The following is a 228276-nucleotide window of genomic DNA, read 5'->3' on the forward strand; positions in this document are numbered from 1 at the left end:
GGGTGTTTCGCCCGTTGAACTGAGCACACTCACCGGCGTTGCGCCTACCCTCCCTCCTACAGTGACTCCCCTGTATGAGGCGGGTCCGGGCAAGCCGCTGGCCGTTACCTGGTCCGCAGTTGATCCGTCTGTTTGGGAGAAGGACGGCAAGGTAACCCTCCGCGGATCCGGTGTTGATCCCTACGGCCAGGCTTTTGACGACGCTCTCCTCACTGTGACGGTTGGGCAGTACGTCGCCACAGATCCCGCATCCGTGACCGTGGGTGTTGGTTCCACACTGGCCTCGGTGCAGGCGGCTGCCCCGGTGACAGTCCCCGGCCAAATCGGCGACGGGCCCGCCCGCAACCCGATTCCTGTTACGTGGGACTGGGCTTCGTTGTCTGAATCTGCACTGCAGACCGTCGGCTCGGTAACCATTCCTGGCAAGGCTGGCTCCCTGTCCGCGACACTCACCATCGTGGTAGTGGACCGGGTTCCCAGCAGCAACATCTGCAAGGACGACCCCGCCACGGCCGCGACCGCCAGTTACACCGAGGGCTCCTACATCGCGAAGAACACCTGCGATGCCAATGCCTCCACCCGATGGTCCAACTGGGTCAGCGGCGGCCGTGCGGGTGACAACCTGAGCTACACCTTCGGCCGCGACTATACCGTTTCCTCCGTGACCGTCACGTCAGCGGAAAAGGCTGCGGCGAGCCTCAAGGTCCAGTACCAGGACGCCTCCGGAGCGTGGAAGGACACCTCAGCGGGAACCATCACGGGACTCTCGACTTCTGCGCCCACGACAGTTCGCTTCGACCCCGTCACCACCCGTGGGATCAGGGTCTCATTCGTGACCACGGCATCGTACACGAAGATTGCGGAGGTCGCCATCGCGGGTTCACGTTTGGCCGACTCCGGACTCGCCGACCTCGGCAGGCTCCTCGTCAATCAAGCGTCCGTCGTCGGCTTCGCCCCATCGACCACCGACTATCGGGTGCTGACCGCGACGGCGACTCCCGCCGTCGTCGGCTACCCGCTGGACACGAACGCCAAGGTGACCGTCCAGCAGCCCACCGCTGAGAACCCGACGGCGGTAGTCACCGTGACAGCGCCGGACGGCACCACGAAGGAATATCGCGTGATCGTTTCAACCGGCAAGGACGCGTGCAAGAACGGTGGCTGGAAGACGAGCCCGTCGCCCGTGTTCACGAATCAGGGGCAGTGCGTGAGCTACTTCGCGGCTGGGAAGTAGGGACTTCTGAGATAGTGAGGCCCCTTGGGATTTTGATCCTGAGGGGCCTCGCTGTGTTTTCACCGACGTGGGATAAGCGCGCACAAATGAACAGCTACACAGCCTTTACTGTTATTTAGAGGTCGCTCTGGAAGTCTTGGATGAGGTAGATCGGCTGAATAGGCGGTTGGCCGCCAAAGCCGTCTGAGCTTTCAGCCGCGCACCCAGCGGTACGGCGTGGTCGTGGAGACCTTGAGCAGCCCGGATCGTTCCAGGATGGGCCGCGAGAATTCGGTGGAATCGCTGTGGATGAGGGTCTTGCCCAGCTCGAGTGCGGCCTGCGCGCGGCGGGCCGTCAATGCCCGGTAAATCCCCCGGCCTCGCCATTCTTCCCTGGTGGCCCCGCCCCAGATACCGGCGAAGGCCGTGCCGGGCACTGGCTCCAAGCGTCCTGCGCTGACGATTTGTCCGTCCACCTCCGCCACCCACAACTGCATCCCGTCATCGAGGGAGAGGCGGTGCAGCAGGGCATCGGCCATCTCATCCGAGACCGGCTCGCCAAAGACCTCGTCCTGCATCGCGCTCATGGCCCGCACGTCCGGCTCGTCCGTGACCTGCCGCAACGTCACGCCGTCGGGAAGTGGCACAGCTGTGCTTAAGGCCTGGGCTTCACCGATCATGATCGACTCCGGCTCGTCCTGGGTGAAGCCGTTTTCGATCAACGCTTCGTGCAAACCCGGCGCGTGATCATGCCCGCGGGATTTCCATTCGACCCTGGTGATGCCAGGTTCTGCGCGGAAGTAGGCGGTTGCCTCGGCAACGAGCCGTCTGACGCTCTGTGCATCCGCGTCGCCCAGATCCTGGTACGTGACGAAGCCCCGCCCCTTCATGAAGGTCACCAGGCGCACGGGTCCATGCTGGGTCACTTTGAGGGCGCTCGGGGTCTCGGCGTCGGTGCGGAGGTCCTGGTCATATGCCGCGAGGAAGCGTGCTCGATCGTCGGTTTGGCTCATCCCGCGAGCCTACTGCAGGGGTGGGCTCGCCCGATTCGATGGCTTGCTGCACACTGTGCCGCGCGCACGGCCCGTTCCGCAGCTAGGCGTCGAATTGGGCACGCCACAGCCGGGAGAGCTCCACGGATGCGCCGTCATGGAAAACGAACCGGCCGCCTCCTTCCCCCGCAACAAACGTGACACCCGTATCCGCCGAAGCACCTCCCTCACCAGCGAGGACGACGACGGCGGCGTAGTCGCCGTCGTGCGCGGTTCCCGAGGTTCCCACCCATGGAATGGTGAGCTCCGATCCCATGGGGTGCGCGCCGGAGCGGACGAACGTTCCGGAGATGTCCAGCGCCAAGCCAAACCCCGGCACAGCCACCACCGAGCTCGCAACGGAAGACGCAGCGTCCACCGGCCAACCTCCAATGCGGAGAGAAGCGCCCGCAGCACCAGCATCGGAAATGCGGACCAGCCGGAGTTCAACGGCGCCCCGTGTCACCGAAAGAACCGTCACGGAGGGTCCAGGCGTTGCAATGCCTGCTACGCCACTGCCGTGATCGGGACCGGCGTCGGGGTCGGGTTCGATCCAGTGCGCGGTGAACCGGGAAGCACCCACTTGGACCCCGCCCTCAGAGAAGGAACCCAGGTATTCGAACCCCGTCCGATGCGTCAAACGGCCAGTGGAATCAACGAACACCACTGCGTTGTCCCGCGACTCCGGGGAAAGGTCGGGGAACGTGTGGGTGGAGTACCCGATCCGCGCGTACAAGGGCGAATCAGCCACCAAAGCACCCACAACAGCGTGGTCCGTCGCGTGGTTCCGGATCCGGACAAGGCCGTCGGCACGAGTCCCATCCACCTGCCATCCCGGGGCAGCGACGAGCCGCTGTGTGTCGGCAACCTCCACGGGAAGCGGAGCCTCCACGGCAGTCCACACCCGGTGATCGGCAGGCAGCGCCAAGCCGAGCATCCCCTTTGCCGCCCAATACGGTGACCCTGCGCCGGAGTAGGCCTGCTTCATCCCGGCGAACTCGCCGTGCCAGCCGATGGACAGCAACCCATCGTCAGTGATCGAGCCATGGCGGGCAAAGTAATCGAGCATCCCGGATGCTGCCCGGCGGCTCAGCCCCGGGGCCAAGCGGGTGTGCCCGGACAGCTCCCCCACCCAGAATGGCGCGGCGGCCGCGAACCGGTAGATCAGGCTACGGCCCTGAATGAGCGGGGCACCGTTCGCGCCAACAAGGTAGGCGGCATCGTCCAGGAAGTCTGCCAGCCGGTCGCCGTCGAGCGTCTTCCGGGCGGCAACGCGCGGATCGTCAGGCGCCATGAGTGCCCAGAGCTGCGGGTAAACCTGGAACGCCCAGCCGACGTAGTGGTCGTACGCGCGTTCGGGACCGTCTGCGAACCAGCCGCCGCCCCGGTAGAGCGAGTCATGGATGGCGAGTCCGGCGTCGATGTCCTCGTCGGAGTACCGTCCGCCCACGGATGCCAGGAACGTCTCCACCACAATCTGGAACCACACCCAGTTGATGGGCGGGTACTCCTCCCCGATCACGGTTTCGAACCACGCAATGAGCTGCTCCTGGACGCGTTCGGGCAGCTTGTCCCACAGGACGTCGCGGGTCAGCGCCAGGCCAACAGCCAACGACGCCGCCTCGACCTTCGCCTGCCCCAGCTCGCCTGGCGTCGGCCAGCGGTCAGGGTTGGCGGGGTTGGTCCCGGCATCGAGGCCGGCGGCGTACCACTCGGCGATCCACCCGGTGCTGGCCGGCTCGCCCGCAATCCGGAAGGAAGCCAGCAGGAAGGTCCGGGCGAAGGCTTCCAGCGAATCACTCCGCGGGCCGTAACGACTGTTGACGCCCGGCAGGTGGATGTTGGCGTGGTCCTCGGTGCCGAAGTGATGCGCAGACCGCAGGAGGTGGTCCGCATAGGCGCACCAATGCTCGCGGGTCAGGCCCGTGTAGGGCGACAACGAGTGATCCAAAGGGGGCAAAAGCATCAGAGCGAATCCTCCAGCAGAACGTCAGCAACCCCTCGAGGCGCACCCAGCGACGAATCCCGGACAATCAGCTCAGGGTTCAGGTCAATGCGATGCACTGGGCGCATCCTTCCTTCGGCCAGGCGGGCAGCCATGAGTTGCACAGCAACCTTGCCGACATAGTTTTTGGGAGGCCGCACAGCAGAGATGGCGGGCTCGGCGAGGTAGGCCACTTCGTCGTCGTATCCCACGATCGCCATGCTGCCGGGAACGTCCACACCGCGGTCCACGCAGTGCTGCACGAACGCCACGGCCTGGGTGTCGGAGTGCACCAGCATGGCAGTGGTCCCTGTGGAGCGGCACAGCTCCAGGACGTGATCGAAGTGCTTGGCACGGTCGCCGTTGTCCAGCTTGGCCGAGTCCTCGTGGATGGACTTTTCCAGCGGAATCTTCAAAGCGGCCAAGGCCTGCTTCCACCCGCGGACCACATGCGGGCTGGTGGGACTGGTGGAATCCGTGAGGCACCCGATCATCCGGTGCCCCTCTTGCCACAGATGGCGCACGGCCATTCCGGCACCGAATGAGTGATCCGTCGCCACCCACTCAAGGCGGTGCGACGGGATCTCCAGCGGCGCCCGACGTTCAGCCATGACGACTGGAATGGGCAGGGCGTTAAGCCAGCGGAGCAGCTCCTTGCCATGGTCCCCGCTCATGTCCGGAGCCACGATCAATCCGTCGATGTTCTGGGTGTCCAGCAATGCCTGGACCTGGCGACGGTTGTCTGCAGCGTCATAGGCGGAGCCGCGGACCAGGATCCGGAGATTTTGCACTTCGGCCTCACCTCGGGCACCGGAAATCACCTGGGGCCAGTAATAGTCCAGCGACGGAACCACCATGCCGATGGAGTAGCTGTGGGCCGACGGCCTACCTACGGACACGGAACGGTCCAGCGGGCTGGGCAGCGTCGCACCGCCGTGGACACGGGACACAAGGCCTTCGTCGGCGAGGGTGTTAACGTCGCGCCGGATGGTCAGCTCACTGACGCCCAGCTTCGCGGCGATATCGCGGACGGTGATGGCGCCATGCGCGCGCAACTCCTCCATCAGCCGCTCACGTCGTTGCAGGGAAAACAGCGACTTTCCGGCGGTTTCCGGGGTCTGTTCGGAACTCATGGTGTTGCCTCCACTGTGAGGGTGAACGCGCCGGAAGCGCGGTTTTCGGCGGGCATACGGAAACGGAGCCGTGTCAGTTTGTCGCCCCAGACGTCCCTGAGGAGCGGATCGTCGAGGTGCCATTCGTCCACTAGTACGACGGCGGTCGCCGGCTTCCAGCGCAGGTGCAGTCCCCGGGTGGTTTCCGCAGCCGGAATCCCCTCGGGCGTGACGGTCGCCGTCGCGTCTGTACCGACGTGGACGGTGCCGGCAACCAGGTAAGTGATGTCGACGTCGGGCGTTCCCTCAGGTGGGGGCGCTGGGAGGTTCCAGCGGTCATCAATCACCACGGACCCAAGTTCGCGATTCATCAGCGACGTGCGGATCCACTGCTCAGCGTGGTCAAGTCCGTAGGCGGTGCCGAGGCCAAGCGCCAGGGTCGGTTCCTCGGGAGTGGGCTCCTGGATGACGGTCGCCGCGAACGAAGACCCGGTCCCCTGCTCCAGCCCGAACGGAGCCGGAACGCTGTGCCACGCGCTTTGCATCGCGCGGATTTGGTAGCGATCAGGTCCGAACGTTTGCGCCGTGTAGGTGGGCTGGCCGGCGTCGACCAACAGTGGCACCCCATCCACGGCAACCACCACGGAGCCGACGTCCCGGTGATTGTGGTGCTCGCCGTTGTGCCCGCCCTTGGCCGCGAGGGTGAGCCCGTCCGTGGAACCGGGGTTCTGGCGGGCGACCATGATCTGCACCGATGGCAGGTACGTCCCCCAACCAGGTGACAGTAAACGTCCCAATGGACCCTCATTGCGACGTTTGCTGTCACCTGGTTGGGTGCGTTGGGTACGGGAGGCGAGTTGGGTGAGGACGCGGCCCAGGCCGGCGGCGGCGTTGGGTTCGGGTTCGACGGCGGTAAAGGCGGCGGCGTGCGCGGCGGCCTCGGAGTCGCCCAGCCGGACGGCCCAGCGATGCAGCATGCCCCACGGGAGTCCTTCATGCGCCCGGGCGGGGCCATCAGCGACGTTGAGGAACCATCGGTGGCCGAGGTGCATGCGGTGCGGGAAGGCAACCAGCGCACGGATCACGGGCAGGTCTGCGTTCAGCTCACCGCCAGTGGCCTCCTCCAACAGGGCAAGGCCTTCCAGCGCGCGGCCGGCCCCGTTCCACCAGTAAGCGAACCCTTCATCGATGGCGCCGTCAGCGGGAATGGAGGCGAGGAAGCGGTCCAGCCCCTCGATGCAGCGGGCAATAACCTGGGCCTGCTCATCAGGGTCATCAACCAGCAGCAAGGCCGCGGCGATGATGTTCGAGTGGATCCACGGATTCCAGTTGTGGACATCTCCGTTGAGGCCCAGCCAGTGCCAGTCGAGCCGATCCAGGAAGGGCCGAATGACGCGTTCGTTCGTCTCAAGCCGGATGCGCTTGCGGAGGCCAGGCGCCCTGTCATCAAGGGCATCTCCCAGCACCAGGTCCAGCCACGCGAGTTGGGCCACCACCTCCCCGGCGCCGAGGTCCAGGTAGGGGCGCGTGCGGTCCGGGACCACCTCGCCGTTGCGGGTGAACACGTCGTCGTGCGCTGCCCAGCTCCACGAGCTCTGCTCGCACAGGAGGTAGGCGCCGTCAATCACCTCATCGAGCCAGGCGTCGCCCGAGTCAGGTCCAGACTCCGCGGACTCGGACATAGCGGCCATCACGACGGCGCGAGTCAGCCGCTCCTGTCGGCCCGCCACCAGTGCTTCGTAGGCCGTGCGGTTGCCGTCCCGGAAATAACGCGCGTAGTGGGAGACGAGCGGTTGCGGCCAGGGACTGCCCTTCTCCGTGTCCGCTTGGGTGCGCAGCTCTGAAAGGGGGCGCAAAGCAGCGAGCTGCCATCCGGCGTCGGACGCTGGACGAATGGTGAGCCGGTCCCGGGAGCCGCGGAGCGAGTCCGTCAGGGAGGACGCCTCGGCCTGTGTGCCCCAAGCACTCCTTAAGGGGTAAAACGGTGGCGCTTCAACGGCTGCGGTGCCGGTTGCCATAGGAATTCTTCTCTCATTTGTTCGAGTTTGAACGTTTCAGATCAAGCTCGATTGAGTTGAATGAACTGTCTTGTTTATGAGTATGTACTGATTATTAGATGTGATGCAACACATAAATCACGGTCGAACAGGCCGCCGATAAATTCGAAGGGAGGATCCACTCAATGTCGCTCAAGCCCCAGGCACTGCTGGTCATGAATAGCGGAACCTTTGCTGACCAGTTCGATTCCACGCGACTGGAGCGGCTGGCTGGACTGGTCGATCTTGGTGACGAACCCTGGACGGATTCCCTGGACGCCCCCGAGCTTGCGGGCCGCCTGGAAGAGGTGGAAATCCTCCTCACCAGCTGGGGAGTTCCCCAGCTCAACGCCGATCGTCTGGAGCGCATGCCCAAACTCCGGGCGGTCTTCCACTGTGCAGGAACAGTGCGCAGCTTCGTGAGCGAAGAACTCTGGGATCGAGGCATTACAGTGACCAACGGCGCCGACGCCAACGCCATCCCAGTCGCCGAGTTCACGTTCGCTTCCATCGTCCTGGCCGGCAAAAAGGCCCACGTCCTGGCCAACGATGCCCGCACGCACCGGGATGACTGGAGCTACATCGACAGCCGCGGCGAGCTCGGAAACATTGGTCGCGTTGTGGGCGTCATCGGGTTCTCCCGCATCGGACGGCGGGTGGTCCAACTGGTCCAGCAACTCCAGGACGTGACGTGTTTGGTCAGCGACCCCTACGCCGATCCTCTCGAGGTGGCGGCTGCGGGCGGCACACTGGTCACACTCGAAGAACTCCTGCCGGCATCGGACGTCGTCACGATCCATGCCCCCGCACTCCCCGAAACCCGCAACATGATCAGCACGGCTGAGCTGAGTGCCATGAAGGACCACGCGACGCTCATCAACACCGCACGCGGCTCCTTGGTGGACACGGCGGCGCTCGAGAAGGAGTGCGCCACCGGACGAATCACAGCCCTGTTGGACGTCACGGAGCCTGAGCCGCTGCCGGCAGAATCCACCCTGTACGACCTCCCCAACGTAATCCTCACTCCGCACATCGCCGGCTCACTCGGAACAGAAACCCGCAGGATGTCCGATGCCGCGTTGGACGACCTGGAACGGTATCTCGCCGGCAAGGACCTCCTCGCCCAAGTTGTCCATGAGGACCTCGGCCTCAGCGCCTAGCCCCGTCAAACCCAGAGCCGCAGCCGCGGCAGACTTAAGAACCCCCACTAAGGAGAACGCAATGAAGCGCACAACCCTCGCCGCAATCGCCCTTGCGGTGACTGCAGGGCTCGGACTCACCGGCTGTGCCGGCGCGGCCGGACCCGCCGAACCGCAGGCGGCCGAAGGAAAGACCCGGCTGACCGTCTCGGTATGGAACTACGAGGGCACCCCGGAGTTCAAGGCCCTCTTTGACGGCTACGAGGCCGCCAATCCCAACGTGGACATTGAACCCGTGGACATCCTGGCTGACGACTACCCGCAAAAGGTCACCACCATGCTTGCCGGTGGCGACACCACGGACGTGCTCACCATGAAAAACGTGATCGACTACTCCCGCTACGCCAACAACGGCCAGCTGCAGGAGATCAACAGCGTGGTGGACAAGGTGGGCAAGGACAACCTCGCCGGCCTGGACGCGTTCGACATGGACGGCAAATACTTCGCGACTCCCTACCGTCAGGACTTCTGGCTCCTGTACTACAACAAGGATCTGTTCAAGGCTGCCGGCATCGAAGAGCCCAAGGACCTGACGTGGAAGAAGTACACGGAGATCGCCAAGAAGCTCACCACCGAAGCTGAAGGCAAGAAGGTCTACGGCACGTACCACCACATCTGGCGCTCAGTGGTCCAGGCCATCGCAGCAGCACAGAACGGTGCTGACCAGAACAGCGGCGACTATGGCTTCATGGAGGACCAGTACAACACCGCCCTGGACCTCCAGAAGTCCGGCACCACCCTGGACTTCGGCACCGCCAAGAGCCAGAAGACCAGCTACCGCACCATGTTCGAGACCGGCCAGGCTGCCATGATGCCCATGGGCACCTGGTACACGGCCGGCATCCTGCAGGCCAAGAAGGACGGAAAGACCAACGTCAATTGGGGCCTGGCTCCGATGCCGCAGAAGAACGACGACGGCAAGGTCACCACGTTCGGTTCGCCCACGGCTTTCGCCGTGAACAAGAATGCGACCCACTCTGACGAAGCCAAGAAGTTCATCGAGTGGGCAGCCGGCGAAGAAGGCGCGAAGGCTATCTCCAAGATCGGTGTTGTCCCGGCATTGCAGAACGAGTCCGTCACGGCTGAGTACTTCAAGCTTGAAGGCCTGCCTACCGACGAGCTCTCCAAGAAGGCCTTCACGCCGGATGTCACCGCACTGGAAATGCCTGTCAGCGACAAGTCGGCTGCCACGGACAAGATCCTCAACCAGGAGCACGACCTCATCATGGTCGGCGAGCGCTCCGTCACCGATGGCGTTGCTGAGATGGGCAAGCGCGTCAAGAGCGAAGTCCTGGGACAGTAACTCCCCAGCATCACTCCCCCGGTTCCGGTGCCGCGTCATTGATGCGCAGCACCGGAACCGGACCTGAACTCTCCGGATCCTGAAATGGAGGAACGCCCCCGCCCCGGGAGCGGTCATCATGACTACTGAAACAATCACCCAGGCGCCTGCCCCCGTGCATAGCCGCGGCAACAGGAAGCAAGCCAGGCGTAACACGCTGATCGGCTGGACGTTCATCCTTCCGAACTTCCTGGGCTTCCTGGCCTTCACCCTCATTCCAGTCGTGGCCGCTTTCGCGCTCTCCTTCATGGAATGGACCTCATTCAGCGCCCCCAAGTGGGTTGGCCTGGCCAACTTCCAGCGCATGTTCGCCAGCGATTCCTTCTGGATCGCCCTCCGGAACACCGTTGTTTACGCACTCGGTCACGTTCCACTCACCATGGCACTCGCGCTCATCCTGGCGATGCTCCTGAACCGCAAGCTCAAGGGCATCGGTTTCTTCCGGGTAGCCATTTTCTTCCCCTACATCACCTCTTTGGTTGCCGTCGCCGTGGTCTGGAACATGCTGTTCAGCCCGGACAGCGGTCCCATTAATCAGTTCCTCGGCTCCATCGGCATTGCCAACCCACCGGGCTGGACCTCCAGCTCCGATTGGGCCATGCCTGCTGTGATCATCACCAGTGTGTGGCGCGACATGGGCTACTACATGGTGCTGTACTTAGCCGGCTTGCAGGCGATCCCCACCGAACTGTACGAAGCCGCCGAAGTTGACGGTGCCAGTGCTTGGCAGCGTTTCTGGAACGTCACCATCCCGTCCCTGCGTCCCACCACGTTCTTTGTGGTGGTCATGCTGACGGTCTCCAGCTTCAAGGTGTTCGACCTCATTGTGGTCATGACCAACGGTGGCCCCGGCCGCTCCACCACAGTGCTGTCCCAGCTGATCTACCAGGAGGGCATCGGCGAAGGTAAGTTCGGGTACTCCTCGGCCATTTCGCTGGTTCTGTTCATCATCGTGCTGACGGTTACCGTCCTGCAGTTCAAGATCCAACAGCGGAGGGAACGCTGATGACCAACATGGCCGAAGACCTCAAAGCCACTCATGTGACGGACGCAGCACCGCTCCCGAACGGCGCACCCACTGCGGAAGACCGCCGTCGTACTGACCGCAAGCGCTCCCCGCGCGAGCAGAAAAAGCGCACCGCGAACGTCGTCATCTACGGCGTCCTGGTGGTGCTGGTGGTGGCGCTCATGGTGCCGTTCATCTGGATGCTCTCGTCCTCGCTGAAGGAGAACAACCAGGTCCTCACCGTACCCATCCAGTGGATTCCGCAGGAGTTCGTGTGGAGCAACTACACGGACATCTGGACGCGCATCCCCATGATGGGCTACCTGCAGAACTCGCTGTATCTTGCGGTGATCATCACCTGCCTGCAGGTCCTCACCGGCTCGTTGGCCGCCTACGGTTTCTCCAAGGTTCGCTTCCCGGGCCGTGATGTCCTGTTCCTGGCCTACATCGGCACCATCGCTGTTCCGTGGCAGGCCTACATGGTGCCGCAGTACATCATGATGCAGCAGCTGGGCCTCACCAACAGCTTCAACGCGTTGATTCTCCTGCAGGCATTCGGTGCCTTCGGCGTGTTCCTGATGCGCCAGTACTACATGACCATCCCGGACGAGCTCTGCGAAGCGGCCCGCATCGATGGCCTGAGCGAATACGGCATCTGGGCCCGCGTCATCCTGCCCCTGTCCAAGCCGGCCCTCGCCAGCCTGGCGCTGCTCACGTTCGTGAACACGTGGAACGACTACATGGGTCCCTTCATCTACCTCACGTCCAACCGCCTCTGGACTGTCCAGCTGGGCCTTCGTTCCTTCGTTGGCCAGTTCGACGCCGAGTACGCCATGATCATGACCGGCTCCGTGATCTCCGTGATCCCGATCCTCATCATCTTCCTCATTGGCCAGCGTTACTTCATCCAAGGCATCGCGACGAGCGGGATGAAAGGATGAGTATTGTGAGCGCTAAACCGCGGCGGTGGGCCGGTCCAGGATTCGAGACCTTCGGGAGCATTTTCGGGTTCATTTATACCTTCCTTGCCGGGAACGTCCTGCTGGCCGTAGCCAACGCGCCGTTGGTGCTCTGCCTCGCCCTGGTGGCCGACCCTGCGGCCGCGTGGCCGTTCTTCCTGGCTCTCTCGGTCACCATTGGGCCGTCGCTCGCCGGCATCTTCGCCGCGTTCCGAGCATTGAACGACGACGGCGGCGCGGTCAAGCCGGTTGCCGCTTTCCTTCTGGGATACAAGCGCAGTTTCGCGAAAGCCGCACTGCTCGGCGTGGGTGCCGTGGCCATGCTGATGTTCCTTGGCGTGGACCTGGCCGTCCTCCAGAACAATGTCCAGACCATCCCAGGCGCTGCCCTGCTGGTGCCGCTGATCGTCGTAGCAGCCGCCGTGACGGTGAGCCTTACCGTCACGGCGATTGCCGGCGTCGTACTTCTGCCTGAGGCGAAGCTGAAAAGCGTCCTCAAGGCTTCGCTTTATCTGGTGGCGCAGCGCTGGTACCTCAGCCTGGCCATGCTGGTCCTGCTCGGGATCATCGCTTCGGCTGCCGTGATGCAGCCGGTCCTGGGTATCGCGTTGGCGCCGGCACCGCTGCTGTTCGTGATCTGGAGCAATGCCTCGTACGCTTTCCACGCCGTGCTGCGTTCCGCGTAGACCCTGTTAGGACCTTTCTTGAGCAACTTCGCAATCGGCGATCAGGACTTCCTCCTGGACGATCAGCCGTTCCGCATCCTCTCCGGAGCCATCCACTACTTCCGGGTTCACCCCGATCTGTGGGCGGACCGGATCCATAAGGCCCGACTGATGGGGCTGAACACCATCGAGACCTACGTGCCGTGGAATGAGCACTCGCCCGAGCCGGGTGTCTTTTTGACCGACGGCGGGCTGGATCTTGGGCGCTTCCTGGACCTGGTGGCCGCTTCCGGGATGCACGCGATCGTCCGACCCGGCCCCTACATCTGCGCCGAATGGGACAACGGCGGGCTGCCCGCGTGGCTGTTCACCGACCCCACCGTGGGTGTCCGCAGCAGCGAACCCGGCTACTTGGCCGCCGTCTCTTCCTACATGGAGTCCGTGCTGGCTTTGGTGGTGCCCCGGCAGATCACGCAGGGCGGTCCAGTGATCATGTTCCAGATTGAGAACGAGTACGGCGCCTACGGGAAGGACAAGGAGTACCTGCAGCATTTGGTAGACCTGTCCAAGCGTTCAGGTGTGGACGTTCCACTGTTCACCTGCGACCAACCGTTCGGGACCATGATCGAGGACGGCTCGTTGCCGGAGCTCCACAAGACGGGGACCTTTGGCTCGCGTGCTGACGAGCGGCTGGCCTTCCTGCGCGAGCGGCAGCCTACCGGGCCGCTGATGTGCGCCGAGTTCTGGAACGGCTGGTTCGACAACTGGGGAACACACCACCACACCACCGACGCCGCTGCCTCCGCCGCCGAGCTCGATGCCCTTCTGGCTGCCGGGGCTTCTGTGAACATCTACATGTTCCACGGCGGCACCAACTTCGGCTTCACCAACGGCGCCAACGACAAGGGCATTTACGAGCCCACCATCACGTCCTATGACTATGACGCTCCCCTCTCCGAGGACGGGCACCCGACAGCCAAGTACTTCGCGTTCCGGGAAGTCATTGCCAAGCACTTCCCGGTACCCTCCGACGTACCGCCAGGGCGGGTGCCGGTTCCGGCTTCTTCGCTCGCCGTCTCCCGGTCCGTGTCCTTGCTGGAAGTTCCGGTTGCCACCCAGCTGGTTCCTGGCTCCGTTCCACCTGTGGAAATCACTGGCCAGTACCGGGGCTTCTACCTCTATGAGAAGGCCTTGGAAACCGGTGGCGTCCTGTCCTTTGCTGAGATCCGGGACCGCGCGCAGTTCTTCCTGGACGGCGTTCCCGTCGGTGTCCTAAGCCGGGAACTGGGTGAGCTCTCTGTTGTCATCCCCGCTGGTGGCCGCCTGCAGGTTCTCTTGGAAGACCAGGGCCGGGTGAACTACGGGCAGAGGATCGGCGAGGACAAAGGATTGACCGGACCTGCGTTGCTCAACGGCGTGGAGGTTCTGGACTGGGAGATCGGCGCTGTTGACCTGGCTTCGCTTGATGCGTTCCGATCAGCAGCGGCTGACCTGCCGGCCGGTGTCGTCTCCGCCGGCGTAGCTGGTCCGTCGGTTTCGTTCGCGACCTTCGACGCCGATGGCCCCGGGGATAGATTCATTCGTTTGGACGGCTGGACCAAGGGAAATGCCTTCATCAACGGCTTCAACCTGGGCCGTTACTGGAGCCGCGGACCGCAGCGCACCCTGTACGTCCCGGGACCGCTGATCCGCGAAGGCGCCAACGAGCTCGCCATCCTGGAACTGCACGGAAGCGCGACGCGCGAGGTAAGTTTCGCCGTCGAGCCTGACCTGGGCCCGGACGAAAAGTAACCCTCTCTCACTTAATGGGCCTTTGGTGCAGACCGTCTCTCACCTCCAGCGCCCATCCCCCAAACCCTCTATCACTTGCTTGAAAGAAGGGAGAGAGGGTTCGGCATAAAGGGCCGATAGGTGAGAGAGGGTCGATCGGGGGATGCGAAAAGGGACCGGTTCTTCAACCGGTCCCTTCTGCGTGTTCAGCGACTGTGTGTTCAGCGCGCGGGCGTCATTAGCCGCGGCAGAGCTCGCCGTACTTGGTGCCTGCTTCCTGATAGGCAGCGCCGAGCTCGCCCAGCTTTGCTTCATCCGGGGTTTCCTTTGCCTGCTCATCCAGGAACTCCAGGATCGCCGTGACAACCGGCTTCATGTCGGTGGAAGCCACGGGCTCGATAGGCCGGATTGCGTTGGCCACGCGGATGGTGGCGGTCTTGCTCGCGTTCTGGGGAATGCCGGCTGCGGCGACGCCAACGCGGTCACAGGTTTCCGCGGTGGTCAGCTGCTGCTGGGCGGAACAAGCGGATGCCGAGGCGATGAGCCCGGCGGCGATCAGGACAGTGGTGAGTTTCTTCATGATTCCCTCAGTGGTCGACGTCCCTTTGATTGTAATCAGAGCCGGGGCCCGGTCACGCATTAGGTCCGGCTTGCCCGCCGTCGAATCGTTATCGGATCCGCTACAGCGCCGGCGTCCGGAGCGGGGCCGTGCGCCGCGAACCCGTTGCTTCGAAGGCGGCAGCCAGCCTCAACAAGGCCGTGTCATCGTAGGCGCGGCCAACGAAGGTGAGGCCCACGGGCATGCCAATATCTGCCATGGTTCCCATGGGGACTGTGACGGTGGGGATGCCCAAGTGCCGTGGGACGAGGTTGCCGTTGGCCACCCAGACCCCGTTGCGCCAGCCGAGGTCCGCGGAGGCAGAGTTGACGTCCATATCGGCAGGACCCACATCCGCAGCTGCCGGGAACAGGACCGCATCCAGTCCGAGCCCGTCCATCCACTCCTCCAGGTCAACGCGCCGGGTCTCCTCCAGGCCGCGCACTCCGCCTTCCAGCTCGGGGATCTCGGTGAAGCTGGATACCCCGTATTCGCGGACTTGCCGGGGATAACCGGAGATGTGGTCGTCGAATCCGGTGTAGCGGTCCGCCAGGGCGCCCTTCGGATGCGGGAAGATCGCCGCGCCGTCAACATCGGCAAGTCTGTTGAGGGCGGGATCACCGTTGGCCTGCAGAAAGTCATCCCATGCCCAGGCCGAAAGGTCCTCGATTTCACGCTTGAGGTACTCGGTGCTGACCAAGCCGCGGGTTGCAATGGTGGGCGCTCCCGGGCGGTCGCCTTCGTAGTTTGAGACGACAGGGAAATCCACCAGCACTACCTCAGCACCAGCGGCTTCGAGGTCCCGCTTTGCAGCCTCCCACAGGTCAATCACGGAAGCCCGCGTATCGATGCGCTGCCCTGTAGGCCCGCCAATTCCCGGGTTCGCGCTGGTTCCGGCGGCCGGGTCTGAGTTGATATACATGCGCGGCACCCCGAAGCGCTTGCCCTGCAGAGCCAACCGCCCGCCGTCGGCGTCTTCCACGGCAAGCGTCAGGTAGGACTCCGGGCGGACCTCGGACGATTTCGGGAGCTGAACCCAAGGCTGCGCCCGCCAGAAGTCGCCGCGCGTCTCAGCGTCATCGGCAATAATGACATCCAGCAGTTCCAGCATGTCCGCCATGGTGCGCGTATGCGGGACCACGACGTCCATGGTGGGTACCAGCGGCCAGTTGCCGCGCACCGAGATGACACCGCGCGAGGGCGTGTAAGCGCACAAAGCATTGTTCGACGCCGGTGCGCGGCCACTTGACCAGGTCTCCTCACCAAGGCCGAAGGCCGCGAAGCTGGCTGCAGTCGCGGTTCCGGAACCGTTGGAGGAGCCGGAACCGAAGGCTGCCGTCAGGTACTCAGCGTTGTACGGGCTTTCAGCACGTCCGTACACACCGCGCTGCATTCCGCCATTGGCCATCGGCGGCATGTTGGTCAGTCCGAGCAGCACCGCTCCGGCGTCGCGGAGTCGTTCAATGGTGAAGGCATCGCACTGCGCTACCAGGTGCTCAAAGGCCGGCGAACCTGCAGCTGCCGTAAGCCCCTTGGCCAAGTAGCTGTCCTTGGCTGTGTAGGGGATCCCGTCCAGCGGCCCCCGCACCGCGCCCTGCGCCCTGCGTTCGTCCGAGGCCCGGGCGTCCGCCAAAGCCTCCGGGTTCATCACCACCATGGCGTTGAGTTTGATGCCGTTGCGGTCGTAGGCGTCGATACGGTCAAGGTATGCCTGGGTGAGTTCCTCGCTGGTCACGTCGCCCGATTCGAGTGCCGCGCGCAACTGCGCGATGGACGCTTCCACGACGTCGAACCGAGCCATTACGCTGCACCTCCAGCGCGCTGTGCTCCGGCGGGCTTTACTCCGTTGAGCTTTACTCCGTTGAGACGTGGCTGCTGCTGGGTGATGCAGTGGATGCCGCCACCGCGGGCCAGGATCGGCCGGGCGTCCACGGTGACCACGCGGCGGCCGGGGTAGGCCTCGGCCAGGATCTCGGCCGCGAGGGAATCGGCACGTTCTTCACCGTAGCCACAGGCGATGACGCCACCATTGACCACCAGGTGGTTGACGTAGCTCCAGTCCACAAAGCCGTCTTCGTCGCGCAAAGTTTCCGGCGCAGGCAGCGGCACAATCTCGAACGGCTTGTCCGCCGCATCTGTTTGGGTTTCCAGGAATGCCTGGAGAGTGCGGCTGACCTCGTAGTCCGGGTGCTCCGGGTTGGTCTGGGAGTGCAGCAGGATACGCCCGGGAGTGGGCAGTGTGGCCACCATGTCGATGTGGCCGCGCGTGCCCAGGTCCTCGTAGTCGCGGGTCAGTCCGCGGGGTACCCAAATGACCTTGGTGGCACCGATGGTGCGGGCCAGTTCAGCTTCAACTGCCGCTTTGTCGGCGTAGGGATTCCGACCCGGATCCAGCTGCACGGTTTCGGTGACCAGCACAGTTCCTTCGCCGTCCACGTGGATGGCGCCGCCCTCGTTGACCAGCAGTGAGCTGACCAGCTCGGCGCCCGACCGTTCCGCGACGAAGCGGGCCATGCCGGCACTCTTCTGCCATTCGGACCACGCCGGGGCACCCCAGCCGTTGAAGATCCAGTCCACAGCGCCGAGCACGCCGGGACGTTCGTCGTCCAGCACAAAGGTGGGTCCGACGTCGCGCATCCAGAACTCATCCAGCGGCGCCTCTACTTGCTCGATGCCGCTGCCGAGCATGCGGGTGGCGCGCTTGCGTTCGCTCGGGTCCACCACCATGGTGACCGGTTCGAATTCGGCTACCGCATGGGCGACGGCGGTCCAGGCCGCGTAGGCCTCTTCGGCGGAGGCGGCGTCGTCGCCAAGGGTCAGGCCGGTGCGGGGGAACGCCATCCAGGTGCGCTCATGCGGTGCGGTTTCGGCCGGCATTCTCCAAACCATGGGTGACTCCTTCGTCTTCAGTACAATCCTTGTTGATCGCACGATCAACAATGCTGAAAAGGTAATCTAGACTGGTCCTTGATGTCAAGCACTCCACAGAAGCGCGCAGTCCGGAAGTCACCGGCAGAGCGCGCCGCAGAAATCACCGAGGCCGCCCGCGAGATCGCACTCGAGGCCGGGCTTACAGCTCTGACACTGCGCAATGTTGCCGCCCGGGTAGGAGTCGCTTCAGGCTTGGTGGCGCACTACCAACCCAACATGGACGCGCTCGTGTCCAACACATTCGCCACCATCGTGGCTGCGGAAACACAGGAAGTCGCAGGCTTGCTGAGCCTGCAACCGGGACCATCGGAACGACTCGCCCTGCTGGTGGACACCCTTTTGGACAACAGCAGGCTGGACGTCACGGCAATCTGGGTGGAGGCCTGGACCTTGGGACGCCGCAACGAAACCCTGGCCGCCTCGGTCCGCGAGCAAATGGATGCTTGGCAGAAGGTCTTCCAGGGAGTGGTCGAGGACGGGAACGCGACCGGAGCGTTCAACGTTTCGGATGCCGCGGCCGTCGCCTGGCAGATTCTCGGCATGGTGGATGGCCTGAACGCGCAGGCCCTGGTCCGCTGGGATGGCGTCAACGATCGCGGCACGCACCTTGCCCGCGCCGTCGAGGGAATGGTGGGCGCCGCCCCAGGTTCCGTCGTTGCCAAACCGAGCGGGTAGAGGTACGGCATCCTGCCCTAGGCTGGAGACCATGGCGATCATTCACAAGGCAACCCTGTCCCCGTCCAAGCTCGAACTCATTGCCGGCTACCTGCCCAAGCAGCCCTGGTTTATCCAGGACGGCGCTCCGGAGCTCATTGGTGCCTACCGCTTTGACGATCCCGCCGGAGAGGTCGGAATCGAGACCCATGTTGTCACCGCCGGCGACCGCATCTACCAAGTCCCGCTCAGCTACCGTGGCTACGAACTGGCGGGCGCCGAGGAGTGGCTCATCGGCACCATGGATCACTCGGTCCTGGGCAAGCGTTGGGTGTACGACGCCTGCGCCGACCCCATTTACGTCAAGGCTCTCGCCACCGCAATCCTCACCGGCCAGCAGGAGGCGGAACAGTTTGTCGACGGTGAGCCGGAGCCCCGGCCCAGCACGGTCACAGTGAAGGGCAGCGGAAAGCTCGACGGCGGTGTCCCCACCCTGAGTGCCGCGGCGCCGGTATCGGGCAGCGGAGTGACCATCATTGATGCCGGCGAGCTTCGCTTGAAGGTGGCGCGGGTAGTGGACGTGGCAGCGGACGCTTCCGCCAACTCGGCCGCGGCTCCGGAACTGCACAGCGAGCTGACCCTGAACGGCACGTGGGCCGGACTGGAGAACCCGGTGGAATTGGCAGCAGTGGTCCGCGACTGACCCGTCAACGCCGGGGCCACTGTTGGTCGCAGGGGGCTCCGGCGTAGGCTGGCAAACGAGGCCAACTACTCCGATAGGGGTGCACCATGTACAAACCACAGAACATCATTCCCGCCGTGCAGGACCTTGCCCGGGAGTGGGTGACACACGCGGCAGACGGCTCATCGTCCCAAGCTGATGCGGTGGTGAAGTGGGCGTTGACCCGTATAGATCACGCCGATGTCCCGGCCGTGGTTCACGGTGTCATGCTCACTCTGACCGGCAACAAGAAGGCTGCCAAGGACGCCCAACGGACTGCGGCCAAGGCTGTGAAAAGGACAACCCAGGCCCTGCAGCGCAAGAGCCCGCAGCGCGCTCCACGCCTGTCCGGATGGGTTGTCGGCCTCCTCATCGGGGCTGTAGCCGGCGTAGGTGCAGTCCTGGCGTGGCGCATGATGGTGCCTCCGGGCGAGCCGGAACCCGCCAAGAAGCCGGAGACCCCGGTCCAGCCTCCCGTACCGCCGGTTCCCTAAGAGACGGTTCCCTCACCGGCGCCGGCGGGCAGCGCCCAAGGTAGCGGAACCCGTTAGGGTGCCGGTTCGCCGTCGCGCCTTCCAATCCGCCGTCCGATCCGCCGCCGGAGCGAAGACCCGGCAAGAAGCCAATACGCCCCCGTACTGGCCAACAGGAAACCCACCACGCCCAGCACTACAAGCTGGGTGATAATCCCGGCAATCACCATGGCGAAGCCGGCCAGAACAATCAGGCTGCCAAGAATTGTGCGGGCTTTTGCGCCACGCGGGCGGCCCGATTCCAGCTCAGAGGCGAGATCGGGATCCGTCGAGGCCAGTTCCCGCTCCAGCTCTTCCAAGCTCCTGCGTTCTTCTTCCGACAACGACACCGGAATCATCCTCACCACACGAGCAGGGCCGCGATCCTCGCGTCGGTGCTCAGGCCACCAGCACGTGCGCTGCTTGCCGTGCCATGCCTTCATTATCTGCCCGTTACGGCCCACTAGCTACAGGCAAACCGTGCCAATCCGGGGCCGTATCCAGGTCCCGGAGAACGTCTTCCGGATCGTCGAAGGGCGACCCGGCCCTTTGACGAGGGGGCAGGATTTCTGAAGGTCTGCGTCGCGATGGGGCCGGGGGCGATGCGTGTTCGTTGCGGCCCGTCCCCGGCTTTTCGACTTACCAAGAGTTCTCAGCATGCTTACGATGGACTGGCGGGCCTTCCCGGCTCCACAAGCACTGACCATCGAACGCCGACAGGAAAGTTGAACTCTCCATGGCACGACGAACTGCCAAGAAGGCAGCACACTTGACCTCAAGAGTCACCAACGGAGCCGTGCCGAAAAGGCGCGGACCAGGACGCGCCATCTGGCTTATCGCCGCGGGTTTGATTGCCGGAATAGCCGGCGGGGCTTTCGCCTTCCGCATGCTGGTGCCGCCTGGAGAACCCGAACCGGCAAAGGTCCCCCAGCCGCAACCCGACGAGATTCTGGTGCGGGAGGAACCGGTGGAGATCTCCACGAGGATGCGTCCCGGCGAGTGGACCGAAGAGTCGCTGCAAGAGCACCTTGAGAATTACAAGCAGCAGATCCGGGACATGGGCGCCAAGGAATCGCAGATCGTCACCAACGTGGAGCGAACCGAAGCGGGTGCTGCACGGGTGGTGGTCAGCTGGGACCGCAGCCGAACCTAGCTCACGGGAGCTAGTCCCCCGCCCGCGGCCGCCAGACCACAACAGCCTGAGACCGTGCCCGGGGCCGCTGCCCGCGGGACAAGCTGACGACGTCGCCCGCTGCTCCTGCTGCAAAAATGCGCGCATCCACTGGCGAGCGTCGGCGGGACAGTTCCTCGGTCAGCTCAGCCACGCGGTACTGCAGCGCAGCAACCTGGTTTTCGAGATCGAGGATTCGCTTGATGCCTTCAAGAGAAACGCCGGACTGCGAGAGGCGCTGGACCTCCCGCAGTTTGTTGACGTCGTTCTGCGAATAGCGGCGGGACTTGCCGGGCGCACGGCTGGGCGAGACGATGCCCAAACGGTCGTACTGGCGCAACGTCTGCGGATGCATGTCGGCAAGCTCCGCAGCAACGGAGATGACAAAGATCGGCTGGTTGACGTCGATGCCCATGACCGCCTCCTTACAACCGGGCCTTCGCGGCCAGGTCGTGACGCGGGTTGGCGTCAGTGGTGGCAGCAGCGAACGCCTTCACGGCTTCTTCCGCTTCCTTACTCAAGTTCTGTGGAACCGCGACGTCGATGGTCACCAGAAGGTCTCCGGTCGCCTTGGACGTCTTCACGCCTCGGCCCTTGACCCGGAGCGTACGGCCCGACGGTGTTCCGGCCGGGACGCGAACCTTGACGGTGTCGCCGTCGAGCGTCGGAACCTCAATGGTGGCGCCAAGTGCCGCCTCCGCGAACGTGACGGGCACGTGGATGCGGATGTTGTCGCCGTCCCGGTGGAAAAAGTCGTGCGGCTTCACGCTCACCGTGATGATGAGGTCGCCATTTCCGGCAGGGCCAACGTTGCCCTTGCCGCGCTGACGGACTTTCTGTCCGTCCTTGATACCGGCGGGGATCTTGACGTCGATCACGTTGCCATTGGCTTCCCGCAGGCTCACAGTGGTGCCCTTAATGGAGCCGGCAAACGAAATAGACGTGGTGGCCGTCCGGTCCGAGCCCTTCTGCGGAGCCCGCTGGAACCCGGTCTGCCCGGCGCCACCGAAGCCGCCACCGAACAGGTCGGCGAATTCCGGAGGGATACCTCCGCCCGCAGGCTGACGAGCACCAGGACCGCCACCAAACAAGCCACCAAACAGGTCCTCAAACCCGCCATTGGCCCCAGCACCACCACGTCCAGCGCCAGCACCCGGAGCAAACCGGGCACCACCCATGGCACGGATAGCGTCATACTGCTGCCGGTCCTCAGGACTCGACAACACCGAGTAAGCCTCGGAAATGTCCTTGAACTTCTTCTCCGCAGCAGCATCCCCGGCATTCGTATCCGGGTGGTACTGCCGGGCTAGCTTGCGGTAAGCCTTCTTAATATCCGCGTCGGACGCGTCCTTGGCAATACCAAGGATCGCGTAAAAATCCTTTTCAACCCAGTCCTGGCTGGCCAAGAGCGTTTCCTTTCGTTGTATGTTGCGCTGCGGTCAACTCACCTCAGGCGAGCTTACAGCGGGCGCGAAACCGGATATGGGGCGGCGGTGTGGAGGGCACCGCGGAGCGGGCACCGCCCCATATCCGGTGTAGCGACTAGGTGGAACCTACGCCGGGACAGCCACGATGACCTGGGCTGCACGCAGGACCCGCTCGCCGGAGCGGTATCCGGAGCGCAGCACCTGGCTGACCGTGTCAACCTCGATGTCCTCGCCGGGCTGCTGGATGAGTGCCTCGTGGATGGTGGGGTCGAATTCGACACCCGTGTCCGCGATGCGTTCCAGTCCGTACGTCTTCAATGCATTCTCCAGTTTGGTGGCGATGGCGGCGAAGGGGCCGCCTTCGAGGTCACCGTGCTGGCGTGCGGCGTCGACGTCGTCCAGCACCGGGAGCAGGGAGTTGAGGACGCCGATGACGGCCATCTCTCCTGCTACGGCGCGGTCGCGTTCCACGCGCTTGCGGTAGTTGACGTACTCAGCCTGAAGGCGGAGGAGGTCGTTGCGGAGCTCCGCTGCCTGCGCTTCAGCCGCGGCACCGGAGGCTACCGACTCTTCAGCCGGCACCTCTACCCCGTTGAGGATTTCCTCAGCCTGGGAGAGGGCGTCGCCGTCCGTGGGAGCGGCGTTGCCTTCGGTGGGAGCCGCAGCTTCGCTTTCAGGGTGACGGGCTGCGCCGGTCTCCGGGTCAACCTTGCGGTTGTCCCGAATCACGGGCTTGCGCGGCTCGTTGCCTTCAGAGTGCTCTGCTTCGTTGCCGTGGTGAGGCATGGCTACTTCTTCGCTTCGTCTTCGTCGATGATTTCGGCATCAACGATGTCTTCGTCGTCAGCAGCCTTTTCACCGGCAGGAGCGCCTTCAGCACCGGCACCCGGAGCATCAGCTGCGGCGGCCTGCGAGTAGATGGCTTCGCCGAGCCTGGTCTGGGAAGCCTGGAGCTTCTCGAACGCAGTCTTCACTGCGGCGTCGTCGGTGCCTTCCAGCGCGGACTTGAGGGCGTCGACGTCGGCCTTGACCTCGGTCTTGACCTCTTCGGGCAGCTTGTCGTCGTTGTCGGCGATGAGCTTGTCCACGGAGTAGGCGAGCTGCTCTGCGGAGTTACGGGTGTCCGTAGCTTCGCGGCGGGCCTTATCCTCGGCAGCGTGCTCTTCGGCTTCACGGACCATGCGGTCGATGTCGTCCTTGGACAGCGCCGTACCACCGGTGATGGTCATGGACTGTTCCTTGCCGGTGCCCTTGTCCTTGGCGGACACGTGGACAATGCCGTTGGCGTCGATGTCGAAGGTGACCTCGACCTGCGGAACACCACGGGGCGCCGGGGCGATGCCGGTCAGTTCGAACGTGCCCAGCGGCTTGTTGTCGCGGGTGAATTCACGCTCGCCCTGGAAGACCTGGATGGCCACGGACGGCTGGTTGTCGTCAGCGGTGGTGAAGGTCTCGGAACGCTTGGTGGGGATAGCGGTGTTGCGCTCGATGAGGTGCGTCATGACGCCACCCTTGGTTTCGATGCCGAGGGACAGCGGGGTGACGTCGATGAGGAGGACGTCCTTGCGCTCACCCTTCAGGACACCGGCCTGCAGTGCAGCACCAACGGCCACAACTTCGTCCGGGTTGACGCCCTTGTTGGGCTCCTTGCCGCCGGCGAGTTCCTTGACGAGCTCTGAGACAGCGGGCATGCGGGTGGAGCCACCAACGAGCACGATGTGGTCGATGTCGGAAACCTTGATGCCGGCTTCGGCGATGACGTCCTGGAACGGCTTCTTGGTGCGGTCCAGCAGGTCCTTGGTGAGGTCCTGGAACTTGGCACGGGTCAGCTGCTCATCCAGGTGGACCGGGCCGTCGGGGGTGACGGAGAGGTACTGGAGGGAGATGTTGGTGCTGGTGGAGGAGGACAGTTCCTTCTTGGCCTGCTCTGCAGCTTCACGGAGACGCTGGAGGGCGATCTTGTCCTTGGAGAGGTCGATGCCCTTGACCTTGAGCTGGCTCAGGAGCCACTCGACAACGCGGTTGTCCCAGTCGTCGCCACCGAGGCGGTTGTCACCGGCGGTTGCGCGGACCTGGATGGTGGAGAAGTTGTCTTCGTCCTTGCCAACCTCGAGGAGGGAGACGTCGAAGGTTCCGCCACCGAGGTCGAAGACCAGGATGAGTTCGTCTTCCTTGCCCTTGTCCAGGCCGTAGGCCAGTGCAGCCGCGGTGGGCTCGTTGACAATGCGGAGGACGTTGAGGCCTGCGATTTCGCCGGCTTCCTTGGTGGACTGGCGCTCGGCGTCGTTGAAGTAGGCCGGAACGGTGATCACAGCGTCGGTGACCTTTTCGCCCAGGTAGCTCTCGGCGTCGTTCTTGAGCTTCATGAGGATACGCGCGGAGATTTCCTGCGGCGTGTACTTCTTGTCATCGATGGCGACGTTCCAGTCGGTGCCCATGTGGCGCTTGACGGAAGCGATGGTGCGATCGATGTTGTTGACGGCCTGGCGCTTGGCGATTTCGCCAACCAGGACTTCGCCGGACTTGGAGAAAGCAACGACCGACGGCGTGGTGCGGCCGCCTTCTGCGTTGGCGATGACGGTGGGCTCGCCACCTTCGAGAACAGAGACCACGGAGTTGGTTGTTCCGAGGTCGATACCTACTGCACGTGACATATCTTGTTTTCCTTTCAATGGCCGATGTTGGAGATCGCGCCTGGCGACGGTCCGCTGGGCGGTTGACGTGCTGGGAGCCTGCTCAACAATCGGCTAGTTGAGCGTTCTGCACTCAACTGTACTCAGCCTCAGAATTAAGTCAATCCAAAGTTGAGTCAACTACGCTCAAGTCTGATTTCGAACAGCAAAAATCCCCCGGAATCACGGGCATCGAGGGCTGGTTTCGCCCACGGTGAACTGGCAGACTGGCGCGATGGAGTTCACGGGGTACGTGCCGCCGGACGAGTTCTGGGCGATGAACGACCGGATGGATCAGGAGATCCGGGACGGCGCACACCTGCTCCCGCTGTTCACACTTAAAGGCTGGGACGGGACCTCAATGCTGGGATCCTGGCAAGTCGACGGAAGTGAGGGCAGCGTGGTGCACGGCGATGCCTTCTCACCCTCAAGCCCTCTGGTTGACGTGATCACAACAAACCAGGATCCCGGCGAGACCGCCAGAAACCGATGGCGCGCCTCGGCCGGAATCCCACACAGCCTGGAGGAGCTCCAGCGCCAGGACGCAACCTTCAAAGCCCTCGCAGCCGAGCGATTGACCATCACCGTTGAAGGCATCCCCGCCGATTTCACCCTCTGGCCGGGAACCACCTCGTGGCTGGCGGCCGGCTCCGTGGGCGGATTCGGCGTCGTGATTGATGCCCAACGCACCCCTCCCCCACCTCAAGCCGTAAGCCTGACGCGGGTGTCCGACGTCGAGCCCCTGCTTCACGCGCGCCGCGCGGCCCTCAAGGCGCTACGCGGCGAAGCCTAGGGACCTCGGCGGCGCCAGGGACGTCAAGCGGCTCAGGTTTGTACACCCACGCCACCAGCACCACCGAGATGATCATCAGCAGGAACCACGCCAGCAGCTTGTCGATGGAGACCGCCTGCCAGCCGTTCAACTGGTTCGGATACAGCCAGGCGCGGGACCACGTGCCAATGTTCTCGGCGAACCAAATGAACAGCGACACCAGCAGGAACGACACCAGGATGGGCATCTTGAAGCGACGCCGGAACACCCGGAAGTGCATCATGCACCGTCCGTAGACAAGCACGACGGCGGCGAGCAGCACCCAGCGCGCGTCGAAGATGTAGTGGTGCGAAAAGAAGTTGACGTAGATCGCCCCTGCCACGAGGGCAGTGATCCAACGGCGGGGGTAGCGATCGAAGCGGAGGTCGAAAAGCCTGAAAACCCTCACCATGTAGGAACCAACGGCCGCGTACATGAAGCCGCTGAACAAGGGAACGGCGCCGATCCGGAGGACTCCCTCAGCCTCGTAGGCCCACGATCCGACGTCCGTCTTGAACAGTTCCATCACTGTCCCCACCACATGGAACAGCAGGATCACCCGCAGTTCCCGCAGCGTCTCCAGCTTGAAGCTGATCATCAGCAACTGAATTACGACGGCGGCAATGGTCAGGAAATCGTTACGGGCGAGCGCCGCGTTGTCGGGATACCAGAGCCGGGCCGCAATGATGACGGCGAGCAACGCTGCACCGAACACACACGCCCAGGCCTGCTTCAGCCCGAACACCACAAATTCGGTGAGCCCTTCCCGGAGCCGTCCCCCGCGGGCGCGGTCCAGGTATCGGTGGGCGAGGAAGTCTATGGACTCTTCCACTGACGTGGAGTTACGCATGGGGCGCCTTGGGGTCGAGCACAAGCTTGCCCAGGTAGTAGTTGCGCGGCCAGTGCCGGATCCGCTGCGGCAGGCGTGGATACACCCGACCCACCATCCGCATGGTCCGCTCGAAGCGGCGGGCATGGCCAGGGCTCCACTCGAAACCAAAGCTTTCGCGCAAGTGGTCGGGCAACAGGCCAGCCGTCAGGAACCGGGCCAGCGGCATTGCCAGGCGCACAAGCTGCGGCCCGCCGGCAGGGTAGAGGAGGTCCCGGGCAACCCTTAGGGCCTTCTCGTCCGGCTGGAGTCCGCGCACATGTGCATCCCAATACACTGCGAAGGCGGCACGATCGGCCGGCCACATATGGGGCGGAAGCTGCAGGGCCGTCCCGATCTTCGCGTACTCGCGGTAGATACGGTCGGCGGTTTCGTCGTCGAGGGTTCCATGGACCTGCTCATAGACGGTGACGGCAGTGTCGTAAAGCGTGGCGACCACCCAAAGCTGGGACTCGGCGTCGAAGGCGCTGTATCCCTTGGAGGTGCCCTCGGGTGCGCGGCGGACCGGCGCGTGGGCACGGTTGACGGCGCGACGGACGGCCTTCAGCTGCTCCTCGGATCCGTAGACCACCGCATAGACGTACGTCATGGTGGCGCGCAGCCGGTCCATGGGGCGCTCAGCGAAATTGCTGTGCTCAGCTACGCCGTGGCCCACTTTCGGGTCGGCGATTTGCAGAAGAATGGCGCGGCCTGCACCGGCGAGAAGAACACCTTCCGCGCCAATGTCTGCCAGTCCTCGAGCCATCTGAATACTGTAGCGCCCTAGCCTTGGAGCCCCGCCACGCCTTGAAGGACGCTGAGCTGATGGTCGAACAGCTCATCGCGGGCGGCGAAGGTATCGCGTCCGTACTGCCCAAAAACTTCGAAACTGATAGCACCAAACACGGACGTCCACACCAGGACACCCCGAGCCAAGGTTGCGTCGGGTGCGGCGAGATCCATCTCGCCCCGAATGGCCGCCAGGTCTGCGGCCAACCCTTCGGGAATCACGACGGCGGGACTCGCTGCGGCGTTGAGCGCGCCAGCCCGGTAGGCGGCATCGAAGATACCGACGAGGCGGACGATGACCCGCGTACCGGGGACGGTAGTGCGCTCACCCGGTGCTTGATACCCCGGGACGGGACTGCCGAAAAGGAGGGAATAGCTGGCCGGTTCGCGGATGGCCCACGTACGCACCGCTTTGGCCAGGGCCTTGAACTGCCCGGCAAAATCCTGCCCGGGGACTGCATCGACGGCCGCATCCACCTCATCGCCAAGCTGGTTGTAGGCATCAATCAGCAGGAGCGTGAGGAGTTCATCGCGGTTCTCTACGTAGCGGTACACAGCAGAGGACACGACGCCGAGATCCCTCGCCACTGCGCGGAGGGACAGGGCGGCCGCGCCATGAACGGCAAGGTGCTCGCGACCGAGCCTAATAATGTCGGCGATGGTCTGCGTTCGGGCACGTTCGCGGGGAGTCGAGGGCTTCTGCTTGGCTTTGACGGCGGCAGGTTCGGCTGAAGTCATGATCACAGCCTCCCACAACAGAGAGCGCTGTCAACAAACGAGAGCAGTGCTCTTGACATCGAGGTGACGAGCGTTCATCCTGAATGAGAGAGCGGTGCTCTCGTTTTTCGATGGTCACGCACTCAACCCCGGAAGAAGGAACCCATGTACGTCGTCACAGGAGCAGGACCCGTTGGCTACACCGTCGCGGAGCAACTGGCAGAGCAGGGTCATCGAGTCCGGGTGCTGACGCGCTCGGGCAGCGGTCCGGAGCATCCACTGGTAGAACGGGTCCGGGCGGACGTCGCGGATCCAGCGCAGTTGGATGAAGCGATGAAGGGCGCAACCGCGGTCTTCCATTGCATCCACGGATCCGCCTACCGGGCATCAGCGTGGGCCGCCGAACTCCCCAAAGCCGAGCAGGTGGTGATGGACGCAGCGGCGGCCGCGGGCGCCGTCGTCGTCTTCCCCGAAAGTCTCTACTCGTACAGCGAGCCGGACCGGATCATGACGGAATCGAGCCAGCGGGAAGCAGGGGGCGGCAAACGCGGCATTCGGACTGCGCTGCTGGAGGCGCGGCAGGCCCACGCGGCCGCCACGATCAGCGTGGTGGCCGGCGACTTCTTTGGGCCACGCGTGAAGACAGCCCATGCCGGCGAGCGCATGGTGACGCCGATCCTGGCGGGCAAGGCGGTGCAGTTCATCGGAGCTACGGGCCAGCCCCACTCCTTCACGTACGTCCCGGACCTCGCAGCGGCGATGATTGCAGCCGCGCAGAAGCCCGAACTCTGGAACAGTGTGCTGCATGCCCCCACCGGCCCCGCCGTGACCCAACGGGAAATGGCCACAGCCCATGCGGCCGCCGCGGGCGTTGCTGCACCCAAGGTGAGTGCCGTGCCAGGTTGGGTGCTGCGGGTGGCGGGCATTTTCTCCACGGACATGCGCGAGCTGGCCGAACTCCTTTACCAGTTCGAGCGCCCGTTCGTGATGGACTCCTCTGTCAGCCAGCGACTTCTGGGCCTGGAACCGACTCCCCTGCCGGAAGCTGCAGAAGCAACGATGATGTGGTGGCGCGGCGCTATCAAGGAGGCAAAGTAACTGTCCAAAAGCGGGCTACAGTGGACAACTGGGCCGTGGCCAACCAAGAAACTTGCGCGCACGTCATCTCCTTTCCAGAAGGCGCCCCGTCGTTTCCACACTTGTTACGGTGGAACGGGAGACCTTGAAAATTTGAGAATAGGATCACTGAAGGAATTTCTCATTGGAAAAATGAAGCTGGTTCCTCTAGAGTAGTTTCCGGTAGCGGGTTCCATAGCGGATTACGCGCCATTTCCGAAGCCCGCGCTCTGCGCGGGCTTTCGTGTTCTCCGGCGGAGCAGTTGTAGCATCGAGAAATGCTCATCGCTTATCTGGACGAGTTCGGCCACATCGGTCCATACATCTCGGATTCCCACACGAAGTTCAACACGCATCCGGTCTTCGGATACGCCGGCTTTGTTATGCCCGCTGAGAACGTCCGTGAGTTCGGCGGCTACTTCGAGTACATCAAGGAGAACCTTCTCCGCTTCGAGATCGAGAGAGACGGTGCGCACCCGCGACGCTGGGAGAAGAAGGGCGCCTCTTTGTTCACGACGAAGAACATCGAGCAGTACCCGGAACTGACCAGGGCATTCAAGCGCCTGATGCGCAAACTCGACAAGCTCGGCGGCAAGGTCATCTTCTACGGCCAGGTCAAGCCACTGGGCAGCGCCAAGGAAACCGGCGAAAGTGCCGCAGACCGCAGCGCCCACGCCTTACGTCAAACCCTTCGGAGGCTCAGTTGGCATGCCGGTCGCCTGGACAGGGACATCATGATCGTTCTGGACAGCGTTGACGATAAGCCCCGCCTCGAAGCGGTGTCCGTGATGGCCAGTTTCATCTACTCCAACAGCAAGACCGATCTGCGACGAGTGGTCGAGGCCCCGATGCAAGTCGAGAGCCATCTTTATGCAACCATCCAGTTCGCTGACTGGCTTTGCGCTCTCCTCGGCCGCGCTGCTCACCACCAGTTCGTGGAAAACTCCCAATTCGCGTGGGCTCCAGCAAACTTCTCATCCGTGATAACCAGCGCGTCCTGCTCGGAAGAGTCAAAGATCCTCGTCCCCCAGAACCCAACGAAAAGCGTCCACTCCAAACACCTCTTCAGCGCCCAGAACTGGATTGAACGCACGAAACCAAACCCATCGGTGCGGGCAGCACCGATGCCGGGTCCACGCCCGATCTTTCAACGACTTGCCACCAACAACCCCGAGCTAGCCGAACTCCGCGACAAACTGTCCAGCGGCTAACCACTTCTGCGAGCAAAAGGGGTAACAAGTGCGAGTCGAGTACGTCGGGAAGAGCGTTGCCGACCTAGATGTGAATGTCAGGAGTGGACCCTCGATCCAGTGTGGTTTCACCTACGGCCTGCGATTCCGCAAGTATGCCCATGACGACATCTTCAAGGAGAGCGTCACTTCCATCAATCCCGCACGAGAGGAGGACGCCGACATCCTTGTGCTGGATCCGCATATAGACGACGACCCCTACGAACTCATCGTCGTCGTGGTCGACCAAAAGTGTCTGCAGAACCGCCGACTCTACCAATGGCTTAACCACGCCCTGACCTCGGACCCAGATGCTCCCTCAACTGCTTTGATGTTCGTTCCGGAGGCCCAACCCGGCGAAACGCGGGCCGCTCACATTCTTGGGAAAAGGCTGAATCGTGAACGGGTGGTTGCGGAAGCGTGCTCCTACTATCCGACGCTCGTTGAATGAAGCCCACGACGCCGGAAAAAGAAGATTCGCTCAATCGGATAGTTCCGTGATCGATTCCTCGCAAAGCCAGAAGCTCCTGGGCCTGGAACCGACTCCCCTGCCGGAAGCTGCAGCGGCCACCGTGGAGTGGTGGAAAGTCGCCGCGGCGGGTTAGAGGCCGTCGTCGTAATTCCAGTGCTCCTGCCAGCGCCAATCGATAGGTTCGCTCGACCGCTGGTAGCGGATGTCCGTGGACAAGCGCATGGTGCCGTGCCGGTCCGTGTTGTCCAGCGCCGCATGGACGATGTGCGCAGAGTGGACCACCACATCGCCAACCTCGTAGTCAGTGATGAGCCATCTGGCGTCGCGTTCTTCCGCCAGCGCCGGAAGATCGGCGGTGATTGAGGCGGCCGGCATCTTCAGAGTTCCCTCACGCTCCTGGGCCATCACCCAGTGGTGGCTGCCCTCGAGGTAAGCCAAGCCACCCCGCTCCCGAGGGCAATCGCCCAACGGTATCCACATGGAGAGCACGCGATCGCTGCCCTCGCGCAGATAGACAAGATCGTAGTGCGCCTGCGTGGCCGTACCAATCCCGCTTTCACCGGGCTTGGTGTGGCGAATGATTTTGCGTCGGTGCAGATGGACATCGTCTGCGAGGAACCATTCGAACCAGTCGGCAACGCCCTCTGCTGTGCACAGTGCCTGGTACTCGGGCCCGGGAACGATCCGGTCAAAGAGTCCGCGGCGCAACGCAGCACGGTCCACGTCGCCCGGCGCCGCAATGCCATCACGGGGATCCGTTCCTGCCGCGTACACGTTGGCTTCGCCCAGAGATGCAAAGTAGAACCCGCGGAAATCCATCAGGTGGTCCGGATTGAGCTGCCCCTTCAAGTAGAGGTACCCGTCCCTGCGAAGCCTTGACCACAGGGCGCCGCGATCTCCACGTTCGGAAAGGGGTACCGGTTCCAGCTCGGCGAGGCGGGCCTCCGATTCGTCCAAAACATAGCCATTCGAAGTCAACATGCTGTCCACTGTGGCAGTGCCGGGCAGTGAAGTGAATGGACTCAGGTTTGCAGATACTTGGACTTTTGTGTGGCTTGTTTTGCCCTTCGGGTACGGGCAGCATGGGAGCCTATGGACAATTGGTCAAGCTACCGGCACCCGGCACTCCCCCTTCGTGACCTTGGCCTTGCTTGTCTGGGTGCCGGGGAACAAAGTGGCCTGTTACCGTCCTTTGCCGGCCGGACCCTCAGCAGCCACGGCATCGTCCTGGTGTCCGAAGGTTCGGGCCATTTTTCTGTTGACGGTAGGAGATTCGAGGTCCGCGCTCCCGCGATCATGTGGCTTTTTCCGGGTGTGAGCCATGGGTACGGACCTGAGCCTGCGGGGTGGAATGAACACTGGCTGTTGTTCACCGGACCTATGGCGAGAGCGTTTGAAGAGTTGGGGTGCTACGCCCGCGACTCCCCATTGCTGCAGCTTGATGGTTCGTCAGAGCAGGACCTGATGGAATCACTTGGACTTTTTCCAGCCCTGCGTGCGGCTCTCTCGGTGGGCGGTCACCACTCGGACTTGGATGCTTCACTACTCTGCCAGCGGGTACTCGTCGAAGCCGGCAAGCACCGTAACCATGGCGCCAGCGGGTCCCCCCGAGATGAAGAGAAACTGCTCACCAGGCTTCATGAGATGGCCCATCTCCCGCTCAGCTTGCCGCAACTGGCTGCTTCATTGAACGTGACCGCCTCCGAACTTCGGCACGCGGTCCAGACGGCCACGGGCGTGGGGCCGAAAGAGCTGGTGATCCAGCTCCGGATGTCGCGTGCCCAATCGCTCTTGGCGGACACTGACCTGCCGGTCCAACGCGTCGCCACGCTCACCGGATACGACGATCCCGCCTACTTCAGCCGGCTCTTCACAAAGAAGACGGGCTTTTCTCCGACCCAATTCCGCCGCGATCATCACCGGAAAAGTCGGCACTGACCTCCAGTCTTCGAATGTCTGAAAATGTTCGAATCATGGATTTCCCAGCCCCTGCCTGAAACCCTGAGTGCAGTGCACAGGACGCCTCCGGAACGTCCCGGACGGCACCACACCACCCCACGATAAATGCCCCACGGGATACTCAATGAGGAGATCTTCCATGTCCACATTTGCCATCAATCGTCGTCAATTGCTGCAGACCGGGGGCATCGGCGGACTCGCCGTAGCACTGTCAGCAATGTCCTCCGGCGCAGCCCACGCCGCACCACAAAGGCAGACCGCTGGTGGTCCGCAAATCACCGATCTGGGACCCGCCGTCGTGCAGTTTTCCCTGATGAGCTCGCTGCTGGTGGGCGACACCGTCTACATCGGTTCCCGCAACCTCAACCCTGTGCGGATCATCGGCTTCCACCTCCCCACGCGCACCATCACTTCAAGGACAGACCTCGGCTCCGGGTACAGCATCCAAGCCCTGGCTGCTGACTCCACCGGCCGCTACCTCTATGCGGGCGTGCTGCGCGAGGGCGTCGACGGGAAGCCCAACCTCTACCGCTGGGACCTCAGCACACCGAATGCCCCGGCAGTGGGTGTCGGCGAAACTGGAGATCGGGACATCCGGGCTTTGGCTGTAGCGCCGGACGGCAAGGTCTACGTTGCCGGTGGCGGGTTGACCACCAACGCACCGTCCCTGTGGGAATACGATCCCGCAACGAATGTCATGACCAGTTGGGGTGTCCCGGACCCTGGAGCCACCATTGCCCAGGCTGTGGCTGCCACTGCCAGCCACGTGTATTTCGGCACGGGCAGCACGCTGGGAGGCGGCAACGGTTCCAGCCCGGCCCGCCTCTTTGCGTTCGATCGGACAACGAAGACCTCCACGAACATCCTTCCGGCAGAAGTAGCGACTGGTGTCTCTGTCACGTCCCTCAGCGTGCTGAATGGGCAGCTGGGAGTAGGGGTCAAGGGACCGGGAAAGTCCGTTCTGATCAATCTGGCCGACCACTCCAAATACACGATCATTGCCAAGACCGGCGTGATGTTCAGGCAGTTGGGCAACGACGTTTTCTTCGTCAAGGAACCTGGCGTCTGGTCCTACAACATGCTCAGCAAGAAGATCACCCAAATCCTCACGGAGGATGTTGGCGCCATGTGGGGCTTGGACGTCTACGGCAACAAGGCACTGACGGTCTCCTCCTACGACGTCATTGAAGTCGATCCTGTAGCGAAGACCGCCGTCAAACACGACCTCACGCAGGCCGGAGCGCCGGGCGGGCCGCAGCTTTGCATGGGCCTCGCGGCGGGCGCCGGGAACGTTTATGTGGGCGGCACAGGAACCATAGCCCGTCACCAACTGGCTACCGGGCAGGTGTCCTATCTCCGGGCAACAGGCGAGGCCAAGGATGCCGTGATCGTTGGCGGCATCCTCTACACGGGCCAGTACAACTCCCGGGGCATCTACGCCTACGATCCCTCTACCGGGCAACTCCCCTATCAAGTGGCTGCCCTTCCTGCCGGGCAAAACCGCCCCCTGGATGTCTGCTGGGACGCCGTTAACGGTTTGGTCATTGCCGGCGCGCAGAACGATACCGGCGGTGGCGGCTGTTTCGCCGCATACAACCCGGTGACAACGCAGGTCATCACCAAGGTCAATCCAATCGATGCCCTCCAGATGGTCCGGGCCGTGGCCACAAAGGACGGCGTGGCCTACCTCGGCGGGGACAACATCTACGCCACCGGCCCCCGGAGCACTGTGGTGGCTTGGGACCCGGTGGCCAACCAGGAGCTGTGGCGGCTGGATCCCGGACAGCCCCAAGGGATCGCCGCAATGGCCATCCACGGCAAGTACCTCTACGGGATGTCCCGCAAGGCCGCGGGCTTGTTCGTCATTGACCTCGACACCCGCCAAGTGGTTCACCGGGGCGACCTGAGCAGCGTCTGCACTGACTTCGGCGCCCTCCAGGTCAGCCGCGGGATTGTCTACGGGGTCTCAGACACAACGGTGTTCCGCATCGACCCGATCACATTTGCGGTGTCGGTTGTTGCGGCGGACATCAACGGCGGCTGGTACAGCGGCCCCCACATCACAGCCGACGAGGACGGCTTCCTGTACACGTTGCGGGGACCCAACCTCGTGCGGATTGACGATCAGCAGGCGATGCAAACCATGCGGCGCTAGGAGGAATCCACGTAGCAGCAGATGCCGTTTTGAGCCCCCAAAACGGCATCTGCTGCTACCCGGTTGGGCTGGCCGTGAACAAGCCCGCCAGCACGGAGCACGCAGCACCCCGTGCCAGCGCAACGGGATCTGCAATTGCTGCATCAAACAAGGGAGGCGGAGTGTTCGCGTGGAGGTACTGACTCAAGAACGCGCGCTTGGTCTGCTCGGCAAATGTCCCCAGAACCGCTTCGGGCGCGAAGCCCACCACCACCTGTTCCGGGCCCAGCACTTTGGCGGCGTTCGCCATCCCGATGCCCAGGTGCCCGGCTGCGTCGGCAATCAGGCTGGAATCGACGTCGGGGTCCAGGCCCCGGTCCTGGCCATTTCGCGCCAACTCCTGCTGCATGCCCCACAAGCTGCCGCGGGTTTCACAACAATCCTCGGCGCCGCAGTGGCAGGGCCTGGCTGGTCCGGGTCCGGTAATGGCACGCGAATGGGCGAAGCCACCTGCGGCGCCGTTGAAGCCGCGTTGGATACGGCCTTCAACCACGACGGCGGCCCCCAGGCTGGTGCCGACGCTGAAGATGAGCATCTCGCGGCCCTTGAACACGTCGTCGAACAGCAGGCCGCGCGCGTAGGCGTTGACCAAGCTGTCGATGACCACCGGCTGGTCTGCAGCTTCTTCAAGGAGAACCTGGAATTTGACGTCGGCCCAACCCATCGCCCCGCTGTGCCGCACCAGGCCACCGGCTTGATCCACCACACCGGAAACAGCCGCGCCCACCCCAATAAGCCTGGACTCCATTTGCCCGGCTGCGGATCGAACAGCCCGGGCAGCGGCCGCGGCCGCCTCGCCAGGCTCGGTGGATGCCAACGGCTCGCTGTGCGTAGAGACCACGTCACCGCGCAAATCGACCACGACGGCGTGCGCTTCCGTGGCGGACAGCCTCACCCCAGCCGCGAAAACGCCTTCGCGGCCGAGCTCAAGCAGGCGTGCCGGCCTGCCGCCCGTGCTGGGCGCAATCTCGGTCTCAACCAACAGTCCGGATTGGATGAGTTTGCCGGTAATCCCCGTGACGCTGGCTGCGCTCAACCCTGTTTGAACCGTGATTTTGGCGCGCGACACCGGCGCCTGTGTCCGGACAATGTCCAGCACCAAGGCCTCATTGATCTCGCGGATCAGGGCCTTGCTGCCTGCGCGTGGCTTCATTGCTGGTGGCTCCTGTTGTCGCGTCGCATGGGATCTCCCCCATTCTGGCATCCGCAGTCCGGATGCCTTCACACTCTCCATTGTACTTACTTTAGTCATTGACAAAAGATATTGAAACTGGCAATCTCGGTCCCATGAACAACAACAAAGGCGTTGCATCGACATCCTCGCCACCCACAGCAACCCGGCTGCAGATCCTGCTGAGCATCCCGGATGCGGAACGGGCGGCCTTCATCTCCCCCGAAACCCGCGCCGCCCTGGACGGACTCGGCGAGGTCACCGAAGTCGCCCCCGCCGAACTTCAGTCATTGGGTGCTTTCTCCGCCGCTGCCGCAGACAAGGACGCGTTCATCACCGCCTGGGGTTTCCCCCGCCTCGACGCCGAACACCTGGCGGCGGCGCCGAACCTCAAGTGCGTCGTCCACGCCGCCTCATCACTGCACGCCCTGGTCAGCGAAGACTTCTGGGCCGCAGGCATTCCCATCTCCCAAGCCGGCGCAGCCATGGCACCGGCCGTCGCGGAACTCTCGCTCACCTTCACGCTGAACCTGCTGCGTCGCGTGCACCGGCTCGATCACGGCCTCCGTTCCGGAGCCAACTGGGACGACGCCCGCAACGTCCAACGCGCCCGTGAAATCTCCGGTGCCCGCATTGGAGTCGTTGGAGCGTCACGGACAGGCCGCCGCTACATCGAGGCCTGCCGGGCACTCGGCGCGAAAGTATCCGTCTTCGACCCGTACATCCCCACGGGAGATTCCCTCGAAGCCAGCTCCGCCACTTTGGATGACCTCATGGCCCACAGCGATGTCGTCGCTGTCCATGCTCCGGCCACCCCCGAAACCGCAGGGCTCATCGGTGCCGCCGAACTCGCCTTGCTCCCGGACGGGGCCGCGTTCGTGAACACGGCCCGTTCCACCATCGTGGACATGGAAGCCCTCTACAAAGAGGTGCACTCGGGCCGGATTGATGCTGCGTTGGACGTCTTCGACGAAGAACCCCTGCCGGCAAGTGATCCCTGGCGCTCCCTGCCAAACGTGCTCCTTACTCCCCACCTCGGCGGAGCCACCGTCGACTCGAGGCGCAGGGCCGGCGGGATCGTGGTTGATGAACTCCGCCGCTTCATCGGCGGCCAGCCCATGGAACACGCCCTCACCCGCGCCGACCTCGAAAGGATGGGCTGAACGTGCAAAACATCCTCCTGATCCACTGTCACGACCTCGGCCGCTTCCTGGGCACGTACGGAGTGGAAACGGTCTCAACCCCGCACTTGGACGCCCTGGCCGATGAGTCCGTGCTCTTCGAGCAGGCCTTCGCCACCGCTCCCCACTGCAGCCCGGCCCGGGCCTCCTTGTTCACCGGTACGTACCCCCAGACCAATGGTGTCCTCGGGCTGACGCACGAGCCTTTCAGCTGGGATCTCAAGGAACCGAAAGACCACATTGCCTACAGGCTGAAGTCCGTCGGCTATCAAACCGAGCTGGTGGGCGTGCACCACGAATCGCGTGTTTTGGCGGACGACGTCGTGGCCGGCAGGCTCGGTTTCGACCACGCCCGTACGGGTGGCGCGCGGGACGTCGTCGTGGATCGTGCCACCGACGCCTTGCGTCGCCTGTCCGGCAGCGACCGGCCCTTCTACCTGCAGGTCGGCTTCACGGAGCCGCACCGGGTGCCTTCCGAACGTGACCGCCCGGGCGTGATGGGATTCCTTGCCGACGGCGTGGAACCGGACGTCTCCCTGGGCCACACCGTTCCAGCCCACTTGGTGGACGACGTCGGCGCCCGCGAGGAGATAGCCGAGCTCCAGGGCGCCGTGAAACACATGGACGAAGGCGTCGGGAGCATTCTCGCGGAACTCGATTCGCTCGGCCTCCGCGACCAGACGCTGGTGCTGTTCACTACCGACCACGGGCTTGCCCTCCCCCGCGCAAAGTGCACCCTGTACGACGCCGGACTCGGCGTTGCGCTGATGCTCCGCCATCCGGGGAACCCCCTGTGGTCCGGGCGACGGGTGGGGAACATCGTCAGTCACGTGGATGTCCTGCCCACCTTGATGGATCTGGCAGGACTGCCAACTCCGGACGGCCTCGCCGGGACCACCCTACGGCCGGCCGTGGAAGCGGGAGATGCTCCGCGAAGCCACTGTTTCAGCCAGTTGAGCCACCACACGTATTACGACCCCAAACGATCAGTGCGGACATCCACGCACAAACTGATCGTCAACTTCTCCAACGCACCACGCGCCATGGATCCCACACAATCCTGGATTCACCGCAGCCTGCCCGCAGACCTTGGCGGGCCAACCATCGGTACCAGTCCGGCGCTGGAACTCTACGACCTGACGATGGATCCAGAGGAACTGGACAACATCGCCGGCAATCCGGAGCAATCGGAGATCCTCAGGGATCTCTCCGCAATCCTCTTCGACTGGATGCGCGAATGCGGCGATCCCCTCCTCACCGCACCCGTAGCAGCCAGCCGCCACGAGCTCGCGCTCAGCGCAATCCAAGAAGCCACCCTCACCCGAAAGTAGCCACCATGTTCACACGCAAGATGCACCGCGCCGCTTTGGCAACTGCCGCCGTCGTCACCGCCGCTTTGACGCTCACCGCCTGCGGTTCCACCGGTTCGCCAACGTCCGACGGCGGCCAGGCCACCGGCAAGGTGACGCTCTGGATGTACCCGGTCATCAAGGACGAGACCGCCAGCAAGAAGTTCTGGCAGGACACCGAGGCTAGCTTCGAGAAGGCGAACCCTGGAATTGACCTGAGTATCGAACTCCAGACGTTCGACAAGCGGGACGCCCAGATCTCGGCGGCGCTGGCCGCAGGCTCGGGACCCGACGTCGTGCTCATTACGCCCGACCAAGCAGCCACCTACCGCAACGTGCGCGGACTGCTGCCGGTGGACAAGGCCGTTGAGCAGGACAAGGACAGCTTCTATCCCGGGACGTTGGAAGCGGCGACGTTCGACAAAGAGGTGTTCGGCGTTCCCCTGTTCCAGAACATCAACACCACGGCGTACAACACCAAGATCTTTGCGGACGCAGGAGTGCCGCTGCCCAAGACCTGGGACGATCTCCGCAGCGCGGCGCCGGTCCTGGCGGAAAAGGGCATCGCGGTGATGGACTACGCCGGCAGCCCTGAACAGACGTTGAACCTGTCCTTCTATCCTCTGCTGTGGCAGGCAGGCGGAACGGTGTTCACCGATGATGCCAAGGACATCGCCTTCGATTCGGAGGCCGGTGTTTCGGCGCTGCAGCTGCTGATGGACCTCAAGAAGCTCGGCGGACTGCCCGCGGATGCCGCCACCGACGGCCCCAAAGTTGAAGGGGCGCCGATCGCCACCGGCAAGGCAGCAATGCGGGCCACCACCTCGCTGCCGGAGCTGAAGCAGATGCGCGCCGCCCTCGGCGCCGACAACGTTGCCTTGGGCGCACCCTTGCAGGGCAAGGTCCAGGCGACGTACGGCAACCCCGGATTGCTCGCGCTGACTTCCATCAACAAGAAGGAAAACCGCGAAGCTGCCTACAAGGTGATGAGCTACCTGAGCTCCGCTGAGTCCCAGAAGGCCCTCAACGCCGCCGCAGGCAACCTGCCCACACGCAGCGACGCCGCAGCCCTTGGTACGGACGCCGATTCCATCGCCATGGCCGAGGCCCTGAAGTCCGCCAACCCCGGCGAACCGTCCCCCGTTGCGCGCCAGGTCATGGGCGCCCTCGCGCCGAACATCCAGGCGGCCCTGCGCGGCGATGTCAGCGCAAAGGAAGCCCTTGACCGTGCTGCCAAAGAAGCCCGCGGCATCCTGCAGCGCTCGGCATCCTGAGTCCAGCCCCACCACCGATTGGTCACCCCATGTCTGTAAACACCCGCACCAGAAGCACACTGGCCGGCCGACATCCAGCGCTGACGGCACCACCGCTCAAGCCTTTTGGGGCCAGGAAAGCCCGTAACCGCGAGGCACTGGCCGGCATCCTCTTCGTCCTGCCCACCCTGGTCATTTTCGGTCTCTTCAAATTCCTCCCCATCTTCGGGGCCGGAGCCATGAGCCTGACCGAATACAGCCTCAACGGCGACTTCGAATTCCTGGGCGCAGACAACTACGTCCGGCTGGCAGAGGATCCCAACTTCTGGCAAAGCCTCAAGGTGACGTTCCTGTACGTGGCGATCTTCGTCCCGTTCATCATCGCCGTGTCATTGGCCGGGGCTGTTCTCCTGGACAAGCTGGTCAGGTTCACCGGGACTTTCCGGGCGCTGCTGTTCATTCCGTACCTCAGCTCGTTCGTCATGGCCGGCATCATTTGGACCTGGATCTTCTCCACGGATGGTCCGCTGAATGCGGCATTGGGCGGCCTGGGCATGGGCCCCGTCCCCTTCACCTCCGGACCCCAGCTGCTGGTCCTGCTGTCCCTGGCCGTGGTGTCCGTGTGGAAAGGCTTCGGCTACTCCATGCTGATCTTCCTGGCCGGGCTCAAAGCACAGCCGGCCGAAGTCCACGAGGCTGCCCGCATCGACGGGGCAGGCGCCTGGAAATCGTTCTGGTACGTCACGTTGCCCCTGCTGAAGCCCGTGGTGTTCTTTGTCCTGGTCATCGAGACGATCGTCGGATTCCAGGTCTTCGACACCATCTATGTCATGACCGGAGGCGGACCCGCACGGGCCAGCCACAGCCTCATCTACTTCCTGTTCGATGAAGGCTTCAAGTTCTTCGACTTCGGCTATGCCTCGGCCATCGGCGTGGTGCTGTTCGTCATCGTGCTCATCCTGTCGCTCATCCAGCAGCGCTTCTTCGAAGGTAAGGACTCCAAGTGACTGCCACCGTCTCCCCTCCAACTGTTGGCCGGCTCCCCAACCCCCGGCGCAGCACCGAGAAGCGCCGGCAGCGCACCCTGACCTGGGTGTTGGCAGTGATCTCGCTGTTCACAGTGGCGCCCCTGATTGCCGTCGCCGTGCTGGCCCTCTCCCCCGAGGACGCACCCACCCTGCCTTACGCGCTGCCGTCATCACTGACGTTGGACAACATCATCCGCATCTTCAATGTGGGCGAATTCCCGCTCTGGCTGTGGAACTCGTTCCTGTACTCAGCGGTGTCCGTGGTGGTTGTCCTGCTGACCGCTTCCATGGCCGCCTATGCGTTGGCCCGCAAGAGGTTCCCGGGACGGAATGCGCTGCTGTGGGCCATCATCGCCACCATGATGGTGCCCGTCCAGGCCACCCTGATTCCTACGTTCATCCTCATCTCCAAGATGGGCGGTGTGAACACCCTCTGGGGCCTGATCCTGCCCACACTGGCCAACGCCCAGGCGATCTTCCTCATCCGGCAGTTCGTCCGGGACATGCCGGAGGAACTGTTCGACGCCGCCCGCATCGACGGTGCCGGCGAATGGCGGACCTTCTGGCAGATCGTGCTTCCGCTGATCCGTCCCGTCCTGGCAACCCTGGCCATCTTCGTCTTCCTGTGGCATTGGAACGACCTCCTCTGGCCGTTGGTAGTGGGCCAGTCGGACGCCGCACGGACGCTCACCGTGGGCTTGGCAACGTTGAACACCGAGACCGCCTCCACGTCCAACGTCATGGCCGCAACGCTGGTCAGTTTCATCCCCTGCCTGGTGATTTTCGCCCTCCTGCAGAAGCACATCGTCGCCAGCATCACGCACAGCGGGGTGAAGGGATGACGCCTGTTGCGCCCCTCCGTTTCGGTCTCATCGGCGTCGACTCCCCGCACGCGCCGTCGTTTACGCGGCTCTTCGGGAATGGCTTCGACGGCATGGTCCCCGGCGGCGTGGTGACGCACGCGTGGAAGGGGGAACCGGCGTCGGACTTTCCGTTGAGCCGCGACCGCATCGATGACTTCGCCGAAGAAGTGAGCGGGCTGGGCGTCGTCATGTGCGATTCGCCCGAGGCCGTGGCCGAGGCCTGCGACGCGCTGCTCATCGTGTCTTCCGATGCACGGACGCATCCGCGCTACTTTCAGCGCGTGGTGCGGTTCGGCAAGCCGATCTATGTGGACACGCGCTTCGCCCCCACCCTGGCTGAGGCCCGGACCATGATCGCCCAGGCGCAAGCCTCCGGCGCTTTGGTCCTGGCGGGGTCCCCCAAGAGGTTCACGCCGGAATTCCAAGCGGCTTTGGCTGGAGGGCCGTGTCAGTCCGTTTCCCTGGACGGGCCCCTACCTACCCAGCCCGGCCACCCAGGCCTGGCCTGGTATGGCGTGCATCTGGTTGACCTCGCAGTGGCCGCGCTCGGTGCCGGCCCGGAGGCAGTAACGGTCGACGCCGGGAGGCCGGGTTCCGACGGCGACGCCACCACGGTGACGGTGAGGTGGGGTGACGGACGCGTGGTCGCCATGAAGGGCGAGGCGGACTGGAGTCCGTTCACTACTGGGCGCATCGAATCCGATGGCGGCTGCGCGGAGTTCTCGATCGAAGCCGGCCCTCCCATGCTGGTTGGCCTCTTGGAGGGAATCGTGAGATCCATTCGCAGCGGGACACCGAACGTACCCCTGCGGGAGATCCTCAGCATCGTCGCAATCGTCGAAGCCGCCAACCGAAGCCTCGAAGCCGGACTCCCCGTCCCCCTCTCACCCAACTAAGTAGCAGCAGATGCCCGATTGAGCCCTCGTTGGAACATTTGCTGCGACCTACTTGGGTGCCAACCCCGAAAGATCACTGATGACACTGAGCTCCACTCCCGTTTTGCCTGCCCCGCGCATATCCGGCCCCTCCGCCACGCGCACGGTGAGGATCGGCGTCGACATCGGCGGCACCAAGATTGAGGCCGTCGCCGTTGACCAGGACTGCAACGTCCTGCACACGGTCCGGCGTCCCACCGGGTTCGGAAACGGCGCCCTGCTCAGCTCCCTCTTCGGCGTCCTCGAGGAGCTGCGCAGCGCCGAAGTCCTGGTGGACTGCAACCTCTCCGGGCTGGGCATTGGAATCCCCGGAACAGTGAATACGGAGTCCGGCCATGTAGCCAATGCCGTGAACGTTGGTGTTGCCGGTTTGGACCTCGGCAGCCTGGTGGAAGCCAAGCAGGGACTGCCCGTGGTGGTGGAAAACGACGTCAATGCCGCCGCCATCGGAGCCCACTATTTGCTGGCCGACGGCGATGCCTCCGGTTCCAGCGCCTACTTGAACCTCGGCACGGGTTTGGCGGCGGGCTACGTCAGCAACGGCGGTGTGGTCCGGGGTACGTCCGGAGCTGCGGGTGAAATCGGGCACCTCCCCCTCGGGATGCAGGGCGACGACTGCCCCTGCGGCCAAAAGGGTTGCCTGGAGCTCATCGCCTCGGGGTCGGGCATTGCACGTCAGTGGAAAGGCCCTGGCCAGTGGCCTGCCGTCTCACTGTTTGAGGCAGTGCTCGACGGCGACCCGGTCGCCAAAGTTGTTCAGCAGCGGTTCTTCGAAGGTGTTGCCACAGCCATCCGAATCCTCGGACTGACTTACGACCCCGCTTCCATCTACATTGGCGGCGGCCTGAACGCCCTCGGACAGCCACTTCTCACCGGTATCCAACGGGAGCTTGCCCGGTTCGGCGCTCCGTCGCCGTTCCTCTCCGGTCTTGCCCTGGGCGATCGCGTCCAGTTGGTCCCGCCGGGGCTCTCCATCGGCGCTGTCGGTGCGGCGATCGCCGCCGACTAGCAACGTCCCCCAGCAGTTATTCAAAGGAAGACCCATGGCAGAAATCATCATTGTCCGCGACCAGGCCGAGGCCGGAAGTGTGGCCGCGTCGATCTTCGCGCAGCAGATCATCACCAACCCGGGCATCGTGCTGGGCCTCGCGACAGGTTCAACCCCGCTGACCACCTACGCTGCGCTGGCAGCCGCAGTCGCCGAGGGGGCCATCGACGTCTCCGGAGTGCGTGGCTTCGCCTTGGACGAGTACCTCGGCGTCCCACCAGAGCACCCGGAGAGCTACCGGTCGGTGATCACCCGCGAAGTAGTGGAGCCCTTGGGCCTTAATCCGGACCAGGTGTGGACGCCGCGAGGCACCGGCCCTGACATCACCCAGGCCGGAGCAGAGTATGAAGCCATGATCGCAGAGGCGGGCGGCGTCGACATCCAGATCCTGGGCATCGGGTCCAACGGTCATGTGGGGTTCAACGAGCCCGGGTCCTCCCTGGCATCGTCCACCCGAATCAAGGCTCTGGCCGAACAAACACGCAAGGACAACGCCCGGTTCTTCAGCTCTCCCGAAGAGGTCCCCACCCACTGCATCACCCAGGGCCTTGGGACAATCCTCCGTGCCAGGCAGCTGGTCCTCCTCGCCTTCGGTGCGAACAAGGCGCAGGCCGCTGCAGCTGCGTTGGAGGGGCCAGTCTCATCAGCCGTGCCGGGCTCGGTCATTCAGCAGCATCCGCTGGCCACGGTGATCATCGACGAGGACGCCGCCGCCGGGTTGGCACACGCCGAGTACTACCGGCACGCCTGGCGATCGGCGCAGGACCTGCATCAAGTAGATTTCTAACAGGGGGCATGCCGCTCCCGTATGCGCAAAAAAGGGAGCCCTACGTGGACCAGACCGTCCATTCATCGCGTTGGAAAGCATTCTGGGACAAGGGTGGATGGTGGCGGGCCATCCTGCTGACCGTGCTCTATATGGCGATCTACCTTGGCGCCGGACTGGTCATCGGAACCGTTGCGGGCGACCAGGTGGTGGCTGAGGACATCTTCCGCACGCCTCAGAGCGTCTTCGTCGGCCTGACTCTGTCGTTGATTGTTGGCAGCGTGGCCCTGGCGGCCTTTGTATACTCTGTCGGCTGGTTCAAACCGCTGTTCGCACCCCAGCCGGTCAAGAAGAACTGGTGGATGTGGGTCGCGCCGTTCTTCCTGGTGGCCGCCATCGTGCTCCGCTTCCTGGGCATCAACTACGGCAGTTACCAGGCATCGGTAGTGGTCATCACGCTGCTCACGGGCTTGCTGATTGGCTTTGCCGAGGAAATCCTGACCCGCGGCATCGTGGTGAAAATGCTGCGCGACTCGGGAAAGTCCGAGTGGGTGGTCATGGTGCTGTCTTCCTTGGTCTTTGCTCTCATGCACTCAGCAAATGCCTTGTCAGGTATGCCGATCCTCACCGTGTTGGTGACCATCGCTTTCACGTTTGGCTTCGGCATCTGCATGTACCTGACCCTGCGGGTCACAGGCAACTTGATCTGGCCCATGATTCTGCATGCCCTCTATGACCCCACACTCTTCCTGTCCACGGGCGGCATTGACCAGGCGGCTGCGGGACCCCAGAGCCCGCTGGTGTTGCTGGCCGGTCCCGCCAACATGATCTACATCCTGATCGCTGTTATCGCCCTGATTGTGGTGCGGGGACGTGCGCAGCGCGCGCCCTTGTCCGACCCGGCCGTCAGCCAGCTGTAGTTCCACAAAACTGAAGCGTTCGACGGCGGGTGCCCACCCGCCGTCGAACGCTTTTGTTTTGCTTGGGGGCACTCCGGCGCCGTCGGGGAACAGGCGCCTGCCCGAGCAGAACGTGAGTGGGTAGAGGTAAAGATTGAGCCGGCCACGGGACCTGGCGGTCGAGGAGTGACCTGACGAGCTCGCCGCTGCCGATGACGTGGATGTCGCTGAAACGGTCTTTCAACTTCACTGGACTCTGTCGAGCGGTGTCCTCGTGCCGTTTTCGAGTAAGCGTGCACCAGTCCAGCGCAGGACCGGGACCTCGGACTCTATGTGCGGCTCGGATTCGGGCTAAGACTGGGAGCAAATCTCAGGAGTGAGGGGTGCCGATCATGATGTGGGGTTATGGACAAGGCATGGTGTGGATGTGGCTTTGGATTCCTCTGCTGCTTATCGGCATCGCGTTGCTTGTACTTCTGGCACTAAGGGTGTTCGGCGCCGGCCGTGGCGGTTACGCGCCCACAGGCCCACAGGGGCCAGACGACCCGCTGCCGATGAAAGGGAGCAGGGCCCGTCAGATCCTCGAGGAGCGCTTTGCAAAAGGGGAACTCACAGCAGACCAGTACCGCGAGTATCTCAATGTGCTCGGTGAGGACCACTAGTGCAAGCCATCAGCCGTCGCCAGGCGCTGTTGCTGGGCGGGTTCGGCGTGGCAGCAACAGCGGCCGGTAGTGCCGGGCTGCTCTGGACCCTGACCTCGCGGCAGAATCCCGTTACGGGACGTGAGCTGACCCAGCCTCCGGAGGAACGGAGTGCAAATGGCCAGCTGCGGGTGCGTCTCGAAGCCGCACCCGGACAAATGTTGCTTGCCGGCCAGCAGGCTGCAGCACTTGGCTATAACGGCGGCGTCCCCGGCCCAACGTTTAGAGTACAGCCGGGCGATGTTCTGAGGATCGGGCTGGTCAACAACCTGGCCCAGGCCACTAACCTGCACGTGCACGGACTCCATGTCTCCCCGGAGGGCAGCGGAGACAATGTATTCGTTTCGGTGGACCCCGGGGACACCTTCGACTACGAATACAAACTTTCCGTGGATCACCCCCCGGGCGTGTACTGGTATCACCCCCACCATCACGGCATGGTCGCTGATCAGATCTTCGCGGGCCTCTTTGGAGCGATCATCGTCGAGGACCCCGTGCCGATCGAGGCAAGTGTGGAACGGGTGCTGGTCATTTCGGACACCACTCTGGACAGCCTGGGCAATATCGCTGCGATCCCGGAAATGGAGCGAATGATGGGCCGGGAGGGTGAACTGATCCTGGTCAACGGTCAAAGCAATCCGCAATTCAGTGCCCGTCCCGGGCAACGCGAAAGATGGCGCATCATCAACGCATGCGTTGCCCGCTACCTCCGGCTACGACTCGACGGTCAGCAGTTGCAGCTCATTGGCGTTGACTCCGGCCGCTTCCCGACACCGAAGACACTGGCTGAACTTCTACTCATTCCCGGAAACCGGGCAGACCTTCTCGTAACCACAGCAACCGGCGGCTCCGTCCTGCGCGCGTTCTATCAGGACCGGGGAACCATGGAGGGAATGATGAGACCGGGGCGCGGAACACGGAGCCCCGCAGACCAGTCGGACGGTACCGCACTGGCGACTCTTCATGTGACCGGCGAACCGGTCGCTTCCCTCCCGTCAGTGCCCTTCCAAAAAGTGGCCGAAGACTTGCGGGCAGCGCCCGTAGCTGCCCGCCGGCAGATCCTCCTGTCCACCGGCATGACCATGGGCCGGGGCAGCATGAGTTTCACGATCAACGGCAAGAAATTCGACGAAACCCGAACAGACACGACGGTATCGGCCGGGGGTGTGGAGGAGTGGACGCTGACCAACGCCGGCCCCATGGATCACCCGTTCCACCTCCATGTCTGGCCAATGCAAATCGTCGAGGAGAACGGCCACGACAACGACCAGGTCATCTGGCAGGACGTGGTGAATGTACCCGCAAACGGGCATGTAAAGGTCAGGATCGCATTCAAGGACTTCAGCGGACGCTCCGTCTATCACTGCCACATCTTGGATCACGAAGACCTCGGCATGATGGGCGCCATCGAAGTCCGTTGAATACCGCACTCAGAAATCGCGAACCATTCGGCGAGAAATAAACAGCACTTGCCCTTCATACCCCCCGGGGGTATATTGATGGTGTTGTCAGTGAGTGGCATGTCGCGGAGGGTCGTCTGGCTTCCTCTTTACACCCGCTCAACCACAGCACCATCGCATCTTCTGCAATGAATGGAACTGACATGCAAACACCATCACGCACTGAACTGCCCTTGACTGCTTCCTCCTCGGGCTGCGGCTGCTGCTCCACCAATACCCGCCCCACTCCGCCAATCGAAACGGGCGTTGAGTACGGCATTGAAGGCCTGACCTGCGGGGGCTGCGTGACCAGCGTCGAGCGGGCCGTCAAGGCCCTCGAAGGCGTCGATACTGCGTTCGTTGACCTCGTACCGGGGGGCCTCTCCCGCCTGGTCGTCACCGGAACCGCCGGGCCATCTGCTGTTCGGGATGCCGTGACGTCCGCCGGGTACAGCCTGACCAGCAGCTAGTCCACATACGTTCGGTCCGCACCGCCTTCGGGTGATGCTTGGGACCGTATCTGGAGGAGCACACCATGACAGACCACACCCATCACCACGGCCGCCCTTCGCCGGTCAGCGACACCGGGGCGGACGAACCTGCCGGGTTGCCGAGACCATCGCATCAGCACCAGGACCACCCGCAGGGACGCGGCACCCAGGACGATCATGCCGTGCACAGCCACGGGCAGCATGCCGGGCACAGCACGGCCATGTTTAAGGACAGGTTCTGGCTAACGCTGGCCCTGTCGGTCCCGGTGGTGTATTTCAGTCCGATGTTCGGGCACCTGCTGGGGTACATGCCGCCGGAGTTCCCGGGCTCAGTCTGGATCCCTCCCGTTCTTGGAACGGTCATCTTCTTCTATGGCGGCATGCCGTTCCTCAAAGGCGGCCTGAATGAAGTGAAGTCCCGGCAACCGGGCATGATGCTGTTGATCGCTATGGCCATCAGTGTTGCGTTCGCGGCGTCCTGGGCCACTAGTCTGCGGATCGGGAACTTCGATTTGGACTTCTGGTGGGAGCTGGCTTTGCTGGTGGCCATCATGTTGCTGGGCCACTGGATCGAGATGCGCGCTCTCGGCTCGGCCCAGGGCGCCTTGGACGCTCTGGCGGCATTGCTGCCGGACGAAGCCGAACGCGTCACCGACACCGGCGTGGAAACGGTGCCCGTTTCAGCACTCAAGTCCGGGGATGTTGTTCTGGTCCGTTCCGGGGCACGGATGCCCGCAGACGGCACCATCGTTGACGGGCAGGCGGAGTTTGACGAGTCCATGATCACCGGTGAATCCAAAACAGTGCTGCGTTCTGTGGGAGACCCTGTGGTGGCCGGGACCGTCGCCACGGACAACACCGTACGCGTCACGGTAACGGCGATCGGGGACGACACGGCCCTGGCTGGCATCCAGCGGCTGGTTGCCGAAGCACAGGCCTCGTCCTCTAAAGCCCAGGCGCTCGCGGATCGGGCAGCGGCGTTCCTGTTCTACTTCGCTACGATCGCCGGTGTCATCACCTTTATTGTCTGGGCCTTGTTGGGTAGCTTGCCCGACGCCGTCACCCGGACAGTGACGGTGCTCGTGATCGCCTGCCCGCACGCCCTCGGGCTGGCCATTCCACTGGTCATTGCGATCTCCACGGAACAGGCCGCCAAGGCTGGGGTGCTGATCAAGAACCGGATCGCATTGGAGCGGATGCGCACCGTCGACATCGTTCTGTTCGATAAGACCGGGACCCTGACCAAGGGTGAACCCGAGCTCAAGGACACTGCCGCAGTCGAAGGGACCAGCACAGATGAACTGTTGTCGTTGGCCGCGGCCGTGGAATCCGACAGCGAACACCCTGTTGCCCGGGCCATCGTCCGGGCGGTCCGCAGCAAGGCCCTGGAATTGCCTCCCGCAACGGGCTTCACCTCGATGACGGGCCTGGGCGTGCGCGCGATGGTCAACGGCCGCACTGTCCAGGTGGGCGGACCGGCCATGCTGCGCGAACTGAGGCTCACGGAACCTGGCCTCCTGGCGGCGTCCACGCATGAATGGATGGGGCGTGGCGCGGCCGTGCTGCACGTCATCGAGGGGGACCGAATCCTCGGTGCGGTCAGTCTGGAGGACGCCATCCGGCCCGAGTCCCTGCAGGCCGTAGCCGCTCTTCAAAGCAGGGGCATCAAAGTTGCCATGATCACCGGAGACGCAAAACAGGTGGCCACAGCGGTGGGAGCGGAGTTGAACATCGATGAAGTCTTCGCCGAAGTCCTACCGGCGGACAAGGACAAGAAAGTCGCCGAGCTGCAGACCCGTGGGCTGAAAGTGGCGATGGTTGGCGACGGTGTGAACGACTCCCCGGCATTGGCCCGGGCCGAGATCGGCATCGCCATCGGTGCCGGCACCGACGTTGCCATGGAGACAGCCGGGGTGATCCTGGCCGGCAACGACCCCCGGGCGGTGCTGTCCATGGTTGACCTGTCCAGGGCCAGCTACAAAAAGATGTGGCAGAACCTCGTGTGGGCCACTGGCTACAACATCATCGCCGTTCCCTTGGCAGCAGGCGTCCTGGCATTCGCGGGAATCGTGCTGTCCCCGGCCGCGGGCGCGGTCCTAATGTCCGTTTCCACGATCGTGGTCGCACTGAACGCCCAACTGCTCCGTCGGGTGAGACTGAACCCCTCACAGGTTCGTTGACCCAAGAGCCGGGTCTCCGAACTACCCCACGGTGCCCGCAGCGACCAGGATCGTAACGATCAGGTGCTGCGGGCGTGGCGTCAGACCAGCACTTCGCCGTCGCGGGCGACGACGCGCCCTGCCGAGACCACGAGCCGCCGCTGGGGGCAGCGCACGAGCGCGTCCGGCACGTTCTCGGCGTCGAGGAGCACGACGTCGGCGCGTGCACCGGCGACGAGGTCGTGCTGCTCCCGACCGACGAAAGGCGCGCCGTATTTGGTCGCGTATTCGACCGCGTTGGTGAGCTTGTCGTCGTGGCGGAACCCGTGCAGGCGTGCGAAGGCGAATGCCACGCGCAGGAGGTCTCCGTCGCCGAACGGCGACCACAGGTCGCGGATGCCGTCGGTGCCGAGGCCCAGCGGAACGCCGCGATCCCTCAGCTGCTGCCAGGGCAGCGGCGCGGTGCCGCTCATCGCGACGGTGGTCCACGAGATGCCCGCCTCGGCAAGCCCCTCGATGATCTCCTCCTGCACGCCCTTCTGCAATGAGCCCATGGCGAAACCGTGGGAGATGTTCACCCTGCCCTGGAGGCCGGCGTCGATGGTGCGGCGGATCACCTGACGGTACTCGTAGGCGCCGAGCGAGCCGAAGTCATGCAGATGCAGGTCAAGGCCAACGCCGCGCTCCACGGCGATCTGGAACAACCCGTCGAGCTGACCCTCGACGTCGCCGTCGATGGTGCCCGGGTCGAGGCCGCCAATGGCATCCGCCCCGGCCTGGGCAGCCTCGTCGAGCAGCCGCAGCACGCCCGGCCTGCGCAAGACGCCGTCTTGCGGGAACGCCACCGTCTCGACCTGGATCGCCCCGTCAACTTCAGCGACCGCGGTTTGCACCGCCTCGAGGCCCTTCAGCCCGATGCCAAGGTCGACGTCGATGTGCGTACGGGTCGCTGTGGTGCCGTGACGGAGGAACTCGCGCAGCACCGCTACGGCCGAATTCACGTTGGGGATGTCGTAATTCCCGCGCTGTGCGCGCTCGTTCGCGATCCAGCCCTCGACGGTCGGGTGGTCGGAATAGGTGTACGACACCCACGGCTTGCCCCACCAGCTTTTGTCGACGTGGGCGTGCGTGTTGATGAACCCGGGCAGAGCCAGCAAACCACCACCGTCAAGGTCACCGGCGTCGGACGTTCCCGAGGCAGGTGCCACCTCCGAGATGACGCCACCACTGATCGTGATGTCCGCAGCCTCGGCGCCCCACGGGCGCACGTTCCTCAGGGTAAATTTCTTGTCAGTCATTCTGTTCCTTCTTTCTTACCGGACTAGTGCACGCGTCGGAGGAAGGACGCTGTGCGTTCGTGCTGCGGGTCGTCGAGTACCTTGCGTGCCGGTCCGTCCTCAAGCACGCGGCCCTGGTCCATGAAAACCACCCGGTCAGCGACCTCGCGTGCGAAGCCGACCTCGTGCGTGACAACGATCATCGTCATGCCCTCCTCCGCCACCTGCCTCATCGTCTGCAGCACCTCGCCGACGAGCTCAGGGTCGAGCGCGCTGGTCGGTTCGTCGAACATCATGAGTCGAGGCTCCATAGCTAGCGCCCTGGCGATCGCCACCCGCTGCTGCTGGCCACCCGAGAGCTGGCTGGGGTACGAGTCGTCCTTATCGGCAAGGCCGACCTTGGCCAGTAGCTGCCGCGCGCTCGCGACTGCCTCCTTACGGGGGCGGCCCAGAATCCGGACCGGGCCATAGGTGACGTTGTCGAGGGCTGTCATGTGACCGAACAGGTTGAAGTGCTGGAACACCATGCCGATGTGCTGGCGGGCCTTGGCCACGCGGCGTTCGCTCTGTTCGTAGAGCTGCCCGTCGTGCAGTTGGTAGCCGACGCGCTCCCCGTTCACCTCGATGACGCCGCCATCGACGGGGTCGAGGTGGTTGATGCACCGCAGCAACGTACTCTTGCCAGAGCCTGACGGCCCAAGGATGCACACGATCTCCCCGGTTCGTACCTCGATGTCCACGCCTCGGAGCACATGATTGTGCCCGAGCCACTTGTGCACGCCGTCGATACGCAGCATGGTGTCGGTCGACGTTCCTGCGGGAGCTACTTGCGCCACAGCGCACCTCCGATGATGGTCCGAATATTCGTGGTCGTCGCCGTCCCCGTGGTCTTGGCCGAACGACGTGACCCGGGCTGCGAGGCATTGAGACGACGCTCAAGGAAGTGCTGTCCGGTGCCGGCGATTGTCACCAGGATCAAGTACCAGAGCACCCCAACAATCAGCAGGGGCAGGATCTTGAAGTTCTGCCCATAGATGAGCTGCACCCGGGTCAGCAAGTCGCTGCCGCCGATCACCGACACGAGCGAGGTTGCCTTCAGCATGCCGATGAACTGGTTGCCGGTGGGCGGGATGATGACCCTGATCGACTGGGGCAGCACGATGCGGGCCAGTGCCTGGCTGCGGGTGAGGCCGAGGCTCACGCCCGCATCGGTTTGGCCAGTCGGCACCGAGATGATGCCGCCCCGGATGATCTCGGCCATGTAGCCCGACTCGGCGAGCGAGAGAGCGATGAGGCCCGCGGTGAAGCCCGAGATGAGGGTGTTCGTATCCTGTCCGAGGATCACGGGGAAGAGCACTGCAAGGTTGAACCAGAGCAGAACCTGAACAAGCATCGGGACTCCGCGGAAGAACCAAACGTAAGCGCGTCCGATAACGCTGACCACCTTGTTGGTGCTCTGGATCATCAACGCGATGCCGAAGGCGAGCACGATGGAGATGAGCATGGCGAAGATGGCCAGCTGGATCGTTACGCCGACGCCCTGGAGCACCACCGGGTTGAACATGTACTCCCAGGTGACGCTCCACTCCATGTTGGGGTTCTGGGCCTGGGACTGGATGAAGAGGACCAGCAGTGCGATGGCAACGAACCCGGTGACGATCTGGCCGTATTGGGGTCGCCGCTTCGCACGGATCGGTGCGTCCTGCACGGGCGGCTCGTCGCCGGTCCTGCGTATAAAGTGCGACGGAATCGTCGGGGTCGGGAGTGGTGACTGAGTGATGTCGGGCATGATCACTTCTTCGCCAGGTTGATGCCCGGGGTGTCGAGGTCGATGACCTCAACGTGCCACTTCTTCAGGATTCCGTCGTAAGAGCCGTCCTCGTGGATCGCCTTGAGGGCGGTGAGGAACGCGTCGCGGAGCTCGGTCTGTGCTTTGTTGAAAGTCATGCCGAGGTAGACCTTCTCCTCGAAATCAACGGGGAGCGACTCCAGCTTGTCGCCGGTCTCGCGCTGGATGACCGAGACCGCCATATCGGGCCAGAAGATGGCGTCGATGCGGCCAGAGGTAAGCGCCAGGTTCTTATCGCTCGAGTTCGGGAAGGAGATGAGTTCGGTGGCAGGCTTGCCGATCGCGGTGCAGGCCGCGGCCATCATGTCGACGAGGCGGTGGGCGTCGGAGCCTTTTACGTCGCCGATCTTGACGCCGCAGCCGCCATCGACGGCGCTCGTGATGCCCTTGGGATTGCCCTTCTGCACCATAAAGACCGTGCCTGCCCACTGGTAATCGATGAAGTCGACCTGCTCCTGCCGCTTCTTGCGGTCGGTCATACCGGCGATAGCGGCGTCAAACTTTCCACTCTGCATGCCGATAAGGATCTGGTCGAATGGCACTTTCTCCCACTTGACCGGGATACCGAGCTGCTTCGCCATCGACTCCATGAGATCGACGTTGTAGCCCTGGATGCCGGTCTCGCCGGCCGGGGTGAAGTTGGCCGGCTCGAAGTCGGGCTGTGTGGCGACAGTAAGCACCCCCTTGTCTTTGACCTTCTGCGGCAGAAGGTCAAAGAGGGGCGCCTTCTCATCGAGGACGGCAGTTTTCTCCGATGGCCCGGCGGCCGTGGCCGTGGAGCCTGAGACGCCGCAGCCGGTCATGGCGAGCACGGCGAGGCCGCCTGCCACGATGATGGCCGCAGCGCGGCGTGCGTAGGTGTTGCGGTAGAACGACATTGTTCTTGCCTTTCAGGGCGGGGTTCCGCGGGATGCGGAACTGGTGGGGGGAACAAGCGAGCGGGATCCCGCTTGCCGGGGCCTGGGTCACCCCGCGCTTAGGGGGTTCCCCTGGCGCGCGACGACCTTGCCGCGTTTCAGCACGAGCCGCCGTGGCGTCCGGGCTGCTACTGCCTCGCCGATGCTCGCTGCGTCGATGAGGAAGAGATCGGCGGGTGCGCCGGGTTCGATCCGGGCGGGTTCGCGCCCGAGGGCGACGGCCCCGCCGGTGACTGCGACGTCGAATGCCGAGTAAATCTGTTCGTCCGTGCGAAAACCGTTGCGATATGCCAGGTGAAAGGTGCGGTCGAGCATGTCGCCGTTACCGTACGGTCCCCAGTGATCCCGCACGCCGTCATTGCCTGCGCCGATGTTGACACCCCGCCCTCGCAGCTCGGCAATCGGCAGCACGGGCGTGTTGTAGACCGTTGCCGTCAGCAGGGAGATCCGCGCTTCCGCGAGACCTTGGGAGATCAGCTCGGACTGGGTTTGGTCGACCTCGACAATGGCCACGCCGTGCGAGATGGCAACCCGGCCCTCGAGCCCGTGCCGCAGCACTCGCTCGATGATGAGTTCCATCGTGTGCGCACCGAGAGTGCCACGCTCGTGCAGGTGGATGTCGAGCCTGGTGCCGTAGGTTTCGGCGAGCCCAAAGATCAGATCGAGGTGACGCACCGAGTCACGCTCCAGCGCGGCGGGGTCGATGCCTCCCAGGCATCCGACAAGCCCTTGTTGAAGAGCCGATTCGAGGAGCTCGGCCGTGCCGGGACGGGTCAGCAGTCCGCCCTGCGGGAAAGCGACCTGTTCGACGTCGATCACGTCGGCCAGTTCTTCGGCGACGCCTGCGACGAGCTTGAGACCGCGAAGCCCGATGTCGGGATCGACATCGGTGTGGGTGCGGGCGAGGGTCGTCCCCGCGGCGGCCATCTGCCCGAGCAGCGCGTACACACTGTCGCGGCTCGGCAGGTCGAGCTCCGCGCGGCCCCGCTCGCCGTTGGCGATGCGGTCCTTGAGCGCGGGCCCCGCGGAATGCGGAACCCAGCTGCGGCCCCAGAGGGTCTTATCGATGTGGCAATGGGCGTCGACCATTCCGGGCAGGGCGAGCGCACCAGCACCGTCCTCGCGCACCGCCGTGGCGGGGTCAATGATGCCAGCTGGCTGAATCTGTGCGATGAGGCCGTCCTGGACGAGCAGGTCCACCGGCCGCGATTCATGCGCCAGCCGTACGCACTCGATAAGCATGTCCTGCATCCCAAATCTCCCACTTTCATGACGACCGTCACGTGAACTAGATAGGCACACAGTAGGTTGCTTTGGTATTCCATGGCAATAGTCGGGACGTAAAACTCCGAATATTTTCTACGCCAGCACTGGATTTGACTCGCAGTTGAGGTGCCTGGATGACCATTTGGCATACCAAATAGAATTTATGACTCCCCGGGGCCCCTGCGGCTCCCCCTGGGCAGAGAGGCCGACGGCACTCGGGCGCCGGGATATCTGGTATACAAAATGGAGCCATCTGGGCGAGTGCGCGTCGCTGGGTGACGATGAAATCCCGTATTTGCGGGGGTTTATTCCCGAGTCATTGACGATGATTTCAAGCTTGGTATACCTTGAGCGCACCGGCTCCGCTTCGCAGAGCTCAACTCCCGAAGGTGCCCATGACGCTCATTCTCACTGCTTCAGTCCTTGAAGACCTGGCCAGCATGTCCCAAACGATATCCGCCGTCGAACGTGGATTCATCGATATCGCCCGAGGCACTGCCCAGCAGCCAGCTCCGCTGTCCCTTCACCTGCCGTCGTCGGACGCACGGTATCTGCTCATGTCCGGGCTGGCCGATACACAGCGGCTCGCGGCCGTGAAGCTGCTGTCCGATATTCCCGCCAACCGCGAGGCTGGACTCCCCACGCAGCGTTCAAGCATCCTGCTGGCGGACCAGCTTACTGGGGAAACCCTCGCCCTTCTCGACGGCAGAGTTCCCACGCGGGTCCGGACGGCTGCGGCAAGCGCTGTGGCGAGCAAGTACCTTGCCCGGCCCGACAGTTCAACACTCGGCCTGATCGGCGCAGGCGCCCTTGCGATCGCCCATGTCGAGGCCATGCTGCACGTGCTACCCATCAAGAAGGTAGTCGTCTGGTCGCGCACCAACGCCACCATCCAAGCCTTCCAAGCGAGGACCACGCATCGCGCCATCGAGATCGTGGCAGCATCCAGTGTCCAGGAAACGGTGGAGGCCGCTGATGTCCTCTGCACGCTTACACCCTCCGTAGAGCCACTGGTCCACGGCGAATGGTTCCGTCCAGGGCTTCACATCAACGCGGTGGGGGCCCGCCCCCGGCCCACCCACCGTGAAATAGATTCGAATGGGATGGGCCGCGCCAGGGTTTTCGTTGACAGCATGGAAACCGCCGTCCAGAAGTCAGGCGACCTCATGCTGGCCGTGTCCGAAGGATTCATGTCGCTCGACGACGTGCGGGGTGAACTCGGCGCGGTCATTACCGGGCAGTTGGCCGGGCGTAACAACGACGACGACATCACTCTTTTCAATTCCGTCGGCATCGGCATGCAGGACCTGGCCATCGGTCGCCTGCTCTATGACGCAGCCCTACGGAACGGCCTCGGAACGGCCATTGACATGTCCCGCTGAAGTTCACGAGTCGAGTGGCTCCTTAGCCCTCGTCCTCCCCTATCACCGTCGACTCCCGGATGATCAGCTTCGGGGCCAGGCTCACGCGGCGGAGGGCAGGCGACACCACAGACCCTGTCTTTCCCGCAAGGCGTTCCATGCACATGGTCACCGCCGCGTATCCGACGTCGCGTTTTGGCGGGGCGATCGAGGTCAGGGGTACGGGGGCGAGGTCGGCCACTTCGTCGTCATAGGCGACGATCGCCAGATCATCCGGCACGTCGACGCCGGACTCCTCGGCGAGGTTAATGAGGGTGATGGCTTCCTCGTCGGGAAGGACCAGGACAGCGTGGGTATCAGTGCGCCGGCAGTCTTTCAGGAATTTCGCGAATTCCTTTTGGTTGTTGCCTGCGCCCACTACTGACCGGACGTACTCCATGATGGGAGCATCAGTTTCCAGTCCCAACTTGGCCACCATGCGCCCATGGCTTTCACGGAGCCAAGGGGCCGTGGGACTGGTGGCGATGGCCAGCCCGATCCGGCGGTGGCCCAGGGAGGCAAGGTGCTCGATGGCAAGCTCGGCGCCGTAGCTGTGATCGGACATCACTGATTCGAAAACCCGGCTTGAGCGTTCCACGAGCACCACGGGGATGCGCAGGCCGGACAGCAATTCGAACGTCGGCGAACCGGGCTCAAGGGGTCCAGCCGTTGCCAGGAGTATGCCGTCGACGGCGTTGGCCACCATGCGCTGGAGCTGCCGGAACTCGTCTTCCTCTGAGTAATTGCTGACACCGAGGATAAGGCGCGCATTCAGCGCCCTCGCTGCGGCTTCAGCGCCGCGGATCACTTCCGGGAAGTAATAACCGGTAGTGGGGACGATCAGTCCGAGGGTAGCCAGCGGCTGGCGCGGCCTTCTGTGCACGGTGTCACCGGGCCGCTCCACCACCATCCGGACCGCGCCGCCATGGACCCTTCTCAGCAGGCCCTGCGCCGCAAGCTGCGTCAGGTCCCGGCGGATGGTCATGGTGGACTGGCCGCTCTTTTCGGCAAACTCGTTCACGGTCAGGGTCCCGCGCAGCTCCAACTCACGGAGTATCTTCTCGTGGCGTTCCCCGCTGAGCATGCCAATCCTCTTCCGGAATCCCAATGTTCAAACAAGCATAAATGACCGAATACAAACAGCGTTGCGGGGCCTGCTCTGCGCCTAAAACACTCGCCAGAGCACGCAGAGCGGGCCCCGCAACGCCAGCCACTACCGCCGGGGGTGGTCGTTGATCCGCACGAGGTTCCGGCCCCGCATGGTGTAAAGGTAACCGTCCTCATCGTTGTTGATATGTGAGCCGCTGTACCAGGCGCCGTCGATATCAGCTACCACGGTGGCTACTTCGAAGGTTTTGGGATCGAAGCGGAACACGTGCGTATTCGAGACGCCGTAGACAGCACCGCGGTTGGTGACCATGGCAGCGAACCCGGAGCTCACAGCGCTGATGTCCGAACGGTGCACAATCTTGCGTTTGGGCAGGTCCATGACAAAAAGACCACCCTTGCGCGTCACACCGTAGAGGTACTTGCCCTGTACAGCGAGGGCCGCGATGCCCGCCCCTTCCCCGGCATCCAGGCGCCACAGTTCCTTCCCTGCCACGGGGTTGAATGCCACCACGGTTCCGGCGCCATCGAGACCTGGATTGCCGCCGCCCAAATAGGCCACGCCGTCGTGGGACGCCACCGCCCGGAGCAACTGCACGTTGTCGATCGGATTCAGGAAGAAGCCCTTCTTGCCGGTGCGCGGGTCATAAGTCCACAGCGAACCGCCGCCCTCGGTGTCCGCTTGAGCCGCCACGAGGACCAGTTCGTTGCGCTCGTCCCAGCAGACGTCCAGGGGACGGTTCTGCTCCTTGGGGAAGTCCGCTACCTGCGTGATCGGCTTCCCATTCCGGGGGTCGTAGCTCCAGATGCCCTGACCGCTGTACTGGCCCGTATACAAGACGCCGTCCACCACTATCGCGTCTTTCGCCTCGCCCGGAGCGCTCATGTTGTTGACTTGTCCGGTGCGGAGCGAGCGGCGCGCAATGACTCCGTTGCCTCCCACATAGACATAGCCCGCGCCCGCCGCGATGCCCATGACCGACTGCGGATCGGAGGGTGCGCCCGCTTCACCGAGGTCGGTGGTTTTGGTGGTTCCGGTTGCCGGGTCAATGTCGGCCACGAAGCCGTAGCCCGAGGTGACCAGCAGCTTGCCGCCCAAGGCGTCGACACCCCAGATTTCACCCAGCGAAGGCCCTTGGTACGGCACCGCCGATATTGCGTTGGCGGACAAGCTGTAGGCCACCAGTCCGGTCTCGTTGGCGAAATAGACCTTATCCCCGATGGCCGCAAAGTTCTTGGCAGTCTTCCCCTCGGACAGCGCCTGCACGTACGTCTTCGGGTTGCTGAGGTTCACGGCGGCAATCTTGGAGTTCTCCAGGGAACCGGCGGAGCTCACCATCAGTTTGTCTCCCACGATGCCAAGGTCGCGGATGCTGGGATCCTTCAGCATTTCGGCCGGAGTGACGTTGGTGAAGGTCTTGGCAGCGCGGTCGTAGGCGTACAGGCAGGCCCGGCTGGCGCCGCCGCCACCGTTGAGGGTGCTGCCGGCACCGAAGAAGATCGTGGAGTCGGTGGCAGCCACGGCACGGGCGAGCGTTGCGCTGGGGTCGGGGATGCCGAGGCTGGTGATCTGGCTGGTGGCGGGGTCAAACTCCCACAGCGCCGGCGCAGTGGGGCTTCCGCCACCCACAATGTAGAGGCGTCCGTTGGGCGCCACGCTGAGGTCGCGGACATCCCGGTCGCCGATGTAGCCGATCGCCGTGGCCTTGGTGCCAAGGGTGTTGAGGTCCCAGCGGAACAGGTTCGGCTGCGTGCCGGTCGACTTCTGCAGGACACCGGCGTAAAGGTAACGGCCCGAGGCGTCAGCAGCCAAGGTCTGGATGGAGTGCCCGTTGGTGAGCTCGGTCTGGCCAATGACCTTACCGGTGGGGACATGGAAGGCAATGATCCGGACAGGATCCAGGTTTCGCGAACCAATGTAGAGCGTGTCGCCCACCAGCAGCCCGCTCATCAGCGAGAACTGTACGACGGCGGGACCCAGGTCCAGGATTTCCGTCGCCTTCGGCTTGGACCCCAGGATGGTGGACGCCGACGCCGGTTGGCCGACTGCCAGCCCGATGGCCGCGGCGAGCGAAGCCGCTCCGCCGACCTGAAGGACTGACCGCCTGCTGATGTTCGATTTCTCCATTGGAATCCCTGTTCTTAGGTAGTGACTTTTCAGAAGTCGCCGTTCGGGTGTCCAGAATTCATAGCAGCGCCGAGCGAACAGCGTCCAGCATTTCTGTTCGTTCAAACAGAATTTGCTATTGAAAGTTCCCGCTGAGTCGATAGAAGTCGCCGCCTTCGCACCCCGTGGATGTTTGAAAATGTTTGAAACGTTGAAGATGTTCGAACTTGCGGATTACATGGATCCATCGCCTGTGGCCCCAACCACATGTTCCCTCTTCGCATCGCACAGTCTTCAAAGGAGAACACCATGAAGCGTCGTCACCTATTTGCAGGGGTGGCCGGCCTGGCCGCCAGCACCCTGCTGCTCGCAGCCTGCGGCACGGGCCCCAGCACTTCCTCTGCTCCCACGCCCACGGAAGATCCGTCAGGATCCATCACCTTCTGGTCCTCCTTGGCAGGCATGGACAAAGTGGCTGAAGCGTTCAACGCCAGCCAGGACAAGATCAAGGTCAGCTTCGAAACCATCCCCAACGGCGCCAACGGCGGCTACGCCAAGCTCTCCACCGCCATCACGGCAGGAAACGGCCCGGACGTCGCCACCATCGAATACCCGCAGTTGCCGCAGTTCGTCAGCAACAGCCAGGTCATCCCGCTCGATGGCCTGATCAACAAGGCCGAAACAGTGGACAAGCTCACGGACGAAACCAAGGCTCTGGTCCAGTTCGGTGAGAAGACCTACGCACTTCCGTACGACGCAGCCCCCATGCTCATGTGGTACCGCAAGGACATGCTGGCGAAAGCCGGCGTCGAGGTTCCTAAAACCTGGGACGAATTCGAAGAGGCAGGCAAAAAGCTCAAGGCCGTAGCGCCAGACTCCTACCTGGCCAGCTTCAACCCCAACGAGGTAGCGGCGAGCGCCGGTCTGGCCTGGCAGGCAGGTGCCAAGTGGTTCGGCACCGAAGGCGACAGCTGGAAGGTGGGAGTCAACGACGAAGCTACGCAGAAGGTGGCCAGCTACTGGCAGAAGCTGATCGACCAGAAGATCGTCAAGGTCACCCAGGCTTACAGCGACGAGTGGAGCCTGGACCTCGCCAACAGCACCGTTGTTGGCGTGGTTGGCGCAAACTGGAGCGCCACGGGCATTCAGAAGCGCACTGAAGCCAGCGGACAGAAGGGCCAGTGGATCGCTGCCGAACTGCCCAACTGGGGCAACGAATCGGGCGCTTTCTATGGCGGCTCCAGCTTCAACGTGACCAAGAGCAGCAAGAACCCGGCAGCGGCCGCCAAGTTCGTCGAGTTCCTCACTACCAACCAGGAAGCCATCAAAGCCCGCGGCAACACCGGCTCCGCGTTCCTTGCCTTCCCGGGCCTGACGCCGGTAGCACAGCAGGCCTACGACGCCAGCTACTTCGGCAACGACATCTACTCGGTCTTCGACAAGGCCTACGGCACCATCACCCCGGGCTGGCAGTGGGGACCCAACTGGGACATCACCAACACAGCCCTCAAGGACGCCTACGGCAAGCTGACCACCGGCGGCACCATTCATGACGCCGTCGATACCGCCCAGGAGGCCACCGTGGCCAGCCTGAAGCAAAACGGCCTCTCCGTCACGGAATAGCCACTCACCGAGTAGCCATACAGGCAGGGGGCCTCGTTGAGAGGCCCCCTCCCAAGCTAGGAGAATCCCATGGCCACCCAGGCCCTCACCACCACAGTGCGCCGCCGAGGCCGCGCACTGGCGGGAACCGGCGGACGGACTGCCGCATTGTTCCTGGTCCCCTTCTTCGCGGTCTTCGCGATCGCCATGATCGCACCGGTGATCTACTCACTGGTGCTGAGTTTCCACTCGCAGCAGAAGTCCGGGCTGGGCTTCGGGGAAGCCAAGACGGTCTTCGTTGGAGTCGAGAACTACGTTCAGGTCTTCCAATCCGAAACGTTCATGGAAGGCATCGCCCGCCTTGGCCTGTACTGCCTGATCTACATTCCCTGCATGGTGGGCGGCGCCGTGGTCTTCGCCCTCCTCCTGGACGCAACGGTGGCCAAGGCACGCAAACTTTTCCAGCTTCTTGTCTTTCTTCCCCATGCGGTTCCGGGCGTCATCGCCGCCCTCATTTGGGCCTACCTGTACACCCCGGGCATCAGCCCGCTGGTCCAGGCGCTCCAGGGCGGTGGAATCCAGATCAACTTCCTGGACGCACACATGGTGCTTCCGTCCATCGTGAACATCGGCGTCTGGGAATGGACCGGCTACAACGTGATCATCCTGTTCACTGCTTTGCAGGCAGTCCCCCGGGAAATCCTGGAAGCCGCCCGAGTGGATGGGGCCGGCGAAATCCGGGCAGCTGTCAGCATCAAGTTCCCGTTGATCCTGCCGGCCTTGAGCGTCATCATGCTGTTCACCATCATCGGCACGCTGCAGCTGTTCACGGAGCCGAACATCATTTCCAAGGCCACCGCCTCCGTCACCAGCACCTGGGTTCCCAACCTGTGGGCCTATGACGCAGCCTTCATCCGCCACAACCTCAACCAGGCCGCGGCGGCTTCCATCATCATTGCCGGACTGGCCGCAATCCTGTCCCTGGCCGTCACCCGCCTTAGCTCCAGGATGAACAAATCATGAGCTCCTCAACACTCTCCCGTCCCAGCACGGCCCCGCTGAAACCAGCGAACCGCCGCCCCGGATCCCGTTCCAACCGTGGCAGTTCCAACCGCGGAGGCGGTTTCGCCAGCAAGTTCACCGTCAACGGACTCCTGATCATCGGGTCGGCCTACATGGTGGTCCCGGTCCTGTGGCTGGTGTTCGCTTCCACCAAGAACGCTGCAGACCTGTACGGCACCAGCGCCTATGCCTTGGGGAACTTCTCCTTGTTCGAGAACATCGCCAACGTAGCCAAGCAGGACGGCGGGCTGTTCTTCCGCTGGCTGGGCAACTCCGTGATGTACGCCGGCGTTGGTGCCGTCTTCGGCAGCCTGATCTCGGTCATGGCAGGGTATGCGTTCGACAAGTTCCAGTTCCGGTGGAAGGACTCACTGTTCGGCTTCGTCCTGGTGGGCGTCCTGATTCCCAACACCGCCACAGTGCTGCCCATGTACCTGTTGGCTTCCTTGGTCGGCATGACCAACACCATTTGGGCCATCCTCATCCCGGTGCTCTGCAACCCCTTCGGCGTGTACCTGGCCAGGGTCTATTCCGCCAGCTACGTCCCGGCAGAGACACTCGAGGCTGCCCGCATGGACGGTGCCGGGCCCATCCGGTCCTTCTTCGCCCTGGGGCTTCCCATGATGATGCCCGGCTACATCACCATCGCCTTGTTCCAATTTGTGGGTGTCTGGAACAACTTCATGCTCCCGCTGGTAATGCTCCAGGACCAGCAACTGCTGCCGGTCAGTGTCGGCATCTCCATCTGGCAGGGCTATTCCGTTCCGCAGCCTGAGTTCACGCCCATGGTCATCACCGGCTCATTGCTCTCGATCATCCCGTTGCTGCTGGCCTTCATCATGCTGCAGCGGTTCTGGAAGTCCGGCCTCACCGCAGGGAGCGTCAAATGACCACAACCCCACTGAACGTCGCACTCGCCATGGGTCCCGGCGTCGTATCCCGGGTCTTTCCCCAACGACGGCTGAACTCCCTGGCACCCGGTCTGAGGCTCCTCAGCCCGGAACCGATGGAGGACTTCACCTCCCCACGTTCATTGGAGCTCCTGGCAGAGACGGACATCCTCATCACGGGGTGGAACTGCCCGAGGCTCGACGCAGCCGCCCTGGCTGCGGCCCCGCGTCTGACCCATGTCCTCCACGCAGGCGGCACGGTCAAGCATCATGTGGGCGAGGAGTGCTGGGACAGGGGCATCGAAATCAGCACGGCAGCCGATGCCAATTCAATCCCCGTAGCCGAATACACGGTGGCCATGATCCTGTTGGCCAACAAGCGGGTCCTGCAGATCGCCCGGAAGCTGCACTCGGAGAAAACCGAGATCGAGCCGGACCAGGTGTTCCCGGACATGGGCAACTTCGGCAAACGTGTAGGCATCATCGGAGCATCCAGGATCGGCAAGCACGTCATCCGCCTCCTGAAGTCCTACGACGTCGAGGTCGTCGTCTCCGACCCCTTCCTGGACCAGCCAGCGGCAGCCGCGCTCGGCGTCGAACTTCTCAGCCTTGAGGAACTGGTGGCCAGTTGCGACGTCGTCAGCCTCCACGCGCCGTCGCTCCCGTCTACTTACAACCTGATCCACCAAGGGCTGGTGGCCAGCTTCAAGCCGGGGGCTACTTTCATCAATACCGCCCGCGGTGAACTGGTGGACCAGGACGCGCTGCTCCGACGCATCGAACAAGGGGACCTGTACGCGGTCCTGGACGTCACCACACCCTGGGTGCTCCCGTCGGACTCCGGTTTCTACACCCACCCCAATGTGCTGCTCACACCGCACTTGGCGGGCTCACTGGGCATGGAACTTGAGCGGATGGCTGTCAGCACCATTGAGGAAGCACATCGCCTTTCCCGCGGCGAACCGCTCCTCCACAGGCTCAACGCGAAGGACCTCGCCTTCACGGCATAAGGAGCCGCCGGGGACTTAACGCCCCATGGCTGGCATACTCGTTCCCATCGCACCACCATCCGTGGACCAGCTCAACAACGGGGGCATGAGTGCCAAACGAGAAGGATCAAGCAGGGGCAGCTGTGCAGCACCAAGAGTTGTCGGTGCAGGGGCTTAGCGCGGCGGACGTTGCCGAAAGGGTGGCCGCGGGACAAAGCAACGCGTTCGTCCAGGACACCAGCCGCAGCGTGTGGAGCATCGTCCGCGCCAACGTCCTCACCCTGTTCAACGGCATCATCCTGGCCTGCTTCATCGTCCTTTTCGCGATCGGCCGCTGGCAGGATGCCTTGTTCGGCTTCAGCGCCATCGCCAACGCGGTGATCGGCAGCGTCCAGGAGTACCGGGCCAAACGTGCCCTGGACCGCCTCGCCCTCCTGAACGCCCCGCACGCCAGGGTGATGCGTGACGGCTCCGAGGCCGAAATCGACCTGGACGACGTAGTGCTGGACGACACCCTTGTCCTGCGGGCCGGTGACCAGGTGCCCGCCGATGCGCTGGTGGCCGCATCCCGCGGCCTTCAAGTGGACGAGTCCATGCTCACCGGCGAATCCGATGCCGTGGAAAAGGCCGACGGCGACCGCGTCCTGTCCGGGTCCGTGGTGGTCGCAGGAGAAGGCACCGCAATAGTGGACCGGGTGGGCGCGGATTCCTTCGCGAACTCACTCGCGGCCGAGGCCAAGCGGTTCTCCCTGGTGGCTTCGGAACTCCGGTCCTCGATCGACCGGGTCCTGAAATGGGTCACCTGGTTCGTGGGTCCCGTGGCTTTGTTGGTCCTGAACGCCCAGATGATCGCGCAGGGCGGGTGGGCCGAAGCCTCCGCAAGTGGCGCCTGGCGGGACGCAGCGACGGCGACCATCGCCTCCGTCGTCGCGATGGTCCCGCTGGGGCTGGTGCTGATGACCAGCATTACCTTCGCCGTGGGCGCGGTGAAACTCGCCCGCCAGCAAGTGCTGGTGCAGGAGCTTCCGGCCGTCGAGGGACTGGCACGCGTGGACATCATCTGCCTGGACAAGACCGGCACACTCACCCAGGGCGACATCGTTTTCGACGCCGCGCATCCCCTGACCACCCGACCCGGATGGGAGTCCGTGCTTTCCTGGTACGGGGTTCAGAAGGATGCCAACGCAACGGCCCGGAGCCTCGCCGGTCATTTCACTGAGCCGTCTGGCGCCCCGCTTGACCGGGTGCCCTTCTCCTCGGCCCGCAAATGGAGCGCCGTGGTCTTCGACGACGGAATGTGGATCCTTGGGGGGCCTGAAATGGTCTTTCCAGCGCGCAACTCCGCCGATCCCGTGCTTCAGCAGCTCTCCACACAGGCCGCCGAGTTGGCGACCACGGGCCGTCGGACGCTGGTCCTGGCCCACGGCACACCCACGGAGGACGAGACCGTTCCATCAGACGCCGTCCCGGTGGTACTCCTGACTTTCAAGGAGAACATCCGTCCCGATGCTGCGGAGACGCTCACGTACTTCGCCGCGCAGGATGTTGACGTCCGGATCATTTCGGGTGATAACCCGCAAACCGTGGCTGCGATCGCCCGCGAGGTTGGCCTGGATGCACCGCACGGCTTTGATGCCCGCGAGTTGCCGGACGATGACCAGGAATTCCTGGAGGTCATCAACAACAACGTGGTTTTTGGCCGGGTGACCCCGGACCAGAAGAAGCGGATCGTGGTGGCGTTGAAGGCGGCCGGCCATACGGTGGCCATGACCGGCGACGGGGTGAACGACGCCTTGGCCATCAAGGAGGCCGATATCGGTGTCGCCATGAACTCAGGTGCCGCCGCTACCAAGGCTGTGGCCCGTTTGGTGCTCTTGGACGGCAAGTTCTCACACCTGCCCAGCGTCGTGGCTGAAGGCCGGCAGGTCATCGCCAACATCGAGCGCGTCTCCATGCTGTTCCTCACGAAGACCGCCTACGCTACCTTCCTTGCCATCTCCTTCGGCATCCTCCTGCTTCCGTTCCCGTTCCTTCCGCGGCAGCTCTCGGTAACGGACGGCCTGACCATCGGCATTCCGGCGTTCTTCCTGGCATTGCTGCCCAACGCCCAGCGTTATATTCCGGGTTTCCTGCGGAGGTCACTCACGTTCGCCGTGCCGGCGGGTGTATCCGTGACCCTGGGCCTTGCCTCCTACGCCCGTCTCGCCGCCAATCTGCAGATTCCGGAAGCCGAGATCAGGACCGGGTCAACCCTCATTCTGGCGATCATCGGGATTTGGATCCTCGTGGTGCTTTCGCGCCCTGTCACCCGGTTCAAGGGGCTGGTCATCGGCGCCATGATGATCGGGCTCATCCTGGTCTACTCAGTACCGTTCGCCCGCGACTTCCTGCAGTTCACGGACCCCACACTCCCAACAGCACTGCTTGTCCTGGGAACCTCTGTGGCCTGCATCGCCCTGATCGAGATCGTCCGGTTCGTCCACCGCCGCGTGGCGTACCGGGACGCCCAGGAAGCGCTGCATCACCGGGTCTCAAATCAGCGCGCCTCGAAGTAGCGGCGTCCCCTTCCGAACCACAAGGGAACCACCACGGCCACCGTTGCGATGGACTGGGAAATCACGGCCGACCAGTCTCCATCAGCGGCCACAACCAGGTCCAGCACGGCAACGGCCAACCCGAGCAGCATGACCGCTGTTGCGCCACGGCGGGCAGCCTCGCTTCCCCGCGCTACCCCGGAGGCCAGCCCGATCACCAACAAGCCGAACAGGATCATTCCTGCGCCGAGCAGAGTAACGGGCAACGCGATGCCACCCGACTGGGCCTCCGGTGTGTAACGCAGGAAAATCGTCAGGATCCCGAGAAGGATTTGGGCGATGCCACCGATATACATCAGCACCACCGAGAACGTCACCGCACCGGGCCGTTTAGGGCGATCCCCCGTAGTCATGGTCTGAGCATAGACGAGCCCTCTTCGAGGCCGGCACCGGCTCAGCCCGGGATAACAGCTTTTGTCACACAATTAACCGCTCATTCATGCCATTCTTGAGTCCAGTCAACCCGGGGTTCGTAGGGTCGCACCTATGGAAAACATCTCCCGCAGAACCCTCATCTCAGCCGGTCTCGGGGCTGGACTCGTCGCCGCGTTGCCGCAGACCGCCGTCGCGGTTTCAACAGCGGACGACGCCGGTCTCCGCACCGATCCGTTCACGCTGGGCATCGCGTCGGGCGAACCGTGGCCCGACGGCTTCGTGATCTGGACGCGCCTGGCGGTGAATCCCGTGGCCGAAGACGGCCTGGGCAGCATGCCTTCCCGCAACGTCGCCGTCGCCTGGGAAGTCGCAGAAGACCCTGCGATGCGCCGGGTAGTAGCCCGCGGCGTCGAACATGCCAGGATCGAAACCGCCCACTCGGTGCACGTCGAACTGAAGGGCCTCCGGCCGGGCCGGGAGTACTTCTACCGTTTCCGCACCGGACGGCACGTAAGCGAAATTGGCCGGACGCTGACAAGCCCGGCACCCGGCGAGATGCCCGCCGCGCTGGCCATGGCATTCGCCAGCTGCGCCCAGTACGAACACGGCTACTTCACCGCGTACAAGCGCCTGGCCGAGGACCACCCGGACCTGGTGCTGCACTTGGGCGACTACCTCTACGAATACAAGAAGGACAGCTACGTCATCGGCGGCGGCAACCCCCGCGATCATGAGGGACCGGAGACAGTCAGACTCGCGGGATACCGCCAGCGTCACGCACAGTACAAGGCCGACGCCGATCTGCAGGCCGCGCACGCAATCGCACCGTGGCTGGTTGTCTGGGACGACCACGAGGTGGACAACAACTGGGCGGACGAGATCCCCGAGAACAACGACGCGGGCCAGCTGAACGACACCACGGAGCACTTCCGTCAGCGTCGCTCGGCAGCGTTCCAGGCGTACTACGAGAACATGCCCCTGCGAGCGTCCTCGGTCCCTGCCGGGTTCGACATGAAGATCTACCGCACCATCCAATGGGGCCAGCTGGCCAACTTCCACATGATGGACACCCGTCAGTACCGGGACGACCAGCTCGCAGGTGACGGCTGGCGGAAGAACGTCGCCGAGCGCCTGGCCGAAAACCGCACCATCACCGGCGCCGAGCAGGAGAAGTGGCTGCTGGACGGCTTCAAGAACTCCACTCAGCGCTGGGACATCCTGGGCCAGCAGGTCTTCTTCGCCGAACGGGACCGCGACAAGGCACCGGAGATCGACGACGTCTCCATGGATGGCTGGGACGGTTACGCCGCCTCCCGCCGCCGCATCACCCAAGGCTGGGTGGACGCCAAGGTGCGCAACGCCGTCGTACTTACCGGCGACGTCCACCGCCACTGGGCCACCGACCTCAAAGTGGACTATAAGGACCCGGCAGCAGCGGTGGTCGGCTCGGAGCTGGTGTGCTCCTCCATCACCTCCACCGGCGACGGCACAGGCTCCACCACCGACCCCACCATGTCGTGGAACCCGCACCTGAAGTTCTACAACGACAACCGCGGCTACGTGAACACGCGCATCACCAAGGACGCCATGACCGCGGACTTCCGTGTGCTGGACTACGTCACCACACCGGGGGCACCGGTCAGCACCAGGAAGTCCTTCACGATCAACGACGGCGTACCGGGGCTCGCCTGATTCACCAGCGCCTGATTCACCCAAGTAGGTGACAGCACGTGCTCCAATGAGCCCTCATTGGGACATGTGCTGTTACCTATATGGGTTGGCCGCCTTGGGATTCAGCGCTGAGGATCAGCTCCGCCGCTTTCTCGCCGACCATGATGGGCGGAGCGTTCGTGTTGCCGCTCGGCACAAACGGAATGGCGGACGCGTCCGCCACGCGGAGGCCTTCGATTCCGCGGACCCGAAGTCATCCAATTTCGATTCCAGACCAATTAAGCTCCTTGTGTGGCTCATTCCAGTCTGGTCGTAGGTTCCCGAGCCCAGCGCTCGTTACCACTAGATAACCTGTCCCAAGGCGTCCTGCGTCGATGTGGTTAAGACCGTGCAAGTCACCAATCACCGTTCTGGATCGTCTTTGGCGAGCTCGAGATCAAGCAAGATTCGTACGGTCCGGCAAAAGGCTGGCATCTGTTCCTTTTCCTAGAGCAGATACTGAGGGACCTTTGGGCCGTCCTCGGTCTTTGCCACTCGAAATAGCCGTCGGCCGGACTATCCGGCATTGCCGCTAGAAGAACACCGTTTCCGCAGCTCAAACCCTCGAAGTCGCGTCTTGAAGAGGACCAATGGGGGCTATGGCTGGGATTGCCGTCAAGGGAACGATCTGCGGATTTTCTCGCCTGCGGGAACTCCCGTTCCATGACGAATCCGATGCATTCGCATGAACGGAACGTTCGTGCTACGGGCTCGCAGAAAGAACTTCTTCCGATGTGTAACCATCCGTGGCGTCCCGGACAATACAGGGCATGGAGAACGTTCAGCTGCGGGATGACGTCCTGTGGGCGGACACCTTGAAGGGTGACGCCGAGGCGTTTGGTCTTTTGTACGACCGGCACCGCGGTCGAGTCTTTCGGCATGCTTATCGCTTGGCTGGCGGAAGGCACGACGCCGAAGACGCCACGGCGGCGGCTTTCCTTGAACTATGGCGCCGCAGGGAGCGCGTAAGGCTGGTTGACGGCTCGATCCTTCCGTGGTTGCTGGTGACGACGACAAACACTGCCAGGAATCTTCAGCGCGCTAGGGTCCGCCATCGAAGGCTTTTGGACGCAATTCCCCGACTCGGTGAGGCCGAAGCCGAACTGGACCCCGCTCATTCGAGCCACGATCATTCGATGAATGACGAAGTCGCGCAGGCCCTGGCTGTTCTGAAGCCACTGGACCTGAGGCTGATCAGCCTTGTCGTATTCGAAGAGTTTCCCTTGCCGGCTGCAGCTGAGGCAGTTGGGATTTCCCCGGGGGCAGCCAAAGTCCGCATGCACCGTGCTCGCCAGAAGCTAAAGACTGCACTGCCACGGTCACTACACCACGTTCGCTCGCCAGCATTGAAAGGAGATCCGTCATGAATGACGTTCGCATTGATCCGCAGTTCGACCGGGCGCTCCGTGAAGTACTTCTTGCTCAGGTTCGAACCAGCACAAAACCACAGAATCAGAAGCGACGGTGGCTGTTGTTCGCAGGCGCCCTGGCTGGAGCAGGAATGCTGGGCGGCGTAGGCGCAGCGGCTGCGGGACTCTTTACCCTGCCCGGGGTGCCCACAACGACTGCCCTGTCTTCCCCATCGACTGCCGTTTACAGCGGCACAGCAACAGCTGACCTTGGACCGGTTCCGGAAGGGGCGACAGGTATTGAGGTGGAACTGACCTGCCTCACCGTCGGTAAGTTCACTTTCCCTGATGGCGCCAACGTCACTTGCTCTTCGGCCGATCTGGGAACACATGGCACTTGGTCAAAGTATGTCGTCCCCTTGGGTCCTTCAACACATGGGGTGACCATCATGACCGATCCAGGAAACAGGTGGCAGTTCAGCGGCAAGTACATTTCACAAGTTGCCACCGAGTGGGAAGTCAACGCGAAGGGTGAGACGTATGGCGTTGAGGTGCCAGGACGCGGGACCCCCGACTTGCTCGCCGTAATAGCTACCAACGGAAAAAAGGGCTACGCCTACTCGAACCAGATGAAGGGAACTGATCCTCTCAGCCCAGAGGAAGCAGCCAAGAACCTTGCTAAGCCTCAACGGGAAATTCCGGTTTACCTCAGCGACGGCACCACACAAGTAGGTGTGTTCATGGCACAAGGCTGATAAGAAAAATATTTGTATCATTTGGTTGCCATCCCAGAGCCTTCGCTATGGGACTGGTCTCGAGGGCTGGCGGGTCGCCTCTCCGGAAAGCTCTGTTCCGATTCTCGACGTAGACGCCCCAAAGGGGTGCGAGCCCTGCGAGCATGCTCTTGCTCCTGAGTAGGGTGGGGGCATGACTGATCCGGCATCACGGCCCGGACCCGGCCGGGCCCATCGCGGTCTGAGGTGGTTCCGCTTCCTGGCGGGGCTGTTCACCGTGGCCGCCGCAGCTTCACTCGTGCTGGTGGCCATTGATCTGTTCATTGGACGGCCTGCGTCAGGGGATCTGTTTATCGCAGGGCTAAACGCCCTGGCCGCCGTTGTGTTGTGGCGCTTTGTGGTCAAACACGTAGGTACATGACGAAGGGCCGGCCATGTGGCCGGCCCTTCTGGCTTCCTCGGACAAAGTAAATCTGTGGTGCAGCGTCGTTGCTGCAGTGGTGTTAGAGCTTGTGGTGTTCCTGGGTGTGCGTGAAATCGACCGGCCCCAGTGGTTCGCCGGCGGTGAGCAGCTGCAGCTCGATGAGGTCTTCGAGGACGCTCGCGTCCGGTGCTGGTTTGTCGTCCTCGGTCAGGATGTATTCGGTTCCCATGCGGCTCTCCCAGGTGCAGTGTTCTCGTTGGATTTCACTGTAACCGTGGATCCTCCGCATTGACTGGGTTCGCCGGCTGCGCCCGCGCAGCGTCGTGGCGGCCGGGGAGCGCCAGCGGAGGATGCCGCCCCGCTACCTGAACGGCCGGGCGGGACCATTGCTGATCCTGCCCGGCCGTCCCGGTTAGCTGATGGGGCGCTTGTACGCGGTCTCCGGGTTCTTGGCCACCTCTGCGATGTGCACGATAGCCACAAGCTCTTCGTGCAGAAGAACTGCCAGCCGGTAGTGAGGTACGTCCTCGACCGCCAGTTTCAGGTAGCGCTCTGCGTGCGTTCCGGAACCTTTGAGCCACTGCAGCCAGCCCATCAGGGTCAGCATCGGCGCGCGCTGGCCTTCGGGAACGACCTTCATCACTTCGAAAGCGAGGACTTCGGCGCGGTCCACGCGCTTCCAATCCGGGCGGCCGTCGAACTTGCCTCGCAGCAGGTCAAGCATGCTGCCGTTCTTCGTAGTAATGGTCTCGGCCATAAGCATGTCTCGCAGGTGCGGGACCTGGAACCAAGCCGCCAGCTTCCGGGGGTCTCCTTCTCCGGCGTGCCGGGTGTCTGCAACGCGGCGTCCCATTCCTGGTGCGCCTGCCCGACGGCTTCTTCCGTGAGCACGGGCACCCGTACCGGCTCAACCCATTTGCCCAGCAATGCCGGGTTGTAGACGTCCACGGTCCCGGCGCTTCCCATGAAGGTCAGGGTGGCGTTGGCATTGCTGTCGGTGATCTGTTCCAGCGGGTTCCGCTCGGTGGTGCCGTAAGCGGCCCAATAGGTGCCGGTGACCACATAAACCTTGCGGACGGGCATCCGTGCGGTGGCCAGTTCGTTCCCCAAGGCGGCGACGTGCGCGGCGTAAGGGAACCGGTCATCGTCGCCGGTTTCGTCGGTGTAGACGATGAGATAACAGGCCGTGGCGGAATCGTCTTGCGCGGCCAGGCTGGTCACCGTTTGGGCGAAACCCAACGGGGCCGCATCCATGGGTGCGTCCACGCGCAACGTGGCGCCAAGGGCTCCCGCGGTGGCGGTGAGCACGATGAAAGAGTCCGTCGGTGTCCCACCGAGCAAGTGCGGGATGTAGGCCAGCAGGTCAGAACCGGTTTCAATCGCGAACTTCGTCTCCCCTAGCCGCCGCTGACGTCTGCGCTGAGTGAGTGCCGTCGAGCAGGACTTGAACGATTGGAACGTGGTCCCCATCGGCCATGCGCGGGATGGTCAGGGTGCCATTTCGTGGGAGTCCTTGGCATCGAGACAGGGCGTCGCTGCATGCCAAGACAGGGGGAAGCGGGTTCGAGCTCAAGCAGAGATCAGTGCGGGTTGCGGTCTTTTCGCGACAATGCGAGTATCGGCTTTATGTCGAACCCCAGCCTCTCTGACCTGGAAAAATTCTTCGTGCTGGCTGAAGCCTCTGATCCAAAGGCGTGGGCACGAAGCGAATTTGAAGAAGGCATCCCGCAGCGTGAACGTTACCTTTTTTGAAGAAGGCCTGGACGTTGATCGTGTCCTCAGACAACACCGACTGGCTTCAGCGCGCCATTGACTCTTCGGAGGCAACTCCAAATGCCCCACTTTCTGGGCTTGGTTTGGCAGCCAAACATCTTCTAGAAGCTGGTGCCTCTGCTTCGCTCCTAACCCAGCTTGTGCGAAATGCCCAAGCTGAATTACTCGTTGAGTTTTGTTACCTTCTAGAGGATTTCAGCGGCGCTCCCGAGGGTACAGATCAGGTCGCTTGGGGGCTCTTCTCAGTTGACCGTGACGGGCACCCAGGACGGCCAATTCGTGGACTTCACGAGTCAGTTTTGGAAACCGACCCGACGGGAGATGAAATGCGGCCGGCCTAGGAAGCAACCTATCGACTGCTTCCTAGGCCGGCGCGCCGACTACGCAGGAATTCGGAATTCAATACCTGATGAGTGGCCGGTCGCGCGGATTGCGTTCACCAGACTTTCGGTGAAATACACCTTTCCGCCTGGATGGCTCGCCAGCTTAAATGCTCCTGCGCTCGTGAGCAGTTCCTTGCGCAGCACTGTCCTTTCGATGTCGAGAATTCTCCCCGACCTAAACCGGACGATGATCGACGATTCCTCGTCCAAGGCATCAATGAGGGACAACGGATTGAACAGCATCAGCTTGGCCTCCCTGCAATCCAGCGCTAAAAGCTCTCCAAATGGTTGAAGCAAAGGTCCCACAGTCTCGATAGCTTCGTCTCGAAGTACGAGCAAGCTACTGGAGAGCCACGGCAACAGAGCATGCTCAAGGTTGCGCCCACGATCATGCACCTCGAGGGAGACCTTCACAGGATGCCAGTCACTTGCAGCTGCACCTGACAGAGACTTGAGCTTTAGAAAATGCTCTGGGTCCGCGGTCATCACCCGCTCAAAACCCTCCAAATAAGCGATCTCAAAGACCGAATCTCCGCCAGACTTGATCGACCCCATCACCGACGTGCCCCACAGGCCATTTCGATAGCGAGAGGGAGGCGCCGATGTCGCAAGCAAGTCATCGGTGCGAGAAGGCCACCACCTATCGCTCCGTCGCTCGCCGGCCGATTTTTAGTCATCCTGGACTGCGCGCCGACGTAACGCTTCTCTGTCATCCCAGAATCTTGAACCCATGAAGACACCGAGAAAGGGTCCCAGTAGCGCCAAAACACCCACGACCACTGGGCTGGGTGCATCTCCCCTAAGGAAAAACATCGTGAACCATGCAACCGGCGCAACTATCAATGTCGCCGCAGTCGCAACCGAAAACACGAACAAGGGCTTTTTCACAAGTATTCCGTTCTACTTCCTACATTGGTGGGTGTGTAGTAAGGGTCACAAACACCGTCCGCGCCCTAAGTACATCTACCAGATTCATGAGCCCCTGAAGCTGGCCGCCCAGCCTCTGCTCATGTCATGGGACCGACGGCCCCCGGACGGATTCCCAAAATGGCACTTGGTTATTTTCCCACCAGCCCATTAACGCGTCCACACCCCTACTGCGTCTAAAGGCAAGTTCTGATTCGTGCATTGGAATAGCCTGCAGAAAATGAACGTGTGTTCCATCCGATAACTGGACCTTTGGAATTATTTCCTCCTGATCCAGAATGAGAAATGCCATCATTTCCGTTCCCGGCCAAAGTGGACCAGCGGACGGCACAGTGTCCCCGCTCATTACTGCAACGCCGTTCCTCTGTCCGTAAAGACCTAAGGCTGCAAATGGACTCGCGACGGCATCTTGCCCAGGAAGCAGGCCCAGCAGGAACTCAGTCCGGTGTCCTGCCTTGCTCGCTCCTCCTGAATGTCCAGTCTTGGCGCCCAAAGTCACATAGATGTCTACACCCTCACCCGTGACTTCGGCAGCCCATTTCCAGATTTCGACGGAAAGCCCTTGAACTTCGAACTCAGCTCTTCGGGTGGGCTCACCCCATCGGGCGAGCAGATAATCCTGGATTGATTCGTACATTATTTATGGACCTCCATATGGCCACCATATGCCACTCGGCCAGGCGGCTGGCCACCATTCACCCTCACCCTCCCCTAGAACCTTTGCACCCTTGCTTCCATTGCAGGGCTGGCAGGCACATACTACCGACGGGCAGCAGATGCTGGCAGCAGTCACGGAATGACGGGGGTGGGCATTGCTCTGATAGCTGAAGGAAAGTACGACGAAGCAGAGATTTATCTGCGTCAGGCTGCCGAGCACGGTAATCCGGATGGGATGGCGAATCTGGGTAACTTGCTGCTAAGGCAGAAGAGATTGGCCGAGGGCACGGAGTGGTACCGAAAAGCCTCAGTGGCCGGCAGCGCATACGGAATGGTGAACTACGGCCTTGAGCTAGCGAAAATGGGTCGCAATGAGGAAGCCGAGGACTTGTATAAGCAAGCGGCCACAATGAACAGCGCGGGAGGCCTATACGAGCTATCGCAGGTCTATGCTAAGCAAGGAAATGATGAACAGTCAGAACTGCTGACTGAGCGTGCTGTGGCGGGCGGGAACCCCAGCGCTATGCTGAAGCTAGCTCGCATCATGCTTCAACGAGGTAACCCTACCAAGGCTGAAGAGCTCTACAGAAGGGCTGCAAAAAGGGGCCCGCAGTACCAGGCAGCTCTAGGTGAATATCTTGCGAAACAGGGGCGCATAGGGGAAGCGGAACCCGTGTTAGAGCGAGCAGCCGAACATGGCGAGCCCTACGCATATCACTGTCTGGGCGTGATCGCAGCCGGTAAGGGTGAGTTGACCCAAGCCATAAGCCACTACCGCACCGCCATCGGATACAACTCCATTCCGGATGCATTGATTCAAAGCAAGGTTAATCTCGCCCAGCTTCTCCTCATGACCCGGGAGGATGACAACGAGAAAGAAGCTGAACAACTATGCCGGGATGCGGTAGCCGCCGGCAGCGGGCAAGGAATGGTGCTTCTTTCGCTCTTTCACAAACATCGTGGTGAAGACGATGAAGCCCAGGCGCTGATAGAGCGGGCGCAGTCAGCAGAGGATGCAGGTGCTGCCAGCGCCCTTCAGGAATACCTCAACACCGCTCCAACAGATTCCGAGGAAACGGGATGATCAGGACGAGGATGTCTGGAAGTGGGCCGAGCTGTCGCGCGCCGAAATACGCTTTCATAGCCACTGGGTCCATGTCCGCGCCCACGCCCCCCACGATCAGTGAACGATGTTCCACTTCCTTTGAAGTGGGACACATCCAAAGACGCCATTGTCCTTTTTGGAGCTAGGTGATTCTCCATGCCCGCGTGCCCCACCCAAGCCCCTAAGCTGAAGGACGCGCCTTAATCACCGCGGGAACGCGATTGAGGCCGGTCAACCAGTCATGCACGGGCGAGCTGATCGAATTGACGAGGTTGAATACATCGCGAGTCCGTTCCGCTGCATCTACTTCTAGCAGTGTCTCCATGTGCGATACACGATTACGCAGCCCATGAAGCCGGTACACGCGCCAGAAGGTCGTTTCCCCGTCTGGGTCAACAACATTCGGAAAGGCATTCACCAGCGCTTCTTTCCACATCCGTTGACGATTTCGGTTCTCTCTATTGTCAGCAGCATTGTTGAGGTGGTTGGGCAGCAGATCCTTCCAAAGTCCAAACGTTACCTGCGCCAAGACGTCGTCGTGCGTTACATCCATGCCATGACGCCAGTGAGCCGCATCCCGCTTCTTCTTGGCCGAATTGGCCTGCTTTAGTGCTTCCATCCTCTTCCCTTGGCTAAGGCTGCGAAGCGGGGCAGCCGGGTCTTCCAGGAGCCAGCTCTGGTCAACCTTTAGCTCGGTAGAATTCCATTTCTGGAGCTCGGCGTCCATGGCATTCCGGAGGACCACTTCCGTAACGCTAAGCAGTTCTTGAAAAGCTGAGGTCAGCTGGAGAGTCCAGCCATATAGCGAAAGGGCGAGCTTCTCATCACCTGCCGAGGCCTTCAAATACGGCTCTAGGCGTGAGCGGTGAAAAGAATCAATAATTGCGCCACGAGTCTGCCGTCTGTCTGCCATGGACTGTATCTTGCCAGATCGGGTTCCACACCCATGAAACAGACATCACACCAACTACGTGTACTACACGGTTGTCATGGGACCCTACGCATGTGTAGTGTTATGGGCATAGAAGATGAGGACAGGGTCTCTCATCAACGAGATTAAAAAGGTCTGCAGGACGAAAAGCGCCTGCAGGCTTTTTTGTGCTCCGTCATCCCCGTGTGCTCGGGAACCGGGGGGGGAACTCACTGGGCGAAGGAAGCAGCTTGCTGTCCTCGCAGTCTCATCGAAGCGTTCCAATTCCTTGGAACCGAGGCGCTCCCCCGTGGGTGGTCGCCATCCGGTGGCTACTGGCTGCGCTATCCGCAGACCGACCTCCGCGTAATATTTCCGTCCCAGATGTTGTCCCAAATCATCTGCTGTGGAAAGCAGTCACAAAGACAACTTCCGGGACAGTTACCTCTGTGGCTCAGGAGTCCATGCCTAGGTATCGGTAGACGGTGGCGCGGCTGGCTCCGATGATCTTTCCGATGTCCGTCGGCTTGAGACCGCGAGCTTTCAGTTCATGTGCTCTCTTGACCTTCTCGTGGTCTGTCGTGATTTCCCGGCGGCCTGCTTTGCGTCCGTTAGCAGCTGCAGCTGCCATGCCGGCCTTGGTGCGCTCGGAAAGCTGGTCTCGTTCAAGTTGGGCGAAAGCGGAAATGATAGTGACCATCGCCTGGGCCATCGCTCCCCCGACCTCGCTGGCCGGGTCAGTGGCGATGCCATCCCTTAGGGAACGGAACTTGATGCCTCGCGCCTTGAAGTCATCCAAGAGCTCGAGCAGGTGGCGGGTGTTTCGTCCCAACCGGTCCAGCTTCCACACCACGACCTCATCCCCTGCGCCGAGACGGTCCAGCATCCGGTCCAACTCCGGACGATTGACCCGTGTCCCGCTGATCCCCTGGTCTTTATAGATTCGCTCGCACCCGGCTGCTTCTAGTTCGCGGATCTGCAAATCGGTATTTTGGTCAGCCAGACTGACGCGGGCGTATCCAAGGCGTGCCATCACTTCTCCGGGTCTTATCAAAGGGCAAATATGCGTGATGTTGAGAATACCTTAGTGAGACACATTGTTGGGACAAGCGCCTTGCCGGAAATCCGCGAGGCTGAATCCTCAACTCGGCCCAGCCCTGCGGTTCTTATCAAAGGATCCATTGATGAGATCGCTTCAGGGGGGCGTTCTATGTTGCAACACTCCCCTTCCTAACATGCATCTCATTCCACGCCTCATACGTATATGCCTCGGTCGATAAATAGCAGCTACCCGCTAGGAGCGCTTTACTGGCCCGGAGAGGGACCGCTTACGGGCAGCTTCAGGGGCTGATTGATTGTTCCCTTGGATGAACACTTGCCCGTCAATAAGTTCGCTTTTCCTGTTCCACTTCGCGATCCCTATTGCTGCGATCAGGTCTGGCCCACAAGACTGCCACGAGCTTTCTTCTGTCCATGAATGCGCTGGCGGAGGAGAGGGATATGAAATGGTCGCAGACGAGCGGTAGGCCACAGTGAATTCTGGCCATCAGAAGCAAGCAAGCTGATCTGGGAACCGGTGACCATCCAGGCAGGAACCAGCGAACCGCGGGGAGGAGGACTTGTGACCGGCGAATTATCCCGCTTGACAGGACAATTACTCAGCTCTGTGTGTAGGGTACGCCTTGTGTCTGGAACCAGACATTTACATAGGGGGATAATTGAAACGAACAAATAGGGTAGCCCAGTCTCTGGTTGCCGGGTTTATCGCGCTCGGTCTGTGCTTAGCACAGCCTTTCGGAGCCAATGCATCTACTCCTTCGTTGGACGACGCCAACAAAGTTCTAGCCCAAACGTCTACCGGGCTCCAAGTGAGCTCTAACTTAATGAAGCCTTCAATGATTACGACACTTGAAGCGAAGGCACTTCCGTCAACAGAATCCGATGGCATGACCCCCTCGGTGAGCACTGTGAAGCTCTCCACTACGGGTCAGGCCCAGCTGCTGGTTTCCTCAGGTAATGAGCAAAAGCGACCAGACCGCAAGATCACTGCTTCATTTGCCCACGGAGAACCAACGATCTCTGGTGACACTGCCGTGTATCAAACGGACGACAAGAACAAGAAACTATACGTTCGTTCCACTCCAAGCGGCGCCGACATTTTCGTCGCTTTGGGAAGTGCTAAATCCGGCCAGAGCGTCTCCTTCGACTACGACCTTCCACAAGGAACGACGGTTTCGGACGGGCTTCCCGGATTCAAGAACTTCTACACACCTGAAGGCGATTACCTGGGATCCATGAAACTAGGGACTGCCAAAGACTCTGCCGGAAACGAATCTCCTACAACATTGGACATCAAGGCCGGCAAGGTTACTCAAAAGGTATCCCCAAGTGGCACAGCCATATATCCCCTGGTGATGGCGGCTCCCTCATGGGTGTACAACTTCGAGTTTCCGCTCGGCACAGGCAGTACTGTTGCACCGTTCAATCTACTGAGGACTTGCTTCAATTGCTACTTCCCGATCAACGGAGCGACCAAGACTTACCCCTACGTCGGTCAAGTACTGAACCTGAAGATCCTCATAGCAGGGGGCATTGCAGTACCCGCTCCCGTCAAGATCGGCTACTCAGGAAGCACCTACTTCCAGTTCACAGCCCTAGCAGGTCACTTCGACGGAGAAGGATCTATCATCAACTTTGGGTCGGTTCCCACTCCAGGCAATGGCAGGGCCTTGAATGTTAATGCTGCCATCGTCATAGACCGCGGTGCCCTTAACGCAGGAAACCAGCTAGCCGCTCATGGACAGTGGTCCACCTTCGCCAGCAACATGTGTCTTGGCCTATGGAAGCAGAATGCAGCATCCTGTAACTGGCCAGCACTTTACCCGCCAGTCTAGCTAGTTCGGTGGTTGGGAGGCTTCTGCAGGCTTTCCAACCACCGTTTTCGTTGGTTGCCAAGCCAACCCAGCCACAACCGCTGCCACACCAGCGGGGAGCAGATGCGCCGACCATTGCCAGGCTGACATCGAGATGGAACTTAAGACCACCAAAAGTATCAAAGTAGCAACGCCCGCGATGCAGGCGGCCAACACACTCTCCCAACGATCCCGGATCCGTAGCAAGCGAGCCACGCAGCGCGTAAGAACAGCTGTGAGGCATCCGCCCACCGCACCAACCACTGCTCCGCCAAGACCACCGATAACAGCAATGCCTACGCTTCCGGAATCACCTAAAAAAAGAACGACGACTGCGTAAAGGCACCCGAAAACGGATCCGAAGAGCAATCCCCGAGTGGCTGATCTATTCAACATGACCCCCATGACTTGGAATTTGGCAAGACGACAGCACGAGCTTTAGCGCTCCACGTTATACCGGGCACAACGGCTCCGGAGCAAACACACCGTCGACCAGATCGCACAGCTGACGCCGCAAGTGCCAGTCTATGAGCTTGGTAGCAATCCGCCAGAATGCTCGCTTTGTCAACGCCGCCTGAATGAGGAATCGCGTCTAAAATTCATCCGGATATCATGCCTCGAGAACTCCCCTGGGCTGGGAGGTCAAGACACTTTGCAGCGAGGCACCTCACTGAGACACCGGCGTCTGTGAAATTCGGGAACCCTTCTCCAACGGTGTGCCGAAGTCGCAGAAGACCAGTTGCAGGGCACCGGGGACCGGGTCCGGGTCCCCGGTGGAGGGGTCGGTGTAGATGCGGTCTTTGTCTTCTTCATACACACTGGCCAACCGGTCGACGTGGCGCTGATCTTGGCAGGTCCGCGCTGGAACAGTGCGGGATCCACGAGCCTCATATCCAGGGCGGCTTTACGGCCGTCCGAGGAGACTGTGAGCATGTTGTCTTCCTCGGAGGCCACGAGGCGTTGCTGGATGGCATCGACGCGGTTGCCGATGTCCTGAATGTAGGAACGCAGCTCAGGGCTGGGTTCGACCGCGACCATGTTCCGTTGCCGGAGCCCGTCTCTGTCCCGTGGGGCGAGCTTGGAAATGGGCAGTTTCAGGTCTTCGGCGGTGTTGACATCGGCGAAGGTGTGGAACATCTTCAGCAACTCGGGGACGTTTGGGAACATTGCGAACCGGCAACGGCCACCGCCGGCAACGGAAAGTTCCATCTCGTCGACGACCTGGCCTTCTCGCCGGCCTTCAAGACTACGTTCGGCTATCCGCCGTCGGAATACCGCTACTCGTACCGGCCGGCGTAATGCCTGAGGCGGGTCCACCATCAATCGAATGGAATTACCCCTGAAACCCCAGTGACTACGCGCAACTGCGGGAGTACCCTAGTCCCAGTTGCATTAGTGGTCACCTTTCGAGTTCTGGGTTCTGCCGTGGGCTATGTGCGTTCGTCGTTGACCGACCTTCTGGGTGTACTTTCCGACGCCATCTCTCCCCAACGCGTGCGGTTCGACGACGGCTCCCCCGTTGCCGGAGTTCCCCCACCGGACGCTCCCGTCACCGTGCATGCCGTCACGTTGAACCGTGTGGGAAGGTCCCGCCGGGACGGGCCCGTCCTGGACCTGGAACTCAGGGTGGCAGTTGAATGCCATGGTCCCGAACAGCTCGACACCATGGAAAAGTTGCTGCTGGCAGTGGAACACCACAGCCAGTACTCGGTGGTGTCCACCGGTGAATTCCGCCCCGAGGAATACTCCGGCGCCATCCGCCAAGGTATGGGGTTCCTTGTCCGTATCCCTGTAGCCCTCCGCTTCGAAGAACCCTCCGGACCTCCCGTCCTGGAGCCGCTCATCGCCACGACAGGCGTCGCCCGCCGAATCCACGGACGTCTGGTGGACGCCCACAATAAAGGCATCCCCGACGCCTACATCCATGCCCATTCCTCCGCCACGGCCGTGGTCAGCGATGCCACCGGCCACTTTGAGGTCCTGGCCTCGACGGACGAACTCCAGCACTTTGCCGTGGCCGTCAGCGGCACCGAACGGGAAGTCTCGGCCAGCACCAGCAGCCTGCCGATCATCATCCGGTGGACGTGAACCGTCCATAAAGTAAGAGGGAGCGCACCATGGCGAACTATCAGGCGCCAGGCGTTTATGTACAGGAAGTTCCCAGTGGCGCACGCGCGATTGGGCAGGTCAACACCAGCATCGCCGGGTTCGTGGGCCTCGCTCCCAACCGGGACGCCTTGGTCGACGAACTCCGGGTCCTGGATAACTGGACCCAGTTCGTGGACCAATACGTCGGCAACGCGACAGCGGGAACACCGCTTTCGAACGCTGTGTACGGCTTCTTCTCCAACGGAGGAAGCCGTTGCTATTTGGTGAACATTGGCGAGGACGGCAGCCTCACAGGAACCGCCGCGAAGCCTACCGGACTGACGCTCTTCGAAGCGGTGGACGACATCTCCATGGTGGCCGCCCCTGGCTTCGCCACCGCCGAAGCCTACGCCGCCCTCCAGGCACACGTTGAGCATCCGCTACGCCAGGACCGCATGGCCATCCTGGACACGGTGGAAAAAGTGGACGACGTCGGCGCGCTCACCCGGGCGGCGACATCGGGCGTTCCAGAAGGTGCCCGGGCTGCGGACTCGGCTGAAGACACGACGGCGGACGCGGACTCTGCTGCCGGCGCTTCAGAAGCCGGGGACTCAACGGAGGAGGCCGGTGAGCAGCAGGACCTCGGCGCTCCGCAATCCCCCGGCGGCTACACGGCCCTGTATTACCCGTGGATCGTGATGATCGATCCCGTGTCCGGCAAAAAGGTGACACAACCGCCGTCGGGCCATATTGCCGGGGTGTGGGCGCGCGTTGACGCGACCCGCGGCGTCCACAAGGCGCCTGCCAACGAGCCCATCCAGGGCGCCATCGATCTGGTGCGGCGGGTGAGCCGCGGCGAGCAGGAGGTCCTGAACCCGGCAGGCGTGAACTGCATCCGCTACTTCCCCGGTGAGGGTATCCGGATCTGGGGCGCACGCACCAAGGCACCTGAGGCCAGCGAATACAGGTATGTGAACGTGCGGAGGCTGACCAACATGATCAAGGAATCCGTGGCGGACGGGACGCGCTGGGTGGTGTTCGAGCCCAACGACCACACCTTGTGGAAGTCGATCCGCCGCGACATCGGCGCATTCCTCACCAATGTGTGGCGGGATGGAGCCTTGCTCGGGACTACTCCTCAACAGGCGTTCTTTGTGAAATGCGACGAGGAAACCAACCCGCCCGAGGTCCGCGACGCCGGGCAAGTGGTCACGTTGATCGGGATCGCACCCGTGAAACCGGCCGAGTTCGTGATCTTCAAGCTCATGCAGTCGGCGGACAACACCAGCGAGACAGAGAGCGCAGGAGCCTGACATGACAACCCCAACACCTGCCGCCCAGCCAGGCAACGTGGTGGACCCGTACCGGGCCTACAACTTCAAGCTCGTCATCCAAGGCGTCGTCCGAGGGCATTTCACCAAAGTGGAAGGCCTCGGACTGAAGATCGACCGCATCCTCTACCGCTCCGGTGGCGAGAACAGCACCGTCCGAGTCATCCCCGGCCAGGTGGAGTACACGCCAGTGACCCTCAAGTACGGGCTCACCGATTCCACCGAAATGCTCCAATGGCTCTTCAAGGCAGTGGACGGAAAAGTGGAGCGCCGCAACGTGTCCATCGCGATGCTCAACGACGCCGGATCCGTGGAAGTACGGCGCTGGAACCTCCTGGGCGCCTGGCCGTGTGACTGGTTCGGCGCGCCCCTTGACGCCCTGGGCAAGGACCTCGCCATCGAATCCCTCAGCATCGCGTACGACCGCCTGGAGCTCGACGATGCCCGCGCTCCCGTCGCCTGAGCCTGCGTTTTCCTGGCGTCGGGCGGCAGCGCGACGGTTGCGGGGCGTGGCGGAGTGGCTGGATGGTGGGCCGCGTGAGTCTTTTGAGTCTGTGGGGCCTGTTTCACCGGAAGGGACGACGCCGGTGCGCGGGTTTGCGCTGGATGACGCACCCGAGCATTGGGTCCAGTTACTCCGCGACGCCGGGCTGGCCCCGCCCGTTGCGAGGCCCGCTCTACGCCCTTGGACACGTTTTAGGCGCGCACACCGGTACCCACAACACACTCCGGCTGACCCGTCCTCGATGCCCGCACCCGCCCCCGCACCCGCCCCGGAACCTGCCCCCGCAGGCCAAGCCCCTCCCGTTGTCGGGCCCGCTCTGCGTGCTTGGTCGCGCTTGAAGGGCGCAAGGCGGACCCCACAAGTTGCTCAAAACATCCCGGTTCCTCAGCCCGGCCCATCCCTATCCATCTCAAGCTCGCCCAAGCCACCCTTGCCAGATCCACGTCAGCCTTCCGACACACACCCCTCTACCGGTAACCAGCGCCCCTTCGTGACCCAGGAACCCAAAGCAGGTCCCGCTGCGAGGCTCGCTCTACGCGTCCGGACACGCTCCAAGGGCGCAGAACAGGCCCCGCAACCGAAGCCCAGCGAAGCACCACCTCTTGCGAGGCCCGGCGTGCGCACTTTGGCTCCCCGTGAAGGCGAAGCACAGGCCCCGCCACACATGCCCGTATTGAGGCTTCGTCCGGCTCGGCCAGGATCCCTGCCCGATGCACCCGCCAACGTTGCCGGGCCCGTTGTGCGTGCTACCACGCGGGTTGAGGACGCAGAGCAGGCCCCACAACGCACCCCTGCCAACCTTGCGGGGCCCAGTATTCGTGACTCGAGCGCGCCCAAGCGCGCAGAGCACACCCCACAACACACCCCGCAACGCAACGAACCCCAATCCGCACCCCAACCCCAAGCCCAAGCCCAAGCCCAAGGCCACCCAAGCGCCGTCGGGGTTCACACGCCCGCGCCGCCCGTCAACGGCACGTGGCCCGAGCTCGCCCCACGCCCCGCCCACACCACTACGAACACCCAGCCCGCCCCACTGACACCCCTGGAAAACGCGATGTCCCGCCAGGCCCGCCTCCACGACGAACGCCTGGCGGTCTGAGATGGAACGTGTCGCTTTCCTGATCGAGGACACCGGGGAACACCTTGGCTGCCTGCTCAACCCCGAAACCGTGGTGATGCAGCGGTCGGCCGGTGTCGAGGCGCGAAGGAGTGCGGGCGGCAAACTGAGCGGCAGCGGATTGGCGGACGACCCCCTGCTCTTCACCGGTGGCGGACACACTGAGCTGCGGCTGGATCTGCTGTTCGACGTCGACCTTGCACCGGCGTCGCTCCATGTCCAGGACGTTCGGCAGATGACCCGTCCCATTTGGGCGCTCGCGGAGAACAGCGCCGAAGTCGAAAGGCAGCGCAGGCCGCCGTCGGTCCGGTTTGTGTGGGGCCGCGCGTGGAACGTGCCGGGCATCGTGACGGAGGTGGCGGAGCGTTTCGACCGGTTCGCCCCCGATGGATCGCCCCTCAGGTCCTGGATGCGCATGGTCTTCGTCAGGGTGGGGCAGGCAGCTGACGAGGAAGGCGGCGAGAACTACGAACTCGCCCAGCGCCTTCCCGCCGTCGACCTGACAGCGCCTCCCGTGGACACGCTCCCGGTCACCGGCGACGGCAGCACGGACCGGGACGCGTTCATGCCCGACGGCGGCGAACTGCTTCCCGAAGTACCCCCGGCTGAGCTGGGACGACTGTCCGTGGAAGCGTTCGGCACACCCCTGCTCTGGAAGCTGCTCCTGGAGTACAACAACATTGACGATCCCTCACATTTCAGCGGCCCACTCGCCGTTCCGCCCATGGGCGACACACCATGAGGCAACTGCAAGGCCTCCCCGAACTCATCGTCACCCTCGGCCGGCGCAGGCTCAGCACTGCCGAAACCGCCGCAATAGTTTCCGTCCAGGTGCTCAGCTCACTCGCACGCCCGGCCCAGTGCCTCATCAGTTGGCGTCCCGGCCCCGGCCGGACGGCCGCGGCCAGGGGAGGCGTGGATCCGGCACCGGGAGACGCCCTCAGGGTAGAGCTCGGCGGCCAGCGGACACCGCTTTTCGTTGGCGAGGTGACAGTCGTGGAGTACAGCTACGGCGCAGACCTCGGACAGGAAATCCGGATCAGGGCCTACGACGCACTGCATCGCCTGAGGAAGCGCCAATTCACCCGGCTCCACGACGACGTCGACCTCGCCGGGCTGGCCCGGAAACTCTGCGAAGGCACCGGCCTGGACGTCGTCGGCGGCGGTGATCGGCTCGGCCAGGTCTACCAGTGCGCGCGGACGGACCTCAGCCTCCTCGTGGAACAAAGCGCCCGGGTGGGCGCCTACCCCGTGGTGCACGACGGCGCCCTCAGGCTCACAGGACTCGACGGCGAAGGCGAACCTTTGGAGCTAACCCTCGGTGCCACGCTTCATTCCGCCGACATCGAACTCAGCCAAGAGCCGGCCTACGCAGGAGCCCGGGCCAACGGGTGGCGCAGCGACGACGCCTCCATCCACCAAGCCGACACCACAAGCAGCGACGCCAAAGCCCAGGTCACGGCCGATCCGGCGCTGGCAAGTGCAGGGGCCGGCGGCGACCTCAGGCGGGACAACGAGGTCCTTGACTCAGGGGCGCTCGCTGACGCCTTGGCCAAGGCCGAGCTGGACACCAAGATCGCGGGTCAGGTCACTGCGGTGTTTGTCGCTGAAGGCAACCCTCGGCTGAGGGCAGGCGGCCGGGTAAGGATCAAGGGAGTGGCGCCGAGCATTGAGGGAACGTACCTGATCGCGAGCGCCTCGCACCGCTTGGACGGAACCGGCTACGAAACCACCCTGACCACACGGCCCCCGGGTTCCGTACCGGAACGTCGCCCGGACGTTTTTACCCTGGGGACCATCGCGGATGTGGATGACCCCGAAGCCCGGGGCCGTGCCCGGGTCAGGCTCCCCGCCTATCCCGACCTCGAAACCAGCTGGGCCCCTGTGCTGACTGCAGGCGCGGGTCCGGGCAAAGGACTCGTTGTCCCGCCGGCGCCCGGGGACAACGTCCTGGTTCTCCTCCCCGCAACTGATCCTGCGCAGGCCATCATCCTCGGCGGCCTCTATGGCAGCGAGCAGACGCCGGACAGCCGGGTCGGCACCGAGAGGGAGAGCCGCTACACCTTCCGCAGCGCGGACGGTCAACAGATCATGCTCGACGGCGGTGCCCGCACCATCAGCTTTACCGACGGCCATGGCTCCTCCGTTGAGCTGGGACCGGACAAACTCAGGATCACTGCCGCCACGGACCTGGTGCTCGAGGCCCCTGGCAAGGCCATGAAGATCCGCGCCAAATCCGTCGACTTCGAGGAGGCCTAGATGAGAATCCTCGTTAAGGAAGCCATCCTGCGCTGCGGGCACGACGGCAAGGTGGAGAACGTACCGTCCCAGGAGTGGGTTCGGGTCAAGGATTCCCCCATTCTGGTGGACAGTGATCCCCAGGGCAGGGACATCAGCATGTGCCCGCACATCGGTATCAACATCAAGCCGTGCAACAAGACCTTGCCTGTGACCAGGGGTTATTCGGCGTTCATCTCGATCGGCGGCAAGGCGGTCTGCCTGGACACGGTGGAGGGCTTCACGGATGGCACACCGCCGGGTGCGGTCAAGTACAACGTCCGTAGGCCCGGGCAAACGCTGGTGGGAGCCGGGTCATGAAAAAGGCACCAGCCATGAAAGGCACCAGCCATGAGCTCCCCACGGTATAAGTCGGTGGCTTTCATCCACCCGGATTTCGACGCCACCGCAGGCATTCCCGGGCTGCGGCTGACCCCAGCGGGCAGGCTCGCCACCGTCACGGACGCGGCGTCCGTGAGGCAAGCCTTGCTCCTCCTGCTCAGCACCAGGCCCGGCGAGCGCGTGAACCGCCCGACGTACGGGTGTCATCTGTTCCGCTTGGCCTTCGCACCGGCCGACGACACCACGGCCGGCCTCGCGATCCACTATGTGGCAAGGGCGGTTGAGCAGTGGGAGCGCCGCATCACTGTCCTGTCCCTGGATGCCTCGAGGTCGCCGGAGGAGCCCGAAGTGCTCGAAGTCAGGCTGAAATACCGTGTACGGAACACCCAGCTTGAGGACGAAATCGCCATCATCCTGCCCGTGGAATCCGGAGGTGCAGTATGAGTATCCCCGTGCCCAATCTGGACGACCGCAGTTTCGCGGATCTGGTGGCCGGCGCCCGAGAGCGCATCCAACAGATCGCCCCGGAATGGACCGACCTCTCCGTCCACGACCCCGGCATCACCATCATCGAGGCCTTCGCCTACCTCACGGACACGCTCATGTACCGGCTCAACCGCGTGCCGGACAAGCTTTACGCCGTGTACCTGAACCTGCTGGGCACGTCTCTCTATCCGCCCAGCACGGCCGAAACAATGCTGGAATTCAGCCGCGCCTCTGCCGCAGGCCCAGCAACAGAGCAGGAAATCCGTATCCCCCGCGGTACCCAGGTCAGTTGCCCACCGGGCGTCCCCGGCTCACCCCAACCCGTATTTACGACGACGGCGGCAGCCACGTTGGCGGCCGGCAAGACCACCGTCCTGGTCCCCGCAGCCGATGTCGCCTTATACGACGCCATCCCTATCGGTACGGGGACCGGCAGACCCGGCCAGAGCCTGGTGATCCCCAACGCTCCGATAGTCTCGGGCGCCGGTCTGGCAATCGCCGTCGAGGTTCCGGCAGGGACGCGGCTCAGCAGCGGCGAGGCGGTGCTGGTGGACGGGAAGACATTCAGGTACTGCCAGGAGGTGGAGGCGTTCGCCGACGCGAGACCCGGGGAGATGCCGGTGCGGATAGACCGGAGTGCCGGCGTCGCCATGTTCGCGTGGTGGGACGAGGAGTCCACAGGGCGGACAGGCCAAAGCCAGGTACCTGCCCCGGGCGCCGAAGTCAGGGCCTGGTATCGCAGCGGCGGGGGCTCTGGCGGGAACGTCGGTGCCGGCCAGCTCACGGTGCTGCGCTCCCCTGTTCCGGGTGCCAAGGTCACCAATCCGGAACCGGCCACCGGCGGCCGCGATGGCGAATCCTTGGAGAACGCGCTGAGGCGTGCCCCGCAGGATTTTCATGCCCGCGACCGGGCTGTCACCGTCCGCGACTACGAGGTCCTGGCCCTGCGGCACGGCGGCGTGGGCCGTGCGCGCGCCTTCACTCGAAAGGAGCTGTGGGCGTTCGCCCGACCCGGCGAAGTGGAAGTCGTGCTGGTGCCGTTCGTCCCGGGAAGTGGGGCAGCGGGAAGCGGGGCAGCCGGAAGCCGGACAGCGGCACAAAGGCCCCTCAGGGCTGCCGAACTCGTGGCCCATGCCCGGGACGAAGTACGGCTGGAGGTGGAACAGTACCTCCGCAGGCGCTCCACTGTCGGCGCCGAACCCGTGGTGCGCTGGGGGCTCTACAAGCAGGTGCTGGTGGACGCGAGGATCGTTGTCCGACCCGACGAGGATGCCGAGGCCGTGAAGTCAAGGATCGTAGGCCGTCTCTCTGAAGGAATCAGCCCGTTGAGCCCGGATCCTTCAAGCTACGGGTCGGGGTTCGGCAAGCCCCTGCGCGTTTCCAACCTGTACCGGGCCATGGAGGAAGCCGAGCCCGGGGTGCAGTACGTGGACCGGGTGACGCTGGAAGTGGACAAGGTTCCGGACACCGATGCCACGGCGCTGGTGCAGGCCGAAGGCCAGGACAACACATGGTTCGTGGCCCAGGGCAGCACGTTGTTCCGCACCACGAACGCCGCCAACGGCTGGGAAGCCTGCGCAGAGTTCGGGGACACAGCCGACACTGAGGAAACAGTCCGCTCCATCGCGCCGTTCCGTTCGCCCGCGCCGGGTCGTGTCGGTCCCGAGAAGCACCCTGGAATGGTGGCCGTCAGCACCGTCACGGCCACGGGCTCCCGTGTTTATATCAGCGACGACCTCGGCGAATCCTGGCGCAAGGCAGCAGAGCTGGGTTTCGTCGTCGCCGATTTGTGCTGGGTGGATCGGCAAGGCGAGCCGCTGTTGCTGCTGGCCGGCGAGCGGGGTCTCTATGAACTTCCCGTGAGCCCGGGTGCCATTCCGGTGCAAAACGTGGTGGACACGAGCCAGCCAGACCGCGGTTTCTACGCCGTCGATGCCCTGGTGGATGTGCGGGGCAGGACCGGAGTGGTGGTGGCCGCCGAGGCCTCCGCCGGTGTGTGGCTCTCCCCCGACGCCGGAACGGCAGGAACCTTCAAACAGGTGAAGGCGGCGGGCGAGGACATCCGCTGCATGACAGTCCAGTACGACGGCGGCGCGAGCTATGTGTGGCTCGGCCGCGCAGTGCCGGAGGGCGCCGGGACGGGATGCCTGCGGCTGAAAATCGACGAACTGGGCCGAACAGATTTTGACGAATCGTTCATGGACTCGTGGGAGCAGTTCAGCGCCGGATGGACAGGAGGCAGTTGTTGGGGCGTGCACGTGATGGGCAAGGCCGCCTATGCCGCGACACAAAGCGGCGGTGTGCTTCGGCTGCAGCTTGGCCAGGCATCGGCGCAGTGGAGTGTCCCTGATGTGAACTGCAAGCTGCCGTTGCGGGACCGGACCCGGTTTGAGCCGGTCCGCTCAGTGTCGGGCGCTGTTCTGGACGGCGGCCAGGTCCTGGTGCTGGCCGCCGGGCCCAAAGGTGTCTACAGAAGCAAAGACGACGCCGTCACTTGGGAAAGCTGCACGCGGCGGGTGGTGGACGATCTGGTGACGCTGCCGGATACGTGGCTGTTCTGCTCCGGTGATCACAGGATCGAGATGGTCCACGGACATGAATAGACCTTCCGAAACATCAAGACTCCTCAGAGTCCTCCCGGAAGTGTTCCAGGTGGCCGCCGATACCAGCGCCCCCATGCAGGCGCTTCTTGCCGTGGCAGAGGACATGCACCAGCCCGTCCGGCAGGTCCTGGACCGGCTCCATACCGTTCCGGATCCGGGGCGGGCACCGGCGTCGTTGATTCCCTTCTTGTCGCGCTGGGTGGATCTTGACTGGTTGACGCTCCCCGGGGCAGAAGGTGCCGCCGGGGGATCCGGCGCGGTTCCCATCACACGCCAGCGGGACCTGATCGCCGCCGCAGCGCAGCTCTCCTCGCGGCGGGGAACCGTCGACGGGCTCACCCGCTTCCTGCACCTCGCCACGGGAGTGCCGGGTTTCGACGTCGAATCCGTCCCGGGCGCGTTCCACATCAAGGTGCTGGTCCCCGCGGCCGCAGCCGGGCAGTTGGAACTGATCCGGAGGATCGTCAAAGGCGTGAAACCGGCGCACGTGACCGATGAGATCGAGGTGCGGAGCGGTGAATAAGGAGAACCGGACACCCATCCTGGTGGTGATCGCTTGTGGCGTGATCGCGGTCCTGGTGCTGGTGTTCGGTGTCAGCTGCGGCGGTGGCAACGATGACGCCGCCGCTGACTGGCAGGGCAGTTTCTCCGGTACATCGGTGGCCGCGAAGCTCACTGCGGCGGACTTGTCGCTGCAGAGTGGCTCTTGTTCGGCGTCCGATACGCAGCTGGTGGTAACAGGCGCCTGCGTATTGAATGTCAAGGAATTCGGGGGCGGCCTCTTCGACTTCGGGCCACCCACCAAACGGGCCAGGCTCGCACCACAGCAGCCCGTGACTGTTGCTTTGTTCGTCCAGGGCACACGTGCCGAACAGGCCGCCGACCCCGGGGAGACAGTGGACATCACGTTCGGGACCGCCGGCGGACAGCTGGGCATCGCCTGTCGGGTGATTGGGGCCTGCGTGCTGCAGATCCATGATGCCGGAGGCTGAGATGAACCTTTGCACGCCGAATCCATCAACCGCCATCCCAGGAGTTGTTGTGCCATGACCACCATCACCATGACGTTGAGCTCCCCCGACGTGGTCCTCAAGGACGGCAAAGGATCGCTCACCGCATCCGTCACCAACGGCTCCACCGAAGCCGAGCGCGTAGTGCTCGGCGCGTTCCCCGGGCAGGTGACCAATCCGCCGTCGAAAACGTACGCCACCATCCCCAATCCGCTGCGGACCATCGCTGCCGGGGCCACCGAGCAGTACGTGGTCAGCTTCGACACCGCAGGCGCCCCTGAAGGCAGTTACCCTGTGAAGCTGATCGCCTACTCCGCCGACGACGCCCCGGAAGACTACGCAGACCAGGCGCACGTAGTCACGTTGGCCGTTCCCGCAGCCGAAAAACCCAAGCCGCCGCGGCCCTTCCCGTGGTTGTGGGTGATCATCGGCGGGGTGGTGTTGCTGGCTGTTGTTGGATTGATCCTGTTCTTCATCTTCAAGGACGCCAACGTTCCCGATGTGAAAACCAAGCCGCAGGCCGAAGCGGTGAAGATCATCACCGATGCGGGCTTCACAGCCACCACTTCGCAGACTGAGAGCACTGAGTCGGAGGGAACGGTGGTGAACCAGACCCCGGCCGGCGGCGGGAAAGTGGGCCGCGGCAGCACGGTGAACCTGGAAATCGCGGTGCCGGTAAGGGCCACCGTGCCGGACGTGCTGGGGCAGCGCATCGAGGATGCGCGGGCGGCTTTCCAGGCCGCCAAGCTGCAACTGGACTTCACGCAAGGATCCCAGTGTTTCTCGTCCGCCTTTGAGCCGCTCTTCAGGCCCTGCATCGTGGTGGGGGTGAACCCTGACGTCGGCAGCAAGGTCAGCCAGAACGCGTTGGTCCTGGTGCGGACGGAGCCACGGCTGAGCCCCATCTTCGATCCCCTGCCAAACATCTGCATGACCAATCCGCAGGCATGCGTGCTGAGGCTGCAACGATGAGACGTGTTTGCCCGCTGGGGCCGACGCCATGAAAAGATCAACCATGCGTCCGATGCAGCACTCCAGCAAACTCCAGAACGTCCGCTATGAACTCCGCGGTCCCATCCTCCAAGCGGCCAAGGCCATGGAGGCCGAGGGACACCGCATCCTCAAGATGAACCTCGGGGACACCGCACCGTTCGGGCTGGAGGCACCGGAGTCCGTGGTGGTGGACATGATCCACCACCTCCGCGGCGCTCAGGGCTACAGCGATTCCAAGGGCATCTTCTCCGCCCGCACAGCCATCTCGCAGTACTACCAAACCCGCGGACTGATGACCATCGGCGTCGAAGACGTCTTCATCGGCAACGGCGTCAGCGAGCTCATTTCCATGACCCTGCAGGCGTTCATGGAAAACGGCGACGAGATCCTCATCCCTGCCCCGGACTACCCGCTCTGGACTGCTGCCGTGACGCTCACCGGTGGCCAGGCAGTGCACTACCTCTGCGATGAGGAGGAGAACTGGTGGCCGGACATGGCCAACGTCGAAGCGAAGATCACCCCGCGTACGCGTGGGATTGTCATCATCAACCCGAACAACCCCACCGGCGCCGTCTACCCCCGGCACATCCTGGACCAGTTCGCAGCCCTTGCCCGGAAACACGATCTTGTCCTGTTCTCCGATGAGATCTACGAAAAGATCCGCTACGTCGACGCCCCACACATCCACACTGCGGCGGTGGCAGAGGACGTGTGTGTCCTGACGTTCAGCGGACTGTCCAAGGCGTACCGCATGCCCGGATACCGGGCCGGATGGGTTGCCGTCACCGGGCCGTTGACTGCGACGGCGGCCTACCGTGAGTCCCTGGAACTGCTGGCATCCTTGCGGCTGTGCGCCAACGTTCCGGCCCAGCACGCCATCCAAACCTGCCTGGGCGGCTACCAAAGCATCGAGGCCCTCATCCGTCCCGGCGGACGCCTGCGCGAGCAACGGGATCTCGCCTGGAAATTGTTGACCGCGATCCCGGGCGTCAGCTGCGTTCCGGCTGCCGGCGCCATGTACCTCTTTCCCCGCCTGGACCCGGAGATCTACCCCATCGCTTCAGACGAGAAGTTTGTCCTGCAACTCCTGCAAGAGCAGAAGATCCTGGTCTCGCACGGCACTGCCTTCAACTGGCCCACGCCGGACCATTTCCGCTTCGTGATCCTGCCGGACGTGGGAGACATCGAGGAAGCGGTGCGCCGCATCTCCACCTACCTCGCCGCGTACCGGAACCGGCCGGCAGAGGGACCTGCCAGCTAGAGGGCAGGGTCCACCATGGTCATACCGGCAGGGTTGGCCTTATCAAAGCCGGGCAGCAGTTCCGCGGCGGCCGCCAACCCGATAGTGCGTTCGATCAGCAGCTGGGGCTGAAGTGCGCCCTGTTCAATGAGCGACATCATGCCCGGGTAGTCCGTCGCGGCCATACCGTGGCTGCCCAGCAGGTCGAGTTCCCAGCCGATCACCCGTGCCATCGGCACTTGCGGGTTTCCGTCGATGGACGGCAGCAACCCGATCTGGACGTGCCTCCCCCGCCTGCGAAGGCTGAGGATCGCATCGGCGCAGGTCTGTTCACTTCCGACGGCGTCTACCGCCACGTGGGTGCCTCCGCCGGAGAGGGCGTTGACGGCGGCAGGGATGTCCGATCCATCCGCGAGGACAGTATGATCTGCACCCACGCGGGCGGCCACAGCCAGTGCCTCCGGGTTCCGGTCCACCGCAATGACCCGGGCTCCCATGGCCTTCGCGATCATCACAGCGCTTAGCCCTACGCCTCCCGCGCCCACCACGGTCACCCATTCACCGGCTTTGACCTGCGCACGGGCCGCCAACGCACGGTACGCCGTGGCGAAGCGGCAGCCGAGGCTCGCCGCCGTCGCGAATTCGATACTGTCCGGGATGGCCACAAGGTTGCTGTCGGCAGCGTGCAGGGCGACGTACTCAGCGAAGGATCCCCAGTGGGTGAAGCCGGGTTGCTGCTGGTCCGGGCAGACCTGCGCGTCGCCGGCCAGGCACCATTCGCAGGTGCCGCACCCGCAGACAAAGGGGACGGTGACGCGGTCTCCGACCTTCCATCGCCGGACGCCATCCCCGACGGCGTCGATCACACCGGCAAGCTCATGGCCCGGGATGTGCGGCATGGCAATGTCATCATGGCCGGCCCACGCGTGCCAGTCACTCCGACACATGCCCGTGGCCAGTACTTTCACTACCACCCCGCCAACGGGAGCCTCGGGCTTGGCGACCTCCCGCACGTCGGGCTGGGTCCGGACTTCATCAAAAACTACTGCGCGCACGGACTGACTCTAACAAGGCCTGTCACACTTCGGGACCCGCTGACGACATCCCTGATGTAAGACTCCATCACTGAAGGGAAAACACCATGACCCGCATCAATATCGGACGCAGCAACAAGCTCGGCTACGCCGCCGTCATCGGGCTGGAAGGCTATGCCCGCAAATCGGTCGATCCCGATCTGTACGAACTCATCAAGCTTCGCGCTTCCATCCTGAACGGCTGCGGTTTCTGCGTGGACATGCACGCCACTGATGGCCGTAAGCGCGGGATCCCCGCCCGCAAGCTGCATGCCGTGGCAGCGTGGCAGCACTCGAAAGTGTTCTTCGATGCACGCGAGCAGGCAGTGTTGGCCCTCACGGACGCCGTGACGCAGCTGGGCCCCGACACCGTGACGGACGAAATCTGGAACGCGGCGGCCACGCACTTCGACGACAGCCAGATGGGCGGTCTGATCCTGGCCATCTCCACCATTAACGTCTGGAACCGGATTGCCATCACCACCCAGATGGAGCCGCCCCTGGATGAGAAGAACCCGCTGGTCTGAGGGGTAGCGTGGATGGCATGACCCTTGCGGTGTCGGCCACTGTGGCGTGGCAGAGCGAACGGAACCGTCTGCTGGGGATCGCATACCGGATGCTGGGCGACTTCGGCCATGCCGAGGACGTCGTCTCTGAGGTCGCGATCGACGCCGTACGGCAGGAACGTAAGGCGGAAGCCTCTGTGGATTCCTGGCCAGCATGGCTGACTACGGTGTGCGTGCGGCGCTCCGTCGATAGGGTCCGCCAGCTCGCCGCCATCAGGGAAGATTACACGGGCCCATGGCTGCCCGAGCCGGTGGATGCGTCCGTCCTTCCGGAAGAGACCGTGGCCAACCGCGAGCTGCTGTCCTTGACCCTTCTGCATCTGGCCGAGCAACTGGCGCCGGAAGCCCGGGCGGCGCTGGTACTTCATCGCGCTTTCGGGATGTCCGCCCCGGAAATCGGGGACATCCTGGAAAAGACGCCCGCCACCGTGCGCCAGATGATTTCACGGGCTGAACGCCGCCTGGACATCGACCCGGATGCACCCGCTCCGCGGGCGAAGGACCGCGCAGTCCTGGAGAAGCTGGTGCATGCCATCGAACAAGGTGACATTGACACGGTTGTGGGTTTGCTCCACCGGGACGCCGTACTGTGGGCCGACGGCGGCGGCAAGGTCAAGAGCGCAATGAACCCGCTGTTCGGGGCAGCGAGGATCGCGCGCTTCTTTTCGGGCATCCTCGGCAAAGCGGTGGTTTTCGATCCCGTGCGGCCGGTCCGCGCCGAAATCGTCGAGGTGAACGGCGACGCGGCACTGGTACTGAGGCATCACGGCCGCGCTGACATCGTGACGTTCGATGCCGGACCGGACGGGAGCATCCGGGAGTTGCGCCAGCTTTCCAATCCGGACAAGCTGACGCGGCTTTCGCTTGTTCCTTCCTGGTCCCCCGCGCCTAGTCCCCCGCGGAACCGCTCACGCGCAGGGCGTTGATGATCGCCGGAATGGAGGCGATCAACATGATCAGCGCCCATACCAGCGCCACCACTACCGTGATCAGCGCCCAGAACTGGTCGCCAATGGACACGAGCGGACCGGGCAGGAATCCATGAATGATCCCCAGGATTACCTGAAGGAGCACTGACACCACCAGCAACACAACCAAGCCTGTGACCTTGAGGAACTTCGGCTGGCTGAGGATCAGCAGTACTGCGAACACGATCTTAAGCATCAGAAGCAGCCCCAGGATGGCCGCAGCCTGCCCTTTGGGAAAGCTCCCCCAAAGGGCCAGGTACGCGATGGTTCCGAACGGTGCTGACACAAAGAGCCCCATCATGAGGAACAACTTCGCCAGCGCCAGCATCGCGGCCAGGAATGCAGCGATGACCCACAGCTGGGTCACGATCAGGGTGGCCAGGCCCTGAATGCGCCCGTAGGTTCGCAGATCCATGATGAGGCTGAGCCCCAGCATGACCACGGTAAACAGCAAGAGCCCGTCCAGGAATGCCAAAAAACCAATCCCGGCACCGGGTGGATCGGCGTCAGCCCGTTGCGTCTTGAGGAAGACTTCCAACGGAACACCCAGCTTGTTGGCCTCGGCTGCGGAAACGGGCTCGACGGCGGCCTGGCCCAGCAGGAGCGACATCCCCACCTCGGCCAGGACTACGACTGCGAAGACAACCAGGGCCGCGTAGAACAAGGGGCGGCGCAGGGCACCCGGGTCAGGCCCGCTGCGGAACCCCTCACGAATGGACCACGCTGCGGCCATGGGTCAATTGTGGCACCGGGGGTTTCAAATACAAGGCGGGTGGAGTGGGCTCCTGACCCTCTTTGGATCCACGAGTGTCCGCCTGCAACCACCACGGGTTGATTCCCGGTTGTGGTTGCGGCAATGAGGGTCAGGATGCCACGGCCGCCCGGCGCCGAAGCCGCGCCACCAGCGTGGCGGCGAGTAACGCCGTCGTGATTTCCAGTCCGATGACCAGCAAGAGTCCGGCGGCGCCGGATGAAGCAACAGCGTTCGACGCCGGTCCCCCGCCATGCGCGTGACCGGAACCGCCCGCTCCCAGCAGCAGGACAGCATGGAGTCCCACCATGGCCAAGGCGGAAACCGTCACCTGGTGGAGCGCCCCGACCCGGCTGTGGCGCCAAATGTGAACCGTGCAGGGAACGCACACAGCCGCCAGGGCGATCATGAGCACGCCGAGCCAGGGGTCGTGGTGCCCGGAGGCGGCGAGCCAGAGATGCACCAGGCAGGAGACAGCGGTGAGCGCCGCGCAGATCCGGGGGTGCAGGACAGGCCCGGCTGCCCGGACCCGTCCTGCGACGATTGTCATGTCGTTGGCCCTCGGTTTAGTGGCAGTGCCCGGCGGACTCGCCGTGCACCTCGCCGTGCGCCTCGGCAGAAGCAGCGGTGCTGTGGCAGCTCGAACCCGACGAGTTGGCCGGCACATCCAGGACGGGGCTGCGGTCGAAGAAGCCCTCGGGACGCAACTTGAAGCCAACCGTGTCCACCGGCATGATGGGCCAGTCCTCCACTCGCGGGAAGTGTGTCAGGCCGAAGGTGTGCCAGAGGACGATGTCCTGGCCGTCGATGTCGCGGTCCTGGGCAATGTACCCGGGCAGGCCTCCTCCGCCAGAGTGCTGGTTCACGAAGTCGCCCGTGGGGTAGCGTTCCTCGTCCGCGTATCGTGTGACCCACAAGTCCTTGGTGGCGAAGGCTGCCCGCTTCGCAATGGACGAACCCGGGTCTGCCAGCAATGTGGGCTGGTTTTCTGCGTGGAGCTTGTAGCCGACCGGCTCGCCCAGCCGGTTGCGGGACTCCGGGTTGGAGATGATCCAGGTCCGGCCTGCCCGGGCATCGGCTTCACGGACGCCGTCGGACTCCTTGGCCAGGACCGTGCGCTTGCGGGAGAACGCGTTGCCACGTTCGTTGCCTTCGCCCATGGCCTGACGGACCACGTCTTCTTCCTCCACGCGGTTGGTGAAGCCATCAATGGCCATATCCAGGCGGGCGCTGAAGAGGTGCTGGTGGAACGGCGCACCGAGTCCGGGCGCCAGCTGGGAGATGTTGTCCGAGCCGCCCTCGGGGAAGGCGCTGGTGAACACCACGCCGGTGGCTTTGGCCTCGAATTCGATGGTGCCGTCCAGGTAGAGGTACCAGTAGAAGCCGTAGTCGTAGTTGCCGATGGTGGTGAAGAAGGAGATCACCAGGCGGCGGTTGCGGCGGGTGTAGTTGATGCCGGTCCAGAGGTCGGAGTGCTTGGCGAGGATCCCCCAGTCTTCCTCGTGCATGCAGATGCCGTTGCGGATCTCGCGGGGGTTGCCGAAGGCGTCGCTGATGACCGGGCTGAGGTAGGTGATGTCACCCAGGCAGTCACAGCCCAGTTCCAGGGAGTTGGCGTACTGGCCCACGAGGTATTCGCCGGTGTCGAAGTAGTTCTGCCAGGACCGGATGGGCGAGGGATCGCCGTAGGGAACAACCATTTCGGCGATGGAGGCACGGTTGATGATGGGCCGCTTCTTGCCGCCGTCCTCGAAGGACAGGTTGTGGAGGACAACTCCCTCACGGACATCGAAGCCGACGTCCACGCTCCACTTTTCCCACTCCACGTGGTTGCCACCCGTAACTGTGAAACTCGGTCCCTCCGGCTGGGTGATGCTGATGGGCTTCTGGGTGGTGCGGAGCGGGCCCGTAAGTTCAGGATCCGTGTAGTTTCCCTGTTCTGCCGGAATGGGCATGACGCCGAGGTCGATGACCTGGGTGACTTCCTTGTTCACTACGTCCACGTAGGCCACAAGCCCGTCCACGGGGTGGGCCCAGGCGCTGTCCTCCGGGAAGTCCTGCACGAAGGCGAGCCCGCGGAGGATGCGGCGGCCTTTCTCTTCGGCGTACTCAAAAACCCCGGCGGACAGGGGAGCAACGCGGACTTTGGACACGTCCAAATCACGGGCGGAGAGGGCGGCGAGCCAGCGCTCATCAGTAGCGAGGAGCGTCTCCACCACCTCGAACTCTTCTTCCAAGACGGGCAGTTCGCCGGAAACTTTGGTGTCCAGTTCTTTTGCGGACACCAGCTCGCCGCGGGTGACCGAAACCAGGACGTCTGTGGGCGCTCCACCGGAGATGTCGTGGATGAAGACGCGGAATCGGCGGTCCTGCTTGGTGGCACCGCGGGAAGGGTCCACCAGCCCAAGGTAGGCGATCCGGTGTCCGTCACCAAGGTGGCCGGCGGCCTGCAGGATTCCCTGCACCTGGGAGATTTCGGCGACCGTTGCCAGGCTGTACTGCGTTTCCTCGATGGCGACTGTCTCAGTTGCTGTGGGCGTCATGGCTGCCTCTTGTCCGGGACCTATGATGGTCAGGATTTATTTTCTATAGGTGTAGAGAATAACCAAAACGTAAGATGGGTCACAAGACCTGTCCACCATTTATTTTTCCGGGAGCCCACACAGTGCCAAAGATTGTGGACCATGATCAACGACGCCTCGAACTGGTGGACGCAACCTGGCGGATCATCGCGAGACTGGGCATGGAAGGCGCCACCATGCGGGAAATCGCCGAAGAAGCCGGCTTCGCCAACGGTGCGCTAAAACCATACTTCCCCACCAAGGACCTACTGCTGACCTCGGCCTTCGGGCACGTGTTCAACCGCACCAACCAGCGCATCGCCACCATGACGGAAGGACTCTCAGGAGTTGCAGCGCTCCGGGCCTTCTGCACCGAAGTCCTGCCGCTGGATGAGGAACGCGTCAACGAAGCCCGCCTCGTCATCCCGTTCTGGCAGAAGGCACTCAACGACGCCCATATGGCAGCCCTCCACAGCGAGTCCATGAACCAGTGGCACATCACCATCACCGCGCATACGGCAGAAGCCCGGGCGGCCGGCGAGATCAAGACCCCACTCGGGGACGCCGCCGTCGCCGATCACCTGCTCAACATGATGCTCGGCGCGCAGATCGTGGCGGCACTATCCCCAGCGGAACACTTTTCGCAGGACTTGGCAGGGCAGTTGGATAACTACCTGGCCCTGCTGGCGGGTTAGACAGCGAGTTGCGACCTGTGCTTACTGTCAGCATTGGCTCGATCTACCGTTTACAGATTGGTAGCGGAATCGCTAGGAATCTGTAATCTCTACAGGAATGACCAATTACATATTCATAGCGATACCGATATGATTATGAAATGGCCTTGAGTATCCCCGAGTTGGCGAAGCGCCTCAACGTCAACGAGAGCCGAGCGCGGCAGCTCGTCCAGTCCGGACGTATACGCGGTCAACGAGTCGGTGGACGCTGGATCGTTGAGGAAGCCGACGCCGCCCAGTACCGGCCGGGTAAGCCCGCCGGCCGGCCATTGTCCGAACGCAGCGCCTGGCTACTCATGTCCTGTTTCTGGGACGACAGCCCCCGGCACTCCCTCCTTGAACACCTGGACCCCTCGCCGGTCGAGAAACATCGCCTAAAAGAACGCATCAGCCGGCTGCAGGACTCCCCCGACTTGCCAGAGCTTCTCGCTTGGCTGGCCAACCGCGCAGAAAAGTTCGAGTTCTCTTCCAGCCCGTCCGACATCGCCGAACTTCGGGAGGACAAACGAATCCACCTCTCGGGAGTCTCTCACCCGCGCTCTGGGCTGCTGGCGAACTCCGAGGTTGAAGCCTACGTGCAACGCGATGACCTCAGAGACGTCGTCAAGGACTGGTTCCTAGTCGAGCCCTATCCTGGGAAGAGACCAAATGTCATCCTCCGCGCCGCCGAGCGAGTCCCCAGCGAACTTCCCCCACTAGTGGTGGCGGCAGACTTGGCCGAACGGCCCGGTGTCCGCGAACAGCAGGCAGCACGCGAAATCCTCAAAAGTATCCATGCCCATTGAACTTCCCGCAATGCTCACCGAACAGCAGGAAGCCTGGCAAGCTGTCTTCGAAATCCATAACGCGATGCCGCAGGGGTGGGTGCTGGTCGGCGGACAAGCCGTCTTCCTCCACGCTATCGAGCGTGGCGCCCCGTACGTGCGCCCCACCAAGGACGCCGATATGGCGCTGGACATCCGGGCATACCCGACCGTGCTGCACGATTTCACTGAGCTCCTCGTGAAGCTCGGCTTCGAATCCGCCGGAGAATCCCTCGAGGGCTACCAGCATCGATGGCAGCGCGGTGAGGCCTTGGTGGACGTCCTCATCCCGCGCCATTTAGGTGAACGCGCCGAGAAGAGACGCGGAATTACCGGCGGGACCACAATTGCCGCCCCCGCCAGCCAACAAGCGCTCGACCGCTCCGAAACCGTCGAAGTTCAAGCCGGGTCAGCGTCTGGTCATGTGAACCGGCCCAGCATCATTGGCAGCCTCATCGGCAAAGCGGGAGCGCTGACCATCATCAACGACCCCCTCCGGCAGCGACACATCGACGATTTCCTCACTTTGGCCTCTGTTGTCCGGGCCTCCGACCTTCGTGGCGTCACCTACAAGCGCGCCGAACGGGACCACTTGGCAAATATGCTTGGTCGTCTTGCCAATGACCCGGAACTCATGGAACAAGTGCCTGAAGGTGCCGAGGGCGCAGAACGTCTGCGAATCTCGCTGAACTAGCGCCTTAGCTCGTAGCGCCCGACGCCACCACGCCGACGCCCAGCCCGGCGATCACGCCACTGCTGACACGCTCGACGACGGTGCTCACCTTCGGGCGCTTGAGCCAGCGCATCGCCTTGAAAGCGACGACGGCGATCATCGAGAGATACGCGAAGGCAATGACGGCAACAACTACGCCCAGAATCAGGGAAGTGCCCATGGTGTCCCCGCCGTGCGGGATGAACTGCGGAACGACAGCCAGGTAGAACAAGCCCACCTTCGGGTTGAGGAGCGTAGACAGGGCACCTGCTCCCAGGGCGGAGAGCCGGCTGTACGGGAGCGGCGCCTCCGCGGCGGACCCGTCCGCGCCTGCTTTCGCCGCCTTCCGGGACTTGATGAACGAAGATACGCCCAGGTACAGCAAGTACAGGCCGCCGGCGATCTTGACCCAGCGGAACAGTTCCGTGGACTGTTCGAGGATGGCGGCCAAACCGACGCCCACCAGCGCCGCCCAGGCAATCGCGCCTACTGCAGACCCTGCCGCCGCAGCAATTCCCGCGCTGGGACGGTTCAATGCGATGCGCAGCACCAGGAACGTATCCGGACCGGGCGTGACGGACAGGACAAGGCAGAGGCCAGCGAAGGCAGCAAGGGAAGCAAGAGTCACAAGACCGATTATCAGTCAGGACGCCCTGAACGGAAAGCGTTCGCTTCCCGTCAAGGGCTGTTCGTCCAACGACAAGGCCCTGACGCGTGACGCCGACCACACTGGAAACATCGCCGCGTGCCTCACTGGCCGCCAAGACTTACTACCCGAGCGGAGTACCAATGGAGACTTACGACGCCCTGCTGGCCTCGATCACCCCGGCCCCCGGCCAGAACAGCCGCACCATCCTTGACCCGGCGACGGGCGAGGCTGTCGGCGAAGCACCTGTTCACACTGTCGAAGACCTCGAATCCGCCATCGCAGCTGCCGAGGCCGCCCAACCTGCGTGGGCTGCCTTGGGCCACGACGCCCGGTCCGCTGCGCTCATGAAGGCCGCCGACGCCGTCGAACGTTCCGCAGAGGAACTGGCCCATCTGCTCTCCCGCGAGCAAGGCAAGCCGCTGAACGGCCCCAACGCCCGCTTCGAAGTCGGCGCCTGCGCCGCCTGGCTCCGCGCTACCGCGGCCACGCCGCTTGATCCGGAAACCGTGGTGGACGACGGCGAAACCCGCGCCGAACTGCACTACCGGCCCATCGGCGTCGTGGGTGCCATTGGTCCCTGGAACTGGCCCATGATGATCACCGTCTGGCAGATCGCCCCGGCACTGCGCATGGGCAACGCCGTGGTGGTCAAGCCTTCCGAATACACTCCCCTGTCCGTGCTGGCGCTGGCCGCGATCATCAACGAGGAGCTGCCTGAAGGCCTCCTGTCCGTAGTCTCCGGTGGGCGCGATGTTGGCGAAGCATTGGCCTCACACGACGCCATTGGCAAGGTCATGTTCACTGGCTCCACCGCCACGGGCAAGGCGATCATTCGCTCGTCGGCCGATACAGTCAAGCGCCTCACGCTGGAACTTGGCGGCAACGATGCCGGCATCGTCCTGCCCGACTCCGACCCCAAGGCGATTGCCGAGGGCCTGTTCTGGGGTGCGTTCATCAACACCGGCCAGACCTGCGCCGCCCTCAAGCGCCTGTACGTCCACGAGTCCCAGTACGAGGCCGTGTGCTCCGAGCTCACTGCCGTTGCTGCTGCGATGCCCATGGGCAACGGCCTTGATGAGAACAACGTCCTGGGCCCGCTGCAGAACCGTCAGCAGTACGACATCGTGGCACGGCTGGTTGAAGCCGCTCGCGATTCCGGTGCCCGGGTGCTGATCGGCGGCAACCCCGACGCCGACCAGCCAGGCAACTTCTACCCCACCACGCTGGTGGCCGACATCGACAACGACAACCCGCTGGTGGCCGAGGAACAGTTCGGTCCGGCCCTGCCGATCATCAAGTACAGCACCGTAGACGAGGCGGTCGCCAAGGCAAACGCGCTCGACGTCGGACTGGGCGCCTCAGTCTGGTCCTCCGACCTGGGTGCCGCCCGCGAAGTCGCCTCACGCATCCAGGCCGGAACCGTGTGGATCAACAAGCACGGCGCAGTGGACCCCCGCATCCCGTTCGGTGGCGCGAAGCAGTCCGGCTACGGCTTGGAGTTCGGCGCCGAAGGCCTCAAGGCTTTGGGTGTCCCGCAGATCATCAACGGCTAACCCCTTTCCCAACTGAGTCGCAGCAGAGCGCGTTTTGAGCCCTCAAGACGCGCTCTGCTGCGACATAGATGGGTTCTTGGGGCGCATGGCGAGTGCTGTCGCGAGGATCATGACGCCGGACCCGGCTATCGCGAGGACGCCGGACTCGTGCTCGACCCTGGCGAGAATGGCTGCCCCCAGAGCCAGGACCCCCGAACCAGCCAATAGAGGCCGCCGGGCGCTGGCTCCCCATGCCATGAGGGCAATTCCAAAGTACGGGCTGTATTGGAAGCTCAGGCCGACGTCTGCGAAGAAGAACGCCACGGCCACGAAGCAGAGCAGCCCGGCCGCCCTGGTCCTGTGCGCCACGTGCCGACAGTAGAAGTAGACGATGAGCGCTGACAGCAGGCTCCTTCCGTGCGCCGCAATGGTCCACGGCAGGGGCGCGGCGTCATAGTCGCCGAAGGCACCCGACAACAGCACAGCCCAAAGCACCGTAAACAGGCCGGTGACGACGCCTGCGAACCGTGCAACTCGCTGCTCTTTCAGCGTCGCTTCCTTATGCTTCTCCAGCACTGTCGCAGTCGCCATCTCCTGCCCCCGATCGTTGCCCTGAACCTAGAGAGGAAGTGCCCATCTTGTCCAGTCATACGGTGGACGCGTTTGGGCCGGCGGGCGCTCCGCGTGTAACCATGAGCACCATGGCCCAAAAGATTGCGTATCAAGGTGAGCCGGGAGCCAATTCGGATCTCGCGTGCAAGGAAATGTTCCCGGAACTCGAAAGCGTTCCGTGCGCCAGCTTTGAGGACGCGTTTGAACTGGTTTCCACTGGCGAAGTCGATCTGGCCATGATCCCGATTGAAAACTCCATCGCCGGACGAGTGGCTGACATCCATGTGCTCCTCCCCCAGTCGAAGCTGCAGATCGTCGGCGAGTATTTCCTGCCGATCCGCTTCGACCTCCTGGGCATTCCTGGCAGCACCATCGAGGGTGCAACGGAAGTTCACAGCCACATTCACGCCCTTGGGCAATGCCGCAGAATCATTCGCGAAGCCGGCCTCAAACCCGTGATCGCCGGTGACACCGCCGGTTCGGCACGCGAAGTCAGGGACTGGAACGATCCCCGCAAGCTGTCCCTCGCTCCCCCGCTTGCCGCAGGGCTGTATGGGCTGGATGTCCTGGCCTCCGGGGTTGAGGATGACCCCACCAACACCACGCGCTTTGTTGTCCTGGCCCGCGAACGGGAGCTTCCCACGAAGGACGAGCTCCCGGGTCCCGCGATCACCAGTTTCGTATTCCGGGTCCGCAACGTTCCCTCGGCCCTCTACAAAGCGCTCGGCGGTTTCGCTACCAACGGGCTCAACATGACCCGGCTGGAAAGCTACATGGTGGGCGACGAGTTCGCGGCCACGATGTTCCTGTCCGACGTCGAGGGCCATCCCGAGGATGCCCGACTCCGCCGTGCGTTGGAGGAACTGGAGTTCTTCACCACGGAGGTCCGGGTTCTGGGTGTTTACGCCGCTGATGGTTACCGCGAACGGAACACCGTCAGCGTGTAGCTACTCTCCGCTGGTGGCAAGTTCCCCATACAGCTTCTGGACCCGTGCGCTGATGTCATCCCTGACAAGGCGCATGCGTTCCATGCCCTCGATGCCGCGTTCGGAAGGCTCGTCCGTCTCCCACACTTCAAACAGTTTCCCGGCAGGCGGGTCGAGCTTGGCTTCCGTGCCCAGAACCACGATGGCGTCCACGATGCTCAGGACCTCGTCGGTAACGGGTTTGGGGTACTCCCCGGTGATGTCAATGCCCACTTCGGCCAGGGATTCCACGGCTTGTCCGTTCAGGGAGGCTCCCGGCTTGGTTCCGGCGGAATACACCGTCACGCGATCGCCAGCAAGCTCCCTCATGAGGCCAGCGGCGAGCTGCGATTTGCCACCGTTCTTGCTGCAGACAAACAGGACTGCGGGGTGGTTGTGTGTCATGGGCGCGGTGCTTCTTTCGTGAGGGACGCAGCCAAAGTCTTGATGCGTTCTTGGATCTCATCGCGGATTTCGCGGACGGTGTTAATGGGTTGACCGGCGGGGTCGGTGATTTCCCAGTCTTCGTAACGCTTGCCCGGGTAGATCGGGCAAGAGTCCCCACACCCCATGGTGATGACCACATCCGAGGCCCGCACAACATCGTCCGTGAGTGGTTTGGGATAGTCCTTACCCAGGTCCAGCCCCATTTCGCCCATGACGGCCACCACCGTTGCGTCCAGTTCCGAGGCGGGCATGGAACCGGCTGAGCGGACCCGGATCTTTCCTTTGGACTCGACGTTGAGAAGCGCTGCAGCCATTTGGGATCGGCCAGCGTTCTGCACACAGACGAAGAGCACCTCCGGAACCTCGGAAACGACGGCGTTCTTGGACTTGGCCAGGGCACTGAGCCTGTCGTTGGCGAAGTGTTCGGTGGTCGCTGGCAAGTACGCGCTGATCTTAGCCGTCCGGGCCAAGGCGGTGTAGGACTCGAAGACATAGCGCTCCACTGTTTCAGGCGCGAAGACTCCGCTGAAACGGTGGGCCAGTCGGCCGCTGATCCGGTGCAGGACGTCGGTGTTGTCCTGCAGCCCGAGCACTGTTTCGTGATGGTCCGTCATGGCAATTCTCCCTTAAGCGTGTCCGGCTGGTTGAGGTGGTCAGTTAGCGCCGGAGCGGCCATGGGCCAGCCCGGTGGGGATACCGATCAGTACAGGTTCAGGGGTGCCGCAGCAGCCGACGGCCTCCTCGATCGCTTCCGCCGCAGACGAGCCGGCAGGAACATCGCAGCTGGTGCCTGCACCGGAAGAGCAAACACCCGTTTCCGGCAGTTCAAGGTGCACCGTATCTGCTGCCACGTGGTCCCCGGCGAGCGCCGCCGCTACCGAGCGGACCTGCTCGTAGCCGGTGGCCATCAGGAAGGTGGGCGCCCGGCCGTACGACTTCATGCCCACAATGTAGAAGTCCTTGTCCGGGTGGCCCAGCAGTTTGGCCCCGTGCGGCTGAACGGTGCCGCAGGAGTGGAACTCGGGATCGATAAGAGGTCCCAGTTCCATCGGGGCTTCAACGGCAGGGTCCAGGTTGAGGCGCAGTTCGCGGAGCATCTCAAGATCGGGTCGGAAGCCAGTACAAGGCACGACGACGTCCGTCACCACCGCACGGCCGTCACCGGAGATGACGGTGACGCCGCCTTCGGAATCGGTCAGCGAACTGATGCCGAAGCTCCTGTGCAGTTCGATCTTGCCGGCTTCTACCAGCCGGCGGAGGCGGGATCCCAGCATTCCGCGCGCGGGCAATCCATCAGCATCACCACCGCCGTAGACCTTGTCTGCCGAGGCACCGCGCACGGCCCATAGGATCCTGGTTTCCGGCTCTTCCTTAGCCAGTTCAGCCAGGTTGATCAGGGTGTTGGCGGCTGAGTGCCCAGCGCCGACCACCAGGACACGGCGGCCCGCGAATGAGGCCCGGTCCCGACCAACGACATCCGGCAGCGGTGACGAAATCCGGTGTGTTGCCTTCAACTCGCCGATGGCGGGCAGCCCCGAAGTCCCCAAAGGGTTGCGGGTTGACCAGGTCCCTGAGGCATCGATGACAGCTGCCACGACATGGTCGCGGACTTCGCCCGTAGAGTGCTCAACGCGAACGATGAACGGCGTAGTGTCACGGCTGCGGGTATGGGTCTTGTCCATGCCCTGCCGGGTCACGGCGAGGACGCGGGCTCCTGTCTGGAGCCGGGACGAGATCTCCGGCGTTGCAGCCAGCGGTGCCAAGTAGAGGTCGATGAGTTCCCCGCCATAAGGGAGCGCCGTCGGCCGAGGCGGCTCCCAGCCAGTGGGTTCGAGCAACCGGACGCCCGCGGCGTCGAGGTTGAACCGCCATGGGGAGAACAACCGGATGTGGCGCCACTGCTCAATGGCTGCGCCCGCCGTGGGACCGGCTTCGAAGATCACGGGCACCAGCCCGCGTTCCAGCAATTGGGCTGCAGCAGCCAAACCGATAGGGCCGGCACCGATCACAGCGACAGGAAGGTTCTCATCCATGGGTTACTCATACCTCCGTTGGGTAATGCTCAGAAATGGGTGGGCTCTTCGACCAATGCCGTGGCAATGCTGTCGGCGTCGTCCAGTGCAGCAAGGTAGCGTTCGGCGTCCAGTGCAGCTGAGCATCCGGTGCCTGCGGCAGTAATGGCCTGGCGATAGCGATGATCCACGGCATCCCCGCACGCGAAGACGCCCGAAAGATTGGTGCAGGTGGTGGGAGAATCCACCTTGATGTAGCCCTCATCATCGAGGTCCACTTGTCCGGCAACCAGTTCCGTCCGCGGCAAATGACCGATGGCCACGAAGATTCCCGTAGCGGCCTGTTCGCGTGTCTCACCGGTCCGGGTGTCCTTGAGCGTCACTCCGGTGACCTTGGTGTCACCATGAATGGCCGTAATAGCCGAGTTCCATGCGAACGTGATCTTGGGATTGTCCTTGGCACGCTGGGCCATGATCCGGGATGCCCGCAGCTCCCCCTTACGCACGACCACTGTTACGGACTTTCCGAAGCGCGTCAGGAAGGTCGCTTCCTCCATTGCGGAGTCCCCACCGCCCACAACGATGATGTCCTGCTCGCGGAAGAAGAAGCCGTCGCACGTGGCACACCAGGACACACCGTGGCCGCTGAGCTTCTTCTCTTCCGGCAGGCCAAGTTCTTTGTAGGCAGAGCCCGTGGCGAGGATGACGGCAGGTGCCTCGTGAGCCTCACCGGCTCCGGTGACCACGCGCTTTAGGTGGCCCTTGAGATCAACCTCCGTGACGTCGTCGAACACTATCCTTGCGCCAAATTTTTCGGCTTGTTCCTGGAGTCCGTCCATGAGCTCGGGGCCTTGGATCCCGCCCGGGAAGCCGGGAAAGTTCTCCACCTCTGTAGTGTTCATCAAGGCACCACCGGCGGTGACCGAGCCGGCGAAGACCAAGGGGTTCAGCCCAGCGCGTGCAGCGTAGATGGCGGCCGTGTACCCGGCGGGGCCGGACCCGATGATGATCAGCTGTTCGTTGCTCATGGGAAATCGCTCCTTGTAGTCGGGTTACTTGGCGGCGGGGATCAGCGAGGCAATCAGGCCCTCAATGCGGGTCTTGATCTCGTCGCGGATGGGACGGACGGCTTCGACGCCCTGCCCGGCGGGATCTTCAAGAACCCAGTCCTCGTAGCGTTTGCCGGGGAAATACGGGCACTCGTCACCGCAACCCATGGTGACCACTACGTCGGATTCTTTGACGGCTTCAGTGGTGAGGACCTTGGGAATCTCGGCCGACATATCGATGCCAAGTTCAGACATGGCTTCAACGGCAGCTGGATTGACCTTTTCGGCCGGCTGGGAACCGGCGGAGCGGACCTCGATGGCGCCTTGGGAAAGTGTGGTGAGGAATGCGGCGGCCATCTGCGAGCGCCCTGCATTGTGAACGCAGACGAAGAGTACGGACGGCTTTTTGGCAGTTTGGGGGGTCATGGATTTCCTCGAAGGTCAGGCAGCGATAGTGGCTGGGGTGAAATAGCGCTTGCGCGCCCAGAGGGCTACATACACAAGTGCAACAAGGACTGGCACTTCAATCAAGGGTCCGACGACGCCCGCGAGGGCCTGCCCTGACGCAACACCGAAGGTACCGATCGCTACGGCAATTGCCAGTTCGAAGTTGTTGCCGGCAGCCGTGAACGCAAGGGTGGTGGTTTTCGCATAACCGAGATTCAACAAACGCCCGATCACCATTCCGGCGCCGAACACCACAACGAAGTAGACCAACAACGGCAAAGCAATCCGAAGAACGTCCATCGGCTTGGAAGTGATGGTCGCGCCCTGGAGCGCAAAAAGGATCGTGATGGTGAAGAGGAGCCCGTAGAGGGCCCAGGGACCAATCCTTGGCAGGAAGTTCTTCTCGTACCAGCCCCGGCCCTTGGTCTTCTCACCGATGAGGCGGGTGAGCAGGCCGGCAACCAGCGGGATGCCCAGGAAGATCAGCACCGAAAGAGTGATGGCCCAGAATGAGAAGTCGGCCGCCGTGGTGGGAAGACCCAGGAGGGACGGCAGCCACTGGAGGTAGAACCAGCCCAGTGCACCAAATGCGAAGACTTGGAAAACAGAGTTGATGAACACCAGGACCGCTGCCGATTCGCGGTCTCCACAAGCGAGGTCGTTCCAGATCATGACCATGGCGATGCAGCGCGCCAAGCCGACAATGATCAGCCCGGTCCGGTATTCCGGCAGGTCAGGGATGAACGCCCAGGCCAGGGCAAACATGAAGGCCGGCGCCAGAACCCAATTGATGACCAATGACGTAACCATCAGTTTCCGGTCGGCCAGCACCCGGTGCGCCCGGTCGTAGCGGACCTTGGCAAGGACCGGGTACATCATCACCAACAGGCCAATGGCGATCGGCAAGGACACCTCTCCGATCTTCACTGCCTCCAGCGCGGTATTCAAGCCGGGAACGACGCTGCCCAGCAGCAGGCCAAGGGCCATGGCCGCAATGATCCACACCGGAAGGTACCGGTCCATGGCCGATAGCTTCCCGGGGACGACAGGCTCTGCGTCGTTCTGTTGGCGTGCGGTTTGCATCGGAGTGCTCACGCGTTTCCTGTCTCTGTTCGGGGATTCAACTCGAAGATTCACTTCAAGGGGTCACTTCAAGGGGTCAGCGAAGGACATAGATTGATGAACTTCGATATGAGTATCTCCAGTTATATCGACGCTTGTCAATGTATGTGCATAATGGATGCATGAACTCCGGGAGAACTCTCGAACTGACCCCAGTGGACGCAGCATCAGAGGCGTGCTGCGAGCCGTCGGGACAACCGTCCATCGACGACTACGAGGCACAGCTGAGGGCATCGGTGTTCAAAGCCCTCGCGGATCCCAACCGCCTGCGCCTCCTGTCCATCGTCAAGAGTTCAGACGGCGGCGAGGCGTGCGTGTGCGACCTCACCGAGCCCCTGAACCTCGGACAGCCAACGGTGTCCCATCACCTGAAAATCCTGGTCGATGCCGGCCTCCTGCACCGTGAGAAGCGCGGTACATGGGCGTATTACTCATTGGTCCCCGGAAGCATCGAACGGACCACCGGACTGCTGGAAAGCCTGTGACCAGCGAGGCTGCAACCGACTCACGTCCCAGCGATGCCAAAGATGTCCTCATCCGGCCCATGGCGAAGCAGGACTGGCCGGCCGTCAGGGAGATCTTCACCGCGGGTATCGAGTCCGGGCACGCGACCTTTGAAGCCGCCGCCCCGGAGTGGGATCACTTCGACGCAACCCGGCTCACGGATCACCGGCTAGTCGCGGAAAGGGAAGGCCGGATTCTTGGCTGGGCCGCGGTTTCCCGGGTGTCCTCACGAGCCGCGTACTCGGGTGTCGTGGAGCATTCCATTTACGTCGCGGGGGAAGCCAGGGGCCTCGGTATTGGCAAGTGCCTGCTCCGTGCGCTCATCGCCTCCACCGAGGCTGGAGGACTGTGGACCATTCAAGCCAGCGTGTTTCCCGAGAATGAGGCCAGCCTCAGGCTCCACGCGGCTGAGGGGTTTGTCGTTGTCGGCCACCGTAGCCGGATCGCCCGCATGCCGTATGGTCCACTTGCCGGACAGTGGCGGGACACCGTCCTGATTGAACGCCGTTCCTCTGCACTCTGAGTCCGGCGGAAGGGCTCGACCTTGATGGTGAGGCGGAGTAGCGTCTCCGCATAAAGCCGCATCATCATTGGGAGATTCCATGGACAGCCCCATGACAGCCCAGCCGGAGCCCGTGGATTGGACACCACCCGGCAAAGGCGTGTGGGCCCGCAACTTCAGGCTCGGTGAGTGGCTCCCTGATCCGGTGACACCGCTGTTTGAGGACTGGCTCCTCCCTCTGATCGAGACCGGTTTCCTCGACGGCATGGAGGACGACGTCGGCGTGCGTGTGCCATTTCGATACGGCTCCGTGAATGGCTGGTATTTCAATTCCCCGCCAATTCCTGCGCCGCGGACCTTGGTGCCGCTGATACTCCGCAGCCGGGGTCGTCTGCCCTGGTTCCTCATCAACGTCCTGCTCCGTGTGTCGAGCAACCCGGCTGCGGCACACCGCGCAGTTCTCCACGGGCTGGAGTTGAAGTGGCGTGAACTGTTGCTGCCCGAATACAAGGAACTCGTCCGCAACGCGGAAAGTGAAGTCGAGACGGCATCACCCGCCAGGCTTATCGAAGTGGTAGAAGCCATCAGCCGGCAGGCCGGGATCCAGCTCTGGTCCCTGGCTGTGGTGGGCGGTTCTGCCTGGAAAATGGAATCGGCGCTCGCCAGGTTTTGGGGCAGGAAACTGGCTGGCCCCCTGAGCGGGACACCGGCGGGCAAGCTCGGCTACCAAGTTCTGCTCCGTGGCATGACCGGAACCCCGCCAGGACCGACCCCGCATACCGTCTACTCCCTCGACTGGTATCACCCGACTGCCGGCGAGATGGGACACACAGATCTGGTGGCAGGCGTGGAGTCCGCCATCGACATAACTTCAAAGCTGAACCATCAGCGTTCCCAGGCGGAGGCCGCAGCCCGCGACGTATTGATTGACTCCCGAGGCATGCTGACGCGGTTCGATTCCCTCCTCACGATGGCCCGCTATTACGCTGCCGTGCGGGAAGAGCAGGCCCTGCATCTGAGCCTCGGGTGGCCGGTCCTGCGCCGCTGCGCCCAAAGGCTGGGAGACCACCTCGCCAGCGCAGGCGCCGTCGTCGAACCCCAGGACATTCACTTCCTCACCTTGGAGGAGGTCCGCCGCCCGGAAAGGGACTACCGCGGACAGGTTGAAGGTCGCCGCGACACCTGGAATCGACAAAAACAACTGGACGCACCGCTCCTCATCGGCGAACCCGTGAGGTTCGGCGGCGAACCGGGAAGATCCCGAACTGACCCGGTGGCACAAGCCGTGGAAGCAGCCAGAACGTCTTCCGACTATCCGAAGGATGCCATCATCGGCCACCCGGCCAGCACCGGGCGCGCAAGCGGCAGGGTGCGGATCATGGAAGGACTGGAGGACGCCAACAGCTTCCAGGCAGGCGAAATCCTGGTTGCCCGCTCCACCGCTCCGGCGTGGACACCACTCTTCGCCAGGGCAGCCGCGGTGGTTACCGACGGCGGAACCCTGGCGGCCCACGCTTCGATCATTGCCCGCGAGTACGGAATCCCCGCCGTCGTCGGGACGCGCGACGCAACCCGGCGCCTCCACACAGGCCAACAAGTGACCGTGGATGGCGGCGCCGGTTACGTCGACACGGGAATCCAACGGGACTAACGCCCCACCGAAGCTTCTTCCCCCTCGAGAGACCCAACCGGGGCTGCGGAAGACCCACGCCCAAGCTTGCCCGGCCACCAGATCTTGCTGCCGATGTCGTACGCCAGGGCAGGCACCAAGAGCGAGCGCACCAGCACGGTATCCAGCAGCACGCCGAACGCAACAATGAACGCCAGCTGCACCAGGAACATGATGGGGATGACTCCGAGTGCAGCGAAAGTAGCGGCCAGCACCACACCGGCGGAGGTGATCACACCACCGGTAACAGCGAGCCCCCGCAGGATTCCCGGCCGTGTCCCGTGCTTCAAGGATTCTTCACGGACCCTGCTCATCAGGAAGATGTTGTAGTCCACGCCGAGGGCCACCAGGAACACGAACCCGAACAGCGGCACTGTGGCATCTGCCCCGGAGAATCCGAACACTCCATTGAAGACCCATGCCGAGACGCCCATCGCGGCACCATAGGACAGGACCACCGACAACACCAGCAGCACCGGTGCAACCACGGAGCGCAGCAGGAGCATCAGGATGAAGAGGATGACCACCAGCACGATCGGGATAATGACCACCAAGTCGCGTTGCGCGGTGGTGTTGGTGTCCAGCGCGGTCGCCGTCACTCCACCCACCAAGGCTCCGGAATCAACGTCGCGGACAGCCACCCGCAGCGATTTCACCGCTTCTTCGGCCTCGATCGAATCTGCGGCGGCGTTCAACGTCGCGTTGATGAGGACCTTGCCGTCGCGGACGGCCGGTTCGGCAGGAGTGCCCGGGGCGCCGGTGACGGGAACATTGCCTTCAGCCAGCAGGTAGGCGTCACCTACGCCGTCGGCTGCTTTGACCTTGTCCAGGACCTGCTGCGCGGCGCTTTGGGAGGCGACCACGACGGCGGGGCTGCCGCTGCCGGCGTCGAAGTGGCGCGCCAGTGCATCCTGGCCGTCAACGGCGTCGGACTGGGACAGAATCACGTCCGTTTGCGGGACACCGTTGGCCTTCAATTGCAGGATGCCGGTGGATGCCACCAGGAGCAGCAGCACGGAAGCTACCCACACAACGCGGGGCCGCTTGGAAACCAGGCGGGCCGTGGCACGCCACAGACCCTTTTGCCCCTCAAGCCCGGTGACAATTTCCGGTTCGCGTTCGTCGGCGGGCAGCAGCTTGGGCCGGAAAGGCCAGAAAGCGGCACGACCCAGCAAAGCCATCAGCGCGGGCAGCAGTGTGAGGGCGGCGAAGAGCGAGCAGAGGATGCCGGCCGCCGCGACGGGACCGAGGGCCTTGTTGGAGTTCAGGTCGGAGAAGAGCAGGCAGAGCAGGGCGATGATTACCGTCGCGCCGGAGGCAAGGATGGGTTCGAACGACGCCTTCCATGCCGTGATGACAGCCTGCGTGCGGTTGGTGGTGTGGGTCAGCGCCTCACGGAAACGCGCCACGAAAAGCAGCGCATAGTCGGTCGCTGCGCCGATCACCAGAATGGACAGGATGCCTTGGCTTTGGCCGTTGAGCTGGATCCAATCCATCTTGGCCATGCCGAACACCAGCAAAATGGCGGCGCAGAGAGCGAACACCGAGGTGAAGAGCACTGCGATAGGCAGCACCACTGAGCGGTAAACCAGCAGGAGGATCACGAACACCGCACCCAAGGCAACCAGCAGCAGAATGCCGTCGATGCCGCCGAACGCGTTGACGAGGTCGGCGGTCAGGCCGGCCGGACCCGTCACGAATGCCTGCATGCCATCGGGTGCGCCGGGCTGGACCACATCCCGCAGCTCCTGGACTTTTTCGCGCAGCTCATCGGAGGACGCCATGGGAACGATGAACTGGACGGCTTTGCCGTCCTCCGACGGAATAGGCCCGACGACGGCGCTCCCCAGCTTGAGTGCCTCGATGTCGGCTTTCAGCCGGGCTGCTTCGCCCAGCTGCGCCGGGGTGAATGCGGTGTCGTTCTCCACCACCACCACCGCGGGTATTTCATCGGAGTCCCTGAACTTGGCCTGCCAGTCGCCCGCCTCGGTGGCTTCGGCGCCGGCAGGGAGGAAGGAGGCTTGGTCGTTGGACGAGACTTCCTCCAAACGACCAAACGTAGGGCCGCCAATGCCGGCAATGCCCAGCCAGGTGATGACCAGCACCACAGGTATCAGCCAGCGCAGCCAGAACGGTACCTTCTGCGAGTTCATGAGTCCTTCTTCTCCGGGGGATGCGTCGTGATCTTTATTCCACCATAGATTATCTCTATCATGGAACTATTCCAAGAGTGCTGTGGATTGAATGCCGGTTTCCCGGACTGCTGGGAGTAATATCCGGAAGGCAGCAAACACGAGACAACGCATGCAGGAGGGCGGACATGTCGGACCCAACAGTCCCGCGCCCAGAGGCGGGCCCGCCCGTACCTGGCCGCCCCGGGAACGCTGCTCCCCAGGAACTGGTACGACTCCTCCAGGACTTCACCCTCGAAGCCAACCACTACGTTGACGCCGCCGGCGGCCGGAACGACATGCACCGGACGGACCTCAACGCGCTCGCCGTCATCATGCGCCACTCCGCAGCCGGCCGAGTGGTCACGCCGGGCGTCCTGCGCTCCGAACTCCGGCTCAGCTCCCCCGCAACCACGGCCCTGGTGGACCGGTTGCACGCCAGCGGACATGTGGTGCGCGAACGGCTCGGCACGGACCGGCGCCAGGTCCAGCTGCACATGACGCCCAAGGCCTACCGCGATGGAAGCGCCATGTTCATGCCCCTCGCCATCCGGATGGGCCAGGCCATGGCTGCCTACAGCGCAGAAGAGCTGGATCTCGTCCAGCGCTTCATGGCGGACATGGTGGAAGCCACTCTCGCCGCACGGCAGGAAGCCACGCACAAGAGTGACGAGCCGCAAGGCACCTAATTCCACCTTCCAAGTTGTAGCGTTTCCCTATGAACGCGCAGCAGCCTGAAGATGTCTATACCCACGGGCACCACGAGTCGGTTGTCCGGGCCCACGCCTCACGGACGGTCGAGAATTCGGCCGCGTTTGTCATTCCCCATCTCACCGCCGGGACGTCAGTGCTCGACGTCGGGTGCGGACCTGGCAGCATCACGTGTGACTTCGCGGGGCTGGTTGCGCCCGCGCAAGTGATCGGTCTGGATCGGTCCGCTGACATCGTGGCCCAAGCAACGGAGCTGGCTACCGAGCGAGGTGTGGACAACGTAACCTTCCAGACGGGCAATATCTACGATCTCGACTTCGAAGACGAGTCCTTCGACCTCGTCCACGCCCACCAGGTCCTGCAACACCTGACTGACCCCGTCGCAGCCCTGCGGGAGATGCGCCGCGTAGCCAAGCCCGGGGCCATCGTTGCCGTGCGCGACGCCGACTTCCATGGCATGAGCTGGTACCCGGAAGTCCCCGAACTGGACGACTGGATGGAGCTCTACCAGAAGATCGCCCGCCGCAACGGAGCAGAACCCGACGCAGGCCGTCGCCTGGTTTCGTGGGCGCAGCAGGCAGGTTTCACCCAGGTAGCGCCCACCAGCAGCAATTGGCTTTACGCCACCGCCCAGCAGCGCGCCTGGCAGTCCCGGGTCTGGAGCGAGCGCGTGCTGCACTCCGCGTTCGCCGAGCAAGCCCTCGAGTACGGCTTCGCCAACGAAGCCGACCTCGCCCGGATCGCCGCGGGCTGGCACCGCTGGGGAGTCACCGACGACGGCTACTTCCTCATTCCCAACGGAGAAGTGATCGCCCGGGCCTGAATAGCCGAAAAAAGTTTGCCGAACCATGTAGAAAAGCCCACCGCAGTTCCGACCCATGAGTGAAAGCACCCAAACCGGGGCCATTCATAAGGAGTTTGAGATGAAATACATGATCATGATGTTCGGGTCGGCCGAGGGCATGATGGAAACCGCCGATCCCGAGTGGATCAAGGAAATGATCGGGTTCATGATCCAGATCGACAAGGACCTGACTGAGTCCGGAGAACTCGTCTTCAACGCGGGCCTGGCCGACGGCAGCACGGCCAAGCTCGTCAAGCAGACCCCCGACGGAGTCATCACCACTGACGGACCCTACGCAGAATCCAAAGAGTCGCTTGTGGGCTACTGGGTTGTTGACGTGGCCAGCGAGGAACGTGCCGTGGAGATCTGCTCAAGCATCGTCAAGTACTCGCAGGTGGTGGAGCTCCGTGCCATCCCGGACGGGCCGCCGGAGGTCTAGTCTTTGACCCACCCCCCGCGGGACACGCGAATCGAGGACCTGCTGCGCACTTTGGCGCCGCAGGTCCTCGCCGTGCTGGCGCGGAATCACGGCCAATTCGATGCGTGCGAGGACGCCGTTCAGGAAGCACTGCTGGAAGCCGCCCTGCAATGGCCTACCGCTTTCCCGGACAACCCCCGGGCGTGGCTGATGGCCGTTGCGTCCCGCCGCTTGGTTGATTTTTATCGGAGCGAAAGCGCCCGGCGCGCACGCGAGGAACGCGTGGCAGCCATGGACGTCGATTTCTACTACAGCTCGTCCTCGGAAACCGACGACACCCTCACGCTCATATTCCTCTGCTGCCACCCGGCGCTATCGGCACCATCGCAACTCGCCTTGACGCTGCGGGCCGTCGGAGGACTCACGACGGCGGAAATCGCCTCTGCCTTCCTGGTCCCCGAAGCCACCATGGGACAGCGCATCAGCCGCGCGAAACAGGGAATCCAGAAAGCGGGAGGCAAGTTCAGCCTGCCGCCGGCTTCCGAGCGGAAGGCGAGGCTCGGCGTCGTACTTCACGTCCTGTACCTGATTTTCAACGAAGGCTACGCCGCAAGCTCGGGTCCGTCCCTGCAGCGGGAAGAGCTCACCACTGAAGCCATCCGCCTGGCTCGCCTGCTGGTGGCTGTTGTGCCACATGAGTTTGAGGCGACCGGCTTGCTGGCGTTGATGCTGCTCACTGATTCCCGTCGTTCCGCAAGAGCTCTTGCGGACGGGATGCCGGTGCCGCTGGCTGAGCAGGACCGGAGTTTATGGAACCAAGAACAGGTCGCAGAGGGCATCGCACTGTTGTCCTCGGTCCTCGGACGTGGCGCGGCCGGGCCATATCAACTTCAGGCAGCGATTGCCGCCGTGCACGCTGAGGCGGCCTCCAACGACGAAACGGACTGGCCGCAGATTCTCGCCCTGTACACAGTCCTTGAAGCCGTAGCTCCCAGCCCCGTGGTCACACTGAACCGTGCAGTTGCTGTGGCCATGGTGCACGGGCCCGCTGCCGGGCTCGAGTTGTTGGCCGGGCTGGATTCAGTGCTCGGCCGGTCGCACCGTTTGGACGTCGTGCGCGGGCACCTGCTGGAGATGGCGGGCTCGTTCGTGGAGGCGCGCGCCGCCTACTTGGCCGCTGCGAAAAAGACAGCCAGCTTGCAGGAGCGGCGGTACTTGATGGGTAAAGTGGCGAGCTTGGATGAGCAGTAACCCCATATAGTCGAACCCATGGAACAGCGCATACTTGGCAAGACCGGCCGATCCGTCTCCACCGTCGGGCTGGGCACGTGGCAACTCGGAGCCGACTGGGGTGACGTCAGTGAAGCGGACGCTTTTGCTGTGCTGGACGCCTCGGTGGAAGGCGGCGTCAACTTCTTCGACACCGCTGACGTGTACGGCGATGGGCGGAGCGAGCAGTTCATCGGACGCTTCCTGCGCGCCAATCCGGACCTGGACATCACAGTGGCCACCAAGATGGGCCGCCGCGTGGACCAGGTTCCCGGTAACTACACTCTGGAAAATTTCCGGGCCTGGACCGACCGTTCGCGGCGCAACCTGCAGCAGGACACCCTGGACCTCGTCCAGCTGCACTGCCCGCCCACCGCCGTCTACAACAACTCCGAGGTGTACGACGCACTGGACACTTTGGTCAGCGAAGGGGCCATCCGCAACTACGGCGTCAGCGTTGAACGGACGGACGAAGCCCTCGAAGCCATCAAGCGCGGGAACACTGCCTCGGTGCAGATCATCCTGAACGCCTTCCGCCTCAAGCCCCTCGATGAGGTGCTGCCCGCTGCCAAGGAAGCCGGGGTGGGCATCATCGCCCGCGTGCCGCTTGCCTCCGGGTTGCTGTCCGGAAAGTACACGCAGCACACCGAGTTCCCCGAAGACGACCACCGGAACTACAACCGGGACGGGTCCTCCTTCGACGTCGGCGAGACCTTCTCCGGCGTCGACTTCGCCACCGGCGTTAAGGCCGCCCAGGAGTTCAGCGCTTTGGTGCCCGACGGCGTCAGCACCGTGCAGGCGGCCCTCGCCTGGGTCATCGCCCAGGATGGTGTCACTGCAGTGATCCCGGGTGCCCGCTCGGCCGAGCAGGCACGTTCCAACGCTGCGGCTGGAGAGCTGCAGTCTGTGGGTGCTGGATTGACTGACGGCGTACAGGACATCTACGACCGCTACTTCCGCGAAGCGATTCACCCGCGCTGGTAGGCGACCGGCCGCCGTCGGGCTTCCTGCGGTTACCAGCCGCCGCGCGTCGGCGTGTGTCCTTTTCGGGCTTCTTCGGGCATGGACATCTCGGCGCGCAGTCCAAGGAGCCGGATCGGCCGGTCCGGCTCGATCTTGGCGGTGAGATCCAAGGCTTGCGCGAGGACTTCCTCACGGTCGAATGACTCAGGGATCTTCCTTGCATAAGTCTTGGTGAAGAACGGCACGTAGCGGACCTTCAGTGTCAGCCCGATCACCGGACGCCCTTCCGCTGCGACATCTTCCAAGACGCGTGCGGTCAATTCCTTGAGAGCGTCATTGATCTGGGAGGGTTCGGTCAGGTCCTGCTGAAAGGTAGTTTCGCGGCCGTGTGCGCGGGCCACCCACGGCGTGTCATCCACCTCACTGGAACCTTCGCCCCGCCCCAATTGCGCATACCAGGGCCCCATCTTGGGGCCGAACTCCGGGACCAGTTCCTGGGGATCGACCGCTGCGAGCTCCGCCACCGTAGTGATGTGGTGCTTCGCCAGCCGCTGCGACACTTTGTTTCCAACGCCCCACAGTTCCTTGGTGGGGCGGCCCCCCATGACGTCCAGCCAGTTCTCTTTTGTCAGGCGAAAGATGCCGGCGGGCTTGCCGAAATCCGTCGCATTCTTTGCGCGGACCAACGTGTCGCCGATGCCCACGCTGCAGTGCAGTCGGGTTTGCTCCAGGACAGCCGCCTGTATCTGCCGGGCGTAGGCTTCCGGGTCCTCGGTCTCAACGCCAACAAAGGCCTCGTCCCAGCCCAGGACCTGAACGGTGGCACCTGGCTGCGCGCGAAGGGTGGCCATCACCACGTCCGACGCCGCAAGGTAGGCCTCCTGATCGACCGGCAGGATGATGGCGTCCGGCACTTTCCTCGCCGCGATCCGGAGGGGCATGCCGGAACCAACGCCGAATGCCCTTGCTTCGTAGGATGCCGTGGACACCACAGCCCGTTCCGTGGGATCTCCCCGGCCACCCACAATGATCGGCTTGCCCGCGAGTTCGGGCCGCCGGAGAACCTCGACAGCGGCAATGAACTGGTCCAGGTCGACGTGCAGCACCCACGGGATTCCGCTCACGGGACCAGTTTGCCTCATTGCTTGGTGGCTTGGCTGCACCTTCCCCACCTACTTTGAGCTCCGGGAGCACTGGAAACAACCTATTTCGGGTGCATTCGGGTAGGTCAGCCGCCAAAGAGGGTGGTGAAGGCACGCGTCCTGAGCACCCGCCTCACCGGCATAAGCTGAGGTGGTGCAGTTTTCACTTTGGCTGGCCCTGGTTGGCGCCGGCACCCTGATCAGTTTCACTCCCGGCGCCGGTGCCATCTTCACCATGAGCAACTCGCTCAATTCCGGCTTCCGCCGCTCCATTTGGGGCATCCTGGGCCAGCAGGTGGCCTTGGTCATCCATATCGTGATCGTCGCTCTGGGCGTCGGCGTTCTGGTGTCCAACTCGCCGGTGATCTTCAACGTCATCCGCTACGCCGGTGCGGCCTATTTGGTGTACCTCGGTATCCGGCAATTCCTGCACAAGCCGGACTTGGACAAAGAAGAGGTTGCGAACAAAAAGAACGAGTCCGCCCTGTCCATGTTCCAGCGCGGTATTTGGGTGAACCTGCTGAACCCCAAGGCCATCGTCTTTTTCCTTGCCTTCATGCCGCAGTTCATCCGCCCGGACCAACCGCTGCTGCAGCAATACGTGGTGCTGACCGCCACGGTCCTGGTCATCGACATCATGGTGATGTGGTTTTTCTTCGCTCTGGCTGCCCGGTCCTTCCAGCGGTTCACCCACGACCAACATGGCCAGAAGGTGCTCAACCGCGTTTTCGGTTGCCTCTTCGTACTCGTGGGAATCCTGCTGGCCGTGATCCACTAGCCGGAGCGGCGCAGCAGCAAGACGCGGCTGCTACCGTCGAAGCCATGGAAGCGGACTGGATCGAACACCGGCGTGCAGACGACGGCGAGCACGTGGGGTGGATGAAGCCGGTGGACGACGGATTCGTCGCCATCGACATGCTGGGCCGCCCCCGCACGGACGTTGTGGATTGGCTGAGCGCGGAGGAGACTCTGGATGATCTCGGCCTGCGCTACCTGGCCGACCCCCACGAGTTACAGCTCGACGACGGCGCTTGGCTACGCGTTCGGATCGCCGAAGTAACACCCACCGCAGTCCGCGTGAAGAAGGAAGATTGGGGAGACATGACGGCACCCCAGATCTACTTCACGGTGGCGAACCCCGTTTCCGAGGGGCAGCTCCGCCCGCTGATCCCGTAACGCACCGACGCTACGACGTAGATCCCCGCACCACCAGCGAGCTTTCCAGCGTCACATGCGGTTCTGCCAGCGCCAGGCCTTCCATGAGTCCACGCAATTGCTCCCCCGCCTTGCGTCCCAGTGGGGTCGCGGGCAGGTGCACGCTGGTCAGGCTGGGATTGCTGGTGGCTGAATATGGCAGGTCATCGAAGCCAGCCACGGCCAGCTCGTCAGGAATTCGGACACCCGCTACACGCGCTTCCTGCAGCACGCCATAGGCGTGCGTATCGGTACCACAAACGACGGCGGTGACCCCCTCTCGCTGCCACGCCGGCCAGGCTTCAGCGAAAGCGGCAGCGGCAGCACCGACGTCGATCGATGTGCTGATGACGTGCCCGTCAGCCACCGAAAGTCCGCAGCGGGAGGCCTCCTCCAGGAAGGCTTCCCTGCGCAACTGGAAGGTGGTTGTTCCCGTGACACCGTCCACGTAAGCCGCACGCCTGTGCCCGGAAGCGGCCAAGTGGCGGGCCAGTTCGCGGGCGCCTTGAGCGACGTCGAGGTTCACGGAGGGCGCGTAGGATTCCAGACCGGGTGCGTCCAACAAGACAAGGGGCCCGGCCGCGGACAGATCCTCCAGGAATTCGGCGCTGGGAGCACCCACCAGCAGGCCGGCGGGCCGGAGAGCCAGTAGCTTGCGGACGTCGTCGGCCTGAGGTGACTCACCGGCGTCGGTCACGGAGAGCAGCAACTGGTACTCGGACCCCAGCGACTCGCGCACCCCGGCGATCACGTTGGCGAAGAACGGGTTGGACACGTCCGGCGTCACCAGAATGACGATGGAGCTGACCCCCCGGGCCAGCGAACTGCCGATGCTGTCCACCACGTAGCCAAGATCGGCAATGGCTGTACGGACGCGGGAGATGTTGTCGTCAGAAACGCGCCCTTGCGTCTTGCCGTTGGCCACCAAGGACACGGTCGCCGTCGAAACGCCGGCACGCGCGGCCACCATCGCAGCCGTCACGCGTGGCGCGCGGGTGTGCCGCCGATCCAGGGATTCCATGCATCGATCGTAGCGTTCTTACACAGTCCTGAGCTGCGAGAACGCATCAAGCGCTTGACGAACTTAACGTTAAGCGTTTGACGTAACCTGCAAAGCAGTGCCAGAATTCCCCTGAATGCTTAGCGCCCTGCCCCGGGCAAGTACCAGGCAGGCCCCAATGACGTGGAGAGAAAACGTGGAACCCAACACCATGACACCGGCACGCAAGAAGATCATTCTTGATTGCGACCCTGGCCATGACGACGCAGTAGCCCTGCTCCTGGCCCACGGCAACCCGGACATCGAACTGCTCGCCGTGACAACGGTGGTGGGCAACCAGACCCTGGAAAAGGTCACCCGGAACGCCCTTTCAGTAGCCACGATTGCGGGCATCACCGGCGTCCCCTTCGCCGCGGGTTGCGACCGCCCCTTGGTCCGCACCATCGAAACGGCTCCCAGTATCCACGGCGATTCCGGCATGGACGGCCCGGAGCAGCCCGAGTCCGCCATCGAGCTGGACCCGCGCCACGCCGTCGACCTCATCATTGAAACTGTCATGGCGCACGAGCCGGGCACGGTCACCTTGGTCCCCACAGCCGGCCTCACCAACATCGCCATGGCCGCCCGCAAGGAACCGCGCATCGTGGAGCGCGTCAAGGAAGTTGTCCTCATGGGCGGCGGCTACCACGTGGGGAACTGGAGCGCCGTAGCCGAGTTCAACATCATCATCGACCCAGAAGCCGCGCACATCGTCTTCAACGAAAAATGGCCGGTAGTCATGGTCGGACTCGACCTCACGCACCAGGCACTGGCTACGGACGAGGTGGTTGACCGGATCGCCGCGATCGGCACCAAGCCGGCCAAGTTCGTCATGGAACTGATGGACTTCTTCCAGAAGACCTACAAGGACGCGCAGGGCTTCGACTTCCCACCGGTTCACGATCCGTGCGCCGTTGCCTACGTCATCGACCCCACCGTCATGACTACCCGCAAGGTCCCCGTGGACATCGAACTCCAGGGCAAGCTCACCCTCGGCATGACCGTTGCCGACTTCCGCGCACCGGCTCCCGAGGACTGCCACACGTCGGTCGCCGTCGACCTCGACCACAAGAAGTTCTGGGACCTGGTCACCGATGCGATTGAACGGATCGGTGAACCAGCGCACGACGGCGGCGCTTACGCCACCGCGGATGCGGCCATCGCCGACACCGAAGTCAGCGCCACCGCCGAGGCCATCCTGGCTGGAGAGGCCAAGTAATGTCGACCCTCGCAGAAACCAAGTCCTCCCGCGGCAACGTCACCGCCCTCATGGTTGCTCTGCTGGCAGCCTGTGTGGCCTTCCAACTCAACGCCTCCATGCTCAGCCCAGCCTTGGTCACCATGGGCAACGAGCTCAACACGGACCAAGCCACCATCGGCCTGTCCCAGACCTGGTTCTTCACAGCCGCGGCCCTCTTCTCGCTCTTCCTCCCGCGCCTCAGCGACATCGTGGGCCGAAAGAAAATCCTTGTGGGCATGATGCTCCTGATGGCTGTCGGATCCGTCATCGCCGCACTCGCACCCGACGTCACCTGGCTTTTCGTGGGCCGCATCATCCAGGGCGTCAGTGGCCCCACGGTTCCGCTCTGCCTGATCATGCTCCGCTCCGCAGTCAGTAATCCGCGCAAGTACGGCACCCTCATGGGCCTTATCACGGCAGTCAACGGTGGCGTGGCCGGCGTCGACTCGTTCGTTGGCGGCTACTTCGCTGAGAACTTTGGTTTCCGCAGCATCTTCTGGCTCATGGTGGCACTGGCCCTGGTTGCTACCGTGTTGATCGCCGTCCTGGCCGGCGAGAGCAAGCCCGCCGCCGGCACCACCATGGACTGGCTCGGCGTATTCTTCATCGTCATCGCCGTTGGTGCACTGCTGACGGCCCTGAACGAGGGCGCCAAGCTGGCAACTGCTTTCGACGCCGGCACGTTGACCCTCGCGATCGTGCTCACGGTGATTGCCGTCGTCGCGTTCTTCGCCTTCTGGACTGTGGAGAAGCGCGCCAAGCAGCCCATGGTGGAGACCGTGCACCTGCGCCAGCGCTCCACGTGGGCGCCCCTGTTGACCACCACCCTGACCATGACGGGCATCTTTGCGGTCATCAACGGCATCGTTCCCGCCTATGTACAGGCGGCGGATCCCGGATTCGGCGTGGGGCCCACCGAGATGTCCCTCATCATCCTCACTCCGTACGCCCTCCTCGGTTGGCTGTTCGGTCCGATCAGCGGCCGCCTGGCCCCGGTCCTTGGCTACACGAAGGTCCTGCGGATCGGCCTGGTTGGCAGCCTCGTGGCGTTGGCGATCATTGCGTTCTTCGGCCTCAACAACCTGCCCATGATGATCGTGGGCACGGCCTTGCTGGGCATCATGTACGCCGGTACGGTCAACATCATGCTGAACGGACTGGGCGTGGTTCTTTCGCCGCAGGGCAACCCGGGCTTCCTCCCGGGCATGAACGCGGGCGCCTTCAACCTTGGTGCCGGGCTGAGCTTCCTGGTTCTTCCGGCAGTCCTCGTGGCGACGGCTTCGCTCAATGACGCCAAGGCTTCTTATCTGACGGTGGTTGTGGTTGGCCTGGCCATCACCCTCGCAGCCTTCGCAGCCTCGCTCCTGATTCCGAAACCCGTGGACGCAGAAGTGACCGAAAACGAAAAGGTGACAGCATGACCAGCGCACCCAAGGCGGGGATCGTCGTCGTCGGCTCCCTCAACGCCGACCTCACCATCTACTGCGACCGACTCCCCCAACCCGGCGAGACGGTCCATGGCAATGGCTTCGCCGTAAATCCCGGCGGCAAGAGTGCCAATCAGGCGGTGGCTGCCAGCAAGCTGGGCGGTCAGGTCAGCCTGATCGGCGCCGTGGGCGACGACTCCAACGGCACCATGCTTTTGGACTCGACGGCCAGCGCAGGGGTGGACGTCTCCCGCGTCCGACGCTCCGACGTCGCCACCGGCGTCGCAGTCATTTCCGTGGACGCCAAGGGAGAGAACAGCATCATCATCTCCGCCGGTGCCAACGGCACGCTAAGGCCCTCGGACGTCATGTCCGACGCCTTCCGGGACGCAGCCGTGGTGTGCCTCTGCCTGGAAGTGGGAATCGATACGGTGACCGCCGCCGCCCAAGCAGGGCACGACGCCGGAGCAACCGTTTTGCTGAACCTCTCGCCTTACGCCGAGGTGCCGGAGGTTTTGGCCGGGTTGAGTGACGTGCTGCTGGTGAACGCCCACGAGGCCTCGCTGTTCCTGGGCACGGAAGCGGACGTTCCCGATGCCGATGCGGAGGCCGAAGCGTGGGAGCCGGTCCGGAGCCAGTTCGCCGACCGGGGGTTGCAGCGCGTGCTGGTCACCCTCGGCGCGCAAGGGTCCGTGGTACTCGATTCCCTGGCTCGCGATACCGAGGATCACATCACCCGGATTGCCCCGACACGCGTCAACGCCGTGGACACCACTGGTGCCGGTGACGCGTTCACTGGTGCGGTCGCAGCGCGCTTGGCATCCGGGGAATCCCTCGCCGACGCCGCAGCGTTTGCCTCGGTAGCCGCGGCGTTGGCCGCAACCAGGAAGGGCACGCAGGCCGCGTACCCAAGCACCGCCGACGTCGAGGATCTGCGGGGCGCTTAGCCCCAGCCTCCCACCCAACTGGGTCGCAGTTAAGCGCGTTCTGAGAGCTCAGAACGCGATTAGCTGCGACCTACTTGGGTTAAGCGGACTTCCGGGCGGCGCGCTCCACGGCCTTACGGCTCAAGGCACCGTGGCCTGCAAACAAGCGGGGAACAACCAAGTAGACAGCCGTGGGAACGACGAACGCCGTCAAGACGAGTGCCCGAAGGACCGGGTGCCACGGTTCCATGATCGGGCCAAGGACCAGCATGCCTATGGACACGAGCGGGAAGATGGCAAGCCACGTGATGAGGGCACGCATGTGAACGGACGGCGCTTTTGGACGAGCGGTGACCACAGCGGCCGGTTCGGCGGCGGTGGTTTCAGAAGTAGCTTGGGCAGTCATGGGATTCTCCAACTAAACGGTTGCTTTTGGCCTGGAATCAGAATAACTGCGCCAGGGAACAATTACAACTACCTAGTTGGAAACTGGTAATATGACCCTATGGCATGGGACACAGAGCGAACCAAGGCACTGCTGCTGCAGGCAGCCACCTCCGAGTTCTGCACGCGTGGACTGGCTGGCGCCCGCATTGACCGCATCGCGGCCGAGGCCGGCGTCAACAAGGAGCGGATCTACCAATACTTCGGCAACAAAAATGCGCTCTTCGATGCCGTGATCGTCGCCGCCCTGAGCTCCCTCATGGATGAAGTGCCCATTGAGGGCAGCGGGCCCGAGGCCATGGCGGACTACGCCGGCAGACTCTTCGATCACCATCAGAAAGACGCAACGGCGCCACGCCTCCTGTTCTGGGAAGGACTCGAACGGGGCACCGAGGTTGTTGGCCTGCCAAAACGCATGGCGAACTGCGCATCGAAGGTCAACAGCACCATCGCTGCCCTGCCGGGGGTCTCACGGGAAGACGCCGGAGATCTCCTCATCACCATCGTGAGCTTGTGCGACGCCGCCCCTGTACTGCCCGCGCTCGACGGACTGATGGCGGGCGCCGAGCCAGGCCGGGCCGAAAGGCGACGCGCCGCCGTCGTACGTACCGTATATCTGGCCGCCGCAGCGCTGGCCGCCGAAGCCAAAGCCCCGGCGGCCACCGCCTAAGCCCTACTGGGCGCCGGCTTCTTCAAACTGTGAGCGCGCGGCAAGGGACTTTTGCGCCTGGATCTGCTTGGCCAGCATGAGCTGTGCTTCATCCCGAATGAGAGTGGGATCGCTCGACGGCGGCACCAGACCTGCCGCTGCGATCTGGGCACGCGCGTCATCGTCAACTGCGAAGCCCCACTTGAGGAAGAAGTCGCTCAAGTCAGCGTTCGCGGCCTTACTGGCCCACACCACAAAGTTGCGCAGACGGTAGACCTCATCCCAGTAGTCACCCTTCGGAGGCCGCTGCTCCCTGATGATCTTGTGCAACGTCGGCCAGAAGTTCTTGAAGCCCAGGCGGAGCTGTTCGAACATGACCAAGCGTTCCATGCCGTCGAAAGTGGTCCCGTAGACTACCCCTTCGCTGCCGATCATGGGCACGGCCGATTCCCACGGAGTCAGGCCAGTGGTCCCGTCCGGAACGTGCAGCCGGGGCTGCTGGCCATACTTCTTGGCGAAGCTCGCGTTCACGGCGAGTGAGTAGATGTTCACCGTGATCTCGGTGAGGGACGTTGGCTTGTAGGTGACCTGCTGATGCTGGTGGCCCAGCTCGTGATAAATCCCCCAGCCCCGCATGCGCAGCCCTTCCACGGTAAGGAGGCGATCCTGGATGGGCGGCGGGAACGAGGTATGGCCGTGCGTGGCGTAAGCCCCAACGTTGGCGATCGCCGAGGGGTACCCCACCAAATGGTACGGGTGGGCCTGCCGGGCATGAATCGGACTGGAACCGTCGTACCCGCTGGTCACGTCCTCAATGGAGATCAGGTCCTCGAACGTGAACATCAAGTCGGAGTGGTTCTCGGAGCGATACCGCAGGGCGGACGCACGCTCCACAGTGACAGTGGCATGGGCACTGACGAGTTCCACAAACGGGGTGGGCCGCTCATCGAGTTGCCGCTGGAATTCGAGTTCGCTGGTGCGGCCATAGACGAAGTACGGCATCGGCTGCGCAACGGCGTCCAAGGTGGCACTGACATAGCCGCTGCTTCCAATCGCCTTGTAGTAGATCACGCCACCTCCTCCGTCGGTGACGACGTTCTTGCCCTTCTTGAGTGGATACTCACGGGACTTCTTAAACTCCGGGCGGGCGTCGGCGTCAGGTGCGCCCACCACCAGCACCGCGTCCGCCGCGGTCATCGCCTTCACAGTCACCGTCAACGCCGCGCCTGCGGGAAGGTAGAAGCCCGTGGATTGCAGGTTGGTGGTGCAGAGGGAGATTTGGAGCCTGTCCTCCTCCGCGCCGTGGGAATCCGGCATCGCGGTGACGATTTGGCTGCGTGACTGGCTGGTTCGGGTATCCGCCACTGCGGGCGCCGCAGCCCACGGAACCATCATGCCCCCGGCAACGACGGCCATGGCCCCCAGGGCGCCGCGCCTGCTGATGCTGTGCCGCCCCAAGGACCGCAGCCCCGTGTTGTCGAATTTCGTGGAATCGGGGACGGCGCTATGGCTTTCACTCATGGATCATCCTTTTGTCCGGGCCAATCATCGTAACCAGCCTCACGGGTTAAAATGAAAGCGCTTACTACGGCTTAAGGCAAGCTTTTCTTCAAAATAGATACACATTGGTCCTGAAATAGAAAGCGTTTACTAAACACGCCTGACAATATGTGACAGATTCGACACCGAAAATGACTTTGTTGTGGAGTGGCCCCCTAGCCAAGACGGGGTGCCATGAATCATGCTTGCTGCATGTACTCAACGACGAGCCCATACCGCATCATCACGGTCTGCACTGGAAACATCTGCCGCTCGCCCATGGCAGCGCTCATGCTCACCGAAGCCTTCGAAGCGGAAGGGCTCGGCAAGCTTGCAGCGGTCGACTCTGCGGGCACCACGGGATATGAAGTTGGGCATCCCATAGACCCCCGCGCGGCACGCGTCCTCACAGCCCGGCACATCGCGTCGGAGGACCACATTGCACGTAAGTGGCGGCGTGAATGGTTCCTCGATCGCGACTTGATCCTTGCCCTCGACGTTGACCATTTCGGCTGGCTCCAGGAAGGCGCCCCGGACCACGCTTCGCTGGAAAAAGTGCGGATGCTGCGCAGCTTCGATCCGCGCATGGCCGGGCGCAGCTCCTTGGACCTGGGCATCGAGGACCCCTGGTACGGCGGCCACACTGACTTCGACAACACGTGGGCCCTCATCAAAGCCGCCATCCCGGGCATCGTGCAGCACACCAAAGCAGCGATCACCGCTGCAGAGAAAGCCAACGAGCACCAGCAGGTAACCTCTATGTCATGACCCCTGCACCCGTGATCATCGCTGTTGACGGCAGGTCCGGCGCAGGAAAGACCACACTGGCCGTTGAACTGGCGGCCCGGCTGAGGCAGCACCACAAAGTTGCGCTGTTCCATCTGGAAGACATTTACCCCGGCTGGAACGGCCTACGCACAGGCATCGAACGCTACGTGGACACGGTCCTGACGCCACTGAGCTCCGGCCATGCCGCCGAGTGGACCAGCTGGGATTGGGAACGGCACTACGACGGCGGGCTGAACGTGACCCTGCCTGCCGAGATCGTGATTGTTGAGGGTGTCGGCGCTGCCGCGGACGCTGCCCGTTCCATGCTGGACGCCGTGGTGTGGGTCGAATCCCCCGGTGACGATCGCCGTCGTCGTGCTTTGGCGCGGGACGGAAGCACCTACGAACCGTACTGGGACGGCTGGGCCGCCCAGGAGGATGAGTGGCTGGAGTCGGATTCGGTGATCAGCGCCGCTGACGTCCGCGTGCAAAACCTTGCCGATGGAAGCGCCCCGGACAACGTCCTGCAGGCCCTGATGTATCTGCCGTCGCTCGCGGCCATCCTGTCCCCGGAACTCAGCGCCCGGCGCGGATTGCAGCTGCGCTCCGAGCGACTGGACGCCACCCCGGACGCGGCGCAGCTTTTCGAGGTACTTTATGGCCGTTCCGCCAACGCCGTCTGGCTTGATTCCTCCAACGCATCGGCCGTGGCCGGGAGGTCCCAGGCTGCGGCCCGCAGCCGCTTCAGCATCCTGGCGGACGACGGCGGCACTTACGGCCAGTCGGCGCTCCACCGGTCCGGCGCCACCCAGGTGACAGCAGGTTCCGCCACGGTGACCACCTCCGGGCCGTTCTTCCGCTGGCTGGATTCCGTCTGGGGTCGTCGGGCCGTCCGTGCACCCCGCGGTTACGACGGCCAGTTCACGCTCGGTTGGCTCGGGTACCTAGGCTACGAACTCAAACGGGAAACCGGCGGCAACGACGTCCTCGCCGATACTCCTGACGCGGCCCTTCTCTTCGCCGGCCGCGCAGTGGTGCTGGATCATCGCGAACAGACTGTGTGGCTGCTTGCCCTGGAGGCGCCCGACGCCGATGCCTGGTTGCACGAGGCCCGCACCGCCGTCGGGGCTGCTTCCGCCGCGGCGGGTACCGCCGTCGGGGTGGCTTCCGGAACCGTACCCTCAGCTGCTGTCCCCGAATTCGTGAGCCGGGACTCCGCGACGGACTATAAACGCAAGATCGCTGACTCCCAGCACCAAATCAGCGAAGGCAACTCGTACGAAATCTGCCTGACCACCACCCTTGAGGCTCCCGCCAGCGACCTGGATCCGTGGCGCAGCTACTTGAACCTCCGACGCCGGAACCCGGCACCGTTCGCCAGTTACCTTCGGTTCGGAGAACTGGTGGTCGCCAGCACGTCGCCCGAGCGGTTCCTCCGCTTCCTGTCCGACGGAGGCATGCGCGCCGAGCCGATCAAGGGCACCCGTCGCCGGTCTTCTGATGCCTCCGAGGACGCGGATTTGCGGCATGATCTGGAGACTTCGCCCAAGGACCGCGCCGAGAACATCATGATCGTGGACCTGCTCCGCAATGACCTCAGCCACTTCGCCATCCCTGGTTCCGTGACAGTCAGCAGGCTCTGTGCGATCGAGAGCTACGCCACCGTCCATCAAATGGTCAGCACCATAGACGCGCACCTGAAGCCAGGCGCGCCCCGGGCCGAAGCTGTGGCCGCAGCCTTCCCGGCCGGCTCCATGACGGGTGCACCGAAGATCAGCACCATGGACATCCTTGACCAGCTTGAGACAGGGCCGCGGGGCATCTATTCGGGCGCAATCGGGTACTTCTCGATGAATGCCGCCATGGACCTGGCAGTTGTCATCCGCACCTTGGTAGTGAACCCCGACGGGGAGGACGGGCGGACACTGAGCCTGGGCGTGGGCGGGGCCATCACAGCGGATTCCGTGGCCGACGACGAATATGAGGAAATCCGGACCAAGGCGTTTGGTGTGCTGTCCACCCTCGGCGCTGAATTCCCGGACTAAGTTTTTGTACAGCTAACGCCCCTAAGAGCACCGATAAAGGGCATTAGCTGCACTAAAACTACTGGAGCGTCGCCGTCAATCTGGCCACGTTATCCACATACTTGGCCAGCGGGGGTCTATCCATCCAGTCCTCCAACATAAGCTCACGGGACACCTCGCGATACGTGGATTCCACGGCGCGCATGAGGTCCACGGTTTCGGAGCCCAAAAGCATCACCGAGACCTCCATGTTCAGGGAGAAGGAGCGCATGTCCATGTTGCTGGAACCGAGGACGGCCACCTCGTCATCAATGGTGAAGTGCTTGGCGTGGAGGACGTACGGGGCCCGGTACAGGTAGATTCTCACACCGGCACCCAGCAAGGCTTCGTAGTAGGAGCGTTGGGCATGGTGAACCAGGAATTGGTCGCCCTTCTCGGAGACGAAGAGTTCCACATCCACGCCCCGCTGCGCAGCGGTGGTGATGGCGTACAGCAACGAGTCATCAGGCACGAAGTACGGGCTGCAGATGGAGATCCTGTGCTGCGCCGAGTAGATCAGGGTGTTGAACAGGCGGAGGTTGTTTTCGGTGGCGAATCCTGGACCGCTGGGCACTACCTGGGCTGTCACCTTGCCCGGAGCCGGCTGCGTTGGCAGGCGCAGCTGGTCCTCAAGGGATTCGTCCGTTTCGCTGAGCCAGTCCGTGGCGAAGACGACGTTGAGCGTGGCCACAATCGGTCCTTCAAGACGGGACATGAGTTCAACCCATTTACGGCCAACCTTGTGGTGTTTCGGATTGTTGTACGAAGGCTCGATCAGGTTCTGTGAGCCGGTGAACGCAACCAAACCGTCGATCACCATGATCTTGCGGTGGTTACGGAGGTCCGGGCGCCGCCATTGCCCGTGGATGGGCAGCAGCGGGAGCATGCGCTTCCACTGGATCTTGCCTGACTTGAGGCGTCGGATCAGTCCACGGTAGCCCTTAACCCGCAGCGTTCCGATGTGGTCAAAGAGCAGCCTGACGGTGACTCCCCGATCGGCGGCTTTCTCCAGTTCGGTGAGCAGCTCATCCGTCACGGAGTCGCTGCTCATGATGTAGAACTCTGCGTTGACGTAGCTCGTGGCAGTCTTGACCGCTTCGGCCATGGCCTTGATGGACTCTTCGTAGCCCGGAATCAGCTCTACCTTGTTGCCGTCGACCATGGGCAATGAGCCGAGCCGGTGGTTCAGCTCCCCGGCCGACTTCACCCATTCCGGCCCGGAGTAGACGCTCACGGGATCGGACAGGTCGGAGGTCACCGCACGAACACGGCGATTGACCTCTTCCTGCTGCTCCCGCCTGCGCCGGGACAGCTTGAAATTGCCAAACAGCAGGAACAGGACGAACCCGACAGATGGGATGAGAAACACAGCCAAAAGCCAAGCCATAGCTGTGGTGGGACGGCGGTTACCGGGAATGATGCCAAGCAGCACGATGCGCATGACCACTTCCGCAATGGCCCACGCGCCTAATAACCAGGTCCACTCCTGGCCAAACGGAAAAGGAAAGAGCACCCGACAAACCCCCACAGTTCATGAACAACAGTGACCACAGCCTATCCGGCAAAGTCCCCTCCATCGGCTCCGCACTAAGCTGGAAGCATGACTTCACCTGCCCCGACGGTCCTTGTTTTCCTGGACCCCGCCTTCGAAAACGGTCGCATTGCCGATTCCAGCCAGCCCCAGCTCATGGCAACGGATCTGGGCGCCACCCGCGGCGACGGCGTCTTCGAATCGCTTTTGGCCGTCCAAGGACGCCCCCGCAAAGTCCAGGCCCACCTGAACCGCTTGGGCAGTTCTGCGGCGGCCTTGGACTTGGCCCTGCCGGAGCAGGATGCCTGGCGCAAGGCGATCGACACCGCCATCAGCGAATTCCGCGAGGTCCACCCGGCCCCCACGCCGGAGGAGGACGAGGTAGTCGTCAAGTTGATCGTGACCCGCGGCGTCGAAGGTGCCGCCAGCCCCACCTGCTGGGTACAAGCTTCGCCTTCGCCTGCGGGCAGCCGCCGTCAGCGCCAGACGGGCATCGACGTCGTACTTTTGGACCGTGGCTTCGACACCGAAGCCGGCGAGCGTGCGCCCTGGCTGTTGCTGGGCGCGAAAACGCTCTCCTATGCCGTCAATATGGCCGCCTTGCGCTATGCGCATAAGCAAGGCGCCGATGACGCTATCTTCACGTCAACTGACGGCCGCGTCCTTGAGGGGCCCACGTCGACTGTGCTGTTGGCGCACCTTGAAACAGTGGACGACGGCGAGGGTTCCATCCGGACTGTTCGCCGCCTCATCACGCCGCAACATGACAGCGGCATCCTCCCGGGCACCTCGCAGGGGGCTCTGTTCGCGGCGGCAAAGGCCGCAGGGTGGGAGCTTGGCTACGGCCCCCTCGTACCGCAGGACCTGTTCGATGCTGATGCTGTGTGGCTCATCTCCAGCATCCGCCTGATCGCACCCGTGAACCACATCAACGGCAAGGAAATCGGCACCGCGGCCGTGCGAAAGCAGCTCACTGCAGAGCTCAATGAACTGTTCGCAGGAATCGAGTAAGTCACGGGCTTCGGAGGCGGCTGCTTACGAAGCTCCGAATGGAACTTAGCAGGTCGCAAGTAAAGTAATTGCTCGCATGACTCAATGATTAGGAACTCTTAGTCTCAGCCGAGAGTGTTTTGCGCGTTCAATCGCATTCCTTATCCTCCTTGAATTGATCATCCGTCATGTGATGAATCTTGTTCTCGTGTTAGTTGGATCACGTCCGGCTGGTACTACTTCAGACTTTGCTGGCTAAACTTCCCGGAGGGAATATGGGACTCAGCTCCCCCACAAAAGCCGAAGCATCGGCAACCGAGGCGCAGTCCCGGACTGACGCCTCACAGTCAGGACTCCGCCGGTCCATGGAGGCCCGGCACCTGGTCATGATCGCCATGGGCGGCGTTATCGGCTCCGGCCTTTTCGTTAGTTCCGGATACACCATCGCAACCGCCGGCCCCCTGGGCGCCGTGCTGGCGTTCCTCATTGGTGCCGTGGTGGTCTACCTGGTGATGGCCTGCCTCGGGGAGCTCGCTGTTGCGTTCCCTGTGTCAGGCGCCTTCCACATCTACGCTGCCCGGACCATTGGACCTGCCACAGGGTTCGCCACCGCCTGGCTCTACTGGCTCTGCTGGGCCGTCGCTTTGGGTTCCGAATTCACCGCAGCAGGGTTACTCATGCAGCGATGGTTCCCTGGCGTCGACGTCTGGATCTGGTGCTTCGTCTTCGCCACCGTCCTTTTCACGCTGAACGCCATTTCATCGCGCGTCTTTGGTGAATCGGAGTTCTGGTTCGCGCTCATCAAGGTCGCCGCCGTCGTCGGCCTGATCATCCTGGGTGGCGCAGCGCTGGCGGGCTTCCACCCCCTCGCCGCAGGCGACTACCCCTCCTTTGGCCAGAACTTCACAACGCCGGACGGGCTGTTCCCGAACGGCTTCACAGGCGTGTTCGTCACCTGCCTCGCGGTCTTCTACGCCTTCTCCGGCTCCGAACTGATCGGCGTTGCAGCGGGCGAGACGGCCAACCCCGGCGCGAACATCCCCAAGGCCATGCGGACAACCGTCATCCGGCTCATGATCTTCTTCGTCGGAGCGATCACGGTCATCGCGGCCACCATCCCCTACGAGAACGTCAGCGTGGACGAGAGCCCGTTCGTTACGGTCTTCTCCATGCTGGGTATCCCGTACGCCGCGGACATCATGAACTTTGTGATCATCACGGCACTGCTCTCTGCCGGCAACTGCGGGCTCTTCTCCTGCGCCCGCATGCTCTTCTCGCTCGCCGACGAAGGCCATGCGCCGCAGGTCTTCAAGAAGCTCACCAAACGCGGCATCCCGATGGTTGCCCTCTGCGTGAGCATGCTGGGCGGCCTGGCTTCGCTGATCAGCAGCGTTGTGGCGCCCGCGACCGTCTACCTGGTACTCGTCTCCGTGGCGGGTTTTGCCACGGTTGGTGTCTGGATGTCGATCGTGGCTTCGCACTTCATCTACCGCCGGACATTCATCAAGAACGGCGGCGACCTGAGCACACTTCCTTACAAGGCGCCCTTGTTCCCCTTGGTTCCGATCCTCGCGTTCGCGCTGTGCGTGGTTTCGCTGATCGGCATCGCGTTCGATCCCAACCAGGTGGCGGCACTCCTGTTCGGTGTTCCGTTCGTGGGCGCCTGCTACGCCGTCTTCTACTTCAAATACGGCCGACGACGGTCGCTCAAGAAAGCAGTGGACGCGTAGGGTCTCGCTGGGCGATGGCTTCCTGACCTTCTTTGAGAGCGGATCAGCCCATGGGCAACCCCATACGGTTGCCCAGGGGCTGATTCCATCTCACAACGGGTCACGACGCCGCGGGCCTACTTCTTGACCGCGCGCACCGGGTGCTCACTCAGTATGGACAGCCGGTTGAAGGCGTTGATGCCAATGGCAGCCATGCAGAGGACACTGATCTGCTCGTCACTGTAGTGCTGCCGTGCCCGTTCGAATAGCTCGGGGCTGGGCCGCGAGGAGCTCATCCGGGTAATCTGCTCGGCGATTTCCATGGCCACCACTTCGGCGGGCTCGAAGAGCTGGACTTCCTTGTAGACAGCCACCAAGGACAACCGCTGTTCCGTCTCGCCATATTTCAGGGCACGGCGATGGTGAAGGTCCAGGCAGAATGCGCAGCCGTTGATCTGCGAGGACAGGTAATTGATGAGTTCAAGGGTCCTCCGCGGGATCCCAAGCCGGTCAGCTTCATCGACGAGCTGCTGCGAATAGTGGCTCAGCGTCGCATAGAGATCGGGCTGTTGCTTATCCAGATAGCCGGCCAGCCGTGGTTTTGTTTCCTGTTCGGGCATGGTTGGAGCCTAACGCAACGACAAACGGCTGGAGGAATGATCTCAGCGCAGAGCGAACGACGCGATCTGAGCGAGCGCCTACGCCCCGGCGTCGCGGGCAGCCGGAGTGTTGGCGGCCAGGCGGATGCCGTTCTCGGCCAGCCACACAGGATTGAAGGCCTTGCTCAGATAGTTCGTGCCGGCGTCGGGGGCTATGGCCACCACCACCGAGCCGTGGGGCGCAGCGCGTGCTACCCGAACGGCTGCTGCAACAGCGAGCCCGGAGGACGGGCCCAGCGCCAGCCCTTCTTCATCGAGGAGCCGGTGCACAGTGGTGTAGACCTCGTCGTTGGGAATGCGAAGGAACCGGTCCACGATGGACCGGTCGAAAGCCTTGGGCCACTCAGCTTCCGGCCAGGAGTTACCCACACCGTCCACCAGGATTTCGCCGGGGTGCCCTCCGCTGTAGGCAGAGCCGTAGGGGTCGGCACCCACGACTTCCACGTGCCCACCCGGCCGCAAGGCAGCCGCGCGCTCCTTCAGGTACCTGCCGTTCCCGCTGATGGTCCCGCCGGTCCCGATGCCTGCGACGAAGTGTGTCAACAAACCGCCCGTCTGATCCCAGATTTCCGGCCCGGTGGTTTCGTAGTGCGCGGCCGGGTTGGCAGGGTTGTCGAACTGCATGGGTCGCCACGCACCGGGCGTCTCGGCGGTTATCCGGGCGGCTACTGCGCGGGCGTTTCCAGGCGATTCGGACGGAGCATTCCAGTCGGTCAGGATCACGCGGGCGCCGTAGTTGTGGAGCGCGGCGAGCTTCTCCTGGGAAATCGTGTCACCCGTTACCACCACCACCGGGTGCCCTGTCAGGTGCCCAATGAGCGCCAGCCCGATCCCGGTATTCCCGGACGTACTCTCCACAATGGTGGCGCCCGGCTTCAGCTCGCCGGACTTTTCAGCCGCCCGAACCATGCTCAACGCTGTGCGGTCCTTGATGGAGCCACCAGGGTTTTCGGACTCAAGCTTGATGTGGATAGAGCTGCCGAGCCCACGGCTCAGTGCCTCCAATTTCACGAGAGGCGTGTTGCCCACCTTGTCCAAGACCGAGGCGTCCAACCCGTCCGGCACTGGGGGCGCCGCGTGCACACCATGTTGCTTGCGAATCACCGAACTCACCACGATCCCGCCTCTTCCTCCGAGAATTCTTGAGCTACGACGTCACGCAACCCAGCCCGCGCCCGCTCTACCAAGTCGGGCGATGAGGGCCTGTCGGCGAGCACGTCGGCAAGTCGACCCACGACGGCGCCGGTCCCCCTTCCGAGCGGCTGCGCGGCTCCTGCTTCAAGAAGCAAATAGGACGCCGTCAGTGCTTCGATCACCAGCAGCTTCTCTGCAGCATCCAAGGACTTTTCAAGTTGCTGCAGGGCAAGCGGGGCGAGGCTGGAATGATCTTCGACGTCGGCAGACAGGGTGGGCGCCCCGAGTGTCGCCGGGGCTGCCAGGAACTTGAGCTCGGCCAACAGTCCGGCGGCGGAATACCAGAGCAGCCCGGGTAGCTCCTCCTGGGCCAACCCGTCCCCGGTGGCAGCAGCCTGCAAATGCCTGGCCCGGATAGCCCGTTGCGGCGGATACAACTTGGCGATGCGCCGCTCGCTGGAAATCCCCACATGTGCCAAAGCCAGTCGCAGGCCTTCAAACGAAAGAGCCAACTGCATCGGTTGGAAGTTTCCGCCGGACACCATCTGCCCGGATTCGATATCCACCAGGGGGTTGTCGGCGCGGCCGTTCAGCTCCACTTCCAACGCAACACCCAGTTGCGCAACAAGCGACCGGAACGCCCCGTGCGTTTGTGGCGCGGCCCGGAAGGACAGGGCATCCTGCACCGACACTTCGGGCCGAACATCCTCCAGCCACCCGCCGCTCAACAGACGTCGCACAGCAGCAGCCGAGTCCCGCTGGCCGTCCACGGCCTTCGCCGCTTGGATCGCCGGCGAAAAAGGGCTGAGGTTCCCGCCGCCGTCGTACCTTGCGATCGCCTCCAGCGAGAGGGAAAGCGCGACGTCGGCCAGCCCGGCCACGTGCTGCAACCGCACCAGGGCGAGGGTTCCGGCGCCCACCGAGTAGGAGTTGGCGCTCACCAGTGCGAGTGCCTCGCCCGGCGCGAGCACCAAGGGTTGGAGGCCGGCGTCGGCGAGCGCTTTGGCGCCTGGCACAAGCGTGCCGTCGGCGTCGAATGCTTCGCCCTCGCCCAAGGCAACGGCAGCGACGGCGGCAAGCTGGGTCAGGTCGGATGAGCCCACCGAGCCCTCGCGGGGGATGGCGGGAAACACGCCGCGGTTGAGCAGTTCGGCATAGAACGCCGCAGTTTCCGGCCGTACACCGGAACCTCCGCGGCTAAAGCCGATGAGCCGGGCGAGGATCACGGCCCGGGCGGCTGCGCGGTCCAGGTACGAGCCGACGCCGCTGTTGTGATACCTGACCACCTGGATTTGGTACGCGAGCAGGGACTTGTCCTCCACCGTGGTGTCCCGGCCTGATCCGAGCAATGTATTGAGCCCGTAAACACGCTGCCCGGAAGCCGAGGCCAGTTCCACGATCTCCCGCGAGTGCCGCAGCAAAGACAACGCATCTTGGTTGAGTTTCACGTGAAACGTCGGGTCAGAGGCGGCTAAGGCCACACTCCTAGCAGAGACGGGCCCGGCCCCCAGCGGAAGAGTCCGTGGCTCACCGGATGCCATCAGAAGTCCAAGAGGTTCTGCCGGAAACCGCCGTTGCCGTAGCTCTTCCTCAACAGGCCACGGCGCCGTAGCTCGGGGGTGAGCTTGTCCAGCACGCCGTGCACCGTCACGGGGTCCACGAACCCTGAGAAGAGGAACCCATCGCCGCCGACGGCCGCTCCGGTCTCCTCCAGGTAGTCGGCGATTTCGCCCACAGTGCCAACAATCGAGTCCCCCGCCCCGCCGCTGCGGGCCTGCAGGATCTGGCGCAGCGTGGAACCGGGAGGCGCTGCCTTGGCAAAGTGCTCCAACGTGCCTTGGTTGCTGTTGGTGCTGAGCTCGGGCAGCGGCGCATCGAGATCGAACTGCTTGAAGTCAATCACCGAGAGATAGGAGATGGAGTTGAGTTGGCTGTCGATGTCGCGCTGGGTGAGTTCCCGGCGTTGCGCACGCAGTTCGTCCGCCTCAGCGGTTGAACCAACCACGGTGGGCTTCAGGACGAAAAGTACCTTGACGTCGTCGGGGTTCCGCCCGGCCTTGGCAGCCTCCGCACGGATCGAATCCCGGTAGGCCTTCATGCCGTCAACGCCCCGGGCCAAGGCAATCGCCACATCGGCATGTCCGCCCGCGAAAGCCTTGCCCCGGGGAGAAGCGCCGGCCTGTACCAGCACGGGTTCCTCCGGCAAAGGTGCCGTGTTCAGAGGGCCTCGGACCTTAAAGAAGTCACCGTCGTGGTTGATCGGGTGCACTTTGTTGTGGTCCGCAAACACCCCGGTGTCCACGTCCTCAAGCACGGCGCCAGGTTCCCAACTGCGCCACAGCCGCCTGACGACGTCGACGAATTCCTCTGCTTTTTCATAGCGAAGATCGTGCTCGATTTGTTGATCCAGCCCGTAGTTCTGCGCGGCCAAATCGCTGCCGGAGGTCACCACATTCCAGCCAAGCTGTCCCTCCGAGAAATGCTGCAACGTGGCGAGGAGCCGTGCAGCGGTGAAGGGCGGGTAGAAGGAAGCGCTGACCGTCGGCACGATCCCGAGGTGCTCCGTGGCGGCCAGAAGGTAAGGGACCAGGGCCAACGGATCATGCTTGGGGGCAAAGGAAGCGTGTGCCAAGGACACCTCGGCCGAACCACCATACGTATCCGGAACGGTGAGGGAATCCTCGATGATGAAAAGGTCCAGTCCGGATTGCTCGAACGCGCGCACGGATTCCTGGTACAGGGCGGGTTTCTTCCAGTCGTAACCCAGGCTGTAGCCGGGCGTCCCCCAGCCCTGGACACCGAATCCGTGGCCCACGAACCATCCAAAATGCAACATGGGCTTGAGTGTAGAACTGCTCTGTCCGTTCACCGCGACCTGATTTCATGCGAAGTTACAGGGGGTCGTACTGGGTCAATTATGCTCCCGGGACGTCACATTTGAACGTGGCTCGAACCGCTCCGGATTTCCACATACGGCGGTCAGCTTGTTCCACAAACAGCACACGTCGGGAATGATCGCTGTATGAGTGCACCGACAACCCGCTCCTCCGGTAAGGACCGGCTGTCCAGCTTCTGGGCGCTCAAGGGATACAAACGCGAATGGCTCCGGCATGACATCGTGGCCGGCACTGCCCTGTTCGCTCTGTTGGTGCCCGCCGGCATGGCCTACGCGCAGGCAGCCGGGCTTCCTCCGGTCACCGGACTCTATGCAACGGTAGTCCCGCTGCTGGTCTATGCGGCGGTGGGGCCTTCCCGCATCATGGTCCTCGGACCCGACTCCTCCTTGGCTCCGCTGATAGCAGCGGCGATTGTGCCACTCGCGGCTGGCAGCAGCGGGAAGTCGGTGGCATTGGCAGGTCTTTTGGCCATCCTGGTAGGTGCCTTCATGCTGGCAGGCTCCGCCCTGAAACTGGGGACCATCACGGGCCTGCTGTCCAAGCCCATCCGGCTCGGGTACCTCAACGGAATTGCGCTGCTGGTTGCGCTGTCACAGCTGCCGGCGTTCCTGGGAATTGAGGCCGACGGCGACATCTGGCAAAAGCTCGGGAAGGTCACCGCGGGGGTGCTGGGCGGGGAAGTCAATATCACCGCGCTGCTGCTGGGCGCAGGTTCGTTGGCGCTCATCTGGATCCCGCGGCTGCTGAAGTGGAAGGTGCCCGGCGTCCTGTTCGCGGTGGTTGGCTCATGTCTTGCAACGGCGGTCTTCGGCCTCAACGACGACGTGAAAGTCACCGGAGTCTTGCCACAGGGCCTGCCGATGCCCGCGCTCGGCGGCATTGGGTGGACTGACGCGCTGACGTTGCTGCCTGCAGCCGCCGGCATTGCCCTCATGGCCTTTGCGGATACGGGCGTCCTGTCCCAAACCCTCGCTGCCAAGGAAGGCAAACGGGTGTCCGGCAACAGGGAGATGGCCGCTCTCGGGGCGGCCAATGCTGCCACCGGGCTGCTGGGCGGATTCCCGATCTCCGCCAGCACCTCGCGGACGCCCGTGGCCGTGGATGCGGGTGCCAAGTCCCAGATGACCGGGGTGGTGGGCTCCTTGCTGGTGCTGGCGTTCATGCTGCTGGCTCCAGGAGTGACCGGGTACCTGCCGTCAGCGACCCTTGCCGCCGTCGTCATCGCCGCAGCGATTGCCCTCGCAGATCCGGCCGGCGTCCGGCGGCTCTTCAGCCTCAGCCGCAGCGAATCCGTGGTGATGCTGGCGGCGTTCCTCGGCGTTCTCACAGTGGGTGTTCTCCAGGGAATCGTTGTGGCCATTGCCCTGGCGCTCCTGGATTTCGTCCGCCGGGCGTGGGATCCGTATCGAACTGAACTCGGTGCAGAGGAGGGCCTCCCTGGCTACCACGATCTTGAGCGGCACCCTGACGGCGAACGCATTCCCGGGCTCTTGATACTCCGCTTCGATGCACCGCTGTTCTTTGGAAACGGGCAGGTCCTGGCGGCCTTTGTCAGGGAGCAACTGGACGAGGCACCGGACGAGACCGCCGGCCCCGTCACCCACGTCATCCTCGCCGCCGAGCCCATCACCGGGATCGACACCACGGCATTGGACGACCTCGTCACCTTGGACGAATGGCTGGCCAGCAAGGACGTGGACCTGGTGTTCGCCGAGCTCAAAGGGCCTGTGAAGGACAAGTTGATCCGCCTCGGGACGGCGGCGCGTTTCACACCCGATCATTTCTTCCCCACCGTCGGTGCTGCGGTGCGTGCGCTGAAGGAGCGCTAGCGGAAGGCGCCGCCGATTACGCAACATGACGGGGGCGCAGCCACCCACAAGTGCAGCCCGGCGCCCGTGGATGTTACGTTTTTCTTGAGTAATGAGTACCAGCGCAAAGCCCTGACTTGCTGGTCGGCAACCCTCTCTCCGGCGGGGTGCCTCAGGTGACTACTCGGCGTATCGACAACTCGAACTGCAAGCGTGACTGAGGAGCACCAGCAATGCCTGAACCCACTGAAGAAAAACTGTCCTACCGCCTGATTACAGGCCCGGATAACCGCGATTTCTGCGAGCGTATCCATAACTCCCTCGCCGAAGGCTATGTGCTCCATGGCAGCCCGGCAGCCACATTCAACGGCACGGACGTCATTGTTGCCCAGGCCATCGTGCTTCCTGCCGCGATCGCCAGCGCTGATGCCGCCGTCGCCAACGCTGTTGACCAGTTGGAGAACTACGACGACGAAGAAGCATTTGAGGGCCACGCATGAGCTACGCAGGTGACCTGACCCCGCAGGACGCGTGGGCCAAGCTTGAAGAAGGCGCCATCCTGGTGGACGTCCGCACGGAGGGCGAGTGGGCGCACATCGGCATCCCGGACACCAAAGCCACGGAGAACGATCCCCTGTTCATCCAGTGGAACCTCGCCGGCGGCATCCCCAACTCCCGTTTCATTGAGGACCTGCAGCAGCAGGCTCCCGAGGACGACGCCGTGGAGCTTGTCTTCATCTGCCGCTCGGGCCAGCGATCCATCTCCGCCGCCATCGCGGCAACGCAGGCCGGTTTCACTGCCTACAACGTTCTTGAGGGCTTTGAAGGTGAACCGGACCGCTACGGGGAGCGCACGGTCAATGGTTGGAAGAACCGTGGCCTGCCGACGAATCTGGGGACCGAGTAAGTGACCTTCAATCCCGACGCCGCCGGCTGGAGCCCTGACACCCAGGCCGTTCGCGGTGGCCTTGACCGTACCAATTTCCAGGAAACATCCGAGCCCGTCTTCCTGAACTCCGGATTCGTTTATGAATCAGCCGCTGCCGCCGAACGCGCCTTCACTGGTGAGGACGAGCGCTTTGTCTACTCCCGCTACGGAAACCCGTCCGTGGCCACGTTCCAGGAGCGCTTGCGCCTGCTCGAAGGAACCGAGGCATGCTTCGCGACGGCGTCCGGCATGTCCGCTGTCTTCACGGCATTGGGTGCGCTGTTGGCTGCCGGGGACCGCGTGGTTGCCGCCCGCTCCCTGTTCGGCTCCTGCTTCGTCATCCTCAACGAAATCCTGCCGCGCTGGGGTGTGGAAACCGTATTCGTGGACGGACCGGACCTGGAACAGTGGCGTGAAGCCCTCTCCGAGCCGACCACCGCGGTCTTCTTTGAGTCGCCGTCCAACCCCATGCAGGAGATCGTGGACATCGCTGCCGTCAGTGAGCTGGCGCATGCCGCCGGCGCGACTGTCGTCGTCGACAATGTCTTTGCCACTCCCCTGCTGCAACGTTGCGGTGAGTTGGGCGCGGACGTGATCGTCTACTCCGGCACCAAGCACATCGACGGCCAGGGACGTGTCCTCGGCGGCGCCATCCTGGGCACCAAGGAATTCATCGACGGTCCGGTCAAGCAGCTTATGCGGCACACCGGCCCTTCACTGTCCGCTTTCAACGCCTGGGTCCTGACCAAGGGCTTGGAGACCATCGGGCTGCGCGTGAACCACAGCTCCGCGTCGGCCCTGAAGATCGCGGAGTGGCTTGAGCAGCAGCCCGCCATCAGCTGGGTCAAGTACCCGTTGCTGAAGTCGCACCCGCAGTACGAGCTGGCCGCCAAGCAGATGAAAGCCGGCGGCACCGTGCTGACGTTCGAGCTGCTCCCTTCCGCGGGACGTTCTGCCAAGGATTCCGCGTTCGCGTTGCTCGATGGCCTCCGCGTCATCGACATCTCCAACAACCTGGGCGACTCCAAGTCCCTCATCACCCACCCCGCCACCACCACCCACAGGGCCATGGGTCCTGAGGGTCGGGCGGCGATCGGGCTGAGCGACGGCGTGGTCCGTTTGTCTGTGGGACTTGAAGACGTGGACGACCTCATCCTGGATCTGGAGAAGGCCCTCAAACAGGTCTAACCTTGCTGCCATGAGCGGGAACCATCCCTATCGCCGTGCCGGAGCGGTCGTCGTTGCCGGCACGGTGGTGTGGTTCGTTGGAATCTCGCCGGTCTCCCGCGTCTACATAACCCCCGATAACGCCGAGCGCCTCCGCATGCTGCAAGCCGGGCAGCGCGGCTGGATCACAGGCCAGCACCTCGCCGCCGTGGGAACCGTCGCAGTGCCTGTGGGATTTGCCGCATTCGCCCGTGCCGTTCCGGACAAGGGCGTTTCAGCCGGGCAGGCAAAGAAATGGGCTTTCGCCGCGGCGGGCGCGTTGCTTGCCGGCGCACCACTCTTCGTCTCCAGCCTTGCCCGGAGGGCTGCTGACATGGAGGGTTTCGCCTATCGCAGGGGATCCAACGCGCCGTTCATGGCGTACTCCGGGCTGCATGTCGTGGCGCTGGCGGCGCTCGGCGGGAGCCTTCTCTCCTTGCCTGCCAAAAAGTGGATCGGAGTCACGGCTGCGGCCAGCGCTCCCATCTACGGCGCCATCCTGGTGGCCAAGAAAGATATCCCGCCGTTCCTTTTCTACCTCGTGGAAGGGACCACCGGCGCCTACCTCATGGCCTGGGAGGAACCCAACGCAGAGGAGCCTAGGGCCGCCTGACCCGGGTCAGTAAAGGCGCGGGCTCCTTGTAAGCGTCGGCTGCGGAACCGCGCACGGTCACCTTGGCAGCATGCCCGACGACGGCGGCCAAGGCTTGGTTGGTGGGCGGACTCCCCGGCTGAACGTGTCCGTAACGCACCGCGGTTTCGCGTTGCTCGCGGGCGCCGTTACCCCGCCTCAATAGCTCCGCGATCCCCGCTTTGACAAGGTCCAACTCGCCCTGGTCGTCCAGCACCGGGCTCACGTAATCCACCAGGGCCCACACGACCTCCGCGGCCGGCTGCGGACGGAAATCACCAAAATCCAGCAGATCTCCGCGCAGCCCCGAATTACTGGCCTGCCAGCTCGCCATCCGCAGGAGTGCGGTGGGCACAGCGGTGGGATCAACGCCGTCGAGCATTTCCAGCGAAGCCGTCTCCACCAAAGCCCGCACCAGAACGGCAATCAATGCCGCGTCCTCGGATCGAAGGGAAACATCGGCAACCCGGACCTCTACGGTGGGGTGGTTCATGGAGATTCGGGCATCGAAGTAGATCATGCCTTCATCCATGATGACGCCCGTCTCCAAGAGGCGCTTGACGATGCGTCGGTAGGCGGTGAGCGAGCCGAAAACAGCCGAAGGTCCGGCGGTCGGCCACCGGTTCCAGGCCTGCGTGCGGTAGCTGTCGAACCCGGTGGGAAGTCCGCGCCAGAAAGGCGAGTTGGCTGTAAGGGCCGTGAGCACAGCAAGTTTGTCGCGGATGTGGTCCAGCACCACCACACCTTCCTCAGGCGACTCCACCGAGGTGTGCACGTGGAATCCGCACGTCAGTTGCTCCGTCGCGATGATGCCGAATCGATCCAGCATCGCGGCATATCGGGGATCCGGCGTGGTGTGTGTATTCGAGGCCAGCGGAGAAGTAGCGATCGCGGCAACCCGGGCACCGTGCTGACGGGCGGCCTCGTTAGCCATGGCCCGGCCGCGATGAATCTGCTGCAGGAGCTCGCCGTAGCTGTGGCACGGACGGGTCTGGGTTTCGATCTGCTCCAGTTTGAATTCATAGCTGAGGCTCGTGGCAGTTGTGGGCGCCGGCTCACGGCCTGACAGGATCGCGTCCGCGAGGGCGAGGGGCTCTCCCGTCGCAGGATCGACGATGAGCAGCTCTTCCTCAACCCCGAAAGTCCGCATGCTCCATTCTGCGCCACGGCACCCAGTGAAGACAGAGAGAGGACAGAGACTTGGCGGGTTGGTCCAACGGGCCATCAAATTCCGCTGGATCATCGCCGGGAGCCGCAGGAGGAGAGCCCGGAATTCCGGGCTTCACCAGTCGTGCGCGAGCCGATGATCCAGCAGAATTTCGTGGACCGTATCCACATAGCCCGGGCTCCCCGCTCTGAACCCACCCGGATCGTGGCTAGCTGGCAACATGGATGCAGTCGAATTTCTCATGTCAGTGGGCGGCGTGGCGAGGGTCGGCCTCCTCAAGCAACATGGTCACACGTCAGCGGAGCTCCAGAAACGAGGGGCCTACCAACCTCGACACGGTATCTGGGCACTGCCAACGGCAGATAAGGACCTCCTCACCGCCCTGGTAAACAACGGACACCTGACGTGCGCCAGTGCCGCCGTCCGCTATGGGCTCTGGCTGAAGGACAGGCCGACGCAAATCCATGTGGCAACGAAGCACAACAGGGGCCGGGGGTTCGTTCGGCATGGTGGACTCCGCGTGGGCTCGGAGGCGCTCATGCCTGTTGCTTCAGTGGAAGACACAGTCCTCCATGCACTGAACTGTCTCCCGGACGTCGATGCCATTGCGGTGGCACAGTCGGCCATGAGGAACCTCGGAGTTCCACGGGAAGTCCTGGAGGGAGAACTGCGGGCCAACTACTTCGGGAACGCAAGGAGGCGTCTACGGATGGCCGATGGCTTGTCCGAATCGGTTCCGGAGATCAGTGCACGCCTCTTGTTTGAAGCAGAGGGCCTCCCCTTTGAACGTCAGGTTCGCATCTCCGGCGTGGGGCGCGTGGACACCCTGATTGACGGGTGGCTGATCGTGGAGGTCAATGGCTATCAATTCCACAGCTCACGGGCTGCCTGGCGAAACGACATGAACCGGTTGAACGCGGCACAGGCAAGGGGTTTCCAGGTGTTGTCCTTTGCCCCGGAACAGATTTGGAACTCAGCTGATGACGTCATGGCCCAGATTCGCTGGTTCCTGGCGCAAGGAAGGCCGTATGGTCGACGTTGAGAAATTCTGCTGGATCATCGCCGGGAGCCGCAGGAGGAGAGCCCCGAGTTCCGGGCTTCACCAGTCGTGCGCGAGCCGATGATCCAGCAGAATTTCGTGGATCCTAGTCCTGGAAGTACTCGATCTTCGCGCCGATGGTGTTCAGCCGCTCAGCCAGGTCCTCGTAGCCACGCTCGATCACGTAGATGTTGCGCAGCTCGGACGTGCCCCGGGCTGCCAGCATCGCCAGAAGCAAGCAGGCGGCAGGGCGGAGGGCCGGCGGGCAGCCGATCTCCGCGGCGCGCCACTTGGTGGGTCCGTTGACGTAGATCCGGTGCGGATCCAGCAGCTGAACCTGGGCGCCCAGCTTGTTGAGCTCGGTCAAGTAGATGGCACGGTTTTCGTAGACCCAGTCGTGGATCATGGTCTGGCCTTCGGCATTGCCAGCGATCACCGCGAAGAATGGCAGGTTGTCGATGTTGAGTCCAGGGAACGGCATCGGGTGGATCTTGTCCTGCGGTGCGCGGAGTTCGGAGGGCTTGGTGGTCACATCCACCAGGCGCGTGCGACCATTGCGGGCCATGTATTCGCCGGAGACCTCGAGGTTCTGGCCCATCTGCTCCAGGGTGGCGAGCTCGATTTCCATGAACTCGATGGGGACCCGGCGGATGGTGACCTCGGAGTTGGTGACGATTCCCGCGGTGATCAGGCTCATGGCCTCGATGGGATCCTCGGACGGGAAGTACTCGATGTCCACATCGATAGCGGGCCGGCCGGAAATCTTCAGCGTGGTGGTCCCCACGCCGTCAATCTCCACGCCCAGTCCCTGCAGGTAGAAGCAAAGGTCCTGCACCATGTAGTTGGGGCTGGCGTTGCGGATGACCGTGGTGCCTTCGCGGTGCGCGGCGGCCATGATGGCGTTCTCGGTGACCGTATCGCCACGCTCGGTCAGGACGAACGAGCGGCTATGACCGTCGGCTGGGGGCGCAGTCACGGAGTAGAAACCGGACCTGGCTTCCACTGACAGTCCGAACTGGCGAAGGGCCTGCATATGGGGTTCAACGGTGCGGGTTCCGAGGTCGCAGCCACCGGCGTAGGGCAGCAGATATTCGTTGGTCTCATCCAGCAGCGGTCCGAGCAGCATGATGACGCTTCGGGTCCGACGGGCAGCGTCGACGTCCATTGACCCAAGATCCAGGACCTCGGGCCGGCGGATGCGGAGGTCGCTTCCGTTGAGCCAGGTGCATTCGACGCCGATGGAGGTCAGGACTTCGACGATCCTGTTGACTTCTTCAATCCGGGCCAAGCGGCGCAGCGTCGTGGTGCCACGGTTGATAAGGCTCGCGCACAGAAGCGCGACGCCGGCATTCTTACTGCTGTTGACATCCACTTCGCCGGAGAGCGTCCGGCCGCCCTCCACACGGAGGTGGGTCATCTGCGGCTTGCCGACTTTGACGATGGAGCGCCCAAAGATGGCCTCGAGTCGTTCGATCATTCGCAGGCTGAGATTTTGTTTGCCCTGTTCCATCCGGGCGATTGCACTCTGGCTGGTTCCCAGCTCAGTAGCCAACTGCCCCTGCGTCCAGCCCTTTTCGCTGCGGGCGTTGCGGAGCAGGAGGCCTACATGTTCGGCGGTAGGTTGCGTCATATCCCAGAAATATCACAAGTGAGCTAGAACTCGAGAACAAAACGCCGTTTCAGCGGTAAAGATCACACCGTACCCATCCTGTGCGATAAACAGCTGACGACGGCGGCGGGTGCCTCTGGGCGGGCACGTCACCCCGTTCACGTAAGGGGAGAAGTCCCCATTGTGCCCAATGGAAGGATAGCGAACGATGATGGGAAAGCTCAGGGGGAATCATGCCTTTCTACGGCGCCGACGTCGACCAGCTCAAAGCACTCTCCAAGTCGTTGGCCAACGGCGCGTCATTGCTGACCAACAGGGCACGGGAGCTCGATTCGTTGATCGGTCAGGGATTGGCCGGCCAGGGCGGCGGCTGGCAGGGCCAGGATGCCAAGCGTTTCGCCGCAGATTGGCAGGGCCGCCTGAGGCCGTTGTTGGAGAGAACCACGCGAGGCCTGGAAGAGGCATCACAGTCCGTGCTCACCAATGCCGACCAGCAGTCCTCGGCGTCCACGGAGGGGGGCGGCGGCACTGACAGCGGCGGCGGCTCAGGTGATTCAGGCAAACCCGGGAACGACGCCACCACCAAGACCGCAACCAATCCGAACCCCGACCGGCCCTCACCCCAGGAAATCCTGGACAACTACCAGGTGAGCGACGCTGAGACCACCAATTGGCCCGGCGACTGGGACCCCCTGCGCTTTGTGGTGGACCAGAAGGAAGTCACCAAGAAGGAAGCCGAACTGCTGAACGGCCTTGGTCCTTTCGAGCTGAATGCCTTCAAGGACATTCACGATGACGCGTTCAGCAGTGCGGATGAGCGCTTCCCCAGCGCCGACCGGAACGATGACCAGAATGACGCCTTCCGACACGCCTACTGGAACGCCCTGATGGTCAAGGAGTTCGGCGCCGATTGGGCTGAGGACTACGCTACGGCCCACGAACAACTGCCCGGAAACCCGGCTCCCCGTGAGGCGATGGATCTGTACAACAATGAGGTGGGCCGCAACGTGGCCATAGCCAACCCGGATGCCAGTGCTGAGGAGCTCGCAGATTTGATCGAAGAAGCCGTGAACAACGGCGACACGGTGGTGGTGGGGCCGGACCTGCTGCCGCATCCGTCCAACGAAGTCCCCATGGACCAGACGGGCGACGCCAACAATGCCCAGCCCGCACCGGGCGAGGATCCCGAGTTCAACGACGAGTCACGGACCACCTCATGAGGGTCCAGCACCAGCACGATGCCCGACGGCGGGTGCGGACTTCTGGAGGCCGCGTCATCCTCGCGGGCCTGTTCACTTTTGTCCTGGCCTGCACCTTGGCCGCCTGTTCCCTGGGAGGATCCGTCATGCCCGAATCGAACGAGAAGCTCAACAGCCAGGTCCTCGCATCCGCGACGAACGGCACGGCCTTGAAGCTGGCAGATGCCACGGATTTTGAGTGGGACCAGGCTGGCTTTGTCACGGAGGGGACCCCGGCCAAGGACATTGAAGAAGCCTTCGGCGAACCCCTCACCAAGGAGAATCGCTACACGGCGTCGCCAGCGCTGTTCGTGTTCTTAAAGGATGGCAAGGTTGCCAAAGCGGTCCGTATCGTCCCGGACGCGTTCTTCGGTGCTGATGCAAAGAAGAAATATGGCAGGGACGTGGTGCTCACGCCGCCGGAGGGGCAGAAGGGCTTCCTTAACTGGCGCGAGTAACCCGCGGGACCGCGGATAGCCCGGAGGACCTAGACCCTCCAGTACCCCAGGGCGTCAATACGGTGCTTGTCCACGCCCAGTTCTTTACGGAGATGCTTGACGATTGCGCGGGTACTGGACGCTTCGCAGGCGATCCAAAAGAAGTCCTCGCCCACGGATACCGTGTCCGCAGACAGCGCCGCGCAGACTTCCTCCACCAAAGCGGCCCCGTCACGTTTGCGGGGAATCCAGGTGACGACGTCGGAATCTGACGTCCGCACCTCAAGGGAGGGGTCGGCGTCGTGCTGGTATTCAAGCCAGGCAGTCACGGGAGCCGCGCCCGCGGCAGTGAGCTCTCGCTCGTCCAGCAGTGAATTGATGGCAGGTATGGAGGCAGGATCGCCCACTACCCAGATCCGGCGCGGAGCCGGCTGCGGGAAGGTGAAGGAGCTGCCTTGGACCGTGGCATCGATGGTGTCGCCGGCCCTGACGGAGCGGGCCCAGTCGGCGGCGACGCCGTTGTGCATCGCGAAGTCCATGCTGAACGTGCCTGCCGCCGGGGAGGCATTGACCAAGGTGTAAGCGCGTTGGTGGGCCTTGCCGGAGTCGTCGAACCACAGCCGGATCCACATGGTGGGATGCAGGCCGCTGCGTTCCAGGAGGCCGCCGTCGCGCACGTGCACGCGGAGGAAGTCCGGGGTGACCTCTTCCGTCCCGGTGACTTCGAGGGTGAAGTCCTTGGCGCCCATCACTTTGAGGACGACGCCTTCCCAATTGCGCTTCAAGCAACACTCCTTCACGAACGGCCACGATTTGTGAACGGGGCCAAAGACATTTATCTTGAGCTTAAGTAAGCCTAACCTAAGCTCGAAAGCGGCCAGAGATTATGACGCCTGCCCCGACGCAACATTCCGCCCCGGCAGGCGGCCCCGGTACCTACCGCGATCAGTGGGGAATCCCGCACCTGTGGGCGGACTCTGCCGACGAACTCGCCTTCCTCCAAGGCACGAACGCCGCCAAGGACCGCTCCTGGCAGATCGAGCTGGAACGCTGGCGCTCCGAAGGCCGGACAGCCGAAGTGCTGGGCCCCGACATGGTGGTCTGGGACAGATTCGCCAGGCAGGCCCGGCTGGACGATACCGCTCGCCGCTGCTTCGACAACCTCGACGCCGACACTCAGCGCTGGTGCGGACAGTACGTGGCCGGCATCAACCAAGCGCTGGCAGACGGACTCCGCGGCGGCCCCGAGTTCGACGAGTCCGCCTGTACGCCGGAGCCCTGGAATCCGTGGACGCCGCTGGGTGTCTTCCTGGTCCATCACATCCTCTTCTCAACGTTCCCCAACAAGCTTTTCCGGGCCCATGTGGCGCGGGCACTGGGCGACGACGCCGTGAGCCTGTTCAGCATCGAAGCTCCCGTCTGGTCAGGCAGCAACGCCTGGGCCGCGCACGGCTCGACGACCGACACAGGCCTCCCGCTGATTGCAGGCGATCCCCACCGCCTAATGGAACTCCCCGGCGTGTACCAGCAGGTGCGACTGGCATGCCCGGAGTTCGACGCGATCGGCTTCGCATTCCCCGGCGTCCCCGGCCTCCCGCATTTCGCGCACACCGGCCACACCGCCTGGGCCATCACCAATGCCATGGCCGACTACCAGGACCTCTTCGAAGAGGACCTGCGACGGGTCACCGATTTCACCGGCGAACGCGTCGAGGCGCGTGGCGCGGAGGGCTGGGAACCCGCCGTCGTCAGTACCGAAACCATCACCGTCCGGGGCGGCGAGCCGGTAGCCGTCGAGATCATCGAAACCGCGCGCGGTTCGGTGATCTCTGAAGCGCCCGACGGCGGTGCCCTGAGTCTGCGCTTCCCGGCCAGAGTGGAGGGGCGGCTTGGTTTCGAGACCCTCCTTCCCCTGCTGCGGAGCCGGAACGTCTCCGACGTGGAAACAGCGTTCGATGCCTGGGTGGAGCCGGTCAACAGCGTGGTGGCCGCGGACGATTCCGGGGTCGTACGGCACTTCGTTGCGGGGCTTGTTCCGCAACGAAATCCCGCAAACCGACGCCTGCCCGCACCGGCTTACTCCGCCCGCCACGCGTGGGATGGGCAATACGTGATCCTGCCCCGCACAGAGATCCAAGAGTTTGCCGTGAGCGCGAACGACCGCACGGCGGGAGGTGGCGATGCGGTGGCCATGGAATTCGCGCCTGCGCATCGGGCGCTGCGGATCCGGGAGCTGCTGGAGACTGCGTCCGGCCCTTTGTCCGTGGACCACATGCAAGCCATCCACACCGATACTCTGCTGGGTCCGTGGCCGCTGTTCCGGTCGCTGCTCTCCGGCCTGGACGCCGACGATTTGTCCCGCGAAGCCAAGGGATTGCGTTTGCTGTTGATGGAGTGGGATGGCCGCATGAACGCCGGAAGCCACCACGCCGCCGTTTTTGCAGCGTGGCGCGGGGGTTTGGTCCAGCGCCTCGCCCGACACCCCGCGTTTGCCCCGTTGCATGAGCCCACCGGCTACTGCCCCTTGTTCGGACCGTGGTTGTCAGTGGCGTCCCGCATTGGTTTCGCATTGGAAACCCTGGTGGTTCGCGTCTCAGAGCTTGGCGTCAGCGTAGCCGTGGAGGCCGCCGCCGCGCTCGAAGACGTTGCGTTGGAGGAATCCATGCTGAACGGCTCTTCGTGGGGAGACCGGCACAAACTCCTTCCCGTTCATGTCCTTCCGGGCGCCCTGGCGTCAACGGCACCCACTGCTGACCTCGGCGGAGACACCGGGTGCGTCCTCTGCACGGAAAGCCTCCCCGGCGTTGATGACCGAAGCTTCCGCGGACCCGTAGCCCGCTACGTGTGGGACCTGTCCGATCGGCGCAACAGCCGATGGGTCGTCCCGTTCGGCGCTTTGGGCACACCCGGTCACCAGCACTTTGCCGACCAACTCCCCCTCTGGACCGCCGGGCGACTCGCCCCTGTGGTCACTGACTGGTCCGTCCTGGTCAAAGACATTCCCTAACCAACCCCGTTCTCCGCATCAGCCCGCATCAGCCCGCATCAGCCCGCATCAGCCCCCGAAGGAAACCATGACCACCACCACCCAGGACTTCACCGTCCGCACCACCATCTACTCCGAAGACCTCGAAGGTTGGGGTGCGCTGCGGCTCGTCCCGCTGGTTCCCAGCGACGACATTGACCTCATCTTCGAATGGGTTACCCAGCCCCGCGCCAAATTCTGGGGAATGACCGAGCACACCCGGGAGCACGTCCAGGAAATCTACGAATTCCTGGACTCGCTGGAGACCCACCACGCGTTCCTCGCCGTCCTTGACGGGGAGCCGTTGGCACTCTTCCAAACGTACGAGCCCCTGCACGATCCCGTCGGCGAGGCCTATCCCGCCCGTGAGGCAGACATCGGCATGCACTTGCTGCTGGCCCCGGCCACCCGGCCCATTCCGCACTTCACGCCGAAGCTCGGAACGTCGCTGATCAAATACATGTTCTCCCTGCCGGGCAAGGACCGGATTGTCGTCGAACCTGACTCCCGCAACGCCAAGGCGCTGCGCCGTCTGGAAGCGACGTGCTTCGAGCTGGGCCCCATCATTCAGCTCGCCGAGAAGGAAGCCCAGTTGGGTTTCCTGACACGGGCCGGCTTTGACGAGATCCAGGAACAGCAGGCGCGCTAGGGTTCGCCACGGGCCACAGCGAAGTGCCGCCGGCGCCCCCAACAGGCCGGCGGCACGCTTGGTGTCCAGTTCTCCAGCGCATGAAAGCGCTAGCGCCAGACGAAGCTCCACGTTCCAGCGCCCACAGCCGTGAGCACTGCGCCCGCTCCGATGATCAAGCCGCCAAGGACCACCCACACGTCCAACATCGAGTACGTGGATTCACGCGCCCACGTCCGTTGACCGCCGCCGAAGCCGCGCGCTTCCATGGTCACTGCCAGCCGTGATGCCCTGCGAACAGCCTGGACGAGCAGCCCGAAGCTCTGGCCAAGTGTGGCTTTCAGACGTTGGAACGGGCTGCCCTGCGAACCAACACCGCGGGCACGGCGGGCCATGCCGATGGTCTGCCATTCCTCCGCCATCAGGCCAACCAGCCTCATGGCGGCCAAAGAACCGAGGACAAAGCGGTGTGGCAGCTTTGCCTTCTGCGCCAGCGCATCGGCCAAATCAGTCGGGTCCGTGCAGGTCATCAGCAGGATCGCCGGCAACGCAATCGCCAGGCCGCGGAGCATGAAACCCAGCCCCAGTTCGAGGGAACCTTCGCTGATGGACCAGAGTCCGACGTCGCGCAGTACTGCGCCGCTGTCCGCCGCCACGATCGCGGTGCTCCAGCCGCCGATCGCCGCTGCGATGATCAATGGCCAGGCCCGTTGCCACAGAAGCCTGATGGTCAGGCCGGCCAGCGGGAACAGAGCCAGCTCCGCGACGAGCGCCGTGGTCGCCGACACCCAGTCGATGGACAGCGCCAGGACCAAAGAAATAAGGAAGACTGCCACGAACTTTGCCAAAGGGTTGGCATGGGTCAGCAAGGCGTGGTTTCCGCGAATGTTCAATGCGTCCCTCATGCGGCACCCGCCTCCTGATGCGTGGATTCGCCTTGTGCCACCGGGCCGAGCCGCAGCTCGGTTCCCCCGAGTACCGCGCTGAACTCCTGGTCATGGGTCACGGAGACCACGGCCGTTCCGGCGTCCAGCAACTCCGAGAGGAACGACGCCAGCTCAGCCCACGTGTTCGCATCCTGACCGAACGTTGGCTCATCGAGCACCAGGACCTTCGGATGGGCGGCCAGCACTGTGGCCACCGAGAGCCGGCGCTTCTCCCCGCCGGACAAGGTGTACGGGTTGGCGTCCACCAGATGCGTCAGCCGCAGCCGCTCCAGCAGTTCGTCCACACGCTCCTCACCATGGCCCAAATGCTTCGGACCAAACATGAGCTCGTCCAGGACCTTGCCCGTGACGAACTGGTGCTCCGGTTCCTGGAACACTGTCCCGATGCGTGAAATCAGCTGATCGGCTTTCCACTTGAACGGGTCAATTCCGGCCCCCTCGGAAAGCTCGACGGCGGCACTCACCCGGCCGTCCACCGGCGCCAGAAGGCCGGCCAACGTGAGCGCAAACGTAGACTTGCCGGCACCGTTTGGTCCAGTGATGGTCAGAGCCTGGCCAGCCCTGACCTGGGCGCTGATGTCCGTTTGCACAGGAACAGGCGGGACGGTCTTGAAACCTTTGCGCCGCGGCCTTTCCCGGGAAACAGCAACGTCCTGTGCTGCGAGTAGAAGCTGCGCGGTCCCCGGCTGGATATGCCGCGCCCGGGTTGCCGGAACGTACCCCGGCACCCATACGCCGGCGGCCATCAGCATGGTCCTGGCTTCTGAGAGAACCTGATCCGGCGGGCCGTCCAGGAGGACTCCGGGTGTACCGGTCTTTGACCCTGAGCCGGCCGACCCCGGCTGCAGGACCACAATCCTGTCCACCAGGTCCTTCCAGACGGACACCCGGTGTTCCACCACAACCAGGGTGGCGCCTGTCTTGTCCAGGCACCGACTCACGGCGTCGCGAACCTCCAAAACCCCTGCCGGGTCCAAGTTGGCCGTAGGTTCGTCCAACAGGATCAGGCCTGGTCGCATCGCCAAAATGCCGGCAAGCGCGAGGCGCTGCTTCTGCCCGCCGGAGAGTGCCGCCGTCGGGTGATCCAACGCCAAACCGCCGCCCGCAGCGGTGCGCAACCCCACGTCGTCGAGCGCTTCATGAACGCGGGACCATATCTCGTCCCGCGGCACCGCCAGGTTCTCAGCACCGAAGGCGACGTCGTCACCCACCCGGGAGAGGACCACCTGCGTTTCCGGGTCCTGCTGCATCAGGCCGGCGCGGCCACGCTGCCCGCGGGGAGCAACGCCGTCGATCAGCAGGGAGCCGGACTCGTCCGAGTCGTCTTCCTCATCGCCCAGCACACCGGCGAGCGCATGGAGCAGCGTCGACTTCCCAGCACCCGACGGGCCCAACAGAAGCACCCTCTCACCCGGTTCAATCCGGAGGTCCAAGCCATGGATTGCAGGCACAGAGCGGCCGGCATGCCGCCAACCCCAGCCCTCGGCTGAAATGGCGGCAGGCCGCACCGGGCTGCTGCTTTCGGTTGTCCGCATCAGTTGAAGACGGGCTCCGAAGCTGCCTTGCGCGACGCGAAGGAGCTCAGGACCCCGGTCTTGGCCAGGCCGCGGGTTGCAATCCAGGACAGGGCTCCAGCGATAACTGCACCGGAGATGGTGGTGAAAGTGATGTACGCCAGCTTGTCCATTGCCTCATAGGCGATGTTCCAGCCCCAGGGGAGGAAGGAGTCGTTCAGGCCGCAGAAGAGGCCCGCACCGGCGCCCGCGAGGAGTGCCGTGGGCAAGTTGAACTTCTTGTAGCGGAATGCGGCGAAGATGAGCTCGGCACCAAGGCCCTGGAGGACGCCGGAGATCAGCACGGTGGTGCCGTACTGCGAGCCCATGATGAGTTCGCCGGTGGCGGCTACGGCTTCGCAGAACAGGGCTGCACCCGGCTTGCGGATAATGAGCATGCCCAGGACTGCGGGGATCATCCAGCCGCCGGCGATCAGGCCGGTGAGCGGCGGATACGTCGCGTTCATGGGGATGGATACCAGCGCGGCGCCCTGGGACCAAGCCCAGAAGATCACGCCGCCTGCGATGGCGATCAGGGCCGCCACAACGATGTCTACAACACGCCAGTTATAACTGGTCTTCTTCACGTTTACCGTGGTCATTTTTCTGCCTCCTGAGGTACAGGAGGGGAAAGTGCTACCCGGATTCTCCAGTCGGCCTGCGCCGCCCGGATCCGGACACTCTGAGAAGCTCGACTCCCTTGCGCCGGTACTAACCGGATCAGGTTCGAGGGTCTGCGGCTGTCCGCACTCTCAGCGCCCTCGCGTCTCCCGCATCTCTGCGGGGTCCGACGGCGGCGCTCCCCTGTCGTTATCAAATCTGCCCTGATGGGCTGGTTCAGTTTACACCCGCCTGCGCGGCGGCCGCTGGCCTGTAGCCCGCCTGCAGTCACAATCGGATCAGCGCGCCCCTGGCCGGATGAGTTCCAGGCGTGCGTTGCCAGGCCCGCTCTACACACTTCTCCCCCGGTTTGGCCTGCACACCCGGCCCCGCAACGAGACCTGCGAGAATGGACCAGCAGATTCGACCGCGGCAAAGGGGCACATTTCATGACGGACATTCCCGGCTCAGGACTTCCAGACACCACGCCCGCGTCTGAACCACGCCTCGCTGCCAGTGTCATCCTGCTCCGCGACGCCCCCACCGGCCTGGAAGCATTCGTCCAGCACAGGGTGAGCACCATGGATTTTGCCGCCGGCATGGTGGTCTTCCCGGGAGGCCGGGTGGATGCTGTGGACCAGTCCGGCTGGGATTACCCCGACGAACTCCTTCAGGCGCACGCGGCCGATTGGCGCCACACCTCCATCAGCGCGGACCCTGCGCCTGCGGCGACCAAGGCCGGAACAGTTCTCGCAGCTGCCATCCGGGAGGTCCAAGAGGAGGCCGGGCTGAGCATCGACGCCGCTGACCTCCGCCCGTGGGCCAATTGGATCACTCCGACGGACATGCCCAAGCGCTTCGATACCTACTTCTACGTCGCCAAGCCCGCGCCGGGAGCTGAGCCCCAGCATCAAACCACGGAGGCCTGGCAGTCACTGTGGATGCCGGTGGACGGAATTCTTGGGGCGGAAGCCGCCGGCACCCTGAAACTGATGCCGCCCACCTATTACCTGCTCATAGAAATCGCAGCATTGGGAACAGTGGACGCTGTATGGTCGGCCGGGCACCCGGTGGTTCCAGTCCTGGCCCCGGTGGGTTCGCTGGCGGCGTTCTTCAAAGAACGGGAAAGCCGCCGCTAAAGGTGCCCATCGGTCCTTTGCAGCTAGGCTGGGACCATGAACCTCTTCTTCAAGCTGCTGGGTGCCGGAGTGAGCCTCGGAGCTGGCTTCGTCGGAACCAAACTCGTCAATAAAGGGTGGGAAAAGGCCACGGGCAACAAGCCTCCCACAGGCAACGATGACGTGGAAACGAGCCTGCGCTCCGCCCTGACTTTCGCGCTGATTTCTGCGGTCGTGAGCACGCTGATCCAGGTTCTGGCCAACCGCGGCACACAACGCGCCATTGCACGCTTCGCCAAGAGCCAGGACATCGTCTAGGCACAACCCGGACAACAAACGAGCGCGGGGCCACCTTGGTGGCCCCGCGCTCGTTTCGTTTTACGCGCCGTTCAGCGCTCGCTTTCCGGCTCTTGTCCGGCCGCTGCGCGCTGAACAACCGCTTCAAGTTCGTCCTTGGTAAGCATTTCGCGGTGGCCGTGCTTGGTGCGGTAAGCCGAGCGCCCCACCATGTGGGCGGAGACGGGCGCCGTGAGCAGCTGGAAAATCCACGCCACCACCAGAACCGGCCACACCCACCAGGTCCGCATCTGCAGCCCAATGGCGGCAAGCATGAGGAACAAACCCAGGACCTGCGGCTTGGTGGCAGCATGCATGCGGCTCATGAGGTCCGGGAAACGAAGCAAGCCAATGGCAGCACCCAAGGACATCAAGGCTCCCACCACCAGGAACACTGCGGTTACAGCGTCGATGACAGCGTCTACGCCGGTGGCATCAGGACTCATTGCTCTGTTCCCTCCGCTCGGCCACGAACCGGGCAACGGTCACTGATCCGATGAACCCGATCACCGCGAGGGCAACCAGGAGCATCAGGTTGTTCAGGTGGCGGTTCAACGCCATATCGATCGCCAACGCAACACCCAGGATTGCCAGCAGGACGTCTGAGGCCAGCACCCGGTCCAGCAAGGATGGGCCGATGGCGATGCGGACGATCGCACCTGCGGCGGCCAGGCTAAGGATCACTGCCGTGACGACGAGGACTACTTCCTTCATGGCGTTGCCCCTTCCATGCCCGTCCGGGCTTCGGCCTTCAGTGCCTCGACCTCTTCGCGGGTACCCATAATCCCGATCAATCCGGCCTCGATCCTTTGGACTTCCCGACGTATGTTGTCGATGTCCGCTTCCTCGTAAATATTGAGCGCGTGCAGGTAGAGCGTGGAGGTCGATCGGTCCACTTCCACTACCAGCGAGCCGGGGATCAGCGAGATGACGTGCCCGGTTGCCGTCACCATAAGGTCCGAGTGGCTCCGCAACGGGACGGCGACGACGGCGCTGCGCACCTTGGGGCCTTTGGTCACCGCCAGGTACAGGACAACGAAGCTCGCGGCCACGACTTTGGCGAGGAACATCAGGGCAAAGGGAACCGCACGCAGGATGTTGAACCTGCCGCTGAGCTCCACGGGCGGCAGGTAGAAGAACTTGGCCACCAGCACGGCGATCAGGGCACCAAAGAGCAAGTTGCCGGGGCTGAAGTCCCGCCACAGCGCACCCCACACAATGACCAACCAAATGAGCAGGGGCAGCTCGGTGCGGAACGAAATCGGTTTGCGGCTCATTTCGCATCCCCTGTCCCTGCCAGCGGCGGCACCACCACGGAATCGCCCAGGACCGAGTGGATATAGGCAGAACGGTCCAGCATGATTCCTGCGGAGCCGTCGGCAACCTGGAAGAGCGGACCGGCGAAGACCGTCAACGCAACTCCGAATACCACCAGTCCCGCCGTCGAGCCGACCATGGTACGCGGCAGTACACCTACGTTTCCGGGGGCCTGGAGCACGGGGTCCGGGTACTCAGCGTCCTCGGGCTTGCGCCAGAAGGCCCTGTTCCAGACACGGGCGATTGCCAGCAGCGTCAGCAGGCTGGTGACCACGCCACCCACCACCAGTGTGATGGCCAGGGGCGTTCCCAGTTCCACACCGGCCTGCAGGAGGCCCAGCTTTCCGAGGAAACCGGAGAACGGTGGAATGCCTGCAAGGTTCATCGCTGGAATAAAGAACAGCAGGGCCAGCAGGGGTGAGAGCTTGGCCAGCCCACCCAATCGGTCAATGGACGAGCTGCCGCCCCTGCGTTCTATGAGACCGGTTACAAGGAACAGGCTGGTCTGCACGGTGATGTGGTGCGCAACGTAGAAGACGGCGGCGCCCAACCCGGCCACGGAACTCATCGCCAGGCCGAACACCATGTATCCAATGTGGCTCACAAGCGTGAAGGACAGCAGACGTTTGATGTCGCTCTGGGCCAACGCACCCAATATGCCCACCACCATGGTCAGTAACGCAACCACCATCAGCGGAACGTTCAGGGTGTCCCCCGGGAACAACAGAGTTTCAGTGCGGACCATGGCGTAGACACCCACTTTGGTCAGCAACCCGGCAAACACGGCAGTCACAGGAGCTGGTGCGGTGGGATAGGAGTCAGGGAGCCAGAAGGACAGCGGGAACACAGCGGCCTTGATGCCAAAAGCCACCAGCAGCATCACATGCAGGAGGTTTTGCGTGCCCTGGTCCAGTTCGGCCAGTTTGATGGCCAGGTCCGCCATGGTGATGGTGCCGGTGGCACCGTAAATCATGGCGATGGCGATCAGGAACAACACGGAGGACACCACAGACACCACAACGTACGTGACCCCCGCGCGGATGCGCGGCCCTGTTCCGCCCAAGGTCATGAGGACGTAGCTTGCCGTCAGCAGGATCTCGAAGCCTACGTAGAGGTTGAAGAGATCGCCGGTGAGGAACGCGTTGGACACGCCGGCCACAAGGATCAGGTACGTGGGGTGGAAGATCGAGACCGGCGCTTCCTGGTCGCCGTCGGCCATGCCCTGGCCGGTGGCGTAGATCAGGACCGCAAGGCTCACTACGGTGGAAACAACCAGCATGAGCGAGGAGAACTGGTCCACCACAAGGACCACGCCCCACGGCGGCAGCCATCCGCCCAGCGTGACGGACGTTGTGCCGCCATCCCACACCGACAACAGGAGCAGGCATTCGAGGAGAAGAGTCGCACTCAGGATGCCGATGCTTACCACGCGCTGCGCAGTGTGGTGCCGGATCAGCAGGAACGCCAAGGCAGCACCCAGAATCGGCAGGAGGACAGCTAGCGGCGACAGGTTCGCGAGATTCACGCGCTGCCTCCTTCCCGGGTTGTCGACGTGTTGGGGGTCTCCGTGGCTTCCGGGTGGTCCCGGTCCGAGGTACTGGCAGGAGTGACGGCGAACTCCGAAGTTTCCAGCGGAACAATGGCGTCGTCCTCGGCGTCGAAGCTCGGGGTCTCGGCCACGCGGCGGTCCTCAAGGTCGTCCTGGATCTCGTCCTGGCGCGCCAGGACCCACGTGCGGTAGATGATGCCGAGCATGAATGCCGTCACGGCGAAGGAGATGACGATGGACGTCAGGATCAGAGCCTGGGGCAGAGGATCGTTGTAGGAGTCCGGGCTGGTCTCCTTGGTGAACAAGGGCGCGAGTCCGGCGTATCCCCCTGTGCTCAAGATCAGGATGTTGGTGGCGTTGGCCAGCAGCATCAATCCCAGCAGCACGCGGGTCAGGCTGCGCTCCAGGATCAAATAGATGCCGCAGGCGTAGAGGACGCCCATAACGATCAGCAGGGTCAGGTTGATGCTCATGCGGTACCTTTCCCGGACGCAGTGGATTCGGCCGCCTCTTCGGCAAGGTCAGCATGCCCAGCGGCGTCTTCCTCGCTGAGTGGCGCGCCTTTGCCTTCAAAATGCTCGTCGATTTCAGCGCCGAGGCTGCGGAGGACGTCGAGTGCCAGGCCCACCACCACGATGTACACGCCGATGTCGAAGATGGTGGAGGTGACGAACTTGATGTCTCCAAAGACCGGCAGCCAGAACTCGATAATGGCGCTTTGGAACACCTGTCCGCCCAGGAAGAGCGGGACCAGACCCGAGGCTGCCGCCGTCGCAAGTCCCGTTCCCAACAGCGTGCCGGCACTTATGGTCGCTGCCTCGCTCAACTCGAACCGGCCACCGGCCAGATAGCGGATAGTGAGGGCGAGACCCGCGGTGAGGCCGCCTGCGAAGCCGCCGCCTGGCAGATTGTGGCCAGCGAGGAGGAGGTAGATGGAGAAGACGATCATCGAGTGGAAGATCAGCCTGGTCACCACTTCGAAGATGATCGAGCGCCGCTCGGGAGCCAAGGTGCGGCCCGCCACCAGCCAGGCGTCCCGGGTCACGTCGGTGAACTTCTTGGCCACTGCCAGGGTGGCGCCGTCACGCGAATCGCGGTCGACGCCGGTGCGGCGCCCCACGCTGCCTTCCGGCACCGCATCTGAGGTCTTGATGCGGTCGCCGCGGCTGCGGACGAAGATCAGGCTGGCAACGCCCGTTGCGGCGATCGCGAGGACAGAAATTTCGCCGAACGTGTCCCAGGCGCGGATGTCCACAAGGGTCACGTTGACCACGTTCAGTCCCCCGCCGCCTTCGTATGCCAAGCGCGGGAAATCGAGTGAGATGGGAGTGGCAACGCGGGCGCCCATGGCGTAGATGGCCACGAAGATCATGGTGATGCCGAAGGCTGCGCCGATGATCACGCGGATCACCCGGAGCCTTCCACCGGTCCTGTCCCTGAGTTCAGCGGGCAGGCTGCGCATGGCGAGCACGAATGCCACCAGCACGATGGTTTCCACGAGCATCTGGGTCAGGGCAAGGTCCGGGGCACCCTGCAGGGCAAACATGAGGGCGATCCCGTAGCCCGTCACAGACACCATGAGCACGGCAAGGAAACGCTTGTTGGCACGGACGGCCGCCAGTGCACCCACCACGATGCCCGCCCCTGCAACTATCTGCAGGGGGGAGTTCGGATCGATGAGATAAATGCCGTCCGGCAGGGGTTTGTTGGCCATGATCAAGGCGGTCGCCGGAACCGCGAAAGCAACCGTCAGGATCACTGCCAGGTAGAAGTACAGCGAACCACGCTGGGTGCGTCCGGTGACCCAGACCGCAATATCGTCCAAGGCGCCAATGGTGTGCTGGTAGGCGCGGTCCCCATCCACCCAGTCGGGGACCAGGCTTTGAGCGCGGGAAACCATGCTGCGTCCGTAGAACATCGCGGCACCAGCCACGAACGTTATGGCTGTCAGTCCCAGCGCCGGAGTGAAACCGTGCCACAAAGCCAGATGTCCGGCGTCGACGGCGTCAGGACGATCGGCGAACAACGCCGCATACGGTTGGATCCACGAGTCCACAGGTTCCGGCCACAGGCCGTAAACGATGGTGAGCAAGCTGAGGATGGCGGGGGCGGCCAGGAACGCGGGCTTGATCGGTTTGAACGGTGTGGGTTCCACTCCCGGCTTGGTGGCAAACGCGCCCCACATAAAACGGGCGCTGTACGCGAACGTGAGGATCGAGCCGATCACCAGGCCCACCAGCATCCAGATACCCCAGGCGGGTGCATCGTGGCCCGTGGCGAAGTGGACGAAGGCCTCAAGGACGGATTCCTTGGCAACGAAGCCGGCCAAAGGCATCACGCCCGCCATGGAAGCCGCGGCAATCGCCGCCACGACCCCGAGGGCTCGTGAAGAGCGGAAAACACCGGAAAGTTTGCGGATATCGCGTGTACCTGATTGGTGGTCAATGATGCCCACCACCAGGAACAGCGCAGCCTTGAACAGGCCGTGGGCCAACAGGAGTGCGAGCCCGGCCAGTGCCGCGTCCGGCCGTCCAAGGCCCACCACCATGGTCAGGAAGCCCAGTTGGCTCACCGTGCCGTAGGCGAGGATGAGTTTGATGTCAGTCTGGCGAAGGGCCCGGTAACCACCCACGAGCATGGTGGCCAAGCCCAGCCCCAGGACCACCGGCAACCAGAATTCCGACTCGGAGAAGCCTGGCGCCAGACGCGCGACGATGTAAATGCCGGCCTTCACCATCGCCGCGGCGTGCAGGTATGCGCTGACGGGCGTGGGAGCGGCCATGGCGCCGGGCAGCCAGAAATGGAACGGAACCAGCGCCGATTTGGTCACCGCACCTGCCAGGATCAGTACGACGGCGGCAGCCACGGCCCCCTGCATGGGTCCGGTCATGAGCGCCCCGGCCTGGTCCAGGATCGCCGAGATCCGGTACGTTCCAGCCGCCTGTCCCAAGATGATGAGGCCCACCAGCATCGCGAGGCCACCGGCAGTGGTGACCATGAGCGCTTGCAGAGCGGAACGGCGTGCCGCCAAGCGGGTGCGGGCATAGCCGATCAAGAGGTAGGAAAGGATGGTGGTGAGTTCCCAGAAGATGAACAGCATCAGCAGGTCATCGGAGGTCACCAAACCAAACATGGCCCCGGCGAAGGCGAGGAGTTGGGCACCGAACCCGCCAAGATCCGCGTCCTTGTTCTTGAAGTACCGGGCGCAATACACCAGCACCAGGGAGCCCACGCCGAGAATCAGGAGGGACATGACCCAGGCCAAGGGATCCATGCGGAAAGCCAGTTCCAGTTTCAGGCTGGGGATCCACGGCAGGACTTCTTCTATGCCGCCGCCGGAATACACGGGCCCGTACTGGAAAATCAGCCAAATGAACGCGCCTGCGGGCACTGCTGCCAGTGCGTAGAAGGCGTTCCTGCCAAGTTTGCTGAAGATCAAGGGCGCCACAGTTGCCGCAACAAAGGTGATGGCGAGAACTGTGATCACTGTTTTCTCCGCAAAGTCAGGAACGAATTGTCAAAAGTTGGAGCAGGCGGTCATACGTTGGGTTCGGTCGGTCCAGTTTATCAAGGGGTCCGGACAGTTTTCGGCCAGTGGAGCCGGCTGCGCGCAAGGCTTAAAGCTGCATAACGCCGTGTTCTACACAAAGCGGTCTGTCATGTGCCCGCCGTTCTCCCCGCCGCTATAGCATTCAAGCTATGAACGCGGCCGCAGTTCCCAAAGCCTCACACCCGACGTCAGAGCTTGCCTCAGGACCCGTCGCCTCCAAAAAAGGGCAGATCCTCGCCTGGGCCTCCTGGGACTGGGGCTCGGCTGCATTCAATGCGGTCATGACCACGTTCGTCTTCACCGTCTACCTCACCTCCAATGCCTTCGGCGGAGAGGACGCGGCCTCGGCTGCACTGGGTGCTGCCTTGGCTATCGCCGGCTTGGCCATTGCGCTCCTTGCTCCTGTCACCGGGCAGCGTTCGGACGCCGGTGGACGCCGCAAGCTGTGGCTCGGAGTCAACACGGCCGCCACTGCCGTGCTCACTGCGCTCTGCTTCTTTGTCTTTCCCCAGCCTGAGTTCCTCTTGCTGGGTGTTTGCCTCATCGCGCTGGGCAATGTCTTCTTTGAGTTCGCCGGCGTCAACTACAACGCCATGTTGGCGCAGATCTCCACACCCAAGAACATTGGCAAGGTCAGCGGCTTTGGCTGGGCCATGGGGTACCTCGGCGGGATCGTGGCGCTCCTCCTGGTCCTGCAACTGTTTGTGCAGCCGTCTTTTGAATGGTTTGGCGCGTCCACGCAGGACTCCCTCAACATCCGGCTCGTGGCCGTATTCTCCGCGCTGTGGTTCTTCATCTTTGCTTTGCCCGTGATGTTCGCTGTCCCAGAGGTTCCGGCGAAGAAAGCCACTGCATCGCTGGGCTTCCTGGCGTCTTACAAATTACTGATCCGGCGCATCGGCGCCATCTACCGGACCAGCCCCCACACCATCTACTTCCTGCTGTCGAGCGCCATCTTCCGCGATGGGCTCGCTGCGGTGTTTACCTTCGGTGGAGTCATCGCCGCCGGCACGTTCGGTTTCGAGCTCAAGGACGTCATCTTCTTCGCCATCTTCGGAAACGTTGTCGCCGCAGTCGGAGCCATCATCGGTGGTTTCCTTGACGACAAGATCGGCCCCAAGGCCGTCATCGTCCTGTCGTTGGTTGGCCTCCTCATCGCGGGAACCTTCATTTTGGTCCTTGGCAACGGCGACTACGTCTTCTTCGGCAACGAATGGCCCGGGAGCAATACGTTCTGGATCTTCGGACTCCTGCTCTGCCTGTTCGTAGGCCCGGCCCAATCAGCCTCGCGCGCATACCTCGCAAGGCTCGCACCGGAAGGCGAAGCCGGCGAACTGTTTGGCTTGTACGCCACCACGGGGCGGGCCGTCAGTTTCCTGGCACCAACACTGTTCACCGTGTGCATCGCCATTGCCGCTCCTCTGGTTGCCGAAGGTGAAGCCCAGCGCTGGGGCATCCTCGGCATCATGGTGGTACTCCTCGCGGGCCTCTTGGTGATCCTGCCGGTCAAGCCACCGGCGAAAGTGGAAATAGCGGTCGTACCAGAGCGTTAACTACATAGGACCGGCTGAGCGCCATCAACGTACCAGACCGGTTCAACAGAGTTTAGGGTGGAGCTATGAACGTGGATGAGACCGAACTCCCGGGCCTTGGCGTCCGCAAGGATTTCGTCACGGCCTCGGGCCGTCGTATCGGTGTAGTGGAACTGCGTGAGGGCGAAACCGAACTTTTCGTCTCAACCTGGGATGACCCTGACACCTGCCAGGCGTCCATTCCGTTGACGGCCGACGAAGCCTCAACGCTCGGAAACCTCCTGGGCGGCCAGCACATCGCCATGCGCTTGGCAGAAGCCCATCGCGAGGTACCAGGGATCGTCACACGACAGTTCTCCATCACGCCGGACTCCCCGTTCGTGAATCAACCTATGGGCAAGGCACAGATCCGCACCCGTAGCGGCGTATCAATCGTGGCGATCATGCGCGAAGGCGAGGTTGTCCCCTCGCCTGCACCCGACGTCGTACTTCACCCCGGCGATTTGCTCGTAGCGGTCGGCACGCAGGAAGGCCTTGACTCGGCAGCCGACATCCTCCGCAACGGCTAACCGGGATGGATCCGCTCGCACTAGCCCTCGTTGAACTGGGGGCCGTCGTCTTCTGCCTCGGTCTCCTGGCTCGATTAGCGGGCCGAATCGGCATGTCACCCATCCCCCTCTACCTTGTGGGCGGTTTGGCCTTCGGCGCCGGTGGGTTCGTCAAACTGGACGGCATGCACGAGTTCGCCCATCTTTCCGGCGAAATCGGCGTCATCCTGCTGCTGCTTATGCTCGGACTGGAATATACGGCGTCAGAGCTGGTCACTGGCCTGCGGCGATCGTGGCAGGCCGGTGTCATGGATTTTGTCCTCAACTTTATTCCGGGCGCGGGATTGGCCGTGTTTCTGGGCTGGGGACTCGTAGGCGCCATCGTTATGGGTGGCGTTACCTATATCTCATCGTCGGGCATCGCCGCCAAAGTCATCACAGACTTGGGCCGCATCGGTAACCGGGAAACACCAGTTGTTCTCTCCATCCTCGTTTTCGAAGACCTGGCCATGGCTATTTACCTACCCATCCTCACGGCCATCCTTGCAGGCGTCGGATTCCTCGGTGGACTGCAGACCGTGGGGATCGCCCTCGCCGTGGTCACTGTGGTCCTGGTCATCGCCTTGCGGCATGGTCACCGGGTTTCGCAAGCGGTTCATAGCGAGAACTCCGAGGTGTTCCTGCTGAACGTGCTGGGGCTCGCCCTGCTGGTAGCCGGTATCGCGTCGGCTCTCCAGGTGTCCGCCGCTGTGGGTGCCTTCATGTTGGGCATCGCGATCTCCGGCGCTACCGCCCACAATGCCACCCGGATCCTTGAACCGTTGCGGGATCTCTTCGCTGCAATCTTCTTTGTGGCTTTCGGGCTCAACACCGATCCCACGTCCATTCCGCCGGTCCTTGGCTGGGCTCTTGTGTTGGCCGTCCTCACTGCCGCAACCAAGATGATGACGGGGTTCTGGGCTGCCAAGCGCGCCGGCATTGCAGTGCCTGGCCGCTTCCGCGCAGGGGCCGCACTGATCGCACGTGGTGAATTCTCCATCGTCATCGCAGGCCTCGCCGTCGCTTCCGGCGCCGTGCCCGACGAACTAGCCGCACTCGCCACGGCCTACGTCCTCATCATGGCCATCCTGGGACCGCTGGCCGCGCGCTTCGTGGAACCAGTGGTCAAGGCCCTCCGGAAATCACCCGGGGCGCCGCCGCGGACACCAGAGCGCACCCCGGCGTAGCGAAAGAGGCACCTAAAGTGCCGAAAGCCACACCCTCGCGGCAAGAAGGACGGCTAGATGGACGTCCGGTGGAAATTCTGGTGGCTGCGGCTGGCGGTCGGGCCGCGCTGGCCTTGGTAGCGGTTACCGTATTCACCGGATCCGTAGGGATGCTCAGCCGAGGAAGTCAATCGGAAGAAGCACAGCTGGCCGATCTTCATGCCGGGCCACAGCTTGATGGGCAAGGTGGCCACGTTGGAAAGTTCCAGGGTCACGTGCCCCGAGAACCCGGGGTCGATGAAGCCGGCCGTTGAGTGTGTCAGCAGACCGAGCCGGCCCAGGGACGACTTCCCTTCAAGGCGCGCAGCGATGTCGTCAGCGAGGCTGACGGTTTCATAGGTGGAGCCCAACACGAATTCACCGGGGTGCAGGATGAACGGCTCGTCGCCTTCCACCTCCACCAGTCGGGTCAGCTCAGGCTGTTCCTCGGCGGGGTCGATGTGGGCGTATTTGTGGTTGTCGAACAGCCGGAAAAACCGGTCAATCCGGACGTCCACGGAAGACGGCTGGACCATCGCGGGGTCGTACGGCTCAAGAACAATCCGTTGGGAGTCTATTTCGGCACGTATGTCGCGGTCAGAGATCAGCACAGCATCAAAAATACCCCATGCGCCCAAGACCCCATGCATTGTCCGGGCCGCCCCGTGGGACTATAGTTCCCGGACATGTAGAACCGCGCCCGTACCTGGGGGCAACGAGCATTCGCGGGGTAATTGTGAAAAAACTGGCAGTGTCGGCCTCCATCGTGCTGGCCGGAGCGCTGGCTCTCTGCGTGGCCGCCTCCAGCCAGATCCTGCCGGCCACCGACGCAGGCCCGGGTGGGAGCACCACCCCCTCCCCCAGCGTCGAGTCTGGTCTGACCGCACCTGAGTCAAGTACGACGCCGGACCCGGCACCTTCCGCGGGCACTCCCGCCGCTGGAATTGCTTCCGATCCCGCCACGGTGCCGGCCCTTGAACCCGGAACGGAAAGCGAAGCGCCGAGCCGCCCCATCGCCGTGGATCCGGTCATCGAGACGCCGCCGCCGGTGCCGAATATCGGGCCTTCGTGGGGTCCGGAGGGTCCTTCCACGGAAGGCACGGAAGACCCAGGCACCAGCGGCCCCACTGTTCCCAATCCCGTTGAGCCGGCACCCCCGCAGCCTTCGTCATCATCGGCCCTTCCGACGCCGACTGCACCCGCCGTGGGCCCGCTCCCAACGGAGACACCTTCGGGATCACCCTCGCCAACCGCCACGGCAACGCCTTCAGCTACTCCTACAGGCACTCCCACCCCGTCCCCGGCACCAACCGTCGCCCCGACCCTGTCACCGACACCAACCCTCACCCCGAATACAAGCCCCACTGCAACCCCGAGCCCCAGCCCCACGGCAACCCCCTTCCCTGGCAAGACCCCCAGCGGCGACACCAACCCGGACAACGGCGCCCTGGCCCTCCTCCCGGACAGCAACACTGCTGCAATCCTGACGGTGTTCAACGCGATCAACAGCTACCGGGCCTCACTCGGCCTGGCACCGGTGAAGTATCACGCAACGGTGGCGAGCCTTGCGCAGGACTGGTCGAACAACATCGCGTCGCGGGAAGTGATCCAGCACCGAGCCAATTTCTGGACGGATCCGCGGGCGCTTAAGCCGAACAACGGCGCGGGTGAGGTCATTGCCGTCCGCTGGGACCGCGATGCCGCACAGCTTGTGGAGTGGTGGAAGGGTTCCCCCGGGCATGATGCCCTGTTGCGTGATCCCCGGTTCAATGTCATGGGTATCGGCATCACCTACACGGACGGCAACTGGCAGACCACCCCGAACCGCTACACGCTCTGGGGTGTGGTCAACTTCTTTGGCTACACCACGCTGCCAGCCGGAACCACTACAGCGCCGGGCGGAACGGTGACACCTCCCACGGATCCTGTGGGAGCGTGCCAACCGGGCGACAAGTTCCAACCTCCAACCGTTAACCTCAGCAGCGCATCCATCCGCAGCGCAGCAGACCTCGTATCCATCAGCTCCGACGGCACTGTCTACTCCTACCCATCCTTGGGGAACGCGAAGTACGGTGCAGCGCGCAAGATCGGCATCGGTTTCACCGGGCTCAAGGAACTCTTCGTTTCCGACTGGGATCGTGACGGGGTCTTCGACCTGATCTCCCAACGTTCCGACGGTGCACTTCTGGTGTACCCGGGCAGGCAAACGGGCGGCTTTGGCTCACCCGGGGTGTTGGGACATGGCTGGCAGTCCCTGAACATCGATGTTGGCAACTGGTGTGCCAACAACCGCCTGCCGCAGATTGTTGCCATGGACGCATCGGGCGGACTCTGGTTGTACAAGAACGCCGGGATGACGTACATCCGTTCGCAGGCCGCGATTGGTACCGGCAACAGGGCTGGCAGGCTCAGCATGGTTGACTACAACGCGGATGGTTTCCAGGATCTCCTGACCGTTGAGCCCAACGGGTCCCTGCGGCTTTACCGCGGCAGCGGGCTGGCAACCCCGAAGCAGGAAGCCCGGCCTGTGGTGGGTGCGGCTTGGACGGACTACTCCGGGCTACGTTCACTGCAGGGTGTCACGGGCGCGAACACTACGGGCATCGCCGGCTTGGGAACCAACGGGGTGCTGGAGTTCTGGGACCTCACCTCTGGAAGGCTTACGACGCCGGTCGCGGTCGGCGGCGGTTGGAGCGGCTTCAAGCTCGCACAATAGAGGCCAGTAACTGTAACGCTCACACCACCGAACGCGACTCCATCACGGTTTTCAGCTGCTCCAGCTGGGCCACTTCGCCCTCCATGGTCTTCTGGATCATGCCGTTCATCAGCTTCTTCAGTCCCTTGGGGTGGTACTCGAGCGCGAACCTGAGGCGGGTGGTTGTGCCCTCTGTACTGAGGTAGTAGCCGCCGGTGGGGCGGGCAGGTCCGGCGACGACGGCGAAGCGCACTTCCGCTCCGGGCCGGGCCTCGGTGATCTGGAAGTCAGCTGCTATGGGGCGTCCACCTGGGCCGTTGATGGTCTGCTGGTAGAGCGCGCCCTTGTGTCCTCGGATGCCGGAGCGCAGTGAGATGCTGCGGATTCCGGAGCGCCAGAGGGAGTTGTTCATGCCGTCCATGAGGAATCCATAGACGGTCATGGCGTCCCTGCCTATCACCACTTCGTAGTCTGCAAATGCCACGGAAACCTCTTTCGGCGTACGGTTCGATGTCGTAGCCCGGTTCCCCATACGCTGCAGCTAACACCTTCAGAATAGTCAGCGGACGTCCCGCGGTAGTACATCGGCGACGAGCCTTGACCGAATGGTTACCTGGCGCTTCACAAAGTTACGGCTGACACAGTTGTGCCTTCGGGGTAGAGTTCCCGAGGCTGGCAAAAACCGATGTGGGGGGCGTTATGCGGGTTCTGGAACATCAATTACTTGCGGGGAAAGCACGACGGCGGTTGGCCGCCTGCGCGGCGTTCCTCGCCATTGCGGTGGGTGGCGGCGTCATCAGCGCGGTTCCGGCCACAGCTGCGACACCGATGACGAACGCAAGTGCCGCTGCAGTCAAGACCGCGGTTCCAACAACGGTGAACCCCCTGCCGAGCGTGGATCCCATCGGGGACCCGGCGAACTCTTCGGTCCTGGTCAACAAATCGCGGCCGCTGAATCCGGCGGGCTACGCGCCGTCGGACCTTATTAATGCGCGCGGCTCGGGCCAGTACATGCGGGCTGAAGCCGCCGCGTGGCTCAACGGACTGTTCCAGGGCGCGGCTGACGCCGGCACGGGCGGCCTGTCGATCGTGAGTGGTTACCGTTCCTATGCCACCCAAAGCCAGGTCTATTGGGGCTACGTCAATGCCTACGGCCAGGCCTATGCCGACACCATCTCGGCCCGCCCCGGTTACAGCGAGCACCAGACCGGCCTCGCCATGGACATTGGCAACGCCGCGGGCTCGTGCGGACTCAGCACCTGCTTCGGCGACACCGCAGCGGGCAGGTGGGTGGCCGCGAATGCCCACAAATACGGTTTCATTGTCCGCTACCCCAACGGCTATACGGGCACCACCGGCTACAGCTACGAGCCGTGGCATTTGCGGTACGTGGGCGTGGCTTTGGCCACCGACATGAACCGGCGCGGATTCCCGACCCTGGAGCACTACTTCGCGGGAAACACGGCAGCTGCAGCCAGCATCAAGTCCGGCGCGGATCTGGTGGCCGCGGACGCTTCGGGCCGACTGTTGCGCTACCCCGCGACGGCGGCAGGCGGCTATGCGGGTGCAGTCCAGATTGGTTCGGGCTGGTCCGGTTTGAAGCAGGGATTCGTTGTGGACTGGGACATTGATGGCGTTTACGACATTCTTGCCCAGTGGGACAACGGCGTCCTGGGCGTGTATCGCGGGCTTCCCGGGGGAGGTTTCGCGGGCCAGGTTGTTGTAGGCAACGGCGGTTGGGATCGCATGACCATCACCGTGGGTAAGTGGACCCACGCGCATGGCCGGCCCGGCGTCGTCGGATACTTCCCGGACGGCGTCCTGCGCTACTACCCCAACACTTTTGGGGGTGCGCTCAGCGCTCCGCAAATTATTGGCAAGGGCTGGAACGGCATGGAACTCACCATCGCCGACTGGGAGGGCGACGGCGCCAACGACATCCTGGCCAGGACAGCTTCCGGTTCCCTCATCAACTACCGCGGCGACGGTTGGGCAGGATTCTACGGACCGGCCACTACAGTCGGCACCGGCTGGCAGTACATGCGCGTCCTTGCCCCCAGCTTCGGGCTGACGGGCGCCGGCACTCGCGGCATCACGGCGCAGACGGCCGACGGCAACCTCTACAACTACGGCCTTGGCCGCGGTCAGTGGACAACGTACCGTCAGGTGGGTTCCGGGTGGAACAGCCTGAAGCTGTTCAAGTAGCGGGCAGACGCGCCTGTCATGAGGAGCCTCGCAACTGCGCTAAGCTAGGACTCGCTCGGGCGAATTTTCCCGGGCGACGCGGGCGTAGCTCAATGGTAGAGCGCTAGCTTCCCAAGCTCGATACGCGGGTTCGATTCCCGTCGCCCGCTCAAGGAAAACCCCGGATCCCAGGATCCGGGGTTTCTTTGTGTCCAGGGGCTGAATGCCCGACGACGGCACTCACCAAAGGGGGCTGGGAACCCGTCGACCGGAAGGCTTCACGAGCCTACACTCGTACGTACATCCACCTATCCGGGAGGTCCCCCAATGACTCTCACCGACGCTGGTGAGGCCGGTCCGCTCGCCGTCATCAACCGCCTGCTGGAAGCAACGAACAAGCACGATCTCGAAGGGCTGGCGGCGTGCTTCGCGCCGGGCTATGTCAATGAGACACCGGCCCACCCCACCCGGGGCTTCACAGGCCGGGACACCATCCGCAGCAATTGGGATCAGCTCTTCACGGGTGTCCCGGACATAAAGGCGCATCTTCTCTCGCACAGCATCAACGGCAGCACTATCTGGACCGAGCTGCAGTTGAAGGGCGCGTGGCGCGACGGTACCCCGCACGAGATGACGGGCGTCATCATTTTCGGCGTGGACGAGGACATCATCAGCAGTGCCCGCTTCTACCTGGAGCCGGTGGAAAAGGCTGCGACCGTGGACGACACCGCTGATCGCGTGACCCATCGTGTCACCCATGGCCGTCCAGCGGCCGAGCCGGCGAAATAGAGCCGGCATGCTGACCCCAGCCCAGTGACCCCAGCCACAACGTCTCCGTGGGAGGTGTATCGTCAGGAGTCAGGAGTCATTTTCGACTCCGCTCTAAGGGAGCCATCATGGGCGACAAATCACCGCGCCAAACTGCATCGAAGAAATCCAGTAAATCCATCAAGGAAAAGCGGGCGGATAAGCGGGCTTCCGAGTCCTCCGCCACCGAGGCCGCAAAGCCCTCTACCGGCAACAAGAAGTGACCGCGCCAACTGGCCAGCTGAGCATAGGCGTCCTTGCTACCTCGCTGAAACCCAACGAGCGGCGCCTGCCGATCCACCCGCAGCATTTGGAGCGCATCGCTCCGGAAGTACGCCAGCAGCTCCGTTTTGAGTTCGGCTACGGCGAGCGGTTTGGCGTCCCGGACACCAAGCTCGAATCGTTGGTGGGCGGGATGGGTACCCGCCAGGAGCTGATCGCCACCAGCCACGTCATCCTCCTGCCCAAGCCGCAGGCCCAGGATCTGGCAGAACTCCGCGACGGACAAACACTGTGGGGCTGGCCGCACTGCGTGCAGGACCGCGCAATCACCCAATTGGCCATCGACAAGAAGCTGACGCTCATTGCCTTTGAGGCCATGAACCACTGGGCCGGCGACGGTGGCTTCGGCCTCCATGTTTTCCACAAGAACAACGAGCTAGCCGGATACTGCTCTGTGCTGCACGCCTTGGCGCTCACGGGTTCCACCGGCGACTATGGCCGCCGGCTGAGCGCCGTCGTCATCGGTTTCGGTGCCACTGCGCGCGGCGCCGTGACGGCGTTGAATGCCCATGGCGTCCATGACGTCCAGGTCCTGACCAACCGGGGCGTCGCCGCCGTGGGGTCTCCGATCCACTCGGTGCGGATCGTGCAGTTCGACCACGACAACAACGCCCCGTTCCTCAGCCAGGTCATTACGGACAACGGGCGCAAGCCTTTGGCGCCGTTCCTGGCAGCGGCGGACATCGTGGTCAACTGCACCTTGCAGGACCCGAACGCCCCGCTGACGTACTTGCGGACTGAGGATCTGGCGGAATTCCAGCCGGACAGCCTGATCGTGGACGTTTCCTGCGACGAAGGCATGGGCTTCAGCTGGGCGCGGACCACCACGTTCGATGAGCCCATGTTCCGCGTGGGCGGTCACGTCAACTACTACGCGGTGGACCACAGCCCGTCTTATCTTTGGAACTCGGCCAGCTGGGAAATCAGCGAAGCCCTGCTGCCGTTCCTGGACACAGTGGTGGCGGGCCCGGACGGTTGGGATGCCAACGAGACCATCTCCCGGGCCATCGAAATCCGCGACGGCGTGATCCGCAACCCGGACGTCCTGGAGTTCCAGGGCCGCTCAGCGGAGTACCCTCATCTGGCTGCTGTTTAACGGAAAGCCATCGGCCTGACGAAACGTCAGTGAAGCGCCCGCGGTCCTGCCGCGGGCGCTGTCTGTTTTCTAGGCCGCCTGCGCCCGGTCCACAATCCGCAGCACCCGCCGCCGGTCGCGCAGGTCCACCTTCAGGTGCAGGGATGACTTCCGGGCAAGCACGACGGCGACTACCGCAGCGGCGATGGCCGGCACGCCACCTGAGATCAGGACAGCAAGGTGCGGACCGAGGTGCTCGGCGAGCCAGCCCATCATGGGGCCACCAATGGCCTGACCGCCGATCAGCACCACCAGGTAGAGGCTCATGACACGGCCGCGAATGCTCATGTTGGAGCTGGTCTGCACCATTTGGTTGGCCGCAGTGAGGAACATGAGGCACCAGAATCCGGCCAGGACCATGGTGACACTGAACCACACCATGGACGGCATCAGCGAGGAGACACAGAGCATGAGTCCGTACAACCCCGCCGACGTCACCACCGAGCGCAACCGAAGCTGGCGGCGCCGGGTGGACGCCACCGCTCCCATCAGTGCACCGAGCGCAACCATGGCGTTAAGCAGGCCGTAGCCTCCGGCACCGGCGTCGTACACGTGGTCCGCAAAGGCGGCCAGCAACACCGGCAGGCTCATGGCGAAAACTGCGACGAAGCCGGCCATGAGCCACGGCCAGTAGATAGTGGGCTTACTGAGTGCGTAGTTGAGCCCTTCGCGCAACATCCCCTTCTTGCGGGGTGTCGGCTGGCTGAGGTGCAACTGGTCCTTGCGGAGGATCAGCAGCATGGCCACCGTGGAGCAGCATGCCACCGCGTTGGCGGCGAAGGCCCATCCGGCGCCAACAGCCGTCAGCAGTACGCCGGCAAGCGCCGGACCGATCAAGCCTCCCAGCTGGAAGGTTGTGGAGTTCACGCTGATGGCATTGCGCAGGTACTTGGGGCCGACGAGTTCGTTGACGAAGACCTGGCGGGCCGGCTGGTCCAGGACCGTCACGAAGCCCAGGGCAAGTGCGATGACGTAGACGTGCCACACTTCGACGCGGCCACTCAAGGAAAGCACTGCCAACAGGGCTGCCAGCACAGCTGCCGCCGATTGGCAGATGATGAGGATCTTGCGCTTGGCAAAGCGGTCGGCAATCATGCCGCCCCATGGGCCAAGGAAGAGTGATGGCATGAACTGCAGCGCCACGGTAATGCCGACGGCGGTGACGGAACCGGAGAGTTGGAGCACCATCCAGTCCTGGGCGATGCGCTGCATCCAGATGGCGATCACGGCGATGAAGTGGCCGATCGCGAAGATCCTGAAGTTGGGGACCTTCAAGGAAATGAAAGTATGACGCCAGGGCAGCTTCTCGCTCACGACGGCGAGTGGCTGGGTGACGGTGTCCGGCTGGCTTGTGTCCGGCAAGGGCCGAGCGGACAGGGAATCGATGACGGGCTGGCTGACATTTGCCGCTGAAGGCGGTGGGGGTGCCAAAAGTAGTCCTCGGATGGAGAGTTTCGGTGGGATGCGTTTAACGCTATGGTTGCCAGCAGCAATTATGGAAGCGTATTGCGCCTATAACTAGCATTGCGGAACGCAATGGGCTGCTTGCAGAACAAGGAGAACCGGCGCAGTACTCCGGCCCAGCGCTGACCTGCGCTTTAGGAGTTCCGTGTTCGAACCTGTCCAGCTCCGTTCCTTTTTGGCCGTCGCTGAAACCCTGAGTTTCACCAAGGCGGCCGACCGCCTTGGGCTCGCGCAACCCACTGTCAGCCAGCACGTCCGCAAGCTGGAGGCAGCCGCCAAGCGTGTGCTGGTGGCCCGCGACACCCGTGAAGTCAGGCTCACTGACAACGGTGACGCGATGGCCGGTTTTGCCCGCAGCATCCTGGCCGCCCACGACTCCGCTGCCCGCTACTTTTCCGGATCGGCCATGCGGGGGCGGCTGCGCTTTGGCACGGCCGACGACCTCGCCATCACGGGCCTACCCCGGATTCTGCGCGAGTTCCGGCAGCTGTACCCACAAATCAACCTTGAGCTCACCGTCAGCCAGAGCGACCAGCTCTACAAACGGCTCAATGCCGGCCAGCTGGACCTCGTGTTCGTGAAATGGGTGGCCGGCGCCAAGGAAGGCACGGTGGTCAGGCATGACAACTTCGCTTGGGTGGGAGTCGAGCAGACCGTCCTGGAGCCCGGAGCACCAGTCCCGCTCATCGCCTACCCCGCGCCCAGCCTGAGCCGAAAACTGGCTATCGACGCCCTGGAGGCAGAGGGCCGGACCTGGCGGATAACCTGCAGCACCAAGCAGATCAGCGGAGTGCTGGCGGCCGTGCGGGCCGGGATTGGAGTCGCCGTCATGCCGGCATCGCTGGTGCCCGAGGACCTGAAGGTCATCACCCAGCGATTCGGGCTGCCGCCGGTGGGGGACGTGGACTTCACGCTGATCCGAAATCCACTGGCCAACGCCGAGGTGATCGACGCCCTGACGCAGGCCATCATGGGCAGGACGCTAAGCAAGTCGAACTAGTGGACCGGGCGGCTTGGCCGTCTGCGGTCCATGCGCGCATTCCACCACCTCACTACCCGAAGATCGTCCGAGGCGAAGCGGCCTTCCGGTACGGCGGCCCGGATACGTTCGTCGTCGAAAGGAAGCCTGGGACGCAGCTCCGCGGGAAGCCACGGCGCATACGGTAAAGGCTCACTGACCCCCTCGGCGAGCATCTGCGCCTGGGCTTTGGCGACGAGAGGCACCACCATGGTCCACTCTGTCAGCTGTGCCAGCGCGCGAATGGACCAGATGGGGGCGCGGACGTAAACAGGGTGGCCACCCGCCATCCGGGCGATCCTGCGGACAGCCGCTCCAAGTTCGAGCTCTTCGGCTCCGACAACCGCGACGGTCGGGGTGGGCACGCGACCTTCGAGGGCGGCAATCAGGGTGTTGACGGCCTCTTCCACCGGTATGGGTCGAACAGTCCGCTCCCGATATCCGACCGTTGCGAAAACCGGGAAGCTGCGCACCGCACGTGTCACATGGTCCACCATGTGGTCTCCCTGGCCGTAGATCATCCCCGCCTTGAGAATCGTGTGCTCGATGCCCGACTGCCGCAGGAGTTCCTCGGCAGCCCATTTGGTCTCGTGATAGGCGGAGCCACAACCCGGACGGGCGCGAAGGAAGCTCAGCATGACGATTCTTTGGACGCCCGCCCTCCGGGCAGCTTCAATGACGGCGCGGGTGCCTTCAACGTGAACCCGCTGGAAGGTCTGGTCACCGATCTCCCGGTTGATCCCCGCGCAGTGGGCTACGACGTCGCAACCTGCGAAGGCCTCCGTTAAGGCTTCGACGTCGGTGATTGCGGTCCCTGTCCGACGCGAAATGATGACGGTATCCGGCCTATTGAGTCGTTCCGCGAGGTGACGCCCTACAAAGCCGGTACCGCCGGTAATAGCCACACGCATGATCTAGCTCCTTCGCTTATTAGCAATTAAGCTAAACCGTATATAGCAATTGTGCTATATTGCAAACATGGCAGATGCAGCATCGGATATCTTCGCAGCGTTGGCGCACCCCACCAGGCGGCAAATACTTCAAGACCTCAAGGACGGCGAGTTGGCCGCCGGTGAGATCGCTGCGCGATTCAACGCCACGGGACCCACCATTTCCCGGCACTTGAGCGTGCTGCGCCAAGCCGGCCTGGTCACGGAACGGCGGGATGCCAACCGCATTCTCTACTCGCTCGTGGGTGAGCGCCTCGCACTGTCGGTAGGAGATTTCCTTTCCACGGTCTGCCCCGAGCAGATCGTGTTGCGGGAGGTCCGGAAGCGGAATCCTGCCCGCCCATCGACCAGGACGCCGAAAGAGGCCAGGACCTCCGAAGCCTGAACCCTAGCCGTAGTACGCTCACCCCATGATTCACGCCGAGCTCACCCGTCCATCGTCAAGCCTCCATGCGTCCTGGCTGGAAAGCTGGGACGAGTGGGGAACCCTTGACCAAGATGGCTCCGCGGCTTTTCTGGCAGCCCGCTACGATCTGGACCTCCGCGACAACAGCGACTTCGCCCAGTGGGTTGAATTGCTGCACCACATGCCTTTGGAAGAATTCCGGCCTCCCGAAGGCTTGGTCAACCAGAGCACCATCTGGGTGGTGGAGGGCAATTCTTATCTGGGTTCCACCAGTCTCAGGCACTCGTTGGTCAATGAGTATCTGACTGAAGTGGGTGGACACATCGGTTATGGAATCCGGCCAAGCGCCAGGGGCCGGGGACTCGCCAAACTTGCCCTCAACGGCGCCCTCCGGGAAGGGCGCGCCCTGGGGATGGAACGCGTCATGGTGACCTGCAAGCAGTCCAACCCGGCGTCCGCCCGGACCATCGAGGCCTGCGGTGGCCTCCTTGAAGGCGTCCGCCCGCCGGAGAGTTTCAGTCCGGACCTGGGTATCGCTGAGCCCATCCGTCGCTACTGGATCAACCTGTAGATAGTGGCGTTCATTTCTGTTCAGCAGGCGATACGCCCTGACCGGGTAAGCGCATTCCCGGTATCCTGTAAGCATGATCGACCTCACCACGCTGGCTGACCTCACGCCTGGCATCTGTTCCGTGACTCTCCGCTCCCACGGGATCGACGACGTCGTGCGAATTTCCTCCGACGCAGGCCTTGCCGGCATCGAGTGGGGCACCGACGTCCACGTCAGCGACCCGGAATCCGCCGGTCGTGCCAAGGCCGCTACGCATGCCGCAGGACTCACGGTCCTCTCCATGGGCTCGTACTACAGGTGCGGAGCCTTCGGGGATTTCGATCATGTCCTGGACCTGGCCACAGGCCTCGGTGCTCCGAGGATCCGGGTGTGGGCCGGGGAACTCGGTTCGGCGGGCGCCAGCCATGAACACTGGGACGCAGTGGTGAAGGACACGCAGCGGATTGCGGATCTCGCAGCCGCCCGTGGCGTCTCCATCGCGTTTGAGTATCACGGCAACACCCTCACCGACTCCCCCACCACCACCCTGGAGCTACTGACCCGGGTGAACCACGCCAACGTCGGCACCTACTGGCAGCCCGCCGTCGGACTTTCAGACCAGCAGGCGCTGGAGTCCCTCCACGAAGTACTCCCCCACGTGGTGGGCGTCCACTGCTTCTCTTGGGGGCCGGTTGCCGAACGCTTCCCGCTGCGGAACCGGAAATTGCTGTGGCAGACCGTCACCGACGTCCTGCGGGGCAACGGCAAGGACATGGACATCATGCTGGAGTTCGTCGAGGACGACCTTCCGGACAACGTCATCAACGACGCCTCATTCCTCCACACCATCACCTTGGGCGAGGACTAAGCCGTCCAACCCATCCGGCGGAGCCACCCGGCACAAAGCCCGGTCCACTGGTCCGCGCCGGGCGTTCCCACCGCCAGCCCAATTCCGTGGACGCCGTGCGGGAAGACGTGCAGTTCCACCGGGACCCCGGCCCGACTGAGCGCACTGGCATAGGCGAGGCTGTGGCCGACTGGGACCGAGTGGTCGTCGGCAGTGTGCCAGAGGAAAGCGGGCGGCGTGGCAGGGGTAACGTGCAGTTCCGTTGACAGCTCCCGCAGCACCTCCGGAGCCGCATCCACTCCGGTGAGGTTGTCCACACACCCCTGATGCGCGGAATCAACGAAGGAAATCACGGGATAGCAGAGGATACTGAGGTCCGGCGTGGCCTCTGCAACGTCCAGTGAGGCGTCGCCAGTGGACACCCCGACGGACAACGTTGATGCCACGTGTCCGCCGGCCGAAAAGCCTAAGACGCCTACGCGCGATGGGTCAAGGTTCAGCCCGTGCGCCCCTCCGCGGATCCACAACATGGCCTGTTTCGCGGCGGCGAGCGGCGCCGGATGCCTGTCCGGAGCCACCGGATATCGCAGGACGAACGCATGGATCCCCAGTGAGGCAAGCCATGCAGCCACCGGTTCCGCTTCGTGGTCGGCCGTTTTGGCGTAGCCTCCGCCGGGAAGGACCAGGACGGCAGGTGCCGCCATTCCGTAGCGCCCGACGGCGGGAATCACCGTGAGCGCCCGGGGCGCCTGGCCGTGCCGTGGTGTCATACCTGCGATTCAACCGGAGTTTCAGTGCTGCGGCGGAGCTTGACCGCACCGCTGACGGGAGGAGTATCGGGATCGCCGGCAGCGAGCCGGCCAATATCCTCGAGCGGCAGGTGGACGGTGGACAGGGCGGGCCGGAAGTCGCGCAGGGTTTCGATGTCGTCAAAACCAGCGATGGTGGCGTCGCGGGGAATCCACACGCCCTCCGGTCGAAGGGCGGCAGTGACTCCAATGGCCATGACGTCATTGACGGCGAAGATGCAGAGCCGCTCCTTTGATGCCTTGATCCGTTCGGCAAGTGCAAGTCCGGCCTCGTACCCGCCTGCGCGGTTGAAGCCGGCACGGATGACCTCGGCGGCTGGCATGCCGGCGTCGGCGAGCCCACGCTGGAAGCCGCGGACCCGGTCGTCCGATGTGTAGAGGCCCTCGGGTCCGGCAATGATCAGGAAAGCACCGTCATGCGTGGCGGCCAGTTCCACAGCGAGGCCGGCAGCCAGTTCCTCGTTGGGGACCTTCACCACGTGGTAGCCCTCGGTCGTGGACGCGCCAACCACCGGGTGGCCAACAACTCCCACGTGACCGCCATTGCGGCAGTAGCGGTCCAGTTCAGCGGCCAGCTCGGTGTTTCCCTGTTTGTCCTCAGCCCGCACGGAACGCGAACCGGCAATGACGATCGAGTCTGCGCGACGAGCAGCAAAGGCTGCCACGGCCTCTTTTTCATCCGAAGGAGCACCGGAGGTGCTGGCCAACAGCACCATACGATTCTGCTGGCGGGCCGCCTCTTGGACGCCACGGGCGATGGCAGAGAAGTAGGGATCGGCGATGTCGTGGACGATAAGGCCGATCAAGCCTGAGCTGGACTTCGCGAGCGCCTGCGCCTGCGCGTTGGGAACATAGCCGAGCTTGTCGGCGGCCTCGCGGACGCGCTCCGCGATGTCCTCGGCCGGCTTACGGGACGAGCCATTCAGGACTCGTGACGCCGTGGCCAGGGAGACCCCGGCCAAACGGGCAACTTCACTCAGTGTGCTGGCGGCCACGGGGGCCCTCCTTTTCTGCAAGCGTCGGGACTGGCGCTAAGGAAATTATGGCAGTTCCCGCCGAATTTTGGGAAAGCGCTTGCCAACCCGGCGCGCCATGGTGCATGATCAATTGCAGCGGGAATGCGCTTTCCCACACGAAATAAGCAAGCACCGGCATCCGCACAGCGACCGGCACACAAGGCACTGGAGAAAACATGGGCTACGAAACAAAGACGATCCGCATCGCCATGAACGGCATCACCGGCCGTATGGGCTACCGCCAGCACCTGCTGCGGTCCATCCTCCCCATTCGCGACGCCGGCGGCTTCACCCTTGAAGACGGCACCAAGGTTCAGGTGGAACCGATCCTGGTGGGCCGCAACGAAGCCAAGATCCGCGAACTCGCCGAGCTCCACAAGGTCTCCGAATGGACCACCGACCTGGACGCAGTCATCGCCGATCCCACCGTGGACATCATTTTCGACGCTTCCATGACCAGCCTCCGTGCCGCCACCCTGAAGAAGGCCATGCGCGCCGGCAAGCACATCTTCACCGAGAAGCCCACGGCTGAGACCCTCGAGGAAGCCATTGAGCTCGCGCAGATCGGCAAGGAAGCCGGCGTCACCGCAGGCGTCGTGCACGACAAGCTCTACCTCCCCGGCCTGGTCAAGCTCCGCCGCCTGGTGGACGAAGGCTTCTTCGGCCGCATCCTCTCCATCCGTGGCGAATTCGGCTACTGGGTCTTCGAAGGCGATGTCCAGGCTGCACAGCGTCCGTCCTGGAACTACCGCAAGGAAGACGGCGGTGGAATGACCACGGACATGTTCTGCCACTGGAACTACGTCCTCGAAGGCATCATCGGCAAGGTCAAGAGCGTCAACGCCAAGACCGCCACGCACATCCCCGCACGTTGGGACGAGGCCGGCAAGGAATACAAGGCCACCGCAGACGACGCTTCCTACGGCATCTTCGAACTCGAAACCCCGGGCGGCGACGACGTCATCGGCCAGATCAACTCCTCCTGGGCCGTTCGCGTCTACCGCGATGAACTGGTTGAGTTCCAGATCGACGGCACGCACGGTTCCGCCGTCGCCGGTTTGAACAAGTGCGTTGCGCAGCAGCGCGCCCACACCCCCAAGCCCGTCTGGAACCCGGACCTGCCCGTCACGGAATCCTTCCGCAGCCAGTGGCAGGAAGTCCCCGCCAACGCTGAACTGGACAACGGTTTCAAGCTGCAGTGGGAAGAATTCCTGCGCGACGTCGTCGCCGGTCGCGAGCACCGCTTTGGCCTGCTCTCCGCAGCCCGCGGCGTGCAGCTGGCCGAGCTCGGCCTCCAGTCCTCGGCCGAGCGCCGCACCATCGACATCCCGGAGATCACCCTCTAATGACGTCACTGATTCTTCCCACCGACGACGGCGGTACCCGCGAGTACCGCCTTCAGCCCGCCACCTCGTGGGTCAAGCCGACAGCCCCGCTGACCGCCCGCCGCGCTTATGCCGCTGCGCACGTCATCCCCGAGGTCGCCGCCGACAACACCCCCGGCGCCCCGGCTCAGCTCGACTGGGACGCCACCCTGGCCTACCGGCACGAGCTGTGGTCCTACGGTTTGGGCGTGGCCGATGCCATGGACACAGCACAGCGTGGCATGGGCTTGGATTGGGCCGCGACCCAGCAGCTCATCAAGCGCACGGGTGCCGAGGCCGCTTCCGTAGTGGCCGGCAGCAACGCGGCGACGGCAGGCAAATCCGTCCGCGACCTCGTATCCTGCGGCGCAGGCACTGATCAGTTGGACATCGCCACGCTTCCTGAGGGTGCGGCAGGCATCCAGGCCGTCATTGACGCTTACCGTGAGCAGATCGCCGTCGTCAGTGAAGCAGGACCCAAGGTCATCCTCATGGCCTCCCGCGCCCTGGCCAGGGTTGCCAACGGCGCCGACGACTACCTGCACGTCTACTCGACGCTCCTGCAGGAAGTTGACCAGCCTGTCATCCTGCACTGGCTCGGCACCATGTTCGACCCCGCGCTGGCCGGCTACTGGGGCTCCGATGACGTCTCCGTGGCTACGGAAACGTTCCTCAGCCTCATCCGCGAACACTCGGACAAGGTTGACGGCGTGAAGGTCTCGCTGCTGGACGCCTCGCACGAGGTCGCCCTCCGGGCTGCGTTGCCCTCGGACGTCCGTCTCTACACGGGCGACGACTTCAACTACCCGGAGCTGATCGACGGCGACGAGACCCACCACTCGGATGCCCTGCTGGGCATCTTCGCTGCCATCTACCCGGCCGCTTCGGTGGCGTTGCAGAAGTACGACGCCGGACAAGGAGCCGAAGGGCGCGCCATCCTGGACTCCACGCGTGAGCTCGGAAAGCACATCTTCAGCGCACCCACGTTCTACTACAAGACCGGTATCGCGTTCATGTCCTGGCTCAACGGCAAGCAGCCCGGCTTCCAGATGGTGGGCGGCCTGCACTCCGGCCGTTCCGTCCTGCACCTGTCCAAGACCTTCGAACTGGCCGATCAGGCCGGTCTACTGAAGGATCCCTCACTGGCAGCGTTCCGGATGTCGGACTTCCTGCGGATCAACGGGGTGGGCGCATGAGCGCGGATTTCTCACGCCTGTCACTGAACAGCGCCACCACCAAGAAGTGGACGCTGCCCGAGGCCGTTGACGGTTGCGCCCGCGCCGGCATCCCTGCGATCGGACCGTGGCGTGATCGCGTGGCCGAGGCCGGACTGGACAAGGCAGCCAAGCTCATCAAGGACGCCGGTCTCCGCGTTTCCTCGCTGTGCCGCGGTGGCTTCCTCACGGCTGCTGATGCTGAGGGGCAGGCTGCCGCATTGGCCGACAACTTCGAAGCCGTCCGCGAAGCAGTGGCTCTGGACACCCAGGAACTGTTCCTGGTGGTTGGCGGGCTCGCTCCCGGCGAAAAGGACGTGGTTGCTGCCCGTCAGCGCGTCGCTGACCGGCTCGAGGAACTGGTTCCGTTCGCTTCCGAGAACGGTGTGCGCCTGGTGCTTGAACCCTTGCACCCGATGTACGCCGCTGACCGCGCACTGATCTCCACCTTGGGCCAGGCCCTGGATCTCGCAGCGCCGTACGACGCGAAGGCCGTGGGCGTCGCCGTCGACACCTTCCACGTCTGGTGGGACCCGGAACTGAAGGCACAGATCGAACGTGCCGGCCGCGAAAACCGCATCGCCTCCTACCAAGTGTGCGACTTCAACCTGCCGATCGCCGCTGACGCGCTGCTGTCCCGCGGCATGATGGGCGACGGCGTCATCGACTTCGCCACCATCGGCACCTGGGTCAGGGACGCCGGATACAAGGGCGACATCGAGGTTGAGATCTTCAACCAGGAAATTTGGGACGCCGACGGCGACACCACCCTGGAAACCATGAAGCAGCGCTACGCGGAGCTCGTCCTCCCGTTCGCGTAACCACGTGATCCTCCTGCGGATGCCCTAAGCTCCGCGGGAGGATCGCTCCAAAACCAGCGGGTCCCTGCCAAGGTCACGGCAGGGGCCCGCTTTTTGGCGTCCCCGTGGTGTGTCCGTCCTGGCAGGGCGTACGGCTGTCACCCACTTCGATTACCGAACCGGCCTGACACGCCGCATTGTGGGTGTGTCGCAGAGGCCTTGGCTTCCAAAGTAGGTGGTGGCGGTACACCCGGGCGCTCACCGGGCTGGCTGGCCTGGGCGTACGGCTGTCACCCACTTTGATTTCCGAACCGGCCTGACACGCCGCAATGAGGCTGTGTCGCAGGGGCCTTGGCTTCCAAAGTAGGTGGTGGCGATACACCCTGTTTGTGTCAGCTGTGAGTCGCGGAATGGGCAGGTGAGATAAAAGGTACACAGCTGAAACATTGCGTCGACGAGAGGAAACAATGGCCTTTTACGCTGGTTTTACCTGGACAAAGACGTCCACGAAACCACTGAAAGGACACCACCATGATGCTCTTGAAGACACTCAGCTTTTTCCTCGATGCCAGCGCCAGCCACAGCGGCCCCTCCGGCGAATGCAGCCCCGAGCACTCCCCCGCTGTTGCCGTGCGACTGACGTCCAGCGCGTGGGAAGGCTGGCGGGATGACGCCGATCAGGGCTTTCCCGCCGAGGCCTGAGCTTTCAGCCCTCCATGAGTCCACCCCAGGACCATTTGGGAATCCGCAGGCCGGCAGGAACGTCGTCGGCGGAGCGCTCGTAGCGGGCCATGGTGTTGGTGGTGGCCCAAGCAAAGTAATCGTGCAGGACTTTGGCAAGCGGCTCGTCCACCACACCAACATCGGTCAGCGCTTGGTCAAAACACCCGATCGCCCGGAGGTTCATCTCTTCATGGGGACCGTTCCCGCTGTGCATCCTCACCACGGATGTTTCGTCACCGTAGCTTCCCGAGTACAGCGGCGGGCCACCCAAAGCCTCGCTCCAGTAGGCTGACAGCCGCTGGACGTGCGCCGGGTGAACGCCGTGTCGGAAGGCGTGCCCCACCACTTCGTCCTCCACCACCCTGGCATGCCAAGCCCGGGCCAAAGCAGCGAAGAAGTCTGTACCGCCGGCCGCCTCGTACACCGTCTGCATGGTGAAACAATGGCACGGGTGCGGCCGGACGGGAAGTGGTCTGCGTCGATAGCGTCCCAGTTCAGGAGGCTCGCGCAGCGAGCTGCACTTTGGCCTTCGGCAGGCCGATGAAGGTGACCGATCCGCCGTCGGGACCTCTCAATTCCAGCCTGATGTTCCGCGAGCCCTCTTGGGGTTCTACTGAGTTGACCTGAAAAACCTCACCGCTGATCCGGACGCTGTCGCCACCCTTAATGGTTTTGAGTTTCTTGTGTCGTATCTCAGCGCCCACGGCGGCGATCTCCACCATCTGTTTGCTCGGGTTTATCGCCGTGGGTCTCGCGGATTTCTTCGCCGTCCCGAATGACTTCGTCTTCCTGCTTCTGCACTTTGTCGCTCTTCTTGGTGTCCCGGGGCGGCAGCTGGATGCTCTCTTCAGCCTCAATGCCTCCCTGCAGTTGGCGGCCGCGTTCCATCTCGGCGTCGAACTCCGCGCCGAAGAGCAAGGACATGTTCAGGATCCAGAGCCACAGCAGCATGATGATGACACCCGCCAAGGCTCCGTACGTCTTGTTGTAGTTGCTGAAGTTCGCAACGTAGAAGCCGAATCCCAGAGATGCCAAGGCAAAGATCACCAGGGCGATCAACGAACCCATGCTCATCCAACGGAACTTGGGCTGCTTAACGTTGGGGGTGAAGTAGTAGAGCACCGCAATGATGGCCACCACGACGACAATGAGGACCGGCCACTTTGCGATGTTCCATACGGTCAAGAACGTCTCCGACAATCCGATGGCACCCCCGATGGCCTCCGCCACGGGTCCGCTCAGGACCAGCATGGCAGCCGCAAGCGCAGCTCCGACGACGGCGACAACCGTTACGGCGAGCATCGTGCCACGGAGTTTAACGAAGCCACGGCCCTCATCTACTTCGTAGACACGGTTCATGGCGCGGCTGAACGCGGTGACGTAGCCGGACGCTGACCACAGCGCCACCACGATGCCGAAGACCAGCGCGAAGCCGGCGGCGTTGGATTGGGTGAGTTCCTCGATGGGCTGCCGCAGCGTATCGACGCCCGGGCCTGGCGCGAATTGCTGGACCATATCCAGGAGGGCGGACGTGGTCTTCCCCGCGTCCCCGAAGATCCCCAACAGGGAGACCAACGCCAGGAGCGCAGGGAAGAGGGCCAGGACGCCGTAGTAGGTGAGACCGGCTGCGGCGTCCGGGCACTGGTCCTTGGTGAACTCCCGCAACGTCCGCTTGGCGATGTACATCCACGTGGGCTTCGCGAGGTCGTTCGGGCTGTCCGGCTTACGCGAGTCTTCCGGGGAGGGAGCGGTCTGAGCCTTGGCTGTACTGGTGTGGGCTGAGTCTTGTGTAGTCATGGGGCACTCGTCCGTTTGGGGTAGTTTGTGCGAACAACTGACCCACCAATAGTAAGCATGCTTACGATCATACGGAAGCGCACACGGCCTTTTATCGCCTGCGACCCCGGAAGATTACCGCGGAACCCACCCACCCGACGAACCCGAGGCCAAGGCACCATGCTGCCGCGAGCCACCCCGAGGCTCCGCCTGTCTGATCGCGGGCCGGACTACGCCAGCTTGCCCGCCAACAGGAACTCAAACGGTGACTCAATCACTGAACGGATCACCTGGCCTGCCGCTCCGAGGAGTGTCCCGGAGTGCTCCAGCCCGGACACCGTGAGGTTCTTCGGGTCCAGCAGCCCGGGCGCGTAGCGCTCCAAGCTGGCGAGCAACGCCGGCCTGAGCCACTCCGACAGCAAGGCAAAGTGCCCGCCCAGGACTACGGCTTCAATATCCATCAAGCGGGCAGAAGAGGCGAGCGCGACACCCAAGTACCGCCCGGCGTCGTGAACTGCTTTGGTGGCCTGCGGATCCTGCGCTGCCAAGGCAGCAAGCAGCAGGGCTGTGCGCTCACCCAGCGAGCCTTCCGAGGTTCCGGCGGCCTCGAAAATGGCTTCCTGCCCAGCGAACGTTTCGAGGCACCCCGCACCGCCGCATGAACAGGCCGGACCCTCCGGATGCACCACGATGTGGCCCAGTTCGCCCGCTGAACCGCCAGGCCCGGTGTATAGCTCAGAGCCGATGATCACCCCACCGCCGACGCCCACTTCGCCGGATACGTAGAGGAAGTCAGCCTGTCCGGCGCCGTACCAAAGCTCGCCGAGGGCAGCACTGTTGGCCTCATTGGATAGCCTGACGCCAAGCGGCGCGCCTTCCAGCAGTGACCGCGGGTTCAGTTGCTCACGCTCCCAGTGGAGGTTCGGCGCCGAGAGCACCATGTTCCGCTGTTCGTCCACCAGCCCGGGAACCGCCAACCCGCCACCGAGGATGGAGATCTTTTCGGCCGCCGCCGCGGCTTTTGCTTCGGCCGCCAGGCCCCCCAGGCGCTCCATGACGTTTTCCGGCGGCAATCCCCGGTTTCTAGACTCCACTGAGGCGTGGAATCGAAGGTTTCCACCAAGGTCCACCAGTCCTACGGCAAGGTAATCGACGTTGATTTCCATACCGACGACGCCGCGGCGTGAGCTGAGTTCGAGCCCTTGGCCTGGCCGCCCACGCTCCCCGTCGCGATAAAGCCCAACTTCGGCAACGAGCCCTGACTCTACAAGGTCGGCAACAAGGCTGGAGACGGCCGCCTTGGTAAGTCCGGTGCCGGCTGCGAGCTGCGCACGGCTGGGCTTGGCGTCCCCGGTCCGCGCGATGGAGTCCAAGACCAACGAAAGATTTCGACGGCGGACGTCGCCGACGCGGCCGGGCGCGGTTGACTCGTTCACTGGCGTGGGACTCCCTGCGGATTTGAAAAATGTTGCTGGCTTCCATTGACCATGATCCATCATCCCCCATATAGTTCAGATTGAAAACTAATTGGGGAGCTTTTCTTCCAGCCCCTCCCCCAGTGCTTTGCAAAGGAGCAAAATGACCCCGCAGCCCACCCCGCAGGACCGCTTCACCTTTGGCCTCTGGACCGTCGGATGGACCGGCGCCGATCCCTTTGGCGTAGCAACCCGGCCGGCCCTGGACCCTGTCGAGGCCGTACACAAACTGAGTGAGCTCGGCGCCTACGGCATCACGTTCCACGACAATGACCTGATCCCGTTCGATGCCACGACATCCGAACGCGACCTCATTCTCAAGAACTTCAAGGCAGCGTTGGCTGAGACCGGCCTGAAGACGCCGATGGTGACTACCAACCTGTTCAGCCATCCCGTATTCAAGGACGGCGGCTTCACCTCCAACGATCGTTCGATCCGCCGCTTCGCCCTGAGCAAGATCCTGCGCAACATCGACCTCGCCGCCGAGCTTGGCGCCGAAACGTTCGTAATGTGGGGCGGCCGCGAAGGCAGCGAGTATGACGGTTCCAAGGACCTGTCCGCAGCGCTGGACCGCATGAGGGAAGGCGTGGATACTGCGGCGGGCTACATCAAGGAAAAGGGCTACGACCTCCGGATTGCGCTGGAACCGAAGCCGAACGAACCCCGCGGCGACATCTTCCTCCCCACCGTTGGACACGGCCTGGCATTCATTGCCCAGCTGGAACACGGAGACATTGTGGGCCTCAACCCGGAGACGGGTCATGAGCAGATGGCCGGGCTGAACTTTACCCATGGCATTGCCCAGGCCCTGTGGGCCGGCAAGCTCTTCCACATCGACCTCAACGGCCAACGCGGCATCAAGTACGACCAAGACCTGGTCTTCGGCCACGGCGACCTCACCAGCGCCTTCTTCACGGTGGACCTGCTGGAGAACGGCTTCCCCAACGGCGGACCCACGTACGACGGCCCCCGCCACTTCGACTACAAGCCTTCCCGCACCGATGGCTACGACGGCGTCTGGGAATCAGCCAAGTCCAACATGTCCATGTACCTCCTGCTGAAGGAACGCGCCCTCGCCTTCCGGGCAGATCCGGCCGTCCAGGAAGCGCTTGCAACCTCGGGTGTCTTCGAGCTGGGCGAGCCCACCTTGAACGCCGGAGAAACCACAGCGGATCTGCTGGCTGACGCCAGCGCGTTCGAAACGTTCGACGCCGACAAGGCCGCCGAGCGCTCGTTCGCCTTCGTCCGCCTCAACCAGCTGGCCATCGAGCACCTGCTCGGCTCCCGCTAAGTCACCCCAACCACAGTCCCGTCGCCGGGCTCCGCGAGGCTTCCTCGCAGGGCCCGGTGACGGTTCGCCAAAGGAACAAAACGCATGCCCCTCGTAGCCGGGATCGACAGCTCCACCCAGTCGTGCAAAGTGGTTATCCGCGACTCAGTCACCGGCGCCTTGGTGCGCCAAGGCCGGGCGCCCCATCCTGAGGGCACGGAAGTCCACCCTGATCATTGGTGGACAGCCCTTCAGGACGCGATCGCCGAGGCCGGCGGACTGGACGACGTCGACGCCGTGTCCGTAGGCGGCCAGCAGCATGGCATGGTGTGCCTGGACGAAGCCGGCAACGTAGTCCGCCCCGCTCTTCTGTGGAACGACACACGCTCGGCGATCGACGCGGAAGAATTGACACTCGACGCCGGTAACGGTGATGCCGCCGCGGGCGCAGCGTATTGGGCATCCACCACAGGAACCGTACCGGTGGCATCGTTGACTGCCACAAAGCTCCACTGGCTGGCCCGGAACGAACCGGAGAATGCTCGACGCACTGCCGCGGTTTGCCTGCCCCACGATTGGCTTTCCTGGCGGCTGGCCGGCCACGGCCCTGGCAGTGGACCCGCATCGCTGGAACTCCTGCGTACCGATAGGTCCGACGCTTCAGGTACGGGCTACTTCTCGGCCAGCAATGGCGAGTATCTTCCGGAGGTGCTCGAAAGCACGCTCGGCCATGTCCCCATCCTGCCCGTCGTCGTGGGACCCCTGGAAGTTGGGGGCAAGACACCCGGCGGTGCTTTGATCGGACCCGGAGCAGGTGACAACGCCGCAGCAGGTCTGGGCGTCAGCGCCGCCGTCGGGGACGTTGTTATTTCCATCGGAACCTCGGGGACCGTGTTCGCAGTGTCGGGCGTTCCGGCGCAGGACGCCAGTGGGCTGGTTGCCGGTTTCGCCGATGCTACGGGCAATTTCCTTCCCCTCGCCTGCACGCTCAACGCGACAAGGATCTTTGATGCCACGGCCGCATTGCTCGGCGTGGACTTGGGGGAACTGGGCGCCTTGGCGCTCTCCGCTCCCGAGGGTGCCAATGGGTTGACTTTGGTGCCGTACTTCGAGGGGGAACGGACACCCAACCTGCCTGATGCCACGGGCTCACTCCACGGCATCACGGTCTCCAACTACACGCCGGCCAATCTGGCCCGAGCTGCAGTGGAGGGTGTGCTGTGTTCACTGGCGGACGGGTTGGCGGCGCTGCAGGCACAGGGCGTCTCCGCGCAGCGCATCATCCTGGTGGGTGGAGGTGCGCAATCGGAGGCCGTCCAGCGGGTGGCTGCTTCGGCCTTTGGACTGCCGGTTTTCGTACCCCGCCCCGGCGAGTATGTCGCCGACGGCGCTGCCCGCCAAGCGGCAGGCGTCCTCACGGGCCAGTTCCCTGAGTGGCCGCTGGATGGCGTGGACGTCAAACCCCGGGCAATCGATGGGGCTGCCCCCTTCCTGACGAGGTATCGCCGTTACGCCGCCAAGGTTGCCATGGGCTGATCATGGGCGCCTGTGCTCTATCGTGACAGGGTGAGCTCTGAACAATCTGCATCAGCCCGGCCTCCTGTCATGGAGGACGTTGCCCGAGTGGCGGGAGTTTCCCATCAGACCGTGTCACGGGTGCTGAACAACCACCCCAACGTGAGTTCCAAAACCCGTGAGCGCGTGGAACAGGCCATCACCGAACTTGGCTACCGCCGCAACACGGCCGCGCGCAGCCTGGTAACACGACGCTCCCAAACCATCGGCGTGCTCGGCAGCGAGATGGCACAATACGGGCCATCCCACACACTTCTGGGAGTCCAGCAGGCGGCAAGGGACGCGGGCTACTTCGTAAGTGTCGCCGGCCTAAGGGAAGTCACACCGGAGACCATCAAGGACGCCATTGCCCACTTCATGGATCAGGGCGTGGACGGCATCGTTGTGACTGTGCCCCACCCTGGAACTTTTGACGTTCTCCGGGACATTACCGTTCCAGTGCCCTTGGTCGCCGTGGGGTCTGTCGGCGATGAGCACCTCGGCGGCGCCACCGTTGACCAACAGGAAGGGGCGCGGCTCGCGGTCCAACACCTCCTGGACCTTGGGCACAAGCAGATCGGCCACCTCTCCGGACCTGTTGACTGGATTGACGCCGCTGCCCGGATCGACGGTTGGCGTGAGGCATTGGCGGAGGCCGGGCTTGAACCGGCCACACTGATCGAGGGCGATTGGAGTGCTGGGTGCGGTTACCGCGAAGGCCTGAAAATCGCCGCCGACCGTTGCGTGACGGCACTGTTCGTAGCGAATGACCAGATGGCCCTCGGTGTCCTGCGCGCATTCAACGAAACGGGTGTGCAGGTGCCGCAGGACATCAGCGTTGTGGGCTTTGACGACCAGCCCGAGTCCGCTTACTTTATCCCTCCGCTGACTACGGTGGCGCAAGACTTCGAAGAGCTAGGCCAGCGCTGCATCAGCCTGCTCCTGGACCGTTTGGAGAACGGCGATACCGTCTCAGCTGCCACAGTCCCGCCACGCCTCGTAGTCCGATCCACCACGGCGCCTCCCCTCACCGCCTAACCCAGCGGGAGACGGATAACGCTCCACCGAGAGCTCAAAAGAGCGTTATCCATCCCCGGTTTGGGCGCGTCCGCCAAGAACCCGCATCTTGAGCCTCGTTTTCAGACTGCACGCTCTTGACATCAAAGTTGTGAGCGCTAACAATTACATCAGACCTTCTTCAGTTTTCCACCCCGACCCCGGCAATGAGGCCTTGGCCTGCCGGATGGAGACCCCATGAATACCTCTGAAAACCTCCCGCTCGACGAGCAATTCGTCATCGGCGTGGACTATGGCACCTTGTCTGGACGCGCCGTCGTCGTGCGTGTATCGGATGGTGCCGAAATCGGCAGCGGCGTGTTCGAATATCCGCACGCCGTCGTCACAGAAAACCTCCCCGGCAGCGGCCAACGATTGCCCGCCGACTGGGCACTCCAAGTACCCAACGACTACCGCGACGTCCTGCGCAATGCTGTACCGGCCGCCGTCGCCGATGCCGGAATCATCCCGGAGAATGTGGTTGGCATCGCCACCGACTTCACCGCCTGCACTATGGTTCCGACCACGGCGGACGGCACGCCGCTGAACGAACTGGAACTCTTCGCGGACCGGCCGCACGCCTTCGTGAAACTGTGGCGCCACCATGCCGCACAGCCGCAGGCAGACCGCATCAACCAGCTGGCGGAAGAACGTGGTGAGTCCTGGCTTCCCCGCTACGGCGGCCTCATCTCCTCCGAGTGGGAGTTCGCCAAGGGCCTGCAGCTCCTTGAGGAAGATCCGGAAGTCTACGCCGCCATGGATCACTGGGTTGAGGCCGCCGACTGGATCGTCTGGCAGCTTTGCGGGAGCTACGTCCGCAACGCCTGCACTGCCGGATACAAGGGCATCTACCAGGACGGAAAGTACCCTTCAGAGGACTTCCTGGCAGCCCTCAATCCTGATTTCAAGGGCTTTGTCAGCAGCAAGCTGGAACACACCATCGGCCGCCTGGGCGACGCCGCCGGTTACCTCACCGAAGAGGCCGCGGCGTGGACGGGACTTCCGGTGGGAATCGCCGTGGCAGTAGGCAACGTCGACGCCCACGTCAGCGCGCCGGCCGCAAACGCAGTGGAGCCAGGGCAGCTCGTGGCGATCATGGGCACGTCCACATGCCATGTCATGAACGGCGACGTGCTCCGCGAGGTCCCCGGCATGTGCGGTGTGGTGGATGGCGGCATCGTGGACGGCCTCTGGGGATATGAAGCGGGTCAGTCCGGAGTTGGCGACATCTTCGGCTGGTTCACCAAGAACGGCGTTCCGCCCGCGTACCACAAGAGCGCCAAGGACAAGGGTCTGGGCATCCACGAGTACCTCACTGAACTCGCGGAGAAGCAGGCCATCGGCGAGCACGGGCTCATCGCCCTGGACTGGCACTCAGGCAACCGCTCAGTACTGGTGGACCACGAACTTTCCGGTGTGGTGGTGGGCCAGACCCTGGCAACCAAGCCCGAGGATACTTACCGCGCACTGCTGGAAGCCACTGCGTTCGGCACCAGGACAATCGTGGATGCATTCCGCGATTCCGGTGTGCCGGTCAAGGAGTTCATCGTGGCCGGCGGGCTCCTGAAGAACAAGTTCCTGATGCAGGTTTACGCCGACATCACCGGCCTGCAGCTCTCAACGATTGGATCTGAACAAGGTCCGGCGCTGGGCTCGGCGATCCATGCGGCTGTGGCTGCGGGAAAGTACAAAGACATCCGTGAAGCCGCAGCCTCCATGGCAGCTGCACCCGGCGCTGTCTATACGCCCATTCCGGAGAACGTGGCCGCGTACGAGGTCCTCTTCCAGGAGTACCGCGCTCTGCACGATTACTTCGGCCGTGGCACCAACAACGTGATGCACCGCCTCAAGGCCATCCAGCGCGCCGCGATCCAGGGTTCAGGAAGCCAGGGTTCAGCAGGGCAGGGTTCAGGAAGCCACGGTTCAGCAACGCAGGCAACCACCCTCGAAGGAGCAAACGCATGAGCACCCTCCTCGAAACGATCGCAAGGGTCCGCAAGGAAGTCTGCGAGCTGCATGCAGAACTGACCCGCTATGAACTGGTGGTCTGGACGGCCGGCAACGTCTCGGGCCGGATTCCAGGGCACGACCTCATGGTCATCAAGCCATCGGGCGTTTCCTACGATGACCTCACACCGGAGCTCATGGTGGTCACTGACCTCTATGGCACCCCGGTCAGGGGCATGAACACCGGAAGTGCCGGAACCGTGGACTGCGGCAACCCGGACCTCTCGCCGTCCTCCGACACCGCCGCCCACGCCTACGTCTACCGGCACATGCCGGAGGTAGGAGGCGTTGTCCACACGCACTCCACCTACGCCACCGCCTGGGCTGCGCGCGGCGAGGAAATCCCCTGCGTACTGACCATGATGGGCGACGAGTTCGGCGGCCCCATCCCCATTGGACCGTTTGCGTTGATCGGAGACGATTCGATCGGCCAAGGCATCGTGGAAACCCTTAAGAACTCCCACTCGCCCGCGGTCCTGATGCAGAACCATGGGCCTTTCACCATTGGCAAGTCAGCCCGCGAGGCCGTCAAGGCAGCGGTGATGTGTGAGGAAGTGGCCCGCACGGTCCACATCTCCCGGCAACTCGGTGAGCCCCTGCCCATCGACCAGGCAAAGATCGAGTCCCTCTACGACCGATACCAGAACGTTTATGGCCGCTAACGCGGTCAGCCAGAAGCAACCTCGAAAAAACCAAGAGCACCCAGGAGCCACCACAATGCCCAGCGCCAACACCACATCCGCCAACAACACTTCCCTGGGTCAGTACGAGGTCTGGTTCCTCACCGGCAGCCAGCACCTTTATGGTGAGGATGTCCTCAAGCAGGTGGCAGCGCAGTCGCAGGAGATTGCCAACGCCCTGAACGCCAGCAGCGACGTCCCGGTCAAGCTCGTGTGGAAGCCGGTTCTCACTGATTCCGATGCCATCCGCCGCACCGCCCTGGAAGCCAACTCGAACGACTCCGTGATCGGCGTGACTGCATGGATGCACACGTTCAGCCCGGCCAAGATGTGGATCCAAGGCCTGGACGCGCTCCGCAAGCCGTTGCTGCACCTGCACACGCAGGCCAACCGGGACCTGCCGTGGGCTGACATCGATTTTGACTTCATGAACCTCAACCAGGCAGCTCACGGCGACCGGGAGTTCGGATACATCCAGTCGCGCCTCGGCGTGCCGCGGAAGACCGTCGTCGGGCATGTCAGCAATCCCGAGGTCGCCCGCCAAGTGGGTGCGTGGCAGCGCGCCTCGGCCGGCTGGGCCGCCGTCCGCACGTTGAAGCTGACCCGCTTCGGCGACAACATGCGCAACGTCGCCGTCACCGAAGGCGACAAGACCGAAGCCGAGCTTCGCTTCGGCGTCTCGGTAAACACCTGGTCCGTCAACGAGCTCGCCGAGGCTGTCCACGGGGCCGCAGAGTCCGACGTCGACGCCTTGGTTGCCGAGTACGAGCGCCTTTATGAGGTGGCTGACGAGCTGAAGGCCGGCGGTGCCCGCCACGAGTCGCTGCGGTACAGCGCCAAGATCGAACTGGGCCTCCGCAGCTTCCTGGAATCCAACGGTTCTGCAGCGTTCACCACGTCCTTCGAAGACCTGGGCGAGCTGCGCCAACTCCCCGGCATGGCTGTCCAGCGCCTGATGGCCGACGGTTACGGCTTCGGCGCCGAAGGTGACTGGAAGACAGCCATCCTGGTCCGCGCCGCCAAGGTCATGGGCGGAGACCTGCCTGGCGGCGCCTCACTCATGGAGGACTACACCTATCACCTGGAGCCGGGCTCGGAGAAGATCCTGGGTGCGCACATGCTGGAGGTCTGCCCGTCGTTGACCGCCAAGAAGCCGCGCGTGGAGATCCACCCGCTGGGCATCGGCGGCAAGGAAGACCCTGTCCGCATGGTGTTCGATACCGACGCCGGCCCCGGCATCGTCGTTGCCCTGTCCGATATGCGCGATCGGTTCCGCCTGGTCGCGAACGTGGTGGACGTCGTCGACCTTGACCAGCCACTCCCCAACCTTCCGGTGGCCCGCGCACTGTGGGAACCCAAGCCGAACTTCGCCACGTCGGCCGCCGCGTGGCTCACCGCCGGCGCCGCGCACCACACGGTATTGTCCACGCAGGTGGGCCTGGACGTGTTCGAGGACTTCGCCGAAATCGCCAAGACCGAACTCCTCACCATCGACGAAGGCACCACCATCAAACAGTTCAAGAAGGAACTCAACTGGAACGCCGCGTACTACAAACTGGCCGGCGGCCTGTGAGCGCTGAATACACGCTGAGCGCGGGCGGTTACACCGCTGTTGTCACCGCCCGCGCGGCAGCCCTTCGTGTCCTCCAGTTCGAGGGCCGCGACCTCGTGGTCCCATTCCCATCCGGCGGCCCCATCCCGGACTATCGCGGCATCATCGCCGCGCCGTGGCCCAACCGGATCGCGGACGGCAAGTACGCTTTCGATGGCAACAAACACCAGCTTCCAATCAACGAACCTGAGCGGGAAACAGCGCTGCACGGGCTCGCCTTCCCGCTCGACTGGACGCTGAAGGAGTCCGGCGCCGGGTCGCTCACCCTGACCTGCACCGTGGGTCCGACGGCGGGCTACCCCTTCGTCCTGGAGCTTGAGACACGGTTCACACTGGACGACGCCGGGCTTCACACCTCGGTCACGGCCCGGAATGCCGCCGACGTCGCCGCACCCTACGGCGTGTGCCCGCACCCTTACCTCGTGGCCGGTCCTTCACCCCTGAATGAGTGGGTCCTGGAGTTTACCGCCGATTCGTTCCTTGAGGTCACCCCGGACAGGCTCCTGCCTGTTGGCCTGATGCCTCTGGACGGCCACCCTTTCGACTTCCGCTCGGCACGGGCCATAGGCAGCACCGAGATCGACCACGCCTTCACAGGCATAACGTTCGACGGCGGTCTGGCGCGGTTGTCGCTGCGCGACACGGCGGGCAAGGGAGTCGGAGGGTCCGGCGTCGGGATGTCGTGGGACGAAAGCTGCCCATGGCTGCAGATCCACACGGCTGACAAGCCTGCACCGATCCCTGGCCGAATCGGCCTGGCCGTGGAGCCCATGACTGGCCCGCCGGATGCCTTCAACAGCGGAACGGACCTGATCCGGCTGGAACCGGGCGCCCGGCACACCGCGTCCTGGAGCATCTACGCCCTGTAGCGCGTTCCCGCCCAGTTAGCCGAGGCAACGGGGGGGCACAAGCCCGGCTTTCCGCGAAACTGCTCGCGGGAACCCGGGCTTTTCGGGGACTAACTGGGCAGGAGCGCAGCTAAGCGCCCGCAGTGCTTTGCCGGACGACCAGCTCGGGCGTGAACACCACGGCCCGGTGCTTGGTTCCGCCGCTGTCCTGTTCCTCTGCGAGGAGCTCTATCGCTGTGCGGCCCAGGGCCTCCGTGGGCTGCCGGATGGAAGACAGGGGAACTACTGCGGAGATGGCGAAATCGATGTCGTCATAGCCAATCAGGGCGATGTCCTCGGGAATCCGGACGGTCCGCAGCATGGTCAGCGACTGCATCACACCCAGCGCCAGGAGGTCGTTGGAGCAGAATACGGCCTCGGGCCGCTCAGCCGGGTCCCGCTCCACGAGCTTGTTGCCCACCTGTCGGCCAGCAAGGACGGTCTGCCCTGCGGAGTCGAGGACCTCAATGGTTGCCCCGTTCACCTCGGTCACAGCACGCTGCGCGCCCTTGAGTCGGCTGGCCACCTGACGGATGCTGGTGGTGCCAACAAAGGCCAAACGACGGCGGCCCGTGTCCAGCAGGTGCCGGGCGGCCAAATACCCGCCTTCCTGGTCATCCACGGACACTGAGCTGCAGCGCTCTGTATCAGCCAGTTCGTCTACCAACACAGTGGGAACGCCGCGTTCCCGGAGGGTGTCGATCCGCTCTGACACGTTGCCGACCGGTGAAATGAGCAGTCCCTGGACTCGCTGTTCCTGGAACAGATCCATGTAATGCGCTTCGCGCGAAGCATCCTGACCGCTGTCGCCTACCAGCACGACACTTCCCAGCGCCGTGGCAGCGTCCTCCGCGGCACGCGCCACTGAGGAGAAGAACGGGTTTCCAACGTCGAGCACAATCAGGCCGATGGTGCGGCTCTGGCCGGCGCGGAGTTGACGGGCGGCGTCGTTGCGGACGAAACCAAGTTCCGCGATGGATTTCAGAACGCGTTCCTTGGTCCTCTGCGAAACCCTGTCCGGATAATTCAGCACATTGGAAACAGTTCCCACTGCTACCTGGGCGTGGGTTGCAACGTCTTTGATGCTGGCTGTCTGGGACATGCTTTCCGTTCTCCGCTGGCTGACGTCAATGTGTTGGAAACGCCTTGACACCCTCCCGTTTACGAGGGTAATTTGAATCGTAACAAATGAAACGATTCAAAGACGAGTAACCCTGGAGATCCGCACATGAGGGTTTGTTTCCGCTCTTCAGTCCAGCCGGAACTGATGGCCGAGTACAAGCAGCGCCACGCCGCCGTATGGCCGGAGATGCTGTCCGCACTGAAGAACGCGGGGTGGAACAACTATTCCCTGTTCCTCGCTCCCGACGGCCAATTGATCGGCTACCTGGAATGCGAGGACTACGCAGCAGCGCAGGCACGGATGGCCCTGACGGAGGTCAATGCCCGCTGGCAGGCCGAGATGGCAACCCTGTTCGCCAACAGCGACCTCCCTCCGGACCAGGGGTTCGAGATCGTCGAAGAAGTTTTCAACCTCGAAGATCAACTCGCTGCCACAGCCAACGTCACGGACGCGGCAGCCTCCGCACAGATAGACAAAGACTCAGCCAACGTTTACCAAAAGGAACAAGCATGAACACCACAGAATCGGCCCTGGACCGTCTAGGGGAACTGGCCATTGAAGTGCCGTCCTGGGCCTACGGAAATTCCGGGACCCGGTTCAAGGTCTTCGGCACTCCGGGCACTCCGCGCACCGTCCAGGAAAAGATCGCAGACGCCGCCAAGGTCCATGAGCTCACTGGCTTGGCGCCCACCGTCGCACTGCACATTCCATGGGACAAGGTGGACGACTACTCCGCGCTTCGCGAGTACGCCGCCGGTTTGGGCGTTGGGTTGGGCACCATCAATTCCAACACGTTCCAGGATGACGAGTACAAGTTCGGCTCCCTGACCTCCTCCAACGAATCCGTACGCCGCCGCGCGATCGATCACCACCTGGAGTGCATCGAGGTCATGCACGCTACCGGGTCCAAGGACCTGAAGATCTGGCTGGCGGATGGCACCAACTACCCGGGCCAGGACGATATCCGCGGCCGTCAGGACCGCCTGGCCGAGTCCCTCCAGGAGATCTACGCGGGCCTCGGTGACCAGCAGCGCCTGGTCTTGGAATACAAGTTCTTCGAGCCGGCTTTCTATCACACCGATGTCCCGGACTGGGGCACCTCCTACGCGCAGACCCTGGCCCTCGGCGAGAAGGCCTTTGTCTGCCTGGACACCGGCCACCACGCACCGGGCACCAACATCGAGTTCATCGTCATGCAGCTCCTGCGCCTGGGCAAGCTGGGCTCGTTCGACTTCAACTCCCGTTTCTACGCCGATGATGACCTGATTGTTGGCGCGGCTGATCCGTTCCAGCTGTTCCGTATCATGCATGAGGTCATTCGCGGCGGTGGATTCGGCAAGGATTCCGGCGTCGCCCTGATGCTGGACCAGTGCCACAACCTGGAAGAGAAGATCCCGGGCCAGATCCGCTCGGTGCTGAACGTCCAGGAAATGACGGCCCGCGCCCTGCTCATCGACACTGCGGCGCTCTCCGAAGCCCAGCGTGCAGGGGATGTCCTGGCCGCCAACGGCATCTTCAACGATGCCTTCTACACCGATGTCCGCCCGGTCCTGGCCGAGTGGCGCGAAACCCGCGGCCTTCCCGCCGACCCGATGGCCGCCTACAAGGCCAGCGGCTACCAGAAGAAGATAAACGAGGACCGCGCAGGCGGCCAGCAAGCCGGATGGGGCGCATAAGGGCATGAACATGCAGAACACAGCCAAGACTGTTGAAGAACTGATTTCCCGGTCCAACCGCCTCGGCGCGGACAAGCGGAACACCAACTTCGCCGGCGGCAACACCTCCGCCAAGGGCACCGAGAAGGACCCCGTCACGGGCCAGGACGTTGAACTCCTCTGGGTCAAGGGCTCCGGCGGCGACCTCGGCACGCTGAAAGCTGAGAACCTTGCAGTCCTCCGGCTGGACCGGCTGCAGGCACTGAAGTCCGTTTACCCCGGCGTCGAGCGTGAAGACGAGATGGTGGCCGCTTTCGATTACTGCCTGCACGGCAAGGGCGGCGCGGCGCCGTCGATCGACACCGCCATGCACGGCCTGGTTGACGCTGCCCACGTTGACCACCTGCACCCGGACTCGGGCATCGCTATCGCCACGGCGGTGGACGGCGAGGCACTGACCTCCAAGGTCTTCGGCGACAAAGTTGTCTGGGTTCCGTGGCGTCGGCCCGGTTTCCAGCTCGGCCTGGACATCGCGGCGATCAAGGAAGCCAACCCGCAGGCCATCGGCACCATCCTGGGCGGCCACGGCATCACCGCCTGGGGCGCCACCAGCGAAGAGGCCGAGGCCAACTCGCTCTGGATCATCGACCAGGCAGAGAACTACATCAAGGACAACGGCAAGGCCGAGCCCTTCGGCGCCACGCTCCCCGGCTACAGCGCCCTCCCCGAAGCCGAGCGCAAAGCCAAGGCTGCTGCCCTCGCTCCCGTGATCCGCGGCCTGGCCTCCACCGACAAACCGCAGCTGGGGCACTTCAGCGATGACGCCGTCGTCCTTGAATTCCTCGCAGCGGAAGAGCACCCGCGTCTCGGCGCACTGGGCACGTCCTGCCCGGACCACTTCCTCCGCACCAAGGTCAAACCGCTGGTGCTGGACCTCCCGGCGGACGCCTCGATCGAAGACTCCGTGGCCCGGTTGAAGGAACTGCACGTCGCCTACCGCGAGGACTACCAGGCGTACTACGACCGCCATGCAGACGAGAACAGCCCGGCCCTGCGCGGCGCGGACCCTGCCATCGTGCTGATCCCCGGCGTGGGCATGTTCTCCTTCGGCAAGGACAAGCAGACCGCACGCGTGGCCGGCGAGTTCTACCTCAACGCCATCAACGTGATGCGCGGCGCCGAGGCCATCTCCACCTACGCCCCCATCGAGGAATCCGAGAAATTCCGCATCGAGTACTGGGCGCTGGAAGAGGCCAAGCTCGCCCGCATGCCCAAGCCCAAGTCCCACGCCACGCGCGTCGCACTGGTGACCGGTGCGGCGTCGGGCATTGGCAAGGCGATCGCCACCCGTTTGGCGTCCGACGGCGCGTGCGTCGTCATTGCCGACCTGAACCTTGAGAACGCGCAGAAGGTCGCCGAGGAACTGGGCGGTTCCGACGTCGCCATCGGCGTGCAGGCGGACGTGACCGACGAAGCGCAGATCGCCGCCGCGATCCAAGAAGCCGTGCTCGCGTTCGGTGGCCTGGACCTGGTGGTCAACAACGCCGGCCTGTCCATCTCCAAACCGCTGCTGGAAACCACGGAGAAGGACTGGGACCTCCAGCACAACGTCATGGCCAAGGGCTCGTTCCTGGTGTCCAAGGCCGCAGCCAAGGTCATGATCGACCAGGGCCTGGGTGGAGACATCATCTACATCTCCTCCAAGAACTCGGTCTTCGCCGGCCCGAACAACATCGCGTACTCGGCCACCAAGGCAGACCAAGCCCACCAGGTCCGCCTGCTCGCCGCTGAACTGGGCGAGTACGGTGTCCGCGTCAACGGCATCAACCCCGACGGTGTGGTCCGCGGCTCCGGCATCTTCGCCGGCGGCTGGGGCGCCAAGCGTGCCGCGGTGTACGGCGTGGACGAGCAGGAGCTGGGCAAGTACTACGCCCAGCGCACGCTCCTCAAGCGCGAAGTCCTCCCGGAACATGTGGCCAACGCCGCATCCGTGCTCACCAGCAACGAACTGTCGCACACCACCGGCCTTCACATCCCCGTGGACGCCGGCGTCGCGGCCGCCTTCCTCCGCTAGGGCTGACAGTGAACAACGGAACCACCACGAGCACCGCCCCGGCACACGCCGGGGCGGTGTCCTCTCCGCAGACAAACCAGGTTTTCGCCGCCATCGACATCGGGGCCTCCTCCGGCCGCGTCATGCTGGGCCGCGTCTCCTCGGTATCCGGGGTTTCCCTCGAGACCATCCACCGCTTCCCCAACGGGGTTTTAGAGCTCGACGGCGGCCTCCGCTGGGATTTCGATGCCCTGTTCGCTGAGGTGCTCAAGGGCCTGACGGCTGCCGCTGCGGTGGCAGCCAGCAACGGCGAGCGCATCGTCAGCATCGGCATCGACACCTGGGCAGTGGACTACGGATTGGTGAACGACGCCGGCGACCTCACCTCGGTTCCGTTCAGCTACCGGGACGAGCGCAGCCGCGCGACGGTGCAGCGGGTGCATGCAGCAATTCCCCCGGAGGAGTTGTATGCCACCACAGGCTTGCAGTTCCTGCAGTTCAACACTCTGTACCAGCTCGCCGCAGAGCCAAACCTTGACGGTGTGCAGGCTCTCCTGATCCCGGACCTCATCGCGTTCCTGCTGACCGGTGAGCGCCGGACCGAGACCACCAACGCTTCCACCACCGGACTGTTTGACGCTGTTGCGGGCCAGTGGGCCACCGATTTCCTGGATGCCCTGCGGTTGCCCCGGGACATCTTCCCGCCGCTCATCCAGCCAGGTGAGACCGTGGGCACCCTGTTGCCCGGGATCCTTGAGCAGACAGGCCTCGCCGCAGATACCACCGTGGTTGCCGTGGGTTCGCACGACACCGCCTCGGCTGTGGCAGCGGTCCCCGCTGAAGACCAGGATTTCGCGTATATCTCCTCAGGGACTTGGTCGCTTGTAGGCGTGGAGCTGGACAAACCCGTCCTCACCGAAGCCAGCCGCAAGGCCAACTTCACCAACGAACGCGGCGTGGACGGCACCATCCGGTACCTCCGCAACGTCGGTGGCTTGTGGCTCCTCAGCGAATGCCAACGTGCATGGGCTGCTGAAGGCTATATGCAGGCGCTCCCCGCCCTGCTCGACTCGGCGGCGGCACTTCCTGCCGGCGGACCTCAGATCAACGCCGACGACCCCAGCTTCACGGCACCGGACAACATGCCGGACCGGATCCGCTCAGCCGTGCGCAACACTGGCGCGGTGCTCCCTGACCGGCCCGCCGCCGTCGTGCGTTGCATCATGGACAGCCTCGCGGCCGGTTACGCCCGCACGTTGGCCGACGCCGAGCGGCTCACGGGGCGAAGCACCAGCGTTGTGCACATTGTTGGCGGTGGTTCGCAGAACCGGCTCCTGTGCCAGCTCACCGCCGATGCCACTGGCAAACCCGTGATCGCGGGACCCGTTGAGGCGACAGCCCTGGGCAATGTCCTGGTCCAGGCACGGGCTGCTGGGTTGGTGGCCGGAGGGCTGGCCGAGCTGCGTGAACTCGTGGCCGCAGGAACGGATCTGGTGCAGTACCGGAGCTCCAAGGAACTGGTCGCGCAGGAGACCGGCACGTCCTAGAGAACAGGAGTCTGGTGGAAGTAGGCTGAGGAATCATGGTCTGATGCTGACAATCCGGGATGGCCAGACGAAGGGGGACAGATTCGTTGCAGGGGAGAACAAAGCGTAAAGGTGGCCGGCACGGCACATTCCAACCAAGCGCCTCTGGGCCGGCATAACTCCGGGCGCCTGATCTTGTTCAGGAAAGTGCCGGTATGGGCGTGGTTGGCTGCCGCCGCCCTGGTCAACGTGCTCCTGGTATTGATGGTCCGCGTCCCGTCGTGGTCCAACCGCGAACCGAGCAGGCAGTCACTTCCGCAACTGTGGCTGCTTGACCCGCTGATAGTCATGTCGGCCGTAGTATTTCTGTTCTTGCTCGTTCGTGCGGTGACGAAGAAGCTGCCGAAGAAGAGGTCCAGCGAACCATCTCGAAACGCGTCCGAACCGGGCTCGCGGACCATGATGGTGACCAGCAAAGAGTGGCTCTGGGCAGTGGACACAGCGGGCATCATCACCCACTCGAGTCCAATGTGCCAACAACTGACTGGATATACCCCGGAAGAACTCACGGGAAGCCCCATCAGCCTCGTCCTGGATCCTCGGGACCTTGCCTCGGTGTGGCGTCCCGACGCCGATAACGGTGCCGAATCCTACTTCGACGGCGTGACGTTGGCTTGCAGGCACCGGGACGGCACCCTGGTTGTCATGGACGTCAGCGGGCACACGGTCTATGACGCTTCGGGCTTGGCGATCGGATTCGAAGGCATGGCCCGTCCGAGCACCGCAACCGGCGACACAGCTCTGGACGCTGAACGCTCCCTTGTCCTGGGGGTCATATCCTCGCAGGCACTTGTCACCGCTTTTCAACCACTTCTGTGCATCCGGACCGGACGGACCTTGGGGGTCGAGGCACTATCCCGTTTTCCCGGTGCGGCCACGACGTCCCCAGAAGCCTGGTTCACCAGAGCTGAAACCGTGGGGCTGGGAATAGAACTGGAACTGTTGGCCCTGAGAACAGCTCTTCAGACCGCCACCAAATTGCCCGGCGAGTTCAGCATGGCCGTTAATTTGTCTCCCAGCGCCTGCCTCGACCAGCGGATCCAGGACGCACTCGCTGGCGCAGCGATCAACCCGAACAGGCTCAGTTTGGAGCTCACTGAGCGGCAGGAAGTGCTCGACTACGAGCAACTGGCCGCAGCCGTGGCACCACTGCGCGCCAAGGGTGTCCACCTGGTGGTCGATGATGCAGGCGCTGGGTTTGCCTCCATGAGGCACATCATGAAGCTCGACCCGGAAGTGATCAAGGTGGACCGCAGCATCATCAAAGGGATTGATCTCCAAGCATCCAACCGTGCCCTCGCTGCTTCCATGGTCAGCTTTGCCACGGAGATCGGCGCATCGGTGACAGCCGAAGGCGTGGAGACAGCGGCGGAGCTTCAGGTCATTACGGAATTGGGCATGTCGGCGGCTCAGGGCTACTTCCTGGGCAAACCCTCCACGCAACCGACGGATTGGATCAAATGGGCGGGGCTGCCTCGAAGCTGACTCCGCCAAGGCGAGCGACGCCCCGCAGACGTCTCGCGAACGTCTGGTACGTCACAGCGCCGGGTAGAGGTGCCGCGCTAAACTGATCGCACTATGATCCGCACAATGTTCAAGTCCAAGATCCACCGCGCAACGGTGACCCATGCCGATCTCCACTACGTCGGTTCGGTCACTGTCGACCTGGACCTCCTGGACGCGGCCGATATCCTCCCCGGCGAACTCGTCTCCATTGTGGACGTCACCAACGGCGCCCGGCTGGAGACATACACCATTGCCGGCGAGCGCGGTTCGGGCGTGATCGGGATCAACGGCGCGGCCGCCCACATGGTCCACGTTGGCGACACCGTCATCCTGATCACCTACGCGGAGATGACCACGGAAGAAGCCCGGGCCTACGAGCCCAAGGTGGTCCATGTAGGCACGGACAACAAGATCCTGCAGCTCGGCAACGACCCCGCCGAAGGCCACACCCCCGGGCTGATGCGCCCGCCGCACGCGCTCAGCAACGCAGCGCACCTCAGCTAAGTCTCCACAACAACGCTCGACGTCGGCACTCACTTGAGTGCCGACGTCGAGCGCGTTGTGGGCTGCTTTAGCCCACGACGACAGGAGCCTGGGCGGGTGAACTTGCGTCATTTCCGAGTGCGGATGCTGCTTGGCGGGCAGCGTCGAGTCCGCTCTCGATTGCACCATCGATGAACCCTCCCCAGCCGTTGGCGAAGTCGGATCCCGCGAGGCGGATTCTTCCTTCCGGCCGTTGGAGTTCCGCCAGATACCGGGTGAGGTAGCCGGTGTAGTGCATGGGCCAGGTGGACCGTGCATGTTCATCGGCAACCCAGTCATGTCCTCCAATATCGAGCACTTTCAGCCCCGGGACTACTGCGTCCAGGTGTCGTTGTGCCGCGGCAACGTCGGCTACATCCACGGCCCCGGCGTCGGGACCAAAGCAGACAAGGGTGGTGGTGTCATCATCGATGTACTCAGCTTGGACGAAGTTCAGGGCCGCCGTCTCGGGCCCAAACGCGACAAACCTCTCCTGACGGCCTTCCACCTTGACCCACAATTTTGCACCGCGGCCTGCCTGTCCCCTTGCTGCCGCCTCCCGTTTACCGGGCGAGAACGCTGGTTGGATATCGATGTCGTTCAGCACGCTGAGCGGGAGCGCGAGAATGACCTGACGGGCTTTGTAGTGTTTGCCCGCTTTGGTTGTCACGAGGACTCCCTCGTCATCCTGATCGATGGACGCGACCACCTGGTTCAGCCGTAGCTCTGCCGTTGAGTCCGCAAGGATCGCCTCGGCAAGGCGGCGGGTGCCGCCGTCGATCTTGAAGCTGGCGCACGCCTCAAACATCAGCTGCCAGTCACCACTGGCCACGGCGCACCAGCGCAACGCCTGGGTATAGGCCGCCTGGCCCAACCTGCCGTTGAAATTCAAGGTCCAGAAAGATCTCAGAAGCTGACGCAGGTCCTCAGGGAGGTCCAACCGGTCGATTGCTTCCGAAAGTGTGAGCTCGTCGATGTCTGCCACCTCGGGGTTATCCAAGGGTGACCACGGAAGAGGGAAATAGCGCCGGGCAGCAGCCAGGAGCGTGCGGTTCGGGCCATCCAGCAATTCCAGCAAGGTGTCTGCGGTGCCTTCATGTCGCCGGCCGCCCACCGTCCAGAGAGCTTTGGTGAACTCCGGTCCGGCAAGGGCCTTGATCCCGTAGCGCCCCATTTCCGCCCAGACATACGGCTGAGCCCAGTGCACCCAGGTGCCGCCGAGTTCCAGTTCCCGGCCAAGGCGTTCCGCCAGGTGGGTCCGCCCGGCGATGCGGTCCTTGGCCTCCAGCAGGATGGTGGTGTGTCCGCTGCGGGACAATTCCCTTGCTGCTGTGAGGCCGGCAAAGCCTGCACCGATAACGATGACGTCGGAGGTTTCCACTTGCCCGATCCTCAGCTGTAAACGAAGAATTCGACGGTCGGTTCCAGGACACTCCAGCGGGTCATTGCCCCCCTGGACAGGGAAGCCATGGAACCTTCCCTCAGCTCGAGGGTGCTCCCGCCCTTGACCTCAATGCGGAGGTATCCGGAGATGATGTAAATGGTTTCATCATGGTCAATCGGCAGGTCGAACGGTTCCGGCGCCTCCTCAGGGGTGACTTTCCAGATACCGCCACTGAGTGACTCATTTCCGTTGTCGCCGGGGCGTCGAAGCCATTGGACCGTGCCGAGCGCAAAGGGTTCAAACGCTGCGTGGTCAATATGGGCATGAAAGACATGGGACATGGTGTTGCTCCTCTGGTGGTGGATTCGCGGAGGTGGACCTCAGTGCTTGTGAGTGTCCTGTGGGTAGCTCGTGGTGTTCAGGACGCTGAGCCTGGAGTTGAACGGCAAGGTGACCGGTTCCGCGGCGGGATTGTCCCAGCCGAACATCCGCCCGATGGAGCGCTGCTCGCGCAGGTCGATCAGGAGAACGGCTTCAACGGTCATCACCTGTTCGGTCCAGAAGAAGATGTACAGGTCCTCCGCGACGGCCCAGGTCATGCAACGGTCGGTATCAGCGAGTCCCGCTTCCCCTCCCCGGACGCAGTGCCACGTGAAGGTCCCTTGGTTCAGGTAGATGTGCTCGTAGGATTCGATGTCGCTGTAGCGGTAGAAGATGCGCTTGCCCACGAGGTCCGAGGACCGTTGGTGGACGGTCGGCTGGCCGCTGGCGTTGGCAAGCGTGAAGTCGGTAATTCCCCGGACCTTGCCATCCGAGGCGACAAACCTGGAGACGGCGGTGGTGACGGCACCTGTGGTGTGATCGAAGATGATGGTGACGTTTTCGGCGTCGGCGTCTTTGCCGCCGTCGTGTCCCCGGACGAAATCAATAATGAAGATTCCGGGGCGGGCTTCAATCGCCTTGTAGGCAGCCGTCCCGCTGGCAGTGCCTTCGTTCCACGTGAGCGTTGACGGTGTGAGGAACTTGTACTCGATGGGGGTGCCGTCAGCTGCCTGAAGGAAAATGGTTGTGGCGGCGAGGGCAGGAGACGCAGGCAGGGTCTGATCCCCGAAGCCGTCCAGCATGGTGGAGACCGGGGGCCATTCTTCCTCAGGTACGTAATCCTGGAGTTCAGTGGAGGTCATGAGTCTGGTCCTTTTGTTGAATGAGACAGTTCCGGGTTCAGACAATTTCGGCGGCGTAGTTGATTGCGGGCTTTTGTGTTCCCCGCATCAGGCCGGCCACAAAGATGAGCGGGATGCCGAGGAGGAGCCAGCGGGCTACCCCTCCTGCGCCTCCGAGCAGGACGTCGTAGTTGTCCAAGGTCAGGTAGCCCACCACGGCAAATGCCAGGAAGGAAAGTGCCGGAGCAACCACCGTGACCCAGAGGTTGTCCCTGGTCCCGCTTCTGGCGAAGTACAGCAGGATTGCGGCGGACGTCAGCAGCAGGATGGAGATGAAACCTGCCGTTCCCAACGCCACGAACCAAGCAAAAACGGTGGCGATCGGGTCAGCACCGGCCAGGAGAAACGCACTGATGATGGCCACGACAACCAGCGAATTGATCAGGCCCGCGAACGACGGTGCCCCCGCAGAGGACACGGACGACAACTTGGCTGGGAGCGCGCCGGCCCGTCCCAAAGCGAACAGGTACCGGGAAAACATGTTGGACAGGCCCAGGAGCATTGCAACGAAGCTTGTAACCACTAAGACCTGCATGGCGACGCTCAACCAGGCTCCCGCACTGGCTTCCGCGAGCTCGAAGATCATCCCGGAGGGATTCTCGGTAGCAACGGCCTGAATCCCATCGATGCCCACAGCACCGCTGATGGCCCACGTGGACAGCATGTAAAAGAGGCCGATGAAGGCGATGACAAGGTAGGCGGCCCGCGGGATGGTGCGCCGTGGATTCCTGGCTTCTTCCGCGAACACAACCGTGGCTTCGAAGCTGGTGAAGCAGGCAAAGGCGAACAGCAGTGAGATCCCCAGACCGGGCCCAAAAATGTTCTCGCCAGTGAACCCTGCAAACGTGAAGATCCCCAGCCCCTTCTGGACAATGAGGGAGACCACCAGCGCTGCAACCACCAGCGTTTCGCCGAGAATAAGCACTCCCAACACCTTCAAGCTGGCGTCCACGCCTTTCATGGTCAGGAACGTGGTCAGCGCCAGTACTGCGACGATCCAAAAATAGACCGGCAACCCAACCCCCGTAAGACTCTCCACTAGCTGCTGGGCGAAGACACCAAACTGGGACCACAACCCCACCTGAAGGCTGAGATAGGTCAGGATGGCTATTCCGGCGCCTCCCGTGGCCCACTTGTTGCCCAAGCCCTTGGCGATGTAGGCAACGAATCCGCCTGCGTTGGTGATGTGCTGGCTCATTCTCAGATATCCCACTGAGAAGAGGGCTACCAAAAGGGCCGCAATCACGTAGATCACCGGAGTTCCGGGCCCGCTCGCGGAGAAGATGACGGGACTGGCTCCAACAACAGCGGCCATGGGGGCCGCGGCGGCAATAGCGAAGAAGGCAATGGCAATGACGCCAAGCTTGTTCGCCCGGAGCCGCACGGTACCCGCCGGGGAACCGGCATTTTTAGGACCGGCCGGGGCCGAGGTTTGACTGAACTCGTTCATGAGGCTGTTCTTTCCGGAATGCACTGGCGCCATCGCCACTGCGGAGGGATAGGGAGCCCTGCGGCCGCGGGACGCGGGCTGGACTGAAGCTGCTCTTAGGTGGCGGGTGATCCGGGCCACATTCAAACTATACGTTTGTATAGTTTCGCGTGTCAATGGGTTCCTTCCAGGCATTCCAACGCCGCTAAACTCGCAGTATGAGCCAGGACGCACGCAAGTTGCCCTACGGAGACGGTCGGGACGCCCTTCTGGCTGCCGTGCTGGATGTCGTGGCAGAGAAGGGCCTGCGTGGAGCGACCTACAGATCAGTTGCCACCCGCGCCGGCGTCAATCACGCACTGGTCACCCACCACTTCGGCTCCATGGAAGGACTCCTGGCCGCCACCATGGAATGGTCCGTCCAGCGCTCCATTGAGGAAACCGGGCTGTCGGGGATCGCGGACTTCGACGGGAACTTCGCCGATACACTCATCGCCACCGTCTCCGCAGAACCGGAACTTCAGCTGTTTCAGTTCGAAATGATCCTCGAATCCAGGCGTAATCCGCAGATCCGCGTGATGGTGGAACGCCTTTACGCGAACTACGTCAGCACAGTGGAGGAGGCCCTGACGCGCCGCGGACTGGACACGCGCAACGAAGCCTCGCTTGCCATCTTCGCCGCCCTCGACGGCCTTATGCTTCAATTCCTCACCATCAGCGACCCCCACCGGATCAGGTCCGCCGTCATTCAGGTAGGGCATATGATCTCCGCGCTGGAGACGGCGAACGGAACAACCAAAAAGCCAGCCACGAAATAAGGTCCGACGCCGGCACTCGCCGCCGGTGCCGACGTCGAGCGTGTTTTTTGTACAGCTAATGCCGCTAAGACGGCCCTATAAGGTCATTAGCTGTACAAAAACTCCAGTGTCCGCATGCCGGAACCCTGGCAAGAAAACGCTTACTCGCTGGGCGGCGTTGGCTAGGCTGGTGTTCGTGATCCAACGATTCCCCTTCGGCGCAGCCTCGTGATTGGCGTTCTGTCCGGGTTCTTCGTTGTCTGGGCCATCATCCTGGTGGGTATGTTCGTTGGCCGTCGCGGCATCCTGGGTGAGAACGCCCGCTCAGTCTTGAGTTCTCTGACATTCTTCGTGGCGAGCCCGGCTCTCCTCTTCGAAACCCTCAGCAAGGCCAAGCTGCACGACGTGTTTGCCGCCCCGCTCCTGGTCACCGCCGTGGGCGCCGTCCTCACCGGTTTATTGTTCTTCCTGATCGTGAAATTCTGGCTCAAACGCAGCATGCCGGAATCATTGATGTCCTCCATGAGCTCGTCCCTGGCCAACTCCGCAAACCTCGGCATCCCTATTGCCGTGTTTGTCCTGGGCGATGCGAGCTACGTGGCGCCGTTGCTGATCTTCCAGTTGGCGTTCTTCACGCCGATGTACTTGATGGCCCTCGACGCCAGCACCAGTTCGCACCGCACCACTCCCCTGCGCTTCCTCCTGATGATCGTGAAGAACCCCATGATCGTGGGCTCGGCGCTCGGCCTGCTGGTGGCCGCGACCGGATTCCAAGTACCGACGCTGATCCTGGAGCCCATCCACCTGATCGGCGGAGCGGCGATCCCGGCCATGCTGATGGCTTTCGGCATGAGCCTCAACGGATCCAAACCGCTGCAAAAATCCGCTGGCCGCAGGTTGGACACTTTGCTGGCCAGCGGCTTCAAGCTCATCGTGCACCCGCTGATCGCGTACCTGTTCGCCCGGTTTGCCTTGGGCATGGACGGGCACGCTTTGTTCGCCGTAGTGGTCACCTCGGCACTGCCCACAGCCCAGAACGTGTTCGTCGCTGCCAACCGTTACCAAGCGGGAATCACAGTTGCCAAGGACACCGTGCTCATCACCACCATTGTTGCCGTGCCGGCCATGATCGCGGTGGCGTTGCTGCTCGCATAGCGCTGGGTCACCCAAGTAGGTCGCAGATCAGGTCGGGTTACTCCACGTCCGCGCTGGCCAGATAGTGGTCCAGGAGCTGCGCGCAGCGAATGAAGCCCAGGTGTGAGTAAGCCTGGGGATGGTTGCCCAAATGCGTTTCCGTGCCGGGATCGTACTCTTCGGGCAGAAGTCCCGTGGGGCCAAACAACGCCACCAGCTGGTTGAACAACTCCAGCGCATCATCCAGGCGACCAACTGCAAGATACGCCTCGATCAGCCAGGTAGTACAAATGTGGAAGCCGCCCTCCAAACCCGGCAGGCCGTCGTCGTACCTGTAGCGGAAGACCGTAGGCCCAACCCGCAGTTCCCGCTCGACGGCCGTCACGGTGTCCAGGAACCGCTGGTCCCGGACATCCAACAGGCCGGACAAACCGATGTGCAGGACTGCTGCGTCGAGGTCCGGGCTGTCGTACGCCACGGTGTAGGACGCGGCGGATGAATCCCAGCCTTCGCGCAGGACTTCCTCGCGGATGGTGTCCGCGGTGGGCGCCCAATCGGAATGAGCGCCCCGGCCGTGCAAAGCAGCGGCACGGAGCGCCCGGTCAAGCGTTACCCAGCACATGACCTTGGTGTACACATGATGCCGGGGCGGCCGGCGGGCTTCCCAGATCCCGTGGTCGGGCTCATGCCAGCGGGCCAGCACCGCGTGCGCCATCTGCTCTATAAGAAACCAGTGCTCATCCGGCAGGAACCCGCGTCGCTCGGCAAGATCGTGGATCAGCTCGGCGATGGGCCCGAACACGTCCAATTGCACTTGGTGGTCGGCGGCGTTGCCGATCCGCACGGGCCGCGATCCCGCATAACCGGGCAGACTCTCCACAATGGCTTCCGTGGACAGCGGCGCTCCTGTCACCGAATACAGCGGGTGCAGCCATTCCGGCCCCGGAGCGTTCTCCAGTATGCGGCCCAGCCAACCCAGGAAACCGATGGCCTCCTCCGTAGAACCCAAGGAGACCAAGGTATTCACGGTCATGGACCCATCACGCAACCAGCAATACCGATAATCCCAGTTCCGGGTTCCACCGATGCCTTCCGGCAGGGAGGTTGTCGGAGCGGCGAGGACGGCACCGGTGGGTTCGTGGACGAGCGATTTCAGCACCAGCGCCGAGCGCCGCACCAGCGAAGTTTTGATGCCGGGCAACTGCAGGGCTTTGACCCACTCGCGCGCAACCTGCCCGACGGCGGCACGCCGGTGCGGTTCGCCCGCGGGGTCTGCGGGTGGCGGCTCGGTGTCACCGCAGCGCAGGTTCAGCACCACAGGCCCGTGATTCAGGTCAACTTCGGCTGTAGCTGTCGCGAACTTGCCGTCGCTCGTAATGAGGAAGGTGACACCGGGCGCTGACAGGATAATGGGGTCCGAGGTGCCACTGATGTGCACTTCTTCCCCGCGGATCTCCATGTTGAACGGCGCGTTGGCGTAGTCAGGGCGAGGGGCGAACACAACGCGAGCCGTGCCCGTCCCCGAAAGAACGCGTACCAAACTGGTGATGCCCTCGGCTGCGGGTTCCAGGTAATCCGTCACGGTAACGTCAGCCCACCGGGTCTCCACGATCATGGTGTTATCCACATATCGTTGTGCCAGCACCGGCGACGGCTTGACCGGTTCAATGCTGAAGTGGCCGGCAGGATCACCGCCGAGGATGTGGGCAAACAGCGAGCCGGAGTCCGGCAATGGGTGGCTCATCCAACAGACCTTGGCATCCGGAGTGAGCAGGGCCGTGGAGCTTCCGTTCCCGATCATCGAGTGTCGTTCCAGGCCCACCGCGTCTTCGCCAAACAGCCAGGCCCGCCGCAGCTCGAACAACAAAGCCAGCACGTGGGCGAAGGCTTCCGGGTCCGGTAAGGTGTGCGGCGCCGTCGTGCTTCCTGACCCAACGTGCAGGCCAAGGTCCGGTCCTCTCAAGGTGGCCAGTGCTTTTTCGTCGCTTTCGGCGTCGCCCGCGTATAGTGCCGCGCTGACTCCCAGCCGGGCGCGGAGCTGCTCCAAGGCTTGGCCCTTGGCTGGCTCCTCCACTGTCAGGTCCAGGACCGTTCCGTCGATGATGAAGTAGAGCCCGAACTCGATGGCGATCTTCTGCGCGGCGTAAACCACCCGGTCCACAACTTCGGGCGTGGCCGGCCGGGTATGGACAGCAACGCCCACGGGCTTTCGGACAACACTGATGCCCTTCTCGAATCCCACAGCTTCCGTGAGGGCCGTAGCCACCTGTTGGAGCAGCTGTTCGGTGGCGAGGGAGAGCGTGTAGGCGTAACCCATGTCGAACTCCACGCCGTGGGAGCCCACCAAATGAACCTCGGCAGGCAGCCGCGATACAGCTGCCAGATCACGCAGTGACCTGCCGGAAATGATGGCAGCGTGTGTGTTGGGCAGGGCCGCAAGAGCACGGAGAGCCACGGCCGCACTGTCCAATGGCAGGGTCTCGGTAGATACACCTTCGGCCGAGCAGAGGGTGCCGCCGTAATTGCAGGCCACCAGCAGGCCGGGAACCCTGGCCAAAACCTTGAGCTCCGCGAACAGCTCAGGTGTGATGCCGTTTTGCGCGTCGGATTGGAGAGCAGTCCGCAACAGGCCAAGCGGGAGCGATTTCATCAGCAGCGCGGAATCGGCAACTGATTGATTCAAGTGCGTAGGCATGGCGAATCCTTCCGGGACGGATAACTACAGTCTCCGCCCGCACGGTTTCGCTTGACTACCTAGTAGATTGCAAACGCGTAAAGCTTTTCCTTGGATTTATGCGGGGAGCTTATGCGGGAACCAAGCCTGCGACCTCGGCCACCAGCTCCACGGACCGCAAACGCTCTTCGGTGCCAATGCTCTGGTGCGCCACGATCAGCTCGTCGGCATCAGCGAACGCCGCGAACTCGTCCAGGTAATCGCGCACCACGTCCTTGGTTCCGACAGCTGAGAACTTCATCATCTGGGCGATGTGCTGGCCCTGTGGGGAGTCGAGCACCATGTCCGCTTCGTCGTCCGTGAACTCACGGCCACCACCGAAGAACAGTGAAACGCGGGCTCGCTTCACGGCGAGGTGGATGGCTTGTGCCTCGGCATTGGAGTCCGCCGCTGTGACGTTCACGCCCGCGATGACGTGCGGCTGGGACAACTGCTCGGACGGCTTGAATTCGCGTCGGTAGACCGCAACAGCGTCCTGCAGGGCAGCAGGGGCGAAGTGTGAAGCAAACGCGTAGGGAAGGCCCAACTGAGCGGCCAGCTGGGCTCCGAACAGCGAGGATCCCAGGATGTAGAGCGGCACGTTGGTGCCCTTGCCCGGCGTCGCTTCGACACCCTGGATGCGGGTGGGTCCGGTGAGGTAGCCCTGAAGTTCCAGGACGTCCTGCGGGAACCTGTCCGAGGATGTGTGGTCACGTCGCAGTGCCCGCATGGTGTTCTGGTCGCTGCCCGGCGCACGACCCAGGCCAAGATCGATCCGCCCCGGGTGAAGGGTCTCCAGCGTGCCGAACTGCTCCGCGATGGTCAACGGTGAATGGTTGGGCAGCATGACGCCGCCGGCTCCCAGGCGGATGGTGTTGGTGTTCGCGGCGACGTGGGCGATCAGCACGCTGGTAGCCGAGGAGGCAATGGCGGACATGTTGTGGTGCTCGGCGTACCAGACGCGTCGGTAGCCCAGCTCCTCGGCCTTCTGCGCCATGGCCACGCTGCCCGCGAGGCTTTCCGCCACCGTCTGGCCCTTGCCGATGGTTGCCAGGTCGAGGATGGAAAGAGGAACAGTCACGGGAAGGCCTTTCGGTACGTTTGCGGTGCCTGCTTTGGTTGCCTGGCACTTAAGCGACAACGACGGCGGCACCCGGCTTATTTCTGTGAGTTGCGTCGCGCGGTGGCTTACGCCCGCTGTCGGGGTGCTTTTGTGACCCCGTTCGACGCCCGATTAACCGCCGTGAACCCCTGTATCCCAGCGTTGCAGCGTGTTTTGACCCGCATCATGGCCTGCCGGATAGTTGCAGCCACAAGTACGCATCAGACTTCCCTGTCGCGATGACCAGGGTAAAACCAAGGAGAACAAATGGCACGTTTCGCAGCTAAATCCGGCGTGACCGCGGCCCTGGCCGTTACCGCCCTGCTGGGGCTCGCGGCCTGCTCGGACCCGGGTGCGACAGCGGCAACGGGGGCGTCAGCTCCGGCGTCGAGCCCTTCCACCAAAGAGTTCAACCTGACCCCGCAGCAGGACCGGATCAAGGTGGCCGTGGATTCCGCGGCGGCCGCACTGGTTCCGGACGCCATCAAAGCCGACGGCAAGCTGACCGTGGTGACCACCGGCGGAACTCCCCCGCTGAGCACGTTCGCCACGGACAACAAGACCCTCATCGGCAGTGAAGTGGATATTGCCTATGCGGTAGGCGAGAGCCTGGGCCTGCAGGTCGAGGTGTTGCCGGTGGCGTGGGCTGACTGGCCCTTGGGCGTCGAATCAGGCAAGTACGAGGCCGTCCTGTCCAACGTCACCGTTACCGAAGCGCGCAAGGAGAAGTTCGACTTCGCCACTTACCGCAACGACCTCCTGGGCTTCTACGCCAAGTCCGACGCGGACATCTCCAGCATCAAGGAAGCCAAGGACGTGGCCGGCAAGCGCATCATCGTCGGCTCCGGCACCAACCAGGAAGCCATCCTGGTCCGTTGGGACGAGGAGAACAAGAAGAACGGCTTGAAGCCGGTTGAGTTCCAGTATTACGACGACGACTCCGCCTCGCAGCTCGCCCTCCAGTCAGGCCGCGCGGACCTCACGTTCGGTCCCAACGCCTCGGCAGCATACAAGGCAGCCAAGGATGGCAAGACCAAGGAAGTGGGCACACTCGAGGGTGGCTGGCCCCTGAAAGCCGAGATCGCGTTCACTACCCAGAAGGGCAACGGTTTGGCCGTGGCTGCCCAGGCCGCACTCAACACCCTCATCAAGGACGGCAACTACGGCAAGATCCTGGACCGCTGGGGCCTCTCTTCGGAGGCCATTCCCGCGTCCGAACTGAACCCGGCAGGCCTGCCCAAAAAGTAGGAACCGCTGTGGCAGGGCAGACCTGCCGACGCCGAATCCCCGCCGGACATCACCGGCGGGGATTCTTGTGTCCGCTGGCCAACTGGGTGCGGTTAGAAGTGGGCGGGGTCCGTGTTGGCCCCGCAGAGGATCACTGCCACGGTTTCGCCCGCCTGTGGGGTGTAGGCGCCGGACAGCAACGCCGCGTAGGCTGCAGCAGCGCCGTGTTCCACCACGATCCTGTGCTTCTCCCAGAGTGCGCGACGGGCCCGGACGATGTCCTCGTCCGTGACCAGGACACTCTGGACACCCGTGCGGCGGGCAACTCCAAAGCCGATCTCACCAATCCGCCGGGCACCCAGGGAGTCCGCGGCGATCCCGGAGACAGCCACGTCCACGGGCTCACCCTTGGCCAACGCCGTGTGCAAAGTTGGAACTGTTTCAGGTTCGACGCCCACAACGTGAGCCCTGCCCTCTGCCGCGGCCGCAATGCCGCCCATCAATCCGCCGCCGCCAACAGCAACGAGGATGGTGTCGACGTCGGGCAGTTCATCCAGCAGTTCCAGCCCCACCCCACCGGCGCCGGCCACGATCTCCGGCTGATCGTAGGCGTGGCAGTAGACCGCGCCCTTCTCCTCGGCAAAGCGCACGGCAGCGGCGTAGGCTTCGGCGTACTCCGCGCCGCCTTGGACCACGGTGGCACCAATGGCATAGAGCTTGTGGACTTTGTTCGCCGGTGCGGACTCCGGGACGAACACCGTTGCCGGAACTCCGAGTTTTGCTGCCGCGTACGCGTTGGCCAGGCCCGCGTTGCCGCCGGAGGCCACCACGACGCCGACTGCCGGGTCCAGCTCGCCGTTTTCCTTCGCTGTGAGCAGGCGGTTGAACGCGCCACGGGCTTTGAAAGAGCCTGTGTGCTGCATGTATTCGCATTTGAACCACAGGTGGTAGGGCTCCTGGTCGCCGCTCTCGGCAAGGGGCGTATGGCGGACCCAACCCGCTGTCCGTGAGTACGCTGCTTCTACTTCTTCGCGTGTGACCATCGTGGCTGCACCTTTCCGTCCTTTTCATCCTATGGTTTGCGCGGGTGGGCTGAGCGCGGGCGGCATAGGCTTGATCCATGTCTGCCGATTTTGCCCTCCGCCCTGCCGTTGCCTCTGACGCTGCCTGGATAGCGGAGCTCCGGGCTGTGGCGATGCGCCCGGACCTTGAACGTTTGGAGCGTTTCGATCCGGTCCGTGTGCGCGAGCGCTTCCTGAACGGTTTCCAGCCGGAGTACACGTACATCATCCATACCGACGGCGTGGATGCCGGTGTCATTGCCGTTCGTCCCGAGCCGGACGCTCGGTGGATCGAGCACTTCTATGTGGCTCCCACCCACCAAGGCAGGGGTCTGGGCGGTGCCGTGCTGCGGCACGTCATGGCGGCCTCCGTTGACGAACGCCCGTTCCGTTTGAACGTGCTTCAAGGCAGCGCCGCCCGCCACTTGTATGAGCGGCATGGCTTCGTGCTCGAAAACGAGGACCCGGTGGATGTTTTCATGGTCGCCCCAAACCCTACTCGGCGGCCCTAGCCTTTCTCGTAGGAGCGGGTTTGTGGAGCGTCGACTGCGGTGATCGAGTTTTTGCTTTAACGTGGGCTCCAGAAAGGGCGGGTCAGCCGGCGAAAGTCTCGAAACCACACCTGGACCGCTGGCCGAAACCGCCGCGGAATTGTCCCGCACCGCGCAATTGCGTGCACCTCGCCAGCACAGCAAAGCTGTTGCCCTGCCGTCCATTGCCGGCACCGCAATGTTGTTCCTGGCGGCATCGAGTAAGAACAAGACAGCGACGCAGGCTGCGCTGATGGTGCAGCTGGCGAACATGGCTGCAGCGATCTACGACATGCATCTGCAATCCGGTCGGACACGTGAAGCGGAGAGGATTCGAGCTGTCGTTGCAACTCAGCTCAAGCCTTTTGCAGCGACCATGCCCCGGGCCGTCAACGTAGGGACCACCGAGCAATCAGTAGACCGTGAACCCGTACGGAATCCTGTGGAGCTTGGCCTACGCGGTATGGCACCTATCCGTCCCGGCTCAGTTGTTCCAGGAACAACAACACCGGCCAAGACGCCCACGCGAACCGGACGCGAATCCGGGCCTGTACTCGACCGATAAGAATCACACCACTAGTGCAAGGGGAACACCATGAGTGAATCAGACGGAATGGACGACGTAGTAGACGGTGGACTGCGGCAATCGCTGATGATCGCCTCCCGTATTGCAGAGACTCTGGCTCGCAAACGACAGGAAGCCCAGCGACAGCAGGAGCACCTTGAATCGACGGCTGCTCACGAAGCCCAAGCACGCTTTGCCGCCGAGCGCAGTGCAGCCCACGCAGCGCTCGCACCGGTTGAAAAGGAGCAGTGGTGGGACAAAGCTCAACCGTCCGACATCGCCACCGCACACACCGTCGCTGAATCGTGGAAGGTCCACGACCCGACAGCCCTGGCAGCGTCGGAAAGGATCCGTCAGGAAGTCCTCACCCGCTACGGCATCGACACCCATGACGTCGGCACGGACGCCGCTTACCTCGAGTCAGGCATCCAGACCATCACCACGGGGAAGGCCCGACAGGACGCACTTGCCCTCAGCCAAGAGAAGGCACGTAAGGCCGCAATCGAACACGAAAAGGCCATGCAGCTCCTCGCAGCTGCCCGCGCCGAAGAACTCCGCGCTCAGGCGGCGAAACTCGCCCCCGAAATGGAACGCCACCAGGTGCCCGTGGAGTACCTGGCCAACCCTGAACTGACCAAAGCACTAAAGCTGGCACACAACGCAAAGACACCCAAAGCGTTGGGGGTAGCGGATGCCGCCGTGAAGGAACGCATGTTCCTGATAGGCAAGGACGGCATCAACGGACCCGGCCGGACACGCCGAACTCCAGCCCTTGGCAACGTTGCCACGGTCCGTTCTGATGGGATCCGGGGTGTCATTGAACCCCTGGTTGTTCCACGTCGTGGCCGGCCCAACTGGAGATGTGACCCACGAGGCAATGCCGGTCGGGGTGCATGACGCCGACCAGGTTTCCAGGATTTCAAAGCGGGCGTTGATCAGGTTCGCAGTAGCATCGAACGGTTTGCCTTCGAACTGGAAGTACGACCGGGCAAGGTGCGATTTTAAATCTGTTGGCCAGTTAGGGGGAAGGTACCCGACGTTTTGCGTGCTGGTGCCAAAGGCGCCGTTCCAGTACGAGGTGGTCGGATAGGCCGTGTCCACCATGACATAGTCGGTACGCAGCACGTTCCAAGGCGGATCCACATAAATCGGGTACTGCACATCCGAAGCGTCCAGGATCTCATCCATCCCGAAGACCTGGGTTTGTTTCCCGGCATCCTCTCCGAGCGTGAATTCGAACGGTCGCGTCAGGCCCGGGGTTCCCGGGTCCAAAGCCGACGAGCCGGGCTGCGAGGAGTCCCACCACTGGCCTCCGCTCATGTGCAACTCCACCTCACCGGTGTCACTGCCCGTCGCTGTGATGGCACCTTCCCCTGTTTCGGCGACAGTGGTGTTTCCCGTGTCCAGGAAGAACCTCATCTGCGCCACTCGCGGATCACCGGCGGCCTCGGCGGATTCGATCTTCAGTACCTGGGACACGCCCGTCTTGTTGGCGATCTGCACCAAATCCACGCCGGGAAGGACCTGCCGGTACGTGGCCGTGTTCTCCACAAGAACAGGCACCGGCAAAGACCCGAACGGCCAAGACTGTTCGATCGAGTGGCCATCTTTGTCATCAATGCTGGCCATCACATTTGAGCCGCCCGCACCCAAGGTCACATCGATCGGGACCTGCTCGGGCTTGATCACGGTTTTGCCGTCTTCAACGGTTTTCACCAAGTCCGTGGAGATGTCCACCCAGCCCTGGCTGGTTTCCATCCGTACCGGGGCAGTGTTCATCGTGCGGGTGAACGTCCCGTCAGGGTTGGCGACCGTCTGGTCCGTCGGAGTGGTGGCCGAATCGACCACGACTTTCTCCCCGGATGCTTTCGCCTCGACCTGGGCGGCCCGTTCCGATCCCGGCTCCGGAGTGGGCTCCTCCGCGCCAGCAGCTGGCGTGGCTTCGGCAGGCTGCAGGCCCGGTAGTGCAGCAGCGGCCGGGACCACCAGCCCTGATACGAGCAAGGACAGGGCAAGGGCCGGTACGCAGGCCCGGCGAAGGAACGCAGGAGAAGGACCCACAGCATCACTTTCTGGAGCAAAGACACTCGACAGAGGGATGCAGCTAGCGCCGTACGAGCCCCCAAATTCGACTAGCGAGAGGAGACCATCCCGGACTTAAGTGTTTTGCCAAGAAAAATCCAGTCAACACACAGGAAGGTGTAATTTGTGACGAAACGCATGTTTCGGAACTGTCATTGGATCCCCGTAGACATTGGTCGTTACCGACGGAATCCTCTCTTGGCTCAGCGGGGCCCAGAAATTCGGTAACCGTTCTCCGTTGGGGTTCTATCCAAGGGCGGTAAAAGGGACGAGCGTTCGTCTAAATTCATCCGAGAGGGCCAAGAAGCCTGAAAAGAAAACATATATCAACCCATTTAGGTTGACATTTGGGTGCTTATCGGCGTTTGCGGGTGTTCTGGAAGGCTCAGTCTTCTGGTTCCGTGCCAGGATCTGCCCATTCGAGTGCTGCCACAACGTGGTCTTCATTGGGCAGGGCACGCTTCTCGTCTGCCGGGAGCTTGTCGTAGGTGTAGGCAGCGACGGCCATGGGCGAGGTTGAGCGGCCGAGGCTGTATCGTACGCTGCGGTCGTTCTTGGCGCCGCAGATAAGAATGCCGATTGTTTCGTTGTGGTGCTCGCGGCGGAGCATGTCATCGACGAGGGCGACGTAGAAGTTTAGTTTGCCGGCGAACTCCGGCTGAAACTTCCCTGTCTTGAGTTCGATGACCACGTATCTGTTCTGGTCCATGTGGAAGAACAGCATGTCGACGTAGTAATCGTCGCCGTCGACGTCGAAGTGGACTTGCCGCCCAACGAAAGCGAATCCTGGTCCGAGTTCGCGCAGGGTTTCGGTGATTCGACTGGTCAAAGCCAGTTCCAGTTCGCGTTCAGCGACCTCCCCCGACAAGCCCAGGAATTCGAAGTTGTAGGGGTCCTTCGCGATTTGTTGGGCGAGCTCGGAGTCTTGCGCAACAAGCTGTTGCGCAAAGTTGGACGGAGCTGCTCCGGTCCTTTCGAGGGTCCGGTTCATGATCATGTTAAGCAGGACATTCCTGGACCACCCGTATTGGACGGCCGCCGCAGCGTACGAAGCACGTTTTTCCTGTGTGTCCAACTTGTCCAGCAGGACAGTGACGTGGCCCCACGGCAATTGCGCAACAGCTTGTTGCGCAATTGGGCTGCCTTGCCAGGCTCCGGCGAACGTTGTCATGTACTGGATGTTGCGCGGCGAAAGGCCTTTCATCTCCGGGAACTCGGCGTGCAGGTCCGAGGACAGACGCTTGATCACCCCGCTCCCCCAGCCCTGCCGTTCCTGCTGCAGCCGGACGCCCTGGCCGATCGTCCAATACAGCTCGATGAGCTGGGTATTAACAGTCCGAAGGGCCTTTGTCCTGGCGGCCTTGACTGTCGCCTTCAGATCCTCAAGGAGGTCCGTGTAGCCATCGGGCATGTCCAGATCGCGAAAGTCGGTCATCATTCCACCCTAATGCGACCTACCGACAGACACCTTGGACTCAATTGTCCAGACGCTGTATGGACAATTGAGCCTACGGGTTATCAGCAGGCGGTGTTCCTGATCTGTGGGCGGGTTGTTCCGACTGAGGGTGATCACTCGCGCCTCCTGACTGCCCCACCCCAAGTGCGGTAGCCTCAGCACAAACCTACGCACGTCAATGCCGCTTCCGGGGGGAACATCATGGGGAACGTTCGAGCGCGCACCAAAGGGCCCAACAAAGCGCACAAGAAGGGTTTTCCACTGGTGCTGGGCAAGGCCATGGGGATTTTTCGAACGCGCACCAAACGGTTTTCGACGCTTTCAGCAATGGCCCTGGCGGCCGGGCTGTTGGCCACCGGGGCGCCGCCCGCCACTGCTGACAACCAACCGACACCCATCATCGACGGCGCCGCCTACGTGGGTGCCGAACTGCGCCGACAGTACGACTACAGCTATTGGGGCTGCAGGGATTCGGACGGCGCGGGCGACGCTATCACCTTGGAGTGGCTCCGCGACGGCGAGCCGCTCCCGGAGGAACGGCAAGGAGACACGTTGCGGATCCTGCCCGAGGACCAAGGCAGCCGTCTATCGATGCGGGTCCATCCCCTCACTCCAGGGAGTCAAGGCTGTCCCACCGGCACACAACTGAGCACGGAGACGCTCCCCGTCAAGGCATCCAGCAGGGCCATGGGCTGGACTGGGCGTGGGAACTTCGAACCTCTCGCCCGCACCCACGACGGCAGGCTCATCCTGTACCCGCGGACATATACCTATTACAAAGGCATGTGCGAGGGCCCCTGCCCTGCGTACTGGGGTTCATGGGACGAACCGCAGCAGGTAGGGCAGGGCTGGAACGTGTTTGACATCGTTTTCTCCCCCGGCGACTTCGATGGCGACGGCTTCAACGATCTCCTTGGCAGGGACGCTGCCGGCAAGCTCTATCTCTACCCCGGCGACGGCGAGGGAGGCTGGCTCGAGCGGCAGCAGGTTGGCCAGGGCTGGAACATCTTCAACACCATCGTGGGCCCGGGCGACTTCAACGGCGACGGCACCAACGATGTGCTCGCGCGCGACGCAGCAGGTGGTCTCTTCCTTTACCCCGGCGACGGCGAAGGTGGCTGGCTCCCCCGCGAACAGGTGGGCTGGGGCTGGCACGTCATGAACAAGATCATCACCGGCGGCGACATGAACGCTGATGGTGCCGTGGACATCTTCGGACGCGACCAGGACGGCTACCTGCACCAGTACCCCACTGACGGCGAGGGCGGCTGGGAGGAACCTGCGTCCCTCGGCCCGGGGTGGGAGACGTTTTCCGAGGTGGCCGGAATCGGCAGTTCCAGCCACTCGAAATACAACGAGCTCTCTGCCGTTGACGCCAACGGCAACCTTCTCAGTTACATTACGGGCGCATCAAACACAGGGCTGTATGGCCCGTACGGCCCCGTCGGCCGGGGCTGGAACGTCTTCAAGGAACTGCTCTAAAGCGGCTGCCCCAACACCGTCAGCTGGAGGCTGACGGTCCCGCGCGAACCGTCGACGACGGCGGCACCCGGCCCGCCGCCGTCGGGCGCTCCGCCGTGCTGGTCCGGCGTGAAACCAAACCAGCGCCGGCAGAGCTGCACCAGGCGGCCCATGTTCATCAGACCTGCACCGGCTCTTCCGAACGCACCGGCATCTCCAGCCCCAGGTTTTCGCGGAGCGTAGTGCCCCGGTATTCCGTCGGGTAGACGCCGCGATCCTGGAGCTCGGGCACCAAGTGGTTCACGATGTCGTCCAAGCCGGTGGGGATGAGCCACGGTGAGATGTTGAACCCGTCCACCGCACCGACGCGTGCGTACTCCGCGAGGTGGTCGGCCACGGCGGTGTAGGAGCCAGTGAACGTGGCGTCGATACGTGCGGTCTTGGACGTGACGAACTGGCGAATGGAGAGGCCCTTGTCCTTGGCCTCCGCCCGCCACTGATCCGCAAGCTGGCGGGCCTTGGCACCGTGAAAGCCGCTGCCCCGTGTCTCGGAGGTTTCCTCCACCACGGGATCGATCTCCGGGAGGGGGCCGTCGGGGTCGTAGGAAGAGAGCTCGCGTCCCCAGAACTGTTCAAGGTAGGCAATCGACTGCTGCGGGCCGATTTGCAGGCTGCGGACCCAGGCCTTCTTCTCCTGGGCTTCCTGGTCAGTGGCGGCCAGGATGAATTCGCTGGCCGGCATGATCTGGACGGAGTTGGCACCGCGGCCGGCGGCTACGGAGCGGGCCACGATGTCGCGGCGGAACTCCACGGCGTCGTCGAACTTGGGGTGTGCCGAGAAGATCACGTCTGCCTGGCGGGCTGCGAAGTCCCGGCCGTCCGGGGAATCGCCCGCCTGGAAGAGCACGGGACGATACT

Annotated in this window: 215 protein-coding genes, 1 tRNA gene, 4 pseudogenes and 2 riboswitches (2 of these 222 cut by a window edge); of the genes and pseudogenes, 131 read left to right on the forward strand and 89 right to left on the reverse strand. The window is 63.3% G+C overall.

The annotated features are described in order from the left end of the window. Positions 1 to 1234: the end of a discoidin domain-containing protein gene (locus N7568_RS15485; RefSeq protein ID WP_261610687.1), read on the forward strand. Its footprint begins 2252 nt before the window's first position; only the last 1234 of its 3486 coding nucleotides appear in the window; its start codon lies off the left edge, out of view; its stop codon occupies positions 1232 to 1234. 191 nt (positions 1235 to 1425) lie between these two features. On the opposite strand, the gene N7568_RS15490 is transcribed toward N7568_RS15485, so the two are convergent. The 4 genes from N7568_RS15490 to N7568_RS15505 all read right to left on the reverse strand — a co-directional run bounded on the left by N7568_RS15490 (position 1426) and on the right by N7568_RS15505 (position 7358). Further along, positions 1426 to 2226 (reverse strand): GNAT family N-acetyltransferase, encoded by an 801-nt coding sequence (locus N7568_RS15490; protein ID WP_261610688.1) that lies wholly within the window; start codon positions 2224 to 2226, stop codon positions 1426 to 1428. A gap of 82 nt (positions 2227 to 2308) precedes the next feature. After that, positions 2309 to 4210, reverse strand: coding sequence for a DUF2264 domain-containing protein (locus N7568_RS15495; RefSeq protein WP_261610689.1), 1902 nt, complete (start codon positions 4208 to 4210; stop codon positions 2309 to 2311). Next, positions 4210 to 5361 carry a LacI family DNA-binding transcriptional regulator gene (locus N7568_RS15500; RefSeq protein WP_261610690.1) on the reverse strand — a complete coding sequence of 384 codons (1152 nt, stop codon included), beginning with the start codon at positions 5359 to 5361 and terminating at the stop codon, positions 4210 to 4212. The genes N7568_RS15495 and N7568_RS15500 overlap by 1 nt, the downstream gene beginning before the upstream one ends. Beyond that, positions 5358 to 7358, reverse strand: coding sequence for a heparinase II/III-family protein (locus tag N7568_RS15505; RefSeq protein WP_261610691.1), 2001 nt, complete (start codon positions 7356 to 7358; stop codon positions 5358 to 5360). Before N7568_RS15505 ends, N7568_RS15500 begins: the two co-directional genes overlap by 4 nt. Before the next feature lie 164 nt (positions 7359 to 7522). Here N7568_RS15505 and N7568_RS15510 point away from each other — a divergent pair, with 164 nt between their 5' ends. The 6 genes from N7568_RS15510 to N7568_RS15535 all read left to right on the forward strand — a co-directional run bounded on the left by N7568_RS15510 (position 7523) and on the right by N7568_RS15535 (position 14338). Then, positions 7523 to 8536, forward strand: coding sequence for a hydroxyacid dehydrogenase (locus N7568_RS15510; protein ID WP_261610692.1), 1014 nt, complete (start codon positions 7523 to 7525; stop codon positions 8534 to 8536). A 61-nt stretch (positions 8537 to 8597) separates the two neighbouring features. Further along, positions 8598 to 9878, forward strand: coding sequence for an ABC transporter substrate-binding protein (locus N7568_RS15515; protein ID WP_261610693.1), 1281 nt, complete (start codon positions 8598 to 8600; stop codon positions 9876 to 9878). A gap of 118 nt (positions 9879 to 9996) precedes the next feature. Then, positions 9997 to 10923: a carbohydrate ABC transporter permease gene (locus tag N7568_RS15520; protein ID WP_261610694.1), complete on the forward strand. Its 927-nt coding sequence runs from the start codon at positions 9997 to 9999 to the stop codon at positions 10921 to 10923. After that, complete coding sequence (locus N7568_RS15525) at positions 10923 to 11864, forward strand: carbohydrate ABC transporter permease (protein ID WP_261610695.1); 942 nt, start codon at positions 10923 to 10925, stop codon at positions 11862 to 11864. Before N7568_RS15520 ends, N7568_RS15525 begins: the two co-directional genes overlap by 1 nt. Before the next feature lie 5 nt (positions 11865 to 11869). Next, positions 11870 to 12568 (forward strand): DUF624 domain-containing protein, encoded by a 699-nt coding sequence (locus tag N7568_RS15530; RefSeq protein ID WP_261610696.1) that lies wholly within the window; start codon positions 11870 to 11872, stop codon positions 12566 to 12568. An 18-nt stretch (positions 12569 to 12586) separates the two neighbouring features. Continuing rightward, entirely contained in the window at positions 12587 to 14338 is a 1752-nt protein-coding gene (locus tag N7568_RS15535; protein WP_261610697.1) for a glycoside hydrolase family 35 protein, read from the forward strand. A 217-nt stretch (positions 14339 to 14555) separates the two neighbouring features. Here N7568_RS15535 and N7568_RS15540 read toward each other — a convergent pair whose 3' ends face one another. The 3 genes from N7568_RS15540 to N7568_RS15550 form a co-directional block, all read right to left on the reverse strand. Beyond that, positions 14556 to 14897, reverse strand: a complete 342-nt coding sequence (locus N7568_RS15540) for a hypothetical protein (RefSeq protein WP_231338373.1) — start codon at positions 14895 to 14897, stop codon at positions 14556 to 14558. A gap of 100 nt (positions 14898 to 14997) precedes the next feature. After that, a complete protein-coding gene (locus N7568_RS15545; protein ID WP_261610698.1) occupies positions 14998 to 16716 on the reverse strand; it encodes an amidase in 1719 nt (572 codons plus the stop codon). Then, complete coding sequence (locus N7568_RS15550) at positions 16716 to 17804, reverse strand: agmatine deiminase family protein (protein WP_261610699.1); 1089 nt, start codon at positions 17802 to 17804, stop codon at positions 16716 to 16718. The genes N7568_RS15545 and N7568_RS15550 overlap by 1 nt, the downstream gene beginning before the upstream one ends. 81 nt (positions 17805 to 17885) lie before the next feature. On the opposite strand from N7568_RS15550, the gene N7568_RS15555 reads away from it, so the two are divergent. The 3 genes from N7568_RS15555 (at position 17886) to N7568_RS15565 (ending at position 19715) form a co-directional block, all read left to right on the forward strand. Further along, positions 17886 to 18521, forward strand: coding sequence for a TetR/AcrR family transcriptional regulator (locus tag N7568_RS15555; RefSeq protein WP_261610700.1), 636 nt, complete (start codon positions 17886 to 17888; stop codon positions 18519 to 18521). A 31-nt stretch (positions 18522 to 18552) separates the two neighbouring features. Next, positions 18553 to 19203 (forward strand): CG0192-related protein, encoded by a 651-nt coding sequence (locus N7568_RS15560; protein ID WP_261610701.1) that lies wholly within the window; start codon positions 18553 to 18555, stop codon positions 19201 to 19203. Between the two features lie 86 nt (positions 19204 to 19289). Then, on the forward strand, positions 19290 to 19715 hold the full coding sequence (locus N7568_RS15565; protein ID WP_261610702.1) for a hypothetical protein: 426 nt from the start codon (positions 19290 to 19292) through the stop codon (positions 19713 to 19715). Between the two features lie 53 nt (positions 19716 to 19768). On the opposite strand, the gene N7568_RS15570 is transcribed toward N7568_RS15565, so the two are convergent. Then, on the reverse strand, positions 19769 to 20092 hold the full coding sequence (locus tag N7568_RS15570) for a DUF3040 domain-containing protein (protein WP_261610896.1): 324 nt from the start codon (positions 20090 to 20092) through the stop codon (positions 19769 to 19771). A 377-nt stretch (positions 20093 to 20469) separates the two neighbouring features. Here N7568_RS15570 and N7568_RS15575 point away from each other — a divergent pair, with 377 nt between their 5' ends. Further along, complete coding sequence (locus tag N7568_RS15575) at positions 20470 to 20886, forward strand: hypothetical protein (protein ID WP_261610703.1); 417 nt, start codon at positions 20470 to 20472, stop codon at positions 20884 to 20886. 10 nt (positions 20887 to 20896) lie between these two features. On the opposite strand, the gene N7568_RS15580 is transcribed toward N7568_RS15575, so the two are convergent. The 4 genes from N7568_RS15580 to dnaK form a co-directional block, all read right to left on the reverse strand. Further along, on the reverse strand, positions 20897 to 21319 hold the full coding sequence (locus N7568_RS15580; RefSeq protein WP_261610704.1) for a heat shock protein transcriptional repressor HspR: 423 nt from the start codon (positions 21317 to 21319) through the stop codon (positions 20897 to 20899). A 10-nt stretch (positions 21320 to 21329) separates the two neighbouring features. Continuing rightward, positions 21330 to 22310, reverse strand: coding sequence for a DnaJ C-terminal domain-containing protein (locus N7568_RS15585; protein WP_261610705.1), 981 nt, complete (start codon positions 22308 to 22310; stop codon positions 21330 to 21332). A gap of 147 nt (positions 22311 to 22457) precedes the next feature. Continuing rightward, positions 22458 to 23117 (reverse strand): nucleotide exchange factor GrpE, encoded by a 660-nt coding sequence (locus tag N7568_RS15590; protein ID WP_261610706.1) that lies wholly within the window; start codon positions 23115 to 23117, stop codon positions 22458 to 22460. Positions 23118 to 23119: 2 nt separating this feature from the next. Beyond that, a complete protein-coding gene (dnaK, locus tag N7568_RS15595) occupies positions 23120 to 24985 on the reverse strand; it encodes a molecular chaperone DnaK (RefSeq protein ID WP_261610707.1) in 1866 nt (621 codons plus the stop codon). Positions 24986 to 25238: 253 nt separating this feature from the next. Here dnaK and N7568_RS15600 point away from each other — a divergent pair, with 253 nt between their 5' ends. After that, complete coding sequence (locus N7568_RS15600) at positions 25239 to 25796, forward strand: hypothetical protein (protein ID WP_261610708.1); 558 nt, start codon at positions 25239 to 25241, stop codon at positions 25794 to 25796. Here the strand turns inward: N7568_RS15600 and N7568_RS15605 are convergent. The 3 genes from N7568_RS15605 to N7568_RS15615 are packed head-to-tail and all read right to left on the reverse strand — an operon-like array spanning position 25771 to position 28209. Then, positions 25771 to 26664: a DUF817 domain-containing protein gene (locus N7568_RS15605; RefSeq protein WP_261610709.1), complete on the reverse strand. Its 894-nt coding sequence runs from the start codon at positions 26662 to 26664 to the stop codon at positions 25771 to 25773. The genes N7568_RS15600 and N7568_RS15605 overlap by 26 nt on opposite strands. Further along, on the reverse strand, positions 26657 to 27448 hold the full coding sequence (locus N7568_RS15610) for an oxygenase MpaB family protein (RefSeq protein WP_261610710.1): 792 nt from the start codon (positions 27446 to 27448) through the stop codon (positions 26657 to 26659). The genes N7568_RS15605 and N7568_RS15610 overlap by 8 nt, the downstream gene beginning before the upstream one ends. Positions 27449 to 27465: 17 nt before the next feature. After that, positions 27466 to 28209 (reverse strand): TetR/AcrR family transcriptional regulator, encoded by a 744-nt coding sequence (locus N7568_RS15615; protein WP_261610711.1) that lies wholly within the window; start codon positions 28207 to 28209, stop codon positions 27466 to 27468. Between the two features lie 144 nt (positions 28210 to 28353). Here N7568_RS15615 and N7568_RS15620 point away from each other — a divergent pair, with 144 nt between their 5' ends. From N7568_RS15620 to N7568_RS15630, 3 genes are all read left to right on the forward strand, one after another. After that, positions 28354 to 29286: an NAD-dependent epimerase/dehydratase family protein gene (locus N7568_RS15620; RefSeq protein ID WP_261610712.1), complete on the forward strand. Its 933-nt coding sequence runs from the start codon at positions 28354 to 28356 to the stop codon at positions 29284 to 29286. A 296-nt stretch (positions 29287 to 29582) separates the two neighbouring features. Continuing rightward, positions 29583 to 30515 carry a DUF3800 domain-containing protein gene (locus tag N7568_RS15625; RefSeq protein ID WP_261610713.1) on the forward strand — a complete coding sequence of 311 codons (933 nt, stop codon included), beginning with the start codon at positions 29583 to 29585 and terminating at the stop codon, positions 30513 to 30515. Positions 30516 to 30543: 28 nt separating this feature from the next. Further along, complete coding sequence (locus N7568_RS15630) at positions 30544 to 30984, forward strand: hypothetical protein (protein WP_261610714.1); 441 nt, start codon at positions 30544 to 30546, stop codon at positions 30982 to 30984. 150 nt (positions 30985 to 31134) lie between these two features. Here N7568_RS15630 and N7568_RS15635 read toward each other — a convergent pair whose 3' ends face one another. Beyond that, entirely contained in the window at positions 31135 to 31986 is an 852-nt protein-coding gene (locus N7568_RS15635) for a phytanoyl-CoA dioxygenase family protein (RefSeq protein ID WP_261610715.1), read from the reverse strand. A 111-nt stretch (positions 31987 to 32097) separates the two neighbouring features. On the opposite strand from N7568_RS15635, the gene N7568_RS15640 reads away from it, so the two are divergent. Both N7568_RS15640 and N7568_RS15645 read left to right on the forward strand, forming a co-directional pair. Beyond that, positions 32098 to 32943: a helix-turn-helix transcriptional regulator gene (locus N7568_RS15640; protein WP_261610716.1), complete on the forward strand. Its 846-nt coding sequence runs from the start codon at positions 32098 to 32100 to the stop codon at positions 32941 to 32943. 160 nt (positions 32944 to 33103) lie between these two features. Beyond that, positions 33104 to 35119, forward strand: a complete 2016-nt coding sequence (locus N7568_RS15645) for a hypothetical protein (RefSeq protein WP_261610717.1) — start codon at positions 33104 to 33106, stop codon at positions 35117 to 35119. Between the two features lie 55 nt (positions 35120 to 35174). On the opposite strand, the gene N7568_RS15650 is transcribed toward N7568_RS15645, so the two are convergent. Further along, on the reverse strand, positions 35175 to 36311 hold the full coding sequence (locus tag N7568_RS15650) for an ROK family transcriptional regulator (protein WP_261610718.1): 1137 nt from the start codon (positions 36309 to 36311) through the stop codon (positions 35175 to 35177). Between the two features lie 134 nt (positions 36312 to 36445). On the opposite strand from N7568_RS15650, the gene N7568_RS15655 reads away from it, so the two are divergent. From N7568_RS15655 to N7568_RS15715, 13 genes are all read left to right on the forward strand, one after another. Then, positions 36446 to 37492: a hydroxyacid dehydrogenase gene (locus tag N7568_RS15655; protein ID WP_261610719.1), complete on the forward strand. Its 1047-nt coding sequence runs from the start codon at positions 36446 to 36448 to the stop codon at positions 37490 to 37492. A gap of 2 nt (positions 37493 to 37494) precedes the next feature. Continuing rightward, positions 37495 to 38841 carry a sulfatase family protein gene (locus N7568_RS15660; protein ID WP_261610720.1) on the forward strand — a complete coding sequence of 449 codons (1347 nt, stop codon included), beginning with the start codon at positions 37495 to 37497 and terminating at the stop codon, positions 38839 to 38841. A 5-nt stretch (positions 38842 to 38846) separates the two neighbouring features. Further along, positions 38847 to 40133, forward strand: coding sequence for an extracellular solute-binding protein (locus tag N7568_RS15665; RefSeq protein WP_261610721.1), 1287 nt, complete (start codon positions 38847 to 38849; stop codon positions 40131 to 40133). A 29-nt stretch (positions 40134 to 40162) separates the two neighbouring features. After that, positions 40163 to 41119, forward strand: coding sequence for a carbohydrate ABC transporter permease (locus N7568_RS15670; RefSeq protein ID WP_261610722.1), 957 nt, complete (start codon positions 40163 to 40165; stop codon positions 41117 to 41119). Beyond that, on the forward strand, positions 41116 to 41982 hold the full coding sequence (locus N7568_RS15675) for a carbohydrate ABC transporter permease (protein ID WP_261610723.1): 867 nt from the start codon (positions 41116 to 41118) through the stop codon (positions 41980 to 41982). Before N7568_RS15670 ends, N7568_RS15675 begins: the two co-directional genes overlap by 4 nt. Further along, positions 41979 to 42899, forward strand: coding sequence for a Gfo/Idh/MocA family protein (locus N7568_RS15680; RefSeq protein ID WP_261610724.1), 921 nt, complete (start codon positions 41979 to 41981; stop codon positions 42897 to 42899). The genes N7568_RS15675 and N7568_RS15680 overlap by 4 nt, the downstream gene beginning before the upstream one ends. 79 nt (positions 42900 to 42978) lie before the next feature. After that, positions 42979 to 43947 carry an ROK family protein gene (locus N7568_RS15685; protein ID WP_261610725.1) on the forward strand — a complete coding sequence of 323 codons (969 nt, stop codon included), beginning with the start codon at positions 42979 to 42981 and terminating at the stop codon, positions 43945 to 43947. Positions 43948 to 43981: 34 nt separating this feature from the next. After that, complete coding sequence (locus tag N7568_RS15690; protein WP_261610726.1) at positions 43982 to 44773, forward strand: glucosamine-6-phosphate deaminase; 792 nt, start codon at positions 43982 to 43984, stop codon at positions 44771 to 44773. 44 nt (positions 44774 to 44817) lie between these two features. Further along, entirely contained in the window at positions 44818 to 45672 is an 855-nt protein-coding gene (locus N7568_RS15695) for a CPBP family intramembrane glutamic endopeptidase (protein WP_261610727.1), read from the forward strand. 371 nt (positions 45673 to 46043) lie between these two features. Further along, on the forward strand, positions 46044 to 46313 hold the full coding sequence (locus N7568_RS15700; protein ID WP_261610897.1) for an SHOCT domain-containing protein: 270 nt from the start codon (positions 46044 to 46046) through the stop codon (positions 46311 to 46313). Continuing rightward, the gene (locus N7568_RS15705; protein ID WP_261610728.1) at positions 46313 to 47773 is read left to right on the forward strand and encodes a multicopper oxidase family protein; all 1461 of its coding nucleotides are present in this window, start codon (positions 46313 to 46315) and stop codon (positions 47771 to 47773) included. Before N7568_RS15700 ends, N7568_RS15705 begins: the two co-directional genes overlap by 1 nt. A gap of 182 nt (positions 47774 to 47955) precedes the next feature. Beyond that, positions 47956 to 48261 carry a heavy-metal-associated domain-containing protein gene (locus N7568_RS15710; protein ID WP_261610729.1) on the forward strand — a complete coding sequence of 102 codons (306 nt, stop codon included), beginning with the start codon at positions 47956 to 47958 and terminating at the stop codon, positions 48259 to 48261. 65 nt (positions 48262 to 48326) lie between these two features. After that, positions 48327 to 50462 (forward strand): copper-translocating P-type ATPase, encoded by a 2136-nt coding sequence (locus tag N7568_RS15715; RefSeq protein ID WP_261610730.1) that lies wholly within the window; start codon positions 48327 to 48329, stop codon positions 50460 to 50462. 80 nt (positions 50463 to 50542) lie between these two features. Here the strand turns inward: N7568_RS15715 and N7568_RS15720 are convergent, their stop codons facing one another. The 5 genes from N7568_RS15720 to N7568_RS15740 form a co-directional block, all read right to left on the reverse strand. Then, on the reverse strand, positions 50543 to 51739 hold the full coding sequence (locus N7568_RS15720) for an amidohydrolase (protein ID WP_261610731.1): 1197 nt from the start codon (positions 51737 to 51739) through the stop codon (positions 50543 to 50545). A 23-nt stretch (positions 51740 to 51762) separates the two neighbouring features. Beyond that, the gene (locus N7568_RS15725; protein WP_261610732.1) at positions 51763 to 52515 is read right to left on the reverse strand and encodes an amino acid ABC transporter ATP-binding protein; all 753 of its coding nucleotides are present in this window, start codon (positions 52513 to 52515) and stop codon (positions 51763 to 51765) included. 26 nt (positions 52516 to 52541) lie between these two features. Continuing rightward, the gene (locus N7568_RS15730; protein WP_261610733.1) at positions 52542 to 53507 is read right to left on the reverse strand and encodes an amino acid ABC transporter permease; all 966 of its coding nucleotides are present in this window, start codon (positions 53505 to 53507) and stop codon (positions 52542 to 52544) included. Positions 53508 to 53509: 2 nt separating this feature from the next. Then, a complete protein-coding gene (locus N7568_RS15735) occupies positions 53510 to 54445 on the reverse strand; it encodes an ABC transporter substrate-binding protein (RefSeq protein ID WP_261610734.1) in 936 nt (311 codons plus the stop codon). Between the two features lie 87 nt (positions 54446 to 54532). Next, a complete protein-coding gene (locus N7568_RS15740; protein WP_261610735.1) occupies positions 54533 to 55735 on the reverse strand; it encodes an amidohydrolase in 1203 nt (400 codons plus the stop codon). Positions 55736 to 56145: 410 nt separating this feature from the next. Here N7568_RS15740 and N7568_RS15745 point away from each other — a divergent pair, with 410 nt between their 5' ends. Further along, positions 56146 to 57132 carry an ornithine cyclodeaminase family protein gene (locus tag N7568_RS15745; protein WP_261610736.1) on the forward strand — a complete coding sequence of 329 codons (987 nt, stop codon included), beginning with the start codon at positions 56146 to 56148 and terminating at the stop codon, positions 57130 to 57132. Positions 57133 to 57154: 22 nt separating this feature from the next. Here N7568_RS15745 and N7568_RS15750 read toward each other — a convergent pair whose 3' ends face one another. Together N7568_RS15750 and N7568_RS15755 are read right to left on the reverse strand one after the other, a co-directional pair. Then, on the reverse strand, positions 57155 to 58234 hold the full coding sequence (locus tag N7568_RS15750) for a substrate-binding domain-containing protein (protein WP_261610737.1): 1080 nt from the start codon (positions 58232 to 58234) through the stop codon (positions 57155 to 57157). A 129-nt stretch (positions 58235 to 58363) separates the two neighbouring features. Beyond that, complete coding sequence (locus N7568_RS15755) at positions 58364 to 60385, reverse strand: outer membrane protein assembly factor BamB family protein (protein ID WP_261610738.1); 2022 nt, start codon at positions 60383 to 60385, stop codon at positions 58364 to 58366. A 288-nt stretch (positions 60386 to 60673) separates the two neighbouring features. Between N7568_RS15755 and N7568_RS15760 the strand changes: the two genes are divergently transcribed. From N7568_RS15760 to N7568_RS15780, 5 genes are all read left to right on the forward strand, one after another. Further along, positions 60674 to 61987, forward strand: a complete 1314-nt coding sequence (locus tag N7568_RS15760; RefSeq protein ID WP_261610739.1) for an ABC transporter substrate-binding protein — start codon at positions 60674 to 60676, stop codon at positions 61985 to 61987. Between the two features lie 69 nt (positions 61988 to 62056). Then, positions 62057 to 62989, forward strand: a complete 933-nt coding sequence (locus N7568_RS15765) for a carbohydrate ABC transporter permease (RefSeq protein ID WP_261610740.1) — start codon at positions 62057 to 62059, stop codon at positions 62987 to 62989. Next, positions 62986 to 63918: a carbohydrate ABC transporter permease gene (locus N7568_RS15770; protein ID WP_261610741.1), complete on the forward strand. Its 933-nt coding sequence runs from the start codon at positions 62986 to 62988 to the stop codon at positions 63916 to 63918. The genes N7568_RS15765 and N7568_RS15770 overlap by 4 nt, the downstream gene beginning before the upstream one ends. Then, positions 63915 to 64928 carry a hydroxyacid dehydrogenase gene (locus N7568_RS15775; protein WP_261610742.1) on the forward strand — a complete coding sequence of 338 codons (1014 nt, stop codon included), beginning with the start codon at positions 63915 to 63917 and terminating at the stop codon, positions 64926 to 64928. Before N7568_RS15770 ends, N7568_RS15775 begins: the two co-directional genes overlap by 4 nt. An 89-nt stretch (positions 64929 to 65017) precedes the next feature. Then, positions 65018 to 67462, forward strand: coding sequence for an HAD-IC family P-type ATPase (locus tag N7568_RS15780; protein WP_261610743.1), 2445 nt, complete (start codon positions 65018 to 65020; stop codon positions 67460 to 67462). Here N7568_RS15780 and N7568_RS15785 read toward each other — a convergent pair. Beyond that, positions 67444 to 67854 (reverse strand): hypothetical protein, encoded by a 411-nt coding sequence (locus N7568_RS15785; RefSeq protein ID WP_261610744.1) that lies wholly within the window; start codon positions 67852 to 67854, stop codon positions 67444 to 67446. The genes N7568_RS15780 and N7568_RS15785 overlap by 19 nt on opposite strands. A gap of 133 nt (positions 67855 to 67987) precedes the next feature. Here N7568_RS15785 and N7568_RS15790 point away from each other — a divergent pair, with 133 nt between their 5' ends. Further along, on the forward strand, positions 67988 to 69568 hold the full coding sequence (locus N7568_RS15790; protein WP_261610745.1) for an alkaline phosphatase D family protein: 1581 nt from the start codon (positions 67988 to 67990) through the stop codon (positions 69566 to 69568). A gap of 76 nt (positions 69569 to 69644) precedes the next feature. Here N7568_RS15790 and N7568_RS15795 read toward each other — a convergent pair. Further along, positions 69645 to 69800, reverse strand: a pseudogene (locus N7568_RS15795) (GMC oxidoreductase); the annotation flags it as partial. 556 nt (positions 69801 to 70356) lie between these two features. Between N7568_RS15795 and N7568_RS15800 the strand changes: the two are divergent. From N7568_RS15800 to N7568_RS15810, 3 genes are all read left to right on the forward strand, one after another. Then, positions 70357 to 70953 (forward strand): RNA polymerase sigma factor, encoded by a 597-nt coding sequence (locus tag N7568_RS15800; RefSeq protein WP_261610746.1) that lies wholly within the window; start codon positions 70357 to 70359, stop codon positions 70951 to 70953. Next, positions 70950 to 71690 (forward strand): peptidase M56 family protein, encoded by a 741-nt coding sequence (locus N7568_RS15805; RefSeq protein WP_261610747.1) that lies wholly within the window; start codon positions 70950 to 70952, stop codon positions 71688 to 71690. Before N7568_RS15800 ends, N7568_RS15805 begins: the two co-directional genes overlap by 4 nt. Before the next feature lie 172 nt (positions 71691 to 71862). After that, positions 71863 to 72090, forward strand: a complete 228-nt coding sequence (locus N7568_RS15810; protein ID WP_261610748.1) for a hypothetical protein — start codon at positions 71863 to 71865, stop codon at positions 72088 to 72090. Between the two features lie 82 nt (positions 72091 to 72172). On the opposite strand, the gene N7568_RS15815 is transcribed toward N7568_RS15810, so the two are convergent. Next, on the reverse strand, positions 72173 to 72322 hold the full coding sequence (locus N7568_RS15815) for a hypothetical protein (RefSeq protein WP_210077908.1): 150 nt from the start codon (positions 72320 to 72322) through the stop codon (positions 72173 to 72175). Positions 72323 to 72505: 183 nt separating this feature from the next. Next, positions 72506 to 73563: pseudogene (locus N7568_RS15820) on the reverse strand (DUF4192 family protein). A 156-nt stretch (positions 73564 to 73719) separates the two neighbouring features. On the opposite strand from N7568_RS15820, the gene N7568_RS15825 reads away from it, so the two are divergent. Continuing rightward, positions 73720 to 73845, forward strand: a complete 126-nt coding sequence (locus tag N7568_RS15825; RefSeq protein ID WP_261610749.1) for a hypothetical protein — start codon at positions 73720 to 73722, stop codon at positions 73843 to 73845. A gap of 401 nt (positions 73846 to 74246) precedes the next feature. Here the strand turns inward: N7568_RS15825 and N7568_RS15830 are convergent, their stop codons facing one another. Both N7568_RS15830 and N7568_RS15835 read right to left on the reverse strand, forming a co-directional pair. Next, positions 74247 to 74804, reverse strand: a complete 558-nt coding sequence (locus N7568_RS15830; RefSeq protein WP_261610750.1) for a hypothetical protein — start codon at positions 74802 to 74804, stop codon at positions 74247 to 74249. A gap of 457 nt (positions 74805 to 75261) precedes the next feature. Then, entirely contained in the window at positions 75262 to 75813 is a 552-nt protein-coding gene (locus N7568_RS15835; RefSeq protein ID WP_261610751.1) for a suppressor of fused domain protein, read from the reverse strand. Between the two features lie 168 nt (positions 75814 to 75981). On the opposite strand from N7568_RS15835, the gene N7568_RS15840 reads away from it, so the two are divergent. Then, complete coding sequence (locus N7568_RS15840; protein WP_261610752.1) at positions 75982 to 76917, forward strand: tetratricopeptide repeat protein; 936 nt, start codon at positions 75982 to 75984, stop codon at positions 76915 to 76917. A 202-nt stretch (positions 76918 to 77119) separates the two neighbouring features. Here N7568_RS15840 and N7568_RS15845 read toward each other — a convergent pair whose 3' ends face one another. Both N7568_RS15845 and N7568_RS15850 read right to left on the reverse strand, forming a co-directional pair. Further along, positions 77120 to 77851, reverse strand: a complete 732-nt coding sequence (locus N7568_RS15845) for a hypothetical protein (RefSeq protein ID WP_261610753.1) — start codon at positions 77849 to 77851, stop codon at positions 77120 to 77122. Between the two features lie 451 nt (positions 77852 to 78302). Beyond that, the gene (locus tag N7568_RS15850; protein ID WP_261610754.1) at positions 78303 to 78881 is read right to left on the reverse strand and encodes a recombinase family protein; all 579 of its coding nucleotides are present in this window, start codon (positions 78879 to 78881) and stop codon (positions 78303 to 78305) included. Between the two features lie 787 nt (positions 78882 to 79668). Here N7568_RS15850 and N7568_RS15855 point away from each other — a divergent pair. After that, positions 79669 to 80742, forward strand: a complete 1074-nt coding sequence (locus N7568_RS15855) for a hypothetical protein (protein WP_261610755.1) — start codon at positions 79669 to 79671, stop codon at positions 80740 to 80742. A 685-nt stretch (positions 80743 to 81427) separates the two neighbouring features. Here the strand turns inward: N7568_RS15855 and N7568_RS15860 are convergent. Continuing rightward, positions 81428 to 81577 (reverse strand): hypothetical protein, encoded by a 150-nt coding sequence (locus N7568_RS15860; RefSeq protein WP_261610756.1) that lies wholly within the window; start codon positions 81575 to 81577, stop codon positions 81428 to 81430. Positions 81578 to 81720: 143 nt separating this feature from the next. Here N7568_RS15860 and N7568_RS15865 point away from each other — a divergent pair, with 143 nt between their 5' ends. From N7568_RS15865 to N7568_RS15930, 14 genes are all read left to right on the forward strand, one after another. Beyond that, positions 81721 to 82059, forward strand: coding sequence for a hypothetical protein (locus N7568_RS15865; protein WP_261610757.1), 339 nt, complete (start codon positions 81721 to 81723; stop codon positions 82057 to 82059). A 96-nt stretch (positions 82060 to 82155) separates the two neighbouring features. After that, positions 82156 to 82848, forward strand: coding sequence for a hypothetical protein (locus N7568_RS15870; RefSeq protein WP_261610758.1), 693 nt, complete (start codon positions 82156 to 82158; stop codon positions 82846 to 82848). 29 nt (positions 82849 to 82877) lie between these two features. Then, positions 82878 to 84161: a phage tail sheath family protein gene (locus N7568_RS15875; RefSeq protein WP_261610759.1), complete on the forward strand. Its 1284-nt coding sequence runs from the start codon at positions 82878 to 82880 to the stop codon at positions 84159 to 84161. 1 nt (position 84162) lies between these two features. Beyond that, complete coding sequence (locus tag N7568_RS15880) at positions 84163 to 84642, forward strand: phage tail protein (protein WP_261610760.1); 480 nt, start codon at positions 84163 to 84165, stop codon at positions 84640 to 84642. 532 nt (positions 84643 to 85174) lie between these two features. Then, complete coding sequence (locus N7568_RS15885; protein WP_261610761.1) at positions 85175 to 85783, forward strand: hypothetical protein; 609 nt, start codon at positions 85175 to 85177, stop codon at positions 85781 to 85783. A gap of 1 nt (position 85784) precedes the next feature. Beyond that, the gene (locus N7568_RS15890) at positions 85785 to 86543 is read left to right on the forward strand and encodes a CIS tube protein (protein ID WP_261610762.1); all 759 of its coding nucleotides are present in this window, start codon (positions 85785 to 85787) and stop codon (positions 86541 to 86543) included. Continuing rightward, complete coding sequence (locus N7568_RS15895) at positions 86540 to 88060, forward strand: phage baseplate assembly protein V (RefSeq protein WP_261610763.1); 1521 nt, start codon at positions 86540 to 86542, stop codon at positions 88058 to 88060. The genes N7568_RS15890 and N7568_RS15895 overlap by 4 nt, the downstream gene beginning before the upstream one ends. Continuing rightward, positions 88061 to 88399 (forward strand): hypothetical protein, encoded by a 339-nt coding sequence (locus N7568_RS15900; protein WP_261610764.1) that lies wholly within the window; start codon positions 88061 to 88063, stop codon positions 88397 to 88399. Between the two features lie 30 nt (positions 88400 to 88429). Beyond that, positions 88430 to 88864 (forward strand): GPW/gp25 family protein, encoded by a 435-nt coding sequence (locus N7568_RS15905; RefSeq protein ID WP_261610765.1) that lies wholly within the window; start codon positions 88430 to 88432, stop codon positions 88862 to 88864. Beyond that, complete coding sequence (locus tag N7568_RS15910) at positions 88861 to 91509, forward strand: baseplate J/gp47 family protein (protein WP_261610766.1); 2649 nt, start codon at positions 88861 to 88863, stop codon at positions 91507 to 91509. Before N7568_RS15905 ends, N7568_RS15910 begins: the two co-directional genes overlap by 4 nt. Continuing rightward, positions 91502 to 92032: a phage tail protein gene (locus N7568_RS15915; RefSeq protein ID WP_261610767.1), complete on the forward strand. Its 531-nt coding sequence runs from the start codon at positions 91502 to 91504 to the stop codon at positions 92030 to 92032. The genes N7568_RS15910 and N7568_RS15915 overlap by 8 nt, the downstream gene beginning before the upstream one ends. After that, positions 92025 to 92501, forward strand: a complete 477-nt coding sequence (locus tag N7568_RS15920) for a hypothetical protein (RefSeq protein WP_261610768.1) — start codon at positions 92025 to 92027, stop codon at positions 92499 to 92501. The genes N7568_RS15915 and N7568_RS15920 overlap by 8 nt, the downstream gene beginning before the upstream one ends. A gap of 54 nt (positions 92502 to 92555) precedes the next feature. Then, complete coding sequence (locus tag N7568_RS15925; protein WP_261610769.1) at positions 92556 to 93491, forward strand: PASTA domain-containing protein; 936 nt, start codon at positions 92556 to 92558, stop codon at positions 93489 to 93491. Between the two features lie 43 nt (positions 93492 to 93534). Then, positions 93535 to 94773 carry a pyridoxal phosphate-dependent aminotransferase gene (locus N7568_RS15930; protein ID WP_261610898.1) on the forward strand — a complete coding sequence of 413 codons (1239 nt, stop codon included), beginning with the start codon at positions 93535 to 93537 and terminating at the stop codon, positions 94771 to 94773. On the opposite strand, the gene N7568_RS15935 is transcribed toward N7568_RS15930, so the two are convergent. Beyond that, the gene (locus N7568_RS15935; RefSeq protein WP_261610770.1) at positions 94770 to 95807 is read right to left on the reverse strand and encodes a zinc-dependent alcohol dehydrogenase family protein; all 1038 of its coding nucleotides are present in this window, start codon (positions 95805 to 95807) and stop codon (positions 94770 to 94772) included. The genes N7568_RS15930 and N7568_RS15935 overlap by 4 nt on opposite strands. An 86-nt stretch (positions 95808 to 95893) precedes the next feature. Between N7568_RS15935 and N7568_RS15940 the strand changes: the two genes are divergently transcribed. Both N7568_RS15940 and N7568_RS15945 read left to right on the forward strand, forming a co-directional pair. Continuing rightward, positions 95894 to 96352, forward strand: a complete 459-nt coding sequence (locus N7568_RS15940; RefSeq protein WP_261610771.1) for a carboxymuconolactone decarboxylase family protein — start codon at positions 95894 to 95896, stop codon at positions 96350 to 96352. Positions 96353 to 96369: 17 nt separating this feature from the next. After that, on the forward strand, positions 96370 to 97317 hold the full coding sequence (locus tag N7568_RS15945) for a sigma-70 family RNA polymerase sigma factor (RefSeq protein ID WP_261610772.1): 948 nt from the start codon (positions 96370 to 96372) through the stop codon (positions 97315 to 97317). Here N7568_RS15945 and N7568_RS15950 read toward each other — a convergent pair. The 3 genes from N7568_RS15950 to N7568_RS15960 all read right to left on the reverse strand — a co-directional run bounded on the left by N7568_RS15950 (position 97280) and on the right by N7568_RS15960 (position 100653). After that, positions 97280 to 98092 carry a hypothetical protein gene (locus tag N7568_RS15950; protein ID WP_261610773.1) on the reverse strand — a complete coding sequence of 271 codons (813 nt, stop codon included), beginning with the start codon at positions 98090 to 98092 and terminating at the stop codon, positions 97280 to 97282. The genes N7568_RS15945 and N7568_RS15950 overlap by 38 nt on opposite strands. Positions 98093 to 98222: 130 nt before the next feature. Next, entirely contained in the window at positions 98223 to 98660 is a 438-nt protein-coding gene (locus tag N7568_RS15955) for a hypothetical protein (RefSeq protein WP_261610774.1), read from the reverse strand. 16 nt (positions 98661 to 98676) lie between these two features. Beyond that, positions 98677 to 100653: a primary-amine oxidase gene (locus tag N7568_RS15960; protein WP_261610775.1), complete on the reverse strand. Its 1977-nt coding sequence runs from the start codon at positions 100651 to 100653 to the stop codon at positions 98677 to 98679. Between the two features lie 122 nt (positions 100654 to 100775). Between N7568_RS15960 and N7568_RS15965 the strand changes: the two genes are divergently transcribed. The 3 genes from N7568_RS15965 to N7568_RS15975 all read left to right on the forward strand — a co-directional run bounded on the left by N7568_RS15965 (position 100776) and on the right by N7568_RS15975 (position 102902). Beyond that, the gene (locus N7568_RS15965) at positions 100776 to 101366 is read left to right on the forward strand and encodes a TetR/AcrR family transcriptional regulator (protein ID WP_261610776.1); all 591 of its coding nucleotides are present in this window, start codon (positions 100776 to 100778) and stop codon (positions 101364 to 101366) included. 140 nt (positions 101367 to 101506) lie between these two features. Then, the gene (locus tag N7568_RS15970) at positions 101507 to 102190 is read left to right on the forward strand and encodes a helix-turn-helix domain-containing protein (protein ID WP_261610777.1); all 684 of its coding nucleotides are present in this window, start codon (positions 101507 to 101509) and stop codon (positions 102188 to 102190) included. Next, positions 102180 to 102902, forward strand: coding sequence for a hypothetical protein (locus N7568_RS15975; protein WP_261610778.1), 723 nt, complete (start codon positions 102180 to 102182; stop codon positions 102900 to 102902). Before N7568_RS15970 ends, N7568_RS15975 begins: the two co-directional genes overlap by 11 nt. Before the next feature lie 4 nt (positions 102903 to 102906). On the opposite strand, the gene N7568_RS15980 is transcribed toward N7568_RS15975, so the two are convergent. After that, positions 102907 to 103548, reverse strand: coding sequence for a LysE family translocator (locus N7568_RS15980; protein WP_261610779.1), 642 nt, complete (start codon positions 103546 to 103548; stop codon positions 102907 to 102909). Between the two features lie 161 nt (positions 103549 to 103709). Between N7568_RS15980 and N7568_RS15985 the strand changes: the two genes are divergently transcribed. Continuing rightward, positions 103710 to 105122, forward strand: a complete 1413-nt coding sequence (locus tag N7568_RS15985) for an aldehyde dehydrogenase family protein (RefSeq protein ID WP_261610899.1) — start codon at positions 103710 to 103712, stop codon at positions 105120 to 105122. Positions 105123 to 105164: 42 nt separating this feature from the next. Here the strand turns inward: N7568_RS15985 and N7568_RS15990 are convergent, their stop codons facing one another. Next, positions 105165 to 105692, reverse strand: a complete 528-nt coding sequence (locus N7568_RS15990) for a hypothetical protein (RefSeq protein ID WP_261610780.1) — start codon at positions 105690 to 105692, stop codon at positions 105165 to 105167. Positions 105693 to 105802: 110 nt separating this feature from the next. Here N7568_RS15990 and N7568_RS15995 point away from each other — a divergent pair, with 110 nt between their 5' ends. After that, positions 105803 to 106660, forward strand: a complete 858-nt coding sequence (locus tag N7568_RS15995) for a prephenate dehydratase (protein WP_261610900.1) — start codon at positions 105803 to 105805, stop codon at positions 106658 to 106660. On the opposite strand, the gene N7568_RS16000 is transcribed toward N7568_RS15995, so the two are convergent. From N7568_RS16000 to arsB, 6 genes are read right to left on the reverse strand one after another with little or no spacing between them, the layout of a single operon-like run. Next, the gene (locus tag N7568_RS16000) at positions 106661 to 107083 is read right to left on the reverse strand and encodes an arsenate-mycothiol transferase ArsC (RefSeq protein ID WP_261610781.1); all 423 of its coding nucleotides are present in this window, start codon (positions 107081 to 107083) and stop codon (positions 106661 to 106663) included. Beyond that, positions 107080 to 107739, reverse strand: coding sequence for an arsenate reductase ArsC (locus tag N7568_RS16005; RefSeq protein ID WP_261610782.1), 660 nt, complete (start codon positions 107737 to 107739; stop codon positions 107080 to 107082). The genes N7568_RS16000 and N7568_RS16005 overlap by 4 nt, the downstream gene beginning before the upstream one ends. A 39-nt stretch (positions 107740 to 107778) precedes the next feature. Then, positions 107779 to 109158 carry an NAD(P)-binding domain-containing protein gene (locus N7568_RS16010; protein WP_261610783.1) on the reverse strand — a complete coding sequence of 460 codons (1380 nt, stop codon included), beginning with the start codon at positions 109156 to 109158 and terminating at the stop codon, positions 107779 to 107781. A gap of 29 nt (positions 109159 to 109187) precedes the next feature. Beyond that, the gene (trxB, locus tag N7568_RS16015; RefSeq protein ID WP_261610784.1) at positions 109188 to 110165 is read right to left on the reverse strand and encodes a thioredoxin-disulfide reductase; all 978 of its coding nucleotides are present in this window, start codon (positions 110163 to 110165) and stop codon (positions 109188 to 109190) included. Positions 110166 to 110189: 24 nt separating this feature from the next. Next, entirely contained in the window at positions 110190 to 110612 is a 423-nt protein-coding gene (locus tag N7568_RS16020; protein WP_261610785.1) for an arsenate reductase ArsC, read from the reverse strand. A gap of 15 nt (positions 110613 to 110627) precedes the next feature. Further along, positions 110628 to 111716 carry an ACR3 family arsenite efflux transporter gene (gene arsB, locus N7568_RS16025; RefSeq protein WP_261610901.1) on the reverse strand — a complete coding sequence of 363 codons (1089 nt, stop codon included), beginning with the start codon at positions 111714 to 111716 and terminating at the stop codon, positions 110628 to 110630. A 161-nt stretch (positions 111717 to 111877) separates the two neighbouring features. On the opposite strand from arsB, the gene N7568_RS16030 reads away from it, so the two are divergent. The 3 genes from N7568_RS16030 (at position 111878) to N7568_RS16040 (ending at position 114412) form a co-directional block, all read left to right on the forward strand. Continuing rightward, positions 111878 to 112240: an ArsR/SmtB family transcription factor gene (locus N7568_RS16030; RefSeq protein WP_261610786.1), complete on the forward strand. Its 363-nt coding sequence runs from the start codon at positions 111878 to 111880 to the stop codon at positions 112238 to 112240. Further along, the gene (locus N7568_RS16035; RefSeq protein WP_368736522.1) at positions 112237 to 112782 is read left to right on the forward strand and encodes an N-acetyltransferase family protein; all 546 of its coding nucleotides are present in this window, start codon (positions 112237 to 112239) and stop codon (positions 112780 to 112782) included. Before N7568_RS16030 ends, N7568_RS16035 begins: the two co-directional genes overlap by 4 nt. Positions 112783 to 112861: 79 nt before the next feature. Beyond that, positions 112862 to 114412: a PEP-utilizing enzyme gene (locus N7568_RS16040; protein WP_261610787.1), complete on the forward strand. Its 1551-nt coding sequence runs from the start codon at positions 112862 to 112864 to the stop codon at positions 114410 to 114412. Here N7568_RS16040 and N7568_RS16045 read toward each other — a convergent pair. Next, the gene (locus tag N7568_RS16045; protein ID WP_261610788.1) at positions 114409 to 116583 is read right to left on the reverse strand and encodes an MMPL family transporter; all 2175 of its coding nucleotides are present in this window, start codon (positions 116581 to 116583) and stop codon (positions 114409 to 114411) included. The genes N7568_RS16040 and N7568_RS16045 overlap by 4 nt on opposite strands. 167 nt (positions 116584 to 116750) lie before the next feature. Between N7568_RS16045 and N7568_RS16050 the strand changes: the two genes are divergently transcribed. The 5 genes from N7568_RS16050 (at position 116751) to N7568_RS16070 (ending at position 120827) form a co-directional block, all read left to right on the forward strand. Next, positions 116751 to 117290 (forward strand): MarR family winged helix-turn-helix transcriptional regulator, encoded by a 540-nt coding sequence (locus N7568_RS16050; RefSeq protein WP_261610789.1) that lies wholly within the window; start codon positions 116751 to 116753, stop codon positions 117288 to 117290. Positions 117291 to 117319: 29 nt separating this feature from the next. After that, positions 117320 to 118135: a class I SAM-dependent methyltransferase gene (locus N7568_RS16055; protein WP_261610790.1), complete on the forward strand. Its 816-nt coding sequence runs from the start codon at positions 117320 to 117322 to the stop codon at positions 118133 to 118135. Between the two features lie 100 nt (positions 118136 to 118235). Next, on the forward strand, positions 118236 to 118595 hold the full coding sequence (locus tag N7568_RS16060) for a YciI family protein (RefSeq protein WP_105692194.1): 360 nt from the start codon (positions 118236 to 118238) through the stop codon (positions 118593 to 118595). Between the two features lie 3 nt (positions 118596 to 118598). Further along, positions 118599 to 119825, forward strand: coding sequence for an RNA polymerase sigma factor (locus N7568_RS16065; RefSeq protein ID WP_261610791.1), 1227 nt, complete (start codon positions 118599 to 118601; stop codon positions 119823 to 119825). Between the two features lie 18 nt (positions 119826 to 119843). Then, positions 119844 to 120827 (forward strand): aldo/keto reductase, encoded by a 984-nt coding sequence (locus N7568_RS16070; RefSeq protein ID WP_261610792.1) that lies wholly within the window; start codon positions 119844 to 119846, stop codon positions 120825 to 120827. 29 nt (positions 120828 to 120856) lie between these two features. Here N7568_RS16070 and N7568_RS16075 read toward each other — a convergent pair whose 3' ends face one another. Then, positions 120857 to 121948: a DNA polymerase IV gene (locus N7568_RS16075; protein WP_261610793.1), complete on the reverse strand. Its 1092-nt coding sequence runs from the start codon at positions 121946 to 121948 to the stop codon at positions 120857 to 120859. 154 nt (positions 121949 to 122102) lie between these two features. Here N7568_RS16075 and N7568_RS16080 point away from each other — a divergent pair, with 154 nt between their 5' ends. Both N7568_RS16080 and N7568_RS16085 read left to right on the forward strand, forming a co-directional pair. Further along, the gene (locus N7568_RS16080; RefSeq protein WP_261610794.1) at positions 122103 to 122726 is read left to right on the forward strand and encodes a LysE family transporter; all 624 of its coding nucleotides are present in this window, start codon (positions 122103 to 122105) and stop codon (positions 122724 to 122726) included. A gap of 44 nt (positions 122727 to 122770) precedes the next feature. Further along, on the forward strand, positions 122771 to 123124 hold the full coding sequence (locus N7568_RS16085) for a hypothetical protein (RefSeq protein WP_261610795.1): 354 nt from the start codon (positions 122771 to 122773) through the stop codon (positions 123122 to 123124). Positions 123125 to 123134: 10 nt separating this feature from the next. Here the strand turns inward: N7568_RS16085 and N7568_RS16090 are convergent, their stop codons facing one another. After that, a complete protein-coding gene (locus tag N7568_RS16090; RefSeq protein WP_261610796.1) occupies positions 123135 to 124163 on the reverse strand; it encodes a LacI family DNA-binding transcriptional regulator in 1029 nt (342 codons plus the stop codon). 157 nt (positions 124164 to 124320) lie between these two features. On the opposite strand from N7568_RS16090, the gene uriH reads away from it, so the two are divergent. Genes uriH through N7568_RS16105 form a run of 3 tightly spaced genes read left to right on the forward strand, consistent with a single transcriptional unit; the run spans position 124321 to position 127795 of the window. Beyond that, positions 124321 to 125400: a uridine-preferring nucleoside hydrolase UriH gene (gene uriH / locus N7568_RS16095; RefSeq protein WP_261610797.1), complete on the forward strand. Its 1080-nt coding sequence runs from the start codon at positions 124321 to 124323 to the stop codon at positions 125398 to 125400. Further along, the gene (gene uriT, locus N7568_RS16100; protein ID WP_261610798.1) at positions 125400 to 126842 is read left to right on the forward strand and encodes a uridine transporter UriT; all 1443 of its coding nucleotides are present in this window, start codon (positions 125400 to 125402) and stop codon (positions 126840 to 126842) included. Before uriH ends, uriT begins: the two co-directional genes overlap by 1 nt. Continuing rightward, complete coding sequence (locus N7568_RS16105; RefSeq protein WP_261610799.1) at positions 126839 to 127795, forward strand: ribokinase; 957 nt, start codon at positions 126839 to 126841, stop codon at positions 127793 to 127795. The genes uriT and N7568_RS16105 overlap by 4 nt, the downstream gene beginning before the upstream one ends. A 79-nt stretch (positions 127796 to 127874) precedes the next feature. On the opposite strand, the gene N7568_RS16110 is transcribed toward N7568_RS16105, so the two are convergent. After that, positions 127875 to 128180 carry a hypothetical protein gene (locus N7568_RS16110; RefSeq protein WP_261610800.1) on the reverse strand — a complete coding sequence of 102 codons (306 nt, stop codon included), beginning with the start codon at positions 128178 to 128180 and terminating at the stop codon, positions 127875 to 127877. 99 nt (positions 128181 to 128279) lie between these two features. Here N7568_RS16110 and N7568_RS16115 point away from each other — a divergent pair, with 99 nt between their 5' ends. Continuing rightward, complete coding sequence (locus N7568_RS16115) at positions 128280 to 128888, forward strand: TetR/AcrR family transcriptional regulator (protein ID WP_261610801.1); 609 nt, start codon at positions 128280 to 128282, stop codon at positions 128886 to 128888. A 3-nt stretch (positions 128889 to 128891) separates the two neighbouring features. Here N7568_RS16115 and N7568_RS16120 read toward each other — a convergent pair whose 3' ends face one another. Further along, the gene (locus N7568_RS16120) at positions 128892 to 130388 is read right to left on the reverse strand and encodes a M60 family metallopeptidase (protein WP_261610802.1); all 1497 of its coding nucleotides are present in this window, start codon (positions 130386 to 130388) and stop codon (positions 128892 to 128894) included. Between the two features lie 231 nt (positions 130389 to 130619). On the opposite strand from N7568_RS16120, the gene N7568_RS16125 reads away from it, so the two are divergent. Both N7568_RS16125 and pabB read left to right on the forward strand, forming a co-directional pair. Further along, complete coding sequence (locus N7568_RS16125) at positions 130620 to 131174, forward strand: low molecular weight protein-tyrosine-phosphatase (RefSeq protein ID WP_261610803.1); 555 nt, start codon at positions 130620 to 130622, stop codon at positions 131172 to 131174. Continuing rightward, entirely contained in the window at positions 131171 to 133219 is a 2049-nt protein-coding gene (gene pabB / locus N7568_RS16130) for an aminodeoxychorismate synthase component I (protein WP_261610804.1), read from the forward strand. The genes N7568_RS16125 and pabB overlap by 4 nt, the downstream gene beginning before the upstream one ends. 58 nt (positions 133220 to 133277) lie before the next feature. On the opposite strand, the gene cls is transcribed toward pabB, so the two are convergent. Then, complete coding sequence (gene cls, locus N7568_RS16135) at positions 133278 to 134750, reverse strand: cardiolipin synthase (protein ID WP_261610805.1); 1473 nt, start codon at positions 134748 to 134750, stop codon at positions 133278 to 133280. An 87-nt stretch (positions 134751 to 134837) separates the two neighbouring features. Here cls and N7568_RS16140 point away from each other — a divergent pair, with 87 nt between their 5' ends. Both N7568_RS16140 and N7568_RS16145 read left to right on the forward strand, forming a co-directional pair. After that, the gene (locus N7568_RS16140) at positions 134838 to 135779 is read left to right on the forward strand and encodes an aminodeoxychorismate lyase (protein ID WP_261610806.1); all 942 of its coding nucleotides are present in this window, start codon (positions 134838 to 134840) and stop codon (positions 135777 to 135779) included. A 254-nt stretch (positions 135780 to 136033) separates the two neighbouring features. Further along, positions 136034 to 137488: an amino acid permease gene (locus N7568_RS16145; protein WP_261610807.1), complete on the forward strand. Its 1455-nt coding sequence runs from the start codon at positions 136034 to 136036 to the stop codon at positions 137486 to 137488. Positions 137489 to 137604: 116 nt separating this feature from the next. Here the strand turns inward: N7568_RS16145 and N7568_RS16150 are convergent, their stop codons facing one another. The 4 genes from N7568_RS16150 to N7568_RS16165 form a co-directional block, all read right to left on the reverse strand. Further along, positions 137605 to 138087 carry a carboxymuconolactone decarboxylase family protein gene (locus N7568_RS16150; RefSeq protein WP_261610808.1) on the reverse strand — a complete coding sequence of 161 codons (483 nt, stop codon included), beginning with the start codon at positions 138085 to 138087 and terminating at the stop codon, positions 137605 to 137607. A 78-nt stretch (positions 138088 to 138165) separates the two neighbouring features. Continuing rightward, positions 138166 to 139242, reverse strand: coding sequence for a PLP-dependent cysteine synthase family protein (locus N7568_RS16155; protein ID WP_368736523.1), 1077 nt, complete (start codon positions 139240 to 139242; stop codon positions 138166 to 138168). After that, positions 139236 to 140801, reverse strand: a complete 1566-nt coding sequence (locus N7568_RS16160) for an aromatic amino acid ammonia-lyase (RefSeq protein ID WP_261610810.1) — start codon at positions 140799 to 140801, stop codon at positions 139236 to 139238. The genes N7568_RS16155 and N7568_RS16160 overlap by 7 nt, the downstream gene beginning before the upstream one ends. Then, positions 140801 to 142129, reverse strand: a complete 1329-nt coding sequence (locus N7568_RS16165) for an NtaA/DmoA family FMN-dependent monooxygenase (RefSeq protein WP_368736524.1) — start codon at positions 142127 to 142129, stop codon at positions 140801 to 140803. The genes N7568_RS16160 and N7568_RS16165 overlap by 1 nt, the downstream gene beginning before the upstream one ends. Positions 142130 to 142282: 153 nt before the next feature. Between N7568_RS16165 and N7568_RS16170 the strand changes: the two genes are divergently transcribed. From N7568_RS16170 to N7568_RS16190, 5 genes are all read left to right on the forward strand, one after another. After that, positions 142283 to 143986, forward strand: a complete 1704-nt coding sequence (locus N7568_RS16170; protein ID WP_261610812.1) for a SulP family inorganic anion transporter — start codon at positions 142283 to 142285, stop codon at positions 143984 to 143986. Between the two features lie 87 nt (positions 143987 to 144073). Next, positions 144074 to 144185: riboswitch (SAM riboswitch) on the forward strand. A 13-nt stretch (positions 144186 to 144198) separates the two neighbouring features. Then, positions 144199 to 144465, forward strand: coding sequence for a DUF1737 domain-containing protein (locus N7568_RS16175; RefSeq protein WP_261610813.1), 267 nt, complete (start codon positions 144199 to 144201; stop codon positions 144463 to 144465). Then, positions 144462 to 144872, forward strand: coding sequence for a rhodanese-like domain-containing protein (locus N7568_RS16180; RefSeq protein WP_159708158.1), 411 nt, complete (start codon positions 144462 to 144464; stop codon positions 144870 to 144872). Before N7568_RS16175 ends, N7568_RS16180 begins: the two co-directional genes overlap by 4 nt. Next, positions 144873 to 146081, forward strand: coding sequence for an O-succinylhomoserine sulfhydrylase (locus N7568_RS16185; protein ID WP_261610814.1), 1209 nt, complete (start codon positions 144873 to 144875; stop codon positions 146079 to 146081). A 10-nt stretch (positions 146082 to 146091) separates the two neighbouring features. Beyond that, positions 146092 to 146712 carry a hypothetical protein gene (locus N7568_RS16190; protein ID WP_261610815.1) on the forward strand — a complete coding sequence of 207 codons (621 nt, stop codon included), beginning with the start codon at positions 146092 to 146094 and terminating at the stop codon, positions 146710 to 146712. Here N7568_RS16190 and N7568_RS16195 read toward each other — a convergent pair. Next, positions 146699 to 147880, reverse strand: a complete 1182-nt coding sequence (locus N7568_RS16195) for a glutamate--cysteine ligase 2 (RefSeq protein WP_261610816.1) — start codon at positions 147878 to 147880, stop codon at positions 146699 to 146701. The two genes, N7568_RS16190 and N7568_RS16195, sit on opposite strands and share 14 nt — an antisense overlap. A gap of 238 nt (positions 147881 to 148118) precedes the next feature. On the opposite strand from N7568_RS16195, the gene N7568_RS16200 reads away from it, so the two are divergent. Further along, entirely contained in the window at positions 148119 to 148940 is an 822-nt protein-coding gene (locus N7568_RS16200; RefSeq protein WP_261610817.1) for an endonuclease domain-containing protein, read from the forward strand. 103 nt (positions 148941 to 149043) lie between these two features. On the opposite strand, the gene N7568_RS16205 is transcribed toward N7568_RS16200, so the two are convergent. After that, positions 149044 to 150567 carry a UDP-N-acetylglucosamine 1-carboxyvinyltransferase gene (locus N7568_RS16205; protein WP_261610818.1) on the reverse strand — a complete coding sequence of 508 codons (1524 nt, stop codon included), beginning with the start codon at positions 150565 to 150567 and terminating at the stop codon, positions 149044 to 149046. A gap of 212 nt (positions 150568 to 150779) precedes the next feature. On the opposite strand from N7568_RS16205, the gene N7568_RS16210 reads away from it, so the two are divergent. Then, positions 150780 to 151766: a DUF6973 domain-containing protein gene (locus N7568_RS16210; RefSeq protein WP_261610819.1), complete on the forward strand. Its 987-nt coding sequence runs from the start codon at positions 150780 to 150782 to the stop codon at positions 151764 to 151766. Then, complete coding sequence (locus tag N7568_RS16215) at positions 151763 to 152242, forward strand: hypothetical protein (RefSeq protein ID WP_261610820.1); 480 nt, start codon at positions 151763 to 151765, stop codon at positions 152240 to 152242. Before N7568_RS16210 ends, N7568_RS16215 begins: the two co-directional genes overlap by 4 nt. A gap of 29 nt (positions 152243 to 152271) precedes the next feature. Here N7568_RS16215 and N7568_RS16220 read toward each other — a convergent pair whose 3' ends face one another. After that, positions 152272 to 153006, reverse strand: coding sequence for a siderophore-interacting protein (locus N7568_RS16220; RefSeq protein ID WP_261610821.1), 735 nt, complete (start codon positions 153004 to 153006; stop codon positions 152272 to 152274). A 101-nt stretch (positions 153007 to 153107) separates the two neighbouring features. Here N7568_RS16220 and N7568_RS16225 point away from each other — a divergent pair, with 101 nt between their 5' ends. Next, positions 153108 to 155228, forward strand: coding sequence for a penicillin acylase family protein (locus N7568_RS16225; protein WP_261610822.1), 2121 nt, complete (start codon positions 153108 to 153110; stop codon positions 155226 to 155228). A gap of 67 nt (positions 155229 to 155295) precedes the next feature. Then, complete coding sequence (locus tag N7568_RS16230) at positions 155296 to 155895, forward strand: GNAT family N-acetyltransferase (RefSeq protein ID WP_261610823.1); 600 nt, start codon at positions 155296 to 155298, stop codon at positions 155893 to 155895. A gap of 89 nt (positions 155896 to 155984) precedes the next feature. Here the strand turns inward: N7568_RS16230 and N7568_RS16235 are convergent, their stop codons facing one another. The 3 genes from N7568_RS16235 to N7568_RS16245 are packed head-to-tail and all read right to left on the reverse strand — an operon-like array spanning position 155985 to position 158976. Continuing rightward, complete coding sequence (locus N7568_RS16235) at positions 155985 to 156779, reverse strand: energy-coupling factor transporter transmembrane component T family protein (RefSeq protein WP_261610824.1); 795 nt, start codon at positions 156777 to 156779, stop codon at positions 155985 to 155987. Continuing rightward, positions 156776 to 158356 carry an ABC transporter ATP-binding protein gene (locus tag N7568_RS16240; protein WP_261610825.1) on the reverse strand — a complete coding sequence of 527 codons (1581 nt, stop codon included), beginning with the start codon at positions 158354 to 158356 and terminating at the stop codon, positions 156776 to 156778. The genes N7568_RS16235 and N7568_RS16240 overlap by 4 nt, the downstream gene beginning before the upstream one ends. Then, complete coding sequence (locus N7568_RS16245) at positions 158356 to 158976, reverse strand: ECF transporter S component (RefSeq protein WP_261610826.1); 621 nt, start codon at positions 158974 to 158976, stop codon at positions 158356 to 158358. Before N7568_RS16245 ends, N7568_RS16240 begins: the two co-directional genes overlap by 1 nt. A 77-nt stretch (positions 158977 to 159053) precedes the next feature. Beyond that, positions 159054 to 159190, reverse strand: a riboswitch (TPP riboswitch). A gap of 233 nt (positions 159191 to 159423) precedes the next feature. On the opposite strand from N7568_RS16245, the gene N7568_RS16250 reads away from it, so the two are divergent. Both N7568_RS16250 and N7568_RS16255 read left to right on the forward strand, forming a co-directional pair. Further along, positions 159424 to 160113, forward strand: coding sequence for an NUDIX hydrolase (locus N7568_RS16250; RefSeq protein WP_261610827.1), 690 nt, complete (start codon positions 159424 to 159426; stop codon positions 160111 to 160113). Between the two features lie 36 nt (positions 160114 to 160149). Beyond that, entirely contained in the window at positions 160150 to 160410 is a 261-nt protein-coding gene (locus N7568_RS16255; protein ID WP_261610828.1) for a DUF4235 domain-containing protein, read from the forward strand. A gap of 71 nt (positions 160411 to 160481) precedes the next feature. Here the strand turns inward: N7568_RS16255 and mnhG are convergent, their stop codons facing one another. From mnhG to N7568_RS16285, 6 genes are read right to left on the reverse strand one after another with little or no spacing between them, the layout of a single operon-like run. Continuing rightward, positions 160482 to 160874, reverse strand: coding sequence for a monovalent cation/H(+) antiporter subunit G (mnhG, locus tag N7568_RS16260; protein WP_261610829.1), 393 nt, complete (start codon positions 160872 to 160874; stop codon positions 160482 to 160484). Next, positions 160864 to 161142, reverse strand: coding sequence for a monovalent cation/H+ antiporter complex subunit F (locus N7568_RS16265; RefSeq protein ID WP_261610830.1), 279 nt, complete (start codon positions 161140 to 161142; stop codon positions 160864 to 160866). The genes mnhG and N7568_RS16265 overlap by 11 nt, the downstream gene beginning before the upstream one ends. Continuing rightward, a complete protein-coding gene (locus N7568_RS16270) occupies positions 161139 to 161705 on the reverse strand; it encodes a Na+/H+ antiporter subunit E (protein ID WP_261610831.1) in 567 nt (188 codons plus the stop codon). The genes N7568_RS16265 and N7568_RS16270 overlap by 4 nt, the downstream gene beginning before the upstream one ends. Further along, complete coding sequence (locus tag N7568_RS16275) at positions 161702 to 163270, reverse strand: Na+/H+ antiporter subunit D (protein WP_261610832.1); 1569 nt, start codon at positions 163268 to 163270, stop codon at positions 161702 to 161704. Before N7568_RS16275 ends, N7568_RS16270 begins: the two co-directional genes overlap by 4 nt. Then, complete coding sequence (locus N7568_RS16280; protein WP_261610833.1) at positions 163267 to 163767, reverse strand: Na(+)/H(+) antiporter subunit C; 501 nt, start codon at positions 163765 to 163767, stop codon at positions 163267 to 163269. Before N7568_RS16280 ends, N7568_RS16275 begins: the two co-directional genes overlap by 4 nt. Then, the gene (locus tag N7568_RS16285) at positions 163764 to 166781 is read right to left on the reverse strand and encodes a Na+/H+ antiporter subunit A (protein ID WP_261610834.1); all 3018 of its coding nucleotides are present in this window, start codon (positions 166779 to 166781) and stop codon (positions 163764 to 163766) included. Before N7568_RS16285 ends, N7568_RS16280 begins: the two co-directional genes overlap by 4 nt. A 212-nt stretch (positions 166782 to 166993) precedes the next feature. On the opposite strand from N7568_RS16285, the gene N7568_RS16290 reads away from it, so the two are divergent. The 3 genes from N7568_RS16290 to N7568_RS16300 all read left to right on the forward strand — a co-directional run bounded on the left by N7568_RS16290 (position 166994) and on the right by N7568_RS16300 (position 170150). Then, complete coding sequence (locus N7568_RS16290) at positions 166994 to 168397, forward strand: MFS transporter (RefSeq protein WP_261610835.1); 1404 nt, start codon at positions 166994 to 166996, stop codon at positions 168395 to 168397. Positions 168398 to 168462: 65 nt separating this feature from the next. After that, the gene (locus N7568_RS16295) at positions 168463 to 168945 is read left to right on the forward strand and encodes a cation:proton antiporter regulatory subunit (protein ID WP_261610836.1); all 483 of its coding nucleotides are present in this window, start codon (positions 168463 to 168465) and stop codon (positions 168943 to 168945) included. Positions 168946 to 168950: 5 nt separating this feature from the next. Continuing rightward, positions 168951 to 170150, forward strand: coding sequence for a cation:proton antiporter (locus tag N7568_RS16300; RefSeq protein WP_261610837.1), 1200 nt, complete (start codon positions 168951 to 168953; stop codon positions 170148 to 170150). A gap of 53 nt (positions 170151 to 170203) precedes the next feature. Here N7568_RS16300 and dcd read toward each other — a convergent pair whose 3' ends face one another. Then, a complete protein-coding gene (gene dcd / locus N7568_RS16305) occupies positions 170204 to 170779 on the reverse strand; it encodes a dCTP deaminase (RefSeq protein ID WP_011776299.1) in 576 nt (191 codons plus the stop codon). 125 nt (positions 170780 to 170904) lie between these two features. Here dcd and N7568_RS16310 point away from each other — a divergent pair, with 125 nt between their 5' ends. Beyond that, positions 170905 to 172884: a CAP domain-containing protein gene (locus N7568_RS16310; RefSeq protein WP_261610838.1), complete on the forward strand. Its 1980-nt coding sequence runs from the start codon at positions 170905 to 170907 to the stop codon at positions 172882 to 172884. 19 nt (positions 172885 to 172903) lie between these two features. Here the strand turns inward: N7568_RS16310 and N7568_RS16315 are convergent, their stop codons facing one another. After that, a complete protein-coding gene (locus N7568_RS16315; RefSeq protein ID WP_261610839.1) occupies positions 172904 to 173347 on the reverse strand; it encodes a hypothetical protein in 444 nt (147 codons plus the stop codon). Between the two features lie 215 nt (positions 173348 to 173562). On the opposite strand from N7568_RS16315, the gene N7568_RS16320 reads away from it, so the two are divergent. The 5 genes from N7568_RS16320 to N7568_RS16340 all read left to right on the forward strand — a co-directional run bounded on the left by N7568_RS16320 (position 173563) and on the right by N7568_RS16340 (position 177232). Then, positions 173563 to 175068, forward strand: a complete 1506-nt coding sequence (locus N7568_RS16320; protein ID WP_261610840.1) for a M15 family metallopeptidase — start codon at positions 173563 to 173565, stop codon at positions 175066 to 175068. A gap of 78 nt (positions 175069 to 175146) precedes the next feature. Further along, a tRNA-Gly gene (locus N7568_RS16325) sits at positions 175147 to 175217 on the forward strand. 157 nt (positions 175218 to 175374) lie between these two features. Then, positions 175375 to 175836 carry a nuclear transport factor 2 family protein gene (locus N7568_RS16330; protein WP_261610841.1) on the forward strand — a complete coding sequence of 154 codons (462 nt, stop codon included), beginning with the start codon at positions 175375 to 175377 and terminating at the stop codon, positions 175834 to 175836. Between the two features lie 107 nt (positions 175837 to 175943). Beyond that, on the forward strand, positions 175944 to 176078 hold the full coding sequence (locus N7568_RS16335; RefSeq protein ID WP_011776304.1) for a hypothetical protein: 135 nt from the start codon (positions 175944 to 175946) through the stop codon (positions 176076 to 176078). Next, the gene (locus N7568_RS16340; protein ID WP_261610842.1) at positions 176075 to 177232 is read left to right on the forward strand and encodes a N(5)-(carboxyethyl)ornithine synthase; all 1158 of its coding nucleotides are present in this window, start codon (positions 176075 to 176077) and stop codon (positions 177230 to 177232) included. The genes N7568_RS16335 and N7568_RS16340 overlap by 4 nt, the downstream gene beginning before the upstream one ends. Before the next feature lie 69 nt (positions 177233 to 177301). Here the strand turns inward: N7568_RS16340 and N7568_RS16345 are convergent, their stop codons facing one another. Beyond that, positions 177302 to 178702, reverse strand: coding sequence for an MFS transporter (locus tag N7568_RS16345; protein ID WP_261610843.1), 1401 nt, complete (start codon positions 178700 to 178702; stop codon positions 177302 to 177304). Between the two features lie 178 nt (positions 178703 to 178880). On the opposite strand from N7568_RS16345, the gene N7568_RS16350 reads away from it, so the two are divergent. Next, complete coding sequence (locus N7568_RS16350; protein WP_179017772.1) at positions 178881 to 179735, forward strand: LysR substrate-binding domain-containing protein; 855 nt, start codon at positions 178881 to 178883, stop codon at positions 179733 to 179735. Here N7568_RS16350 and N7568_RS16355 read toward each other — a convergent pair. Beyond that, positions 179732 to 180664: an SDR family oxidoreductase gene (locus N7568_RS16355; protein ID WP_261610844.1), complete on the reverse strand. Its 933-nt coding sequence runs from the start codon at positions 180662 to 180664 to the stop codon at positions 179732 to 179734. The genes N7568_RS16350 and N7568_RS16355 overlap by 4 nt on opposite strands. 67 nt (positions 180665 to 180731) lie before the next feature. Here N7568_RS16355 and N7568_RS16360 point away from each other — a divergent pair, with 67 nt between their 5' ends. The 3 genes from N7568_RS16360 to N7568_RS16370 all read left to right on the forward strand — a co-directional run bounded on the left by N7568_RS16360 (position 180732) and on the right by N7568_RS16370 (position 182527). Beyond that, entirely contained in the window at positions 180732 to 181088 is a 357-nt protein-coding gene (locus N7568_RS16360) for a metalloregulator ArsR/SmtB family transcription factor (RefSeq protein ID WP_261610845.1), read from the forward strand. A 25-nt stretch (positions 181089 to 181113) separates the two neighbouring features. After that, on the forward strand, positions 181114 to 181680 hold the full coding sequence (locus N7568_RS16365; protein WP_261610846.1) for a GNAT family N-acetyltransferase: 567 nt from the start codon (positions 181114 to 181116) through the stop codon (positions 181678 to 181680). Between the two features lie 73 nt (positions 181681 to 181753). Further along, positions 181754 to 182527 (forward strand): sugar phosphate isomerase/epimerase family protein, encoded by a 774-nt coding sequence (locus N7568_RS16370; RefSeq protein WP_261610847.1) that lies wholly within the window; start codon positions 181754 to 181756, stop codon positions 182525 to 182527. Here the strand turns inward: N7568_RS16370 and N7568_RS16375 are convergent. Together N7568_RS16375 and N7568_RS16380 are read right to left on the reverse strand one after the other, a co-directional pair. Continuing rightward, positions 182524 to 183276, reverse strand: a complete 753-nt coding sequence (locus tag N7568_RS16375) for an alpha/beta hydrolase (protein ID WP_261610848.1) — start codon at positions 183274 to 183276, stop codon at positions 182524 to 182526. The genes N7568_RS16370 and N7568_RS16375 overlap by 4 nt on opposite strands. Further along, complete coding sequence (locus N7568_RS16380) at positions 183273 to 184310, reverse strand: LacI family DNA-binding transcriptional regulator (RefSeq protein WP_261610849.1); 1038 nt, start codon at positions 184308 to 184310, stop codon at positions 183273 to 183275. The genes N7568_RS16375 and N7568_RS16380 overlap by 4 nt, the downstream gene beginning before the upstream one ends. A 197-nt stretch (positions 184311 to 184507) precedes the next feature. Here N7568_RS16380 and N7568_RS16385 point away from each other — a divergent pair, with 197 nt between their 5' ends. From N7568_RS16385 to N7568_RS16400, 4 genes are all read left to right on the forward strand, one after another. Beyond that, the gene (locus N7568_RS16385; protein WP_026543316.1) at positions 184508 to 185677 is read left to right on the forward strand and encodes a Gfo/Idh/MocA family protein; all 1170 of its coding nucleotides are present in this window, start codon (positions 184508 to 184510) and stop codon (positions 185675 to 185677) included. After that, entirely contained in the window at positions 185677 to 186891 is a 1215-nt protein-coding gene (locus N7568_RS16390) for a dihydrodipicolinate synthase family protein (protein ID WP_261610850.1), read from the forward strand. Before N7568_RS16385 ends, N7568_RS16390 begins: the two co-directional genes overlap by 1 nt. Continuing rightward, positions 186888 to 187730 carry a sugar phosphate isomerase/epimerase family protein gene (locus tag N7568_RS16395; RefSeq protein ID WP_261610851.1) on the forward strand — a complete coding sequence of 281 codons (843 nt, stop codon included), beginning with the start codon at positions 186888 to 186890 and terminating at the stop codon, positions 187728 to 187730. Before N7568_RS16390 ends, N7568_RS16395 begins: the two co-directional genes overlap by 4 nt. 510 nt (positions 187731 to 188240) lie before the next feature. Then, positions 188241 to 188411: a hypothetical protein gene (locus tag N7568_RS16400; protein WP_261610852.1), complete on the forward strand. Its 171-nt coding sequence runs from the start codon at positions 188241 to 188243 to the stop codon at positions 188409 to 188411. Between the two features lie 4 nt (positions 188412 to 188415). Here the strand turns inward: N7568_RS16400 and N7568_RS16405 are convergent, their stop codons facing one another. The 4 genes from N7568_RS16405 to N7568_RS16420 form a co-directional block, all read right to left on the reverse strand. After that, positions 188416 to 188865, reverse strand: coding sequence for a globin domain-containing protein (locus N7568_RS16405; protein WP_261610853.1), 450 nt, complete (start codon positions 188863 to 188865; stop codon positions 188416 to 188418). A 61-nt stretch (positions 188866 to 188926) separates the two neighbouring features. Next, entirely contained in the window at positions 188927 to 189154 is a 228-nt protein-coding gene (locus tag N7568_RS16410) for a hypothetical protein (RefSeq protein ID WP_261610854.1), read from the reverse strand. Then, positions 189126 to 190229 carry a YihY/virulence factor BrkB family protein gene (locus N7568_RS16415; protein WP_261610855.1) on the reverse strand — a complete coding sequence of 368 codons (1104 nt, stop codon included), beginning with the start codon at positions 190227 to 190229 and terminating at the stop codon, positions 189126 to 189128. Before N7568_RS16415 ends, N7568_RS16410 begins: the two co-directional genes overlap by 29 nt. Positions 190230 to 190438: 209 nt before the next feature. Continuing rightward, positions 190439 to 191704, reverse strand: a complete 1266-nt coding sequence (locus tag N7568_RS16420) for an ROK family transcriptional regulator (protein WP_261610903.1) — start codon at positions 191702 to 191704, stop codon at positions 190439 to 190441. Between the two features lie 82 nt (positions 191705 to 191786). Between N7568_RS16420 and xylA the strand changes: the two genes are divergently transcribed. From xylA to N7568_RS16455, 7 genes are all read left to right on the forward strand, one after another. Further along, positions 191787 to 192974: a xylose isomerase gene (xylA, locus tag N7568_RS16425; protein ID WP_261610856.1), complete on the forward strand. Its 1188-nt coding sequence runs from the start codon at positions 191787 to 191789 to the stop codon at positions 192972 to 192974. Between the two features lie 84 nt (positions 192975 to 193058). Further along, positions 193059 to 194489, forward strand: a complete 1431-nt coding sequence (locus N7568_RS16430; RefSeq protein WP_261610857.1) for a xylulokinase — start codon at positions 193059 to 193061, stop codon at positions 194487 to 194489. A gap of 69 nt (positions 194490 to 194558) precedes the next feature. Next, the gene (locus N7568_RS16435) at positions 194559 to 195545 is read left to right on the forward strand and encodes a LacI family DNA-binding transcriptional regulator (protein WP_261610904.1); all 987 of its coding nucleotides are present in this window, start codon (positions 194559 to 194561) and stop codon (positions 195543 to 195545) included. A gap of 216 nt (positions 195546 to 195761) precedes the next feature. Continuing rightward, positions 195762 to 197528: a ribulokinase gene (gene araB / locus N7568_RS16440; protein WP_261610858.1), complete on the forward strand. Its 1767-nt coding sequence runs from the start codon at positions 195762 to 195764 to the stop codon at positions 197526 to 197528. Continuing rightward, complete coding sequence (locus N7568_RS16445) at positions 197525 to 198232, forward strand: L-ribulose-5-phosphate 4-epimerase (protein ID WP_261610859.1); 708 nt, start codon at positions 197525 to 197527, stop codon at positions 198230 to 198232. Before araB ends, N7568_RS16445 begins: the two co-directional genes overlap by 4 nt. Before the next feature lie 55 nt (positions 198233 to 198287). Beyond that, entirely contained in the window at positions 198288 to 199823 is a 1536-nt protein-coding gene (araA, locus tag N7568_RS16450) for an L-arabinose isomerase (protein ID WP_261610860.1), read from the forward strand. Further along, entirely contained in the window at positions 199820 to 200731 is a 912-nt protein-coding gene (locus N7568_RS16455) for an aldose 1-epimerase family protein (protein ID WP_261610861.1), read from the forward strand. The genes araA and N7568_RS16455 overlap by 4 nt, the downstream gene beginning before the upstream one ends. Positions 200732 to 200840: 109 nt before the next feature. On the opposite strand, the gene N7568_RS16460 is transcribed toward N7568_RS16455, so the two are convergent. Next, positions 200841 to 201851, reverse strand: coding sequence for a LacI family DNA-binding transcriptional regulator (locus tag N7568_RS16460; protein WP_261610862.1), 1011 nt, complete (start codon positions 201849 to 201851; stop codon positions 200841 to 200843). 126 nt (positions 201852 to 201977) lie between these two features. Between N7568_RS16460 and N7568_RS16465 the strand changes: the two genes are divergently transcribed. The 6 genes from N7568_RS16465 (at position 201978) to panD (ending at position 209176) form a co-directional block, all read left to right on the forward strand. Beyond that, entirely contained in the window at positions 201978 to 202385 is a 408-nt protein-coding gene (locus N7568_RS16465; protein ID WP_261610863.1) for an L-rhamnose mutarotase, read from the forward strand. Next, complete coding sequence (rhaI, locus tag N7568_RS16470) at positions 202382 to 203548, forward strand: L-rhamnose isomerase (protein WP_261610864.1); 1167 nt, start codon at positions 202382 to 202384, stop codon at positions 203546 to 203548. Before N7568_RS16465 ends, rhaI begins: the two co-directional genes overlap by 4 nt. A 10-nt stretch (positions 203549 to 203558) precedes the next feature. Continuing rightward, positions 203559 to 205601 carry a bifunctional aldolase/short-chain dehydrogenase gene (locus N7568_RS16475; RefSeq protein WP_261610865.1) on the forward strand — a complete coding sequence of 681 codons (2043 nt, stop codon included), beginning with the start codon at positions 203559 to 203561 and terminating at the stop codon, positions 205599 to 205601. 8 nt (positions 205602 to 205609) lie between these two features. Then, on the forward strand, positions 205610 to 207127 hold the full coding sequence (locus tag N7568_RS16480; protein WP_261610866.1) for a rhamnulokinase: 1518 nt from the start codon (positions 205610 to 205612) through the stop codon (positions 207125 to 207127). Between the two features lie 174 nt (positions 207128 to 207301). After that, entirely contained in the window at positions 207302 to 208651 is a 1350-nt protein-coding gene (locus tag N7568_RS16485) for a sensor domain-containing phosphodiesterase (RefSeq protein ID WP_261610867.1), read from the forward strand. A gap of 93 nt (positions 208652 to 208744) precedes the next feature. After that, positions 208745 to 209176, forward strand: a complete 432-nt coding sequence (gene panD / locus N7568_RS16490) for an aspartate 1-decarboxylase (RefSeq protein ID WP_189019999.1) — start codon at positions 208745 to 208747, stop codon at positions 209174 to 209176. A 67-nt stretch (positions 209177 to 209243) separates the two neighbouring features. Here panD and N7568_RS16495 read toward each other — a convergent pair whose 3' ends face one another. The 4 genes from N7568_RS16495 to N7568_RS16510 are packed head-to-tail and all read right to left on the reverse strand — an operon-like array spanning position 209244 to position 213251. Further along, entirely contained in the window at positions 209244 to 210575 is a 1332-nt protein-coding gene (locus N7568_RS16495; RefSeq protein ID WP_261610868.1) for a flavin monoamine oxidase family protein, read from the reverse strand. Between the two features lie 11 nt (positions 210576 to 210586). After that, on the reverse strand, positions 210587 to 210919 hold the full coding sequence (locus N7568_RS16500; RefSeq protein WP_261610869.1) for a cupin domain-containing protein: 333 nt from the start codon (positions 210917 to 210919) through the stop codon (positions 210587 to 210589). A 39-nt stretch (positions 210920 to 210958) separates the two neighbouring features. Then, positions 210959 to 211762: a molybdenum cofactor biosynthesis F family protein gene (locus N7568_RS16505; protein WP_261610870.1), complete on the reverse strand. Its 804-nt coding sequence runs from the start codon at positions 211760 to 211762 to the stop codon at positions 210959 to 210961. Positions 211763 to 211799: 37 nt separating this feature from the next. Beyond that, complete coding sequence (locus N7568_RS16510; RefSeq protein ID WP_261610871.1) at positions 211800 to 213251, reverse strand: APC family permease; 1452 nt, start codon at positions 213249 to 213251, stop codon at positions 211800 to 211802. Positions 213252 to 213448: 197 nt separating this feature from the next. Here N7568_RS16510 and N7568_RS16515 point away from each other — a divergent pair, with 197 nt between their 5' ends. Then, complete coding sequence (locus N7568_RS16515) at positions 213449 to 214048, forward strand: TetR/AcrR family transcriptional regulator (RefSeq protein ID WP_261610872.1); 600 nt, start codon at positions 213449 to 213451, stop codon at positions 214046 to 214048. Positions 214049 to 214255: 207 nt separating this feature from the next. Next, complete coding sequence (locus N7568_RS16520; RefSeq protein ID WP_261610873.1) at positions 214256 to 215182, forward strand: AEC family transporter; 927 nt, start codon at positions 214256 to 214258, stop codon at positions 215180 to 215182. Positions 215183 to 215219: 37 nt separating this feature from the next. On the opposite strand, the gene N7568_RS16525 is transcribed toward N7568_RS16520, so the two are convergent. Together N7568_RS16525 and N7568_RS16530 are read right to left on the reverse strand one after the other, a co-directional pair. Then, positions 215220 to 217856: a trehalase-like domain-containing protein gene (locus N7568_RS16525; RefSeq protein WP_261610874.1), complete on the reverse strand. Its 2637-nt coding sequence runs from the start codon at positions 217854 to 217856 to the stop codon at positions 215220 to 215222. Positions 217857 to 217965: 109 nt separating this feature from the next. Then, complete coding sequence (locus tag N7568_RS16530) at positions 217966 to 218955, reverse strand: LLM class flavin-dependent oxidoreductase (protein ID WP_261610875.1); 990 nt, start codon at positions 218953 to 218955, stop codon at positions 217966 to 217968. Positions 218956 to 219243: 288 nt separating this feature from the next. On the opposite strand from N7568_RS16530, the gene N7568_RS16535 reads away from it, so the two are divergent. Further along, a complete protein-coding gene (locus N7568_RS16535) occupies positions 219244 to 220224 on the forward strand; it encodes an ABC transporter substrate-binding protein (RefSeq protein ID WP_261610876.1) in 981 nt (326 codons plus the stop codon). Positions 220225 to 220316: 92 nt separating this feature from the next. Here the strand turns inward: N7568_RS16535 and N7568_RS16540 are convergent, their stop codons facing one another. Continuing rightward, positions 220317 to 221246, reverse strand: a complete 930-nt coding sequence (locus N7568_RS16540; RefSeq protein ID WP_261610877.1) for a threonine/serine dehydratase — start codon at positions 221244 to 221246, stop codon at positions 220317 to 220319. 77 nt (positions 221247 to 221323) lie between these two features. Here N7568_RS16540 and N7568_RS16545 point away from each other — a divergent pair, with 77 nt between their 5' ends. From N7568_RS16545 to N7568_RS16555, 3 genes and pseudogenes are all read left to right on the forward strand, one after another. Next, entirely contained in the window at positions 221324 to 221776 is a 453-nt protein-coding gene (locus tag N7568_RS16545; protein WP_261610878.1) for a GNAT family N-acetyltransferase, read from the forward strand. Positions 221777 to 221873: 97 nt separating this feature from the next. Continuing rightward, positions 221874 to 222359 (forward strand): annotated as a pseudogene (locus N7568_RS16550) (relaxase/mobilization nuclease domain-containing protein); the annotation flags it as partial. A 30-nt stretch (positions 222360 to 222389) separates the two neighbouring features. After that, positions 222390 to 223106 (forward strand): annotated as a pseudogene (locus tag N7568_RS16555) (hypothetical protein); the annotation flags it as partial. On the opposite strand, the gene N7568_RS16560 reads toward N7568_RS16555, so the two are convergent. Both N7568_RS16560 and N7568_RS16565 read right to left on the reverse strand, forming a co-directional pair. Further along, on the reverse strand, positions 223002 to 224420 hold the full coding sequence (locus tag N7568_RS16560; RefSeq protein WP_261610880.1) for a hypothetical protein: 1419 nt from the start codon (positions 224418 to 224420) through the stop codon (positions 223002 to 223004). The pseudogene N7568_RS16555 and the gene N7568_RS16560 sit on opposite strands and share 105 nt — an antisense overlap. A gap of 406 nt (positions 224421 to 224826) precedes the next feature. Then, positions 224827 to 225876: a PDDEXK nuclease domain-containing protein gene (locus N7568_RS16565; RefSeq protein WP_261610881.1), complete on the reverse strand. Its 1050-nt coding sequence runs from the start codon at positions 225874 to 225876 to the stop codon at positions 224827 to 224829. A gap of 300 nt (positions 225877 to 226176) precedes the next feature. On the opposite strand from N7568_RS16565, the gene N7568_RS16570 reads away from it, so the two are divergent. Beyond that, positions 226177 to 227379: an FG-GAP repeat domain-containing protein gene (locus N7568_RS16570; protein ID WP_261610905.1), complete on the forward strand. Its 1203-nt coding sequence runs from the start codon at positions 226177 to 226179 to the stop codon at positions 227377 to 227379. Here the strand turns inward: N7568_RS16570 and N7568_RS16575 are convergent. Together N7568_RS16575 and N7568_RS16580 are read right to left on the reverse strand one after the other, a co-directional pair. Beyond that, a complete protein-coding gene (locus N7568_RS16575; RefSeq protein ID WP_261610882.1) occupies positions 227376 to 227537 on the reverse strand; it encodes a hypothetical protein in 162 nt (53 codons plus the stop codon). The genes N7568_RS16570 and N7568_RS16575 overlap by 4 nt on opposite strands. After that, positions 227537 to 228276, reverse strand: partial view of an NtaA/DmoA family FMN-dependent monooxygenase gene (locus tag N7568_RS16580; protein WP_261610883.1) — the 3' portion only. The gene runs 613 nt beyond the window's last position; only the last 740 of its 1353 coding nucleotides appear in the window; its start codon lies beyond the right edge, outside the window; its stop codon occupies positions 227537 to 227539. The genes N7568_RS16575 and N7568_RS16580 overlap by 1 nt, the downstream gene beginning before the upstream one ends.

The organism is Paenarthrobacter aurescens, assembly GCF_025421775.1.
Classification (GTDB): domain Bacteria; phylum Actinomycetota; class Actinomycetes; order Actinomycetales; family Micrococcaceae; genus Arthrobacter; species Arthrobacter aurescens_B.

Bases quoted from the DNA above. Each gene is read 5' to 3' on its own strand.
- N7568_RS16050 (WP_261610789.1), top strand. From the start codon at position 116,751: ATGTCGGACCCAACAGTCCCGCGCCCAGAGGCGGGCCCGCCCGTACCT.
- N7568_RS15740 (WP_261610735.1), bottom strand. From the start codon at position 55,735: ATGCAGGACATGCTTATCGAGTGCGTACGGCTGGCGCATGAATCGCGG.
- N7568_RS16270 (WP_261610831.1), bottom strand. From the start codon at position 161,705: ATGAGCCGCAAACCGATTTCGTTCCGCACCGAGCTGCCCCTGCTCATT.
- N7568_RS15610 (WP_261610710.1), bottom strand. From the start codon at position 27,448: ATGGCTCGAGGACTGGCAGACATTGGCGCGGAAGGTGTTCTTCTCGCC.
- N7568_RS16055 (WP_261610790.1), top strand. From the start codon at position 117,320: ATGAACGCGCAGCAGCCTGAAGATGTCTATACCCACGGGCACCACGAG.
- N7568_RS15730 (WP_261610733.1), bottom strand. From the start codon at position 53,507: ATGCCCGACATCACTCAGTCACCACTCCCGACCCCGACGATTCCGTCG.
- araA (WP_261610860.1), top strand. From the start codon at position 198,288: ATGCCCAGCGCCAACACCACATCCGCCAACAACACTTCCCTGGGTCAG.
- araB (WP_261610858.1), top strand. From the start codon at position 195,762: ATGAATACCTCTGAAAACCTCCCGCTCGACGAGCAATTCGTCATCGGC.
- N7568_RS16240 (WP_261610825.1), bottom strand. From the start codon at position 158,356: ATGCGGACAACCGAAAGCAGCAGCCCGGTGCGGCCTGCCGCCATTTCA.
- N7568_RS16115 (WP_261610801.1), top strand. From the start codon at position 128,280: ATGGCATGGGACACAGAGCGAACCAAGGCACTGCTGCTGCAGGCAGCC.
- N7568_RS15985 (WP_261610899.1), top strand. From the start codon at position 103,710: ATGGAGACTTACGACGCCCTGCTGGCCTCGATCACCCCGGCCCCCGGC.
- N7568_RS16515 (WP_261610872.1), top strand. From the start codon at position 213,449: ATGAGCCAGGACGCACGCAAGTTGCCCTACGGAGACGGTCGGGACGCC.
- trxB (WP_261610784.1), bottom strand. From the start codon at position 110,165: ATGAGCAACGAACAGCTGATCATCATCGGGTCCGGCCCCGCCGGGTAC.
- N7568_RS15620 (WP_261610712.1), top strand. From the start codon at position 28,354: ATGTACGTCGTCACAGGAGCAGGACCCGTTGGCTACACCGTCGCGGAG.
- N7568_RS15945 (WP_261610772.1), top strand. From the start codon at position 96,370: ATGACCCTTGCGGTGTCGGCCACTGTGGCGTGGCAGAGCGAACGGAAC.
- N7568_RS16290 (WP_261610835.1), top strand. From the start codon at position 166,994: ATGAACGCGGCCGCAGTTCCCAAAGCCTCACACCCGACGTCAGAGCTT.
- N7568_RS15940 (WP_261610771.1), top strand. From the start codon at position 95,894: ATGACCCGCATCAATATCGGACGCAGCAACAAGCTCGGCTACGCCGCC.
- N7568_RS15525 (WP_261610695.1), top strand. From the start codon at position 10,923: ATGACCAACATGGCCGAAGACCTCAAAGCCACTCATGTGACGGACGCA.
- N7568_RS16170 (WP_261610812.1), top strand. From the start codon at position 142,283: ATGAGTGCACCGACAACCCGCTCCTCCGGTAAGGACCGGCTGTCCAGC.
- N7568_RS15770 (WP_261610741.1), top strand. From the start codon at position 62,986: ATGAGCTCCTCAACACTCTCCCGTCCCAGCACGGCCCCGCTGAAACCA.
- N7568_RS15555 (WP_261610700.1), top strand. From the start codon at position 17,886: ATGTCAAGCACTCCACAGAAGCGCGCAGTCCGGAAGTCACCGGCAGAG.
- N7568_RS15880 (WP_261610760.1), top strand. From the start codon at position 84,163: ATGACAACCCCAACACCTGCCGCCCAGCCAGGCAACGTGGTGGACCCG.
- N7568_RS16010 (WP_261610783.1), bottom strand. From the start codon at position 109,158: ATGGATGAGAACCTTCCTGTCGCTGTGATCGGTGCCGGCCCTATCGGT.
- N7568_RS15725 (WP_261610732.1), bottom strand. From the start codon at position 52,515: ATGCTGCGTATCGACGGCGTGCACAAGTGGCTCGGGCACAATCATGTG.
- N7568_RS15680 (WP_261610724.1), top strand. From the start codon at position 41,979: ATGACGCCTGTTGCGCCCCTCCGTTTCGGTCTCATCGGCGTCGACTCC.
- N7568_RS15655 (WP_261610719.1), top strand. From the start codon at position 36,446: ATGAACAACAACAAAGGCGTTGCATCGACATCCTCGCCACCCACAGCA.
- N7568_RS16475 (WP_261610865.1), top strand. From the start codon at position 203,559: ATGCAGAACACAGCCAAGACTGTTGAAGAACTGATTTCCCGGTCCAAC.
- N7568_RS16030 (WP_261610786.1), top strand. From the start codon at position 111,878: ATGAACTCCGGGAGAACTCTCGAACTGACCCCAGTGGACGCAGCATCA.
- N7568_RS16545 (WP_261610878.1), top strand. From the start codon at position 221,324: ATGTCTGCCGATTTTGCCCTCCGCCCTGCCGTTGCCTCTGACGCTGCC.
- N7568_RS15850 (WP_261610754.1), bottom strand. From the start codon at position 78,881: ATGGCACGCCTTGGATACGCCCGCGTCAGTCTGGCTGACCAAAATACC.
- N7568_RS15625 (WP_261610713.1), top strand. From the start codon at position 29,583: ATGCTCATCGCTTATCTGGACGAGTTCGGCCACATCGGTCCATACATC.
- N7568_RS16375 (WP_261610848.1), bottom strand. From the start codon at position 183,276: ATGACACCACGGCACGGCCAGGCGCCCCGGGCGCTCACGGTGATTCCC.
- N7568_RS16195 (WP_261610816.1), bottom strand. From the start codon at position 147,880: ATGCGGACTTTCGGGGTTGAGGAAGAGCTGCTCATCGTCGATCCTGCG.
- N7568_RS15550 (WP_261610699.1), bottom strand. From the start codon at position 17,804: ATGGTTTGGAGAATGCCGGCCGAAACCGCACCGCATGAGCGCACCTGG.
- N7568_RS15510 (WP_261610692.1), top strand. From the start codon at position 7,523: ATGTCGCTCAAGCCCCAGGCACTGCTGGTCATGAATAGCGGAACCTTT.
- N7568_RS16565 (WP_261610881.1), bottom strand. From the start codon at position 225,876: ATGACCGACTTTCGCGATCTGGACATGCCCGATGGCTACACGGACCTC.
- N7568_RS16430 (WP_261610857.1), top strand. From the start codon at position 193,059: ATGCCCCTCGTAGCCGGGATCGACAGCTCCACCCAGTCGTGCAAAGTG.
- N7568_RS16175 (WP_261610813.1), top strand. From the start codon at position 144,199: ATGCCTGAACCCACTGAAGAAAAACTGTCCTACCGCCTGATTACAGGC.
- N7568_RS16060 (WP_105692194.1), top strand. From the start codon at position 118,236: ATGAAATACATGATCATGATGTTCGGGTCGGCCGAGGGCATGATGGAA.
- N7568_RS16190 (WP_261610815.1), top strand. From the start codon at position 146,092: ATGAGCGGGAACCATCCCTATCGCCGTGCCGGAGCGGTCGTCGTTGCC.
- N7568_RS16160 (WP_261610810.1), bottom strand. From the start codon at position 140,801: ATGGCATCCGGTGAGCCACGGACTCTTCCGCTGGGGGCCGGGCCCGTC.
- N7568_RS15690 (WP_261610726.1), top strand. From the start codon at position 43,982: ATGGCAGAAATCATCATTGTCCGCGACCAGGCCGAGGCCGGAAGTGTG.
- N7568_RS16535 (WP_261610876.1), top strand. From the start codon at position 219,244: ATGGCACGTTTCGCAGCTAAATCCGGCGTGACCGCGGCCCTGGCCGTT.
- dnaK (WP_261610707.1), bottom strand. From the start codon at position 24,985: ATGTCACGTGCAGTAGGTATCGACCTCGGAACAACCAACTCCGTGGTC.
- N7568_RS16280 (WP_261610833.1), bottom strand. From the start codon at position 163,767: ATGAGCATCAACCTGACCCTGCTGATCGTTATGGGCGTCCTCTACGCC.
- N7568_RS15615 (WP_261610711.1), bottom strand. From the start codon at position 28,209: ATGACTTCAGCCGAACCTGCCGCCGTCAAAGCCAAGCAGAAGCCCTCG.
- N7568_RS15685 (WP_261610725.1), top strand. From the start codon at position 42,979: ATGACACTGAGCTCCACTCCCGTTTTGCCTGCCCCGCGCATATCCGGC.
- N7568_RS15825 (WP_261610749.1), top strand. From the start codon at position 73,720: ATGTCGAACCCCAGCCTCTCTGACCTGGAAAAATTCTTCGTGCTGGCT.
- N7568_RS16370 (WP_261610847.1), top strand. From the start codon at position 181,754: ATGATCGACCTCACCACGCTGGCTGACCTCACGCCTGGCATCTGTTCC.
- N7568_RS15500 (WP_261610690.1), bottom strand. From the start codon at position 5,361: ATGAGTTCCGAACAGACCCCGGAAACCGCCGGAAAGTCGCTGTTTTCC.
- N7568_RS16355 (WP_261610844.1), bottom strand. From the start codon at position 180,664: ATGCGTGTGGCTATTACCGGCGGTACCGGCTTTGTAGGGCGTCACCTC.
- N7568_RS15785 (WP_261610744.1), bottom strand. From the start codon at position 67,854: ATGACTACGGGGGATCGCCCTAAACGGCCCGGTGCGGTGACGTTCTCG.
- N7568_RS15540 (WP_231338373.1), bottom strand. From the start codon at position 14,897: ATGAAGAAACTCACCACTGTCCTGATCGCCGCCGGGCTCATCGCCTCG.
- N7568_RS16020 (WP_261610785.1), bottom strand. From the start codon at position 110,612: ATGACCCCCCAAACTGCCAAAAAGCCGTCCGTACTCTTCGTCTGCGTT.
- N7568_RS16500 (WP_261610869.1), bottom strand. From the start codon at position 210,919: ATGTCCCATGTCTTTCATGCCCATATTGACCACGCAGCGTTTGAACCC.
- N7568_RS16070 (WP_261610792.1), top strand. From the start codon at position 119,844: ATGGAACAGCGCATACTTGGCAAGACCGGCCGATCCGTCTCCACCGTC.
- N7568_RS16510 (WP_261610871.1), bottom strand. From the start codon at position 213,251: ATGAACGAGTTCAGTCAAACCTCGGCCCCGGCCGGTCCTAAAAATGCC.
- N7568_RS15640 (WP_261610716.1), top strand. From the start codon at position 32,098: ATGGACAATTGGTCAAGCTACCGGCACCCGGCACTCCCCCTTCGTGAC.
- N7568_RS15955 (WP_261610774.1), bottom strand. From the start codon at position 98,660: ATGACAATCGTCGCAGGACGGGTCCGGGCAGCCGGGCCTGTCCTGCAC.
- N7568_RS16045 (WP_261610788.1), bottom strand. From the start codon at position 116,583: ATGAACTCGCAGAAGGTACCGTTCTGGCTGCGCTGGCTGATACCTGTG.
- N7568_RS16300 (WP_261610837.1), top strand. From the start codon at position 168,951: ATGGATCCGCTCGCACTAGCCCTCGTTGAACTGGGGGCCGTCGTCTTC.
- uriT (WP_261610798.1), top strand. From the start codon at position 125,400: ATGTCGACCCTCGCAGAAACCAAGTCCTCCCGCGGCAACGTCACCGCC.
- N7568_RS15515 (WP_261610693.1), top strand. From the start codon at position 8,598: ATGAAGCGCACAACCCTCGCCGCAATCGCCCTTGCGGTGACTGCAGGG.
- N7568_RS15545 (WP_261610698.1), bottom strand. From the start codon at position 16,716: ATGGCTCGGTTCGACGTCGTGGAAGCGTCCATCGCGCAGTTGCGCGCG.
- N7568_RS16295 (WP_261610836.1), top strand. From the start codon at position 168,463: ATGAACGTGGATGAGACCGAACTCCCGGGCCTTGGCGTCCGCAAGGAT.
- N7568_RS16460 (WP_261610862.1), bottom strand. From the start codon at position 201,851: ATGTCCCAGACAGCCAGCATCAAAGACGTTGCAACCCACGCCCAGGTA.
- N7568_RS16360 (WP_261610845.1), top strand. From the start codon at position 180,732: ATGGCAGATGCAGCATCGGATATCTTCGCAGCGTTGGCGCACCCCACC.
- N7568_RS16145 (WP_261610807.1), top strand. From the start codon at position 136,034: ATGGGACTCAGCTCCCCCACAAAAGCCGAAGCATCGGCAACCGAGGCG.
- N7568_RS16235 (WP_261610824.1), bottom strand. From the start codon at position 156,779: ATGAGGGACGCATTGAACATTCGCGGAAACCACGCCTTGCTGACCCAT.
- N7568_RS16415 (WP_261610855.1), bottom strand. From the start codon at position 190,229: ATGACTACACAAGACTCAGCCCACACCAGTACAGCCAAGGCTCAGACC.
- N7568_RS16125 (WP_261610803.1), top strand. From the start codon at position 130,620: ATGTACTCAACGACGAGCCCATACCGCATCATCACGGTCTGCACTGGA.
- pabB (WP_261610804.1), top strand. From the start codon at position 131,171: ATGACCCCTGCACCCGTGATCATCGCTGTTGACGGCAGGTCCGGCGCA.
- N7568_RS15560 (WP_261610701.1), top strand. From the start codon at position 18,553: ATGGCGATCATTCACAAGGCAACCCTGTCCCCGTCCAAGCTCGAACTC.
- N7568_RS16230 (WP_261610823.1), top strand. From the start codon at position 155,296: ATGACCACCACCACCCAGGACTTCACCGTCCGCACCACCATCTACTCC.
- N7568_RS15735 (WP_261610734.1), bottom strand. From the start codon at position 54,445: ATGTCGTTCTACCGCAACACCTACGCACGCCGCGCTGCGGCCATCATC.
- panD (WP_189019999.1), top strand. From the start codon at position 208,745: ATGATCCGCACAATGTTCAAGTCCAAGATCCACCGCGCAACGGTGACC.
- N7568_RS15915 (WP_261610767.1), top strand. From the start codon at position 91,502: ATGAATAGACCTTCCGAAACATCAAGACTCCTCAGAGTCCTCCCGGAA.
- N7568_RS16225 (WP_261610822.1), top strand. From the start codon at position 153,108: ATGACGCCTGCCCCGACGCAACATTCCGCCCCGGCAGGCGGCCCCGGT.
- N7568_RS15930 (WP_261610898.1), top strand. From the start codon at position 93,535: ATGCGTCCGATGCAGCACTCCAGCAAACTCCAGAACGTCCGCTATGAA.
- N7568_RS16395 (WP_261610851.1), top strand. From the start codon at position 186,888: ATGAGCGCGGATTTCTCACGCCTGTCACTGAACAGCGCCACCACCAAG.
- xylA (WP_261610856.1), top strand. From the start codon at position 191,787: ATGACCCCGCAGCCCACCCCGCAGGACCGCTTCACCTTTGGCCTCTGG.
- N7568_RS16465 (WP_261610863.1), top strand. From the start codon at position 201,978: ATGAGGGTTTGTTTCCGCTCTTCAGTCCAGCCGGAACTGATGGCCGAG.
- N7568_RS15790 (WP_261610745.1), top strand. From the start codon at position 67,988: ATGGAAAACATCTCCCGCAGAACCCTCATCTCAGCCGGTCTCGGGGCT.
- N7568_RS15970 (WP_261610777.1), top strand. From the start codon at position 101,507: ATGGCCTTGAGTATCCCCGAGTTGGCGAAGCGCCTCAACGTCAACGAG.
- N7568_RS16330 (WP_261610841.1), top strand. From the start codon at position 175,375: ATGACTCTCACCGACGCTGGTGAGGCCGGTCCGCTCGCCGTCATCAAC.
- N7568_RS16570 (WP_261610905.1), top strand. From the start codon at position 226,177: ATGGGGATTTTTCGAACGCGCACCAAACGGTTTTCGACGCTTTCAGCA.
- N7568_RS16385 (WP_026543316.1), top strand. From the start codon at position 184,508: ATGGGCTACGAAACAAAGACGATCCGCATCGCCATGAACGGCATCACC.
- N7568_RS15745 (WP_261610736.1), top strand. From the start codon at position 56,146: ATGACGCTCATTCTCACTGCTTCAGTCCTTGAAGACCTGGCCAGCATG.
- N7568_RS16265 (WP_261610830.1), bottom strand. From the start codon at position 161,142: ATGAAGGAAGTAGTCCTCGTCGTCACGGCAGTGATCCTTAGCCTGGCC.
- rhaI (WP_261610864.1), top strand. From the start codon at position 202,382: ATGAACACCACAGAATCGGCCCTGGACCGTCTAGGGGAACTGGCCATT.
- N7568_RS15895 (WP_261610763.1), top strand. From the start codon at position 86,540: ATGAGGCAACTGCAAGGCCTCCCCGAACTCATCGTCACCCTCGGCCGG.
- N7568_RS15505 (WP_261610691.1), bottom strand. From the start codon at position 7,358: ATGGCAACCGGCACCGCAGCCGTTGAAGCGCCACCGTTTTACCCCTTA.
- N7568_RS15830 (WP_261610750.1), bottom strand. From the start codon at position 74,804: ATGGGGTCGATCAAGTCTGGCGGAGATTCGGTCTTTGAGATCGCTTAT.
- N7568_RS16085 (WP_261610795.1), top strand. From the start codon at position 122,771: ATGGAAGCGGACTGGATCGAACACCGGCGTGCAGACGACGGCGAGCAC.
- N7568_RS16205 (WP_261610818.1), bottom strand. From the start codon at position 150,567: ATGACGCAACCTACCGCCGAACATGTAGGCCTCCTGCTCCGCAACGCC.
- N7568_RS15665 (WP_261610721.1), top strand. From the start codon at position 38,847: ATGTTCACACGCAAGATGCACCGCGCCGCTTTGGCAACTGCCGCCGTC.
- N7568_RS16210 (WP_261610819.1), top strand. From the start codon at position 150,780: ATGCCTTTCTACGGCGCCGACGTCGACCAGCTCAAAGCACTCTCCAAG.
- N7568_RS15715 (WP_261610730.1), top strand. From the start codon at position 48,327: ATGACAGACCACACCCATCACCACGGCCGCCCTTCGCCGGTCAGCGAC.
- N7568_RS15520 (WP_261610694.1), top strand. From the start codon at position 9,997: ATGACTACTGAAACAATCACCCAGGCGCCTGCCCCCGTGCATAGCCGC.
- N7568_RS16075 (WP_261610793.1), bottom strand. From the start codon at position 121,948: ATGAGGCAAACTGGTCCCGTGAGCGGAATCCCGTGGGTGCTGCACGTC.
- N7568_RS16505 (WP_261610870.1), bottom strand. From the start codon at position 211,762: ATGACCTCCACTGAACTCCAGGATTACGTACCTGAGGAAGAATGGCCC.
- N7568_RS16335 (WP_011776304.1), top strand. From the start codon at position 175,944: ATGGGCGACAAATCACCGCGCCAAACTGCATCGAAGAAATCCAGTAAA.
- N7568_RS16575 (WP_261610882.1), bottom strand. From the start codon at position 227,537: ATGAACATGGGCCGCCTGGTGCAGCTCTGCCGGCGCTGGTTTGGTTTC.
- N7568_RS16120 (WP_261610802.1), bottom strand. From the start codon at position 130,388: ATGAGTGAAAGCCATAGCGCCGTCCCCGATTCCACGAAATTCGACAAC.
- N7568_RS16040 (WP_261610787.1), top strand. From the start codon at position 112,862: ATGGACAGCCCCATGACAGCCCAGCCGGAGCCCGTGGATTGGACACCA.
- N7568_RS15635 (WP_261610715.1), bottom strand. From the start codon at position 31,986: ATGTTGACTTCGAATGGCTATGTTTTGGACGAATCGGAGGCCCGCCTC.
- N7568_RS15720 (WP_261610731.1), bottom strand. From the start codon at position 51,739: ATGACTGACAAGAAATTTACCCTGAGGAACGTGCGCCCGTGGGGCGCC.
- N7568_RS15810 (WP_261610748.1), top strand. From the start codon at position 71,863: ATGACTGATCCGGCATCACGGCCCGGACCCGGCCGGGCCCATCGCGGT.
- N7568_RS16090 (WP_261610796.1), bottom strand. From the start codon at position 124,163: ATGGAATCCCTGGATCGGCGGCACACCCGCGCGCCACGCGTGACGGCT.
- N7568_RS15750 (WP_261610737.1), bottom strand. From the start codon at position 58,234: ATGCTCAGCGGGGAACGCCACGAGAAGATACTCCGTGAGTTGGAGCTG.
- N7568_RS16000 (WP_261610781.1), bottom strand. From the start codon at position 107,083: ATGACACACAACCACCCCGCAGTCCTGTTTGTCTGCAGCAAGAACGGT.
- N7568_RS16320 (WP_261610840.1), top strand. From the start codon at position 173,563: ATGCGGGTTCTGGAACATCAATTACTTGCGGGGAAAGCACGACGGCGG.
- N7568_RS15900 (WP_261610764.1), top strand. From the start codon at position 88,061: ATGAGAATCCTCGTTAAGGAAGCCATCCTGCGCTGCGGGCACGACGGC.
- N7568_RS15575 (WP_261610703.1), top strand. From the start codon at position 20,470: ATGGCACGACGAACTGCCAAGAAGGCAGCACACTTGACCTCAAGAGTC.
- N7568_RS16410 (WP_261610854.1), bottom strand. From the start codon at position 189,154: ATGGTGGAGATCGCCGCCGTGGGCGCTGAGATACGACACAAGAAACTC.
- N7568_RS16445 (WP_261610859.1), top strand. From the start codon at position 197,525: ATGAGCACCCTCCTCGAAACGATCGCAAGGGTCCGCAAGGAAGTCTGC.
- N7568_RS15990 (WP_261610780.1), bottom strand. From the start codon at position 105,692: ATGGCGACTGCGACAGTGCTGGAGAAGCATAAGGAAGCGACGCTGAAA.
- N7568_RS15765 (WP_261610740.1), top strand. From the start codon at position 62,057: ATGGCCACCCAGGCCCTCACCACCACAGTGCGCCGCCGAGGCCGCGCA.
- N7568_RS15565 (WP_261610702.1), top strand. From the start codon at position 19,290: ATGTACAAACCACAGAACATCATTCCCGCCGTGCAGGACCTTGCCCGG.
- N7568_RS16180 (WP_159708158.1), top strand. From the start codon at position 144,462: ATGAGCTACGCAGGTGACCTGACCCCGCAGGACGCGTGGGCCAAGCTT.
- N7568_RS15775 (WP_261610742.1), top strand. From the start codon at position 63,915: ATGACCACAACCCCACTGAACGTCGCACTCGCCATGGGTCCCGGCGTC.
- N7568_RS16110 (WP_261610800.1), bottom strand. From the start codon at position 128,180: ATGACTGCCCAAGCTACTTCTGAAACCACCGCCGCCGAACCGGCCGCT.
- N7568_RS15835 (WP_261610751.1), bottom strand. From the start codon at position 75,813: ATGTACGAATCAATCCAGGATTATCTGCTCGCCCGATGGGGTGAGCCC.
- N7568_RS16105 (WP_261610799.1), top strand. From the start codon at position 126,839: ATGACCAGCGCACCCAAGGCGGGGATCGTCGTCGTCGGCTCCCTCAAC.
- mnhG (WP_261610829.1), bottom strand. From the start codon at position 160,874: ATGAGTCCTGATGCCACCGGCGTAGACGCTGTCATCGACGCTGTAACC.
- N7568_RS16215 (WP_261610820.1), top strand. From the start codon at position 151,763: ATGAGGGTCCAGCACCAGCACGATGCCCGACGGCGGGTGCGGACTTCT.
- N7568_RS15925 (WP_261610769.1), top strand. From the start codon at position 92,556: ATGACCACCATCACCATGACGTTGAGCTCCCCCGACGTGGTCCTCAAG.
- N7568_RS16420 (WP_261610903.1), bottom strand. From the start codon at position 191,704: ATGGATCATGGTCAATGGAAGCCAGCAACATTTTTCAAATCCGCAGGG.
- N7568_RS16405 (WP_261610853.1), bottom strand. From the start codon at position 188,865: ATGCAGACGGTGTACGAGGCGGCCGGCGGTACAGACTTCTTCGCTGCT.
- N7568_RS16200 (WP_261610817.1), top strand. From the start codon at position 148,119: ATGGATGCAGTCGAATTTCTCATGTCAGTGGGCGGCGTGGCGAGGGTC.
- N7568_RS15650 (WP_261610718.1), bottom strand. From the start codon at position 36,311: ATGAAGCCACGCGCAGGCAGCAAGGCCCTGATCCGCGAGATCAATGAG.
- N7568_RS16150 (WP_261610808.1), bottom strand. From the start codon at position 138,087: ATGCCCGAACAGGAAACAAAACCACGGCTGGCCGGCTATCTGGATAAG.
- N7568_RS15580 (WP_261610704.1), bottom strand. From the start codon at position 21,319: ATGGGCATCGACGTCAACCAGCCGATCTTTGTCATCTCCGTTGCTGCG.
- N7568_RS15890 (WP_261610762.1), top strand. From the start codon at position 85,785: ATGGAACGTGTCGCTTTCCTGATCGAGGACACCGGGGAACACCTTGGC.
- N7568_RS15700 (WP_261610897.1), top strand. From the start codon at position 46,044: ATGATGTGGGGTTATGGACAAGGCATGGTGTGGATGTGGCTTTGGATT.
- N7568_RS15495 (WP_261610689.1), bottom strand. From the start codon at position 4,210: ATGCTTTTGCCCCCTTTGGATCACTCGTTGTCGCCCTACACGGGCCTG.
- N7568_RS16005 (WP_261610782.1), bottom strand. From the start codon at position 107,739: ATGACGGACCATCACGAAACAGTGCTCGGGCTGCAGGACAACACCGAC.
- N7568_RS15975 (WP_261610778.1), top strand. From the start codon at position 102,180: ATGCCCATTGAACTTCCCGCAATGCTCACCGAACAGCAGGAAGCCTGG.
- N7568_RS16245 (WP_261610826.1), bottom strand. From the start codon at position 158,976: ATGACCACGGTAAACGTGAAGAAGACCAGTTATAACTGGCGTGTTGTA.
- N7568_RS15605 (WP_261610709.1), bottom strand. From the start codon at position 26,664: ATGCGTAACTCCACGTCAGTGGAAGAGTCCATAGACTTCCTCGCCCAC.
- N7568_RS16400 (WP_261610852.1), top strand. From the start codon at position 188,241: ATGATGCTCTTGAAGACACTCAGCTTTTTCCTCGATGCCAGCGCCAGC.
- N7568_RS16435 (WP_261610904.1), top strand. From the start codon at position 194,559: ATGGAGGACGTTGCCCGAGTGGCGGGAGTTTCCCATCAGACCGTGTCA.
- N7568_RS15600 (WP_261610708.1), top strand. From the start codon at position 25,239: ATGGAGTTCACGGGGTACGTGCCGCCGGACGAGTTCTGGGCGATGAAC.
- N7568_RS15950 (WP_261610773.1), bottom strand. From the start codon at position 98,092: ATGGCCGCAGCGTGGTCCATTCGTGAGGGGTTCCGCAGCGGGCCTGAC.
- N7568_RS15490 (WP_261610688.1), bottom strand. From the start codon at position 2,226: ATGAGCCAAACCGACGATCGAGCACGCTTCCTCGCGGCATATGACCAG.
- N7568_RS15960 (WP_261610775.1), bottom strand. From the start codon at position 100,653: ATGACGCCCACAGCAACTGAGACAGTCGCCATCGAGGAAACGCAGTAC.
- N7568_RS15710 (WP_261610729.1), top strand. From the start codon at position 47,956: ATGCAAACACCATCACGCACTGAACTGCCCTTGACTGCTTCCTCCTCG.
- N7568_RS16255 (WP_261610828.1), top strand. From the start codon at position 160,150: ATGAACCTCTTCTTCAAGCTGCTGGGTGCCGGAGTGAGCCTCGGAGCT.
- N7568_RS15760 (WP_261610739.1), top strand. From the start codon at position 60,674: ATGAAGCGTCGTCACCTATTTGCAGGGGTGGCCGGCCTGGCCGCCAGC.
- arsB (WP_261610901.1), bottom strand. From the start codon at position 111,716: ATGCAAACCGCACGCCAACAGAACGACGCAGAGCCTGTCGTCCCCGGG.
- N7568_RS15755 (WP_261610738.1), bottom strand. From the start codon at position 60,385: ATGGAGAAATCGAACATCAGCAGGCGGTCAGTCCTTCAGGTCGGCGGA.
- N7568_RS15875 (WP_261610759.1), top strand. From the start codon at position 82,878: ATGGCGAACTATCAGGCGCCAGGCGTTTATGTACAGGAAGTTCCCAGT.
- N7568_RS15800 (WP_261610746.1), top strand. From the start codon at position 70,357: ATGGAGAACGTTCAGCTGCGGGATGACGTCCTGTGGGCGGACACCTTG.
- N7568_RS15910 (WP_261610766.1), top strand. From the start codon at position 88,861: ATGAGTATCCCCGTGCCCAATCTGGACGACCGCAGTTTCGCGGATCTG.
- N7568_RS15995 (WP_261610900.1), top strand. From the start codon at position 105,803: ATGGCCCAAAAGATTGCGTATCAAGGTGAGCCGGGAGCCAATTCGGAT.
- N7568_RS15905 (WP_261610765.1), top strand. From the start codon at position 88,430: ATGAGCTCCCCACGGTATAAGTCGGTGGCTTTCATCCACCCGGATTTC.
- N7568_RS15670 (WP_261610722.1), top strand. From the start codon at position 40,163: ATGTCTGTAAACACCCGCACCAGAAGCACACTGGCCGGCCGACATCCA.
- N7568_RS16540 (WP_261610877.1), bottom strand. From the start codon at position 221,246: ATGGTCACACGCGAAGAAGTAGAAGCAGCGTACTCACGGACAGCGGGT.
- N7568_RS16250 (WP_261610827.1), top strand. From the start codon at position 159,424: ATGACGGACATTCCCGGCTCAGGACTTCCAGACACCACGCCCGCGTCT.
- N7568_RS16390 (WP_261610850.1), top strand. From the start codon at position 185,677: ATGACGTCACTGATTCTTCCCACCGACGACGGCGGTACCCGCGAGTAC.
- N7568_RS15645 (WP_261610717.1), top strand. From the start codon at position 33,104: ATGTCCACATTTGCCATCAATCGTCGTCAATTGCTGCAGACCGGGGGC.
- N7568_RS15590 (WP_261610706.1), bottom strand. From the start codon at position 23,117: ATGCCTCACCACGGCAACGAAGCAGAGCACTCTGAAGGCAACGAGCCG.
- N7568_RS16365 (WP_261610846.1), top strand. From the start codon at position 181,114: ATGATTCACGCCGAGCTCACCCGTCCATCGTCAAGCCTCCATGCGTCC.
- uriH (WP_261610797.1), top strand. From the start codon at position 124,321: ATGACGTGGAGAGAAAACGTGGAACCCAACACCATGACACCGGCACGC.
- N7568_RS16140 (WP_261610806.1), top strand. From the start codon at position 134,838: ATGACTTCACCTGCCCCGACGGTCCTTGTTTTCCTGGACCCCGCCTTC.
- N7568_RS15570 (WP_261610896.1), bottom strand. From the start codon at position 20,092: ATGATTCCGGTGTCGTTGTCGGAAGAAGAACGCAGGAGCTTGGAAGAG.
- N7568_RS15815 (WP_210077908.1), bottom strand. From the start codon at position 72,322: ATGGGAACCGAATACATCCTGACCGAGGACGACAAACCAGCACCGGAC.
- N7568_RS15845 (WP_261610753.1), bottom strand. From the start codon at position 77,851: ATGGCAGACAGACGGCAGACTCGTGGCGCAATTATTGATTCTTTTCAC.
- N7568_RS16525 (WP_261610874.1), bottom strand. From the start codon at position 217,856: ATGCCTACGCACTTGAATCAATCAGTTGCCGATTCCGCGCTGCTGATG.
- N7568_RS15805 (WP_261610747.1), top strand. From the start codon at position 70,950: ATGAATGACGTTCGCATTGATCCGCAGTTCGACCGGGCGCTCCGTGAA.